Origin of the sequence: Chryseobacterium cheonjiense, from assembly GCF_012927265.1 — a bacterium.
Classification (GTDB): Bacteria; Bacteroidota; Bacteroidia; order Flavobacteriales; family Weeksellaceae; genus Chryseobacterium; species Chryseobacterium cheonjiense.
The window spans coordinates 1,349,604-1,580,289 of sequence record NZ_JABBGF010000001.1; the positions used below are offsets into that span (position 1 = coordinate 1,349,604).

Consider the following 230,686-nt stretch of genomic DNA (forward strand, 5'->3'; position numbering starts at 1 on the left):
GGTAGAATATCACAAAAAATGTACGGATTTTCTGGCAGATATAGGCCAAACCGAACAGGCTCGTATCTTTGATGCGGAATTTGAAGTGCAAGAGAAGGCGGAGGTAATTTTAAACTGGCTTTCAGACAGGAGTCTTTATTCTAAACCTTCTTTTTTAAGAGAAAAAATTGATAAAGCAAAATTAAATTTTACAGCAATTAGCATATAATTATGTTTTCAGTAATCATTCCATTATACAATAAAGAAAATAGCATTGGGAATACAGTTCAGTCTGTGCTTAATCAATCATTTGCCGACTTTGAAATCGTTATCGTAAACGATGGTTCTACCGATAACAGCCTGGAAGTGGTACAGCAAATAAATGATTCCAGAATTCGCATTATTGATAAAAGCAATGGAGGTGTTTCCAGTGCCAGAAATTATGGGATAAAAAATGCTGAAAAAGAATGGATTGCTTTTTTGGATGGTGATGATTTATGGGAAATTGATCATTTGAAAACTATTTCTGAACTTATTGAGAAATATCCAGAAGATAAAGTTTTTTGTACATCATTTATTAGAAGTAATCAAAAATTTCCTGCAAATCAAAATTACTCAATTAAGGTTATTGCTAATTATTTCGATGAAGCCATAAATTATCATTTTTTTTGGACATCAATTGCTGTTGTTAAAAAAGAAGTGTTTAATCAAGTAGGAAATTTTAAAGAGTTTCTTCATCGGGGAGAGGATTTGGATTTATGGGCACGTATTGGTCAAGTTTATAGATTTATTAAATCAAACAGGGTTACAGCAATATATGTTCAAGACTCCGAAAATAAGTTAAGTTTCACAAATTATAATATAAATAATTCATTTATAAGTAATATAGAATTTAAAAATAAAACTCAAAAAGAGAAAAAATATTTAAGATCCTTATTAAGAAATAGACTTAAGTCTGCTATTGTATCAAAGAATTTAGATATAATAAAATTTATTCTAACAAAATATAAATTTAAAATTTTTTTCTAAATGAAATATAAACGTTTATTAATATATTTAATATTTAGTTCTTTGTTGCTTGGTTTGTTTATTCCTAAGTTAAAATCTCCTATAAATACTACTGAAAACTTCTTTTTTTCAATTGTCTCATTTATTTCAATTGTAGTATATCTTTTCACTTTTAGGAAATTATATACAACCTGGGTGAGATTTGAAACATTATTTTTAATAGGTTTTATTATTGTTCATTTTCAAATTCCTTTTTTTTATAGTTTGAACATACAGCCAAGCAATCCGTATTATGTATGGTTAAATAAGCATGTAGTTAACTTTGCCACTTGGTTAAGCGCGTTTTCTATTCATTTATGGATGATAGGTTCTGTGATTGCAACCATTAAAAGTGCAAAAAGCAAAAAAGAGCTTAACAGCTCAAAGAATAAGTATAATATAATGAAGCTAGATTATATTTTATTATTTTCTTTTTTAGGCTTTTTCGGTTTAGCGGGAGGATCATTATTACAAGGTTCTCATGACGGTATGGGATCCTGGGGAGAAGGAGCATCTTATTTTATGATATTACTCCGCGTCAGTCTGTATTTTAGGATATTTATTTTTTTTAAAACTCTTCGTAAGATTACATTACCCAATATCATAAGTGGTAATATTATTTTTCTGTGTACACTGTTGCTTTATATTATTACATTTTTATTCGTAGGAGATAGAGGCCCGTTTATGCAGATTCTTATAGTAATTGCACTTTGTTTTGGCGTATTTGTAAAAAGGATCAGTTTGGGGAGCCTTTTGTTACTTATTATTACGGGAGCTTTATTATTGTCAATAATAGGTTTAGGAAGAAGCAGTGAAGATGCAAATATTTTTGAGGTTGGTTTTTCAAAATACCAGAACTCAAAATCCAATCCTACGGAAGAGCTGGCAACCAGTGTTAGGATTATGTACCGGGCATTGTCTAATTTTCCTAATAATTACAGCTACTTATTCGGGTTACAATTTATAATTGGTATTTTGGGAATTATTCCTTTCGCATCAGGTTTTTTTATTTCTACTTTTAATATTCCCGTGGAACTTACAGCTTCAAGCCGTTTGTTTACATTTATAGGGCAGGGAAGAAATTCAACCTATGGTGAAGGAACAGAAATCATTTCAGATATATATATCAATTTTGGAATTTTCGGTGTTTTCTTTTTCATGTTCCTATACGGATATCTTACAAGTAAAATTAGTTTTAATGCTTTGAAAAAACATTCGGATAAATTCTTTTTAATATTAATTGTATTAAGCTCTACAGCGATATATATCAATAGGGCACAATTTTTAAGTCCTGTAAAAGACATTGTATATATATTGCTTATTTTTCAGATTGTAAAAATAAAAAGCAAAAAACAAGCGAAACTTACTTCTTGATAAGCTTGTATTGTACCTTATTTGTTTTATCTGTTATTATTGCTTCTTTAAAATCTGTTTTTAAGATCTGATTATTAATGGTTTTGATTGCAGGATTTTCCCTTACAGGAACTAATTTTATACCGCCAATATAGGAGCTGTTTGTAATTTCAGCCGTTAATGGATTTTGAATATAAAAAAAGTAACGGTTTGAAAAATATAAGTTGTTTTTAGTTTGTTTAAGTGTATTGTGATCATAAATAAAACGGTCAATATTTCTTACGTTAAACAAAAAATTAAACTTAACATCATTAGATTGCCCTGCTCTTTTTGACATGAATTTAAACTCATCTGCGTCATAGGTGAAAATATTATTTCTTATTTCAATATTGTTTTTTGCTGTATTATTTTTTCCATATCCGTCAAAATATAAAATTTCCGAATCAAAATTGATTATATTATCAGTGAGTGAAAAAGATCTTTCCAAATCTGCTTTAGTTTTGTTCTCAAAAAGGGTAGCAAATCCTTTTGCGTTAATTTTATTATTATTTAAAATTACACCTTTCGTCCCGATATAAAAATCGAAAAGTTGTTTACCATTGGAACTTTTAGCATTAATCTCATTGTTTTCAAATTTTATATTGTCTGGCGCAGCACCGGTAATTTTTAACACATTATTTTTATCTTTTGAGGAGTTGGCAGAAATTTTAAATAACCTGTTAACATTATTAGCATTTATTTTATTATTTATAAACGCAATATTCGTATTGCTGTAAAAAGTAAAAGCATCATTTTGCAAGCTCACATCTTGTCTTAATGTGCTGTAATCAATGGAAAACTGATTGTCTTTAAACAAAAGATTTCCACTTTCACCAGAAGTGCTGTTTTTAAATGTTACGCCACCTTTAATTTTATTATTAATAATGTTAATATTTTTTACACTTTTTATGGCATGTAAGGCATACTGTTTTTCCTTAGAAAAATTATTTTGAACAGAACTGTTTGTAAGCGTGAAAGAGTTTGCATTGATCACAATAAGGGCAAAATAGGAGTTCGTGCTCAAATTGCAGTTATTGATTGAAATATTATCTTGATCAATTCGCAAGTATTGAAACGCAGCTCCGGATATTGTGATATTTTCAATTTTCAAATTGGGAAAAATAATAGATATTGCTTGTGAAGATAACGGTATAATTGTTGATGTGTTGCCGTTGATATTAGAATAAACTTTTATAGGTTTTGAAATTATATATTGTTTGCCTTTTTCAAATGTTATAACGCTATTTTTCGTATTTTTGGCAGCGTCAAAAGTTTTTTGAATAGCTGAATAATCATCGTGGTGGCCATCACCAATAGCCCCATAATCTTTTACAAGAAAAGTGTTTGTTTGAGCCGAAAGAGTTTGTACAAAAATTAATATTAGGGTAGCTAAAAAAAAATTAAATTTCATAGATAATTGAATGGGTAATGTTATTTTTTTTGTGACAAGTTTGCAGAGCGGTGGAATTGAAAATTACTTGCTAAGATTCTTGGAAGAAAAGCATCAACAATTTTGCCAAATTACAATTTATTGTAAAGGTGGTTTGGGAGGACAGCTGGAAAATAGGTACAAATCAATACCAAATGTCAAAATTATCAAGAATAAAATAAGTTTTTATAATCCCTTAGATTATACTGCACTCAAAAAATTTTTTAAAAAAAATAAATTTGATGCGGTATGTGATTTTACAGGTAATTTTGCAGGGTTTATACTTTTTGTTTCGAAACTTGTGGGAATAAAAAAAAGAATCGTCTTTTACAGAGGCTCTTCGGACCATTTTAAAGCAATTTTTGTAAAAAAAATGTATAATAACCTGGCCAAAATATTTGTTTCAAAATATGCCACTGATATTTTATCAAATTCAAAAGCCGCGTTTAGATTTTTTTATCCAAGTGTTTGGGAACGCGATCCACGCTTTGAAGTAATTTATAACGGTATCGATGCATCAAAATTTAATGTAGAAAAAGAGAACCTTAGAAAAGAATTCAAAATTCCTGATGATGCTTTTGTAGTAGGGCATACAGGCAGATTCAATTCGGCAAAGAACCATTCCACAATTGTAAAAGTAGCTGCAGAGCTCATAAAAGAATATAAAGATTTTTATTTTATTTTATGTGGTAATGAGGTAAAGAACAAATTGGAATCCGTAATAAAAGAAAAAGCGCTTTCAGACAAAATACTGCTTTTCGAAAACAGAAGCGATATTCCCCGGTTTTTAAATACAATGGATTGCTATTATTTTCCATCAATTACCGAAGGCCAGCCCAATGCTTTAATAGAAGCTATGGTTATGGATATTCCCATTGTTGCCTCTGATATAGAACCAATTAAAGAAACTGTTCCTGAAGAAGCACATTCATTTTTAATAAATCCGTTGGATGTTGAAGGAGCAAAAAGTAAAATCATTGAAATTTACCATTCTAAAAATAAGCAGAATTTACAGGAATGGACTATTAAAAAATACGACTCAAAAAAATTATTTCAACAATTTTATAATCATTTCTAATCTATTTCCAATCAAATGTCTATAGTATTTATAAACGATCACCCGTTCTATGTTGATAAAGCTCAAAAAGTTTTTACTTCAGGAACACTTACTTCAGATGTGTGGAGTAGATTTACAGATAATTTTGGAAAACTTACTGTTATAGGCCGTGGAGTAAAACTGGATAACGAATCTCATGGCCACAAAAAAGCGGATGCAGAAAATGTTGTATTCGATTTATTCTTCGAAATAAAAGGTGGAAAAGATTATTTCAAATACAGGAAAAAAATCATAGAAAAGCTTACTCCCTATATTCAGCAATCCGAATATATTGTTCTACGACTTCCCTCCAATATTGGTGTAATTGCCGCTGAAATTTGTAAGAAATACGATAAAAAATATTTTGTGGAAGTGGTAGGATGTGCCTACGATAGTATGTGGTTCTTTGGCAATTTGCAAGGGAAATTATTGGCTTCAATAACAGCTGCTAAAAATAGAAAGGCAATTCGTAATGCTGATGCAGCAGTTTATGTAACCGAAAAATATTTACAGAATAGATACCCCAATTCCAATAATCAGATTAATGCTTCCAATGTGGTAATTGATGTGTTTGATGATTATGTGTTAAGCAAGCACATAGACTATTTACAAATGAATTCAGAAGTCAAAAAAATTGGTATGATTGGAAACATTTCATTACCATACAAAGGCTATGAAGTTTTATTCAGAGCTTTAAGAGATGTAAAGATCAATTTTCAACTAGAGATAGTAGGAGGAGGTGATTCCAAGTGGATAAAACAGCTTATTGAAAAATTTAATTTAGAAAATAAAGTCATTCTCAAGGGCAGGATAAATAATCGTGAAGAAATTTATGATTTTTTGGATAACCTTGACTTATACGTACAACCTTCATTGACGGAAGGTTTGCCAAGAAGTGTTATTGAAGCTATGGCAAGAGCATGTCCAATTATAGCATCGAAGGCAGGTGGAATACCAGAGCTTATATCTGAAGAATTTACCTATAATGTAAAAGAAAGTAAACGTTTAAGTAATTTAATTAATCTAGCTTTGAATGATATAAATATTCTGAAGAAAATGAGTCGTGAAAACTTTATACGCGCAAAAGAATATTCTTTCCAGACAATTAACAATAGAAGATATCAATTCTTACAAAAAATAAAAAACGACATACAAAATTAATGAACGCGATAATAGTACCCGGAGTAACAGATTTAAATAAAGGCGACCAGGCTTTGGTCTGGGAAAGCTGGAGGCTGGCCAAAGATACCGGTTTATATGATGAAGTATATATACTGGATGCCGGTGATAATGAAGAAGAAAGAGAATTGCTATGCAAACAATCTGAAGAACATGGATTCAAGTTACTCGAAAATATTTTGAAGCACCCCAGAAGAGGACAGCATAAATCAGGAGAGCATATTAAAGAATCTAAGGTCGAACTTTTAAAGCAGATAAAAAATGCTGCTATGGATTTTAAAGATACCAGGTATCTCATAAAAATCTGTAACGATCTTGAAAAAGTAAGAAAAAATTTCGACGACAAAACTTACCGTACCGTAAAACAGTTTCATCAGGCAAAAACAATTTTTGTAAAAGGTGGAGGATTTATCCATGCATACGGCGAAAAAACAGCACCCTATCTTATGTGGTATTTTCTATTCTACGTAAGACTTGCAAAAGCGTTAGGAAAAAAAGTTGTTTTCCTGCCCAACTCTTATGGCCCTTTTATAGGACTTACTGTTGAAAAACAGGTGCGTTCCGTATTCGGAAAGCTGGATCTTGTGTATGCCAGAGAAAACGTTTCTGCGCAAAGCCTGGGACAGCTTATGGGTAAAAAAATACCCGTTGAAATGGACCTCGGTTTTTTCCTTGAAAAAGGCAGCCAGGAAGAAGCGATAAAAATCCTTGATAAATACAACCTGTCGAAAGACGATAAAATTGTAGGCGTAACAATCCGTCCATGGCGTTTCCCTGGATTATCAAATCCTGAAGCACTATACCAGAAATATATAAACTCAGTGGCAGATCTTACAAAGCATTTATTGGCAAAAGGATATAAGGTAGCTTTATGTAATCAATCACTGGGGCCAAATTCCCATGAAGATGACCGTAATGCTATCAACGACTTATTGGCGAAGGTAAAAGATCCTAATATGATCTGGATAAACGAAAATTTATCATGCGATATATTAAAAGCAGTTTATTCTAATTTTTACTTCTTTGTCGGTACACGCTTTCATTCAATCATTTTTTCACTCACCTCTCTTGTGCCATCCATAGCAATAGGCTATGGCGGTAATAAGGCTAAAGGAATTATGGGAGATTTCAGCCTGAATAATTATGTAGTACAAATCCAGGATGTACAATCAGATTTGCTTATCGATATGTTTGATAAAGCCATATCGGAATACGATACTATTAAAAATCAGCTAAATAGATCCATGGGGTTGGTTGCTGAGAGCAGAAACAGATTAATACAGGATATTAAATCATTATATAAATAAAATGAAAGTAATCCGTACATCAACAATACCTTTGTCATTAAATGTCCTGCTTAAAGGACAGCTGAAGTTTCTGAACGGTTTTTTCGAAATCGTAGGAATATCTTCCGAAGGTGAGTTGCTTGACGAGGTAAGACAGCGTGAAGGGATAAAAACAATCAGCATCAATATGGAAAGAGGAATCAGTCCTGTAAAAGATCTCATTTCTCTTTTCAGATTATATCATATTTTAAAATCGGAAAAACCGACAATTGTACATTCTATTACTCCTAAGGCAGGTCTTTTGACGATGCTTGCCGGCAAAATGGCGGGAGTGCCTATTCGTATCCATACATTTACAGGTCTTATTTTTCCCACCAGAAAAGGTTTTGTGCAAAAAATTCTTATTAATATGGATCGCCTGTTGTGCACTGCAGCGACAAATATTTATCCGGAAGGACAAGGGGTTAAAAAAGATCTGATGAATTATAAAATCACGTCAAAACCTTTAAAAGTTATAGCCAACGGAAATGTTAATGGGATTGACTTGGATTATTTCTCACCCGATAAAATTTCCAAAACGCAAAAAGATGCTTTAAAAAAAGAGCTTAATATTACTGAATCAGATTTTGTTTTTGTATTCGTAGGACGTTTGGTTGGAGATAAAGGAATCAATGAGATGGTTAAAGCTTTTTCACAGATCAGCAAAAATCCGGCACTTTTAAAACCCGTAAAGTTATTGCTGATTGGGCCTTTGGAAGAAGAACTCGATCCTTTAACTCCGGAAACACTTCAAGAAATAAAAAACAATCCGGATATTTTAGATGTAGGATTTCAAAAAGACGTACGTCCTTATTTTGCGGTTTCGGATGCTCTGGTTTTCCCAAGCTATCGAGAAGGCTTTCCCAATGTGGTTATGCAGGCAGGAGCAATGGAACTTCCAAGTATTGTTTCTGATATTAACGGTTGTAACGAAATCATTATTGAAGATCAAAACGGAATAATTATCCCTGTTAAAAACAGTGAAAAGCTAAAGACTGCCATGGAAAAAATACTTTCCGATACAGATTTGTACCATCAGCTGAAAACGAATTCCAGACCGATGATCCAGTCTCGCTACGAGCAGTCGGTCATCTGGAACGAGCTATTAAAAGAATACAAAACGCTGCTTAAAGAAAATAATATAGATGTATAAAAACTTATTTAAAAGAATGATCGATTTTCTGATCGCTTTTTCAGGTTTGATTTTATTATCACCTGTATTTCTTATTGTCCTTGTGGTATTGTATTTTCAGAATGACGGCAAACCGTTCTTTTTTCAGAGGAGGCCGGGGTTTAATGAGAAAATGTTTAATATCATTAAATTTAAAACCATGACTGATAAAAAAGACAGCCATGGAAATTACCTGCCGGATGCCGAAAGACTTACACCAATGGGAAGTTTTATACGTCAAACCTCTCTTGACGAAATTCCACAGCTTATCAATGTATTGAAAGGAGACATGGCGATCATTGGGCCGCGGCCTTTATTGCCTCAGTATCTGCCTTTATATAATGAATCTCAGAAACGCAGGCATGAAGTTCGTCCCGGCATTACAGGATGGGCACAGGTAAACGGAAGAAATGCCATTTCCTGGGCAAAGAAATTTGAACTGGATGTATGGTACATCGATCATCTTTCATTCGCACTGGATTGTAAGATAATCCTTCTCACTTTTAAAAAAGTTTTTAAAAAAGAAGGAGTCAACAAAGAAGGACAGGCAACAACAGAAGCCTTTAACGGAAATAATTAAAAAAGTGTAAAAATGTATTTATATGGAGCAAGCGGTCATGGCAAGGTAGTTGCTGAAATTGCAGAAGAAAGCGGATATCATATTGACGCTTACATAGATGAAAACGTTTCAAAGAAGAAAATGCTTGGCTATTCTGTATTTCATGAACCACCACAAGAAAATATAGATATCGTAATTGCGATAGGAAACAACAGGATCAGGAAAAATATAGTTGAACAAAGTGCGTTGTTTAATTACGTAACTTTACTTCATCCAAAATCATCAGTATCTAAAAGGGTGCAAATAGATGAAGGAACCGTAGTTATGGCGGGAGTTACCATCAATGCTGCGGTTACAGTAGGAAAACACTGTATTATCAATACAAATTCTTCAATAGATCACGACTGCGTGCTGGAAGATTTTGTACATATTTCTCCCAATGCAGCATTAGGTGGAAGTGTTTACGTAGGTGAAGGGACGCACGTGGGAATAGGGGCAAACATTATTCAGGGTATAAAAATAGGAAAATGGTGCACCATCGGAGCAGGTACGGTTATTATCAGTGATATTCCGGATGGCTCGACAGTAGTGGGGAATCCGGGTAGAATTATAAAAATCACCGAGTTATAAAATAATAATAGTAAATCTAAAAAAGTAATTATGAACATTGAAATATGGCTCTCTTCCCCTCATATGGGTGGAACCGAAATAAAATATATCAACGATGCGTTTGACACCAATTGGATAGCGCCTCTAGGACCTAATGTAAACGGCTTTGAAGCGGATCTTGAAAGATTTCTCAATCAGGATGTAAAAGTAGCCGCACTCTCATCAGGAACGGCAGCGCTTCACCTTGCATTGATTGAGTGCAACGTGGGCTACGGTGATGAAGTAATCTGCCAGTCTCTTACCTTTTCAGCTTCTGCCAACCCTATCGTTTATCAGGGAGCAACACCGGTTTTTATAGACTCTGAGAAAGATACATGGAATATGTGCCCCGTAGCGTTAAGAGAAGCGGTTGTAGATCGGATTTCTAAAAATAAAAAGCCGAAAGCCATTGTTGCGGTTAATCTTTACGGAATGCCCGCAAAAATGGATGAAATTTTAGCCATCGCTTCAGAATTTGATATTCCTGTGATTGAAGATGCTGCCGAATCATTGGGGTCTACTTACAAAGGAAGATCTTGCGGCACTTTCGGACGTTTTGGGATTTTATCTTTTAACGGAAACAAAATCATCACCACTTCAGGTGGAGGGGCGTTAGTGTGCCATTTTAAAGAAGATAAAGACAGAGCGGTATTCCTTTCTACCCAGGCAAGAGATAATGCACCTCATTACCAGCATTCCGAAATTGGATATAACTACAGGATGAGTAACATCTCTGCCGGAATCGGAAGAGGTCAGATGGAAGTTCTGAACAGCAGGGTGGAAGGCCGTAGAAAAATGCATGAGTTCTATGCTGAAATTACTAAAGATATGGATGGAGTAGAACTATTCCGCGAACCTAACAGTGATTTCTTCAGCAACCATTGGCTGTCGGTGATTACAATAGATGAAAATGCCGCATCTAAAAACCGAGAAGACCTGCGAATGGCATTCCTTGAAGATAAAATTGAGTCCCGCCCGATTTGGAAACCGATGCATATGCAGCCTGTATTTAAGGATGCTCCATATTACGGAGGAGACTTTGCCGAGAAACTTTTCGAAAACAGTTTATGCCTCCCTTCCGGATCCAATCTTACGGATGCCGACAGAAGCAGAATAGAAAAAGTGATGGTAAGCGTTTTTTCAAATAAAAAGCTGTCAGACGTTACATTACTTTAAAATACCGGAATAGTTATCAGATTATTCAAAATTATACACACTTAAACACTGTTTATCATTTAGATAAATGATTTAAAACAGAAATACTGACCATACCATATAAAAAGCAGAGATAGTAACTTATCTCTGCTTTATTTATAACGTAACATCTCGAATGCTTACCTGAACTTTCTGCTGGAGCTTCCATACGTATTGGCGCTTATTCCATGGAAGTTATTGTAGGTATAGTAAAGATCTTTAAAGTAAATGTCTGTATCGGCATCATTTTTTTCAATAATGGGTATGTTTTTCTGTTTTTTCGATGCCCCGTAGCTGTATTTCTTTTTGGAAGCCGTTTTCTTTTTCAGGCAGTGGCAGTGTATATGATCCTGCTTTTGGTGCTCATCAAGCTCCATAATCTTAATTTCAGTACGGTCATACTTTCTGAATTTTTCAAAATCATTCAGATCAAGAGTAAACCAAGGTTCGCCATGATAAAAATAATGATCTGTAATTTCAGGGTTGAAAATATCTTTTTTTTCTAGAGGAGCGGAAGAGTAGTAACCATTGCAGTCAGTACACGTGGCAACTTGTATTTTTATCGACATATTATTAAGATTTAAGTGATTGATGTCTTTGCTATATCAGAAGTTGTGCCATCTCTGTAAATCACAAACAAAAATTAATATACGGTACATCTGACGCTTGATGTATAAGGATTTTGAATCTATTAATAATTCCATCTGCCAGAGATAGTTCCGGATTTCTCACGCCTATAAATATCAATAACAATTGCTGTTTTATTTAAATTTTGGTTATTATAAAATTAATCTTAAAAATTTCCCCAATATTTCTTTATTGGCATAAATTATTAGTCTTGCATATAAAAATGGTAAAGAAAAAATTAAAATTTTAAGGAATTTTTAAGTTGAAAAGTGTTTTTTTTACACTTTTTAATAAAAAAAATAATCTTTTTTTTAGCGTTTCTTATCATAGTATTTTAAGCAAAAAATTTCACTTATATTTTGAGGTTATTTTTTTACAAGGTATTGTAAACTCATGTTTTAAGATTATAATAAGTATACTTTTAATGATAACCTTATCATGAAATATATACAATTGTTATCATAAAAAATCGATATGTAAATTGCTGATATGTAGGCAATAGCATTAAATTTATTTTTTTTATTCAATTGAATTTTTATATTTGTGATGTTACATAAATGTTAACGATTAAATGAGCCCTGACTTTATTCATACGTACGTATCTGTAGATTGTGTAGTATTCGGATTTGATCACGAAAACCGCCTGAACATTTTATTGGTTCAGCGGCATGTAGATGAGATCCCTCAGGAAAGGAGAAGAAAATTACCCGGAAGCCTGATTTTTAGCGATGAAGATGTAGACGATGCTGCAGAAAGAGTGCTCCACGAACTTACGGGAATAAGGAAGATGGTTCTAAAGCAGTTCAAATGCTTTGCAGATCCGGGAAGGGCCAACAATGAGCATGACATCAAATGGATGGGAAAAGAATACAAGCATCATATCGACCGGATTATTACCGTCGCCTATCTTTCCCTCTGTAAGATCGATCATAAGATTAACAGTACAAAATATGACAATGTAGACTGGTTCCCGATCGATGAAGTGCCCGAGCTGCCCTTTGATCACAATAAGATCATCAGCGAATCGCTCGTCGAAATTAGAAAATGGATAGAATCTGACTTTTCTATCATTTTCGAGCTGCTGCCGAAGAGATTTACGATCAGACAGCTATATCAGCTTTACAGCGCATTAAGTGAAAAATATATAGACATTAAAAACTTTCATAAAAAGATCTCATCATTCAACTATATCGTTCCGTTGGACGAAATTGAAAAAAACGTTTCACACCGTGCCGCAAGATATTATAAATTCGATGCGAAGATCTATAAGAAAAACAATACTAAACTCATTAAATAAAAAGCTTCTCAATAAATTATGTATTTACTAGGCTACGATATCGGCAGTTCTTCTGTAAAAGTTTGTCTCATAGAGGCATCCAGCGGAAAAGTGATTGCTTCAGAATTTTCCCCGAAAAAGGAGATGAAAATCACTGCTGTGAATCCCGGATGGGCAGAACAGAACCCTGTTGACTGGTGGACAAATTTGAAACTTGCACATGAAGCAGTGATGCATGAATCCGGAGTCCATGCTGAAGATATCAAAGGAATAGGGATCACCTGGCAGATGCACGGTCTTATTCTCGTAGACAAAGATCAGAATATATTGAGACCGTCGATTATCTGGTGCGACAGCCGCGCAGTACCCTATGGCGAAAAAGCATTTAAAGAAATTGGCGAAGAAAAATGCCTTTCGCATCTGCTGAACTCACCGGGTAATTTTACCGCATCCAAATTGGCTTGGGTAAAAGAAAACGAACCGGAAATTTTTGAAAAAATTGATAAAATAATGCTTCCCGGAGATTATATCGCCATGAGACTTTCCGGACAAATAGGAATGACTATTGAAGGACTTTCGGAAGGGATTTTTTGGGACTTTAAGAACAACTGTATTTCAGAAGACGTCATCGGCCATTACGGAATTCCGAAGAGTTTCTTCCCGGAAATTGTCCCTACTTTTGGAATCCAGGCTACGGTTTCCGCATCTGCCGCGCAGGAACTTGGCCTCAAAGAAGGAACACCGATTTCCTACAGAGCCGGAGATCAGCCGAACAACGCACTTTCACTGAACGTGTTTAATCCGGGAGAAATCGCTTCCACTGCCGGAACTTCAGGAGTTGTGTATGGAGTACTCGATCAATTGGAATATGATAAATTATCAAGAGTTAATACCTTTGCCCACGTTAATTACACGCCGGAGCAGATAAGATTAGGTGTATTGCTATGCATCAACGGAACCGGGATCCTCAATTCATGGCTGAAGCATAATTTTGCAACTTCATTATCCTCATACGGAGATATGAATGAGCTGGCCTCACTTTCACCGATAGGTTCCAAAGGTCTTAGTATTGTGCCTTTCGGAAATGGTGCCGAAAGAGTATTGGAAAATAAAGAAACCAACTGTTCCATTCACGGAATTAATTTTAACATCCATACAAAAGGAGACATCCTGCGTGCGGCGCAGGAAGGAATTGTATTTTCCTACGAATACGGAATGAATATCATGAGAAATATAGGGATGGATATTCAGGTGATCCGTGCAGGAAATGCCAATATGTTTTTAAGTTCAATATTTCGTCAGTCACTTTCCAGTGTCAGCAATGCGGTGATTGAACTTTATGATACCGACGGAGCTGTAGGAGCTGCAAGAGCGGCAGGAATGGGAATAGGATTTTATGCAGATTCCAAAGAAGCATTTTCATCACTCGAAAAAATAGCAGTGATAGAGCCTGAACACGAGAAACAGGAACAATATCAAGAAGCCTATACACGATGGAAGCATCATCTTAAAGAAATAATCTAAAACAAATCAACGGAAGATTTTCCATTGCTCTTACTGACCTTTTAAAGCCGGTGAGCAGGGAATCTCTACGCAAAAAAAATTAAAATAAATAAAAAAATATGAACACTTTAACTGGTACGAAAGAGTTTTTTACGGGGATCGACAAGATTAAATTTGAAGGGAAAGAAAGCAGAAATCCAATGGCATTCCGCTACTATGATGCAGAAAAAGTAGTGATGGGAAAACCGATGAAAGACTGGACCCGTTTTGCAATGGCGTGGTGGCATACCTTATGTGCAAACGGAAGCGATCCGTTCGGAGGAGCTACCATTCACCATCCATGGGATATTGGGAATGACGCCGTTACGAGAGCAATGCATAAGATGGATGCCGGCTTTGAATTCATGTCTAAAATGGGTTTCAGCTATTACTGTTTCCATGATATTGATCTGGTAGATCCGGCAGATAACTGGAAAGATTATGAGAAAAACCTTCAGGCTGTGGTTGAATATGCCAAGCAAAAGCAGGCAGAAACGGGAATTAAGCTTTTATGGGGAACAGCCAACGTTTTCACCCACGAAAGATACATGAACGGAGCTTCTACCAACCCGAATTTCGATGTGGTAGCATGTGCAGGAACACAGGTGAAAAATTCTATCGATGCAACGATTGCTTTAGGTGGAGAAAATTATGTGTTCTGGGGAGGAAGAGAAGGTTATATGAGTCTTTTAAATACAGACATGAAGCGTGAAAAAGATCATTTGGCACGTTTTCTTTCAATGTCCAGAGACTATGCACGCCAACAGGGCTTTAAGGGAACTTTCCTTATCGAGCCAAAACCTATGGAACCTACAAAACATCAGTACGATTATGATTCTGAAACCGTAATCGGATTCCTGAGACATTACGGACTTGATAAAGATTTTAAATTAAATATTGAAGTAAACCACGCAACCCTCGCAGGACACACCTTTGAGCACGAACTTCAGGTGGCTGTAGATGCAGGACTTTTAGGAAGTATAGATGCCAACAGAGGAGATTACCAGAATGGCTGGGATACAGACCAGTTTCCGGTAGATTATCTGGAAATGGTGCAGGCATGGCTTGTACTTCTTCCTGCAGGAGGATTAGGAACAGGAGGAGTAAACTTTGATGCAAAGATCAGGAGAAACTCTATTGATCCGGAAGACTTATTCATCTCTCACATTTCAGGAATGGATGTATTTGCAAAAGGCCTTCTGGCAGCAGCAGATATTCTTGAAAATTCAGACTATAAAAAATTAAGAACAGACCGCTACGCTTCTTTTGACAACGGAAACGGAAAGGCTTTTGAAGAAGGAAACCTTAAACTGGAAGACCTTCAGAGAATAGCACATGAAATCGGGGAACCTCAGCCAAAAAGCGGAAAACAGGAATTGTTTGAAGCTATTGTAAACATGTATATCTAATTAAAAAATAAAAAGGCTGCTAACACTAAGGATTTCTCATACTATAATTATTAACAGCCTTTTATTCAACCCTAATATTTAAAAATAATAATTATGAACCGATTTTATTTAGCTAAAACCAATAAGGCGGCCCTGTTTTTTGCCATGGCCTTATTACCTTCCGGCTTGGCGTATGCCCAGGTTAAAAAAGATACGGTAACAAAAGAGAAGAAGATCGATGAAGTTGTTGTTATTGGATACGGTACACAGAGGAAGGAAGCAGTTACAGGATCTGTAGCTACCGTAAAGGGAGATGTCCTCCGTGAGGTACCTTCAGCAAACATTACACAGGCTTTACAGGGAAGAACTGCCGGAGTAGATATTTCCCAGACTTCATCAAAACCTGGAGCCACTATGCAGATCAGAATCCGGGGAGCAAGATCTTTAACAGGAACTAATGATCCTTTGATCGTTTTGGACGGTATTCCATTTGTGGGATCATTGGGTGATATTAGTTCTAATGACATTAAAAGTATAGATATCCTGAAAGACGCTTCTGCCACAGCCATTTATGGTTCCAGAGGGGCGAATGGGGTTATCCTGGTAACTACCAATAGAGGATCTAAAGGTCAAAAACCAAGATTCAGCTATAATTCATTTACAGGAGTTCAGACACTATTCTCAAGATATCCCATGATGGATGGTCCTCAATTGGCGAAACTTAGAGTTGATGCCGGAAATATCTATGGATTAGGAACAGATGAAACGTTGGATACCAATACAGACTGGCAAAAATTGTATTATAAACCGGCTATGATTACGAGCCATGATGTGGGTGTTTCCGGTGGAACAGATGGAGGTAATTATAACGTAGGCTTATCTTATTTTAAGCAGGATGCGCTCATTCCAATTCAGAATTATGAAAGATTTTCATTAAGAATCGGTTTGGATCAGCAGGTTGGTAAAAGTTTTAAATTCGGATTTACAACAAATACCAATTATACGGTATCAGAAGGAAATGGGGTGTCAGGAGCGCCAACGTTAGGTTATTCCCCTTTAGCCAATCCTTATAATCCGGATGGAAGTTTTAAGAGAACAATGAGTACTGCCTCAAATATTGATCAATCTTGGATCTATGTAAGAAAAACACTTGAAAATCTGGGTGATAAATATGTTGACGAAAGTAAAGGATTTTCTTCCTATAATAATTTATACGGAGAAGTAAACCTTCCTGTTACCGGGTTAAAATATAGATTAAATGTAGGACTGGATTATCTTACTTCCAATAGCGGAAACTATACAGGCGTAGGTGTATTTAATGTAAATGCAGCAGCACCTTCCAGCGCTGGAAAAGGAAATAACCAGACTTATCACTGGACTTTAGAGAATTTATTGACTTATGACAGAACTTTCGGTAAGCATAAAATTAATGCAGTTGCTCTATATTCGGCAGAAGGGAATAGGTATATCAGCTCTTATATGAGTGCCAAGAATGTACCTGCAGACTTTTTCCAATATTATAATTTGGGGCAGTCGCCACAGGCTGATATCTCTGTAAAACCTGAAGATCAGGTTTATCAGAAAAGAGGACTTTTGTCTTACATGGGTCGTGCCATGTATACGTATGACAATAAGTATATGATTACGGCTACGCTCCGTGCAGATGGTGCATCTGTTTTGGCACCGGGTAACAAGTGGCATACCTATCCCGCAATATCTTTAGGCTGGAATCTTGCCAATGAATCTTTCATGCAGAATATTAAATTTCTTAACCAGTTTAAATTAAGATACGGATGGGGACAAACCTCCAACCAGGCGGTTGCTCCTTATACAACATTGGGGTCTTTGCAGGTAACTCCTTATAATTTTGGATCTTCAAATACAACAGGTGTTTATATTTTAACTGCGCCAAATACTGGTTTAGGATGGGAATATTCTAAAACCAATAACTTTGGAGTTGATTTTGGCCTATTTAATAATAGAATTACAGGAACGGTAGAATATTACAGAACCAAAACTGAAAAAGTTTTAGCTGATACAAGACTTCCGATTTCAGGTGGTATTGATAGAGTAACTAATAACATAGGACAAATAGAAAATAAAGGCTGGGAAGTTTCACTTAACGGAAGTATCTTCAATAATCCTGATGGTTTTAGCTGGGATGCAGGGATAAACTGGTATGCCAACAGAAATCAGATCTTAGCTTTATCTTCAGGAACTACACGTGACGAAATCAACAACTGGTTTGTAGGACACAATATTAACGCGATATACGATTATCAGAATATTGGTTTATGGCAGCAGGGCGATCCCTATCTCAATATATTGGAACCTGGTGGTAACGTAGGTATGATTAAAGTGCTTTACACCGGAGGTTATAATCCGGATGGTACTCCTGTAAGAGCAATCAATGCATCAGACAGACAGATTATTGATACGGCTCCGGATTGGCAGGGTGGCTTTAATATGAGATTTTCATATAAAAACTTTGAACTGAGCACCGTAGGTGCATTCCAACATGGTGGGGTTTTAATTAGCTCTATTTATGGTTCTTCAGGTTATCTTAATAGATTAACAGGAAGAGGTAATAACGTAGATGTGGATTATTGGACAGCAGATAATCCGAATGTAAGATATCCTAAGCCGGGAGGTATGATGAGTGGGGACAATCCAAAATATGGATCTACACTTGCTTATTTCGATGGGTCATATCTTAAACTGAGAACAATAACTTTGGGCTATAATGTAAGCAAAGAATTTTTGGATGATCTGAAGTTGAGTAGTTTTAGAATTTATGTCACTGTGACAAATCCTCTTGTTCTATTCTCGCCTTATCATAAAGAATCTGGTATGGATCCGGAACCGAATTCTTATGGTAACCAGAACCAGGCGGTAAATGGCAGCCTTCCTTATAACGGCCGTCAGCTGATTATAGGTGCGAATAATCCGTCAACGCGTAATTATCTAATGGGAATCAATTTATCTTTTTAAATTACAAAATCATGATCAAGTTTAATAAAAAAATAGTTATAGGAGCATTCTTCTTATCGCTTTGCTTATCCAGCTGTAATGAAATTCTGGACGAGCAGCCAAGATCGAATTATACAGTTGATTATTTCAACACTCCGGATGGGGTAACAGCCGGTGTTACATCTTTATATAGAAGTTTACGTTTATTATATGGTAATGGCTACTTTATGAGCAACTGCCAGAATGGTACCGACGAATCTACCTGGGCACAAAGTGCGGATGGAAACTTCAAGGAACTTGACTTTTCGGGAAATGGTAACGTTACACCAGCCTCTTTTCCGCCTAGTATGATTTGGGGATCGGTTTTCCCTTATATTAATACAGCCAATGGAATTGTTGAGAGAGGCCCCAAATTTGGAGTAGCAGAATCATTAATTTCAGAAGCAAGATTCTTCAGAGCTTTTGATTACTTCATGCTCGTTCAGACGTATGGAGGAGTACCTTTGGATTTAGGAGCCGGAGAACTTGCACTTAATGTTAATGCAGTAACAACTTCTAAAAGAAATACGGTTCCGGAAGTTTATACAAGAGCCATATTTCCTGATTTGAAAAGAGCTATAGACAATTTACCTGCTTCTCCTAGGGTAACCGGTGGAGTTACTAAAAATGTAGCAAGATTGTTTTTGGCTAAAGCCTATCTTACGTATGGATGGTGGCTGCAGAATCCAAATGGCATCCCGACTTATCCGGAAACTCCGAGAACTGATCCGGATGGCCATAATGCACAATGGTATTTTCAGCAAGCTTATGATACTGCTATGACGGGCATCAGTACTCCTGGTCCATACTCTTTACAGCCTACATTTTATGATGTAAATGTGGGGTCAAATGATAGAAATAGCGAATGTATGCTATATGCAGATCATACCCAGTCAAGTGTATTTTATAATGAATCAGATCCAGTTGGTTTCGGTTCAGGATGGGCTCCTGATAATTTTGCTGCATGGATGCAGACATGGAACTATACCAACCTGAAAAGCAGTAGTTCTGCAACAAGCTGGGCTGCCGTAAGTTCTGTGCAACGTGCAGCAACACAGTCGCTGGGACGTCCGTGGGTGCGTATGTGTCCTACAATAGGTGTTATTCAGAATACGTTTGCTAATAAAACAACTGACTCAAGATTTGACGGAACTTTTGTAACTACTTACAGAGGTAACTGGGATAAAGCAGGCGTTACTAATCCTGTTCTGTACAATGCCAATAGTTTACCGGTACAGCCAGGAGGCGCTATTCTGAGTTTCCTTAATGATGACTCTCAAACACCGACTTACCCTTCAGATGCAGGACAAAACGGTGTCGGAGCAGGAACATTACCGGGAAGAGCAGACTGGGTGATTGCACCGAACGGAATTAGCAGAATTGTTTATCCCGGACTGTGGAAAATAGGAACGTACCGTACGGATGATCCGAATGGTTTAGGATATCCGAATGCAGGTTTAACCCGTCCTTTCAACGTAGCGAAATTCTCTGAATTTTATTTCATTGCAGCGGAAGCAGCCGTAAAAGGAGCTTCGGGAGCCATGAGCGCAAGAGATCTTATTAACGTTATCCGTGCCAGAGCAGGAAAATGGAAGTTTAGTAATGCCCAAAATACTACCTATATTGCTGATAACAGTGCAGCAATGATTGCGGCAACTCCTTCAACAATTACCATAGATTACATCCTTGGAGAAAGATCCAGAGAATACTACGGAGAATTCTACAGATGGTATGATTTGGTTCGCACACAGAAATGGGGAGAATATGCGGCTACGTATAAAATCGGTGGAACTGCTTATGGCAACCACACCCCTCAAACGGTAACACGTAATATCCAGCCATTCCATTATCTAAGACCAATCCCTCAGGGACAGATTGATGCAATGAGCGGAGCGACTGCCGAAGAGAAAGCAAAATACCAGAATCCTGGGTATTAATTGATTTATTCTTACATTCATATTAACAGCAAAGTAGGTGTTTACCAAAAAACACCTGCTTTGTTTTAATAAAAAAACAGATATTACTATGGAAAAAACATGGCGTTGGTTTGGGAAGAACGATAAAATAAAGCTTAATACACTCCGTCAAATAGGAGTAGAAGGAATTGTTTCTGCACTGCACGATATTCCTAAGGGGGAAATCTGGAGTCTGGAGGCTGTTAATGATTACAAAAACTATATAGAAAGTCACGGTCTTCGCTGGTCTGTTGTAGAAAGTCTTCCCGTAAGCGAAGCAATAAAATACGGAGGTGAAGACCGAGATTTTTTAATAGAAAATTATATTAAAAGTCTCGAGAATCTGGGTAAAGCAGGAGTAACAACAGTCTGTTACAATTTTATGCCTGTGCTCGACTGGGCAAGGACAGATCTCTTTCACGAATGGGAAGATGGTTCTTCGTCATTATATTTTGATAAAGCTAAATTTGCTTATTTTGAAATCCATATTCTGAAAAGACAGGGAGCAGAAAATGATTATACACCCGAAATTCTTCAAAAGGTAGAAAAACTTAAAAACTCGCTTACGCCAGAAGATGATAATACTCTCATTGATTCGGTAATTGTAAAGACTCAGGGATTTGTTAATGGGAATATAAAGGAAGGAGACTTAAATCCTGTCGAAAAATTCAATAATTTGCTGTCTTTATACGACGGAATTGATAAAAACCAGCTTCGTCTGAATCTTAAATATTTCCTCGAAAAAATAATGCCGGTTTGTGAAAAATGGGATATCCAGATGTGTGTACATCCCGATGATCCGCCATTTGCACTGCTCGGTTTGCCAAGAATCGTAACCAATGAAGAAGATATCGATTGGTTGCTTAATACTGTAGACAATTCACACAACGGGCTGACTTTTTGTGCAGGCTCTTTAAGTGCCAATCCTCAAAATGATGTTCCGGAGCTGGCCCGGAAATTTGCCCATCGTACAAAATTTGTTCATTTAAGAAGCACCAACGTTTTCGAGAACGGTGATTTTATTGAAGCGCATCATTTAGGCGGAAGAGGTAAATTAATTGACGTGATCAGTGTATTTGAAAAGGAAAATCCAGAATTGCCGATGCGAATCGATCACGGAAGACTATTGACCGAAGATATAGAGAAAGGATATAATCCTGGGTATTCTTTCCTGGGAAGAATGCTGGCTCTCGGGCAAATTGAGGGTGTAATGGCAGCCGTTCAAAATGAAATGTCGAAGACAAAATAGGATCCGAAGGATCCAATAATAATAGCCGCAGGTGAAACCTGTGGAAATATATCAATCATCATGAAAGATTTATTCAGCATAAAAGATAAGGTTGCCGTTGTTACAGGTGCTTCTGGTGTTTTGGGAGGAAGCCTTGCTAAAAGTTTCATAGATGCAGGTGCAAAAATAGTTGCATTGGGCAGAAACCAGGAAAAACTGGATGACCTCGTAAAAGAACTTACATTATCAGGAGGTGAAGCATTAGCCGTAGAAGCAAATGTATTGAACATCGAAAGCCTTGAAGCCGCTTCAGAAAAAATTAAAGAAAAATATGGCAGAATTGATATTCTGCTGAATATCGCAGGGGGAAATATTCCTTCCGCCACATTATCTCCTGAACAGTCATTCTTTGATATGAACATACAGGGATGGGATGAGGTTACCGATCTTAATATCAACGGAACCGTTTATCCAAGCTATGTTTTCGGAAAGGCAATGGCAGAGCAGGGAAGCGGCAGTATCGTAAACATCTCATCAATGGCAGCTTATTCTGCGATTACAAGAGTGGCGGGATATTCCGCAGCCAAATCCGCAATTACCAACTTTACCCAATGGCTGGCTTCGGATGTAGCATTGAAATTCGGAGATAAAATTCGTGTCAATGCAGTAGCTCCCGGTTTTTTCATTGGTGATCAAAACCGCGCAATTCTTCTAAATCCTGATGGCTCTTTAACAGACAGAAGCAAAAAAGTAATAGCCAAAACACCAATGCAAAGATTTGGTGAAGTGCAAGAGCTGAACGGAGCAGTACAGTTTCTCTGTTCCAATGCCGCGAGCTTTATTACAGGTGCATTATTGCCTGTTGACGGTGGTTTCAGCGCCTTTAGCGGCGTTTAATTGAAGTAAAATTTCTCTTCATATTTAGATAACAGGATCTTGATGGCAATTAAGATCTTGTTTTTAAAGAATTATTTTGAATAATGGACGAAAGTCCGATTCATTGAAAATCCAGAACATAATAACAATTTAATAAAAACTAATGCAGGCTCCTAAAAACGGCAACGTAAGATGGTTTATGCTGTCTTTGGTATTTCTCGCAACTACCATTAATTACCTGGACCGTCAGGTAATGGGCTTGCTGAAGCCTATTCTTGAAAAAGAATTTGTCTGGGACGAAAAAGATTACAGCTACATCGTAATGGCTTTCACTGCTACCTATGCCATTGGTTATCTGGCAATGGGAAGATTTATTGACAGGGTCGGAACCAAAGTAGGATATGCCGTTTCACTTATTGTGTGGAGCCTGGCTTCTATCGGCCATGGTTTTGTGAAAAGTACGTTGGGCTTTATTATAGCAAGAAGTACGCTTGGAATCAGCGAAGCAGGAAATTTTCCGGCAGCGATAAAATCCGTTGCAGAGTGGTTTCCGAAGAAAGAAAGAGCCTTGGCGACAGGTATTTTCAATTCCGGAGCTACGGTTGGAGCCATATTAGCACCACTTTTAGTGCCTTATATTTTAGGACATTACGGATGGCGCGAAACTTTTGTCTGGATCGGGGCGTTGGGACTAATATGGATTATTCTCTGGTGGAAATTTTATACCATCCCGGAAAAAACAAAAAGACTCAGCAAAATAGAATTTCAATATATTAAAAGTGATCAAAACGGGCAAACGGAAGAGCATTCCAAAGTTCCGCTTTCAGAATTGCTGAAATACAAAGTGACGTGGTCATTTGCCATTGGCAAGATCCTTACCGATCCTATCTGGTATTTCTTTATGTTCTGGCTTCCCGCTTATTTTTCAGATGTATTTAAAATGGATATGACAAAACCTTCTCTTCCGTTGATTATCATTTACAGCGGAACCACGGTTGGAAGCATAGGCGGCGGTTATCTGTCCTCATTTCTGATAAAAAAAGGATGGGCAATAGGAAGGGCAAGAAGTCTTACCATGCTATTGTTTGCATTAATGGTTGTTCCGGTTATGTTTTCAAAATATGTAGATAATATGTGGCTGATTACTGTAGTCATAGCCTTTGCTACAGCGGCACATCAGGGATGGGGAGCTAATTTGATGACTACGGTGGGAGATAAGTTGCCCAATAACTATGTAAGTTCCGTTATTGGTTTTGGCGGGATGCTCGGTTCGGCAGCAGGAATTATTTTTCCTCTATTCATCGGGATTATTTTAGACGCCTTCAAGAAAGCCGGAAACATCAACGGAGGATACAATATTATCTTCTTTATTGCCGGAATATCTTATGTTGCAGCATGGGCAATTATCTGGCTCATCAATAGAAAGAAAACAGCTTGATATCAAAATATACAGTTTGAAAGTTTTAAAGAGTAAAAATGAAATCTAAACTTTGCATCATCGCCATCTGTCTTTTGATAAGTATATTTTCCTCTGCACAAAAAGGAGGAAAATATAAGCTGTGGTATACCCAGCCTGCCAAACAGTGGATAGAAGCCTTGCCCATTGGTAATGGAAAGATTGCTGCAATGGTTTTCGGAGATCCCTACAAAGAAAAACTTCAGCTGAACGAAGCAACATTCTGGTCGGGTGGCCCTTCCCGGAACGATAATCCCGACGGTCCCAAAGTGCTGGATTCCATCAGATATTATTTATTTACAGGAAATTATAAAAAAGCTCAGATTCTTGCTGATAAAGGTTTAACTGCAAAAACCCTCCACGGCTCGGCATTTCAGAATATCGGAGATCTTACTCTTGATTTTAAGAATCTTGGTGATGTTAAAAGCTATTACAGAGAACTGGATATTGAAAAAGCGTTGACGACAACAACATTTAATTCCAATGGAATTAATTTTAAAAGAGAAGTATTCGCTTCAATTCCGGATAATTTCATTGTTATCAAACTCAGCGCCGACAAAAAAAATGCTTTGAATTTTACGGTAAACTTCGACAGTGAGCTCAAAAAAGATAGTCAGGCTGATGGTGTTATATTGCAGATGAACGGTGTATCCTCAACTTTAGACGGTGCACAGGGGCAAGTGAAATTTAATGCCGTGGCAAAATTCATTACAAAAGGTGGAAATACTTCTATTTCAGGAAAATCTATCTCGGTAAACAATGCAGATGAAGTTACCATTTTGATATCAATCGCTACAAACTTTACAGATTATAAAACTTTAGATGCCGATGAAGTTTTAAAAAGCAGAAAATACATTGCTGAGGCGGAGCACAAGAATTTTAAAACCTTATTTAAAAATCATCTGAAAGAATATCAGGAATATTTCAAAAGAGTTGATTTTGACTTAGGAACTTCTGAAGCTGCAAAAAATCCCACCGATATTCGTATTAAAAATTTTGCAACAGGTTACGATCCGGAACTTATCTCATTATACTATCAGTTCGGGCGTTACCTTTTGATTTCTTCATCACAGCCCGGCGGCCAGCCTGCCAATCTTCAGGGAATCTGGAACAATTCGAATAAACCGGCGTGGGACAGCAAATACACCATCAATATCAACACGGAGATGAATTACTGGCCTGCCGAGAAAACCAATCTCTCTGAAATGCACGAACCTCTGATTCAGATGGTCAAAGATTTAAGCACCACAGGAAAAGAAACGGCGAAAGTAATGTACAACAGCCGCGGCTGGGTAGCCCATCACAATACCGATATCTGGAGAATAACAGGGGTTGTGGATTTTGCCAATGCCGGAATGTGGCCGATGGGCGGAGCGTGGCTTTCGCAGCATCTTTGGGAAAAATACGTTTACAATGGTGATAAGAATTATTTAAAATCTGTTTATCCCATTCTTAAATCAGCCACAGAGTTTTATGAAGATTTTTTAATTGAAGAGCCAACGCACCGGTGGCTCGTGGTAAGTCCGTCCATGTCTCCAGAGAACATTCCTCAAAGGCATCAGGGAAGTGCTTTGGCAGCAGGAAATACGATGGACAATCAGCTGATGTTAGATTTATTCCGCAAAACAAAAAAAGCAGCAGAAATTCTCAATGTAGATCAGGAAAAAATTCAAGTGTGGAATTCTGTTATTTCAAAATTGCCACCAATGGAGATAGGAAAGTACGGACAGCTACAGGAATGGATAGATGATGTGGACAATCCTAAAGATAATCACAGGCACGTTTCCCATTTATACGGATTGTTTCCCTCCAACCAAATTAATCCGTTTACTGCTCCCGAACTGGCGGATGCTTCGAGAACGGTTTTAATTCATCGTGGCGATGTTTCCACAGGCTGGTCAATGGGCTGGAAAGTAAATCTTTGGGCAAAACTTTTGGATGGGAACCATGCAAATAAACTGATCAAAGACCAGCTTACCTTAGTAGAACAAGATGGTTGGAGCAAAAAAGGAGGAACCTATCCGAATCTTTTTGATGCGCATCCGCCGTTTCAGATCGACGGAAATTTCGGCTGCACTTCAGGAATTACGGAAATGTTGTTGCAGACACAGAATGGCTTTATCGACGTGCTGCCTGCACTTCCCGATGAGTGGAAAAACGGAAAAATTTCCGGTTTAAAAACATACGGAGGTTTTGAAATAGATATTATATGGGAAAATAATAAAGCAAGAGAAGTACTTATAAAATCAGGACTTGGCGGTAACTGCAGAATAAGAGTCCCGAATGAAATGCAGCTTGCAGGAAGCTCAAAACTTAAAAAAGCAGAAGGTAAGAATCCGAACCCGTTTTTTGAAATTCCTCAAATCAAAGAACCTTTAATTTCGGCAGATGCAAAACTAAATCCTTTTGAAATTAAAACATCGTTGATATATGATTTCCAAACAGAGCCGGGAAAAACATACATCTTAAAAATAAAGTCCTGAAAGGACGACCTAAATAAGAATAGGATGAAATCCTATTGAACAATGAAAACAAACCCGAAGGGTTCAACAACAATAGCCGCAGGTAAAACCTGTGAATGTGAAAAGAAATTTAAAATCAGAATAGGATGAAATCCTATTGAACAATGAAAAACAACCCAAAGGGTTCAACAACAATAACCACAGGTGAAACCTGTGGAATAATGACAAAATAATAAAGAACCCGAAAGGTTCAACAATTAAAACAGAAATTAAGAAATTTATATATGAAAAAGAGACCCATGAATCCAAATTTTTTAAAGAACAGGACTAATATTCTGGCAGCAGCGGCCCTGCTTTCCATCAGTACTATGTCCGCACAGACCTTCACCAATTTTAATTACCGTGGAAACGATAAAATATACAATGATCATCCTTTGCAGTCGGATGAATTTTATTCACCAATTCTTCAGGGCTGTTATCCGGATCCGAGCATCACTAAAAAAGGTGAAGATTATTATCTGGTCAATTCTTCCTTTTCAATGTTCCCGGGAGTTCCGATTTTTACGTCCAAAGATTTGGTAAACTGGAAACAGGTAGGGCACGTTCTGGACAGACCTTCTCAGCTTAAAGTAGAAAAAGGCGGAGTTTCGCAGGGAATTTACGCGCCGGATATCAAATACAACAAATACAACGATACGTTCTATATGATCACCACGCAGATTGCTGGTGGAGTAGGAAATATGGTTGTAAAAACAAAAGATCCTGCAAAAGGTTGGAGCGAAGTTCAGAAGCTTAATTTCGACGGAATCGATCCTGCGATTTTCTTTGATGAAGACGGAAAAGCCTATATCGTTCATAATGATGCTCCGCCAAAAGGAACAGAGCAATATCAAGGTCACCGCGTGATCAAAATTTGGGATTATGATCTGGAAAAAGACCAGGTGGTACCAGGTACAGATAAAATAATTGTAAACGGTGGTGTTGACCTTACCCAAAAGCCAATCTGGATTGAAGGTCCGCATCTTTACAAATATAAAGGAAAATACTACCTGATGTGTGCAGAAGGAGGAACCGGTGGCAATCACAGCGAAGTTATCTTTATGGCCGATTCTCCGAAAGGGCCTTTTATTCCCGCAAAAAATAACCCGATTCTTACGCAGCGCTATTTCCCGAGAGACCGAAAAGAACAGGTGGACTGGGCAGGTCATGCCGACTTGGTGGAAGGTCCGAACGGACAATGGTACGGGGTATTTCTGGCAATTCGTCCAAATGTAAACAACCGTGTGAACAAAGGCCGCGAAACATTCATCCTTCCGGTTGACTGGAGCGGGACGTATCCTGTTTTCCAGAACGGCCTGGTTCCCATGAAACCAACGTTGAAACTGCCTCAGGGTGCGCAAAATCAAACCGGGAAAAATGGCTTTTTCCCGAATGGAAATTTCACATATTCTGATAAGCTGACCGATAAAAACCTTGATTTCCGTTGGATTGCCATGAGAGGACCTCGCGAAAATTTTATTACCATAACAAAAAACGGAGTAAAAGTAAATCCTTTTGATACCAATATTAAAGCATTGGCTCCTGTTTCAGCAATATTCCACAGACTGCAGCATGAGGATTTTGAAACATCTGTTACCTTAGATTTTAAACCTAAATCAGAAAAAGAGCTCGCCGGAATCACCTGCTACCAAAGTGAGCGCTTCAATTACGTATTCGGGATTACCAAAAAAGATAAAGATTTTTACATGGTCTTGGAAAGAACTGAAAAAGGGGAATCGAAATTAATAGCAAGCGAAAAAATTTCATCCTCAAAAGCGATTACATTACAGGTAACGGGAGAAAAAGATAATCTCAATTTCAGTTATTCAGCGGACGGTAAAACTTTCAAAAATCTTGGCGGACCGGTTTCCGGAGACATCTTATCTACCGATGTAGCCGGCGGTTTCACAGGAAGCTTGATCGGTCTGTACAGTACATCGTCTAACGATATTGTGCCGAATTAATCTAATAATGATTTTAAACCTTGAAGGTTTCTGAAATCTTCAAAGTTTGTAAAATAACCATATCACCATGAATATCAAAAAATCATTTTATATAGTTTCTTTTTGGGGATTTATCGGGCTGAGTCATCTTTCAGCCCAGATAAACCCTTTTCAGAAATCGGTTACAAAATTTACCAATCCAATTATTTGGGCAGATGCTCCGGATTTGTCCATCACCAGAAACGGTGATGATTTTTATCTCATTAGCACTACCATGCATCTCATGCCGGGAGCACCGGTGATGCATTCTAAAGATCTCGTACACTGGGAAATGTCTGGCTATGTTTTCAATACATTAAATGACAATTCGAAATATGATTTATTAAACGGAACAGTCTATGGACGCGGACAATGGGCCTCTTCCATCCGTTATCACAAAGGAAAGTATTACGTACTGTTTTCTCCCAATGACGAGCCGTTCAAATCTTATTTTTACGTAACGGAAAATCCGGAAAAAGATAAGTGGAAATTAATCACCAGAGCCAGGCATTTTCATGATGCATCCTTGTTTTTTGACGATGATGACCGCATTTATGTTTTTACTTCCAACAAAGTATTTGAGCTCAGTCCTGATTTTAAAAATATCATCGGTGATCAGAACGGAACCGAGATTTTTCAGAAAGATGCCGAAGAAACCGGACTTCTGGAAGGCAATCAGATCATTAAAAAAGATGGGAAATATTATATGATGATGATTTCCTGGCCACGAAACGGCAAACGCAGACAGGTTGTCTACAGAGCGGATAAAGTAACAGGACCTTACGAAAAAAAAGTAATTCTTGAAGATAATTTTCTGGGGTTTTCTTACGCAGGACAAGGTGCTTTGATTGACGATAAAAACGGAAACTGGTATTCCTTAATTTTCCAGGATCGAAACGGAGTGGGGCGTGTGCCCATTTTGATTCCTGTAAAGTGGCAAAACGACTGGCCGGTGTTGGGAGATAACGGAAAAGTTCCTTTGCATGGAGAAATTCCGCTTCCGCCTTTTAAGCCTAAAAATCACCTGATCGAAAGCGACGATTTTTCCGCAAAGAAAATGAAAATACAGTGGCAATGGAACCATAATCCGGTAAATGAAGCATGGTCTCTATCCGAAAGAAAAGGATTTTTAAGACTGAAAACGAGCAGAATTGTAAGCAATCTTTATGCAGCACCGAATACCTTAACCCAGAGAATGGAAGGCCCGAAATCGAGCGGAATTATTTCCCTGGATGTTAAAGGGATGAAAGACGGTGATGTAGCCGGTTTCAGTGCTTTCAACGGAGATTCCGGAATTTTATCTATTGTGAAAGAAGGCAGTAAAAAATTCATCGTTTTTACTTCTGCTTCGGTAAGCTTGGACAATAAAACGAAAGCTATTACCGATGTGAAAACGCAGGAAACAAAACGCATTCCGCTGAATTCAGATACGGTTTTTCTTCGCATTGATGCCGATTTTAACTTAGGTAAAGACACAGCCGATTTCTATTACAGCACAGACCAGAAAAACTGGACGGAAATGGCAAAAGACTACAAAATGATTTTCGATTACAGAAGATTGTTTATGGGATCAAAGTTTGCCGTGTTCAACTATGCAACAAAAACTTCAGGAGGATTTGTAGATGTAGACTTTTTTGAATTTAAACGAAAAGATTAAATCAATCTTAAATAAAAATTTTTATCCAAACTAATAAGTGTATAAAATACAAATAAAAAATATGAAAAATTCAATTGTATTTGCAATCGTATTTTCCCTCACAGGAATTTTTGCATCAGCCCAGAATTTTGAAAAGCAGGCTCCTGTCGGTTTTGACCAAATAAAACAAAATATTCCCCATGGAAAAATTGACAGCATTCAGTATCCTTCCAAAACGGTAGGAACGGTAAGAAAAGCGTTGATTTATACACCGCCGGGTTTTAATAAAAATAAAAAATATCCTGTTCTGTATTTGCTGCACGGAATCGGAGGCGACGAAAAAGAATGGTACAAAAACGGAACGCCCCAAATCATTCTTGACAATCTTTATTCCGAAGGGAAATTAACACCCATGATCGTTGTTTTACCTAATGGCAGGGCGATAAAAGACGATCGTGCAACGGGAAAAATCATGGCAAAAGATAAGGTGGAAGCATTCGCAACTTTTGAAAAAGATTTGTTGACTGATCTTATTCCTTTTGTGGAAAAGAAATTTCCGGTAAAAAAAGACCGGGAAAACAGGGCCATTGCCGGACTTTCAATGGGAGGCGGACAAACCCTGAATTTCGGACTGGGAAATATTGATAAATTTGCCTGGGTAGGTGGTTTTTCATCTGCTCCTAATACAAAAGAACCTCAGGTTTTACTTCCGAATCCTCAAAAAGCAAAAGAATTAAAACTGATCTGGATCTCCTGCGGCGATGCCGACGGATTGATGCCGTTTAGCAAAAGAACCAGCGATTATCTCAGACAAAACAAAATTCCCCATATTTTTTACATTGAACCGGGCGGACATGATTTTAAAGTCTGGAAAAATGATTTGTACATATTTTCACAGCTCATTTTTAAACCCGTAGATCAGACTGCATTTCCCAATTTTACCGTGTTGGGGATTCCTGCTGAATCTAACATAAGGAATGCCCAGTTTCCACAGATTTTACCTAACGGAAAGGCTATTTTCAGAGTGAAAGCACCGGAAGCACAGAAAGTACAGATTGATCTTGGTAAAAAATATGATCTTTCAAAAGACCAGGACGGTATCTGGAAAGCCACAACAGATTCTTTAAGTGAAGGTTTTCATTATTACTCCTTATTAATTGATAACGTTGCCGTTGCCGATCCTTCCAGCAAAACCTTTTACGGGATGGGAAGATATGCAAGCGGTATAGAAGTGCCTTTTGCGGGTGATGGATACTACGCAATGAAAGATGTTCCGCATGGCGATATCAGAATTCAGAATTTTTTCTCAAAAGTAACCAACTCATGGCGAAGAGTGTTCATTTACACACCTCCGGGCTACAATAAAAATCAGAATGAAAAATATCCTGTTCTCTATATTTTGCACGGCGGCGGCGAAGATGAAAGCGGCTGGGCAATGCAGGGGAAAACGAATTTTATTCTGGACAATTTAATTGCCGAAGGTAAAGCAAAACCAATGATCATCGTAATGCCGGATGCCAACATCGGACCTGCCGGGTTCGGAAGCTTCGGAGCCAGGAATCTGCAGATGTTTGATAAAGAATTAAAGGAATCTGTAATTCCATTTACTGAATCTAATTTCAGGGTTAAAAAAGATGCAGCGAACAGAGCACTGGCCGGACTTTCAATGGGAGGAATTTATACCCTGCATACAGGCGTTCAGAATTCAGATATGTTTTCTTCCTTAGGCGTTTTCAGCTCAGGATGGATTCTCCCGTCTCTTCAGGAAGTAGCTGATAGTGAATATAAATTTATGAATGACAACAAAGAAAAAATCAATTCCAATATAAAAAACTTCTGGATTTCAATGGGCGGAAAAGAAGATATTGCCTATAAAAATTGTCAGATTATGATGAAAAAACTGGATGAGTTAGGCATTAAGTATTCGTATTCCGAGTATCCCGGAGGTCACACCTGGCCGGTCTGGAGAAACAACCTTTACAATTTTGCTCAGCTGCTGTTTAAAGATTCTGAATAGTTTAGCAGTTACACAGCCGTGTAAATTTAAAAGAGATAATACATTTCTTTTATTATGATGATAAAAAAATGAAAGCTTACAATTTAATTCCAATCCAAATCACAAAAAATGAACTTCAATACCATCAGAAATAAGGCGTTTATCGTAACGATTGTAATAGTTTCGGGAAATTTCAATGCACAGTCTTACAGAAAAACAGACTCAGGCATCAGCGTTACTGTAGAAAATGCAACTGTTGAAGTAAAATGGTATGGTGAAAATACGGTAAGAATCATTAAGTATCCATCTGGAAAAACATTCATAAAAAATAGTCTTTCCGTCATTCAAAAAGAACAGAAAACCAAATTTTCGGTTTCGGAAGGCAGGAACAATATTTTAGTAAAAACAAAAGGTCTTCAGCTTTCTATAAATAATACAACAGGAGAAATAACTTATCAGTTGCCATCAGGAAAAGAGCTTCTTAAAGAATCGGGAAACGCATTCAAACCTTTTGATGATGCCGGAAATCAAACCCTTTCTGTTTCACAGTCTTTTCAGCTTGAAAAAAATGAACCCATTTATGGTTTGGGAATTTTACAGAACGGAAAAATGTCCCAACGGAATACAGACGTGAAAATGATTCAGAATAATACCTGGGATTTTGTGCCGTTTTTTCAGTCTGTAAAAGGGTACGGTATTTTTTGGGACAATGCATCTCCCACGCAGTTTACTGATACACCGGAGAAAACATCGTTCTCTTCGGAAGTAGGAGACGGGATAGACTATTATTTTATCTACGGAAAAAATGCCGACGGAGTGATTGCAGGAATGCGCAGCCTCACAGGAAATGTGCGGATGCTTCCTTTATGGACCTACGGCTACTGGCAAAGCAAAGAGCGTTATAAAAGTCAGGATGAACTGGTAGAGGTGGTTAAAAAATACCGCAATTTAAAAGTTCCTTTAGACGGAATCATCCAGGACTGGCAGTATTGGGGGAATAATTATCAGTGGAACGCGATGGATTTCATCAGCCCCGATTTTCCCGATGCCAAAAAAATGATACAGGATATTCACGATATGAATGCGCATCTTTCCGTTTCCATCTGGTCGTCATTCGGACCGATGACCAATCAGTACCGTGAAATGGATAAAAAAGGGATGCTCTTCAATTTCAAAACCTGGCCTGAGTCAGGAAGAGACACTTGGCCTCCGGATCTGAACTATCCTTCCGGTGTCCGTGTTTACGATGCTTATAACCCTGAAGCCAGAAACATTTACTGGAAATTTTTAAATAAAGGGTTGTTCAGCCTGGGAGTAGACAGCTGGTGGATGGATTCTACGGAGCCGGACCATCTTAGCCAGAACCCCGAAGATTTAAATACCAAAACGTATCTTGGTTCCTTCCGTAAAGTGAGAAATGCCTATCCGTTGATGACCGTGGGTGGAGTTTACGATCATCAGCGCGAAACTACAAGTGATAAAAGGGTTTTTATTCTAACAAGATCGGCTTTTGCAGGTCAGCAAAGATATGCTGCCAATACTTGGTCTGGCGATATCAATTCTTCCTGGGAATCGTTGAGAAATCAGGTTCCTGCAGGACTGAATTTCAGTCTGACAGGCAATCCGAATTTCAATTCAGATATCGGAGGATTTTTCGCCGGAGTTTATAAAAGAAACGGAGGTCCCCAAAACAAAATGTTTCAGGAACTGTACGTTCGGTGGTTGCAGTATGGAACTTTCACACCCATGATGCGTTCACACGGAACCGATGTGCCGAGAGAAATTTATCAGTTTGGACAGAAAGGTGATCCGGTTTATGATGCAATAGAGAAATTCATCAGATTGCGTTACAGTATGTTGCCCTATATCTATTCAGTTTCTTGGGATGTTTCTAAAAATAATTCGAGCTTTCTGCGTGCTCTTTCAATGGATTTTTCGGTAGACAAAAAAAGCTGGGATATCAATAATGAATATCTTTTCGGAAAGTCATTTTTAGTTGCTCCGATTCTGAATGCGCAATATACTCCTGAAAAAATAGTTAAAACCGATGAAAATGAAGGCTGGAATAAAACTGATGCCAACAAAAAAGAGAATTCACTTTCCAATGTAGATTTCTCACAAAATAAAACGGTGAAAGTCTATCTTCCAGCAGGTGCAGATTGGTTTGATTTCTGGACAAATGAAAAACACAACGGAGGTCATGAAATTCAGAAAACGCTTAATCTTCAGGCTATTCCTTTATATGTAAAAGCGGGAAGCATCATTCCGTTTGGTCCCGATGTACAGTATGCGACTGAGAAAAAATGGGACAATCTTACCATTAAAGTTTATCCCGGAACCGATGCGGATTTCATCTTGTACGAAGATGAATTTGATAATTACAATTACGAAAAAGGAAGCTATACTGAAATTCCTTTTCACTGGAACGAAAAATCAAAAACATTAACGATTGATGCACGGAAAGGTAAATATCCGGGAATGATTGAGAAAAGGAACTTTCATATAATGCTACCGGATGGGCGGGAGAAATCAATTAATTATTCTGGGAAGAACGTGACGGTAAATTTTAAATGATAAAGCTTATTCATGAAACAACGTCTAATAAATAACAAACTATTCATCCTAATTCTGTTTTTTGCAGCAAGAACTTTCGCGCAACAAACTTCAGGAATCGCAGAAAATATCATTTCAGATGATAAAGGTTTTCCTATTGTTTCAAAAGAAGGAAAAGTTGCCGATTTATTTTATGATGCATCCGAAGATGTTGCTGTTATTCGTGCTGCAAAAGATTTACAAACAGACATTCAGAAAGTAACGGGTAAATTACCGAACCTTTCTGCAACAGAAACTTCTGCCGAGTTTGAAATCATCATCGGAACAGTTGGAACCAATAAGCAGATTGACCAATTAATTTCCTCAAAAAAAATCAATGCTAAAGATTTGAAAGGAAAGTGGGAAAGTTTTGTCATTACAACCATAGAAAATTCAAATTCTAAAAAACAACTTGTCATCGCAGGAAGTGACAGACGGGGAACAATTTATGGAATTTACGAAATCTCAAAACAGCTCGGTGTTTCACCTTGGCATTGGTGGAATGATGTTCCCGTTAAGAAACGTTCTGCAGCGTATGTCATTCCGGGATATTTTGCTTCGGGCGAGCCAAAAGTAAAATACCGCGGGATTTTTATCAATGATGAAGAGCCTGCTTTCGGAACTTGGGCAAGAACTAAATTCGGAGGTGTCAACAGCAAAATGTACGCGAATATGTTTGAGCTTCTGCTGCGTCTCAGAGCCAATTATCTTTGGCCTGCGATGTGGGGAAAAGCCTTTAACGAAGACGATCCTCTTAATCCAAAAATAGCTGATGAATATGGAATCGTAATGGGAACTTCGCATCACGAACCTATGATGCGCGCTCAAAAAGAATGGGGAAATCATCGCAGAGAATACGGAAACGGAGAATGGAATTACCATACGAACAAAGACGCGCTTCTGAAATTCTGGGAAGACGGATTCCATCGGAACAAAAATTATGACAATCTCTTAACAATGGGAATGCGTGGTGACGGAGACGAACCGATGACCGATTTAGGAAGTGCCGAAGCCAATTTCAGACAGCTGGAGCAGATAATGACCGACCAAAGAAAAGTCATTGAAAAAGTGACAGGGAAACCTGCAAAAAAGACCCCTCAACTTTGGGCTTTGTACAGTGAAGTTTTGGAATATTACGACCAGGGAATGAAAGTTCCTGACGATGTCATTATTTTACTTTGCGATGATAATTGGGGAAATGTACGACGACTTCCTGACTTGAATTCCAAAAAACATCCGGGCGGTTACGGAATGTACTATCACGTTGATCTGCACGGTGCGCCGAGAGCCTATCAATGGCTGAATATGACGCAGATTCCGCATATGTGGGAACAGTTGCAGTTAACGTACAGTTACGGTGTTGATAAAATCTGGATTCTGAATGTCGGAGATTTAAAACCTAACGAATACCCAATGGATTTTTTCCTGAATATGGCGTGGAACCCCAATTCTTTTACACAGGACAATCTCGAAATTTATTCGGTGAAGTTTGCAGAAGAACATTTTGGAAAGACCAATGCCAAAGAAATTGCAGAAATCATTAATCTTTACTGTAAATACAATTCAAGAGTTTCAGCAGAAATGCTGAACGATAAAACATACAATCTTCAAAGCGGTGAATTTTTGCAGGTAAGAGACGGATATTTAGCTTTGGAAACAAGAGCTTTGAGACAATTCATCAATTTAGATGAGGTTTATAAAGACACTTATAAACAGATTGTTTTGCATCCCGTCCGTGCAATGGCGAATCTTTACGACATGTATTATGCCGTTGCAATGAATCATAAACTGGCAGCAGAAAAAGATTTAAAAGCCAATGAGTGGGCAGATTATGCCGATGAATGTTTTGCGAGAGATGCAGAATATACCAAAGATTACAACCTCAATATTTCCAACGGAAAATGGAACCACATGATGGACCAGACGCACATTGGTTACAAATCCTGGGACGAACCAAAGGAAGGAAATATCAAGCCAACTGTTTACAGAATTACGAAAGAAGAAGCCAAAACAGGCGGTTATATTTTTGAAGAAAAGAATGGTGTAGTTGCAATGGAAGCCGAACATTTTTTTGAGGTTAAAGCTTCAACAAATACAAAATGGACGGTCATTCCTGATTTGGGGAGAACACTTTCCGGGATTGCATTGATGCCTTATACGGAAAAAACTACTGGTTCAGCGATAACCTATCAATTTAATCTAAAAAATGAACCTTCCGAGGTAAAAATTCATTTCATTTTTGATTCCACACTTCCGTTCAGAAAAGGCGGACACAGTGTAAAGGCTTATCTTGATAAAAACAACTCAAAAATAATAGGTATCAATCAGGATTTGACATGGGCAAATAATTACACCAAAATGTATCCTGCCGCAGCAGCAAGAATTGTGGAAAAAGTTGAAACATTTGTTGTTCCGTCAAATCAAAACGGCAATTTTACTTTGACTCTAGAACCTCTTGACCCTGGAATTGTACTGCACAAAATCATCATAGACAACGGCGGTTATGAAGAAACGTATTTGAAAATGGATGAAAGTCCTTATAAAAGGTAAATATTCGAGATATGAAAAATTTAAAAGATATTCTATTATTATTTTTATTCATTTTTACTTCAAATCTGAATTTTGCTCAGGGTGAAACATCAAAAATTTCAGCCAAAAGAGAATTCCGATACACCAATCCGATTACCAGAGATTCTGCCATTTCTATGCGCGACCATTTCATCATTAAGGTTGATGATTTGTGGTATTGTGTGGGAACTTCCAATCCTGTCTGGGAAGGCAAAAATCCCGGAGTCAGGATGTTGGTTTCAAAAGATTTGGTCAATTGGAAACAGCATTCCTTTCTCATTGATGCTAAAAAACTTCCCAAAGATTGTCCTTATGACGGTCGCTTCTGGGCTCCCGAAATTCATTATATAAAAGGGAAATATTATTTGATTGTAAACAGCGGAAAGGTAACCAAAGAAGACCCTAAAGGAATGGCAACACACAGCATTTGGTTGTTTTCGGCTGATAAAGTGACAGGGCCATACAAACTGTTGAATGGTCCGCTGACTCCACAATATAACAACGATGCCACTTTGTTCGAGGATGAGGACGGACAGGTTTATCTGTATTGCAGTGGAAATGGATTGTTTCAGGCTAAAATTGATTTAAAAACAGGAAAATTAACCACGTCTATTCAAAAATTCTTAGATAAAAAACAACAGGGCTGGCCGGAATGGATGGTCGGCGGAATCGAAGGACCTTTCGTGACTAAAAAAGAAGGAACGTATTTTATGTTTTTCTCCACGTGGACAAGAGGTTATGAAGTGGGTTTGCTGAAATCAAAATCACCGTTGGGACCTTGGGAACTTGCTTCCCCTGAACCGATTTTCGGAACCCGCAAAAAAGGCTACAGACAACAAATGGCAAAAGATGGAGGATACGAAAACCTTCAGTTTACAGACACTGAAGACCCTTATCAGGAAACGGGGCACAACGCATTATTCATCGGCCCGGACGGAAATCTCTGGAATTCCTGCCACTACTTTATGTACGAAAAACGACCCTATCCGTACAGTCAGACCTTTGAGCCTTGGGAACTGGGTCCGCAAATGGGAATCGAGCCGGTGCATTACAAGGACGGAATGTTTTACATTCATCCGCCAACCTGGACGGAACAAATCATTAAATATTAATAATTAATATGATAAAGAAATATATACTGAATTTTGGGTTGTTGTTTCTGGGAGTATCACTAAACGCCCAGAATCCCATCATTCAGACCAAATTTACGGCAGATCCTGCACTGATGGTCTACAAAGACACGGTTTTTCTGTATACAAGTCATGATGAAGATGATGCATTCGGGTTTAAAATGAAAAACTGGTTGCTGTACACGTCCACGGATATGGTCAACTGGACAGACCACGGCGTTGTGGCTTCCCTTAAAGATTTCAAATGGACCGATCCGGAAAACGGAGCATGGGCGCCGCAGGTAATCGAAAGAAACGGAAAATTTTATATGTATTGCCCGATGCCCGGACAAAGAGGAATCGGTGTTTTGATGGCTGATAGTCCATATGGCCCTTTCAGTGATCCGATAGGAAAACCTTTGGTTAAAAATTCAAGCGACGATATAGACCCTACGGTCCTGATTGATGATGACGGACAAGCTTACCTGTATTGGGGAAATCCAAACCTTTGGTATGTGAAGCTGAACGAAGATATGATTTCGGTAAATGGCGATATTGTAAAAGATCCATCTGTGGCCAAGATCAAAGGCTCTCCTGACCCTTTTCATTATCAGGAAGGACCCTGGGCGTGGAAAAGAAACGGAAAATATTATATGGCCTATGCATCTACCTGCTGTCCCGAAGGAATCGGTTATGCAATGGGAAAATCGGCAACCGGACCGTGGGAATTTAAAGGAATGATTATGGACAGCGACAAACGTTCCAACGGAAATCATCCGGGAATCATTGATTATAAAGGTAAATCTTATGTTTTCGGATTCAATTACAATATAGGAAAACAGACGATGAGTAAACATTACGAGAGACGTTCTGTCTGCGTAAGTGAAATGAAATACAATGCTGACGGTACCATTCAGAAGCTTCCGTTCTGGGATTCGGAAGGTGTACAAAGAATTGCAACGCTTAATCCATATCAAAGAATAGAAGCCGAAACCATCGCTTTTAGCGAAGGTCTGAAAACCGAAAAAATGACCGAATGGGAAAGAAACAATCCTTATGATACCGGTAAAAAAATCACCGATCGTATCGTTGTATCGTCGGTCAACAATGGAGACTATATCAAAGTCCAGGGCGTAAACTTTTCCAAAGGAACCCATTCTATAGAAGTTTCTGTAGCAGCATTGTACGGCGGAAAAATAGAAGTTCGTACCGATGCGATCGACGGACCTCTTTTGGGAACGGTGACAGTAACCGGAAAAGCTGAAGGTGATATTTTCAAAACCATAAAGACGCCGGTTAAGAATATGAAAGGCATTCATGATGTATATTTTGTTTTCAGAGGAGACAGAGACCTTTTCTATTTCGACTGGTGGAAGTTTAGTGCAGATTAAGCCGTATTGAATCGGAATTTAGGATCAATAGGAATGGGCAATGTTATCCTGAGCTTGTCGAAGGAAGCCCATTTTATAAAGCAAGAATAAGGTTGGCTTTAGCCAAAACTTAATTTTTTTTATGAGTTACATTAATTCAGTTAAAATTCTAAAAATGTTAAGATTTAAACTATTTACTTTCATTTTTTTTATTATCGGATGCTGGCTAAGTGCGCAATCTACAGTTTGGCTGGATAAATTAGATCTCAGCGTTGCCACCCAGGGAAACGGAAAACCGGGTATCAATACTTCGGTGGACGGAAAAAAACTGACGGTTGCCGGAGATACATTCGACAGGGGTTTCGGCACTCACGCCGAAAGTTCTTTATTGATAAAATTAAATGGTAAAGCCCACAAGTTTTCAGCATTAGTGGGATTAGATGATGAAATGAAAGGTCATGATCCTGCCGTGGAATTTGAAATTTACGGCGACAACAAAAAACTTTGGTCCAGCGGAATCATGCATTTGGGCGATAAAGCAAAACCCTTTTCGATATCATTAAAAGGAATAAAGCAGCTCGAACTTGTAGTAACGGATGGCGGAAATGGTCCTTATTACGATCACGCAGATTGGGTCAACGCAAAATTCGAAACCAACGGAATTGCTACTTTGGAAACATTCAATCCGATTGCTTCAGAACCATATATTTTAACTCCAAAACCTCCAGCAACGCCCCGTATCAACTCAGCAGGTGTTTATGGTGTTCGTCCCGGTTCGCCTTTCCTTTTCAGAATTGCAGCAACAGGGGACCGGCCGATGATTTTCTCTGCTAAAAAGCTTCACGAAGGATTAAAGCTGGATCCCGAAACAGGAATTATTACCGGAAAAATAGATTCGAAAGGAACGTATGAAGTAGAATTATCTGCAAAAAATGCAAAAGGTTCAGCCTCAAAAAAATTAAGAATAGAAGCAGGAGACAGAATTGCACTTACCCCAACGATGGGCTGGAACAGCTGGAACTGTTTCGGGCACGAAGTTTCTGCCGACAAAGTGAAACGTGCTGCCGATGCTTTGGTAAAATCTGGCTTGGTAAACCACGGCTGGAATTACATCAACATCGATGATTCGTGGCAATTTAACAGAGACGGAAAGGACCCTTCGTTTCAAGGAAAGATGCGCGATGAAAACGGTTATATTTTAACCAATTCCAAATTTCCGGATATGAAAAATCTGGGCGATTATATTCACGGAAACGGACTGAAAATGGGAATTTATTTCTCTCCCGGACCATGGACCTGCGGAGGATGCGCGGGAAGCTATGGCTACGAAAAGCAGGATGCCGAAAGCTATACAAAATGGGGCGTTGATTACCTGAAATACGACTGGTGCAGCTACGGTGGTGTCATTGACGGATTACCGGGTAATGATGGTAATAAAGTTCCTTCTCTTGCTTTTCAGGGCGGCGGTGATCCCGATAAAGGCGTAAAACCTTTTCGGTTAATGGGAAATTTGCTGAAACAACAGCCTAGAGATATCGTATACAATCTTTGCCAATACGGAATGGGTGATGTCTGGAAATGGGGTGATGAAGTTCATGCTCAGTCATGGCGCACTACCAATGATATAACGGACACCTGGGCTAGCGTAAAAAATATTGCATTGGCTCAGGAGAAAGCTGCTTCTTACGCAAAACCGGGCAACTGGAATGATCCGGATATGCTGGTGGTAGGAATAGTAGGCTGGGGAAATCCGCACCAGAGCCGTTTAAAACCGGACGAACAATACCTCCACATCAGCCTTTGGAGTATTTTTTCGGCACCATTGCTGATTGGCTGCGATCTCGAAAAACTGGATGATTTTACCTTAAACCTTCTGACAAACGATGAGGTGATTGCCGTTAATCAGGATGCTTTGGGAAAACAAGGTGTTTGCTTACATACTATCGGCGAACTCAGAATTTATGTAAAAGAGCTGGAAGACGGAGGAAAAGCCGTTGCTTTCGCTAATTTCGGAAGGGAAAAAGTTAAGTTGCCGTATAAAGATTTCAAAAAATTAGGAATTTCAGGGACTCAGAGTGTAAGAGATCTCTGGAGACAGAAAAACATTGCAGAAATCAATACCGATAAAGAAATCCTTTTATTGGATATTCCCGCGCACGGCGTTGTCTACTATAAATTTATTCCAACAAAATAATAATAACTATGATTCATCGAAATTTAAAATATATTGCATTGCCTTTTCTGTTGGCAACCACTGCTGTTTTTGCTCAGAACCCGGTTGTTCAGACGCATTTTACACCCGATCCGGCACCAATGGTGTATAAAAACAAACTGTATGTATACACGGGAGACGATCAGCCGGGATTTGATTTTTATACGATGACCAAATGGCGGGTTCATTCAACTGAAGATATGGTAAACTGGACGGATCATGGTGTTCCCATTTCTTTAGAATCCTTCAACTGGGCGAGGGATAGAGCTTGGGCGGCACAATGCATCGAACGAAATGGTAAATTTTACTGGTATATCTGTGCTCAGACTGTTGATAATAATATGGCGATTGGTGTTGCCGTTTCAGATAGCCCTGTCGGACCTTTTAAGGATGCACTCGGAAAACCATTAATTTCAACAGGGACATGGGATAATATCGATCCTACCGTTTTTATTGATGATGACGGACAGGCTTACCTCTATTGGGGAAACAGCAAATTATTTTATGCTAAACTAAATAAGGATATGATTTCTTATGCCGGAAAAATTACGGAAATTACACAATCGGCAGAATCTTTCGGGGGATTGAGACGTCCCGGAAGAAGTGATGAGGTTTTACAAAAGCAGGAAAAGTTTGATGATGTTTACGTAGAAGGTCCGTGGCTGTACAAAAGAAACAATCAATATTACATGATGTATGCAGGTATGACCGGAAAAACGGAATGTTTATCATATGCAACCAGCGAATCACCAACTGGGCCATGGAAATATCAGGGAAAAATTATGACCGATCAGCCCACAAACAGCTTTACCAATCACGGAGGAATTATCGATTTTAAAGGGAAATCCTACTTGTTTTACCATACCGGACTTTTACCAAACGGCGGAAGTTACGGACGGTCTACTGCTGTTGAAGAATTTAAATACAATGCCGATGGAAGTATTCCAAAAATAAAAATGACTAGGGAAGGAGTAAGCTCTGTCGGAACATTAGATCCTTACAAAAGAAATGAGGCGGAAACCATGGCCTGGTCGGAAAAATGCAGCACTTTAGAAAATAAAAAAAACGGAGTTTTTGTTTCCGATACCAGAGTGGGTGGATTTATAAAAGTCCGTGCAGTGGATTTCGGAACTGGCGCTGCAGAATTTTCAGCTTCAGTTGCCGCGGGAATTGACGGCGGAATTTTAGAAGTTCATCTGGATGAGGTAAAAGGACCTAAGATTGCCGCGGTTGATATTCCAAGAACCGGTGGCTGGGAAGATTTTAAAACAATATCATCAAAAATTTCAGAAAAGGTTTCCGGTGTTCACGATGTCTATTTTGTATTCCAGGGGAAAAATATTACTGCAGGAAGAAAGCTGTTTAATTTCGATTATTGGAGCTTTAAGAAAAAATAGAGCGCTACCACAAAGTATCAATGACGATTATGAAGTTTTCAAACATAAAAATCTTTGATTTTTAATCTCATGTGATCTGAAATATGTGCAAAGTTGGAACTAAAACCTATGTGTCTCATGTGCGAAAAACTTGTGTATAGACTCTGTAAAATTTTAGATAGATATAAAAGATAAGTTCATTCTTAAATGATGACTGAACAACAACTACAAATAAAATATGAAAAATACGATACAATCTATATTGGGTTTGTTTTTAATGATTTCAGGAGCAGTTTCTGCCCAGAATCCTATCATTCAGACTAATTACACCGCAGATCCGGCTCCGATGGTTTACAATGGAAGGCTCTACGTTTACACTACGCATGATGAAGATGATTCCACTTGGTTTACGATGAACGATTGGAAAGTTTATTCCACCAATGACATGGTAAACTGGACCGACCATGGAACCATTCTTTCTTATAACGATTTTGAATGGGCAAAACGAGATGCATGGGCTGCTCAGTGCGTGGAAAGAAACGGCAAATTCTTTATGTATGTTCCGATGTGGTCTAAAACCAATAATAAAGGCGCGATTGGTGTTGCTGTTGGGGACAGTCCGTTCGGGCCGTTTCATGATCCGTTGGGAAAACCGCTGGTACAGAGCGAATGGGGCGATATCGATCCCACCGTTTTTGTTGATGATGACGGACAGGCACATATGTACTGGGGAAACCCGAAGCTGAAATATGTTAAATTAAATGAAGATATGATTTCCTGCTCAGGAAATATCATTGAAGTACCCATGACCGAAGAATCATTCGGAAAAAGAGACGGAAAACCCAATCCTGAAAGACCCTCAAAATATGAGGAAGGGCCTTGGCTGTATAAACGAAAAAATTTATATTACCTTTTCTGGCCGGGTGGTCCGCTTCCCGAATTTATAGGATATTCTACCAGCAAAAATCCACAGGGACCATGGAAATACGGCGGAATTATTATGCCTGCCGAAGGAAAATCTTTTACCAACCATCCCGGAGTCATTGATTTTAAAGGAAAAACATATTTCTTCTATCATAATGGTGCTTTGCCGGGCGGGAGCGGATTTACACGTTCTGTCAGCGTTCAGGAACTGGAATTCAACAAAGATGGTTCTATTTCACCATTTGCGATGACGAACGGAATTACCAAAGCCATCGCAACAGTAAATCCTTACAGTTTCAATCAGGCGGAAACCATCGCATGGTCGGAAAATGTAAAATCGTATCAGAACAAAGAAGCCGGTGTTTTTATTAAAGCCAAAAAAAGCGGTGCTTACACCAGTGTGAAAAATGTGGATTTTGGAAAAAATGGTGCCAAAGTATTTTCCGCAAGAGTAGGAACCACACACAACAGCGAGGTAACGATGGATGTTCATCTGGACAGTATTACCGGACCGGCAGTAGCCACAATAAAAGTTCCCTTGACCGGTGGAGACGACCGATGGGAAACTGTAAAGACCGAGTTAAAGGAAAAAATTACCGGTGTTCACGATGTATATTTTGTATTTAACGGAAAAGCAGCAAAGGATGTTATGTTTTTCGACTATTGGACTTTTCTTGAAAATAAATGATTATGATTAAAATAATATCTTACGTATCACTACTATTATGCCTGTTGAGCGGAATTTCAATTTTTGCCCAGGTTGCAGAGGTTATCAGTCCCGATGCAAAACTGAAGCTGAATGTCTTTTCGGAAAATGGTAAAGCGTTATACAACGTAACCTATCAGGGAAAAGTTATGCTGGAGAAATCTTCGTTAGGTTTAATCACCAATGAATCTGATTTTTCTCAAAATTTAAAATTTACCGACAGCAAAAAAGATCAGTTTGCAAAAACCTATACCAACGAAAAAATTAAAAAATCGCAGGTCAATTATAAAGCCAATACATTAACGGTTAATTTTACTAATGCAGATCAGTTCAGCATCAGTATTGAATTTCAGGTAAGTAATAACAATATTGCATTCCGATATCATCTTTTACCCATGAAAGACCGTTTGAGTGCAGTTGTAACATCAGAAATTACCGGTTACCGGTTTCCCTTTCAGACCACTACCTTTCTTTCTCCCATGATGAAGCCGATGACCGGGTTTGCCCGTACGGCGCCAAGCTATGAAAGCGGGTATAAAGCAGATGCGGAACTCGGAGCCAAAGCTGATTACGGATATGTTTTTCCAGGATTATTTCACCTCGGAAATAACGGCTGGATATTGCTTTCGGAAACAGGAGTGAACAGTTTATACTGTGCCTCCCATCTGGAAACGACTTCTGAAAAGAGTCTGTACAAAGTTGCTTATCCCAATATGGCTGAAAACAATGGATTCGGAAGTACGGGGGCAGCAATTTCCCTGCCCGGATCAACACCATGGAGAACCATTACCGTGGGAGAATCTTTACAGCCGATTGTAGAAACTACGGTTCCTTTTGATGTGGTGGAACCGATGTATGAACCCTCCCGGAAATATCAGTTCGGAAAATCTACCTGGAGCTGGATTCTCTGGCAGGATAACAGTATGAATTATGATGATCAGGTGAAATTCATTGATCTCGCTGCTGCATTAAACTTTCAATATATCCTGATGGATGCGCTTTGGGACAAAAACATCGGCAAAGACCGAATGAAGGAGCTCATTCAGTATGCAAAATCCAAAAATGTTGGCGTTATGCTTTGGTACAATTCCAATGGCGCTGCCAATGATGCACCAATGGGACCAAGAAATAAAATGAGTTCTTCCGTTGAACGCAAAAAAGAAATGAAATGGCTGAAGGAAGTTGGCGTAAAAGGATTAAAGGTCGATTTCTTCGGCGGCGATAAGCAGGAAACCATGCGTCTTTATGAAGATATTCTTTCGGATGCGAATGATTTTGGGTTAACGATTATTTTCCACGGAACCACATTACCGAGAGGCTGGGAAGTCATGTATCCGAATTATGCCGGAAGCGAAGCCGTTTTAGCATCAGAAATGCTGTATTTTTCTGAAGATGTGCGTAAACAGGAAGCTTTTTTCGCTTCGTTGCATCCTTTTATCAGAAATACGGTGGGAAGCATGGAATTTGGGGGAACTTTCCTCAACAGGTTTTTAACAAAATCCAATAAGGATAAAAATAAAAGATACACCACAGACGGTTTTCAGCTGGCAACAGCAGTATTATTCCAGAATCCTGTTCAGATGTTCGCCGTAATGCCGAATAATCTGACGGATGCCCCGAAATTCCAGCTGGATTTTATGAAAGATATTCCTACTCTTTGGGACGAAACGGTTTTCATAGATGGGTATCCCGGAAAATATTCTGTGATAGGGAGACGACATCAGGATCAATGGTATATTGCCGGAGTAAATGCAGAAAAAACGGGTAAGAAATTAAAGATCAGGCTTCCGATGTTCGCAGGAAAAACAGTGAAATTAATCAATGATGATGCTCAGGGAAATTCTTCCGAAAAAGAAGTGAAAGTAAACAAAAACGGTGATTTCACGATAGAAATCCAGCCTAATGGAGGTTTTGTGCTGAGAAATTAGATTAAAAATTTGGGCAGCTTTATCCGCCTTCCGCTCCCGCTTTTTTGCCTACGCTTCGCTGCGGCAAAAAGAGCTCCGCTCAAGTCGGGCTGCAAAAAATTCGCTGCAATCAAAGAATCCGCAGGGTTCAATATCAATAGCCGTAGGTAAACCTATGGATAAAAGAATAAGATACATTCAACCTCATAGGTTTCAAAAACCTATGAGGTTTAGGAAAAAGAAAATAAAAAATATGAAGCATATAAAACGCTATATTCTGGTCATGCTATTCGGATTCTGCCTGCACATCAAAGCAGCACAGCCGTTCATCACCACGGAAAAAAACTCGGAAACCATTGTTTTAAAAGAGAAAAATTCAGGACTCTCGATTTTTACCAATCCGGGAATCGACAAAGGAATTCTCAGGGCCGTTAAAAGTTTGCAATCCGATTTCCAGAAAGTTACCGGAGCCGAGCCGAGTTTGCTGAATCAGCTTTCCGCACAGCAATCTCCACTAATCATCATTGGAACCGTCGGAACTAAATCGGTAATTGATGATTTAATCAGGCAAAAAAAAATTGACGGAAAATTATTAACCGGAAAAAGAGAAAAATACATGATCCAAAATGTAAGCAATCCATATCCGGGAATTTCCGAAGCCATCGTAATTGCCGGAAGCGACAAGCGCGGAACGATTTACGGAATTTACGAAATGTCCCGGCAGATTGGGGTTTCGCCCTGGTATTACTGGGCAGATGTTCCGGTTGAGGTAAAAGAAAATATCTATTTTAAAAAAGGAATCTACACCGATGGAGAGCCGGCTGTGGAATACCGCGGAATTTTCCTGAATGATGAAGAACCTTCACTCGGAGGCTGGGCGAGAGCTACTTTTGGTGGGTTCAATTCCAAATTTTATGAGAAAGTTTTTGAACTGATCCTGCGTTTAAAAGGAAATTACATCTGGCCTGCCATGTGGGGAAAAGCATTTTATGACGATGATGTGTTGAACGGACCGCTGGCAAATGAAATGGGAATTGTCATGGGAACTTCACACCACGAACCGATGGCTTTGGCACAAACCGACTGGCATCGGTATATCAAAAAAAATAATCTTCCGAACGTCTGGGATTATGCCAAAAACAGTGAAGTTTTGCAGAAATTCTGGAAATCGGGGATTGAAAGAAGCAACAACTGGGAAAGACTTGTAACGGTGGGAATGCGTGGCGACGGCGATGAAGCAATGGGAGAGGGAACGAATATTGCTCTGCTGGAAAAAATCGTAAAAGACCAACGTAAAATTATAACTGAAACTACCGGAAAAAAAGCGGAAAAAACACCGCAGGTTTGGGCATTGTACAAAGAAGTTCAGGATTATTATGACAAAGGAATGAAGGTTCCGGATGATGTGATTCTGTTGTTCTGCGATGATAACTGGGGCAATGTGCGGAAGCTTCCGGACCTTTCTAAACCTCTGCATAAAGGCGGTTACGGAATGTATTATCATTTTGATTATGTCGGAGGCCCTAGAAATTCAAAATGGATCAATATCAGTCCCATCCAGCGGGTTTGGGAGCAGATGAATCTTTCTTATGAGCATAAAGTAGACAAACTTTGGGTCGTAAATGTAGGAGATTTGAAACCCATGGAATTCCCGATCAGTTTTTTCATGGAAATGGCCTGGAATCCGAAACAGTTTAATTCAAAAAACCTTTTGGAATATACCGAAAATTGGGCAACGCAGCAGTTCGGCGAAAAATATGCTAAAGAAATTGCAAGGCTGATCAACCTATACGCAAAATACAACCGTAGAGTAACGCCGGAAACTCTTGACAGCAAAACCTACAGCCTGGAAAATTATAATGAATTTGAAACCGTTCTGAATGAGTACAGAGCTTTGGCAATCGATGCTTTACGATTAAAAGAACAGATTCCGGCCGAATATCAGGATGCTTATTACCAGATGGTTTTGTACCCGATTGATGCCTGCAGCAATTTGTATGAAATGTACTATGCTGTTGCCAAAAACAGGGAACTGGCTGCTAAAAAAGATCTTCAGGCAAATTTCTATGCAGATAAGGTGAAAGAATGTTTTGCAAGAAACGCCTATCTCGACAATCAGTACAACAATGTTATTGCAAACGGAAAATGGGCACACATGATGGACCAGATGCGCATTGGGTATAAAACCTGGGCCGACGGAAAAGAAAATATTATGCCTGAAGTTACTTATGTTTCCGAAACGGATGTTCCCAAAGAAAAAGTCTTTCAGGAGAAGAATGGCTACGTTTCGATGGAAGCTGAAAATTTTTCAGGATTGAATAATTCAGACCGGATCCATTGGGAAGTGATTCCTGATTTCGGAAAAACCAAATCCGGAGTAACAACTTTTCCTCAAAATGCTTACCCAAAAGCTGATGAAAATATATATCTTGAATATGATATTAACTTTGAATCCAAAGGGGAATTTGAGGTTCAGTTATTACTGGCTCCGACATTGAATTTTAACCATAATAAAGGGTTGCGTTACGAAATTTCTTTCGACGGACAGGCTCCGCAGGTGGTTAATTTCAACGGTCATTATAAAGGAGAACTGGGAAGATGGCAGTCAGAACATATTATTAAATCAGCTACAAAACATCTTATTTCACAGCCCGGAAAGCATAGATTACGATTCCGTGTTCTGGAACCGGGAATTGTTCTGGAAAAGATCATGATCAATACCGGAGGTTTAGAACCTTCCTATCTGGGTGCACCCGAAAGCGAAATCCTTCAATGAAATTTCAAAAAATAGTAACCACTATCAAATATGCCTATGAAATAATTATCTCTAATCTCAATTTCATGTAAATATTGGTTTTATCAAGATGAAAAGATAATAAGCAAAAGACCTGATATCACTTTATTTATAATGGTTGCCTGAATTATTTCAGGAGATTTTTCTTGGCGGTTTTTTAATCAGACTGTCTTGAAGGGGGATTCTTTGCCCAAAACTTTATACCTGAACATCACAAAATTAAAACTAAAACATTATGAAAAAACTAGTCAGCCTTTTTACTATTCATGCGCTGTGCCTGCTTTTTAGCAGCTTGTGTTACGGACAGCTTACCACTGTTAAGATCGATAAAAATATTACCTATCAGAATATAAAAGGTTTTGGTGGGTTTGTCTGCAGCCCTCAGTTTGCGTATAATCATATGTCAACATCTGAAATTCAGACACTTTGGGGATCGGGAAGTACAGCGGGATATAACATTATGCGATTATATATTCCTGAAGACAGCAATAACTGGAATGTGGTATTACCTACTGCACAGCTTGCAAAATCAATGGGTTTAACCATTTTCGCAAGTCCGTGGACGATGCCCCCAGCATGGAAAACCAACAATCACGTAAATGCAGTGTATACCGATGCAAATGGGGTACAGCAAATCGGTTATTTAAAACCGGAAAACTATCAGGATTATGCTTTATATCTCAATAGTTTTGTAACCTATCTTCAGTCTAACGGTGTGGATCTGGACTATATTTCCATTCAGAATGAACCTGATGAAATGGCACAATACCAGGGATGCATCTGGACTCCGACGCAAATTGCGACTTTCGTAAAAGATTACGGTCATCTCATCAACTGTAAGGTGATTGCTCCGGAAAGTGTAGGTTTTACTGATAATTTTGCCAACGCTATGCTGAATACCGCTACAATGGCTAATTTTGAAGTGTACGGTGGACATCAGTACGGATTGATGCAGTCTGCTTACAAGCAATTTCAGAATTATAATAAAGAAATATGGCAGACGGAATATCTCATCAACTGGAATTCAGGAAGTCAGACGCCGCGCGATTTTAACTGGAATCTGGATGCTTTCAACTTCGCTTCAAGTATCAATAATTCGATGCTTGGGAATATCAATGCCTGGATTCATTACGCTTCCAAAAGATATTACGGACTGATGGGAGACGGTACCAACGGAACTGCGGCAGGAGTAATAACTAAAAGAGGATATATTCTTTCTCACTTTGCCAAATATACAACCGGAAAAACGCGTATTGCAGCAACCTGGGGAGACAGTACGGGTGCGCTTCAGGGGTCTTCCTACATTTCTTCAGACGGGAATCAGGTGGTTTTAATGGTCATTAATCCTTCCTCAAATACCTATAATCTTAAAGTGGATCTGCCTTTTTATACCACTTCAGGAACAAAAGTATTAACGAATTCTTCGTCTGATATGCTCACAACTTCTGTTTCATTCAGTACGCAGACTTTCCGTCCGGGAGTGGAAATCGGTCCGTCCAGCGTAATGACTTTCGTTTTTAACAAAAGTGCCGACAGACCCGTTTCTCTCATGACAGGAGGAAACATTCATTATAATAAAATCGAAACGCAGACAACAACGAATTCTGCCTTCGGAACAGCATTTAACATCAGCAATACAACTGTTACTTTCTCCAATCCAAGCCCTTTGTTCAGTAACAATATGACCGCTTCCAATGGTTATCTTCAGCTGAACGACCGGTACAATAAACTGATATTGCATGTCAACAGTTATACAACGGCAGGGCAGAGCTATTCGGATAATACGACTTTGTATTACATTAACAGTCAGGGAATAGCCAAATCCTATAATTATGGAAAAATTAATTTTCCTTCGGGCGGAAACTTTGATATTACTTTAGATATTTCAAGACAGGTTCTTACCGACGGATGCAAAGGGATTTTAGGACTCAGAAATTCAAACTACGGTTCAGTTTTAACGATGAATTTAGGAGATGTATACTTTAATGTAGGAAATGAAATTGCTTCAAAATTTAATGGTACTTACTCCGACAGCGACAGCAATATGATGGATGCGCTGGAAAACGGATATTACACATCTTTGGATTTCAGAACGGTTTCAGGTATCACAACATCGAACAACTGGCAGCCTGTAAGCGTTAATTCAAACAATATATTTTATGTGAATTCAAATGTAAGTTCTACCGCTAACAATATCATTTCGGGAACAAATTGTTCAAACCTTGTTCTTTCAGATTCAGGAAAAGATTTTCAGGTACCATTTAATTTCACAGCAGGAGCTGCTTCTTACAGCAGGGTATTTAATGGTTATGATGTACTGTTGCTGCCTTTCGAAGCCAATATTCCTTCTGGGGTGAATGTATATCTCATGTCACCCGGCACAACGGCCATTTCCTGCACACCGGTTTCCAACGGAACTATTCCGGCCAATACTCCGGTGCTTGTAAACGCTACAGGAAACGTTACATTTACCGGTACGGGAAATGTCTCTACCCCGAAGGCAATCACCGTCAATCAGCTGAACGGCGTTTATCAAAGCATTAAAGTCCCTGCAAATGCTTACGTGTTAAAGACGGAAAACGGAGTAACCGGGTTTTATAAAGTGGCTGCAGGAAGTGAGCCGGCGATTAACTCTTTCAGAGCTTATCTGAGTGAAGAAAATACCTATTCAGCCAATATTCTTCCGTTAAATTTCTCGGTTCTTTCGGCTAAAGAAATGGTTGTAAATCAGCCGAAAATATATCCGAACCCTGCAAAAACGGAAATGTTTGTCGAACTGAAATCGCACAGTGCAACGGCCTCGATTTTTGACGCAAAAGGAAGTTTAATAAAAACAGATTTGAAATTGAAGCCAGGCAAAAACAGGATTGATATTTCAGAACTTACTTCGGGAATTTACTTTATCGAAATTTCCGATGAAAACAGTCAGGTCTTTAAGAATAAGTTCATTAAGCAATAAGCCGAATCAATTATTACCTTCATTACCGTCATATCATTCTGTATGGCGGTTTTGAATTTAAAAGAAATAATAAATCAAATTAAGTGTTAATTACACATTTATTAAAAATAGAATCATATATTTGTTTCTCTTACCAAATCATTAATAATAATATAAATCGACTGTGATTAACAGTAAGAATTAAAAAATCCTTCCATGAAAAAACTTTTGTTTGGCATATCAATTTTCATCTGTACGGTTTCATCCGCACAAAACTTTAAATATCCATTTCAAAATCCTAATCTCCCGGTAGAAAATAGAATTGAAAACCTGTTAGGATTATTAACCGTTGATGAAAAAATCGGAATGATGATGGACAATTCCAAAGCTGTCCCGAGATTAGATATTCCCGGTTACGGCTGGTGGAATGAAGCGCTTCACGGTGTTGCAAGAGCGGGAACAGCAACAGTTTTTCCTCAAGCAATTGGAATGGCAGCAACCTGGGATGTTCCGGAACATCTCAAAACTTTTGAAATGATTTCCGATGAAGCCCGTGCCAAATACAATAAATCTTTTGACGAATCCCAGAAAACCGGACGCTATGAAGGTCTTACGTTCTGGACGCCAAACATCAACATCTTCCGTGACCCAAGATGGGGAAGAGGTCAGGAAACCTATGGCGAAGATCCATATCTGACTTCAGTTTTAGGTGTTGCCGCAGTAAAAGGCCTTCAGGGAAACGATCCTAAATATTTCAAAACCCACGCCTGTGCCAAACATTTTGCCGTTCACAGCGGCCCGGAATGGAATCGTCATTCCTACAACGCCGAAGTTTCCAAACGAGATTTATACGAAACCTATCTTCCGGCTTTCAAAGCTTTAGTTTTAGAAGGAAATGTTAGAGAAGTGATGTGCGCTTACAATGCGTTTGACGGACAGCCATGTTGCGCCAACAATACTTTATTAACCGAAATTCTCCGCGGAAAGTGGAACTATGACGGAATGGTCGTTTCCGATTGCTGGGCGTTGGCAGATTTCTATCAGAAACAATACCACGGGACACATCCTGACGAAAAGACTACGGCAGCAGATGCCTTGAAACATTCGACAGATCTGGAGTGTGGCGACACGTATAATAATTTAAATAAATCTTTAGCGAGCGGATTAATTACAGAGAAAGACCTCGATATTTCAATGAGAAGAATTCTGAAAGGCTGGTTTGAATTGGGAATGCTTGATCCTAAATCTTCCGTTCATTGGAACTCAATTCCATATTCGGTGGTAGATTCTGAAGAGCATAAAAAACAGGCACTGAAAATGGCACAGAAATCAATTGTGCTGATGAAAAATGAGAAAAAAGTTTTGCCTTTAAATAAAAACATTAAAAAAATCGCCGTTGTCGGTCCAAATGCCGATGACGGACTAATGCAGCTGGGAAATTACAACGGAACACCTTCTTCCATTGTAACCATTTTAGATGGAATTAAAACCAAATTTCCGAATGCAGAAATCATTTATGAAAAGGGAACCGAAGTCGCCGATCCATCCTCCAGAGCTTCGCTTTACCAAAACTTTTTAAGTCAGAAAAAAGGCGAAAAAGGAATGAAAGTAGCGTTTTTCAACAACAATGAATTTAAGGGAGAACCTGCAAATATTTCAGTTAATAAAGCAGGAATCAACTACAACAGTTTCGGCGGAACCCAGCTTGCCCCGAATGTAGGAAGGGAAAATACTTCGGCGATTATTTCCGGCGTTTTCAAAAGCCCTTACACTGGCGATGTTATTCTTTCGCCTTCAACATCTGATGTTTACACACTTTTCGTTGACGGAAAAGAAATTGCCACGAGAAAAGGTCCCGATGCCAGACATCCTTCAGAATTTCCTTTGAAAATGGAGAAAGGCAAAGAATATCAGATCGAGTTACGCCACACCCAAAAAGGAAAATACGTAAGCATCACATTTGACATATACAGAAAAGACCCTGTGAATTTTACTGCAGTTAGGGAAAAAGTGAAAGATGCAGATGTTATCGTTTTTGCAGGCGGACTGTCGCCAAGTCTGGAAGGTGAAGAAATGATGGTCAATGCAGAAGGTTTCAAAGGCGGTGATAAAACGTCCATTGAGCTTCCGAAAGTTCAGCGTGAATTGCTGGCTGAATTACATAAAACAGGAAAGCCTGTCGTTTTCGTGCTTTGTACGGGAAGCTCACTCGGTTTGGAACAGGATGAAAAAAATTATGACGCTTTGCTGAATGCCTGGTACGGCGGACAAGCCGGTGGAACTGCCGTCGCAGATGTCTTGGCGGGAGACTATAATCCATCAGGAAGATTGCCTGTTACTTTTTACAAAAATCTTGAACAGCTCGACAGCAATCTGTCAAAAACCAGCAAACATGAAGGCTTTGAAAACTACGATATGCAGGGAAGAACCTATCGTTACATGACGGAAAAACCGCTATATGCTTTCGGACACGGATTGAGTTACTCTAAATTTATATACGGCAACGCTCAGCTGAGTAAAAATACAATCAATACCAATGAAAATCTGAGCATTACTGTTCCGGTTACCAATACATCAGGAAGAGACGGAGAAGAAGTCATCCAGGTCTATGTTAAAAGAAATAACGATCCGGCAGCTCCGGTAAAAAATTTACGGGCTTTCGAAAGATTGCTGATTAAAGCAGGAGAAACAAAAAATATTCAGCTTACTATTTCTGAAGATTCATTTAAATTTTACGATGAAAAAGCTGATGATTTGGTATCAAAATCAGGAAACTACACCATTTTCTATGGAGGAACCTCAGATGATTCCGGATTGAAAAGTATTCCGATAAAAGTTAATTAATTAATAGTCCGATTAAGAAACCTTATAGGTTTTTAAAACCTATAAGGTTTACCAATAAAGAAATTCATTTTTTTTAATTTAAATGAAAACAAAAACCAAAATATTAACAGCAGTTATTTCGCTAAGTGTTGCATTTTTTTCAGCACAAAATGGAAATGTCAAAAAACATTTTTTAGATTTAGACGGAACGTCGACTAACATTAAAATCCAGCCTACGATGTACGGAATCTTCTTTGAAGATATCAACTTTGCGGCAGATGGCGGTTTGTATGCAGAACTAATCAAAAACCGCAGCTTTGAATTTGATGAACCGTTGACAGGCTGGAAACAGCCTAACACAAAAACACTTTCTCCTAATCTGGATTCCGGTTTTCTGACGATTATAACGGACAAATCTAAAACCAACAAAAACTACGCAAGAATAACGGTTGAGAATGATAAAAACTACCTGCTGGAAAACGAAGGTTTCAGAGGAATCGGGCTTCATCAGGATGAAAATTATGATTTTACTTTCAATCTCGAAAATGCTTCAGGAAATATTTCAGCGGTTAATGCAAGTCTCATAGACGAAAAAGGATCTGTGATTTCCTCAGTCTCCTTAATGATAAAAGGACAAGGCTGGCAAAAATATAATATGGTTTTTAGGCCTTCCAAAACTATTGAGAAAGCAAAGCTTCAGATCAGATTTACAGGAAAAGGTGTGGTGAATATGGATATGATTTCTCTCTTTCCGCAAGACACATGGAAAGGTAGAAAAGGCGGTTTAAGAAAAGATCTTGTTGAAAAATTATACGACTTGCAGCCGGGATTTTTACGTTTTCCGGGTGGATGTATTGTGGAAGGCAGAACGTTGGCAGAACGCTACCAGTGGAAAAAAACGATTGGTAAGGTAGAGGATCGGGAAAACCTTATCAACAAATGGAACAATGGATTTGCGCATCGTCTAACACCGGATTACTGGCAGTCTTTCGGCTTTGGCTTTTTTGAATATTTCCAATTGGCGGAGGACTTAGGTGCAGAACCGCTTCCTATTTTAAGCTGCGGAATGGCGTGCCAATTCAATACTGCCGAACTCGTAAAAATGGAAGATTTAGATCCGTATGTTCAGGACGCTTTGGATTTGATAGAGTTTGCAAACGGTAATTCCAATACAAAATGGGGAAAAATTCGTTCTGAAATGGGACATCCAAAACCTTTCAATATGAAATTCATCGGTGTAGGAAACGAGCAGTGGGGCGAAGACTATATCGAACGCTACAAAGTTTTTGAAAAAGCGATTCACGCAAAATATCCAGATATCAAAATCATTTCCGGAAGCGGACCGTCACCTGACGGAGAATTCTTCGATTATGGCTGGAAAGAGCTTAAAAAACTTAATGCCCAGATCGTTGACGAGCATTATTATAATTCACCGGAATGGTTTTTCAAAAATGCAGGAAGATATGATGATTACGATAGATCCGGACCTAAAGTTTTTGCCGGGGAATACGCCGCTCAATCGGTAGGTGTCGTAAAACCGGATAACAAGAACAACTGGCTTACCGCACTTTCGGAAGCCGCTTTTATGACCGGTCTGGAACGAAATGCTGATGTAGTGACCATGACTTCCTACGCACCGCTTTTTGCCCATGCAGAAGGGTGGCAGTGGACACCGGATCTGATCTGGTTCAACAATCTTAAATCTTACGCAACCCCGAATTACTATGTTCAGCAATTATTTTCCAACAACAAAGGAACCGACTTACTTACTATTTCCAAAAACGGAAAGCCTCTCAAAGGTGAAAATAATCTCTTTGCATCGGCAGTTCTTGATCTTAAAAAAGGAGAAATAATCATTAAAATAGTTAATTCAGATCCAAAGGAAACTTCGGTGGAAATTAACCCAAAAAACATTAAAATAGGCAGTCAACTCACAAAAATTGTATTGACTTCTTCAGAACTTACCGATGAAAATAATTTCCAGTCCGAAACCATCAAACCAAAAGAAGAAATCCAGACTATAAAAATTGGAAAAATTTTGGTTGACATTCCTGCAAATTCATTGGTAATTTTAAAAATAAAATAGCCGTAAACTCCCATCAATAAAAGAAAAATAAAAATTAAGTGTAAATATTACATTTATTTAAAATAGAATCTTATATTTGTTTTAACTGTAAAACAGGAATGTGAGGTTTTCTTTGAGATAAATTAAAAATTAATATAATTTCCTTACGGAATGTAATCCATTGCACATTTTATTTTTAAAGAGTTAAAAAACAATAATCAAATTAATCATTTTTATTAATGAAAAAATATGTTATCGGCTTAGACTACGGAACAGATTCCGTTCGTGCCGTATTGATTGACACGGAAAACGGTGCAGAACTCGCTGCTTCCGTCAGCTACTATCAACGATGGAAAGAAGGAAAATACTGCAGTCCTCAGGAAAACCAGTTTCGTCAGCATCCTCTTGATCATATCGAAGGATTGCAGAAAACTATTTCCGCCGTTGTGAAAGAAAGTGGAGCCGCACCGGAACAGATTGTCGGAATTTGTATAGACACTACCGGCTCATCACCATTGCCTGTAAACAAAGAAGGTACAGCATTGGCCTTATTACCTGAATTTGCAGAAAATCCCAATGCAATGATGGTCCTTTGGAAAGATCACACATCCATCACTGAAGCCGAAGAAATCAACTATTTAGCAAGAAACTGGGGCGAAGAAGATTACACTAGGTTTGAAGGCGGAATTTATTCTTCCGAATGGTTTTGGGCGAAGATCCTTCATATCCACCGACAGGATGAAAATGTGAAGAATGCAGCGTACAGCTGGATGGAACATTGTGATTATCTCACCTTTATGCTTTCAGATCATCAGGATATTACCACTTTTAAAAGAAGCCGTTGCGCAGCCGGTCACAAAGCAATGTGGCATGAGTCGTGGGATGGACTTCCTTCCGGAGATTTTCTTAATCAGCTGGACTCTTCATTGGCAGAACTTCGTGACAGATTGTATAATAAAACCTACACTTCCGACGAAGTTGCAGGAAATCTTAATAAAGAGTGGGCAACAAAATTGGGCTTAACAACCAACACGGTGATTGCTGTCGGAACTTTCGATGCCCATTCCGGAGCTGTTGGCGCAAAAGTCGAAGAAAATACGCTGATCCGAATTATGGGAACATCAACCTGTGATATCATGGTGGCTCCCAATGAATTAATAGGAGACAAAACCGTGAAAGGAATTTGCGGGCAGGTAGATGGCTCTGTTATTCCGGGATTAATGGGGCTGGAAGCAGGTCAGTCCGCATTTGGAGATGTGTTGGCCTGGTTCAAAGACATCTTGCTGTGGCCTACTCAAAGTATTCTGATGAATTCCAACGCAATTGATGACCATCAAAAACAGCTGTTGAAAGAAGAAATGGAACACAGCCTTATCAGGAACCTTACCCTTGAAGCCGAAAAAATCCTACTTTCCGAAGCTGTTCCTATTGCCTTGGATTGGATCAACGGCCGCAGAACTCCTGATGCTAATCAGGAACTAAAAATGGCGATTAGCAATCTTTCGTTGGGAACAAAAGCACCTCATATTTTCAGGGCTTTAGTGAATGCTATTTGTTTCGGGTCCAAAAAAATTGTTGACCGTTTTGAAGAGGAAGGTGTAAAAATCGAAAAGGTAATCGGAATCGGGGGTGTTGCCAGAAAGTCGCCGTTTATTATGCAGACGTTGGCCAATGTTCTCAACAAACCAATTGTTGTTGCGGCATCAGATCAGGCACCTGCATTAGGGGCAGCAATTTACGCAGCAGTAGCCGCAGGAGTTTATTCATCGGTTCACGAAGCAAGCCAGAAAATGGGTTCTGATTTCGAAGCAGAATATTTCCCGCAGCCAGAGCAGATTGAAAAATATGCGGAATTAATGGAGCAATACCAGATTCTCGCCGATTTCACTGAAAATAATATCAAAGCAAAGAAAAAGTTGACTGCTAGGAGTTTATAGAGGTGGTAATTAAATAAAAGCTCCGTAAGAGCGCCCTGTTAATAGCTGATCAAATCAGACATCATTTAACAACAATCAACCAAAAACCAACAACTAAAAATTATTTATGGCAGCTTTATCTGCCTGTAGTTTATCCTGAGCTTGTCGAAGGGTTCCCGCTTTTTTGTTACGCTTCGCTACACAAAAAGAGCTCCACTAAGGTCGGACTGCGGGTAATTCAATAGTTAAAATTTGAATATAAATTTTGGCTAAAGCCGAACAAAGATAAAATCAGACATCGGGCTAAAGCCCGACGCAATTGAAAAACGTAATACCAGAAAAAGACCATAAGGAAAAGTTAGTCTTTGCCTAGTGAAATCGAAGATTCGACGAAGTCAAACGCCTTTGCGACCTTAAATACAGGTAGTAGTCAAAAAAAACTTTGCGCACTCTGTTAATAAAAATTAAAAAATGAGCATCTATAAAGAATTAAAAAGAGAATGTTACGAAGCCAATATGCAGCTCGATGCATTGAAGCTGGTAGTGTATACATTCGGAAATGTAAGTGCTGTTGACCGGGATAAAGGAATCTTTGCCATCAAACCGAGTGGTGTTCCTTACGAGTTGTTAAAGCCTGAAGATATTGTAATTTTGGATTATGACGCCAATATCATCGAAGGAAATCTAAGACCTTCTTCTGATACCAAAACCCACGCTTATCTGTACAAAAATTGGGAAAACATCGGCGGGATTTCACATACGCACGCCATTTATTCCGTGGCTTGGGCACAGGCACAGATGGACATTCCGATTTTCGGAACCACCCATGCAGATCATTTAACAGCAGATATTCCCTGCGCACCACCGATGCGGGATGACTTAATAGAAGGCAATTACGAATACAACACCGGAATTCAAATCCTCGATTGTTTTAAAGAAAGAAAGCTGTCTTACGAAGAAGTGGAAATGGTGCTCATCGGTAATCACGGTCCATTCACCTGGGGGAAAAATGCTGAAAAAGCAGTTTACAACAGCAAAGTCTTGGAAACAATTGCTGAAATGGCCTATCTCACAAGACAGATTAATCCAGCTGCACTGCGACTTAAAGATTCTTTGATCAAAAAACATTATGAACGCAAACACGGTAAAAATGCCTATTACGGACAATAAGTTGGCTTCCGGCAAATGGCTTTTAGCTTATGGCTATCGTCTGTGTCTAAAAAGACGAACCCGAAGGGTTCAACATCAGTAGCCGTAGGTAAAACCTATGGATAAACGAAAAAATAAAAATTAATTATCAATTATCAATTATCAATTATAACTATGTTAACACCTCTCAATACCAAAGAAATATGGTTCATCACCGGAAGCCAGCACTTATACGGCCCGGAAACATTACAGCAGGTTGCCGAGCATTCGGCTAAAATTGTAGAAGCATTCAACGCTTCGTCACAGATTCCTGTACAAGTAGTTTTAAAACCTACGGTAAAGACGACTGAAGAAATTTTCGAAACCTTAACCGCTGCTAATTTCGCAAAAGATTGTATCGGAATTGTAACCTGGATGCACACATTTTCACCCGCAAAAATGTGGATTCGCGGACTAACCGCTTTGCAAAAACCAATGCTGCATCTTCATACCCAGTTCAACCAGGATATTCCGTGGTCTACGATGGATATGGACTTTATGAACCTGAATCAGGCTGCTCACGGCGACAGGGAATTTGGATTTATGGTAAGCCGTCTTCGCAAAAACAGAAAAGTCGTCGTAGGACATTGGGCTGAAGAAAGGGTTCAGAAACTAATCGGAGAATGGAGTAGAGTTGCAGCTGGCTGGGACGACTGGCAGGGTGCAAAATTCGCCCGTTTTGGTGACAATATGAGATTTGTTGCGGTTACGGATGGCGATAAAGTGGAAGCAGAAACTAAATTCGGATTTTCGGTTAATACTTGGGGAATAGGAGATTTGGTAAGTGTTATTAATTCCATTGGTGACGGAGAAGTGAAAACTTTGATGGAAGAATATGAAGCTTCATACAAAATGGCAGCATCACTTCTTTCAGGAGGGGCCAACAGAAAATCTCTTGAAGTTGCAGCAAGAATCGAGCTGGGACTGGAAAAATTCCTAAAGGACGGAAATTTTAAAGGTTTTTCAGATACTTTCGAAGACCTTCACGGTTTGGAACAGCTTCCTGGAATTGCCGTACAGCGACTCATGCAGAAAGGATATGGATTTGCCGGAGAAGGCGACTGGAAAACAGCAGCCCTCGTCCGTGCTATGAAAACAATGGGACAGGGATTGGAAGGCGGAAATGCTTTTATGGAGGATTATACGTATCATTTAAATCCATCAAATCCTTCCGTTTTAGGTTCTCACATGCTGGAAGTAGATCCGGTTTTGGCGGTTGACAAACCTTCTTGTGAAATTCATCCGTTAGGAATTGGTGGAAAAGCAGATCCTGTTCGTTTGGTATTTAATTCAAGAGGAAATATTGATTCTTTAAATGCTGCTTTGATGGATTTTGGAAATCATTTCAGATTATTAATCAACAAAACAAAAGCATTGGAAATCACCGAAGAGCTTCCGAAACTTCCTGTTGCGAGGGTACTCTGGAAACCACTTCCGGATCTTTATACTGCCGCCGAAGCATGGATTCTTGCAGGAGGTGCGCACCATACCTGTTACAGTGAGAATATCAGTGCGGAACAGTTGGAAGACTTCGCGGAGATGGCGGGTATTGAATCTCTGGTCATTGATGAAAACACAAAAATCCGTGATTTTAAGAATACGCTTCGTTGGAATGAAATATATTATCGTTAAACTTGCAAAATATTCAGAAAAATGAAAAAAACAGGCATGAACCTGATAATTCTTTTGGCCGTTTTATGTATTTTCGGCTGCAATAAAAAGGAAAATCAACCAAAAACTCATCCAGAACATATGGAAAATATAAAGATTTCAGATTACGGAGTAACTGCTAAAGGTGATTCCATTAAAAAATTCACTCTTACCAATAAAAACGGAATGACGGTGGAAGTTATCAATTTCGGTGGAATCATTACTTCGCTCACCGCTCCTGACAAAAACGGGAAATATGGAGATGTTGTGCTGGGCTTTACCAAACCGGAAGAGTATTTCAATGGAAATCCATACTTCTTCGGAGCTTTAATCGGACGTTACGGAAACAGAATAGCCAATGCCAGATTCACTTTGGAAGGCAAAACATATGACGTGGATAAAAATGACGGCCCAAACAGCCTTCACGGAGGAAAAGAAGGTTTCAATACTAAATTTTGGAATATTGAACCTGTGAAAGATGCACAGTTCTCGACTTTAAAGCTTACTTATACGAGCGCTGATGGAGAAGAAGGCTTTCCCGGGAAATTGACGACCACTGTTTTTTACACTTTGACAGACGATAACGCTCTCGAAATCTCCTATGAAGCAGAAACAGATAAACCTACAATCGTAAATCTTACACAGCATTCGTATTTCAATCTTTCCGGAAATTTTACAAAAGAAATTACGGACCATGAACTGCAGATTAACGGTGATAAATTTTTACCGGTTAATGAAAATATTATTCCTGTTGGTGAACAAAAAAGCGTAAAAGGCAGTCCGTTTGATTTCACGGTTTCTAAACCGATCGGGAAAGACATTAACGCTGATGATGAGCAATTGAAAAGAGGAAAAGGCTACGATCATAACTGGATTCTGAACGGGAGCGGCTTGAGAAGCATTGCTAAAGTCTATCATCCGGAATCAGGAAGAATGATGGAAGTGCTTACCGATGAACCGGGAGTTCAGTTCTATTCAGGAAATTTCCTTGACGGAAAGTTTGATACGAAGACCGGCGGTAAATATCAGAAACGAACAGGTTTCTGCCTGGAAACCCAGCATTTTCCGGATTCTCCCAACCAGCCTTCATTCCCTTCTACAGAGCTGAAGCCGGGAGAAAAATACCAGTCGAAAACCATTTATAAGTTCTCAGTTAAAAAATAAAGTATGGGGAATTTAGCAACTCTTGATATCATCATATTTTTAATCTATTTTGTGGTGGTAGCCGGATACGGGATCTGGATCTATAACAGGAAAAAATCTTCGGCAACGGGCAGTAAAGATTACTTTCTGGCTGAAGGTTCGCTTACCTGGTGGGCGATTGGCGCAAGTTTAATAGCCTCCAATATTTCCGCGGAACAATTTATCGGAATGTCCGGCGAAGGTTTTTTCGTAGGAATTGCCGTTGCCGCTTATGAATGGATTGCCGCAATAGCTTTAATTATTATTGCCGTTTGGTTTATCCCGATCTATCTGAAAAATAAGATTTACACCATGCCTCAGTTCCTCGAAACCCGCTACAATAAGTCGGTTTCGCTGATTATGGCTGTGTTCTGGCTGTTTTTATATGTAATCGTTAACCTCACTTCAATCCTTTACCTTGGTGCTTTAGCGATTGATACGCTGCTTGGCGGAGACAATCTTCATATCATTATGATCGGATTGCTTTTAATGGCTTTGCTGATTGGACTTGGCGGTATGAAAGTAATCGGTTATACAGATGTAATTCAGGTGGCGGTTTTAATTATCGGCGGTTTTGCAACCGTTTATATGGCATTGCAAATCGTTGATCAGAGAATCAATGGCGCTGCTGTAGGAAACGCATTGGCTGGTTTCAACACACTGATTAATGAAGCGCCGCAGCATTTTAAGCTAATCCTTGAAAAACCAAAAACAACAACTACCACTTTGGCAATGCCTGAAAACCTGAATGTTCAGAAATATGTAGTCCTTCCGGGATTGGCGATGTATTTTGCGGGACAGTGGATTGTAAACCTGAATTATTGGGGTTGCAACCAATATATTACGCAGCGTGCTTTAGGAGCAGATCTGAAAACGGCTAGAACCGGAATTCTTTTTGCCGGGTTTTTAAAATTATTCATGCCGATCATCGTAATGCTTCCGGGGATTGCAGCGTATGTGCTGTATTCAAAAGGACATTTACCCGGTTTCAATGGGGTAAAAGACGGGGCTTATTCTGCAATTTTAGGATTCTTACCGGTAGGACTGAAAGGACTTGCCGTTGCAGCTTTAACGGCGGCAATTGTAGCTTCGCTGGCCGGAAAAGTGAACAGTATTTCTACGATTTTTACTTTAGATATTTATAAAAAATACCTGAAGGCAGATGCTACTGAAATCCAGATGGTAAGAACCGGAAGATGGGCTATTATCATTGCAATGTTCCTGGCATTGGCATTTACCTGGACCGATGTTTTGGGAATCGGTGGAGAAGGTGGTTTTACTTTCATTCAAAAGTATACAGGATTTATCAGTCCCGGAGTTTTTGCCATGTTCCTGTTGGGAATGTTCTGGAAAAGAACAACCGGAACGGCGGCTTTGGTCGGGGTAATCTTAGGTTTTGTTCTGGCAATATTTTTCAACAGTTTTGCTGTAGATCTTTTCGGAAAAGAGACTTGGCTATATACGGCTTTCACCTATGAGAAATTAGAAGGTGGGGTCGTTCATACGATTACGGAGATTCCGTTTTTGATCAATATGGGATGGTCGTTCGTCATTACCATTATTGTAATGATATTGATAAGCCTTTCCGGACCGAAAATAAATCCGAAAGCGTTTGCTATTGATGCCTCGATGTTTAAGGTTGATAACAGGACGCTGGTTCTTATTGTGGTTACTTTACTTTTACTTACTGCACTGTATGTGAGGTTCTGGTAAAATTAAAAATAGGTAAAGAAAAGGCAGTATTCATCTTGAATACTGCCTTTTTTAATCTGGTTACATTCTACGTCGTATAATACTTGTATATTTGGCGCAAAACTTTTAACAAAAATTAAACAGCATGAGTTTCTTCAGAAAAATTTTCTCAAAAAATAAGGTAACGAACAACGAAAATCATAAAGCTCCGGGATTAAAAGAAGTCTATACTGAAGAATATTTCAAAGGAAGATACACCGAACAGGAGCTTTCTGAAAATGATTTGTTGGTAGACGGCTCTTTTAAGATGCTTGAAAGCTTTTTCATTGACAATAAAATCAAGCCCATTATAGATCAGCCGATTTACCATCCGCTGAATATCGATCAGGCTGTGCAGGAAGGAGTGGGATTCTATGAATATTGCAGGCAGTTTGACCAGGACGACAAACAGATTGGCTTAATAATCACCATCGCGTTTTCTTATTTCCTGGTTAATGAGTGGGATTTTAAACTTTTTAATGATAAAACACCTGAATTTCCGCTGAGATTCATGACATTAAAATATGACAGGAACGGTGGCGTACTCTCGTTGTATCCTTTTGAATATTCTTTAAAGGTTTTAAATGGGGAAGCCAGATTCTCTGATTTATTCGAAAAGATAAAAACGAACCTGGGAAATATTCCTTCAGCAAAAGATGTTCTCAATAGTTTAAAACGGGATCTCAATCAGGAATGATATTATTTGAATTATAATAGCAGCAGAAGAATTTTCAGATGAAAGATTTCAACCGGTTAGTACAGGAACATTTCGGGGCGCTTGGTCAGGATGATTTAGCAGTTATTCATTCGTACTTTAAAGAAGAAAAGCTGAACCATAATGAAAAATTTACAGAATCCGGACAGATTTGCAATAAACTGAGTATCGTAAAATCAGGAATTCTTCGGGTATATGCTTTGTCGGAAGATGGCAGAGAAATTACACAATGGCTTTCGACCAAAGATTTTTTCGTAACCGAATTGATGGGATTTTTCTTTAATCAACCCAATCGATGGACAATACAGGCGTTCACCGAAGCAGAATTGTTATCTATTTCAAAAACAGATTATATAACACTTTGCCGGAAATTTCCAAAATGGATTGAAATTGAGAAACAATTTATTATTAAATGTTTTGCAATGATGGAAGACCGTATTTTTTCGCATCTTTCGATGACGGCGGAAGAACGGTATAATCGGTATTTTGAGCAGCATAAAGAATTATTTCATCTGGTTCCGCTACAATATATTGCTTCAGTTCTGGGAATGACACCGGAAACATTCAGTAGAATAAGAAAACGAAAGGCACAAAATTCTTGATTTTTGTCAAGAGAACATATGTTGAATTGTCAGAAATTTGTCTGATAAATATTAGACATGAAACATCTTTTACAGCTCGAAGAATTGGGACAATTTGGTCTTGCTATTTTTCTTTTTATTCAGATAGGATTTCAGTGGTGGCTTTTTCCACTTTGCCTCTTGCTTCCCGACGTGTCGATGGCCGGCTATTTAATCAATTCTAAAATAGGAGCCTGGCTTTACAATTTTTTCCATCATAAATTGCTCGCAGTGTTTATTTTGGTTTTAGGATTCTACCTCAAAATTCAGATTGTGGAATTTATAGGGGTTATTCTATTTGCACATTCTGCAATGGACAGGGTTTTCGGATACGGATTGAAATTTAAGGATGATTTTAAGCACACCCATTTAGGCTGGATCGGAAAGAAATCATAATGTTTAAATCTTAAACATAAATCCTTCCGCAAGCTTTTTTTGATATTGATCCTCATCAAAACGATATAAAAAGGATCCCTTTTTAGAGGAGGTCATATCTTTTTCTTCAGTTTTTATCAGGATATCCAGCGCATTGATTTTACTGATAAAATTCCGCTTGTCATATTGTTCGTTGAAGATGGCCTCATACAGATTTTGCAGGTCTTTCATCGTAAATTTTTCAGGAAGAAGTTCAAAGCCGATTGGTCGCGTGGAAGCTCTTCTTCTAAGACGCAGAACGGCATCTTTTACCATTTCGTTGTGATCAAAAATAAGACTGGGGAAATCCTGGAGATCGAACCATTTAGCGTTGTACTTTTCGTTAATATGAATATTATTCTCAATATTAATCAACGCATAGTAAGAAATCGACATGATTCTTGCTGTGGGTTCGCGATCAATTTGGGTATAACAGCTGAGCTGCTCAAGATAAATATTTTCAAGGCCCGTGAGTGTCTGAAGAACACGCTGTGCTGCTTCGTCAGAAGTTTCGTCGCTTCCGATGAAACCTCCCATTAAAGACCATTCTCCCATCTTGGGTTCGAAATTCCTTTGAACAAGAAGAATTTTAAGATTTTCACCGTCGAATCCGAAAATAATACAGTCAACGGCTACCAAATGTCTTGGATATTGAGAATAATCCTGGGTCATCTTTATAGTTTATACAAAGGTAAAGTATTTAACCATACAATAAAGCATAAATGTATTTTTTACACTTTCTTAATACATTTATTTATAATGTACTAAAACAACAGCCTCGAAGAAGATTTTGGGAGAAGAATATAGGGTAAGTCAGGTAATTTTTTCTTAAAAACAGATGAATTACAGGTAAAGTTAATGTTAAAATTATGTTAATTTTTAAAATTTAATTTTATAAATGTTAAAAAACTGATTTTTTAACCTTACTATTAAAAATACGATAAGTTGCTGATGTAATTATTATTGATTCTGCTTAAATGTTCTGTATTCATTTTGTACACAAACATTTAATTTTATAACACTGATTTTCTTATGAATGTATAATCTTATTTTTTATGATAAGCTTACAAGGATTTATCAGTTCAGAAGCTTCCCCAAATCCTTTTCCGAAAATGATTTTATCGTGTTCGCTCTTAAAATGTTTTGTATATAAATTCTTTCTTTTATTTTAGAAATGTTGAAATAACATTTATTAATGAACCGAAAATTCTCCATAATCGTATTCGCATTTTCGTCACTTACTTTTGCACAGGTAAATCAGAAAGTACAATATTTCCCGCTGAAGGATGTCAGGCTCTCGGAAAGTATTTTCGATAAAGCCATGCAGGCTGACAGGAAATATATGATGTCGATGGAGCCCGACAGGCTGTTGGCTCCTTATCTCAAAGAAGCAGGTTTACAGCAAAAAGCAGAGAATTATCCCAACTGGGAAAATACCGGTTTGGACGGACATATCGGAGGACATTATATTTCTGCCCTGTCATTAATGTATGCTTCAACAGGAGATCAAAAAATCAAACAAAGGCTTGATTATATGATCGATGAGCTTGATCGTTGCCAGAATGCATCCGGAAACGGCTATGTTTCAGGAATACCTTCAGGAAAAAAAATATGGAAAGAAATTTCGGAGGGAAATATTCGCGCTTCAGGTTTTGGATTGAACGACCGTTGGGTCCCTCTTTATAATATTCATAAAATATATGCAGGACTTCGTGATGCCTATTGGTATGCAGGAAGCGAGAAAGCAAAAAATATGTTGGTAAAACTTACCGACTGGATGGCCAATGAAGTTTCCACACTGTCTGATGAGCAGATTCAGGAGATGCTTCGCAGTGAACACGGCGGATTGAATGAAGTTTTTGCCGATGTCTATGAAATTACCGGTGATAAAAAATACCTTCAGCTTGCCCATAGGTTTTCTCATCAGGCAATTCTTAATCCGCTGCTTTTAGGGGAGGATAAACTTACAGGAATTCATGCCAATACCCAGATTCCTAAAGTGATCGGTTACAAGCGTATTGCAGATATGGAGAATAACCAGCAGTGGAACAATGCTGCAGATTTTTTCTGGCACAATGTCACTGAAAAAAGATCTTCCGTTATCGGTGGAAACAGCGTCAGTGAGCATTTTAATCCTGTTAATGATTTCAGCAGCATGATTAAAAGTATTGAAGGTCCCGAAACCTGCAACACCTACAACATGCTGAAACTTACCAAAGAGCTTTTCGCCACTTTGCCCAAGTCATATTATATGGATTATTATGAGCGTGCGCTCTATAATCACATTCTTTCAACAGAAAATCATGATAAAGGAGGTTTTGTGTATTTTACCCCAATGCGTCCGGGACATTACCGGGTATATTCACAGCCGCAGACAAGTTTCTGGTGCTGTGTAGGTTCCGGACTGGAAAATCACGCCAAGTATGGTGAAATGATTTATGCACATTCTGATAATGATCTTTATGTTAATCTTTTCATTCCATCAACACTCAAATGGGCAGAAAAGAAAATTCTGATCAGACAGGAAAATAACTTTCCTGAAACCCCGTCCACCAAATTGATTGTTGATCTGGCCGGAAAAGGAAATTTTAACCTGAAACTAAGATCTCCGCAATGGACAAGTCCTTCTGAAGTAAACATTTCAATTAACGGAAAAAAGCAAAATGTACAGCCGGATGTAAACGGTTATTTTACTTTAAATAAGAAATGGAAAAAAGGAGATGTGATCGAAATGAATCTTCCGATGCATCTTTCTGCAGAGCAATTGCCTGATAAATCAGATTATTATGCTTTTAAATATGGACCTGTTGTTCTTGCCGCTACGTACGGAACCGAAAATCAGCAGGGATTACTGGCCGATGACAGCCGCGGCGGTCATATTGCCCACGGTCCGCAGATTCCGTTGAATGAAATTCCGGTGATTTTAGGAAATGGTAAAGAGGTTATTAATCATGTAAAACAGGTTAATAATCAGGATCTTACATTCACTCTTACAGGTTTGTATCCTAAAGAAAAGTTTGATAAAGGTCTTCAATTGGTTCCTTTTTACAAAATTCAGGAAGAAAGATACATTCTCTATTGGCCTCAGGCTGACCAGGATAAAATTGAATCTATTCAGAAAAAGAAGGCTGAAGAAGATGCCGAAGCAAGCCGACTTGATCTTATAACAACAGATAAAATCCAGCTCGGTGAGCAGCAGCCGGAATCTGATCATTATTTTGAAAGCAAAGATTCCAATACCGGATATATGGAAGACCGCCATTTCCGGGATGCCAAAGGATGGTTCAGCTACCGGATGAAAAATCAGGGTAAGAATGCTGCTTATTTGTACATTTTATATTTTGATGCGAATGCCAACCGGTCTTTAAATGTAGAGATCAACGGCAAAAAAATATCAGCAAAAAAACTGGAAGGAAAAGCCGGAAGCTCGCCTCAATTCATGCTTTTACCAATTCCCGAAACGGAAAAAAATAAAGAAATTCTTAGTGTAAAATTTTATGCAGAAGAGCAGATGCTTACTTCAAAAATAATCGAAGTTCGTTTGCTTACGCAGAACTACCAAAAGTCTGTCAATAAAAATTAAAACATCAACCCATGAAAATATATTGCTCAAAATTATTTCTAATAATAGCCATTTTCAGCGCCTGTTTATTTGATGCTAAAGTAAGGCTTCCTGCACTGGTTTCAGACGGAATGATACTCCAGAGGAACCAGAAGCTTAAAATCTGGGGCTATGCGGATGCCGGAGAAAAGGTAAATATTAGTTTTTTAAATAAAACTTATTCCGCAACTGCAGATAATAGCGGCAACTGGAACATTATGCTTCCTGAACTTAAAGCCGGTGGACCGTTTGTGATGACCATTAACGACATTACGCTTAAAGATATTTTAATCGGAGATGTTTGGGTGGCATCCGGACAATCGAATATGGAACTTCCGATGAGGCGTCTAAAACCGCTGTATGGAGAGGAAATGAAAACAGTAAATAATCAGAATATCAGGTTTTTTACGGTTCCGCAGAAATACAATTTTAAAGCAGCGCAGAATGATCTTGACGGCGGAAAATGGGAAAGCACCAATCTACAGACCATTCAGAATTTTTCGGGTGTAGCTTATTTTTTTGCTAAAAATCTATATGAAAGAAATAAAGTTCCTATAGGGATCATTCACACAAGTTTGGGAGGTTCTCCGGTTCAGGCGTGGATGGATGCGAATTCCCTTAAAAAATATCCTGAATATCTGGAAGAAGCTGAAAAATGGAAAAATGATGATCTGATAAAATCTACAGAATCCAACGAACAGGCTTTAAGCAGAGCCTGGTATACAGAGCTTGATCAGAGCGACATTGGTTTAAACCAGCACTGGGAAAAATTTGATCTTGATGATTCTTCATGGAAAACAATGAGTGTTCCGGGATCGTGGGAAGATCAGGAAGGACCATTTGAAGGTTCGGTATGGTTCAGAAAAGAGATCACACTGTCAAAAAGAGAAGCAGGAAAAGCAGCTTTCCTGAATCTTGGTAGAATAAAAGATGCCGATGTAACTTATATCAACGGGGTGAAAGTAGGAAACGTTACTTATGAATATCCACCGAGATGGTATGATATTCCTGCCGGCGTTTTAAAAGAAGGTAAAAATAGTATTGCTGTAAGAATCACCAACGGAAGCGGAAAAGGACAGTTTATCGCTGACAAACCGTATTATCTTGAAATCGGCGGAAAGAAAATCGATCTTACAGGTTCATGGAAATATAAAATCGGTGCAAAAATGGAGAAAATGGCTCCGGGCCAGACATTCATCCGCTGGAAACCAACCGGGCTTTACAATTCTATGATCAATCCGTTAATTAACTATAAAGTAAAAGGATTTATCTGGTATCAGGGAGAAAGCAATACCGGAAAACCGAAAGAATACGGTGATCTTTTAACCACGATGATCAACGATTGGCGGTTAAAATGGAACGAAAAAGACGCTCCATTCCTGATCGTTCAGCTTGCAAATTTTATGGAAGCAAAAAGTCAGCCGGTGGAAAGCAACTGGGCAGAACTCAGAGATCAGCAGCGTAAAGTTTCGCTCAATGTTCCGCAAACCGGACTTGCCGTAATCATCGATGTTGGAGAATGGAACGATATTCATCCGCTTGACAAAAAAACCGTAGGTGACAGGTTAGCATTGCAGGCATTGAAAATTGCTGATAAAAAAGATATTGTTGCAGACGGACCTGTTTATCAGGCCATGAAAATTGAAGGAAATAAGATCATGATTTCATTTAAAAAAGGAACCGATGATTTTGCTCCCGTTTCGGAATTAAAAGGTTTTGCAATAGCAGGTAAAGACAGAAAATACCAGTGGGCAAAAGCGAAAACAGAAGGTGAAAATATTATTGTCTGGAATGATGAAATTAAAGATCCCGTTTCAGTACGCTATGACTGGGCCGACAATCCTGACGGAAATTTAAAAAACAAATCAGGTCTTCCGGCTTCATCCTTCACCACAGAATAAAATTAAAAAAATCATATAGAATTTATAGTTTGAGAAGCAGGTTTAGAAAATCTATGATCTATCAGTCTATCATCTATAATCATTAATCAATCATCTACAACCATATGAACAATCCATCACAGAAAATATCTGTCATTGAAAAAATAGGCTACAGCCTGGGAGACCTTGCCGCCAATCTTGTTTTTCAGACTTTGGTAACCTATCTCGCCTACTTTTATACGGATATTTACGGACTCAAAGCAGAAGATGCTTCGGTGATCACATTAATTGTAGGATTGATTGCCGGTTTTGGTTTCAACCCGATGGTTGGCGCCTTGGCAGACCGTACCGCGACAAGATGGGGGAAATTCCGTCCGTGGATTCTTTTCACGTCTGTTCCGCTTGGGATTACTGCTTTGTTAGCTTTCAGTACACCGGATTTTTCTTATAAAGGTAAAATGATCTACGCTGCAGCAACGTACTCGTTGTTACTGTTGTTATATGCAGCGAATAACCTGCCGTACGCAGCACTAAGCGGCGTTATCACGGGAGATATGTCAGAACGTAACAGTATTTCTTCTTACCGTTTTGTTGCGGTGATGTTTGCGCAGTTTTTCGTTCAGGTATTTATGTTGCCAATCATTTTATCTGTAGGAAATGGAGATAAAGCAGCCGGTATCGAAACGGTGATGACCTGGCTTGCAATAATTGGCTCTGTAATGTTGTTGATTACCTTTTTCACTACCAAAGAAAGAATCATCCCAAAACCTGAACAGAAATCAACCTTAAAAGAAGATTTAAAAGATGTTTTCCAAAACAGGCCCTGGATTATTATGCTTACTGTTACAGCTTTCATTTTCATAACCCTGGCGATGAAAGGCGGTGCTTATGTGTATTACTTTAACAATTATGTGGATGAAGCTTCACTTAAAAGTTTTATTTCACCGATTACCACATTTTTTAACTCGGTAGGAATGAATTTCTTTGGTGAAGATCCAAAATCTGCCGGTTTCGGATTGTTTAATGCAGGTGGAATTATCATGATGATTGTCGGGATTACTTTTTCCAAAAGGTTTGCCGATAAGTACGGAAAGCGGGATACATTTATCGCATCACTTTTTATTTCCACGCTATTTGTGCTGTTCTTTATTTTTTATCCTCCGAAAGCAGTAGGAGTTATGTTCCTTTCCCAGATTTTGCACGGATTCTTTTATGGCATCAGTACCCCTTTACTTTGGGCTATGATTGCCGATGTAGCCGACTATTCCGAGTGGAAAAACAACAGGAGAGCCACTGCTATTATCTTTTCTGCAATGATGGTGGGCTTAAAAGTAGGATTAAGTATTGGAAGTTCTTTGGTGGCATTAATCATCGGTAAATACGGATATATTTCTGCTGAAGGAGGCGTAAACGCCGTTCAGCCTGAAACCGTCGCAACAGGCGCGAAGATGCTTGTGAGTGTGTTCCCTTCGATACCGTTTTTCATCGCCTGCGGATTACTTTTATTCTATAAAATCAACAAAAAAATGGAAGTTCAGATCGAGAAAGATCTGGCCGAAAGAAGAAAATAATTACGACTATGAAACGATTAATTGTATTGGGCTTAATGACCCTGGCGGTCTCAAATGCAGTTGCCCAGAAAACAGAAAATTCCCTGAAGAAAGCTTTTAAAGATAAATTTTATATCGGTACAGCCATGAGCCTTCCGCAAATCAACGGAACAGATGTGAAATCTGATCAGATTATCACTTCACAGTTCAGTTCTATCGTCGCTGAAAACTGTATGAAGTCGATGTTCCTGCAGCCTCAGGAAGGAAAATTCTTTTTTGATGACGCCGACCGTTTCGTGGCTTTCGGTGAAAAAAACAAAATGTTTATCATCGGTCATACCCTGATCTGGCATTCACAGCTGCCAAAATGGTTTTTTGTGGACAAAGACGGGAAAGATGTTTCTGCTGAAGTGCTTAAACAACGAATGAAAAATCACATTACAACCGTTGTTTCAAGATACAAAGGCCGCGTGAAAGGTTGGGATGTAGTCAATGAAGCCATCATGGAAGACGGAACGTACAGAAAAAGTAAGTTTTATGAAATCCTTGGCGAAGAATTTATCCCTTTGGCATTCCAATACGCTCAGGAAGCTGATCCGAATGCTGAACTGTATTACAATGATTATAACGAATGGTATCCTGAAAAGGTAAAAACGGTCATAAATATCGTTAAAAATCTCAAATCCAGAGGAATCAGGATCGATGGCGTAGGAATGCAGACACACGTCGGCCTGGATACTCCTAAACTGGCGGAATATGAAAAAGCAATAACAGATTATGCAGCAGCAGGTGTAAAAGTAAATGTTACCGAAATGGAAATCAGCGCGCTTCCTTCACCTTGGGGAACATCCGCCAACGTTTCTGATACGGTGGAATACCAGGCAAAAATGAATCCCTACACCAAAGGTCTTCCGGAAAATGTAGTGAAAGAATGGGATAATCGTTATCTTGATTTCTTCCGTCTTTTCATCAAACACGAAGACAAAATCAGAAGAGTAACATTGTGGGGCGTTACCGACAACCAATCATGGAAAAATGATTTCCCGGTAAAAGGCAGAACCGATTACCCTTTACTTTTCGACCGTAATTTTAAAGCAAAACCAGTTGTTGAAAAAATCATTCAATTAACAAAAGAAAAAAAGTAATATTCTATCTGATAGACAATGAATTATTGCTTTCAACAATATAAAAATCAAATCATCAGTCTATCATCTATCAGTTATAATCTATCAATCCATTATCTAAAAGTCTAAACTAAAATGAACAAAGCAAAATACCTTTTCTCGAACGACTACATGGCAGACCCTTCCGTCCATGTTTTTGAGGGTAAAATCTATATCTATCCTTCCCACGACCGCGAAAGCGGAATTGAAGAAAATGACAACGGAGATCATTTCGATATGAATGATTACCATGTGTTTTCTTTAGATGATGTAGAAAACGGAGAAATTACGGATCATGGAGTGGTGCTTTCCGTTAAAGACATTCCGTGGTCGGGGAGACAGCTCTGGGACTGCGATGTTGCTTTTAAAGACGGCAAATATTATATGTACTTTCCATTGAAAGATAAAAATGATATCTTCAGAATCGGTGTTGCGGTGAGTGACAAACCTTACGGACCATTCGTACCTGAAAAACACCCGATGATGGGAAGCTACAGCATCGATCCCTGTATTTTTGAAGAAAACGGAAAACATTATATGTATTTCGGAGGAATCTGGGGTGGGCAACTGCAACGCTACCGAAACAATAAAGCGCTGGAATGCGCTGTAATTCCTGAAAATGATGAGCCTGCAATCCCGTCCAAAGTTGCATTGTTAAGCGACAATATGCTGGAATTTGGTGAAGAACCTAAAGATATTCTTATCCTCGACGAAAAGGGAAATCCGCTTCTTCATGGAGACAAACACCGTTTCTTTGAAGCTTCTTGGATGCACAAATACAATGGTAAATATTATTTTTCGTATTCAACCGGAGATACGCATTTATTGTGTTATGCAACCGGAGATAATCCGTACGGACCGTTCACTTTTCAGGGTGAAATCCTGACACCGGTAGTAGGCTGGACGACCCATCACAGTATTGTTGAATTTAAAGGAAAATGGTACCTGTTTTTTCACGACAGCGTTCCGAGCGGAGGAAGAACATGGCTCAGAAGCATGAAGGTTGTGGAGCTTGAATATGACGAAGACGGTAAAATAAAAACCATCGAAGGATTGGACGAAAATTAAGAGTTTCCAGTTTGTAAGATGACAAACTAAACTTTAAGCTTGTTCGAACTTTATTTAACCACAAAAGCTACAAAAGATTAGAAATTTCTATATTAAACAATTTTTATAAAAGAAGGCTAAACAATAGTTTTTAAAATCTTTGATTTTTGTTCTTTTGAAAGCTTTGATTACCTGATAAAGCTTTTTTAAACTTCTCTTTTGTGACTTTTGTGGTTAATTTAATATTAGTTTGGACAAATTTTTATGAGCGGAACCCGAAGGGTTCAATAAAAATAGCCGTAGGTGAAACCTATGGAATGTAAAAACAGATCATATTCACAAATTAATTTGTGGAATATTAAATTAAATGTTAAAAAAATTGCCATGCAGCATTTCCGAATTTATTTCATCGCATTTCTAATGGTTCCGTTACTGATTTTCGCCGAAGATGGCAGCCAGCTCTGGCTTCGATTCCCGGCAAAAAACGGAATTTCTGCAGATCAGATTATTGCGAAAGGAAACAGCACGACACTGAACATTGCCAGAAAAGAACTGAGCAGTCACTGGCAGGGGCAAACCGTGGAATTGCGAACCGATAAATCCTTAAAAAACCTGAAGGATGGCTACACCATAAAATCAAACCAGAATAAAATTGTAATTTCTGCCGGAAAGGAAATCGGTTTATTGTATGGGGTGTATCATATTTTACGGCTTCAGCAAACCAACGTTTCTACGGTCAATTTGAATATAACGGAAAAGCCTTCGTACGATGTAAGGATTCTTAATCATTGGGATAATCTGGACGGAACGATCGAACGTGGTTATGCGGGACATTCTCTCTGGAAGTGGGAAGATCTTCCGAACACAATTTCGCCAAGATACCAGGAATATGCGAGAGCCAATGCTTCCATTGGAATAAATTCGGTGGTGTTGAATAATGTAAATGCTTCGCCCAATATGCTTCGTGAAGATTATCTCAGGAAAGTAAAAGTCTTGGCCGATATTTTCAGACCTTATGGAATTAAAGTTTATTTATCCGTTAATTTTTCGTCCCCTAAAGTATTAAGAGGAACCGAAAACTCTGATCCGTTGAATAAAAACGTTCAGAAATGGTGGAAAGAAAAAGCTTCTGAAATTTATACATTAATCCCAGATTTCGGCGGATTTTTGGTGAAAGCCAATTCAGAAGGCCAGCCCGGACCTCAGGACTACGGAAGAACGCATGCCGACGGAGCCAATATGATGGCCGATGTTTTAAAACCTTACGGAGGAATTGTAATGTGGAGGGCTTTTGTCTACAGTCCGAGCAAAGACGACCGTGCCAAGCAGGCTTATCTGGAATTCGTTCCCCTTGACGGAAAATTTAGAGATAATGTAATTATCCAGATTAAAAACGGTCCGGTGGATTTTCAGCCGAGAGAAGCTTTCAATCCGCTATTCGGAGCGTTAAGAAAAACTCCTGAAATGGTGGAATTTCAGATTACCCAGGAATATCTGGGACAGGCCAATCATCTGGTTTATCTGGCGCCTTTATTTAAAGAAACTCTGGAAAGCAATACCTATTCTAATGGCAAAGGCTCAACCATTGCTAAAATTACGGACGGAACATTACGCCCGGCAAAGATGACTGCCATTTCTGCCGTTGCCAATATCGGGGAAGATACCAACTGGACAGGCCATCATTTTGCACAGGCCAACTGGTATGCATTTGGACGCCTTGCGTGGAATCATGAGCTTACATCAGATCAGATTGCCGACGAATGGATTAAAATGACCTTTACGGATAATGAAAAGTTCGTTAACCCGGTGAAAGAAATGATGCTCACTTCAAGAGAAACTGCTGTTGATTATATGATGCCTCTGGGACTTCATCATATTTTCGCAGGAGGGCATCATTACGGTCCGGAACCTTGGGGAGATTACAAAGGCGGAAGACCCGACTGGTCGCCGGTGTATTATCATCAGGCCGATAAAAACGGAGTAGGATTCGACAGAACCAAGACAGGCAGCAATGCAGTTTCACAATATTTTCCGCCGCTTAATGAAATGTACGGAAATATTGAAACCTGTCCGGAAAATCTTATCCTTTGGTCTCATCATGTACCGTGGCAATATAAAATGAAAGATGGGAAAACTTTGTGGGAAGAACTTTGTTACAAATATGATTCAGGAGTTCATAAGGTAAGAGATTACCAGAAGCTCTGGGATCAGATGGAGCCTTATATTGACCGTCAAAGGTTTGATGAAGTGCAGTCGAAGCTGAAGATTCAGTCTAAAGATGCTGTCTGGTGGAAGGATGCCTGTTTATTGTATTTTCAGACATTTTCAAAGATGCCTATTCCATACGACATTGAAAGACCGGTGCATGAACTTGAAGAAGTAAAAAAAATCAAACTGAATATGGGTCACCATAATTAAAAAAAATGAGGCAACTCTTTCTCCGTGATTGAAAAGAAGAGTTGCCTCAAAAAAAACTGTACGTGAAATTTTATCCGGTATTAATCGGAATAACTATATAATAATTAGTATATGGAATTTATGAGTATATGAACTTAAAAGTTCCTTATTTTAATGAAATGATCTTATTAAAAACATTTCCGTTTTCATCCTCTACTCTGATGACATAATTCTGTGAGGTATTACGGTCAAGATCAAAAGTAACATTTACTTCTCCGTTATCAGACTGCTTGGTGGCAGTATAATAGTTGTTGTCTGCAAAATCCGTTACAGAAATGGCAACAGGTTTTTTCACTTCAGACATGTGAAGTTTTACAAAATTACCTGAAATGGTGTATTCCGGTTTATTGATAACACTTACCGGCGTTTTATCAACCTCCATTACATTATCTTTGTTAATACTGATTCTGTATTTTTCAACCTTTCCTTCTGATTCTGCTACCAGGTAATACGTACCTGTTGAAAGCTCTTTAAGGTCATAAGATTTTGAAATTACATTTACGGCATTCAGTTTTTCTGAAAATATCTCGCCGTCAATATCGTTGTACACAAACAGTGAAACATTTTTAGCATTTGATATTTCAAAGTTTATTGTTTTTGCATTTACCGTTCCTAGAGAAATAGAAAAGTCTCTGTCTTTACTCATCAAGCTTGCTGAGATTAATAAGAATCCTGCAAGAAAAGTAGATTTTAAAAATGTATTCATAATGACAAGTTTTTTGTTATCAATAATTTATACTGCAAAGCTACAGCAGATCTTCTTTCAATTCTACAATACAATTTTCACATATATGTACAATATTAACCTAATTAGTATATTAATTAAATATTAATTGTTAATTTTACATATAATTAATCGGGCATCATATGAAACACGCCAATCCTGCATTTGAAGCTATAAAACCGAATATCGGCAGCAGCTTTACCAGTCTGAAGTTTCAGCGTAATGAAAATATAAAATCCCACGTCTGGCATTATCATCCGGAAGTGGAGCTTATATTTGTCTGTAAAGGTTCCGGGAAGAGGCAGATCGGAAGTAATATTTCTTATTTTTCGGATGGAGATCTCGTATTGATCGGGAGCAATCTTCCGCATTGTGGCCTTACCAACGAAAATACAAACAATGATTACGAAATGGTGATCCAGTTCAAGCCCGATTTTTTAGGAGAAAATATTTGGGATACTCCCGAAATGCATAGAATCTCTGCGTTACTTGAAAAATCGAAAGCCGGAATTGTTTTTAACGAAAACATCAAAAAAACAGTCGGTAAAAAGATTGCTGACATGCACGAAATGTCATCCCTCAATAAGCTGCTCAACTTCCTGGAAATACTGGATGAGCTTGCCACAACACAGGATTACAGGATACTGAATGCCGGAAAATATTATCTGCAGACCCAGGTGGAAGACAATGAGAGGATTAACCATATATTCAATTATGTGAAAGACCATTTTAAAGAACAGATCACGCTGGAAGAAATTGCAGATCTTGCCAATATGAAAGTCCCGTCTTTCTGCCGCTATTTCAAAAAAATTACTAATAAAACATTTACCCAGTTTGTCAATGAATACCGGATTACCCATTCTTTGAAGCTGCTTGCAGAACAGCCTTTAAGCATTACAGAAGTATGCTTTGAATCAGGGTTTAATAACTTCAGCTATTTTAACAAAACTTTTAAAGAATATATTAAGAAAAGTCCGTCACAATACAGAAAAGAATTTAATTATTTTATGGAATAATGAAACATAATAAAATATAATGTTAAATATCATATTTAAATAAGTTTAATTGAAAATATACGTGTAAATTTAACACTTTTAAAGTTTAAACCAGCGGTATTTCGATGACGGAACTATTACTTACTGATACCAGAGAGGCATTTCGTACAGCCTTTCGCTCAGAGCCTCAACATATTTTCCTTGCTCCCGGAAGAATAAATATTATCGGGGAACATGTAGATTACAGCGATGGTTTTGTGCTGCCTGCAGCCATTGATAAATATATCTGTTTTGCAGTGGAAAAATTGGAAGATTCAAATATCTGTACCTTTTTTGCTAAAGATTTTAATGATCGTTTCAGTTTTAACGTTCATGAAAAGCAATTACCTGTTTCACAAACCTGGGCCAATTATCTGCTTGGTGTTTTCAATGCAATACAGGAAGAAGGGAAAACAATAGGAGGATTGAATATTGCTTTCAGCAGTACGATTCCTATGGGTTCCGGATTATCTTCATCAGCCGCGCTGGAATGTGGTTTTGCCTTTATCCTTAATCAAATTTTTGATCTCGGTTTCTCAAAAAAAGAGCTGGCAGTAATCGGTCAGAAGGCTGAACATACTTTTGTAGGCGTAAAATGTGGAATCATGGACCAGTTTGCATCCGTTTTCGGAAAAGACGGAAAGGTGATGATGCTCGACTGCCACTCGCTGGATCATCAGTATTTCAACGCGGATCTTAAAGGCTACAGCCTGGTTTTATTTGACAGCTGTGTCAAGCATACGCATCTCACCTCCGGTTACAACGACAGGCGGAAAGATGTAGACACCGGAAAAAAAGCATTATGGAAAAAATTTCCGCATATTGTAAAATTCCGGGATTTTAATGTGGAAATGCTTGATGAAGTACGTGATGAAATAGGGGAAATCCCATACAAAAGATGTCTTTACCTGCTGGAAGAAATCAGAAGGGTAGAGCAGGCCGCTTTGGCGCTTTCTGAAAATAACGCCGAACGTCTGGGAAAACTGCTTACTGAAACCCATTCTGGACTTTCGGGAAAATTTGAAGTAAGCTGTGATGAACTCGATTTTCTTGTGGCAGAGACCTTACAGGAAAAAGGCGTTCTCGGAGCGAGAATCATGGGCGGAGGATTTGGCGGCTGCAGCATTAATCTTATTGAAGATGATCAGGTAGAAAATGTAATCCATACAATCCGCGAAAAATATGAAGCTGAATTTAATATTCAGATGAAAGTGTACCAGGTTAAAATTTCCGAAGGAATAAAAGAATATACGACCAATGAGTTTAGCATTTGACAGTAAAAAACACCCCCACAGAAGATATAACCCACTTCTGGACGAATGGGTTCTGGTTTCTCCGCAGCGTGCCAACAGGCCGTGGCAGGGACAAACGGAAAAAACAGCACCGGAAGAACTTCCCGCTTATGATTCCGGGTGTTACTTGTGTCCGGGGAATCTCAGAGCAAATGGCGAAATAAATCCGGATTACAAAGGAGTTTACTTATTCGACAATGATTTCGGATCTTTGCTCAGCGATAAAGTGAATTTTCCTGAGAACAATTCAGATTTTTTTTCCATGAAACCCGAAAGAGGAATTAACAGGGTAATTTGTTTTTCTGACAATCACAGCCTTACCCTGCCGGAAATGGAAAAGCACGATATTAAAAAAGTAGTCGATGTTTGGCAGCAACAGTATGAAGCGCTTGGAGCTGAAGATTTTATCAGTCACGTCCAGATATTCGAAAATAAAGGGCAGGTAATGGGATGCAGTAATCCACATCCTCACGGGCAGATCTGGGCACAGTCGTCCATTCCCTCTGCAGTAGCCAGGACTCAGGAAAATATGAAAGCATATTTTGAAAAAAACGGGACATCGCTTTTGGAAGACTACCTCGAAAAAGAACTGAATACCGGAGAAAGAATCGTTCTGGAAAACGAAAGTTTTGCAGCTCTTGTTCCTTTCTGGGCCGTCTGGCCTTATGAAACCATGATTATCAGTAAAAGAAAACTCACTAATATCTTGTCTTTTTCGGAAGATGAAAAGTATTTATTCGCCGAAATCATCAAAGATCTCACTACCAAATACGATAATCTTTTTGAGATATCATTTCCTTACTCAGCGGGGATTCATCAGTCTCCAACCGATGGACTGGAACATCCCGAGTGGCATTTCCATATGCATTTCTATCCGCCGCTTCTTCGAAGTGCCGAGGTTAAAAAGTTTATGGTCGGCTACGAAATGCTTGCGGAAGCACAAAGAGATATAACACCGGAACAAAGTGCTGAAATCCTGAAGAATCTTTCTACGGTTCATTATAAAAGTAAAAATTAAACCTTTTTATTCGTCAACATCAAGAATAATATTTCTAAACAACATTGATACAATTAAATTAGGAATAAGAGAAATTGTAATATTAATAGGAATGGGCTTTAGCCCATTTACCTTTTTTGTGATAAGAAATATGGCTTTAGCCGAAATTTAATTTTACATTCAAAAGTAAGAAGCTTTAATTTTAACATTAAAAATTAAAAGATTTTAAACAAAAAATAAGAGGACCCTAAAAGAGTTCTCTTATTTCTAATACTATTAAAAGTAAGTATTAATTTAATTCTTCAAGATTTTCGAATCTTGCATAAGAAGATTTCAGATGATGAAGGTGATCGGAAACTACCTGCGAACTTTCAGGACAAAGGTCTCCGCTTTCTAAAGCATCCTCATAAGCATTAATGGCTGCTTTCTCTCCGAATACAACATTTTCAAGGGTAGATTCGTCCTTATTTCCTGTAAATGAATTTTTAATATCAATCCAAGCTCTGTGCACAGCCCCTGCCGTACTTGTTGAATTATCTGCCTCACCGCCTTTTTCATTAATCAATCTGATAAGATCTGCTTTCATAGTCTGAGATTGTGATACCATCTGATCATAATCATTTTTCAAAGCAGAGTGCGTCTCCCATACTTTGTCTTCCACTTTAGAAAATCCTTCAATTCTGTCGTTCGTGATGTTCAGTAAATCGTTAAGTACTGATACAGTGTTTTCGTTGTTCATATTAAAATTTTTAATTGGTGTCCTTTGTAGGTTACAATAAACATGCCTTAATCAGGCACTTTTTAAAAATTTAAGTAAAAATTATGTTTGGCATAAAAAATGTTAATAGTATATTATTATACTAAATAAATAAATTTTAGTATATTTATATTTTAAATTCAATATCATGAATTATAGATTGACTAAAGAATTGCTTGACCTCTTAGAACTGTTTGAAAAAGAAAACAGTAACCAAGATTATACAGGCGATATCAAAGGCTTCATGGAATGGATTTGTAACACATCAAATCTTTCCAAAATAAAAATAGAAGAGCCGTACTGGGAGGGGAAAGAGAACGGAAGATCTCCGGAAAGTGCGATCAGTACTTTGCTTGTCCATCTGAATAGATATGCCAGGAACTATTCGAAATCTGCCATTTCAGATTCGGATTTCGTTACACAGGAAGATTTTATTTACCTTATTAATCTTAAAGTTTTCGGGCAGATGACAAAAATGGAGCTTATCAAAAGAAATATTCATGATAAACCTGTCGGAATGCTGATCATCACCAGACTGTTGAAGCAAGGCTGGATTGAACAGGCAGATTCGGATATCGACAAAAGAAATAAATTGATAAGCATCTCTGATAAAGGCAGGGAAGCATTGGAAGGGCAAATGACAAAGATTAGGCAGGCGACAGATATTGTCTCCGGAAATCTTACCTACAACGAAAAGATGGAACTTATCAGAATTCTTAATAAATTAGATCGTTTTCATTATCCTATTTTCTCAAAAAATATTGAAAGTAAGGATCTTATCAAAAGAGTATACGAAGAATATTCATTTAAAAACTAACTATGAAAAAGAAAATTGCGGTAATAGGATCAGGATTTTCAGGGCTTTCGGCTGCTGCGTACGCATCAAAAGAAGGGCATGAAGTTCACCTGTTTGAAAAAAACGGTGAGATCGGCGGCAGGGCAAGACATTTCAAAACCGAAAACGGCTATACCTTCGATATGGGACCAAGCTGGTACTGGATGCCCGACATCATAGAATCTTTCTTTAATAATTTTGGTAAAAAAGCCACAGATTTCTATACCCTGGTTCCTTTAGATCCGCAATTTGAAATGGTTTTTTCAGACGGCACCATGAATATTCCGCATAACTATGAAGAAATGAAAGAGCTTTTTGAAAAAACAGAACCCGGAGCCGGAAAAAAGCTCGACGAATTCATGAAGGATGCGCAATACAAATATGAAGTCGGGATGCAGGATTTTGTGAATAAGCCCTGCCATTCTTGGTTTGAATTCGTTTCTCCAAAAATAGCCAAAAGCGCAATGAAGCTGGATCTTCTTACCAATTTTCAGCGTTTTGTAAGAAAATATTTCAATAATCCTAAACTGATTGTTTTAATGGAGTTCCCTGTTATTTTTCTGGGAGCTGCGCCAAAGGATATTCCTGCGTTGTACAGTTTAATGAACTACGGAGGATATAAGTTAGGGACATGGTATCCGATGGGCGGCTTTTCAAAAATTATCGATGCAATGAAAGATATTGCAGAAGAGCAGGGAACCCGTTTTTATGTGAATGCAGATGTTCAAAAGATCAACGTAGACCAGAAAAAGGCCTCTTCATTGACGGTCAATCAGAAACAGATCGATTTTGATGTTATCATAGCATCATCAGATTATCATCACACCGAAACAAAACTTTTATCCGAAGAGTTTAGAAATTATGATGAAAAATACTGGGAGAAACGCGTTTTTGCGCCTTCGTGCCTGATCTATTATTTGGGATTTAAAGAAAAAATTCCTAACCTTAAACATCATACCTTATTTTTCGAAAATGACCTGGATCTTCATACCCAGGAAATATATACCGACAAAAAATGGCCTACCAAACCTTTATTCTATGCGTGCTGTCCTTCAAAAACAGATCCGTCTGTTGCGCCTGAAAATTGCGAGAATGTTTTTCTCCTGATGCCTGTAGCACCCGGAATTGAGGATTCCGAAGAAATAAGAGAACGGTATTTTATGGAGATGATTCTCAGACTCGAAAAGCACACCGGGGCAAGCGATCTTCTGCTAAAAATTGACTATAAAAAAAGTTATTGTATCAAAGATTTCAAAGAAGATTATAATGCGTATCAGGGAAATGCCTACGGTCTTGCCAATACTTTATCCCAGACCGCAGTGCTGAAACCATCGCTCAGAAACAAAAAAGTAAAAAATTTATTCTATACGGGGCAGCTTACCGTACCGGGACCGGGGGTACCACCATCCATCATCTCAGGAAAAATAGCTGCAACAGAAGCCACAAAAAATTGATTGCTATGAAAAAATTATTTGACGAACTTTCTTACAAAGTCAGTAAAGAGACAACCAAACAATACAGTACCAGTTTTTCAATGGGAATTCTTGCTTTGTCTTCCGCTATCAGAAATCCCATTTATGCCATTTACGGATACGTACGCCTGGCTGATGAAATCGTAGACAGCTTTCATGATTATGATAAGGAGAAACTGCTGCGTAAATTTAAAGAAGAAACATTTCAGGCGTTAGAGGACCGCATTTCGTTAAATCCTATCCAGCAGTCATTTCAGGAAACGGTACATAAGTATCATATTGACGAAAAACTCATTCACCAGTTTCTGAAAAGTATGGAAATGGATCTTCAGAAACTTGATTATAATTCCGACCTTTACAAAGAATATATATTGGGCTCTGCAGAAGTAGTAGGACTGATGTGTCTCCAGATTTTTGTAAATGGTGATAAAGAGCAGTATGAAAAGCTTAAACCGTATGCAATGATACTGGGCTCGGCCTTTCAGAAGGTAAACTTTTTGAGAGATATGAAGGATGATTACTATACGCTGGGAAGAGTTTATTTTCCCGGGCTGGATATGACCCGTTTCGACAATAATGTAAAGGCTTCCATTGAAAAAGAGATTGAGGAAGAATTCAGACAGGCGTTAATAGGTATTAAAATGCTTCCGACATCTTCAAGGTTTGGTGTTTATCTGGCCTACCGGTACTATAGATCATTATTCAGAAAGATCAAAAGAAAATCGGCCCAGAATATCATGAACGGAAGAATAAGGATTTCCAATGGAGCTAAGATTTCTCTCATGATGAGCTGTTATGTTCAATATAAAACTTCTTTATTCTAAGATTATTAAATATTATTAAAAATGAATTTTCTCATTGTAGTAGCAACTTTTTTCGTGATGGAGGGCATTACCTGGCTCACGCACAAATATATTATGCACGGCTTTTTATGGGCGCTGCATAAAGACCATCATGACCATAGCAACGATGGACACATGGAGAAGAACGACTATTTTTTTGTAATCTTCGCGGTTCCGACTATTATTTTGATGTATTACGGAACAGTTCAGAATTTTAACCACTGGTTTTACATCGCAATAGGAATTGCCCTTTACGGGATGGCTTATTTTTTTGTACACGATATTTTTATCCATCAGAGAATAAAATTTTTACGGGATACACAAAACCCATATCTTCTTGCAATCAGAAGAGCGCATAAACAACATCATAAGCATATCGGAAAGGAAAAAGGAGAATGTTTCGGGTTCCTTTGGGTGCCCGTTAAATATTTTAAAATGTATTTCAGCAAAAATAAATAATGGAGCAATACACTTATCTACTTATAAATTTTTTCACGGTAATCATCTGTTTTATTTTTTCTTTTCATCATAAGATTAAATTCAACAGGCACTTCGGTGCATTTATCGCAGCTTCTTTAATTGTGGGAACTGTATTCGTGATCTGGGATGCGTGGTTTACAAAAATAGGGGTGTGGTGGTTTAATGATCGATATCTTTTAGGAATACGTGTTGCCGGACTTCCGCTTGAAGAGCTGCTTTTCTTTATTTGCATTCCTTTTGCCTGTCTTTTTACTTATTTCTGTTTAGATAAATTTTTTAAGCTCGACTGGAAGCCGCTTCCGGAGAAAATTTTTGTTATCGTAAGTATTGTTATTGCTTTGTGTATTGCATTTTGGTTCAGAGACAGAGTTTATACTTTTATGACCTTCCTTTCCACAGCGTGTAGCCTTTTTATTCTGAAATTTTTATTGAAAGTAAGATGGATCGGCAAAGTTTCCTTTGTTTACCTTCTTCTGATGCCCGGTTTTCTGATGGTCAACGGAATTCTTACCGGCACCGGTTTGGAATCTCCCATCGTCAACTATAATCCTGAAGAATTTATGGGTATCCGAATGTTAACCATTCCTGTTGAAGATACCGTCTATGGTTATGAACTTATTTTATGGAATATTTTTCTTTTTCAAATGTTTAAAAAATCTGAAGACACATCTATGGTTGAAGTTGAGGCATAATCTTCGATTTTCAGATTTATAACAGATATATCATATTAGTTTTACTTAAAGCATTTCCGAAGTGGAGATGCTTTTTTTATTGATAATAATAAATGCCTAATTGGTATCATAAAAATCATATAACAATTCAAAATGAATAATAAAATTACGAAATATCATAAATAAATTTTTAAAATAAATAATTTAAAATATTGTTAATCAGAATTTTAATTGTTTAGGTTGTTTTTTGGCAATACTCAGAGAAATAATCTAATACTTTAAAATATTTAACAATGAAAAAAACTAAGCCTATAATTGCCGCGATCATGTTATCCGCAATTTTATTTGTTTCCTGCAGTAAAGAAAACAAATCTGAAAACGAATCTCAAAACACTACAACAACTGTTAAAGCAAGAGCAGAATACATTGAAGTAGAACCTAACGTAAGACTTCACGTAACCGATCTTGGGGAAGGAAAACCTGTTGTTTTAATTCACGGTTATCCGGTGAGTGACGCTTCATGGGAATACCAATATCTTCCACTAATCAAAGCAGGATACCGGGTGATCGGAATTACTTTGAGAGGATTCGGACAATCCGATAAACCGTACGGAAAATACAATTACGACCAGTTTGCTGCTGATATCAAAGCTGTTTTAGACAAATTGGATATTAAAGATGCAACACTAGGTGGGCATTCTATGGGCGGTGCAATTGCTTTGCATTACGTAGCAAAATACAACAGTGCCCATGTCAGTAAATTAGCGTTATTCGCCGCTGCAGCACCTGTTCATACCAAAAAACGGGATTATCCTTATCCGTTATTTACCAAAGAAGAAATCACCAAATGGGTAGATCTTGTCAGCGTAGACAGACCCGGATTGCTGAACACCATTGGTGAAAGATTCGTTTTATCTCCAACTTCTGTTTCACCGGGCTATCGGTGCATGGTTAGGCGGAATCGAGATGCAGTCATCGGCATATGCCATGGAACAGGCATTAATTGCTTTACGGGATGAAGATTTAAGAGGTGACCTGCCGAAAATTAAAATTCCAACCCTTATCATGCAGGCAAAACAGGACCGGATTGTCGCATATGCTTTAGCAGAGCAAATGAACAAAGCCATCAAAGGATCTACCTTAATTCCTTTTGAAAACAGCGGACACGCATTATTCCTGGAAGAAAAGGATAAATTCAACGCAGAACTTCTTAAGTTTTTAAAACAATAATTAGCCCCGATTGCCTGTGGCTGAAGTTGCGGGCAATTTTTTTTAAGATTTAAATAAATATTTAACCAAAATAAACTTTTATGAAACCATCTACAAACTTATTATCACCGGAGAATCACGCATTGGTACTGATTGATTTTGAAGGACAAATGGCATTTGCCACAAAAAGTATCGCCATTAGTGAATTAAGAAATAATGTTGCCATCATTTGCGGAGCATCCAAAATATTCAATGTTCCTACCGTTGTAACAACCGTTGCCGAACAAAGCTTTTCGGGTCCGGCGTTTCCGGAAGTTCAGGAAGCATATCCTATGGAAACCTCAAATTATATCGACCGTACTTCCATGAACACATGGGAAGATGAAGCAGCTTATAAAGCCATCACAGGAACCGGGAAAAAGAAACTGGTGCTTGCAGGATTGTGGACGGGTGTCTGCATTGTAGGACCTGCTTTATCGGCACTGGAAGAAAATTATGACGTATATGTAATCACAGATGCCTGCGGAGATGTAAGTGATGAAGCTCATGAAAGAGCCGTTCAGAGAATGATTCATGCCGGAGTAAAGCCTGTAACTTCAGTTCAGTATCTGCTGGAGCTTCAGAGAGACTGGGCGCGTCAGGAAACATACATTCAGGTGACGGATCTTATGAAAAAATATGGAGGTTCCTATGGGTTGGGCATTCATTATGCCCATAACATGCTGAATCATTAATATTTAAAAATTAAAATGTTGAAATCTTCATATTCCATATCCTACCTCTTAGGAATTTTAATGATCATCTTGTTTTTAGGAAAGCTGCCGGCTCAGGCATTTAAGCTGCTTCGTTACGATGAAAATTATGAATATCTTAAAGATTCCTCTGAAACTTTTTACAACCGCGTAAAATTCCTGCCGCTTAACCAAGAAAAGAATATCTATCTGTCTTTTGGCGGCGAGGCACGCTATGAATATGTAGATTTCAATAATGAAGACTGGGGAAGACAGAATATCGGCCACAACAATTTTTTGCTTCAGCGGTATGATATTCATGCAGATTTTCATCTCGGACAACATGTGAGAGTGTTTTCACAACTAAGAAGTGCCTTGCAGAACGGAAGAAAAAACGGTCCCCGCGGAATCGACGAAGATGAGCTAAGCATCCAGAATCTCTTTGTTGATGTTAAAGCTTTTAAAGATCAGGATAAAAATCTCGTTTTTCGTGTAGGGCGGCAGGAACTGGACTACGGTTCAGGAAGGCTGATCTCTGTGCGGGAAGGCCCGAATGCAAGGCTTTCTTTTACAGGAGCTAAAATCATGTATTACCAAAAGGCTTTTTCGGTAGATGCATTTGCGATGATGGCAGATAGTATCAACACAGGAGTTTTTGATAATACAATATCGAAACAGCTCAACCTTTGGGGAGCTTATTCTAAAATCATCTTTCAGAAAGCTGGAAATCTGGATGTATATTATCTCGGGATTCACAGGGATAATGCTGTTTTTGAAGCAGGAATGGCCAAAGAAAAACGCCATACTGTTGGAGCACGTTTCTGGAAATATGGCGGAGGATTTATCTATAATCTCGAAGCTGCCTATCAGTTCGGAAGTTTTGGAGATCGAACTATCCGGGCCTGGACAGGGTCCGTAGATGTCGGCTATTTGTTTGAAAATGTAAAATTCAAACCAAGCATTAATTTTCGTAACGATTATATCTCAGGAGATCATAACAAGAATGATAATAAACTTCAGACTTTTAATCCTCTATACCCTAAAGGCGGCTATTTTGGCTTCAGTCCGCAGGTAGGGCCGGTGAATCTTATTGATATTCATCCTTACATTACGTTAGATCTGTCATCAAAGCTTAGAACACAGGCAGATGTTGTTTTCAACTGGCGATACGCCCTTCAGGATGGAGTATACAGACCAAGCGGAGCATTAAACCGTCCCGGAAGCAGTTCAGACAAAAGATATATCGGTACGGCCTATCTCATCAATTTTACTTACAGCTTCAGCCCGTACATTACATTGGTAAGCGGTATTCAGTATTTCCAAAAAGGTGAATTCATTGAAGATATTATTCCCGGTGCAAAAAGCGGTGTCTTCTATAATATCCGTTTAGGCTTTAAATTTTAATTATCACTTAAAAAATTAACAACCTTGCTTAAACTTTCTGATTAACCGTAAAAGATGCAAAAGATTTAGATCTTTAAATAAGTCAATCAACTTCGAGAATATAGAACACAATAGTCTAAAAATCTTTGATTTTTATTCTTTTGAGAGCTTTGTTTATCTAAACTTTAAAATAATCTTTTGTCTCTTTTGCGGTTAAAATCAAATTAGTTTAAAAGGTAAAATCACTAAAAACAACTTTATTATGCAAAATGTAATATTAAAATATTCAGGAATTTCAAAATTACTGCTGATTGCAGCTCTTGTAGGAGGTTCAATAACAAATTATATTTCGGCTCAACAAACAGCAGAGGTAAAAACAGCCATTGGCACAAAAAAAGTATGGGGAACAGTAGATGGTGTGACCATTGAAGGTTTGGTGAACGGACCGTCCGCAGCAGTGGCAGACCTTCAGATTGCCTGTGTTTTCGAATATACGGAAGGAGATATTTTTAAATCTCCCGCACTTCCTGCAGAGCTGAACGGAATGGTACATCTTGATGAAGCCCTAAAAGGCATTATTACCGAAGTCAGAAAAACCGGAAAATTCAAAGGATATGCATTGGAAACACTGCTGATTGATCCTCCTAAAGGAAGCATGGGCGCTAAAAAACTATTGCTCATCGGACTTGGTGACAGAAATAATTTCGATGCTGAATTGATGAAAAAAGTTGGAAGTGTAGCCATGAGAGAAGCATTAAGACTAAAAGTTCAGACCGTATCATTTGCCAGCGACATTAAGGATGCCGGAATCGATTCTCCTACAGCCCTTGTAGCAGGAAATGTTGTGTTGGGAGCTTTTGAAGCCTATCGTGCTCAGGCTTATCTGAATACTCAGCACGTATCGGAAAAAATGGCTGTTAAAAAGCTGATCCTGCTTGCAGGACCTTCATTTTTTACGGTTGCCGGTGGCGGAATTAAAGAGGCGATTGATCAATTAAATGCAAAGTAGCCATGACAGCTGATCTTATTTTATACAACGGGAAAATCCACAGTTTTACTAATGATGCTCAGGATATTTCGGCAGTAGCTATTAAAGACGGTAAAATTCTCGCCATAGGAAATGACGGACTGACCGATCAGTTTTCCGGTGAAGCTACAAAAATGATCGACCTTAAGAAAAAAAGAGTAGTACCAGGAATCAATGATTCCCATATTCACCTCATCCGTGGCGGACTGAACTATAATCTTGAGCTGAGATGGGATGGTGTTCCTTCACTAGCCGATGCGTTACGCATGCTGAAAGAGCAGGTAGACTGTACACCATCTCCGCAGTGGGTCCGTGTCGTTGGCGGGTGGTCAGAGTTCCAGTTTGCAGAAAGAAGAATGCCTACATTGGAAGAAATTAATGCGATTGCCCCTGAAACTCCTGTTTTCATCCTTCATCTTTACGACAGGGCCCTCATGAACAGAGCGGCTTTAAAAGCGGTGGGCTACAATAAAAATACACCTGCTCCTCCCGGAGGACAGATTGAAAGAGATTCTAACGGAGAACCCACAGGCCTTATCATTGCAACACCGAATGCCATGATTTTGTATTCAACACTGGCTAAAGGTCCCAAGCTTTCTTATGAACATCAGCTCAATTCAACAAGACATTTCATGAAAGAGCTCAACCGTTTCGGAATTACCAGTGTCATTGATGCCGGCGGAGGTTTTCAGAATTTTCCCGATGATTATCAGGTGGTGAACGAATTAAATGAGAAAAAACAGTTAACGGTAAGAATAGCCTATAATTTATTCACCCAAAAACCCAAGCATGAATTCGAAGATTTCAGTGACTGGATTGATACCGTAAAACTCTATCAGGGTGACGATATGTACCGGCACAATGGAGCCGGTGAAATGTTGGTATTCTCTGCGGCAGATTTTGAAGATTTCCTGCAGCCAAGACCCGATCTTCCCGAAAATATGGAAGCGGAGCTGGAAAAAGTAGTCAGGCTTCTGGTGGAAAACCGCTGGCCGTTCCGTCTTCATGCGACGTATGATGAAAGCATTACCCGGTTTTTAAATGTTTTTGAAAAAATTAATCAGGAAATTCCTTTCAATGGGCTTCCATGGATTTTTGACCATGCGGAAACCATAAGCGAAAGAAATATTGAAAGGGTAAAAAAACTAGGCGGCGGAATTGCCGTACAAAGCAGAATGGCTTATCAGGGAGAATATTTTACGGATCGGTATGGGTCTGCTGCTGCAGAAAACACTCCTCCCGTAAAGAAAATGCTGGAAATGCAGGTTCCTGTAGGTGCAGGTTCCGATGCCACAAGGGTGAGCAGCTACAATCCCTGGGTTTCCATGTATTGGTTAACGGCCGGTAAAACGGTGGGCGGTCTTCAATTATACAACGAAACAAGGTTGGACAGGAAAACCGCATTGGAATTGTACACCAAGGGAAGCGCCTGGTTTTCTCAGGAACATCACAAGAAAGGGGATATTCAGATAGGAATGTTTGCTGATCTGGCCGTTTTAGACAAAGATTACTTCACAATTGATGAAGAAGATATCAAAAATATTGAATCTGAAATGACGATCGTCAATGGAGATATTGTCTATGCTAAAGGGGATTTTTCATCGTTTGCTCCTCCGTCTGTTCCGATTCTTCCCGACTGGTCACCTACGAATTTATATAACGGATATTATCCTGTTGGTGGTCATGTCCAGAAAGAGATTGAAAAGAATTCAAAATCTACACAGAAAGTACCGTTAACTTCCCAGGTTCACAGCTGTGCCGGAAGCTGCGGCGTACACGCCCATAATCATGATCAGGCAAGGATGAGCAATCTGCCAGTCAACAATTATCATTCATTTTGGGGAGCCTTAGGATGCTCATGTTTTGCTTTTTAAATTAAAAATTATGGAAATTTTACATAAAATTCTCTACTCAAATATAGGATCATCATTCAACAATGTGGCATTGCTTATCTTCAGAATACTGCTGGGACTTGAACTCTTCAGAGTACACGGACTGAAAAAATTCAGGCTTAAAAACGGTAAAAAAGAAATCATTCCCAATCCTCTCGGACTTCCGGTAAAGCTGAATGCTTTGGTCGCTTCTTTTGCCGATCTGGTAGTTCCTTTTTTAATCATTCTCGGCTTGGGAACCAGACTTGCGGTGCTTCCGACAATCGGGGTAACAGCAATAGGATATTTTGTGGTTCACAGAAAGGACTCTCTGGAAGTACGGGATGTTCCTTACATGTATACATTGTCATTACTGTTAATTCTTGCTTTAGGTGCAGGAACGTATTCACTTGATTATTACTTATTAAATACACTTTAAGAAAATGGAAACTTCAATCGGAATTAAAAATGAAAATTTAGCAAAAGTTGCTGAAGAAATGGTAAAAGTATTGGCAGACGAATTCGTTCTGTACACCAAAACAAGAAAAGCCCACTGGAATGTGGAAGGACAGGATTTTTATAACAAGCACCTGTTTTTTTGAAGCACAGTACCAGCAACTGGATGAGATTATTGACAGCGTAGCTGAAAGAATCAGGACTTTAGGACATTACGCACCGGCAACGTTGAAAGAATATCTTGAACTCACACATCTTTCGGAACACCACCTGGAGGCTAATGACAGTTTAACGTATATCAAAGCCCTTCTTTCCGACCATGAGAGCATTCTGATTCATCTTAGAGAAAATATCAATAATTTTGCTTCAGAATTTCATGATGCCGGAACCAGCGATTACATTACCGGCTTAATGGAAACTCATGAGAAAATGGCGTGGATGCTTCGTTCACACTTAAAATAACCGTATGGAAACTAAATCAAATATTGGCTTTGTAACCCTGCTGTTGACCATGATTGCAGGATATTGTGATACGGTAACTTTTGTATCGGCCGATGCTGTCTTTTCGGCACACGTCACGGGTAACTTTATTGTATTTGCGTATCAGTTTGTAAAAGGATCTGAGCTTAATGCCTGGGTAAAGCTGCTTACTTTTCCCGTTTTTATCATAGCGGTAATTACAGGAGGAAGAATGGCCTACCGGTTTACCAACCACTATTCCATTATGTTCTGGGAAGGATTTCTGTTACTGCTGAGCGGAATTTTCGTAGCCGTATTCAGTTATCTCGGAATTTTTGAAAAATGGATGATGTATGCGGTGGCAATGACAGCCGTTTTTGCCATGGGTCTACAGAATGCCTTCGGAAAATTATATGCGAAAGAAACCTATGGACCGACAACAATGATGACCGGAAATGTAACCCAGGCTTCTTTGGATTTCGGAAATTTGTTGAGGAAAGGGTTTAAAGATCCGGATGCAATAGCCAGCCTGAAGAAACAGATGATCACCATCTTTGGCTTTCTGGGAGGATGTTTTCTGGGAGCTTTTGCCGGGAAACAGATCGGTTTGGCAACACTTATGCTTCCGGGAATAGGAATGCTGATCTGCTATTTCTACCACCGGAAAATTTAGCTTTAAAATTCAAATTAAATATCATAAAGAATTATCTTTAGACAATGAATTCTACCGCTTTCATATCTTCCGGAAAATACGCCCGTTTTTTATTCCTGGCCATAATATTATTGTCGGGAATCATTCAGGTACATGCACAGGCTGATGCAGATCCGCAGCAACTGAAAAAGAAAATTGCGGCAGCAGCAGATGATCAGCAAAAGGCCGAATTGCTGATTACCCTGAGCAGTTATTATCTTAACAAACCGGGAGAGCTGAAAGCTGATATTGATGAGGCCACGCAGCTTAATAAGCAAGCCGGAAAATTAAGCACGATGTTAAAATATAAAGCTGGAATCGGGAAGGCAATGCTTCTCGATGCTCAGATTCACAGGGAAAAAGGAGAACGGGACAAAGCTTTACAGCTTACCAATGCTGCGCTGGCTTTTGCAAAAAAAAATAATCTGAGGGTCGTTACAGCTGATGTTTACAAGGAGCTTTGCGCCTACAAAGGATATGAAAGACCGGATATTGAAGAGAAAATAAAATATTTGGAACAGGCAGTTTATTTATATAAAAGAGGTAAGGCAGTTAAAAAAGAAGCCGATGCTCTAAAGGATCTCGCAGATTATTATGGTTTGGCAGAGCAGAATCAAAAAGCATTAAGCCTTCTTGAAAATGCAGTCGGGCTTTATAAGTCGATCGGTTATAAAGAACTGCAGGGAATTTATACTTTGATGTCAGGAAATTATGGAGTGCTGCAAAACGCACAATTGTCTCTGAAGTATGCGTTGCTGGCAGAAAAAACGGCAGAAGAAGTTCAGGATAAAAGCTATCAGTGGTGTACCATTTATAATCATCTCGGTCTTGCCTATTATGATCTCCTCAAGTTTGATCTTGCCTTTGCCAATTTTGAAAAAGCACTGAATATAGCGCTGGAAAATAAAAATATTGGCGACGTGAACGCGATTACCTATAACCTTGCGTCGCTGTACTGCCACAAGAAAAACTACAAGGCAGCCTTACGTACATTAAAACGTACGGAAAAGAATTATCCTCCTATAGACGAGATTACCAAAATACGTCAGTTGTTTATATTCACAGTATCATATTCTATGCTTAAAGAAACGGAGAAATCGAGACCGTACTATGAACAGCTGCTGAAGAAATATAATGAATCTGATATAGGTCTTTTTTATAAACTTACGGGAATTATTATCTATCTGCAACGATCGGGTCAGCCTGAAAAAACGTATGCATATCTCGAAAAGTTCAGGAAGTTTTCTAAAGAGTCTAAAAATCTGGTATTTTATTCGCAGATCGAGCTTCTGGCCTTTCAGTCTGACCAGGCAAGTAAAAAATACGAATCTGCCATCAAACATCTGCAGCAGCACCAGGTGTATAAAGATTCAATTTTTAATCTTGAAAAGCTGAAACAGTCTACCGCTCTGCAGCTTCAGTTTGAGACGGAGAAAAAGGATAAGAACATCAGATTACTTAGGGAGCAGGGGAAAGTTCAGGAAGCTAAAATTCAGAATGAAAAAGTGATACGGTATGTTTTCTTAGGAAGTATTATCGTCCTCATTCTTTTTGCAGCGCTTCTTTACAACCGGTCAAGGCTTAAAAACCAGGCTAATAAAAAACTGGAACTGAAACGTCAGCAGATTGATGAGCAGAACGAACAGCTCAAGAAACTTCTCGGTGAAAAAGAATGGCTTCTGAAAGAAATCCATCACCGCGTAAAAAACAATTTACAGATTGTCATAAGCCTGCTCAATACACAATCTGCCTATCTGGAAAATGAGGATGCTTTAATGGCTATCCAAAACAGCCAGCACAGGATGCATGCGATGTCCCTGATTCATCAGAAGCTGTATCAGTCTGATAATCTTTCGACCATCGATATGTCTTGGTATATCTATGAGCTTATTAATTATATTAAAGAATGTTATTCATCAGAAAAAAAGATCAGCTTTGTAATGGATGTGGATAAGATTTTTCTGGATGTTGCTCAGGCGGTTCCGCTGGGACTTATACTGAATGAGGCTATTAATAACACGGTAAAATATGCTTTCCCCGAAAGCAGGAAAGGAGAAGTTGAAGTTTTATTTAAAAAGTCAGAAAATAATGCATACAGGCTGGTGATTTCTGACAATGGAGTAGGGCTTCCGGATGATTTTAATATTGATGAAACAGAATCTCTCGGGATGAACCTTATGCGCGGACTTACCGATCAGCTCGAAGGAGACTTTACCCTTGAAAGCAAAAACGGGTTAAAAATAACAATCAACTTTAGAAAAAATACAGATATCGATGCTGAGCATGCAGATATCGTAAAAGAATAATGAAAGAAAAAATATTAATTGTAGAAGACGAATTCATCGTGGCCAATGACCTTAAACTTATGCTTAAAAAAGCGGGTTATCAGGTTACAGGCATCGCTTCTTCCGTGGTACAGGCCAGAAAATCCATACAGGAAAAAAGACCTGATTGGGTACTGATCGATATTATCCTGAAAGGAGACCTTACTGGAATTGATCTCGCGTGGGAACTTCGGAAGATCAATCTGCCTTTTCTCTATATTTCTGCCAATACCAATCAGTCGGTATTGGAAGCGGTAAAAGAGACGCAGCCTTACGGGTTTATGGTAAAACCTTTCCGGGAACGGGATCTCATCGTAATGCTGGATATCGCAAAGTATCGGTTTGATATTGAAAAGGGAACTGCGGTTTCGGAGGCTTTCCATACTCAGGAAATAGAGGGAATCATAGGCGAAAGTGAGGTACTCAGGGATGTTATTGAAAAAATTAAAGTTGTTGCGCCTACCGATACTTCTGTATTGGTTGTGGGAGAAAGCGGCACCGGAAAAGAGAAAATAGCGCATGCCGTTCACGATCTTTCAGAACGAAATTTAAATCCTATTGTAATTGTAAATTGCGCTGCATTGCCGCATTCACTTATTGAATCCGAACTGTTCGGACACGAAAAAGGAAGTTTTACAGGAGCCAATACCCAGAGGATCGGAAAATTTGAACAGGCCAACGGAGGAACGATATTTCTTGATGAAATCGGCGAGCTGCCTCTCGACTCTCAGGTAAAGCTTCTTCGGGTGCTTCAGGAAAAAGAAATAGAACGTCTTGGAGGAAATAAAACCCTGAAAGTGAATGTCAGGATCGTAGCGGCAACCAACCGTTCCCTCGAAAAAGAAGTGGCGGAAGGAAGATTCAGGCTGGATCTGTATTACCGGCTGAATGTATTCCCGATAGAGCTTCCTCCTTTACGAGAACGAAAAGAAGATATTGAACTGCTCGCAAATTTTTTCCTTAAAAAATATGCTTCCGCTTCAAAAAGGAACATCCATTCGATAAGCAGAAAAGGGATGGAGCAGCTCCTGGGTTACCACTGGCCGGGAAACATCAGGGAACTGGAACATCTTATCGAAAGAAGCGTACTTTTGACTAAAACATCGGAAATTGAAAGCTTTGATCTTCCGAAAACCGTTGAACAGCAATCAGACATTCCCTCCGGAATATTAAAATCTATGGAGGAAATGGAAAGAGAACATATCATGAATGCACTCGAAACCAGCTTTGGTAAGGTCTCCGGACCGGGAGGAGCAGCTGAGCTTTTAAAAATGCAGCCCCAGACGCTCTATTCTAAAATGAAAAAGCTGGGAATTGATAAAGGCTACAGATAAATCCTAAAAATCAATAAATTTCAATAGGGGCGGACTTTAGTCCGCTCAACATTAAATACAAAATCAAGGCTTTAGCCGAAACTTAATTCAAAACAATTCGCTTATTCAATAAGCGAAGCATCAATCTTGTCATTAATTATCACATTAAATCATCATCTAAATGGAAAAAGAAACCGTACGAATAGAAGGCTTCAGCGATGCTGTTTTTGCCATTGCCATCACCCTGCTGGTTTTAGACCTGCATATGCCCAATGAAAATAGTGTAAAAAGCGGAAACGAGCTGCTCCATTTTCTGAAAAATCAGTGGCCTTCTTTTTTAGCATTTTTCCTCTCTTTCTTCAGTATATTTATCATGTGGGTCAATCATCATAAGATTTTCAAACAAATTTACAGCCGGAATTCCGGGATCATGTTTTCCAACGGACTGATCTTATTTCTTGTTTCTGCCGTTTCATATCCCACCTCTCTGCTTGCGAAATTTTTCAATGGGGAAGCATCTGCAGTCGTAGTAGCTATTTATACAGGAATCTTTGTCCTGATCAATTTGGCGTACAACCTGTTATGGTTCGTGGCAAGCCGTAATAAAAAACTTTTGCGTCCGGGCATCAGCGATGTGGCAATCAGGAAAATTCAAAACAATTACCTCTTCGGATTTCCTGTTTATCTTATTGCATTGATCTGTTCTTTCAAAGCTCCTGCCGTCGCGCTCATCCTAATTTTAGGTTTATGGATTTTCTGGGCTCTTTCGTCCGGCAAAATAGAAATGGGTATTAAAAATGAGCTGAAATCGTAAATTTAATCTTTAGTTCTAAAAAAATGTTTTTTATGGATTCCGAGTTTCTGCATTTTTGAGATAAGCGTAGTGGAAGGAAGTCCCAGTAATAAAGCAGCTCCCTGTTTGCCGGAAATCCGGCCGTTGCACTTTTCCACTACTTTCAGGATATGTTCTTTTTCGACCTGCTGAAGGGTTTTAATTTGCCATTCTTCCTGGTTCTGTTGATGAAATCCGATGTTTTTCGGGACTGCTATTTCGTTAATGATATGATCTTTAGCAGAGATAATGCTTCTCTGAACCATATTTTCCAGCTCACGGATATTTCCCGGCCATGAATTCAGGCACATCTGCTGAAGTACTTTCTGTGAGAATCCCGTGATTTTTTTTCCGTTTTTCTGATTATGTTTTTCCAGAAAATACATTGCAAGAAGAGGGATGTCTTCCTTTCTTTCACGAAGCGGAGGAAGTTCTATCGGAAATACATTCAGCCGGTAATACAGATCGCTTCTGAACTTACCTTCAGCAACTTCTGCTTCAAGATTCCTGTTGGTTGCCGCAATAATCCGCACCTCAACTTTAATGCGTTTGTTCCCTCCGATTCTTTCCACTTCCTTTTCCTGAAGCACCCGAAGCAGCCTTCCCTGAAGCTCCAGAGGCAGTTCGCCGATTTCATCCAGGAAAATCGTACTGTTATGAGCCTGCTCAAATTTTCCTTTGCGCTGTTCCGTTGCTCCCGTAAAGCTTCCTTTCTCATGCCCGAACAGTTCGGATTCGATAAGGTTGGAAGGAATAGCGGCACAATTAATCCGGATCATTTTTTTAGGAGATGAGGCTGAAAGATTGTGGATAGCCTGGGCAATGAGCTCTTTTCCCGTTCCCGTTTCACCGTAAATTAAAACTCCCGACTGTGAAGGAGCTACCTGCGAGATTTTTTCATAAATTGCCTGCATTGCGGCACTTTCTCCGATGATGCCGTTAAAACCTTTCTGAGCAGCTGTTTCCTTTTGTTCAATAATTTCAGTTTCTGGGACAGCTGTTTTTAAAGACCCCGCTATTCTGAGTATCTGAACCGTACGTATGCTCACGGCCAGCTGTGTGGAAACGGCAGCCAATATTCTTTCCGGAAGGTCTTCCGGGGTAAAATAGTTCTTATACAGCAGAAAAAGAATGCTTTCGTGATCATGAAGCGACGGAAGAGCCAGTGCTACCGCCATGCGCATTCCCGTATTCCCCGAAGCAAGAAGCGATGAAAATTCCTGATTTTTCTTATCGATGAAATTTTTAAGATCAAAAAGAAGAGGGTCCGCAGATTTCAGACACTGGATTATAATCTCGTCTTTGGGAGAATATACCGTATCGGCTCCGTATTTCCTGTCTGCAAAACTGCTGTGAAAAATTCTGAAGCCTTTATGATGCTGATCGCAATTTAAAATGATGATTTCATCATAATTAAGCACAGGCTTACAATAATTTTGTAACGCGATACCCAGCTGAGACTGATCTAAAGCTTTAGAAACCGCCATATTCACAGCAGATATGCTGAGCTGTTCCTTCTGCATATCCTGAAGCCGCTTTATGAGGATGAGATTCTGATCAGATGTATTCATTTGCCGGAAATTGAAAGGTTAAAGATAGTGAAATTGATGTTTTATTTTTTAAATTTATGTTTAAGAATCATTCTTTAATACAATTACATCAAATCAATGAATATCAATCTTACTTCTAAAAATGCACTGGTAGGTGCGTCCACTCAGGGTATCGGAGCAGGCATTGCGCTGGAACTGGCAAAATGCGGTGCCAATGTCACAGTAATGGCAAGAAATGAACAGAAACTGAAAGCTTTTACAGAAAAGCTTCCGGTATTGCATGATGAACAGAAGCATCAGTATCTTGTAGCAGATTTTTCCGATTTCGAAGCTTTTAAAAACATCATTTCGGAGTATTTCAGCCTTAATACGGTGGATATCCTGGTCAACAATACCAACGGTCCGCAACCCGGTGCGGCTTTCGGTAAAAAGACGGAAGATTATCAGTCAGCTTTTGATCTTCTTTTCAAAACCGTCTGTGAAACCACAAACCTGGCCCTGCCTAAAATGATTGAAAAGGGCGGCGGCCGTATCATTAACGTTTCATCTTTATCCGTAAAGGAGCCGATTCCTAATCTTGCCCTTTCCAATTCAATCCGGTCTGCGGTGATTGCCTGGTCGAAAACGCTTTCTATTGAAGTGGCAAAACATAATGTTACCATCAACAATATCCTCACCGGCTATTTCAATACGGAACGGATTAAAAATCTTATCAGTCATGAAGCCGCAGAAACCGGCCGTTCTCCGGAAGAAATCCGAAAAGCAAGAGAGGATAAGATTCCCATGAAAAGACTTGGACAGCCTGAGGAATATGGGCAGCTCGTGGCATTTCTTGCTTCAGAATATGCATCTTATATTACCGGAACAAGTATCCCGCTGGACGGAGGGTTAAACAATACTTACTGAAATAAATTTAACCGAAAAGATGGCGCTTATTTTATAAGTTTAGCGACAGTCTTTAGCTGGTGGAAACTTAATACATCCAAACCTCACAGGTTTTCAAAACCTGTGAGGTTTTTTTTGAATTGTAAAAGAAAAAGGTTTGTCATCCAACGACTTTTACTAAAGTCTCCCACAGATTACAGTAAACAAAATGCAGTTGACGAAAGTTTCAAACAAATTGCAGGAAACAAAATGCAGTTGACGAAAGTTTCAAACAAATTGCGGGAGACAAACTGCAATTGCAGGAAGTTACAAACAGGTTTGCGAGGAACAAAATGCAGTTGACGGAAGTTTCAAACAAATTGCGGAAGATAAACTGCAATTGCAGGAAGTTACAAACAGGTTTGCAGAGAACAAAATGCAGTTGAAGGAGATCAAAAACAAGTATTTCAGAATGCAATAATCTTCAAACGTCCCGGATATTAATCTGAAAAACCCAATTCTAGCCCGGATAGAAACGGCATCCTTTTTTCGGCGGCGGGAGCGAAGCTCCCGCCGCCGAAAAAAGATAGAGTGGATAGCCGGATTAAGCTCCTTAAAAAAACAAAACCTGCCATCACAGCAGGTTTTAATATTATAAAAATTTTATCTTAATGTCCTGATTTCGCATCAGCATCCTGCTTTACATGACTCAAATATTTCGTGCAGTAAGCGCCGAAAATAAGAATCACAATATAACAGAATACAGGAATGATAAACGAATGCTGCACGCCGAATACATCCGCCAGATAACCCTGGAAAATAGGAACAATCGCTCCACCCAAAATAGCCATCACGACTAACGAAGAACCCTGGCTGGTATATTTCCCTAAACCTGAAATCGCCAGCGTATAAATATTCGAGAACATAATGGAATTGAAGATTCCGATTCCCAGAATGCTGTACATTGCCATTTCACCATGATTCAACATTGCTGAGATTAACAGAACGACATTCACTGCCGCAAAGATGGATAATGTTCTTGCCGGAGCTGCTTTCCCGATAAAGAACGCAATAAAATTAAGAGCAATAAATACCAGGAAGAAGCTGATCTGTGCAAAAGTAAGATCTACAATGCTAAAGATCACCAAAAACACAACTGCCGCCGCTCCCAGCATATACAACGCTTTTTTACCCTGGCTAATTGACTGGTTCAGGGAAATAGCTCCCAAGAAACGTCCGATCATGGCACCACCCCAATATAAAGAAAGATAGTTTTTGCTCACTACTTCAGATAAATTCATCACCTGAGGCTGTTCCAGGAAGCTGATGATAAAGCTTCCCACGGCAACTTCTCCACCTACATAACAGAACATGGCAAGAACTCCGAATTTCAGATGGTTATGCTGCAGAGCACCGAACCCTTTTACGATTTCTTCACCCTTTACCTGAAAATCAGGAAGCTTTACTCTTGAGATTAATAATGCTACTAACAGCAGAATACCTGCAAAGATAAGATAAGGAATTTTGGTTGCCGCAGCAGAAAAAGAACCGTCCGGGGCAGAGAATAATTCGAAAATCAAATGGCCGCCCAAAACCGGTGCAATTGTTGTCCCGAACGCGTTGAAAGCCTGCGTCATATTCAGTCTGCTGGATGCAGATTCTTCCGGACCAAGCAATGATACATACGCATTGGCTGTAATTTGAAGAACGGTAAATCCGAGGCCTAAAATAAATAACGCACCTAAAAATAACCCGTAAGAAGCAAAGCTTGCCGCAGGGTAAAACAGCACGCAGCCTAATGCGGCAAGGAAGATCCCGAAGAGAATTCCTTTCTTGTAGCCTACTTTATCAATCGGGTCGCCCTGTGTGGTTGAAATTAAAAAGTAAATCAGGGAACCGATAAAATAAGCCCCGAAGAAACAGAACTGTACCAGCATCGATTCGAAGAACGATAAATTAAACAGTTGTTTCAGATAAGGGATCAGGATATCGTTCATACAAGTGATGAACCCCCACATGAAAAACAACAGAGTGATGGTAATAAGAGGAACGGTATAATTCCTGCTTTTGGCCTTTACATCATTGATCATAACATTCATTTATTTAAAAAAGTGGTTAAAGATACCTATTTTAGTGCTAAAATCTTAATTTGAGACATTAAACTTATCATGAAAATTTCTTTTATTTAAATTTCGTGGTCAAGGCTGAAGTTAATGTCACAGATTCTCAGTGCTGTCAGAATTTTTATTTAGATTTGTTATATAAAATTTCCCTATTCTCAATGGATTCCAGACAACATATTTTAAATAAGTCGGAAGAGCTGAAAGAAGATTTCTTGCCGCATCTTTCTGCCGATCCCGTAATTTTCGGATTTGACCGGAATGAACTCAAGGTTCTTCTTCTTAAAATGAATTACCGTCAACAGTGGCTCTTGCCCGGCGGCTATGTAGGTAAAGATGAAGACCTGGATGAAGCGGTGATCCGGATTTTAAAGGAAAGGGCAGGGATTACGAATATCTATCTTGAAGAATTCGGTGTCTTTGGCAAAAAGAACAGGAGTGAATTTTATTTTGAAGATTTTGATCATACACTGTTCCATAAGCAGCGGTTTGTTACAATAGGATATTATGCACTTTGCAATCCGTCGCGATTTAAACTGATCGCAGATGCATACAGCGAAACCTGTGAATGGATCTGTCTGAGCAGGCTACCGGAGATTGAACTGGCAATGGACCACAGGGAAATTATAGAAAAAGCCCTTCTCACGCTGAGAGAAAAGATTTCGCATAAACCGATTGGGTACAATCTCCTCCCCGAGAAATTTACGCTTCCTGAATTACAGAAATTATATGAAGTGATTCTCGGAAAAGAACTCAACCGGGGAAATTTTTACCGAAAAATCATGAATCTTGGAATTCTGAAGAAGCTTGACGAACAAAGAAAGGGTGGTGCCCATAAAGCGCCAGATCTCTATTCATTCAATAAACGAAAATATACGAAAGCTTTGGAAGGCGGACTTAATACTTGGTAATTACAATGAAAACAAGTGCAGGAATTTTATTGTTTAAAAAAACGGAAAGCCACATTTATTATTTTCTCGTTCATCCGGGCGGGCCGTTCTGGAGAAATAAAGATTTGGGAGCCTGGTCGATTCCGAAAGGGGAAGTTTTGGAAGGTGAAAGTCTGCTGGAGCGGGCGAAAATCGAATTTTTTGAGGAGACCGGGAAATCAGTAGACGGCGATTTTATTGAACTGGAACCGATTACTCAGAAAGCCGGTAAAAAAGTTTTTGCCTGGGCGTTAGAAAAAGATCTTGAAACAACCGGTTTACAAAGCAATATCATTACCATCAACTGGCCGCCGAAGTCAGGGAAAACCATGGAGATCCCGGAAGTCGACCGATGGGAATGGTTTCCTTCTGAAGAAGCAAAACAAAAAATAAATCCCGCACAGGCAGGATTTATAATTCAGCTTGAAAAACTGATTTCTTCAGAAGATTAATAAAATTAATTGCTTTCTGTATCTTTTTTAAAGCTTACCACTTCATATTCTCCGTCGGAGCAGTATTCTTGACAGCTTTCATCATTGAAAGATTCCGGCGATTTCAGAAAATCTTCGATAAATTTTGCACTTTCATCCGTGTTTGCAGGAGTTATTACCACATGGAAAAGATTCAGTACCGTATCGTCGGCGTTTTCCAGGGACTCTTTTTTATGCTGCTTTGCTTCTTTAAAGTTCATATTGATTTTTTTTGTTTTTGGCTAATGAATAAATTATGCCATCAGTAGATATTTTGTTTAATAAGTAAACATTTTTAGGTTTATGATAGAATAAATTCAATGGCAATGGCTTGATTTTAGATAAGTGTAATTTATTAACCTCAAAATTGAAGGCTGATGGAAAGGTTTAAAAAAATAGTTTTAAATATTCTGAAGTGGATGGGTATTTCGATAGCATCCATTCTTTTTTTAATGTTTATCATACCGATTTTATTTCCGGGAACCATCTCGAAACAGGTGAAAATATTTGCCAACCAGCGTCTTGCCGGAAAACTTGATTACCGGAAAACACACCTTACTTTTTTCAGACATTTCCCGTCGCTTACCGTTTCGGTAGACGATTTTTTATTGAAAGGATCAAAACCTTTTCAGGAAGATACATTGCTGGCCGCAAGGGAAGTATCAGTGGGAATTAATCTTAAAAACCTGATATTCGACCGGGAGGTAAAAATTGACGAAATCTATGTGACGGACGCTTACGGAAATGTTTTTGTCAACAGTAAAGGAGAAGCCAATTATAATGTGTACGTATCAAAACCTTCTCAGAAACCTAAAGATACAGCAGCATCCGGAACATCGATAAAGCTTGATCTTATAAAGCTGAAAAACTGGAATATTACGTACAGAGACCATTCTGCAAGAGTTTTAGTGGATGCCAAAGGACTTAATTATACAGGAAGAGGAGGGCTCAGCGAAGATATTTTTGATCTTGAAACCGATCTTGATATAGATAAGCTGGATTTCAGCCTGAACAGAACTTATTACGCAAAACAAAAAACATTGCACGCAGATCTTATTACAAGGATCAATACCAATGCGTTAACATTTGTACTGAGAAAAAACGAGTTAAGAATTAATGATCTTCCGTTAAAATTTACCGGTTTTTTAAGCATTCTGAAAGACGGGTATAATCTCGACGTAAACGCAGCCTCAGAAAATACTACCATTCGTGATATGATCTCCGTCCTTCCTCCACAATACCTGGACTGGGCAAAAGACACTAAAATTGAAGGTAAAAGCGATCTTTTTTTCAATCTGAAAGGCCGGTTTAGTGAACAGAAAAACCTGAAGCCAAGACTTAAAGCAAGATTAATGGTAAGAGACGGCTTTGTCTCCAACGGAAAGGCACCGGTCCCGATGAATAATCTTAATATGGATCTTAATGTTGATCTTCCTTCGCTCGATACCAATCAGTTGGCGATTGATCTTAAAAACCTGGGATTTGATCTCGGACCAAAAAACAGTTTTAGGGCAGTTGTGAAAACAAAAGGATTGAATGAAATGCAGGTAAATGCCAATGTTAAAGGTGCTGTGGATCTTCAGATCCTTGATCAGGCGCTAGGGTTGAAAGACATCGATGTTCGAGGTTTAATGGATACCAATATTAAAGCCAATGGAATTTTTAGCCTTGATAAGAAATTGTTTCCGAAAACCAACGGTTATCTCAACCTTAAAAATGGCTGGCTTAAAACCAAATATTATCCGAATCCCATTCAGAATATCAATATTGTAGCCAATATTATCAATACAGACGGCACTTTCAAAAGTCTGGGTGTAAAACTGAATCCTTTCAAGTTTGATTTCGAGGACAATCCTGTTTTTGTAAATGCAGATCTTCAGAATTTTGAAGATGTACTGTATAAAGTCCGCGCAAAAGGCACCTTAAATGTCGGACGAATATACCGTGTTTTTGCCAAAAAAGGATTTGATGTGAGTGGATTTATCATGGCCGACCTTTCGCTGAACGGAAGGCAAAGCTATGCCACAACCGGACAATACAGTAAGCTTGACAATAAAGGTAATTTAATTTTAAAAAATATAAAAGCAACTACAGAATTTTTACCGAAATCATTTTTTATCAAAGAAGGAAATTTCCGGTTTGAAAATGAGAAGATGTGGTTCAGCAAATTTCTTGCAACGTATGGAAAGTCAGATTTTGCACTGAATGGTTATCTTCTCAATACAATCAATTATTTTATCGAAAGAAAAGGAACATTGCATGGACAGTTTAATTTAAATTCCAATTATGTGCTTATTGATGAATTTATGGCTTTAAAAAACGGCGATAATTCAAAAAAATCAATTGAAGTGGAATATGCGAAGGTAGAAAATCCTAAAAGCAGCGGGGTGGTCATTATCCCTAAAAACCTTGATGTCTCCCTGCGGACCAATATCCGGAAAGTGGAATTTAAAGGATTAGAATTAAACCACCTGAAAGGACAGGCTTCTGTGGAGAAAGGGCAGGTGTATCTCAAAAATACATCATTCGATATCATAGGAAGTAAAATGAATATTGATGCCCGTTATCAGGACGAATCTCCGCTTACCGCCAACTATGATGTTGCGCTAAAAGTGCTGGATTTTGATGTACAGCGAGCTTACAAAGAAATAGATATGGTGCGTGAGATGGCAACGGCAGCAAAAAATGTAAAAGGAATTGTTTCTATTGATTATAAGCTGAAAGGTGATTTTGACCGGAATATGAAACCGATTTATCCTTCTCTTGAAGGCGGTGGTATCGTCAACCTTCGGGATGTGGAAGTGAAAAACTTAAAAATGCTTTCCGCGGTTGGTGATAATATCGGCGCCAAGGCATTCAATAATCCTGATATGAAAGGGGTAAATATTGAAACCCATATTAAAAATAACCTGATCCATGTTGATAAGTTTACGTTCCGGGTTTCTATTTTAAGACCAAGCATCAGCGGAACGACCAGCTTCAACGGACTGCTTGATCTCAGGGTGAGGATAGGTATTCTTCCCGGCGGGCTGATTGGTTTCCCGATTGTTGTTACCGGAACTCATGAAAAACCGAAAATTAAAATTTTCAGTAAAAAAGGACAGGGAATTCTGGATGCGGCATACAACAGGAAGCTCAATAAGGTGATTCGCCAGGAGAGAAGGGCTGAGAAAAAGTCGAAAAGACAGCAGCGTAAGGAAAAAGAAGCTCAGGAAGAAAAAGCCAAAAATGCTGAAAAGCAAGTCACCAAAGATTTAAAAGAAAAATAAATGAGCCAGCTGAGCCTGTTTGAGTCAGATGAATACTACCATTTTCCCGAAGAACTTCTGGAATACACCAAAGATTTCTTATCTGAAAAGGAAGCTTCAGAACTCTTTGATAAACTGCTGAATGATACGCCATGGAAGCAGAATACACAGAAAATGTATGATAAAGTGGTTGTTACACCAAGACTGACCGCATGGTACGGCGACAGTAATAAAATGTATCATTTGGGAAACAATGACTTCCGGGTAAACGAGTGGTCTGCGGAACTCATTAATCTGAAAGAAAAAATTGAGACATTATCAGGATATACATTTAATTCGGTACTTCTTAATCTGTACCGGGACGGAAATGATTCTGTAGCGTGGCATCGGGATAAGGAAAGCGAATTGGGCAACAGGCCTGTTATAGCCTCATTAAGTTTGGGCCAGGTAAGAAATTTCGATTTCAGAAAGGTTGATGATCATCAGAAAAAGTACAGTCTCGCCTTAGAAAACGGTTCGCTATTGATCATGAAAGGTAATCTGCAGGTAAACTGGGAGCATCGTATTGCTAAATCTACAAGGAAAATGAACCCGAGAATCAATCTTACGTTCAGACTGATCCGTGAAATATAACAAGAAGTATGCTTTTGGTGAAAATATTTTCGTGGTTATTGTAATTAAATAAAAAAATACATCGACTTAACATAATTTGGCAAAGAAATTGTGTATTGATAACCAAAGTATTAAAACATCAGCTATGAATATTTCTTATTATGATTTTAAAAATATGCCTAATCAGGATCAATTCAGCTTAGTGATGAATGAAGGACGTGTTATGAACGAAAGAACTATTAATACGCTGAAATATGTCCTTTATGAAGTTTCACATTTTACTGTTGAAATGATCTACAATACCCAGAAGAATAAAATTGAAGGGATAAATGTATTTCAAAACAAAGGAGCCTATGTAATGTAAGTAACATTATTTGTATGAAAATAAACAGGAACAGCTTAGAAATAAGCTGTTTTTTCTTTTGGGTACGCTAAAAATTATCATATTTTCATCACTAAATGTATTAAAATAAAAAATCCTCAGAAAACTGAGGATAAAAACTAATAACCATGAAAACTCAAATTAAACATGAGTACTTATCTATATTAAAATATTATGCCACTTGCATTCATGGGAGTATTTTTTTAATATTTTTTAAGAAAATTTAAGAAAAAATATAAGTGTGCATTATTGGCACAGTTTATTCTTTACTTATAAAAAATAAAAGTTATGGCACATAGAAATTTCAGAAAAGAAGACTTTTTTAAAGATGAAGGATCAGATCTTTATCAGGTAGAGTTTCGTAAAGGAGATGTAGGAGAAGGTGCGGATCTGGTTGTTGAAAGACAAAAGGAAGATGGTGAGTACGAAACCCTTCAGGCACAAATGAAAAGGCACAACGATCGTATTTTCATCTGCTGGAGCGAACCGTTTTATGGGAGAGTAATTTTCGACGAATAAAAAGAATCCTCAATTAATATTGGGGATTCTTTTTTATCATTTCTAATATCCGCATTAATACCTGTGGCATAATAATAGGTGGATATTACAGCATTAACCAAAACCAATTGCAAAATGAAATCCAATAATGAAATCCAGCAAAGTCTCAGAGGTAAAACAGTGGTCATCACCGGAGGAAGCAGTGGAGTAGGAAGAGCCGCCGCCGAAGCATTCGCTCTTGAGGGCTGCAACGTTGTAGTGGCAGCACGCGGAAAAGAAGCGCTTGAAGAGACAGTCTCTTTATGTCATGATCTTGGTGTGCCGGCGCTGGGCGTTCCTACCGATGTGTCTATTGCTGCCGATGTGCAGAACCTTGCCAATAAAGCATTACAATTCAACGGAAGAATAGATATCTGGATCAATAATGCAGGGGTAATGGCAAGCGGGAAATTTGAAGAAATTCCTATGGATCTGAACGAACAGGTTATCAAAACCAATCTTTTCGGGTACATGCACGGCGCATACAGTGTTTTGCCGATTTTTAAAAAGCAGGAAGAAGGTATTTTAATCAATAACATATCCATCGGCGGGTTTATGCCGGCTCCTTACAGTGCGGTATATTCTGCCACGAAATTCGGCATCCGCGGAATGATGGAATGCCTCCACGGTGAAATTTCAGATTTTCAAAACGTGCATATCTGTAACCTCTATCCCCAAATTCAGCGTTCTACGGGAAATATGCATTCGGCAAAATTTTCCGGTCTGGATTTTAAAATTCCGCCTTTTGCTGCAGATCCCCGAGATACGGCTGCTAAATTTGTACAGCTGGCGAAAAATCCGCAAAAGGAATTATTTCCCGATATTACTTCCAGGCTTCTCACCGGAATTTACCAGCTTTTTCCAAAACCCGTTATCAATACTGCTTCCGCAGGAATGCGGCTGATGATGAAGCTGAAAAATGCACCTTCTGATTCAGGAAATATTCTGGAACCTTCTCCTGAACCACACCGTATTTACGGTGATACGATGCTTCCTGTTCCCTCTAAAAAAACGGGATTGGCTGTAATGGCTGGACTTGGATTAGGATTGGCTTTTATGTTTCTTAAATTAAAATCCTCGGATGAAGCTTAATTAATATAAGTTCATATTTGTTATAAAAGAGTTTCGGGCAAATCGAAGATTTGCCCGAAACTCTTTTTTGGATTCTGAATGATTTTAAACATTATCGAACAAATTAACCTGTTATTGTATGCATAATTAATTTTAAACTGATACTTTTGTACCCGTGAATAGTTGATGGGAATTTAGAGGTAAGCATTTATTTTAATCAATATAAAAAAATGATCAAAAAACCTTTACACAATTTCCATATTCCCGTAATGGGATTGGCGTATACGATAGACAGTCCTATCCGTGTCGCACAGTACGGAATTTCATCCGTAGTTTCTATAATTGATGATGAGATTATAGAAAAAATGAAAAATTTTTACAGCAGCAAGTTCAACCTGAATTACGCAAGTATTTCTACCAGGGTTGAAGATTACCGTGCTAAAAGAATCACCGCTTATCTTAATATGCTGGATGATATCGTGACCGAAAAATTTGAAGCCTTTAAAGAAGAAATTTCAAAAAATAAAACGGCACTGTCCCATTTTGTAGATATGCTTCCCAATACTTCCGAGCTGAGAGCCGGACTGGAGCATTTTCTTACTCAAAAAGAAGGAATTACTTCCTCAATTAAAAGTTTTATTGAAAAACACCTTTCTCCCGGAAATATCGACGTCAATATCATGACAAAAGTTGACAAAGATAATTTTAAAAATAAGGAACAGCTGCCGGTGATCTATAACGATGCACATGCGTCCCTGCGTGGATTTGCAAAAAGCAGGCTGTCTTCATCGATGGTGCTTTCTGCAGGAATGAATCCTAGACTGTACAGTTATATTGAAGAGTTTGAAGATTTCTATCCCGATGAGAAAGGAAACATCAAAAAGAAAATCATTCTGAAGGTAAGCGATTTTCGTTCGGCGATGATTCAGGGGAATTTTTTAGCCAAAAAAGGACTCTGGGTTTCAGAATACAGAATAGAATCCGGACTGAATTGTGGCGGACATGCTTTTGCAACCGAAGGACTTTTATTAGGGCCGATTCTGAAAGAATTTAAAAATAAAAAGCATGAGCTCATTGAATCTGCACATTCCCTGATGAATAAAGCCCTCGAACAGAAAGGTAAATCTCCTGTTGCTCAGCCTCTGGATATGAAAATAACAGTTCAGGGTGGAGTAGGAACAGCTGAAGAACATGAATTTCTTCTGAATACCTACAATGTTGACAGTATCGGTTGGGGTTCGCCTTTCCTGCTGGTACCGGAAGCTACTTCTGTAGATATCGAGACCAGAAAACTTCTTTTAGAATCAAAAGAAAAAGATTTTTACATCAGCAATCTGTCTCCATTGGGTGTGCCTTTTAACACCGTAAAAGGCTCTTCCAACGAAATCATCAGGCATCAGAAACAGTCGAAAAACCGGTACGGAAGTTCGTGTCCTAAAAAACTGCTGGCTCTAAGCAAAGAATACTCACCGGAAGGAATATGTACTGCGTCTAAAAAATACCAGGAAATCAAATTGCATGAACTGGAAGATACAAAACACGAACTATCTTCCGAAATTTATCAGAGAAAAAGGGATAATATAACCGAAAAAGCATGTCTTTGTGTAGGTTTAGTAAATGCGGCATATCTGGAAAACGGCCTTGAAATAAAAGGCGAAAGGCAAGGTGTTGTGATCTGTCCCGGTCCGAATCTGGCATATTTTGATAAGGAAGTATTGCTTTCAGAAATGGTAAAACATATCTACGGGAAGGCTAATATTATCTCACATAAAAACAGACCCAATATCTTTATTAACGAGATGAAAATGTATATTGATTATCTTAAAAAAGATATAGAAGAGTTTTCCGGGAAGATAACGGCAGGTCAGATAAAAAAGTGGAACAATTTTAAAGCAAACCTGTTGGAAGGTATTAATTACTACCAGGATCTCTTGGAAAAGACAGATTTTTTTAAAACAGATTTAAATATAAGGTGTCATCTTCAGCACAATAAATCCAGAATATTGCAAATTGTAATTCCTGAGAATTAATAAAATGAAACAGGCTGCTTCAAAAGGCAGCCTGATTTTTTAATAGGTATGATGCAGTACAACATAATCCCAGCCTACCATATCAATCACCAGAGTTTCATCCACCAGCTGTTCTGTCCCGGAGAAAAGATTAATATAAGAACCTTTGTCAAAAGAAGTATCAAATTGTGCCAGCACGTGGTCTTTGCTAAGGTTGATAAATACCAGTACTTTATGTCCGTTTTTCTCTCTTACGAATGAAATGACCTGATCCATCTTATCATTCATAATCCTTACGATTTCTCCACCAAAGTGCCCGTTCCATAAAGCCTGGTTCCGGTGTTTCAAATCAAAAATCGTGGAATAAAGCTGTGCATTGTCGTGTTTCCTCCAGATAATGGGATCTTTTTCAAAAAAATTAAGTGAACGGTCAAGGCCTGCTTCCTGTCCGTTATAAACCAGAGGGATCCCGTCCATAAGAAAAGTAAAAACGGTCACTGCATTGAGAGCATCTCCAAAATTACTGTACGGCGTTCCTTCCCAGGAATTTTTATCGTGATTATCGATGAAATTCATTCTTATCGCCTCTTTTGGAAAAACGGATACATGTTCCGCAAGATACGCTTCGGTAAGCGTTTTAACACTGTAATGGTTGATGGCAATCTGATGCAGAATATTCCATAAATTCCAGTTATACGTAGCATCGAATGCTCGTCTGTGTAAATCCCTGTCTTCGGCTTCAGCCAGCATAAAAACGGGTTTCAGGCTATCCAGTTCCGATCTTACATTTTCCCAAAAATTAATAGGTACAAAACTCGCAATATCGCACCGGTATCCGTCAATATCAAATTCTCTGACCCAGTATTTTAAAGCATCTGTAATATATTGGCGCAATTCCGGATGTCTGTAATCCAATTCGATGATATCATCATAATCCCGCCATCTTGTCGACTGAAACGTATCTTTTCTTGATCTGGTATACCATTCCGGATGCTCTGCAACAAGATTATTGTCCCAGCTCGTATGGTTGGCCACCCAGTCCAGAATGACAAACATCCCTTCATCATGAATCGCCTGCACCAAATTTTTAAAATCTTCTTTAGTACCAAATTCAGGATTAACGTCAAAATAATCTTTAACAGAATAATAGCTTCCCAAACTTCCTTTACGGTGAAGCTCTCCTATAGGATGAATGGGCATCAGCCAAATAATATCAATACCCAGTTTCTTAAGCCTTGCCAATTGTTGTTTTACTGCCTCAAAAGTCCCTTCCTCAGAAAACTGTCTTATATTCAGCTCGTAAAGCGTTGCGTTTTTTACCCATTCGGGGGTGGAAATTTCAACGTAGGATTTTGGCTGGTATCGTTGATCAGAATTATGCTGCATAAGATATAAATATTATTATTCAAAAGCTGCATCGAATATCATACCTATCGGATATTGAATCAGCAGAATTAGCAAAAAATTAATCCGCAATTGGTAAAAATCAATTTTAAAGCAGATTTTATCCTCGTGATTTCCATAAAGGTTTGATGTTTGTATAACTATAAATCCAAACACCAATTCTAATAAATATTCAGTTATGATACCAAAGAAAATACACTACTGCTGGTTTGGAGGCCAGCCGAAGGATGAATTAGCAGAACACTGCATCGCCACATGGAAAAAAATTCATCCCGATTATGAAATTATTGAATGGAATGAAAGCAATGCTCCACTGGATGACAATAATTATGTTAAAGAAGCATTTGCACAGAAAAAGTGGGCTTTTGTTTCCGATTATATACGATCTAAAGTAATGTATGAACACGGCGGCATCTATATGGATACCGATATGGAGCTGAAGCTGCCTCTGGATGAATTCCTCAACGAAAAAGCAGTTTGTGGTTTCGAAGTTAAAGGGGTGCCATATTCAGCATTCTGGATGGCTGAGCCGAAGCATCAATTGGCTAAAGATTTCGTAGACTATTATAATAAGCAAAGCGGTTTTGAAGAGCGTATCAATACCGATATTTTTTCGGAAATGCTGGAAAAAGATTACGGCGCAGACCGCTACAGCGATACCATTCAAAAGCTAAAGCATGATGTTACACTATATCCGTCTGTTTATTTTTCACAGGATTTGCCAAAAAACTATGTAAGCCATCATTTTAACGGATCCTGGTTTGGTGGTGATTCTGAAAATACACACAAAAAGATGGTTAATGTATACGGTCTTTTAGAACGATTAACAACATATCCGGGAGCGGCAAAAGCCGTAAAAAGTATTCTGGAAGAACACAAAATAATTGATGTTAATGATATTCTGGACCTAATTCCCATCGATCATATAACCGATTACGTTAATAAAAAATCTGATAAATAGTGTAAATGAAACGCTGTAGACATTTAAGTTTATGGCGTTTTTTTTTTATACAGTATCAAACTCGAAAAGGTCAATATTTTGTTGACCTTTCTGCATTAGCAAACGTGTGTCAATATAAACCGCATAGATGGAGCAAAGCAATTCGTATCAAGCCCAATTAATTTTCATTTTTAATAAATCCTCATAAGTTTCAGCGCGGTGCATTTTGGTTAAGTGTTGCCGGGATTTTGTTTATTCTATGAGTAATGGTTAGTGCAACTTTGTACTAACAAATAAAGACAATGAAAATAGTATTAACAGGTTCTCTAGGGAACATCGGAAAACCACTTACCAATTTACTGGTAGCTGCCGGACATCAGGTCACGGTAATCAGCAGCAAAAAAGAAAGAATAACTGAAATAGAAAGTCTGAATGCTGTTGCGGCGATAGGAAGCATTCAGGATGCAGAATTTTTGACAGAAACATTTAAAGGTGCAGATGCCGTCTATTTAATGGAAGCCTGGGAAGGCATAGGAAGTCTTTCTGATAAGGAGATTGATTTCTTGGCTGAGTTTAAAAAAATAGCTCAAAATTATGTTACGGCTGTTCAGCAGTCAGGCGTCAAAAAGATCATCCATCTAAGCAGTATCGGAGCACACTCTGATCAGGGCAACGGAAGTCTTCTGGTTCATTACAATGTTGAGCAGATTTTACAGACACTTCCTGAAGATGTTTCGATTAAATTCATGCGCCCCGTCGGATTTTTCAGCAATATGTACCGCTGGTTATCCACTATACAGTCTCAGGGTGCAATTATTCAAAGCTACGGAGGTGCAAACAAAGAACCCTGGGTATCACCTTATGATATTGCAGCGACCATTGCAGAAGAATTTCAAAAAACCTTCAGCGGAAGGACAGTACATTATATCGCAAGCGATGAGGTTTCTCCAGATGAAATTGCCAATGTTTTGGGTAAAGCTATCGGTAATCCGAATCTGGAGTGGAAAGTCATTTCAAGTGAAGAATTATTAAATCAAATGCTTTCTGCCGGCATCAATGAGTGGATTGCCAAAGGAATGGTAGCCATGCAAAAGGCACAGGGAGACGGTAGTTTGTATGAAGATTTTTATACCAGCAAACCAAAATTGGGAAAAGTGAAATTAGAAGATTTTGCGAAAGAATTCGCAGAAAAATATAAAACAATAAATTAATATGAAAACAGCATTAATAACAGGAGCCAACAAAGGAATAGGATTTGAAACGGCTAAGCAGCTTTTAGAAAACGGATATTTCGTTTTTATCGGAAGCAGAAATCTGGAAAATGGAGAATCTGCCGTAGAACAACTTAAAAAAGCAGGTTTTGAAAATATAGAGGCAATTCAGCTGGATGTAACCGATGCTGCTTCCGTAGAAAAAGCCAGATCCGAGATCGGAAATAAAACCGATGTCCTGGATGTACTCATTAATAACGCAGGAATAAACGGCGGAATGCCACAGGCCGCCCTGGAGGCACCAGTCGAATCTTTTCAGGATGTATTGGATACCAATCTGTATGGTGTTATCAGAATGACCCAGGCATTTATAGATTTACTTAAAAAATCGGAACAGCCAAGAATCGTTAACGTCTCTTCCAGTGGCTGTTCGCTTACCTTGCATTCTGACCCCAGCTGGATGTATTACAGCCATAAAGCTGCCGTCTATACTGCTTCAAAAGCCGCGATGAATATGTATACCATTAATCTTGCATATGAGCTTCGCGATACACCTTTTAAAGTCAATGCAGTATGTCCGGGATTCGTTGCTACGGATTTCAATAATCACAGAGGTACCGGAACTGTGGAAGAAGGCGGAAAAAGAATTGCAAAATATGCAATGATCGCTCAGGACGGACCTACTGGAAAATTCATCAGTGAAGAATATAATCCTGAATCCGGCGAAACACCTTGGTAATTAATTCACTAATTTTACATGACCAGCACCTGAGATCAAGTCTACAGGTGTTGGTTTTAAAGATAAAAAATGAAAAGCAACCCACATCTGCATAAGTTCCAATCGTTATCTGAATTCCATAAGATGTTCGGATTACCAAAACCGGAACATCCGCTGGTCAGTTTTATCCGTCTGGAAGATATGACATTACCTGAAGAATTGTCTGACCACATGGTACTGGACTTTTATAAGATCGCTTATAAAGATACGATCGGAAGTGCCAAATATGGGCAGCACCACTATGACTTTGGTGAAGGCGGCCTGGTTTTTACGGCTCCGGGGCAGCTTTTTGAAAAACCTAAGAATAACAAAAGCAAAGGTTTCCTCATCCTGCTTCATCCCGATTTTCTGCTTTCCTATCCGTTGGCAAAGAAGATCAGGCAATATGGTTTCTTTTCCTATTCAGCAGACGAAGCGCTGAAAGTATCAGAAAGCGAAAAAAATACATTATTTTCAGTCTTCAGCATTATTGATGAGGAGCTGAAGAGCAGGATGGATGATTTTAGCCAGAATGTGGTAATCTCCCAGCTCGAACTTCTTCTCAACTACAGCAGCAGGTATTACAAACGGCAATTTATCACCTATAAGGCCGTTAATGATCATCTTATCGAAAAATTTGAAAAAGTTCTGGATCTTTATTTTAATTCAGACGAAGATCTTCAGAACGGAATTCCGACGGTACAGAACATTGCCGATCAGTTAAATGTATCAGCGAGCTATCTGAGTGACCTTTTACGGTCATTAACAGGACTCAATACCCAGCAGCATATTCACAACAGGTTCGTTGAAAAAGCGAAGGAGATACTCTCGACTACAGATCTTTCTATTTCTGAAATTGCCTATCATATGGGATTTGAATATCCGCAGTCCTTCACAAGATTATTCAAGAGCAAGACCAATCAGACCCCTTTAGAGTTCAGACAGTCATTCAATTAGCCATTAATAATTAACCTTAAAACAGCAATGTATTCCGGGGCTTCCGGGAAGTTAAATCATCACCAAAAGTGCATGGTTTTTCTTTTACCTTGAAAGAAAAACGATTTACTTATATTTGCCCTGCAAAGCAAATTGAAATGTTCAGAAAATTTTTCATTGTATTTATTCTTGGCTTTTACACGGTCTTTTGTTCGGCCCAACAGGTTCGGCCCTCAAAATCATCTGAAATTTACCGTGATATTAAAACCCTGAAACACCTTCCTAAAGTCTTATACCTTGCGGCTCATCCTGATGATGAAAACACGGGATTACTCTCCTGGCTGATCAACGACCAGAATGTAGAAACAGCCTATCTGTCTTTAACCAGAGGCGATGGCGGACAAAATTTACTAGGTACAGAACAGGGTGCTGCATTAGGTTTAATCAGAACGCATGAACTTTTAGAGGCAAGAAAATTAGACGGTGCCCAACAGTTTTTTACCCGCGCCATTGATTTCGGGTTCTCAAAAAATACAACGGATACCTTTAAACAATGGAATGCAGATAATATCACAGCGGATGTAGTCTGGGTAATCCGAAAATTCCGTCCGGATGTGATCATTTGTCGTTTTCCTCCTACTGCTGCGGCAGGCCACGGACAGCATGCAGCTTCGGCCGTGGTGGCAGAAAAAGCTTTTAAGCTGGCGGGCGATAAAACGGCTTTTCCTGATCAGCTGAAATATGTGAATGTATGGCAGCCGAAACGCGTATTGTGGAATACGTTCCGGTTTGGCGCAGTCAATACAACCGCTGAAAATCAACTGAAAGTCACGGTCGGGCAATATGATGCACAATTGGGAATGGGCTATGGCGAATTGGCCGGATTAAGCAGAAGCTTACATAAAAGCCAGGGTGCAGGAACACAGTCTGTAGCCGGGATTAAAACCGAATATTTTGCCCACGTTACGGGCGAGCCTGCAAAGGCAACACTTTTTGATGGAGTAGTTCAGACCTGGACTGCAAAAGGAAACGCTGATATTGACCAATCTTTAGATAAAATTATTTCCGGATTTAATTTCAATGAGCCAGACCGCAGCTTGCCTGCTTTGCTTGCTTTACGGAAAAAAATTATGGAGCTACAGGATTCAGCGCTGAAAAAAGATAAAATTAAATCTCTTGACCAGGTTATTTTAAGCTGCGCCGGGTTTATGGGTGAGGTCGTTACCAATCAGGCTGAAGCGGTTGCCGGGGATCGTTATAATTTCAGGTTAAATTTAATTTCAAGAGCTGTAAATCCTGTTGTTTTAGAAAATGTAAAATGGCTAGGCAAGTCAGAAAGCTTCAACAGAAAACTGTCAAAAGATTCTTTAATTACCATTCAGCATGAAATGCAGATTCCTGCAGATGCAGCACTTACAGAACCTTACTGGCTCGCGAAAGCTCCTACAAACGCAGCAACTTTTTCTGTTCCGGATGATACTTTAATCGGTTTGCCCGAAGCAGAATCACCGCTGAATGTTCTGCTTGATTTAAAAATCGGTTCGGAAAAGTTTCAGGTTAAATTACCTTTATCTTTCAAGAAATTAGATCCCGTGCGTGGCGATGTAGTGGAAGCTTTGCGCATTGTTCCTGCATTGGAACTGAAATTTGCACAGCCGCTTTATTTGGCCAAAGAAAATGAAGATTTACAGGTAAGCCTGAATTTTAAGGTTAATTCAAATAAACAGTTCGGCAAGGGTATTTTCAGCCTGATGTATAACGGAGAACGCTTGGGCGGCGCTGATTTAAATTCCATAAATGGAAAAGATTTTACCATAGATTATGTTATTCCTAAAACGAAGCTTGCGGCAATTAATTCATCTCGCCTGCAGCTGGAAGCCAATTATATTGCAGACGGAGTATTATACAACAAAAAACAGATTTTAATTCAGTATCCGCATTTACCTACTTTACAATATTTTGCACTGGCATCGGTCACCGTCATGAAGGGAAATATTCAGACGAATATTAAAAAAGTAGGGTACATCGAAGGTGCGGGAGATTTCATTCCGGAGTTTCTGCGCATTGCAGGTATTCAGGTGGATGTCCTGAAAGACGAAGATTTTTATGGCAGCATCGATCAATCCGGCGTAAATGGTAATCAGAACAAGCTGTCGCAGTATGATGCCATCGTACTGGGTGTTCGTGCCAATAACACCGAGAAAAAGCTGGGCCGCTGGATGCCTTTTTTATGGTCTTATGTAAAAGCGGGAGGTAATCTGGTGATGCAGTACAATACCAATCAGGATACTACCGTTGATCAGCTGGGCATCTACAGTTTCACCATTGCCAATAAAAGAGTTACTGAAGAAAACGCTGAGGTTACATTTTTAAAACCGGATCATAAGCTGCTGAATTATCCGAACAAAATTACGGCCGATGATTTTAAAGGCTGGGTACAGGAGCGTGGTGCTTATTTCCCCGATCAATGGGACACCGCCTATGAACCGCTTTTTGAAATGCATGATACGGGCGAAGAAGCTTTGAAGGGATCAACGCTGTATGCCAAATACGGGAAAGGTAATTTTATCTATACACCGCTGGCATTTTTCAGACAGCTTCCTGCGGGAAATGTCGGTGCTGCAAGGTTATTTTTAAACTTTTTATCTGCACAGAAAAACTGATGAACAAGAAAATTAATTGGAAGATCTGGTATCTGTTATTAGCATTTGCTTTAGTATTGCAGATCGCATTGTATTATTGGTTTACTAAATTCTGGGCATGAGTACTATAGATTGGACTGTTCTTATTTTTACCCTCGTTGTAGTGGTTGTGTATGGCGTATTCATCGGCCGTGGCCAGAAAAGCAACGAATCCTACCTGAAAGCAGATAATAAAATGCCCTGGTACATTGTGCTTTTGGGGATTATGGCTACGCAGGCAAGTGCCATTACATTTCTTTCGGCACCGGGTCAGGCGTATACCGACGGGATGCGTTTCGTTCAGTATTATTTTGGTCTGCCTTTGGCGATGATTGTGATCTGTATTACCTTCATCCCGATCTTTCAGCGGTTAAATGTATATACCGCCTATGAATATCTGGAAAACCGTTTTGATAAAAAAACAAGAGTGCTCACTTCGCTGCTGTTTCTTTTTTCCAGGGGATTATCAACAGGGATCAGCATTTATGCACCGAGCATTATTCTGTCAAGCGTGTTGAACTGGAATATTTACATCACCAATGTTTTAACAGGCGGCATCCTGTTGATTTATACCTATGTTGGCGGGGCAAAAGCAATTGCTCATACGCAAAAATTACAGTTTCTTATCATTTTGGGAACCATGGCTTTTGCGGGTTTCCTGCTTATACAGAATATGCCGGATGGAATTGGTTTTAACGATGCGTTGTATCTTGCCGGGAAATCCGGGAAGCTTAATGTCATCACTACAGAATTTGACTGGAAAGATAAATACAATATCTGGAGCGGGCTGATTGGTGGTTTTTTTCTCGCACTTTCTTACTTCGGTACCGATCAGAGCCAGGTCGGGAGGTATATTACGGCGAAGGACAATACCAATGCCAAAATGGGCCTGCTGCTGAACGGGTTGGTTAAAATTCCGATGCAGTTTGCCATTCTTCTCATCGGTGCTTTGCTTTTTGCTTTCTTTTCCCTGAAACCGGCTCCGATTTATTTCAACGAGCGTTCTTATCAATATTTAAAGGAAACAAAACCTGAGCAGGCTGCCGTTTTTGAAAAAGAGCATCAGGATTTACAGGTAAAATTTAATGCAGAATCGAAAGAAATTTTAAAGTTAAAAGAAACTGGTTCTCCGCAGCTTACCCAAACCATTCAGGATTTTAAAAATACACAGACCCAGGTAAAAGCGCTTCACGGCAGGGTAGAGGAAGCGATCAACAAGTCCAACTATAATGCGGAGAAAACAGATACCAATTATATTTTCCTGTATTTTGTGAAAAATACCTTACCGGTCGGGATGATCGGTTTGCTGTTTGCCGTTATTTTCCTGGCCAGCTGGGGCTCCATTTCGGCGGCGCTGAACTCACTTGCTGCCTGCTCATTAAAAGATGTTCATCTGATATTCAAAAAAGAAATTCCTGATGAGAAAACCGAACTGAAATATAGCCGACTGCACACGTTAGCCTGGGGAATTTTCTCAATCGGTGTAGCGATGTTTGCCACGCAGATGGGTTCCCTTATTGAGGCAGTGAATGTATTAGGTTCTCTTTTCTACGGCCCGATACTGGGGATTTTTCTGGTCGCTTTTTACTATAAGAAAATCGACGGAAAGAATGTTTTTATTTCTGCAATTCTGGCTGAAATTGCGGTTATTGCCGTGTATCAGTTCGATATTGTTTCTTTCCTCTGGCTTAATGTAATAGGCGCCGCAGCAGTCATTCTTTTTTCTGCCGTCGGGCTATTGTTTTATAAGCCGAAAGCAGTAAATTCGTAAACAAACAATAAGAGCCTGTTTAAATTTATAATTTATTTTTACCATTAAGAAGTTAAGCCTTTTTAGCTTAAAAAAATTATTAAAAATCAATGTATTGATTTCTTAATTAGAATCAGTTTAACCAGCTTAAATTCTTAATGTTAAATTTAAAAATAAGATCACCGAATGATTTGCGGTTAATGCTGAATTAAGTTTAAACAATTTTAATCATAAGATAAACAAACAAATAAAGTGTTATGAAAACAATTTTTAAATCTGCTACTGTACTTGTTGCTGCGATGACGATTTCCGTAAATGCCTTTGCACAGGAGACTAAAAAGCCTGCAAGTCCTCCAATGACTGCTACAGGAAAAATTAAAGATGCCAACATTACCATCAACTACAGCAGTCCTTCTGTGAAAGGGCGTACCATCTGGGGTGGTCTGGAAGCGTATGATAAAGTTTGGCGTGCGGGTGCCAACGAAGCTACCACTTTTGAAACGGATAAAGACATTACCGTTCAGGGTAAAAAACTTCCGGCCGGAAAATACAGCTTTTTCCTGATCCCTAAACAAAGCGGAACGTGGACGGCCATCTTCAACAAAGAGCCAAAACAATGGGGCGCTTATAAATACGATCAGGCGAAAGATGCTTTGCGCGTAGATGTAAAAACAAAAGCGTTACCAACCACACAGGAAGCGTTGGTATACAAAATCAACAAAAACGGATTCACCATGGATTGGGATAAAATCTCGGTTCCTGTGGAGATTAAGTAAGTTGAATATGGAATCAAAATTCCACTAATCGGGCTGTCTCTAAAAGTGTCTAACTTTTAGGGCAGTCTATATTATAAGTTTTTTAATTTGTTAATTTCATTTGACTTAATTACTAATGTTTTAATATTTAATTTTTCAAATGTTTTTTCAGCCTTATATTTACATCTGTCGTCATTTGTTATGAAGATGTCACAATGTGAAGCATAGAATGTATGTAGCCCATCATCGAACATATTATTGAAATTAGCATCACTTTTATAACCTTGCAAGTCAAATGTATAAAATGTCTCTATAACTTTATAGTATGATTCATTATCATTTTCTTTAATTTCAAATCTTGGTTTATAAGCCTCTGCAATTGAGAAAAAATCATTTTTTAAATGTTTAGGAATTTGATCATTATTCCGTATGTAATTCACAACATCCTTATTGCCTTTTAGTGAAGAGATGCTTTTGGATAATTGTGCTTTGAATAATTTGTAAAAGCTGTAATCCGATTTCAGTTTAATTTGAAAACTATATAAGTCAGCAAATAAGCTGTATAATGACTTCTCAAGAATTGTTGTTGGAAACATTAATTTAGCAAATTTATCTTTACTAATCTTAGACACCCACTGCTCAGGAAGCAGTAATTTTTTTGTTAAATGAATTGGACTTTTATCACCTAAGCCAAAATCAAATAATTCATCCAAAGTTTCATCAAAAAGATCTAACTCATCTTTTTTTGAATTGAAAAACTCAAAAATATCTCTTTTATGCCACCAGATATTTCTTTCTCCCCAATATTGACAAATGCACAAATCTTTTGTTAGCTTCTGTATGTTCATTAAATGTCCGTCAATGTATATAGGATTTTTTTTCCAACCTCTTAATAAATCGTTTAAGTGTGCATTTGAATAGGGAACTTCTACATTATCGTTAGAAATAAAAGTTAACAAATTGGTATACTCAGTTTTTTCCTCTTCTTCAAGCAAATCAATTTTTTCCAAACGGTCAAAAATGTTTAAATCAAGGTAAATTATCATAACTTGCTTTGTTTAAGATATACAAAATACTTATTAATTTATTATATTTCTCATTATTCGAAACTTAAGAATTGTTGTCAAGATTTAATATTGCCTTTTTATCTATTATAGAACTTACTAAGCTCAGAAGAATTTACAAACGGAGCTAAACGTTTTTTTATTACTACAAAATTGCATAGTATAAAGGTTACATATGCTAATGAAAAAAAGTTGTTTTCATTAAAAATATTTCTATTCTTGCTCGCATTAGAAGCATGAGAGAAATCATTTCTATATGCATTAAGAATTGTCAATAACCCTTCCTCATCATACTTTTTTCTTTTGAGTTCTAACTGCTCATTTAACCATTTAAGATGATCGGGATATAATTTAATTTGATCTAATGTTTTATTAAGAGTACGATTTAAGCAAAGATCTTGCTTGAACGCATTATTATTTATTCCATAACCTCGTTTTTTATCGTAAAAAAAATATTCTAACATTAGATAAAATGTGCAAAATGCAGTTTGATATTTTGCGGAATAAAACATTTTTTTTGCATCTCTGAAAAAAGAAAATGGAATAAAAAGTTCACCTAATTGTCTTTTATGCAAAACAGTTTGCATTAACCAATCTTGTGATATAAAATCAAGTTCTTGTTCAGTATCTAAAGTCTTCCTAATACTAGAAACAGGAGAAAAATTATCTTGCTCATTTTCAGGAATCCATTTGAACTCTAAATTTACTTTATCAATATATTCGATTTTATTATCTGTAGCAGCAAAAGATTCGATATGATTTATATATTCAAGCATTTCGCTGTAAGCTTCCTCTTTTGGCAAAACAACTTCTTTGATTTCATTATTGAAATTTAATGTAGGAAGACATTCTGAATCTTCATCAATTGTTTTTGAAATAGAAATATAAAACTGACAATTTTCTTTGAAAAGTTTAATTAAAAAATGATTGTGCTTTACTTCAATGCAATCATTAATGATTTTTAAATTACCGTAAACTTTAAATTTTAGTTCAAATTTCATCGCTATGTATAGTTGGTGTATAAAGCTTTATTAGTTAAAATTTATTAGAAGCTCCTGATTTGAGAGCAAAGGGCAATGCTAAAGATAACTAATCTATTAGAAGAAGTAAATTCATACTATTCGAAATGTGATGGAATTTCAGAAAATTAATAAATTTAATGAATAAATTCTTATATCAAATCCCACCGAAAACTGAAATTTGATATAAGAGATGTTTATCTACCTTTGGGTTTCTTTGGTGGTTTTAAAGAAGGTGTATTTCCTGGTGTTTCTTTATTATCACGCTGTCGTTTATCTGGTTCGCCAGTTGATTCTGCTATTCTTTTTGGTCCTGGTTTAAGTGCCATAATATTAATATTTTATTGTTAACTAAGTCAAATTTATAATTAATGATTTATATGACCTTACGGGTTTCCGTAAACACAAAAAAACAGGATTTTCAATATTTATTTTTTTATAGCCCAACCATTTCAAAAAATTTAGACAATTTAATATTCTGGGCTTCACAAATTCTCATGATGGTAATTAAACTTATTTGATATTTGTTGTCTTCCCTAATTCTTCTTACCGTCTTTTCATCAATATTATTTTCATTAGCAAATTGGCTGTTATTGTTCATAGGAATAACCCATTTATCCCTTATAAATTCAACGATCTTTCTATTTGCAATTTCCATAGAAACAAATAAAAGCGTAATTCTGTAAAATGATTCGGACTTAAATCCGAATTGTTGCAATTTTTTATTACATTTGTAAGACAGGTTGTATCAATGTAATCAGATAAAAAACACAAAACTCCCACATGAAAAAAAACAAAAACTTTGAATCCCGTTTCTGGTCCGGCCGGAAGAAGCATTCGGCACTCCGGCTGATGGATGTGTTTTTCCAGTTCCATGATCTGATCACCGCCAAAGAACGGCTCAACTGTATCATGCAATACGCCGCACAGCGCAAAACCCGGATTCCGGAAGATCCTTCTGTTGTTTTCCACTTTCACCAGTCGCTGCGGTCATTTCTCAGGGCAGGGTGGTGCATGAGAAATAAGCAAGGAAAATGGCTGGTTCATACACTTCCCGGACAAAGCAGTCCGTTGTCACAGGGTTCCCTGACGGAGGAAGAATACCGTGACCCGGCAACAGTTTTCCAAAAAGCTTTTAAAGAATACGATCTTGAGAAATTCGAGGAGTTCCTGGCGGAAGCGGTATATTTCTCGCTGGGAACTTTCAATAACGTACCGGAGCACAAAATGGTGGGTCCGTATCTGCACCTGATCAAAATGCTGGATGCCGCCTGGCTGATCCTGAAAAGGCCGATTGAAATTCAGCCGCATCAGAATTCTTATATCACAACTGAAAATACCGGATCATTGATGAAAGCATGACAGCTTCTTACAAATCTTTTATTAAAAGCTTTAATTTCAAATACTGATTGGACTCAACTTCTTCACTGACTTGTTTAAAGCCGTAGGCAGGCTGTATAATAAATACCACAAAAAAGGGTTTTTCTAACGCCGGGAGATTTTTTGGTATGCTATTTTATGGTATTATCCTTACATAATTATGTTAAGTATCAATGACCGAAAAGCAATTGAAAATCCGGCAACAGGCGTTTGCATTGAGTGTTTGCACAATAGTATTCATGGTTGTCTACAACCTCTGCACCTGGCATGCTGTTTCGTCAGAGAATTTTACATCATTTACTTTTGACTTCGAGAGATCAATTCCGTTCGTGCCTCTGTCGATCATTCCTTATATGGCAAGCGGATTTTTTTTCTGCCTCGTATTTTTTTCGTGTAAAAATAAATATCAGCTAAAAATAGTAACATGGAGAATGCTTTTTGTAATAATCATTGCAGGGATATTTTTTATGGCAGTTCCTTTACGGTTTTCATTGACGAAACCTGAAGTGTCCAACAGTATCCTGAATCTTCCTTTTTCGTTTTTAAATACTTTCGATTCGCCGTTTAACCAGTCACCGTCGCTGCATATTACTTTTGCCTTTATATTCTGGTCGGTGTTTAAAGATCTTTCGAGGTGGCGTATTTTCTTATTGATCTGGCTTGTCCTTTTGGGGATTTCAACTTTGACTACGTATCAGCATCATGTTATTGATATCTTAACCGGAGCTATTCTTGCGCACGTTAGCTTTATACTCATTCCTTACCGCAAGAAGGATCCAAAATACCGAAGCTGCTGGCTGGCAAATTATTATTTCCTGTCGGGATGGATCCTTATTTTAGCGGCTTTATTGCTTCATAAATACTTTATATCTGAAGGGTTAATTCTTTTTTTACCTGCGCTGTTAACGTTTGTGATCGGTTACTGTTACCAAAAAGATATGCGTATTGTATCTGAACTGATGGTAACCGTAAAACAAAGCATTCGCCAGTCCTGAAATAGAGGACCCTCATGACAGATCAAATAAATATCAAAAAACTGATTGTGTTTATGAATAGAGTTCTTTTATTTTTTATGTTTATATACTACATTTCCGCCCAGCCAGGTTTCTTCTACTGTAATATTGCGCATATTCATGCTGATTTTATCCTTAGCCATACTTAACGGATCTTCTGCAAGGATGATGAAATCTGCAAAATGGCCTTTAGGTAAAGAGCCCGCCCATTTTTCGGCATAGCATTGCCACGCTGCATCGTAAGTAGCTGCACGCAGAGCCTCTTCGGGCGTCAGACATTCATCTGCATTAAGCACAGGAGGGAAGTCATATCCCGGCGGATGCGCTTCCATGACACGTGTAATAGACTGTTCCATCATTCTTAACGGGCCAATTGGGGTCACGGTATGATCGCTGTGAAGAGAGATTCTTAATTTCTTATCAAGGGCAGATTTGCAGAGATCCAGCATATTTACCTTTTCATTGCCATCCAGTTGCTGGCCTTTGAAGATAATATCCTTAAAAACGAATCCCCAATAGCCGACATGGCCTATTAAAAAACTCGGCGAGATGCCTAATTTTGCCATTTCATCAAGCTGCTTCCGTTCGCTGAATAAAGAGCAATGCTCAATGCGGTTGCGGAGTGGGCTTCCTGTATGTGATTTAAGTGCATTACGGTATGCATTTAGAGTAAGAGTCACGGCTTTGTCGCCGTTGGCATGAACCATAATAGGCCAGCCTTTATCAATCATGATTGATTTGATCAATTCGGAATAAGCCTTGGGTGACTTGAAATCAAAAATACCTGCTTTATGCGTTTCCGGTGGACAGGCATAATCTTCCGACTGATAACCCGTGAGTCCCTGATTCGAACCGTCTGAAACTACTTTTACGTGCCCGAAATAAAGATCGCTGTATTTTTCGGTGGCTTTGTATCGGGGTAAATGAGGAAGTTCTGTTGACGTTTCGCAATATCTGGCGCCGCCCAATCTTATGGGCAATACTCTTGAATTTACATAGGGTTTGAGATAATCAAGATATTCTTTATTCAGGATCGCGTCATACATAGACGTTACTCCTCGTGAGTTGGCTTCGGCAAAAAAAGCATCGAGATTTTTACTCATGTTTTCTTTTGCTAATTTCATTATCTGTGGTTTGAATGTGCTGAAGGCATACAAAAGACCTTTCTCTTCCTGCAGCAAACCACGGCCTTTTTGCTCAAATTCTTTTTCTGTGGTATATCCATCTTTTTTGAGTTGAGCTTTGTTTTTCTGATAGACCTTAGAAATTGCAGGGCTGTTTATATACACCGTATGTCCGGACGCGCTGATGACCATGATGGGTATGGTTGTGCTTACATCGTTTAAAAACGTATAGTCAATGTTTTTGAAATTATCCTTGGAGTAAGGTGTCAGCAAAGCGGGATCTAAACCATTTGCCAATAATACGGCATCATCGGATTCCGGAGGCAGGTTGGCCTTTAGTGCTTCCTTCACCCAGTTTTTGTCATAACCCTGTCTGATGTTTTGACCGTCAAAAGGGCCTACATCTAAAAAAGAAGCCATAAGACCGGAAAAAACCACGTGGATATGGGGTTCGAAAAGGCCGGGCAGGAGGGTCTGTCTGGATTTGAGTTTCCTTACAGTATATTCATCTTTGAAACGGGCATCCATTTCTCCTATCACGAAGGAAAAACTGCCGGTAGCGACCACCCGGCCTTCAGCAAAACCTATGGCTTCCACCATATCGGCATTGCCGTCTATCATTGGCCTGATAATGCCGCCTGTAAATACAACAGGTGCGGGCTGTACAGCTTCAGGTTTCTTGTCAGGCAGGCCTGCTGTCATTAGTGCCAGGTTTTCCGGCCCGAAAAGATCTTCTTTTAATAAGGTAACAACGGGATTGGTGCATGCGCAAAAACACATGTGACCGTGCTCGTGAGAGTGTTCTGTCATGTTAAAAAGTTTTATGGTTATTAAATGTAGTTTTCAGAATAAATTTAAAATAAATATTCTATTTAAACAATGATTTTCGTGATTTTTTAAGAAAAATAGTTAAAATTTTTAATTAGTTTGAAATAATTTTATTAAAAGCTTTCGCGAAAACTTTTTTTTCTTAGTTTTGTGAATTAAACAACTAATAAACTATTACCATGAAAAATCCAGGCTCTAATTTTCCCCATCCTATATTTCTACCGTATCTATTCTAGAAGTTTTTTAAGCTTCCTATAAATTACATATTTACAAAAGATATCTCTGCCTCTTTCAGATAAGAGCAAAATAAAAAAACTACCATAACTATGTTTAAACTTCTACGTACAAGAACTTTCATGTTTCTTATGTTTTCGTTTCCATTGTATGCTCATTCCCAATTGGTTGGTTCTGATGTGCAGATATGGGAAAAGATAAATCCTGCATCGCGTGATGCTGCCCGGTGCAAGGACGAAAACCTTCTGAATTTCCACTGCGGGATCAAAGACAAGCTGTTGAAAAAGTATATTAAATACAGCAGAGACAAAAGCCATACGCTGAGCCTGGTACATGCTTCAAAAGAGGACGAGCTGATTTGGGAAAATAAGGATAAAAATGTTTCTTTAGGCAATACCTTATACAGGAGAGAAAAAAAATCTAAAGAAATTGGTAAAAAGCCCAGCATTTTTTCATTTACCGCTACGGCAAATTCAAACAAAGAAAAATCTGATAGCCTAAAAATAAAGTTTGAAGATCAAAATCTGTATGAAATGATTTTCTTCCTGAAAAAGGCCAAAATAATGGATCTGAACAAAATACATTCTTATCTCTCCATAAAATACGGAATTTCTCTGGAAAAAGGCAAATATTACGGGAGTGACGGAAAAGTAATCTGGGATCCTGAAAAGCATGCAGCGTATAAACATCGGCCGACAGGATTGGGAAGGGATGATGGCAATGAGCTTTACCAAAAACAGTCATCCAACCAGGTTGATTCTTTTCTTGCTATCGGAATCAATGAGATCAAAAGAACCAATTCGGATAATCCAACGGTCATTGAGAATAACAATTTTGTGATGTGGTCTGATGATAATAAGGCTATGTCATTAAAGCCTGAAAGAGATATTGATGTGCTGGAAAGGAACTGGGAGATCAGTTTTATCGGAAACAAAATTCCTAAGACAGGTTATCAGGTAAGAATTATCAAAGAAACGGTAAACCCTCGCTCCTTGCCGCTTTCCTACTGGATGCTGATTAAAAAAGATAATGGCGATATTAAAAAAATACCGGGGACTGAAAACGGTAATTTTATAACCTTTAATAAAGTAGATTTCTTAGATGCTTTTGATACGGGAGACAAAACGTCTTTCACTTTTGCCGTAAGCCCTGTAAAAGACACTAAACCGGATACGCCAAACCATGATCCCAGATCCGGAAATGTATATAATGAAAAAGATCTTTCGCTGGATCTTACAAAGATAGCCCTGTATCCCAACCCGGTAAAGAAAGACCAAAATTTCACCATTGTTTTTCCACCGATGGAAAACCTGATCATTTCTATTTATGACGGGGGTGGACGGCTTATTGCCCTGGATAAGGTCAGCAGCAGTGCAAGGTCATATGTCAATCATCTTCCGCTCCAGAGTTCATACCTGGTCAACCTTACTCAGAACGGGAAAATCATAAAAACTTTCAAACTAATCGTAGAATAACTTATACCATGAAAATATACAGAAAACGGCTTCCTTTTACCAGGAAGTCATGCCTAATGTTGTGTTTCTTTGCCTGCATGTTCATATGTGCCAGCTTTACGAAACAGGACAGGCAAAAGGTTCGGTCTTTTAAACTCCGGATGATGGATAAATATGTCTACCATCCGACAGCAGAAGATATAGATTCAGCAGAAGATTCAGAAAAGGATCTCTCTAAGTATAATGCTTCTGGTGTCATTAAGGGCCTAAATAAAGAGAATTCTAAGACGGAATTTATTTCAAATGCGGCATTTTCGGAAAATAAAAAATCAGATAATATTTTTGATTCCGAAGAAAAGCAGGGAACTATCGGCGAATTTTCGGATGATGAATCAGACGATGTATCCGATAATTTTTTCACGATTAATATTCCGGAAATAAACAAGCAGAATATCAAAGCATATTTAGTGTATGATCTTTTCGGATTGGATTCTTATCATTCAGTTTCAAGATCAATTAATAAAAATATTGCTTTCGGAGGAAACATTATTGTTGCTAGCAGTAAATGGAACACTCAGAAGGAAGAGATTTCCTTAAATTCTTTGGAAAAAGGAAAAAATACAATTCTATTTACCTCTTCTCTGAATGGAGTAAAATATAAGGTACAAAATGTAAAAATTATTTTTGAAAATAATCTTAAACCTTCCGTTCATACTTCATCGTTGTTATCAGGCAATAAGCTTTATATTAAAGGTCTTGAAAGCGGATCTGTACTTGTTAAAGACAAACCTGTATCTTCTGTAAAAGGAGAATATGAAACTTTAATTGAGCTTACGGAAGCGGATAAAGCAAAAGGTTTTGTGTCTATTACCGATGCAAACGGAGCGAGAGACTATAAAATCCCTGCGAATAAATCTTCATTCAAAACTTTGAATGAAGAAAAATTTGCTCCTCTTGTCATTAATATTTCAAAGGATGCAGGGTATACAGAATCGTATGAAAATTCAACCATTACGATTGAAAAAAATTCTGTAGAGAATAATGCTCAGGTTCAGGTTTTAAAGCTTAGAAAAAAAGATTATCCTGCTGTTTCCAGAGAAATTAAAAGCATGACTGTAAACTCCGGCGCATACCGTCTGGAAAGCCGTTCGGGAGAGTTTACAAAAAATATGGTTTTCTCTTTTCCATATGATGAGAAGAAATTAGGCGCAAGATCTGCAAAAGAACTGAAAGCTTTTTATTTTGATTACACATCAAAAAAATGGAAAGTTGATCCTAGCAGTAAAGTAGATACGGAGAAAAAAGTAATTACTGTTGAGACAAAAGGTGATACCGATTATATCAACGGAGTTATTTCGGTTCCTGAATCTTCACAGCTTGAGGCATTTACTCCTACAAGCATCAGCGGATTGAAAGCCGCAGATCCTACGGCAGGCTTACAATTGATGGATGTTCCTACAGCTACACAGAAAGGAGATGCAAGCGTCAATTATCCGATTCGTGTTCCCGCTGGTTTGGGAGGGCTTCAGCCTTCATTATCAATAGGCTACAGCAGTACAGGAGGAAACAGCTGGATGGGAGATGGCTGGAATATCAACGGATTGTCTTCCATTACCTTGGATACAAGATGGGGAACACCTGTTTTTAATGAAGAAAAAGAAACAGAGCTTTATTCTTTGGACGGAGAAATGCTTGTGTATCCCAACGAATATCTTCCTCACAGACATAATGATGTGAATGAAAACAACACCGCTATTACTACCGATAAACAGAACAGGTCTGATTATACCAATCCTAATGATGGTACAAAAAAACAGTTCTATTTAAGAAAAAATCATGATTTTACTCTTATTGAAAGAATAGGAACAGCTCCAAGTAATTATACATGGAAAGTAACTTCTACTGATGGTACCAAAAGATACTATGGAGGTTCATCAGATTCAATGCTTTCGGGTTCGGGAGGAATTGTTCACTGGGGACTTCGAATGGTAGAAGATGCACACGGTAATAAAATGGAATTTACTTATTATAATGAATTTGCATCGGGAGCCTTTTTCCAGATTAAGAAAATTGAATATGGAAAAAATAAAGATTATAGTGTAAACTTCAATAAAGAAACAAGTATTACCAGACAGGATATCAATATCAATGCAAAACAAGGCGTTCCGAGATCTGAAGCTTTTCTGCTAAAGAATATTGAGGTTAAATACAAAACCGAGCTTATCAGAACCTATAAAATGGATTATATAAACGGAGAATTTTATAAAACGCTATTGAAAAGAATTTATATCGTTCCCAATAATCCTTGTTCTACAACGCTTGCAAAAGCTGCTCAGGAAAATAAAGAACCCGAGGATAGTAAAGCATCGACAAGTAAAGCACCTATAAGAGGTATGGACGACGGATCAGGGGGTAATGGCGGCGGTCCCGGAGGTATAGAACCGGCATGTAACGAGATCTCCGACAGCTATACGTTCGACTATTATAATGATGTAAAAGATGGATCGGGTAGTGTAAAGATATTTGGACCGGATACTGCTATTAATTTTCAGAATGCTTATAATGATGAACCTTATTCAAATTTTGTAACAAGTTTAATCAAGCCTTCTAAGATCAATGGAAATATAAGTACCGAAACAGGGCTCAATATAAGAATTGCTGCGGGATTAAATTTTTATACGCCTTCAAGTGCAGCCTACGGACATCTGATGTTCGGCTTCCCTTTTGGCAACTCCACTGCTAAAGCAAGAAATGCCCAGCAGCTAATAGATTTCAATGGAGATGGGATTCAGGATATGATTTACAGAAATCCGAGTAGAGGACTGCTTCTAAGATCCGGAAAACTGGATGATCAGGGAAAATTAAGCTTTTCAGAGTCTAAGCCAATTGAAAACTATACCGGAGGTGACTTTTCCTACACGGAAACGAAGACCAAAAATAGGGGTTGGGATATGGGAGCAATAATTTACAGTAAATCTGAAACAAATTCTACAACCCAAGGTTCTACAAAAACCTATTTGATTGATGCTAATTCAGATGGTCTGATGGATATTGTACATGACGGAGAAGTCTGGTTCAACAGATTTGATTTTGGTGCCAATACATCTTTCATGACAAAACATTCAGAATACACGGAGAATATGGTGGTAAAAGCAAAAGCCATACAGGCTCCTATCAAATGGTGTGGAGATATCGGCTCTGTACCGGACCCTTGTCCGGGAGAACCTGAACCTGATCCGATGGATGTTGGAGATGTTGTAAAAGTATGGGTTGCACCTAGAGACGGATATGTGAAGTTTACAGATACTGTTTCAATTGCACCTACATTTGTTTCAGACCCATCTACTACTTTGTCAGATCAAATGTATTATGGCGTAGAGATTAAAAATCCTACTCCTCAAACCTGGACTGTACCTGTTAGCTATGTTAATACAAGAATATATTTAAAACAGCTTTTAGCCACAGACGCTCCTCAGAATATTGTGATCAACCGATATAATGATTATTATACTCAGATGCAAACTGTTCCTACGGATCCCAACTATGGTATCCCGAACGGTATTGACAATCCTGACAGGTTATTTGTAAAAAGTGGTGAAAAAATTTACGTAAGACTGCACAAAAACAAAGTGAAAAATGTAGCGGTTAATTCAAACCCAACTATTACTTACGTTGATCAGGTTACAGGAAATGAGATTCCTAATACTTTTGAATTGTCACAGGATCAGTTTCAGTTAAATAATGGCAATTATGAAAACAATTTTCTCTTAAACAATGCTATTGCGCCAATTCTTTTGGATGCTCCGGGAACAGTTACAATTAATGTATTATCTTTCAATCTGTCTGATTTATCAGATGATATAAAATTTAGAATTGTAACTGAGGATGTAAACACGGGAGCAATTGTAGAGCTTATTACACCGGAAATTTATACCCCATCAAATTTAACAACTCAGGCACATACGCTAAATCTTACTGTTCATAATGGCGAAAAGTTCTATCTGAGATTCATTGTAGAATCTGATTCTTTTACAAATTTTGTTGCGACGAACTGGAGTGAAAAGCTTTATGTAAATTACCATGCCTCTGTTGCTTACAGTCCGACACCTATTGATATCGGGTTCTTAGGAATTCCAGAATATCCATCTTTTGTGGTAACTCAGTTAAAACCAAAACTTGATATTTATACTGTTCCACATATTGGTTTCTTTAATGAACCACATGATTTTAGCATCCAGATTAATAAGAATGTTACCAATTTTTCCACTTTGTCGACAGGAAGCTTCTATTATGTTATAAAGAAAGGAAATCAGGTTCTTGCAAAAAGAAGAGTTCTTGTTTCTCCGGGTAACAGCACGCTTATAGAACAGAATATGATCGACGGTTTAAATATTTCAGGACTGTCTCCAATTACCTTTTTTACAGGAAATCCTACCTTCGGATCTTTAGGTACCGATCATTTGGTAACAGTTGAGGTGTACTGTAAGACTGGCGGAGATTATGAATTGTTTAATAAATATTCTGATTATTTTGCAGGAAAGCCATTCAATATTTATTATGATAGTGCAACGATGTATGGTACAACAACTGCAACTGCAGTAAATACTGCCATGTATAACACGAAATCGATGTTTTTTAACAACTGGGGGCAATTTTTATATAAACCGGGAGCTTTTGATAACTATTTGTATGGATGGCCTATCAGTTTGTCAGAATTTGCGACACCAACTACTCCTCAGAATACTTATTCTGCCTGTTTAAACATTCCGAATGTACAAAATAACTATGATGCTTTAGCCGATTGTATTTTAGCGACAACACCTGATCCTAATGCAGGAAATAGTACCGTATCGCAGATTATATCTCCTCTGAAGCCTCAATTTACAAGATACGGAAGACAAAGAGTTGAACGTTGGGTTGGTTCAGGACCTGAACAGTACTCATCAGGAGAAGCTTTCAAAACAGATGATGAAGTTACCTATTTTACAGATCCTGTTCCTACGGTTCCTCTTGTAACACCAACCACCTACACTTCTGGACAGCTTTCAGTGGATACAAGTATGAAGGCAATCAGCAGGGATCAAAGAAGTAGTTCACATAATAAAACCCAGGGAGGAAGTTTAGGACCTGTAAGTGGAGGAAACTCGGAAACAACGCTTAACGGACCAAGTATCGAAACACAGACTTTCGCAGATATGAATGGAGACGGTTATCCTGATATGGTATATCCTTCATCAATGCAGTTTACTAATTCTACGGGAAGTTTAGAAGATATTCAGCTTGTTCCATATGGTGATTATCCTACGAATTCTTTAAGCTATATGAAAAGTAACTCGGCAGGTTTCTCCTACAATAGTCCTCCGGTAACAGGCAGAATAGGAGCACATGGAGATAACGGAACATCTACTGAACCAGATACAGGAATGCCATGGTCAGGAAGTGCATCAGTAAGTGCAAGTCTTAATCAATATTATAATTCATATGATGCAGGTTCAGGATTCTGGATGGATATTAATGGCGATGGGCTTCCTGATAGAGTAAGAGGAGGAAATACTCCTAATATGACAGTTGCTTTGAATTTAGGTAAAAGCCTGGGAGCAGATGGTACTTACCAAAATATGATTACTTATAAATCTCATCCGAAAGCAAGTTTCAGTATATCATTAGGTGCAGGATTAGGATCTTCGGCTAATCTTGGGGCGCTATCCAGCTTTGGTTTCGGTATCAGTGCAGGAGTAAGTGCGGGAGCTTCAACAGGAACAGCAGATGTAGTATATGAAGATGTAAACAGTGACGGATTAATAGATATTCTTGAGGTTGCTTCCAATGGAGCTGCTACAGTGAGGTATAACCTTGGAAATCGTTTTGCTACAGGAGTACCGTTGATGAAGAGCGGGGGAGATATTGATTTTGCAGATGAAACAAGATCATTCAACGGATCATTCTCTTTCGGAGGAGATTATATGTTTAGTATGGGACCTATTACCCTCATTCCTCCTGTGGTTGTATTAATTCTTTGGATTAAAGCCGGAGCCGGAGCAACCGTGAACTTAGGAATGAACGTTTCTGAAACAAGAAAGGCATTCAAGGATATGAATGGTGACGGATTTACAGATTTAGTTCAGGATACAAACAGTGGGTTTATTGTAAATTACTCACAGGTTGGAAGAACAAATAAATTAAAAACAATCACCAATACTTTTTCAAAAGGAACCTATTTATTGGATTATAAATTGGCAAGAGCAAATTATGATAATCCGTATGCAAAATTTGTGGTTAAAAGTATAAGTATCCTTGAGCCGGATGCATTTTCAGCAAAATATACGACAGATCAGGGAACTAGGATGGAAACCTTATATGAGTTCCGAAACAGAAAATATGACAGAAGAGAAAGAGAAGATTTTGGTTTTGATACTGTTGTTAAACAGGAAATGAACAATGGTTCAGCAGTAAGAACCACCACGGATAAATATTTCAATAATTCTTATTTGTTAAATGGAATATTGAATCAGACTACAGTGGTAGGAAGTAGCGGTACTTTATCTGATGTGAAGTATAATTATAAATTGAGAAAATTCATGCTTAATGCAACACTTATTAACCTGAATTCCGATTTAGCCTTCAATTATGACAGTGGCGGTAGAGAAGGCCGAAAAATGGCTATTGCTTTACTGGACGAAAAAATTAAAACATCTTACGAATCCGGAGGAAGCATTGTTACAACTGAGAAATTTACATATACCACAAAAGGTCTTGTTGAAAAATATCAGTATGAAAGCCCTTCTACATCTTATAATACCAATATTACTTATCAGGCGCTTAACAATAATATTATTGGAGTTCCTACACTTGTTGAGGTGTATCAGGGAACAACCAACTCACAGCTTTTAAGAAAAAGAAGTGCATATAATATCAATCCGAACAACGGTGATGTGGGAACGTATGCTGTATTCGACGGCACGAATAATATTATTACGGATATTCTGTATAATGCTGCAGGAAATATCACGAAAGTGACTTATCCGCCGAATGATAATGGACAAAGGTATTTTATCCAGTATACTTATGATGACGCAGTAACAGGTAAATATGCATTAGAAGTAAAAGATGTTTTCAACATCAAATCTTCAGCTACCTATAATCCTCTTTTCGATGTTGTAACAAGAAAAGTAGATACAGGTGGAAATGCTATGGTATTCACCTATGATGGTTTCGGAAGAACGAGAACGATCATGGGACCAAATGAAATTGCAAGCGGTTCTACAGTACCGACAGTAAAATACAGATACTGGTTTGATCATGCAGGCATTGCAAACAACGATGCTACCATTAAGCTTTACAGAGCGTCCACCTCAAACTACGATCCTGAATATGCAAGTTCCGGAAATACCATTATGACGGATACCTATTCTGACTTCCTGGGTAGAATTATACAAACGAAAAAAGATTTTGACTGGTATGGATCCGAATCAAGAACAGTATCGGGAAGAACACTATATGATGGACTGGGAAGAGACATTCGGCAGTATCATCCGGTTACGGAAGGCGTGACGAATCAGGCGCTTAATCCTGCTAACGGAGGGCCTTCTACATCTTCAGTATATGATAGTCGAGATAGAATAACCTTAGCAACAGATGAAGATGGTGTTGTATCAACTACTACCTATAATATCGATGGTAATCTGTTTAAAACGACACAGGAAAAATCTAATGAAAAATCTGAATCCTATGCGAACGCAGAAGGGAAAATAGTACAGAAAGATGATTATTTAGATAACCAACCATTGAGCACCAACTTTAAATACAATACTTTAGGAGAACTTACTTTAGTACGAGATCCCGAAGGAATAGAAACAATCTACGATTATGACCTTGTGGGAAGACGCATCCATCAGCAGCATCCCGATAAAGGAAAAACGGAATACGAATATGATCAGACTGGAAATCTTGTAAGATTGACTACAGATAATCTGGTAAATGATTCAAGCATAAGTACTCATTTTATTTTCTATAAATATGATTACAACAGATTAACAGGAATTGTATTACCGGATTTACCTTCCGGAGATCCAAATCCAAATAATGTATATTATGAATACTATCCTTCTACGGTAGCAAATAATAATGCAGGAAAAATTCGGGTAAAAGACGACGGATCCGGAAGTACAAAATATACCTATGGAAGAATGGGCGAAGTACTTACTGAAGTGAGGACTGTACGAGGATACAATATTCCTGAAAAGTATTTTAAAACCTATTTCAATCATGACAGCTGGAATCGTATTACGAAGATCAAATATCCGGATGATGAGATAGTTTCTTATCATTATGATAGAGGAGGAAATCTTAAATCCGTAAATAATGATCAGGGGGAAATTTATATTCAGAATATTGACTATGATTATTATGAGCAGCGTCTGATGATTAAATACGGCAATGGAACATCACAACGTTATTTGTATGACGGACAAAACAGAAGACTGAAAAATTATAGTCTATACAGCCCTGCAAATAACCCAATGTTGCAGAACGAATATGGATATGATGATTTTGCAAATATTACAAAGATTAAAAATATAGCCAGTCCTTTGGCGAACGGCATGGGAGGAGCTTATCAGTTTGATTTATATTATGATACGTTAAATAGATTGGTGGGTACAGGCACAAGTGAAACTATTATAGGTGAAGAAGAGCAGCCGGTACAATCTGTTAATTTTGCACATTCCACGTATAAGCTTAAAATGGAATATAACAAAGTGGGAGGAATTACAAAGAAAGCTCAGCATCATGAAAGAGACCAGATTGTAGTTCCGGAAAACACATACGAAAACAATTATGCCTATATAGATGCTACACATAAGCTAGATAAAGTAAATGATAGCTCAACCGGTAATACAGAATCATTTGAATATGATTTCAATGGTAATGCTTTGATTCATAATGACATGAACGGAACAAGAAAAATGTTCTGGGATGAGCAGGATCGTATGAGGGCATTTTATAATGATAACACCGGAGTTTACCAATATCACACTTATGATGATAAAGGAGAACGAGTAATCAGATACGGACTGGAAGCACCTACACAACTTTATCAGAACGGAGCACCTGTAATTGTTGACGAATTAAGAATGATCGATTATAAATTGTACCCCAATCCATATGTAACCGTAAGTTCAACGGGACAGTATACAAAACATTACTTCGAAGGTTCAAAAAGATTTGCGAGCAGATTGATGGATGGTGCTGATCGATTTGATGATCCTTCAGTATTATATACCAGTAAAACATCTGAAGATAAAGCGGAAAAGAAGGCAGATACGGAAGCCGACTTTAAGCGATATCTCCAACAAACAGATTTGGGGAGCAACGTCTCTGTAGAGCTAAGGGAAGTATATCAACATCCTGATTTATATTATCTGCATGGAGATCATTTGGGAACGGCAACATTTGTTACCAATTCTCATGGGGATGCAACACAATTTTTCCTAAATTTACCATTCGGAGAAACAATGCTGGAGCAGATGGACGGATCATACAATAATCCATATAAGTTCAATGCAAAGGAATTGGATGAAGATACAGGACTTTATTATTATGGAGCTAGATATTATAATCCGAGATTGAGTATTTGGTATGGGGTGGATCCATTGGCGGAGAAAATGCCAAGTTGGTCACCATATAATTACACGTTTGATAATCCTATTAAATATATTGATCCAGATGGAGAAGCTCCGATAGAAATCATTGATGAGGGTACTGATAATAATTGTTGTTGGGGAATGTTTAGACCTCTAATGCCTTTATTTGAAAATTCTTCTGTAAAGCCTACGGTAATAGAAACGGTTACAAAAACTTCAGAAACAACGGAATCTATGGCAAAAACTGCAGAAGGATCTCAAAAATCTAGTGAAAGGGTTAAATATGAAAATCAACTTGAGAGAGCTAAAGATAAAATGGATGGGATAAGTAGAGCTCAGGAAAAACTGAAAAGATATGCACCTCAGGGATCAAAGCAAAATGCAATACAATCAGTAAGTAAATCAAAACAAAATTTTAAGAATGCTTTGAGAAGAATTGATCTTAATGACATGGATGAATTTGACATTAAAACGTTACTCAAACCGGAGATTAAAAAAGATAACATTAATTTACGGAAAAATGTTTCTCCAAATTCGAAGACGGAAGAAGAAGTAAAAGAAAAGCAAGAAAAACAGCGGCAAATACAAAATCTAATTAATCAATATAATTTATCTGCATAATATGATTAGCGAACTACAAAAGGGCAAAGATTTGATGGATAATGAACAGTATGAATTAGCCATTAGTATTTTAGATAATTTGAAGAATTTACCTTCAAAGTATGAAAATTTAAGACTGTTATTTTTATCAAATTGTTTATATAATATAGAAGATTATTATTTAGCAATTGAAATAGCTAATAAGTTATTACAAATAGATAATAAAAATGAACATGCTTCTCAAATAAAGTATTTATCATATTATGAATTAAAAAAATATGATGAGGCTTTAAATGAAGTGATTAGTTTTTTGTCTAATAACGAAGCTGATCTTTATAGAGTAACATTAGAAGAGTTACTTATTGATATAAAAAAAGGATTTATTAATAAGAAGGATACAATTCATAGAATCAGAGAATTAGCATTAAGAAATAATATTAATCTCAATGATTAAGACTTCATTATGTTGTCTTTTAGAATACTTTAGATTAGCTCATGTCAGTTCATGATATTCAATAACAACAAACCACTGCGAGATGCAGTGGTTTTTCATTTAATTATAAAATTACAATCATTTCAATATCGGTGATTTGTAATTTCCAATAAGGAATTCCTGAGTATGTTTTAAAGAAGTTTTGTAAGGTTCTAATGTTCTGGAAGCAAAGTCCTGACCGATCAAGGTCCATTTTGTTAGTGTGAAAGACAGAAATGAGCATTCTTTGCCAATATCTGTCTGGTTTCTTCGATATTCAGGTGGCCTCTTTTAATTTTCAGGATGGGACACGAAATAGAACATATAAATCGTGACCTATTTTGTTTTTTTTGATACTGCACTAAAACAAAAAACGCTGTAAACATTGATGTTTACAGCGTTTTAGCTTATTTTGGTTTCTAAACTGGCGGAGAGTGAGGGATTCGAACCCCCGGACCTGTTACAGTCAACAGTTTTCAAGACTGCCGCAATCGACCACTCTGCCAACTCTCCCTAAACTCCGATTATATCGTCGTTTTCAGTGGTGCAAATATAGAAATATTTTTGAAATCTACAAAATATTTTTTCAGTGACCTCGCGTGCGGCTTTTCAGCAATAAATTACATATTTCAGAAGCAAGTGCTTTGAATTCTAATTGCTCGCCACCAATAGATTGTCAATTTTTAGAAGCACAGCATCAATATCAAAAGGTTTGCTGATAAATTCGTCGGCATTGCATCTGCTTATCACTTCATGATCTTTTGCGTGTGCACTCATAATCATGATTGGAATATTTGCTGTTTCCGGATTCTCTCTTAGTTCATTGCACACATCTATTCCGGATCCGTCCGGCATCATTACGTCCAATATGAAAATATCAGGAACATTGGAAAGATCTCTGCTGTTGAATGCTTCTACGGTAGAGAAAGAACGAACATCATAATCTTCAAATGACAGGAGTAACTGTAATGCATCTCTGATGCCTGTCTCATCTTCAAGGATAAAAATTGTTTTCATAACCCATGCATCGCAAAAACAAAGCCAATCTATAGAAACATTAGATTTTTTATAATCAACATAAAGCTTTTTTTGGAAAAATATTTACGCAATATTTTGATAAAAAAGGACTTTCAGTAATTTATAATATATTAATTTTCAATTTTGATTAATATAATCCTTCTTTTTTGCATGTTGGGCAGATGCCACTGATGACGAAATTATAAGCATGAGCAATGAAATTTTCAGGAAGAATAATCTGAGGAACTACGTTTTCGATACAGGTTACCGCTTTGCAGCTTTCACAATGGAAGTGCAAATGGTTGTGTGAATGATTTTCTTTATCGCAATTATTACATATGGCATAATTTACAACGCCATCCATATTGACAATTTTATGGATTTTCCCTTCCTTTTCCAGTCGCTCCAGAACTCTGTAGATGGTTACACGGTTACAAAGCCCATCCAGTTTTTGTTGTATTTCATAATGTGATAACGCACTGGTAGCACTGCTTAAAAGATGTAATATTTCGGTCTTTGCTTGCGTGTTGCGTACTTGTTTCATATTAAATTATAGTGAAAACATCATCCGATGTGCAACAAAGTTACAATAAGTATTTTTATCAATAATAATCTCTGAATATTAAAAAAAATGACAATATTAAGTTGCTGGCTCTGTAAAAAAATATCAACGATTATTTTAAAATGAGTAATTTTCGATTTAAATTAAATAAAATTTAGAATATTGATCAAATGAAATCAATCAATTGTAATCCATACTGGCGCATGGTCACTGCTTTTTTCCCAGCCACGGACCTCTTTATCTACACCTCCCGATTTCAGGTTTCCTGCAAGATACGGACTTAGCAATATATGGTCGAGCCGCATCCCGGCATTCCGGCTGTACGATTTATACAGATAATCCCAGAAAGTATAGACGGTTTCGTCAGGGTAAAGTGTTCGGATTGCATCTGTCCAGCCCTTTTTAAGAAGCTGCTGATAGGCTGTTTTTACTTCGGGTCTGTATAAAGCGTTATCTTCCCAGCGTTCCGGTTTGTATACATCCGATGGAGTAGGGATAATATTAAAATCGCCGATAACGACTGCCGGAAGATCCATCTTAATAAGTTCATCCATTCTTTTTTTAAGCCGCTTGATCCAGGAAAGTTTGTAATCGAATTTCGGACCAGGAAAGGGATTTCCATTTGGAAGATAAAGACAGCATATAACCGTTTGATTGATGATGGCTTCAATGTACCTGCTTTGATCATCGTCCGCATCTCCCGGTAATGATCTCTGAACTTCTGTGATTTCCATATTTTTAGTAAGGATGGCAACACCGTTCCAGCTTTTCTGTCCTTTCCAGATGGCATTGTAACCTGCATCGTTGATTTCTTTGATGGGAAATCTTTCCTGAGGCGCTTTTAATTCCTGAAGACACACAATATCAGGTTGGGCCTCCTCAAGCCACCGAAGAAGAACCGGAAGCCGGCCGTTCACGCCGTTTACATTATAAGTTGCTATTTTCATAATCTGTATAAGATTAAATTCTTTTAATATTACACAATATCCGTTCCATCAGATAAGCAGATTTTTAACAGTTCTCTATAAAAATGAATCCTGTTGTACCATAAAAAATAAATTCGTTAAACTTTGGCAAATAAATTGTTACTATCAGCGTGAGCAATAATAATTGCTATTTATATTTAACCATTTACAATAATATTATGAAAAATTCAATTTTAACAGTTCTTGCAGTAGCTGCGATGGTAGCTTGTAAGAAAAACGAAACCACGACTTCTGACCAGTCTGCAGATACTACGGCTACCATGTCCGCGCCTGCAGATACTACAATGACAACGGGAGATTCTGCAACAACAGCCACGTCAGACTCCAACACAGCATCGGCTTCATTAAGTGCACAGGATAAAAAATTTGCAGATGCAGCAGCAACAGGTGGAATTATGGAAGTAATGCTAGGACAGCTTGCAGAGAGCAACGCGAGCAGTGCAACCGTAAAATCTTTGGGCGCTATGATGGTAAAAGACCATGGTAAAGCTAATGATGAGCTTAAGAAATGGGCTTCTGCATCAGGGTACACATTACCAACAGCCCTGGATGCTGAAAAACAGAAAAAATACGATGATTTAAAAGCTAAAAAAGGCGCTGAATTTGACCGTATGTATGCGGATCTTATGGTAACAGACCATCAAAAAGATATCGCTGAATTCAAGAAGCAGGCTTCCGACGGATCTGAAGCATCTTTAAAATCTTTCGCCAGCAGCACGCTTCCTACATTGGAACATCACCTGATGGAATCTGAAAAAGCAAAGAAAGCTGTAAAATAATTACAACACATATTCATTATTATAAATCCAATTTAATTCCGGGAGATCGAAGATCTCCCGGAATTTTTATAGTACCGTCAATTTTATTTATTTTTACTTATGTAACGGTTATTTTTAAGATAAAACCGAAGAGGAAGCAGGGCATGTTCCTGAGCGTAAGCTACCCCAACCCGTGGAGTGGAGGTAATGTCTTCAGAGCCATAAAGCAATCCTGAATCTTCAATCCATATTTCATCTCCCGTTAAAGATTTTTTATTGAAACTCATGTCAATTCCTAAAGCTTTCGATGCGGAGCCAGGACCGGATGAAACGGCTTTATCAGTTACAGCCATATTTCTTCTTTTTCTAATAATCTCCAGGCCTTTGTATGGTTCTACAGATCGCACCAGTACACTTTTAGGATCGTCCTCCTTCGAAACGACAATGTTAAAAAGATGATGAATACCATAACATAAATAAACATAGGAAAAGCCGCCGGGTTGATACATGGCTTCCGTTCTTGAACTTCGCCGTCCGCCGTACGCATGGGAAGCTTTATCCTCCGTCCCGAAATAAGCTTCTGTTTCTGTAATGATTCCGGCAGTAACTTCGCCGTTTTTCCTGGTGAAAAGTATTTTGCCTAAAAGATCCTGAGCAAGAAATATGGCGTCGGTATTTTGATAATATTCCGGTTTTAACTTTGACATACAATATATTGCTGTTAATTTTATTTAACTACAAAAGTTACAAAAGAATTAGCCTTTTAAACATATATTTTTCTTTGTATTATTTTAAGATAATTTTCTTTTTCCAGCTTTTTGATGCACCGTACAACGGTTTCAGTACGCAGACCGGTGATCGCTGCAAGTTCACGCCTTGTAAAAGGGACTTCAAAAGAAAATTTACTCCTGTCGTTGCTGAAACTTTTATGATATTCCAGTGCCCCTTTGATTCTTGTATCAGGATGAAGCGAGGTATTGTTCTGCAGCATGATATACTTAAAATAAAGCCTTTGTGATAAAAAGCTGTTGATGTCTCTTGAGATCGGAGGATTTTCGTCCAGCAGTTTCATGAACGTTTCTTTCTTAAGGGTGATAATACTTGTCGGTTCAATGGCAACGGCATTCACAGGATATTTTTTATCAATAAAAAGCAAAAGCTCACATACACTGAAACCATCATGCAGAACGGCAAGAATAAGCTCTTTGCCATCTTCGTTATAATGACTGAGCTTTATCCTGCCTTTCCTGATCTGATAAAACTCTCTGGGTGTATCTCCTTCCTGGAAAATCATATCGGAAGTGTTAAGATCTTCGACGGCGGCTCCATAGGACAATAAAAGTTCTTCTTCGATTAACATAGATGTTGTGTTTTAAGGTTAAAGCCTCATTTTTGGCCTTTTACAGATATTACCAAGTTATTACTATAATCTGCAAAAGATTATGACCCATATCATATCAGAATAATTTAAATAAATCATGTATGAAAAATAAATTTTACTATCATTGATTTGAATCAACCCAATTCTTATATTTCTTGCTTAAATTCGATACTAACAGAATACCAATATTGATCAGAATATGAACATGAAAGAAAGGACTACAACTCCGAAAGGAAAATTGTTAATTATCGGAGGTAAAGAAGACCGCGATGACACGGACGTTGAAATAAAAAATAAAAATGAGGATTTCATACCTCACGAAATTCTTAAACTTCTTATCAGCAATAAAGAAAACAGGATTGAAGTCATCACTACGGCAAGCGCCGAGCCGGAAAGTATGCGCGACACTTATACCAAAACATTTAAAGAAATAGGATATACCAATTTCGGATTTATTCATTTTGTTGATAAAGCCATTGATGAAGATGTCCAAAGAATTAAAAACAGTAAAGCCATTTTTTTTACCGGCGGAGACCAGAACGTAATCTGCGAGAAATTTAAAGACACGCCACTCTGTGACGCATTAAAGGAGAAATATTTCGCCGAGGATGATTTCGTTATTGCCGGAACCAGTGCGGGAGCTATGTGTATGCCGGAAATTATCATTTGTGAAGGGGAGGACGGCGAGGCCATACTGGAAAATGACATCACGCTGGCTTCAGGTCTCGGATTATTGTCCCGGTGTATTGTTGATACGCATTTCGTTCACCGCGGAAGATTCGGAAGGCTTTCCCATGCAGTGATGATTAAAAGAGAATGTTTCGGAATCGGTTTGGGAGAAGATACTGCTCTTTTAATTGAAGAAGGGAAAAGAGCAATTTGTAAAGGTTCCGGAATGGTAATCGGAATCAGTGCAAAGGATCTTGAGAAGACCAATGTAGATACGGTAGAAAAGGGGCATCCTGTTTATGGAGAAAATTTAAAAGTCCATATTATTACGGACGGCTGTTCAATTGACCTCGAATCAGGAGCGTTTACAGCTCCTTAGATTGATAACAAAAATAAAGGAATATGCAGAGTCATATTCCTTTATTGTATTTTTATATTCGATGGTTTAAACCAAAAGGCTGTTTATTTTAGAAACAATATCATCAAGGTCAAAAGGTTTGGCAACGAAATCATTCGCTCCCGCATCTGCTGCAATGTCGTCCCCGTCTACACTGGCAGAAAGTACGATTACCGGAAGATCCTTTACGCCTTGTGTACTTCTGATGGCCTTTAAAACCTGGTCACCCGACAAAAGAGGCATCCAGAGATCAAGAAGAATAAGATCGGGTTCATCTACTTGAATCTGTTTGATCAGATTCGTACTGTTAATTTCTGTAAAAACGGTAAAACCTTCCGATTCCAGAAGCATTTGAAGAACATCGAGTATACCCTGATCATCATCACAGACCATTATCTTTTTGCTATTCATTTCAGTGATTTTTCATTATGGGTAATGTAAAACTAAATGTTGATCCTTCCCCAATTTCGCTTTCTACCCAAAGCGTACCGTTGTGGTTGGCGATTATTTCATGAGAGATGTAAAGACCGATTCCCAGTCCCGGAAATTTCTTCTGTATTTCCCGTGCCCTGAAAAAACGGTCAAAGATTTTGGCTTTGTCCTGAGGATTGATTCCCATTCCGTAATCTTTCACGGAAACTTTTACGAAATTTCCGACCCTGTTGATATAAACATCTACTTTATCAGAACCCGGAGAATACTTTATAGCGTTTGAAATAAGGTTATTGATGACCTGTGAAATCTGCAGTTCATCTCCCAGAATCATGGCACCTGTAGAACCTGTCAGCGAGATTTTATGGTTCGGGGCAGATACCGAGAGGTTTTCAACCGTATCGAGAATGGTTTTGTCGATATCAAAAGGATCAAGATGTAGCTCTATATTTCCCGACTGTATCTTGGAGGTGTCAAGGAGATCAGAAATAAGAATGTTCAGCCGGTCAACATATACCGATACTTTATCAAGAGTAGTATTGAACTTTTCCGGCGAATTTTCAGGAATCATCCTTTGCAGAAGCTGTACCAGACCTTTTATCGTTGTAAGAGGTGTTTTCAGTTCGTGGCTTGCAATAGAAAGAAAATCATCCTTCCTGCGATCGATTTCTTTTTTCTCGGTAATATCCTCAATTGCAATTAATATCCTGTCTTTATATTGACCATCAAATTCGATACGGTAGGCATTTACAAGCATTACTTTCTTACCGATGTACGGGAAATCATGCTCTACTTCATAGTCAATTACCGGGTTGTTGGTAGGTAAGATTTTCATCAGAAGCTCTCTCAGGGTTTCAATGTCCCACTGATGATTTCCAAGCTCAAAAAGTATTTTTCCTACGGTGTCTTCTTCCGTAACTTTAAATGAATTTAAAAAATGAGTGTTAGCGCTCAGTACCTTGTAGTCGGCGTCCAGTACCAGTAAACTCTCTCTTACGGTCTGAATAATACTTGAAAGAAATGCTTCATTATCAACAAGCTCTTTCGTTCTTTCTCGTATTTTTCTTTCAACTGAAGACTTTTCTTCCCTAAGCTCATGCTCTGCCTTTTTGCGCTCTGTAATATCATTTTGAACTCCGATGAAATGTGTTATTTTTCCGTCTCCGTTTTTTACGGGAGAGATAAAAAGTTCATTCCAGAAAAGATTGCCATTCTTTTTATAATTTCTTATTTCCACTTTGCAGTCCTTTCCTTCCCGGATGCATTCTTTGATCAGGTCTCTTTCAGGCTGACTTCTGTCCTGGCCCTGAAGGAACCGGCAGTTGTGTCCGATAATCTCGTTGTGAGAATATCCGCTCATCTTTTCAAAGGCTTTGTTGCAATAGACAATAGGGTTGTCCGGTTGGGTATTATCTGTGATGATAATCCCGCAGTTGGCAGAATTCAGTGCCTGTATATAAAGGTCAATGTTGTTATTCATCGGATTAAAGCGGTTTTGTCAAGTTTCCAAACTTAAACTTTCATTGATATGCAAATATGAGAAAAAGCATTTTCTTTTGCAAATTTGCATCAACACTAAAAATCACACGCAAATTATATGCCTTGAATTTATTTTTTACTAAATTTTTAAAAATAACAGCAATTTTTAAAGTTATTTATATTCAGTCGCTTGGTAAGAAACCGATGGAACTTATGGATTAAATCTTTAAATTGCCGAATGAAAAAAATCGGTTTAATCGGATACGGCTGGCTGGGATCAAGAATTTACAATGACCTTTCGAGTAACTCAGAAATATTTGCGACAACGACATCGTTACAGAAGGTTGAAGACATGCGTTCTCAGGGAATTCATGCGGAGCTGGCCGTTTTTAACGAAAGTGAAAAAGAATTTCCTGATCCATGGAGCATCGTTCCTGATCTGGATGTTATGATCATTACTGTTCCTTTTTCGGAAAAAAGAACTTCGCAGGAAATATTAGATAAAAGGCTTTCGAAGTTATTTTCATTTATAGGAAGGTATGAAAAACAGATTTTTTTTATGAGCACCACAAGTGTTTATCCTGATGAACCCGGAATTTTTCGGGAAGAAATGCTGCCTGTAGAAAGTGTTTTTGTTGAAAATAAGATTAAAAAAGCATTTCCTCAGGTTAACATCCTTAGATTGGGCGGATTAATGGGAGATTCACGGCTGCTGAAGAATTTTAAGATGACAGATGTTTCCGGAATTGTTAATCATATACATTATAAGGATATTGCAGCAGTCATCATAACAATGATTGAAAAAGGAATTAACGGAAAAATATATAACGTTGTAGCGCCTCTTCATCCCTCAAAACAGGAAGTGATTGCTTACCAGAATAATCTTCCTATTGAAGCTTCCCACGAAAACAATAAACAGAGAATCATTTCTTCTGATAAGCTGATTTCAGAACTTGATTTTACCTTTGCTTATCCTGATCCGAAAAAATTTCATCTTATATAAAGCATTTACGTTGCTGTAATTTCATTTATATTAAAAATATTTTAGTGTTTTGATAAAAATTGGTCTGCTTTATGCTTAGACAATAATAAGCTGCTTAAAAGCTTACACTTTACACCAAATCACCTTAAAATATTAAATTATGAAAGAATTTACACAATGGGAAAATTCCCCGTCGCTTAACAGAGAGATTGAACGTCAGAAAGCACTTAAAGTTCTTGAAAAAGCGAAAATGATCAAAAGAAAAGTCATTTTCCTTCCTAAAGGAGCTACAGGAAGTACAAAAATTAATGATTTTTTTTAATGATATATTCAAAACGATTTTCAGACATACTTCAGTAATCAATACAAATAAGCCATAGCAGTTTTCTGTTATGGTTATTTATTTACGAAGGTCCTGTCGGAATAATTTAATGAAATGACAGATTATACAGAATACAAGCATGGTATTTAATTATTTATATTTAAACAATTTTTAGTGATTATGAATTCTCCGGAACAAATCGAGGCAGAGAAATTACTGTCTGTACTTTTTTACTCTCCCAATGCTACTGCTGTATACAAAGGTGATGACATCAGGATTATAAGTGCCAATCAGGCAATGTTGAGTTTTTGGGGAAAGGACAGAAATATTATCGGTAAAGATTTTCGCTCTGTCCTTCCGGAACTGGATGATCAGCCTTTCTTCTCTATTTTAAAAAATGTATGGGATTCCGGGCAGACTTTCACGGCAAAAAATTATCCTGCCGTACTCCTTACCGAAAACGGTCCGCAGAAATTTTATTTTGACTTTGAATATAAAGCAATGCTTGATGGAGAGGGGAAAACGGAATACATTCTTCACACCGCATCTGAGGTTACGGAAAGACAGAATGCCGTGCATCTTGTTGAAGAAAAATCGAAATCCGAGCAAAAGCTTATTGATGATCTTTCAGCACTGAATGAAGAGTACCTTACCACAAATGAAGACCTCGTATCGAAGCATGAAGAGCTTTTTACAGCCAACACCGAATTGCTGAAAATAAGAAAAGAACTCATTACGGCCAATCATACGCTCCGTGAAAATGAAAAGCGCTTTAAAACCCTGGTTGAAAAATCGCCGGTTGCCATGGCTTCATTACGCGGCGAAAAGTTTGAAGTAGATATTGTGAATGATATGGTACTTCAGATCTGGAACAAAGACCGGTCTATCATCGGGAAACCTTTAGCAGAAGTGATGCCGGAGCTGAAAGGGCAGATATTCATCGATATTCTGTCCAAAGTGTACAGAACAGGGCAACCGTATTACGGTAAAGAAATTAAAGCGTTAATCCGCAATGGAGAAAATATGACGGAACATTATCTTAATTTCGCCTATCAGCCGATTGTTGATGAAAATAACAACAGTACGTCTATCCTTATCGTTGCAAGTGATGTTACCGAGCAGGTACATGCAAGGGAATCGGTAATGGAATTCAAAAACAGGCTTGAAATTGCCATGGATGCCAGCAGACTGGGTTCAACAGAAGTCCATCTGGCTACCGGGGCTATGGAAAGTACCCCACAGTTTAAATACAATTACGGATATGCCGCGGATGAAGAATTCAATTATTCTGATCTTTATAATGCTATTCTTCCGGAATACCGCGAACACATAAGAGGTCTTGTAAGCGAGGCCATCCTGACGAACGGAATTTATAAAGCCGAATATCCCGTGAAATGGAAAGACGGATCTATCCATTGGATACAGGCGCATGGCCGCCCGAGATATGATAAAAGCGGTGTTGCCGACAGAATGGTAGGCATGACGACGGAAATTACCGATAAAAAACTGGCAGAACAGCGCAAAGATGATTTTTTAAGTGTTGCCAGCCACGAACTTAAAACCCCTCTTACAGCAGTAAAAGCTTCCATACAGTTGCTCAACCGGATTAAAGATAAGCCGTTTTCGCAAACCCACATCAGGCTGATTGAACAATCGGATAAAGGAATTGAGAAAATGTGTATGCTGATTGACGATTTGCTGAATATGAGCAGGCTGGGACAAGATCAGCTCATGCTGGAATATAACCGTTTCAATCTGCATGAAATGCTGAGCAAAAGCTGCAATCATGTAAGGCTTGAAGACAAATACCAGCTTATCCTGAAAGGCAATGAAACGCTGGAGGTTCATGCTGACGAGCACAGAATAGAGCAGGTCGTAGTAAACCTTGTAAATAATGCGGTAAAATATGCAAAAGACTCCAAAGAAATCCACATCCATACAGAATCATATGACGATCATATAAAAATTTCCGTACAGGATTTCGGAGAGGGAATATCAGAGTCTGTCATTCCGCATCTTTTTGACCGGTATTACCGTGCAGATCACTTTGGAGCCTCATATTCCGGGCTCGGGCTTGGGTTGTATATCTGCTCGGAAATCATCAGAAAGCATTCCGGAAAGATCGGTGTGAACAGCAAAATAGGAGAGGGCAGTACATTCTGGTTTACCATGTCCGAAAAAAAATGAGTATGACACGGTAGCAATGGCCGGAGCAGTCTGAAGATAATAAATCTGCTGATGCTACTGTAAACTTCTTACATTCACATTCGGGCTTTCTCCCTTCGGTACAATAAAGATGGCATTGTCATTTACCGAATCTCCGCTGTCAAGATAATATCCTGCAACAATCGGGATAATAAAGCTTTGGTATTTACCGTCCTTCGTATAAGCCCAATAGGTAACATTTACATTTTGAGGTTTAAGCTTAAGATCCAGCTTTTTTGAAGTCAGTTTGGCTCCCGTAGCATTAATGCAGTTAACTTCTGCCAAGGTCGTATTAGGAACAATCAGCGGAGCGCTGTTTAATCTTACATTGTAATTTCTCTGCGTATTATTTACCAGTTTTGCAGAGACTTTGTAACGGTCGAATTCTTTGCCGCCTACGGTTATCGATTCCTTATTAAGAATATTAAAAGTAACGGAAAGTCCGTCTACATCTATTGTTGAGCCATCTGTTATTTTCTGTGCATTCGCAAAAGAAAAAGAAGCAAGCACAATGAAAACAGAAGAATAAATTAATTTTTTCATAATATAACTGAGGTTTTTACTTAATTTAAAAATAGTCAAAAAAATACAAATACCACATTTTTTTTGCTGATTTTTGTTGAATCCCAACAAATTTCAGTGTTGCATTATCTGATTATTGATTTATGCGCGAAAGCATTGTCCTTCGTTAAAACTTTCTTTACCTTTATAAGCACCAAATTACTGATATGAAAAAATATACCATTGGAGCATTATTGTTCTCGATGCTTGTTAATTTTAATGCCCAATCATTACAATCTCCCGACGGGAAGTTTGAAATGAATTTCCAGCTGAAGCAGGGAATCCCGTATTACAACCTGAAGTATAACGGAAATATAGTGGTGGAAGACTCCAAATTAGGACTGAGATTGTTTAAAGATACTTCTGTAAAATTCGCTTCTGAAATTGCCAAACCTGAAGATGCCAAGTTTGACCTGAACAACGGCTTTACCAAAGCAGATGAAAAAAGAGATTCTAAAAATGAAATTTGGCAGCCTGTGTTGGGAGAGAAAAAAAATTATATCAACCAATACAATGAATTGTCGGTAACCCTGCATCAGGACACTACAGATAGAAATATCGTGGTTAAGTTCAGGTTGTTCAATGACGGATTGGGCTTCAGGTATGAATTTCCACAGCAGAAAAACCTAAACTATTTTGTCATCCGTGAAGAAGATTCTGAAATTGATTTTCCGACGGATATGAAAGCATGGTGGATTGTCGCTGATTATGACTCCCAGGAATACCAGCCGCAGACAACAAAAATCTCTGAAATCCCCGGCCGATGGGATCAGGCATTTGATAAACATTCTTCCCAGACTTTAATTAAAAACGCCGTTCAATCGCCTTTAATGCTGAAGAAAGAAGGTAAAGACCCCTTGTACGTTAATGTCGGAGAAGCAGCAGTCTTAAATTATCCTGCATCGCATTTGGAAGTGGATCCGGTTAATTTTAAATTTAAAACACACTTAACTCCCGACAGACAGGGTGCCAAAGGATATATCCAGACCTCTTCTGTTTCCCCATGGAGAACAATCATCGTTTCTCCTAAAGCAGAAGAAGTTTTAGCATCTAAAATGATGTTTAACCTAAATGAACCTACAAAATATACCGATACTTCGTACATCCACCCTACAAAATACATGGGTGTCTGGTGGGAAATGATCATCGGAAAATCACAGTGGGCATACTCAACGGCTAATAATATTCACATCGGAGAAACTGATTTTTCAAAATTAACACCCAACGGAAAACATGCTGCCAATAACACGAAAGTAAAAGAATACATCGATTTTGCTGCGGCCAACGGTTTTGGCGGACTCCTCATCGAAGGATGGAACATCGGATGGGAAGACTGGATCGGTCACAACAAAGAATTTGTTTTCGATTTCATCACTCCCTATCCTGATTTTGATATCAAGATGCTGAATGAATATGCACATTCAAAAGGAATTAAATTAGTGATGCATCACGAGACCTCAGCATCTGCAACCAATTACGAAAGATGGGCGGATAAAGCTTTTAAATTAATGAATGATTATGGTTACGATGCTGTAAAAACGGGATATGTAGGAGATATGGTTCCGAGAGGTGAGCATCATTATTCCCAATGGACGATCAATCATTATTACCGAATTGCAGAAAAAGCCAATGAATACAAAATTATGGTAAATTCCCACGAATCGGTAAGACCGGGAGGAGAAAGCAGAACCTATCCGAACTGGATCTCCGCAGAAGCAGCAAGGGGAACCGAGCATGAAGCTTTTCAGGGGAATAATCCGGATCACCAGACCATTCTTCCATTCACAAGATGGATGGGAGGATCTATGGACTATACACCTGGAATTTTCCAGACTAAACTGGATTATTATTTTCCCGGTGATAAACGTTTTGTAAAAACAACGCTGGTGAAACAATTGGCTTTGTATGTTGTCATGTACATGCCGCTTCAGATGGCTGCAGATTTACCGGAGAACTACCAGAAACACATGGATGCTTTCCAGTTTATTAAAGATGTGGCTGCAGACTGGGATGATACAAAGATTTTATCGGCAGAACCGGGAGATTATATCATCACGGCCAGAAAAGCAAAAGGTACAGAAAACTGGTTCGTAGGAGGAATCACCGACGAAAATAAACGTGAATACACAGTAGATTTTTCATTCTTAGATAAAGGAAAAAAATATGAAGCCACGATTTATGAAGATGGAAAAGATGCGGATTACATCAACAATCCACAGAGTTACAATATCTACAAAAAGCAGATTACCGGCAAATCCAAAATTAATTTTAAAATGGCACGGAGCGGTGGTTTTGCCATTTCAATAAAACCGCTGTAAGCATATACAAATAAACTTTGTCAAAGTTTTAATTTCTGATCTGAACAAAAAAGCTCCGGTTAATTAAATTAACCGGAGCTTTTAAATTTTAATGATGTCTTACACCTTTCTGATGATAATTAATATCCTTATTTACTGCTTCATAATTTTTTGGCAGATTGTCAGCGTGTTGATCAAATGAATGATTTCCTGAAGCATTTTGTTCCATCGCCGGAGTTTCAAAATGAATCTCTTTGCCGTTTTTATAAAGTTTATTGTCGAAAGTCCTGTAGATTTTGTTCTCTTCATAGGAATTTCCGTCGGGAGCCGTAAAAGTTTTTGCTTTCCCGTTCTTTTTTCTGTTCATTCCCCAGGCAACTATTGTACCTGCTCCGATAAGCGCTAAGGCGATTTTTATTTTGTTGTTCATGATATGATGATTTTAAATTTTAAATATATTGTGCTTATGGCTGTCCGCTTCCTCCCGCAGCACCATAGATCTGGCCTGTAGAAAAACTTGCATCATTAGCAGCGAGCTGTACAAAAATTGAAGCAAGTTCTGCCGGCTGTCCCGGTCTTCCTAACGGTGTATCTGCTCCGAATTTCACGAGATTTTCCTGTGTCTGGCCACCGCTTACCTCAAGCGCTGTCCAAATAGGGCCCGGTGCAACACCGTTTACCCGTATTCCTTTCGGACCGAGTTGCTTAGCAAGCGATTTTACATAACTTGTTGTTGCGGCTTTCGTCTGTGCATAATCATAAAGGTTTTCAGAAGGATCATAAGCCTGAACCGACGATAATCCTATAATAGAGGAACCTGGTTTTAAATGCGGCAGTGCAGCTTTCGTGATCCAGAAAGGTGCATATATATTGGTTTTCATGGTTCTTTCGAATGCTTCAGTGCTGATGTCAAGAATAGATTCATGCGTTTTCTGATGCCCTGCATTATTCACAAGGATATCAAGCCCGCCAAGTTGCTGTACAGCTTGTGAAACAAGATTTTTGCAAAAAGTTTCATCCCGGATATCGCCCGGGATTGCCACAGCTTTACGTCCAGCTTTCTTGATCAGTTCAATAACTTCTGCCGCATCCGATTCTTCTTCCGGTAAATAATTAATGGCAACATCTGCTCCTTCTCGTGCATAAGCAATGGCCGCAGCACGGCCAATTCCGGAGTCCCCGCCCGTAATAAGCGCTTTTCTTCCCATCAGCCTTCCTGATCCTACATAGCTTTTTTCTCCATGATCAGGAACAGGATCCATTTTGCTGGCTAATCCTGGAAAAGGCTGTGACTGGCTTTTAAAAGGAGGCCGCGGGTACTTTGTAGTAGGATCTGTGAGATCCGGGCCGGTAGAATTTCGGGGTTTCTGATTTTGAGATTGTGCCAATACTCCCGGCGAAACGGCAGCAACTGCAACAGTAGCCGCGATCTTACCAAGCGCATTTCTTCTTGTGATTGATTTTTCCATAATATAATATTTGTGGTGTGGTATGGCTCTGGAAGCCAGGTAACCAATGTATAGCAATGAATATTCCAAGCTTTAAAAAACTTTTGTTTTTTAACAGGAATTCAGATTTATATTTTTATGATTATCTTATAATTACATCATTTTTAAAGAAATATTTTATTAAATTTATATCATGGCGGCAAGATAGTTGCTCAATTTTACAACCCAAATGACAACTCATATGAACCTTCAATTAACCAAAGAATCAAAAGAAAGAAGTGAAAAAAATAATTCGGATCATTTTCTGAATGATGTTCTTACAGGTCTTCACAGCAATCCCAAACATTTGTCCTCAAAATATTTTTACGATAAGACAGGAGATGAGCTGTTTCAGAAGATTATGGCGATGCCAGAATATTATCTTACCCGCTGTGAACTTGATATTTTTAAAAATAAAACTGCCGAACTTGCACAGGGAATAAAAGCAGATCAGGAACCATTTGATCTGATAGAGCTTGGAGCAGGAGATGCAATGAAATCGACATACCTGCTGAAATATCTCAGTGAAAAAGGAAATGACTTTACCTATATGCCGATCGACATATCGGGGAATATTCTTTCCGTACTGGAAAATAATCTGAAAAAACAGCTTCCCGACATCAATATTACCACCCTCGAAGGAGAGTATTTCCAGATGCTGGAAAAAGCAATGAAACTCTCATTAAGAAGAAAAGTAATTTTGTTTTTAGGCGGAAACATTGGAAACATGACCAAAAAAGAAGCCGGGAAATTCTGTTCCGCTTTGCATCAGCTTCTCAACAAGGAAGATATCGTGCTTATTGGTTTTGACCTAAAGAAAAATCCTTACACTGTTCTGAACGCATACAGCGACCAATCCGGAATTACCGCTGCGTTTAATCTGAATCTTTTGTCAAGAATCAATCGGGAGCTCGAAGGTAATTTTAATATTGAGCAGTTTCAGCATTACGAATCCTATGACCCGGTTACCGGGGCCTGCAGAAGCTTTTTGATAAGCCTTAAAGATCAGCAGGTGAGAATTGCGGGTGAAGTTATTGATTTCGCTGAAAATGAAGTTATTGATATGGAAGTCTCACAAAAATTTTCAACATCAGATATAGAACATTTAGCAGAAAAATCAGGCTTTTCGATAGCAGGAGCGATCAGTGACTCCAAAGATTGGTTTGTAGACAGCATCTGGAAGGTAAATAAATAAAAAGAAACAATATGGAAATCAATACCCATTCAAAATCCCTCGTAAAAAAGTTTCGGGATGTAAGAGCACGTTCCGAAGAAATTTGCAGGCCTCTCGAAATTGAAGATTATGTAGTACAGCCGATCGTAGATGTGAGTCCACCGAAGTGGCATCTGGGACATACAACCTGGTTTTTTGAAACCTTTATTTTGGTTCCGAATTTTCCATTGTATGAAGTGTTTGATCCTCAGTATAATTTTGTATTTAACAGTTATTACGAAACCATTGGTGCAAGAGTGATCCGTACCCACCGAGGAAACCTGAGCAGGCCTTCCGTTTCGGATGTCTATCGCTATAGGAAATATGTAGATGAAAAAATGAATGAATTTCTGGACAGCCATTACATGAAAGACGCAATTGCACCGCTTCTGGAATTAGGTTTAAATCACGAACAGCAGCATCAGGAGCTTTTAATTACGGATATCAAATACATATTGGGCCACAATCCGTTGTTTCCTGCTTATAAAAAAGACAGTATGCAAGCTGAAAAAGCGGTTAAAGAGAAAAGAATGCTTCGCTTTTCTGAAGGGATCTACGAAATAGGTTTCGACGGACTAGGCTTTTGCTTTGATAATGAGATGACAAAACATAAAGTGTACCTGAATGATTTTGCAATTTCCAGTCAGCTCGTAACCAACGGAGAATATCTGGAATTCATGGAAGCAGGAGGTTATTCGGATTTCAGATACTGGCATGCGGACGGCTGGAACTGGGTAAAGGAAAACAATGCACTTTCTCCTTTATATTGGCACAAAATAGACGGAACGTGGATGTATTATAGTTTAGGCGGACTTCAGGAAGTTGATCTTAATGAAGAGCTTTGTCATGTTAATTTTTATGAAGCTTCCGCATATGCAGCCTGGAAAGCAATGCGCCTTCCCACTGAGCAGGAATGGGAAGCAGCCTCTTCAGCTTTCTCATGGGGAAAGCGTTGGGAATGGACCAACAGTGCCTATCTGCCGTATCCAGATTTTAAAAAAGAACCGGGAGCCGTAGGAGAATATAACGGTAAATTCATGGTCAACCAGATGGTTTTGCGTGGAGCATCTGTAGCTACACCACCGGGACACAGCAGAAATACCTACCGGAATTTTTTCCAGCCGGATCTGAAATGGCAGTTTACGGGAATAAGGCTTGCAAAATAAAAGAATGAAAAACCAAAAACCCTCTTATCTTAATTTTGACTCTGACAGTTACTTCTGGAAACCGGATATTGACTACAGAAAACACCCTGAAAAATACCGTGTAGGAAAAGGAGAACAGGGCGTGCTGATCTGTGAGCCTTATAAATCTGAGATAGGAAAATACTGGCGCTTTAAAAACGCTGAGATTGCGGAAGAAAGTTCGGAAAAAATTTTTGAACTATTTAAAGAATACCTCAGTAAAAACGATTTTGTGGGAGCCGACATGGCCCGGAAATATCTCCAGATGGGATTTACCAGGGCGCGACGGTATTTCAACTATAAAAGCGGCCGGAAATATGATGCAGACAACAATTATAAAAATTTAGAGCGCGGAACCGGAGACCCCGAAAAAGAAAAATCAGCAGCTATTTTTTTCAATAAATGGAAAGAAGCTGAAGCAGATGAGCAATATGCACAAATGAAAAAAGTCTGGAAAGAGAATTTTGGGTAAATAAAATAGAATGTACTAATGTATCAGTATAACAGTGTACCAATGACTGATTGTTATAAGAATATATTATTACATTGGTCAATTGCTATACTGTTACATTATTTTATTTCTTCACCGCATTGATCATTTCCCTTTTTCCCGGAGGACCCTGTTTTTTTTCCACGTCAAAATCCAGCTCCTGAAGAATTCTTCTTACGCTTCCTTTGGATGAATAGGTTGTTAATAAACCGTTAACCGCCATTTTGTCAGAAACCATTTCAAACAGGGGTTTTTCCCAGAGATCAGGCTGTACTCTTGCCCCGAAGCAATCGAAATACACAAGGTTGATTTTCGGTAAGTCTGTGTTTTTCAGGTCGAAAAAATCACATTCTATTTTTTTTAACGTAAAACCTTTAATAATTTCAGTCTGTTTTTCCCACTCGGCTTCATGAATTTTATGATAAATATTTTTGAATTCCGGGTTATCAAAAAGCTCAAAATAGGCCAAATCGTTAATTTCAGATTCATTTATGGGATATTTTTCGAGCGTAAAATAATTGATGATATGATTTTTGTCAGTTTTTAAATATTCATTAATTGTTACCAAAACATTCAAACCTGTTCCAAAACCGAGTTCTAAAATATTAATTTCGTAATCATTTATCAAGTTTAATCCATTTTTGATAAACACATGTTCTGCTTCCTGAAGCGCACCGTGGTGTGAATGGTAGTTTTCATTTAAATCATTGATAAACAAAGTTTTACTACCGTCGTTTGTGGTCTTGATTTCTCTTTTCAAACTATTTTTTTACAAAATTACTCTAAAATTTTTATATTTAGAAAATTATGTTAAATTTGTAGAACATCATAAAAAATTTTAGAAATGATAATTCAAAAAACTGAAAACTCCCGGATTTCTACATTCGACCCAAACAATTTTTCTTTCGGTAATACTTTTATTGATCATATGATCATCTGTGAGTATGAAGATGGGAAGTGGGGTGATGTAAAATTGGTTCCTTATGGTCCTTTGATGTTTACTCCTGCCATGATGGGTGTAAATTACGGACAAGCTTGTTTTGAAGGCATGAAAGCCTATAAAGACAAAGACGGACAGGTTTTCCTTTTCAGGCCTGAAAAGAATTTTGAACGTATCAATAAGTCGGCAAAACGTCTTGCCATGCCGGAAGTTACGGAAGAAATGTTTCTTGACGGACTGAAAGCGTTGGTTGATATTGACAGAGACTGGATTCCTTCCGGTGAAGGAATGTCCTTATACATCAGACCTTTGATTTTCGCTACAGAAGAAGCATTAAAAGCAAGAGTAGCCAATAAATATATGTTTGCTATTGTAGCGACACCGGCAAAAAGCTACTATACAGCACCGGTTTCCGTAAAAATTTCAGACCACTATTCCAGAGCGGCAAGCGGCGGGGTAGGTTCTGCAAAAGCGGCAGGAAACTATGCAGCTTCTTTTTACCCAACCCAACTAGCAATTGAAGAAGGATATGAGCAGATCATCTGGACAGATGACGCTACCCACGAATACTTCGAGGAAAGCGGAACAATGAATGTTTTCGTAAGAATCAACGATACCATCTATACACCGCCGACTTCAGAAAAAATCCTGGACGGAGTTACCAGAGACAGTTTCATTCAGCTGGCCATAAAGAAAGGAATTGAAGTAAAGATAGAACCTATTAAAGTAACAGATGTTATTGAAGCTCAGAAGAACGGAACCCTGAAAGAAGTTTGGGGTGTAGGAACAGCCGTGGTAACTACGGTTTTTGAAGCGTTAGGATATAATGGTGAAAAGCTTGAATTACCGAGACTTTCTGATGAAGAAAGCTATGCCGTGGCTCTTAAAAAAGATCTTGTTGATATTCAGAGCAACCTTGCAGAAGATCCTTTCGGATGGAGAGTGCAGGTAGACCATGTTTTGGAAACTGTTTAAATTTTTAAACTGAACATAAATAAAGCCGGGATTTCCCGGCTTTTTTGCTTTTATATGCTTTAAATATTTCCACAATGTTTCCACCAAGCTTGTCATGCTGTACGCATCTCAACGTGGTTTATAAGTGCCTTTACTTTAGATCCTTTCAGGACGATAGGCAAAGTGTATGAACCTTATATAAAAAATAAACATGAGCTTCAATAATTCCCCTCCTCTGGCGGGGTGTCAAAATTCCTGAGAATTTTGACGGGAGGTTTAGGAGAGTGAATAATACTGAATACTGAATTTCACTTCTTGAGTCAATGGTTAGTTTTTAAAATTCGCGATTGACCATTCACCTTTCCTAGCCACGATTGCAGCAATTGTCTGAGCTCATTTTTATGGGTTTTGGCGCGGCGCGAAGCCGCCGCGCCAAAACCCATAAAAATAGCGAGTGCGGAAAGCGTGAAAAAGCTCCCGATAAAAATCAGACAATACATTTATCAATAAAACTTCAGGAATTCTTCGTCAGTATTTGCGAAATCTTCAAACTTTACTTTACAAGTTTTGTTAATCATTTCCGAAATGTGTATTTTCGCAAAAGTTTATGAAAAAAATACTCTTCATATCGGTTCTCGGTTTATTCAGCTGCAGCAAGAATACGCAGACGCATCCACCTGTTGGCGGCGTGCTCAGCAAGAATGATCTTGATGTGTCCAGGCAAAGGATGAAAAACCTTAACAGCCAGGAAAGATACCATATCCAGGAATGGATCAACGGACAGCCTGTAAAATATTATCCGACCCAGCTGAATTACTGGGTGGATGCTCAGGGTTTTGACCAGAGGCAGAGAAGGCAGGACGACACTTTTATTTCGTATTCCTACGATCTTTACGATTTTGACCAGACGAAAATCTATGACCAGCCGGTACAGAGAAGAGATGCCAGATTCGGACACTTTGATGAGCTGAAAGCAGTGGAAGATGCGCTGCGTTTTATCCATGATGGGGAAGAAGTTACGCTTTTGGTTCCTTCCGCTCTTGCCTACGGTACGTATGGTGATGAGAAGAAAATCGATAATGATATCCCGTTAATCATCAAATTAAAAGCATTATAATCAATGAAATTGTTTAACAAGAATATAATTCTGGCAGCGGCAAGCATTTCGCTCATGAGTTGTACACCAATTTATAAAAAAATGAACGTAGACAAAGAAACTTACGAAGGTCTTAATGACGGACTTTATGCAAATCTTCAGACGACGAAAGGAAATATGATCGTGAAGCTTGAAGACAAGAAAGCACCTGTAACTGTAGCTAATTTTATTGGTCTTGCAGAAGGGAAAATCGACAACAAGGCAAAAGCTAAAGGAGTTCCTTACTATGACGGAACGATTTTCCACAGAGTGATCAAAGATTTTATGATCCAGGGAGGAGATCCTCAGGGAACAGGAATGGGAGATCCGGGATATAAATTTGAAGACGAAAGAAACGATCTTAAACATACCGGAAAAGGAATCCTTTCTATGGCCAACTCAGGACCAAATACCAACGGTTCACAGTTCTTCATCACTGAAGTGGCTACACCATGGTTAGACGGAAAACACACCATCTTCGGAAAAGTGGTAAAAGGAGAAGATGTGATCGACGCGATTGCCAATGTAGAAAAAGGACCTCAGGATAAACCGAAAACGGACATCGTATTAGAGAAAGTTTCTGTTTTCAGCAAAGGAGACGAGTATAAGAACTACGATGCTGCAAAAACTTTCACGGAAGGGAAAGCAAAAATCGCTGAAAATAACAAAGCATTTTTAGCGAAGGAAGAAGCCGATAAGAAGAAAAAAGAAGAAGAATTCAAAGCCAACCAGGAGAAAATGGTGGAAGATATGAAAGCCGGAATGCAGAAAACCGAGTCCGGGCTGTATTATAAAATCACCAAGACTACAGATGGAAAAGCTCCGAAAGCCGGTGACAATGTTTCCGTGCACTATGCCGGAAAACTGCTTGACGGTTCCGAGTTCGATTCTTCATTCAAAAGAAATGAGCCGATTGAGATTCCGATCGGGATGGGAAGAGTAATCAAAGGATGGGATGAGGGAATTCTTTTATTAAAAGAAGGAGAAACCGCTACGTTATTGATTCCGCCGGCAATGGGCTACGGAGAAAGAGGTGCAGGAGGCGTAATCCCGCCAAATGCATGGCTGATCTTCGATGTTGAGCTGGTAAAAGTAAAATAATCAGATCTGATAATATAATGTAAAGCCGTCCGGAAGGATGGCTTTTCTATTTCGCTTCATGTAAATACACCGTCACTTCGAGTAGATTTTGAAAAAATCGTATCGAGAAGTTGTTAATGTAAGTTTCAGATTCATTTCTTTATTGCATATGACAAAGACTTGAACTAGTAAACAGAAAATCAACAAAGACGATGTAAGTTTTGTAACGATCTCCCTGAATCCCGCGACAGATTAAGCAAAAATACACCGTCACTTCGAGTAGATTTTGAAAAAATCGTATCGAGAAGTTTATTAATATAAAGTTCCTGATCATTTTCTTCATTCAATACGAAAACACCCGAACTGACGGACAAAAGCAATAATACATTATGAAAACCAGAGCACTTCTTTTCCTGTTCGTCCTGTTGTCATTTCTTTCATTTGATAAAACAAAAACCAATCCCGACGATGTAGCCATCAAAAAATCACTGACGTATTTTGTCAATACCATTAAAGCAAAGCAGATCGATAAGTCTGTGAACTGCATTTATCCCAAATTTTTCACGGTAGTCCCGAAAGACCAGATGACCCAGATCCTGAACATGACGTACAACAATCCCTTCATGAAGATTGAAGTCAGCAACCTGAAATTCGGGAATATCGAAAAACCGGAACTCATCAACGGCGAATATTTCTCCATTGCCCACTATTATTTTACCATGAAATGCAATATGTCTTCTATGAATGACGACATGAAAAAGCAGCTCAATACCATGCTGGAAAAAAGGTACGGCAAAAACAATGTGCAATACCTGTCGAAGGAAGGAACGTATACCATCAATGCAGCGATGAGAGCCTGCGCCGTTTCCAAAGACCGCCAAAACTGGAAGTTTGTGATTGTTGAAAAAGAATACAAACCGCAATTGGTAAAAGTGCTTCCGAAGAAGGTATTGGATAAAATTTAGAATTTTAAATGTTTTATTGAAAGCTGTCCGTTGGGATGGCTTTTTTTATGTAAAAAATTCAGGGAAAGTACGGAAAGCCGTAAGGAGATAAAACAATAATTTATATCTTAGATCTAAGATTATAATCATAAATTGTAAAAAAGTATGCAAAATCCATTTTATATTGAAGGTATTAAATTTAATGATAAAACTGAAGTTGATTTAAATTATAATGATATTGTCATTTTTGTTGGTGCTAATAATTCTGGCAAAAGTGTATCGTTAAAAGAAATTTTTAATATGTTAATGTATAATACTCAACCATTAAAAATTATTAATAATATAAGTATATTTAAAAATGAGAGTAATGGAAATATTATTGATCAGATTAAAAATATTTCTATTTTAGAAAATAATACTTATATAGGATATAATTTTAATGTTTATGAATACGATACAAATCAAAGACTAGATAATTTTAATTATGGGTTGCAAGATTTTGCGACTGTTTATGCAACTTTTATTGATACCGAATCTAGATTGACACTTTCAAATCCTGCTAAAAGTATTAATTTTAATAAGGAACCATATAGTCATCCCATTCATTTTTTATACAGAGATGATGAACTTGAGAAAGAATTCTCAACTTATTTTAATAAAGCTTTCAATACTGATTTACTTGTTAACAGATTTGCTGGGAGTGTTATTTCTTTGCATATCGGTAATACACCAGTTTTAAAAGATGGCGAAGACCGTATTTCTAAGTCATATGTTGACCAAATCAGCGAGTTAGATCTACTGAATGAGCAGGGTGATGGGATGAGAAGTTTCGTTGGAGTCCTTCTAAATAGTTTTGTATCATCAAAAAATATGATTTTCGTTGACGAACCCGAAGCCTTCTTACATCCTCCTCAAGCAAGATTATTAGGAAAAATGTTATCTTACAACTTGCCTTCATATAAACAACTTTTTATAACTACACATAGCGAAGATTTTCTGCAAGGTCTATTAGAGTCAAATACTAACAGAATAAAGATTATAAGAATAGATAGGATAGACAACTCTAACAGAATAAGTTTATTGAAGAATGACGATGTTCAAGAAATATGGAGAGATCCTTTGTTAAGACATTCTAATATTTTAAGTGGATTATTTCATAAGAAAGTTGTTATTTGTGAAAGTGATTCTGACTGTAGATTTTATTCTGCAATTTTAACTTCTATTACAGATAATGAAAAAATACCAAGCCCGGATATTTTATTTATACACTGCGGTGGTAAACAAAGAATACCAGTTGTGGTAAAAGCTTTAAAAAAATTAAATGTACCTACTAGAGTTATAGCTGATTTTGATGTACTTAATAATATTAGTCCTTTAAAAGAAGTTTTTGAAAATTTAGGAGGAATTTGGAATGATGTTGAGAGCAAGTGGTCTATAGTTAAACAAAAAATTGAAGAGAAAAGACCGGAGTTATTGACTATTGATGTTAAGAATGAAATTGATAAAATTTTAGACGCGACAGATGAAAGAATATTTCCTAAATCACAATCTTTAAAAATACAAAATATATTAAAAAAAGCTTCTCCATGGTCCGAAGCAAAGAATAATGGTGTTTCTTATATTCCTAATGGCGATGCAACCAGGTTTTATAAAGAAATAAATGATAAATTTGAAGAGAAAGGACTATATATTGTTGAAGTTGGTGAACTTGAAAATTTTGACAAATCTACTGGAAATCATGGCCCTAAATGGGTTAATGAAGTTTTGCAAAAAGATTTATATAATGATCTTTCTCTTGAACCAGCAAGATTATTTGTAAAAAAGATTATTCAATAAATAAATCCCCACAAAAAATCTTATTTTCGTGCAAAAATAAGTCCATGACAAAAATCCTTTACACCTTATTTCTATTCTCATCGGTTACGGTTTTCGGGCAGGGGAAAAACTTTTTTGAAAAAGGGGAGGTGCAGCTACAGCAGCCTGTTGAAAAAGTCAGCCTGCGATATGAAAACAACCTGCCGTTTGTAAAGGTAAACATCAACGGGAAACCCTACAACTTCATTTTTGATACAGGGGCGCCGACGGTCATTTCCCAGGTGATCTACAAAGAGCTTAATCTTCGCAAGAAATACAAAAGATCCATTAAGGATTCCGATGAAAAGGTGCAGCAGCAGATCTTTACCGAGCTTCCGGAAATGAAAGTGGACAATCTCATTTTCAAAAATGTAGGCGCTATTGTTCTTGATCTTAACTCAGCGGAGTTAGGCTGCCTGAAAGTGGATGGCATTATCGGAGCCAATCAGATGGCCAAACTCTTCTGGAACGTCAACTATTCCCAAAATATATTGGAAGCTTCCGAAGATCTTTCAAATTTTGACATAAAAGATTTTGATGTTGTGATTCCTTTTGAAAGTCAGCCGCAAAAAACACCTGTTGTCACGGCATCGCTTTTTAATAAAGATATAAAAGTAACTTTCGACACCGGCTTTTCCGGAAGATTGGAGGTCTCTGATGATACCATCGATCCAAAAACGGTTCAGCATATCATAAAAACTTTCGGGACACGCACGACGGGTGCTTTCGGGACCGCTACTCCCGCAGCAGGATATATTTTCCGTGCCGATTCCCTAAAGATGGGAAATACCTTGTTTCAGGATCAAAAGATCGGTACAGGAAAAACCGATCTCATCGGCAACGAATTTTTCAACGACTTTACCTTCGTCCTCGACTGGAAAAACAGTAAAGTTTACATGAAGAGAATCGCCAAAAGTTCGTCTACCCTCGAATCATTCGGTTTCAGTTATCGGTTTGTTAACGGCAGTGCCATGGTTACTTTCATTTTCGAAGAAGAAAATTTTCCGTTGAAAATAGGGGATGCGATCGTCAGCATCAACGGGATATCTTTTCAGAATCTTGACAAAGATACCGCGTGCCATTACTTTGTCAACCGTGTGGAAAAAAATCTCAAGAACCTTAATTTAAAGATTAAACGGGGCGGGAAAATAATTGATGTACAACTGAATAAGAAGGTATATCTGAAGTGATTTTACCAAACGAGGCTTACAATAATCGGAACAGTTTTATCCTGCTATAAATCTGCGAAATCTGAAAAGTCAGCGGGAGAAACAAATTGATCTTTTTTAATTTTTAGCGCAAAGAACGCTTGGCTATTTAATAAAATATTGCGCATATTTCCGTTCGCAAAGGCGTTCCACTCAGCAAATGATAGATGTGCTTTAAGAAAATTATAAATTTAAATTAGACGTTGCTGTCACTTGCTGAACAGAGTGTCCTTGCGCTCAGGAATAAGCGCACAATAATGCATTGCTTCGCGGTCGTAGCGTTAAATAATGCTAACCAATAATTCTCCGTAGCCATTCTCCCGCGGATTACGCAGATAGCACAGATTAGATCAAGCGCTTTATCAAATCAACCTGTTAATTAAACTTTGCTCCTTAATATGGTTATTTATCATCAGCTTTGCGATTAAATATCTATAAACAAACTGCTCCATTCTGGTTTGAAAATCAGGGATTTATTATACACTTCGACAAGCTCAGTGTGACAACTCTAACTAACGGTTTATTTTTAGCAATGTCGGGCTGAGCTTGTCGAAGCCTTAGGTTCATAAACGGACAATCAAAAAAACATTGTTTTTTTAGCACAAGTACTGAAAAGGTTTTATCATCAAATCAGATTTTATTATATCGCGCAGATGCTAAAAATTAAAAAAGCTTTTATTTTTAGCGCAAAGAACGCTTGGCTATTTAATAAAATATTGCACATATTTCCGCTCGCAAAGGCGTTTCACTCAGCAAATGATAAATGTGTTTTAAGAAAATTATAAATTTAAATTAGACGTTGCTATCATTTGCTGAATAGAATGCCCTTGCGCTCGATAATACACACACAATAAAACATTTCCTTGCGTACGTAGCGTTAAATGTAAATAATATTAATCAGTTTTTTTAATTGTCCAGCAGATCACACAGATCACACAGATCACACAGATTAGATCGTACGCTTCATCAATCAACTCAAAACATTAATACAATATTTCATTGTTTAACAATATATTGTTGTTTATAGGAAGTAAAAAGCAAATTGTGCCGGAAAGTTTGCTGCAGGGGTGCGACAGCCTTTCCCGTCTCCCGGAAAACTCATTGCAGTGGTGCGTGGAACTTTCCCGGTTACCGGAAAGCTTCCTGCAGGGGTGCGACAACCTTTCGGGTGTTCCCGAAAGTTCATTACTAGGGTGCGACGGGTTTTCGGGAAAATTATAGTAAGAAATCACCTTACAAAAAAACCGCTCTTAAAAAGAACGGTTAAATTATCTACCAGTTTTTATCAATCATATAAATAAGCTGGGTCATCGCTACAGCGCCTAAAAGAAGTTCTCTTCGGTTTACCTTTTCAAAAGTATCTTCTTCCGTGTGGTGGATGTCAAAATACCGCTGGGAATCAGGAACCAGCTCAGCAGCCGGAATGCCCATATCGTGAAGCGGGTAAAGGTCCGTCCCGGAATAGGTGTTTTTAAAGTCATAAATTCCGTAGGGTAAAAAGAGTTCCGACCAGCTTTGGATCTGTTTTCTTTTTTCCGGATCCATATCCAGGGAAATTCCTCTCGGGGTAAACCCGCCCGCATCCGATTCTATGGCGAAAAGATGCTTCTCATTGTTTTCTTTGGCTGTTTTTCCGTACTGAACACCCCCTTTAACTCCGTTTTCTTCGTTGGCAAAACATACAACACGGATGGTATGATTATTTTTAATTCCTAAGTTTTTAAAAGTTCTCAATACTTCGATGCTTTGAACGATTCCTGATCCATCGTCATGTGCGCCTTCGCCTACATCCCAGGAATCCAGATGTCCGCCAACCACAATAACGCTCTGGTCTTTTTTGCCTGTAATTTCCCCGATAACGGAGTGGGAAAGCTTTTCTTCTTTCATGCCGCAGTTGGAATTAAGCTTAGCGGTAACTTTTTGGGATTGCAGCAGTTCGGCAAGTTCATCTGCAGTAGTGCTTCCGATGGCAACGGCAGGGATTTTTTTATCATCCGCATAACGCATTGCCCCGGTATGCGGAACATCGTCAAATGCCGAAGAAAGGGAACGGATAATGGCAAACTTTCCGCCTTTTTTTGCGGTCAACGAAGCTGCCGTCGTTCTGTATTTTGCGGCATCGCTATAACCTCTGAAAGTTTCAACATAAGACTGACTGAAAGGGTAGTTGAAGAAAACAATTTTATCCTTTACCTGTTCCGGCGAAAGTTTGTCGTATTCCTCCATCGATCTCACCATGATGATCTCTCCCGAAACGTCTTTTCCGCCTGTTCCTTCGGAATTTCCTAAAGAAAGCATTTTAAGGCTGGTCCATTTTCCTGATTGGGTCTTGATCTGTAAAGATTCTTTTCCTCTTACCCAGACCGGGATCATGACTTCCTGTAACCATACTTTGTCGGCTCCCGCATCACGAAGCTTTTGTTCCGCCCATTTTACGGCTTTTTCGTAGGATTCGGAGCCGCTTAAGCGATGACCGATATTTTTGGTTAAATCTCTTAATTCGGTATAGCTTTTCCCGTTATTAAGAATTTCCGTGGAAATTTTTGCAAATTGTACAGAATCTTCTTTGGTCTGAGCGAAAACCGTCAAACCTAGAAGTAATAATGATGTTCCTAATATCTTTTTCATTGTAAATATCTGATGGTTAAATCAAATGTATATGGTATTGAATGATTTAAAATTCAATGTAATTCAACTTTGAATCTTTTATGTAAAACAAAATGTTTTTTGCCAATTTGTATGAAGATTCATGATCGATTGCAATACTTTTTAAAAGATTGTTTTCGTGTCTGTTCCTCAGCTCAATTTTTTCGTCATAGAGCAATATATAATTTTCATCATTAAAAAAGATAAGTTTTGTGTTTTTATCTGTTACAAAGCTTGTAGATCTTTTAAAATTTTCTTCGGATATTTCTCTAATGTACCAATATTCATCATCAGTGAAATATGTTTCGTAGGCAAGTTCATGTAAATTTTCACTCAGAGTATAGTAGCATCCTAACTGATCGATTTTCTCAGCCAATAAAATATCAATGTTTTCAAAAGAGTTTATTTTTAAAACACAATGTAAAACCTTTGGATCTTCACGGTCTTTGCAATAGATAGATATTGTGAGAATATTGTTATCTGATGAAGAATACAGTCCGTATCTTCCTTCAAAATAGAAAAAGGTAAAATCATATTCATCAAAATTCTCGTCAAAAAAATCCGTCAGATTGTATTCTTTAAAATCTTTAAGATCTATTAAAGTTAAATCTTCCCGAAAAATATAGTTCTTTAATAGATGTGTATTGTTTAAATAACCAAGCTCATTAATAAGTTGCTTCTTTAAAACAACTTTTCCATCACAATTTATTATGAAATGCCAGGAATCACAGCCCAGATAAAAATTATTGTTATCAATTGAATGAAATTCAATGCGCTCATAAGGTCGGACATAAATTTTTTCATTCAATGAAATTTCTTTAATGAGATCATTTTTTATATCTAAAATTTCGATAAACAGTTCTGAATTTTGCTTTACTTTAAGTATTACAATCTGTTGTTTTTCTGAGATATAATCTGTTTTTATGATCTTAAAGCCACTGAGGTTACTTTTAGCAATCAGGCTGTCGACAGTATTCATTTTTAAAGATTAATTACCAGTTTTTGTCGATCATAAAAATCATCTGTGTCATAGCAACTGCGCCGAGAAGAAGCTCTCTTTTGTTCACTTTATCAAAAGTATCCTGTTCAGAATGATGATAATCGAAATATCTCTGAGTGTCTACAACCAGTTCAGCCAAAGGAATATCCAGCTTTTTCAAGGGAGAAATATCCTGAATGGCTTCGGTTTGGTCGAAATCATAAATACCGTAAGGAAGGAAATAATTTTTCCATTCGAAGATCTGTCGTCTTCTTTGTGGCGGCATATCTAATGAAAATCCTCTCGGTGAATAACCTCCCGCGTCTGTTCCCAAAGCGAAAACATGTTTTTCATCTTTCTTTTTCACGTAAGCAGCGTACATTTCACGTCCCTGTCCGCCGTTTTCACTGTTGGCGTAAAAAACAACTCTTATGGTATGATTATTTTCCAGACCTAAAGCTTTGAAGGTTCTTAAAACTTCAATACACTGCGCAACTCCGGTTCCGTCATCAATGGCACCTTCACCGAAATCCCAGGAATCCAGCTGAGCTCCCAAAACAATTACTTTAGAATCCTTTTTCCCCGGAATTTCAGCGATGATATTGGGATTGGTAGTTTCGCCTTTCGATTCTGCGGTCATATTGATTTTAGCGGTGACTTTCTGTTTTTTAAGCAGTTTTTCAAGCTCATCTGCCGATCTTGCTCCTATGGTCATGGCCGGAATTTTGACCTTATCATCCGGTTCATAATAGATCATCTTGGCATGTGGCGTGTCATCATTGGCCGTGGTTAATGATCGTATAATTAAAGCTTTTGCTCCTGTTTTGGCAATAACGGAAGGGGAGATGAGCTTAGACTTTGCGGTAATCAGGTACGAATCGCTTGTATTGATGATCCTAGGATCCATAGGAAGATTAACAAAAACAATTTTATCTTTCAGCTGGCCTACCGACATAGCATTAAGCTCTGAAGTACTTCCGATTAATACGATTTCACCGGTAAGATCTTTTCCGCCTGTGCCTTCAGAGTTTCCGAAGGAGAGCATCCTGATGTTTTTCCATTCTCCGTTTCCTGCTTTTATCTGCAGGGATTCTCTTCCTCTTATCCATACCGGCGCTTTGGCTTCCTGCCTCCATATCATTTCCACACCTATTTCCTTCAGCTTTTTTTCTGCCCATTCCACGGCTTTCATATATCCGGGAGAAGCGCTGAAACGAGGGCCAATTCCTTTGGTAAGTTCACCCAGGTTATTATATGCGGTTCCGTTCGTCATGATTTCATCGGAAATCTTTTTAAACTCATCATGATAGTTGAGCTTTTGGGTGACGGCGGTTTTCCTTACCGGCTTTTTTACCGGCTTTTTCTGAGAAAATAAAAATCCACCCAAAAAGAGTGGAATGATAATGAAGATCTTTTTCATTTATTTTTACCTTTCTTTTTCCATGCTAAAAGTAAGGAAAAATTAGTTACTATTTACTGTTTCATATCGTACATCAGAAGTGCCGTAACCAATTTAGGCTCAATGAATGTACATTTCGGAGGCATGCTCAGCTTCAGGTCCGAAATTTTAATCATGTCGTTAAAACTTACAGGATAAATTCCGAATCCGACCTGGCCGTCACCGCTGTCTATTTTTTCTTTAAGATGATTGATTCCCTCGATATTGGAAGTTCCTTTGATGTAGTCTATTTTTTCGGAGCTGTCGGGATCTTCTATTTTTAAAATATTCTTGAAAACATATTTATCCAGAAGGTGATGGTCCAGATTGTCAAGCGACATTTCCTGGGAACGAAGATCGTGCTTTACGTGAAGCGAGTAGAATTTACCGTCCATGTACATCGAAATGTGGAACTTCTGCGACGGGAAATAAGGGGCTTCTCCTTTTTCGTGGATGAGAAAATAGGTTTCCAGCTCTTTTAGGAATTCTTCGGTTGATAATCCGTTGAGATCCGTTAAGATCCTGTTATAGTCGTGGATTTTAATCGACTGGTTAGAAACGATAAAGCTGTATACAAAGTTGTAAAGTTCTGTTCCGTTATGTCTTTTGTTTTTGTCTTTCTGATGTTTGGCATTAAGTGCCGTAGAACCGATTCGGTGATGTCCGTCTGCAATGTAAAAAGCATCAATCTGATCAATCACCTCTTTAAACTGCTGCAATTTGAGACGGTTGTCGATTCTCCAGATTTTGTGCCTGATTCCTTTTGTATCAACATGATTAAAGATCGGAACGTTTTTTTCCTCATGGTTCATGAGAAGCTCTATCTTGGAATTGGCAGGGTACGTTAGTAAAACCGGTTCTGCCTGCAGGTTTACTTTTTCAAGATAATGAGCAAGCTTTTCTTTTTTCTGCGGAATGGTACTTTCGTGCCTTTTGATTTTTCCGTTCCAGAAGTCTTCGATACTTGCAAGGCCTAAAAGTCCCCTGAAAACCTGTTTATTGGGATAGATCTGCTCATAAAGATAGTAGGCCGAGTTGTCCTGAACGAGTTTATTCTCATCCATCAGCTCTTCAAAAGTAGAACGGATTTTTCTTAAATTCCTATCAATATCTTTAGATTTGCTTACAACATAAGGTTTTATCATATTGATGTAAGTATCTTCAACTTGAGCTTTTTCCGCTATCTCTTCCTGGGTGAAGTTATCGAGAGGATGAGTAGGGAAAGTACTCTCATAGTCTTTATGAGGTCTTATTCCGCGAAATGGTTTAAAAACAGGCATATTTTATTGTATAGTTTCTTTTATCTTGATAATTTGTTCTGCAAGCTCTACCCCGATTTTTTCCTGGGCATCTACGGTATTTCCGCCAACATGCGGCGAAAGCGAAAGGGCAGGGTTCATCAGCAGAAGCACTTCCGGAGTGGGTTCTTTTTCAAAAACATCCAATGCCGCGCCGGCTACTTTACCCGATTCAATAAAATCGATCAGGGATACTTCATTGATGACACCGCCTCTTGCAGTATTTACTATATAAACGCCGTCCTTCATTTTTTCAAACTGGGGCGTGTCTATGATATATTCATTGGTTTTCGGAGTATTGATGCTGATAAAGTCTGCCTCTTTAAGGAAAGCATCCATATCGTTGGTTGACGTAATTTCAAAGCTGACCGTCTGTCCATCGAAAAATTCAAGAGCGAGAACTTTCGTTTTAGGCTTTCTTGTGAGAACGACAACTTTCATTCCCAGGGAAATCCCCATTTTAACAACTTCCTGACCGATGCTTCCGAAGCCTATTACTCCTAATGTTTTTCCTGAAAGTTCATAAGCTTTGCTGAAGGATTTTTTCATCGCATTGAAGTGGGTTTCACCTTCTAAAGGCATCAGCCTGTTGGATTCGTGAAGAAATCTTGCCAGCGAGAAAAAATGGGCAAACACCAACTCTGCAACAGATTTTGATGAAGCAGTGGGTGTATTGATGACATGAATTCCTTTGTCGATGGCATATTCTACGTCGATATTATCCATGCCGATACCGCCCCGACCGATAATTTTAAGGCCCGGACAGGCATCTATAAGATCCTGTCTTACTTTGGTGGCGCTTCTTACGAGCAGAACATCAACCTTATTTTCGTTGATGAAATTGATGACATGATCCTGGGCAACCCTGTTGTCCAGAATTTCAATTCCCGCATCTTTCAATGCCTGTTCACCCGCTTTGGAAATACCGTCGTTAGCTAAAACTTTCATGATTTTTATTGATTTAAGATTAAAAAAATTAAAGTATTTAAAAATTCTAAATCGGCTCGCAAATTAAGAAAATTTAAAATAATGATACTCATCTTTTAATCTCTGAATTTTTACTCTTTCAGTTACCTGAACGATTTCATTACATCTACCAATACCTGAACGCTTTCGATAGGCAAAGCATTATAAAGGCTCGCTCTGTAGCCTCCAAGGCTTCTGTGTCCGTTCAGCCCGCTGATTCCTGCAGCTTTCCATGCACTGTCGAATTCTTCTTTTTTGCTTTCATCAGTAATTCTGAAAGAAACATTCATCAGGGAACGGTCTTCTTTTGCGCAGAATGATTCAAACAACGGATTGTTGTCTATTTCATCATATAATAGTTTGGCTTTTGCTTCGTTACGCGCTTCTGCTCCTGCAATTCCGCCGTTTTGTTCAAGGTGCTGCAAAGTCAGTAAAGACGCGTATACCGGGAAAACGGGCGGCGTATTGTACATTGATTCTTTTGCGATATGCTGAGAATAATCCAGAATAGAGAACATATTTTCTCTTCCTGTTTTACCTAAAATTTCTTTTTTAATGACAACCAGCGTTACTCCTGCAGGTCCCATGTTTTTCTGTGCTCCGGCGTAGATTAGATCAAATTTTGAGAAATCCAATTGTCTTGAGAAAATATCTGAGCTCATGTCACAAACCATCAGCGTGTCCACTTCCGGGAAAGATTTCATCTGGGTTCCGTAGATGGTATTATTGGAAGTGCAGTGGAAATAATCGTATTCTGATCCTACTTTATAGTCTTTCGGAATGAAAGCGTAGTTTTCTTCTTTTGAAGATCCTACTACGTCTACAGTTCCTACTTTTTTGGCTTCTTTAATGGCTCCTGCCGCCCAGGTTCCTGTATCAAGATAGGCTGCCTTTCCGCCCACTTTCATCAGGTTGTACGGAACCATAGCAAACTGAAGGCTTGCTCCGCCTCCTAAATACAATACTTCATAATCATCGCCAAGATTCATCAGTCTTTTTACGATGGCGCGGGCTTCATCCATTACCGCTACAAAATCTTTGCTTCTGTGAGATATCTCCAGAAGAGACAAGCCGATTCCGTTGAAGTCTAAAATGGCCTGCGCCGATTTTTCGAAAACTTCCTGTGGTAGAATGCATGGTCCTGCGCTAAAGTTGTGTTTTTTGCTCATATTGTTTATTTTTTGGCTGCCGCAAAAGACTTGTTCTTACGGCTTCATTTATTGTTTATTGATAGGGTTTCTTATATAAAAAACCGTCTCATGATGAATGAGACGGCAGTTTTTATTCTCCGTGTAAAAATGCTTTTTTGTTAAGCAGTTCTTCTTCAGACTCTACGTGATCTTCATCCGGAACACAGCAGTCTACAGGACATACGGCGGCGCATTGCGGCTCTTCGTGGAAGCCTTTGCACTCGGTACATTTGTCTGTTACAATGAAATATACATCGTCACTTACCGGCTCCTGCGGTGCATCTGCATCTACCGTAAGGCCTGAGGTTAATGTTACAGTACCTTTCAGTTCGGTACCTTCTGAAGCTTTCCAATCTACTGCTCCTTCATAAATTGCATTATTTGGACATTCTGGTTCGCATGCCCCGCAATTAATGCATTCATCAGTTATTTTAATAGCCATCGCTAATTTTTTTTAAATTTGCACAAAATTACAAAATATTCCCCAATTTTACAGTACTTATGAATATTGAAAATCAAGTTTTAGGACTTACAAGGCTTAGTGATTATATAAAAGCATTTTTATCAAAAAATTCTGAAAATTATAATGAAAATGATGTTGATTTTGAACTTTTGATGAAGAAGTCTGAAATTGAGAACCCGTGGTTTACAGTTGAAAACCAGAAATTTGCTCTTCAGCAGTGGGCCGATCTGCTGACAGAGGAAAATATAAACAACTGGCTACAAGAATATTCCGTTTCCAAAATATCAAAAAGAGTAGGACTCATCCTTGCCGGTAATATCCCTATGGTAGGGTTTCATGATGTAATTTCCGTTGTGCTGAGCAATCACATCCCTCTAATCAAGTTGTCTTCGAAAGACCGCTACATGATTCCTTTTTTACTTAAAAAATGGAATGAATTTTCAGATGGAAACGTAGCATTTGAATTTGTGGAAAGGCTCGAAAATTTTGATGCGGTAATTGCTACGGGAAGCAACAATACGGCAAGATACCTTGAGTATTACTTTAAGAATCATCTTCACATCATCAGGAAGAACAGAACGTCTGTTGCAGTGATCAAAGGTGATGAGACAGAAGATGAACTGAAGCTTCTGGCTGAAGATATTTTCCGGTATTTCGGGTTAGGCTGCAGAAATGTAACCCGCCTTTTAATTCCGCAGGATTATGTTATTGACAGGATTTTTGAAAGCTTTATTGGTTTCCAAGATATTATCAATCATAATAAATACGCGAATAATTATGATTACAACAGGGCGGTTTATCTTTTAAACCAGGAAAAATTCTGGGATAATAATTTTGTGATGCTGAAAGAAGACGATAAGCTGTTCAGTCCGCTTTCCGTTATTAATTTCAGCAGGTATTCTTCTTTGGATGAAGTAAAGGATTTTATTGCTGCGAATGAAGAAAATATTCAGTGTGTTGTGGCTAAGGAAGAATTAGGTTTAGACTCCGTAGCTTTGGGTGAAGCTCAAAATCCGGGTCTTAGTACGTATGCCGACAATGTTGATACGATGAAATTTTTATCAGTAATATAATTCTTCGTATCTTGCTGTCAACCAATCATAGATTCACATGAAAAAAATACTTTTTATAAGTGCGTTTTTTGCTTTCCATTGGGCGATTTCCCAGGAAAGTAAAATTACAGTTGTTGAAAGCAAGAAGATAGAGCTTACATCGGAATTAAGCAAGGATAAAATTAATTTGTACAATCAGACTTTTATAAACTTTGTTGCTGCTCTGAAAGCTTCGGATAAAGAAAAAATTAAAACCTTGGTTTCTGATAAAATCAAATATTATATGTCTGACGATATTGTTACAAAATTATCGGGAGGTATCAGTTTTGAACGGAAAATGGACGTATATAAGTCAGGGTACCAGAAATTGTATGAGAATGAAACATATCCGATTATTCAATACAAATATGCCGATGATCAACAAAATCCGCCGCGGGATATTATTACTGTAGTCTTTGAGAATGATGGAAAGATTCTTGGGGTAAAACCTGAATACAGCAAATAAATTATAAGAAATAAAATAATATAAAAAATAATAAATTAACTATGATGACAGACGTTTTGGTTGCGCACTCCTCAGATATTGAGAAAGCCGACTTTTACAAAAAAACTTACCTTCACGTTGCATTGGCAATTCTTGCCTTTATTGGTGTGGAAACTGTTTTACTACAGATCGTTCCGGACCAGGTAATCTTTGCCATGTTTGGTCAACGGTATATCTGGCTTTTAATTATCGGCGTATTCTGGCTTGCTTCTGTTTTGGCTACAAAGTGGTCGCTTTCACTCAGCAAATCGACACAGTATCTTGGGTTAGGATTTTACATCCTTCTGGAAGCCGTTATTTTTCTTCCATTAATTAAGATTGCAACATTATATGCAGGCCCGCAGGTCATTTATCAGGCAGCAATGCTTACGATTGCCATGTTTTCAGGGATTTCATTCGTCGCATTTACTTCAAAAAGAGATTTTTCTTTTCTTAGAAACATTATTGTGATCGGAGGATTTATCGCTCTTGGTCTTATTGTAGGAGGGATGCTTTTTAGCTTTAACCTCGGACTTTGGTTCTCTGTAGGAATGGTAATTTTAGCTTCTGCAACCATTCTTTACCAGACAAGCAAATTAAAAGATTCTTACAGCACAAACCAGTATGTAGGAGCTTCTCTTCAGCTTTTTGCTTCGATCATGCTTTTATTCTGGTATATTTTAAGTATTCTGATGAGCAGAAGAAGCTGATAAAATATGAATTAAGAATAGATAATAGAGAAAAGATAACAGACCTACGGACTGAGATCTGATTTCTATTTTGGAATTATTTAGTAAAGAGAAATTCTATAAACCCAAAAAATCCTGATGTTTTTCATCGGGATTTTTGTTTGGAAGTTTTACCTATAAACTTCGCGGAATTTAAGCTTAAAATCTTTCAAATTTTATTTATCAATAGATCCTAAAACTTTTTGAGCAAAAGAGTTTAAAGCATCTTTCTCGCTCATTCCGGATTGTACACTGGCGTGAACTTCCAGCGCTCCACAGATGTTGGTAATTAATTCTCCGGCAACATTCATATCCTCTTCCGTTGTACCTCTGAACTCTGTAAAGCTTTCCAGGACTTCAAGGGTTTTTTCCAGGTTTTCAGGCGTCTGCGTCTGATAAAACTGTCTTATGATCGGTAACTTCATTATAATTCGTTAAATAATTCGGTTAAACTCTCTGCTTTATTGGTCTGAACCTGATTTACCAGCTCACCGTTTCTGAAAATGGCAAAAGTCGGCAGGTTATCTACTTTGGCCAATTTTCGGCTTTCCGGCAATTTTTCGGCGTCTACATATAAGAAAGGAATACTGTCATTTTCAGAAGCTAATTTTTTGAATTTCGGCTTCATAATTCTGCAGTTCCCACACCATGTTGCGCCGTACTGTACGACTACTTTTTCATTTTCGCTTACAATATTCTGCAGCGTATCTTCTGTTAATTCTGTATACATAAATTTATTTTTATAAAAAATAAACAATGTACCAATCCTGCTATGTAACGGTTTATCAATATCATCTTCTCCTGCATCATGTTACATTATTAGATTGATACATTGTTATATTAAAAATCTTAATTTTTAGCTAAATACTCAGCAGTAGAATTTCTGTCAGCCTTCATTGCGTCTTTTCCTTCTTCCCAGTTAGCCGGACAAACTTCACCATGCTTCTGAACGTGAGTATAAGCGTCGATTAATCTTAAATATTCTTTTACGTTTCTTCCCAAAGGCATATCGTTTACAGACTCGTGGAAAATTTTTCCTGTTTCGTCGATAAGATAGGTTGCTCTGTAAGTAACGTTTGAACCTGTGAAAACTTCTTCACCTTCGTCATTGTATTCAAAATCCTGATCAACAATTCCTAAAAGGTTTGCCAGCTGTCTGTGTGTATCGGCAAGAATCGGATAAGTAACTCCTTCAATACCTCCGTTGTCTTTTGAAACATTCAGCCATGCAAAATGCACTTCGTTTGTATCGCAAGAAGCACCGATTACTTTAGTGTTTCTTTTTTCAAATTCTCCTAAAGCTTCCTGGAAAGCGTGAAGTTCAGTCGGGCATACGAAAGTAAAATCTTTCGGGTACCAGAATAAAAGAACTTTTTGCTGATTCGCAGTTGCTTCTTCAAAAACATTGATTCTAAGATCATCACCCATTTCAGACATTGCGTCGATGGTTACATTCGGGAATTTTTTTCCTACTAAAGACATAATTTCTTGTTTTTATATTTAAATTTTTCTAGTGCAAATATAGAACTATTTCGTCTATCGAACAAGTTGATTTCGATAAATAAAATCTATAATTATTTTTGATCTGATAGAAATAAAAAAGCCCTGAATTCAGGGCTTTCAATAATTTATAATTGGTTTTTAATAACCAAATATTTCAGTAAGATTCAGCTTTTTCACTTCACCGAGTTTCTGCATATCTGCTTCATTCACTTTATCCTGAGAAGCAACTACACAGTAGGTGTAATTTTTGTCTTTCATCTCCTGATCGTGGAAACTGTTGATATCTGCAAAAGTAAGTTTCGGAGCCTGCTCATATACATTCTTCCTGATGTCTGAATTGTTTCCGAGCTTTTGTGCTCTCAGATAAGTAAAGATGATCCCGTCCTGCGTAATTCTTTCTGATGCAATGGTCTTTTTCAGTCCGCTTTTCGCCGTTTCAAACAGCTGGTCAGATTTTGGAAGGGTAGTCAGAAGCTCATTCATCGCGGTTGTAGATTCATTGAATTTATCTGCCTGAGTTCCTACATAAGCCATGATCATGTCTTTGTCTTCTTTTTTGCCCGGAAGAGAAAAATAAGAATACGTAGAATATGCCAAAGCTTTTGACTCCCTGATCGTCTGGAACACTACGGAACCCATTCCGCCACCGAAATAATTGTTAAATAAGCTTACGGTAGGGGTAATGCTCACGTTGTAAGGATTGCTGTTTCGTATCCAGAAAATCTCTGCCTGCACCATATCATAATGAGCGAACAACACTTTGTTTTTATCTGTAGAAACCTGTGTGAACGTTTTAGATTTCGGCATATCTTTAAGCGAAGCCGGAACATTATGGATCGAAGCCAGTGAAGATGAAACCTGATCCGCAGATTTTGGTCCGTAGTGAAGGATTTTATGCTTATAATTAAATAAATCATGAAGCATATTCACAAGATCTTCTGCTTTTAATGCGTCAAGCTCAGCATCCGTTAAAACATTATTGAAAGGATTTTGCGGTCCATACTGAGCGTAACTTCTTAGCCCGCTCATGATTGCTCCTTTATTCTGTTTTGCATTAGCTCTTGACTTTTTAAGTCTTGCTTTATAGGAATCCAGGGCTTTCTGATCCGGTTGGCAGTTTTTAATAAGATCTTCGAATAACGCAGCCGTTTTTTCGAAATTTTCATTTAACCCTTCCAGAGAGACATAAGTTTCTTCATTTCCTGCACTTACATTAAAGCTTGATGCCAGTTTGTAAAACTCTTTACTGATCTGTTCCGATGATTTGTTTTTGGTTCCTAAATATTGCAGGTATTCCGCAGCGAAAGGAAGTAATTTATTATTCCATCTTCCTGAATCAAAGTAATAGTACAATCTGAAAAGCTGGTTATCCGTATTTTTTACAGAAAGGATATCTACTGACTTCAGCTTACTTTTAGCAATATCTTTATTAAAATCAAGCCACATCGGAGCGATCGGCGATTCCGGCATTTCATCAATTTTTTTCAGGAACGGCGATTGATCTTCTCTGTTTACGGACACTGCTGTGATGGCAGGTTTATCCACTTTCAGAATATTTTTGTCTTCTCCTTTTCTTTTGTAGACCGCTACATAGTTGTTGTCTTTAAGATATCTGGAGGCAAAATCCATGATGTCTTTCTTTGTTATTTTAGAAATTTCTTCAATGTATTCCAGCTGCGTTTTATGGTCCACTTCAGAAGTAAATTCATCCATCAGAGACTCGGCTCTTGAAGAATATTTTTCATACTTCTGGATAATGTTCTTCTTTTCATTATTAACAATTGACTGTAAAAGATCATCCGAAAATTCACCTTTTCTCAATTTGTCAATCTCCTGAAGCAATAAGCTTTTCACATCATCCAAAGACTGACCTTCCGTAGGATTTCCCTGTAACAATAATGCCGAATAATCTTTCAGCACATATGGGAAAGCGTATGCGCTCAGTAACTTCTGTTTTTTAACAAGATCAAGATCTATTAATCCGGCCTGTCCGTTGGTAAGCATGCTTCCGATGAAATTCAGCATTCTTGCGTCTTTCGTGGTAGCTCCAGGAAAACGGAATCCGATCATGATATTTTCAGGATTCGGCCCGTAAACTTCTCTGGTTATCGGTGAATTGATCGGACTTTCCTGTCCGGGATTATATACAGGAACAGGTTTGTTTTTCATGTATGAAAACGCCTTGTCGATCTTGGCAATCATTTCATCAGGATTAAAATCTCCTGACATGATAATTCCCATATTGTTCGGAACATAATAGTTGTTATAATATTCTCGGATCGCCTTTAATGAAGGGTTTTTCAGGTGCTCAATCGTTCCGATGGTCGTCTGTTTTCCGTAATTGTTATTGGGGAACATTGCCGCAAACATCGATTCCAGAACTTTTCTTCCGTCGTTATCCAGACCGCGGTTTTTTTCTTCATAAACTGCTTCTAGTTCTGTATGGAAAAGCCTTAAAATCGGCTGTCTGAAACGTTCAGCCTGAACGGCAAGAAATTTATCCGTAACATTCGCAGGGATGTCCTCAGTATACACTGTCTGCTCGTAAGAGGTGAAGGCATTGGTTCCGTCTGCACCCATTCCCGCCATCATTTTGTCGTACTCATTGGCGATGGCATATTTTGCAGCCTCTCCGGAAACTTTATCAATCTCTTTGTAGATTTCCTTTCTTTTTGCTTCGTCTTTAGTAGAGTTATACTTTTCATAAAGTGCATCGATCTGATCCAGCAACGGCTTTTCTTTTGCCCAGTCTTTGGAACCGAACTGATCTGTTCCTTTAAAAAGCATGTGTTCAAGATAATGAGCAAGACCGGTATGATCCGAAGGATCAGTTTTACTTCCTGCTTTGGTAGCTATATAAGTCTGTATTCTAGGATCTTTTTTTGTAGGACTTAAAATAACGGTAAGACCATTTTTCAAGGTGTAATATCTTGCAGCGGTAGGATCGTTGGTTACATATTTATAAGTGTAGCCGTTTGATTTGGCTTCTTTCCACTGGAAATCCTGCCCAAAAGCATATCCGCAGTAGCTGGCTGCTGCAATGCTTGTAACAATAGTAATTTTCTTTAAAAAATTCATTGTGATGATAGTTTTAGTTTTTATTATAATTATTTTAACTGAATTGTTCTAATGTATGTTTAATTCTTCTCATCGCTTCTTTAAGATCGTCCTCGGAAGCTGCGTAAGAAAATCTGATGCATTCCGGGCTCCCAAATGAAACACCGCCCACACAGCCGACATGTGCATTTTCGAGTAGGAACATGGCAAAGTCATCAGAATTTTTAATTTCTGTTCCATTTAACGTTTTTCCGATGTAAAATGATATATCAGGAAAGAAATAAAAAGCAGCTTTCGGAAGGACTACTTTGAATCCTGGAATTTCCTTGATTAAATCATACACCAAATCTCTTCTTTTTCTGAAAGCATCAATCATGTATTTATATTCTGAAGGATCTGTTTTTAATGCTGTGATCGAGGCTTTCTGAGCCATAGTGTTGGCTCCGCTGGTCATCTGGCCCTGAATTTTTTCACAGGCTTTTGCCAGCCATTCCGGACATGCGGAATACCCGATTCGCCATCCTGTCATTGCGAAAGCTTTAGACATCCCGTTGATAACGGCAGTCTGCTCGTAAACTTCCGGAAATTGTGCGATAGAGGTTGTTTTTGTTTCGTAGTTAATATATTCGTAGATCTCATCTGAGATTACAGTAACATGAGGATACTTTGCAATAACCGCCGCCAATGATTTCAGTTCATCGTAGGTATAATATCCACCTGACGGATTACAGGGTGAACTGAAAAGCACCGCTTTGGTTTTTTCTGTGATTGCTTCTTCAAGCTGTTCAGCGGTAATCTTAAAATCCGTTACATAAGAAGTGGGAAGCATTACGGAAGTTCCGCCCATCATTTTTACCATTTCATCATAGCTTACCCAGTAAGGATTCGGAAGGATAACTTCATCACCGTCATTCAGCAAAGCGGCTAAAACATTCAAAATGGCCTGTTTAGCACCGTTTGATACACAAATTTGTGATGGCTTGTATTCTAATTCATTATCTCTTTTCAGTTTGTAGGCAATTGCTTCCCGTAGCTCTAAAAAACCGGGAACAGGAGAGTAGTGACTGTAGTTTTCGTTGATAGCATCGAAAGCGGCCTGTTTGATATTATCCGGAACGTCGAAATCTGGTTCGCCCAAGGTAAGGCTGATAACATCTATTCCGCTGGCTTTCATTTCTCTGGCCTTGTTGGACATAACAAATGTCTGTGAGTAACCAAGTCGTTGTACTCTGTCTGAAAGTTTCTCCATTTAAGTTATTTCTATTTTAACAAATATATATAAAAAGTATTTTACTGAAAATTAAAATGTATCAGGTTTGTTCAGGTTAAAGTTTATCACTATGTTTGTAGTTATTCAACCAGATTTTTAAAATATTAATATATTCATAATGTATAAATTATTCTTTCTTCTTATCGTTTCTCTTTTTTCTGCGCAAAATTATCGATTTACCTATTCATACAGCATGAAACCCGACGCCGGTAAGAAAGATTCTGCAATTACCGATTATATGAATCTTGATACGAATGGCCGGAAATCTTATTTTTATAATGCTGCAAAGTTTGATAGAGATTCGGCGTACGCTGTTACAAAAAGTTATAAAGATCTTCTTCAGGCCAAGTCTTACGATCAGAATTTAAGCTATATTATTGAAAAAGATTATTCAAAAAAAAAATGAACTTTTATGATACCTTTAAGACCGTACATCTTGTAATTTCCGAAATTGAAATTCCGAAATGGAATATCGAACAGGAATTTACAAAGATTAACGGAATCAGCTGTCAGAAAGCAACTGCAAAGTATAAGGGAAGAATCTGGGAAGCATGGTTCAGTAAAGAATATCCCATTAACGACGGTCCGTACAAGTTTTCAGGCCTTCCCGGAATTGTTGTCAGCATTAAAGATTCTGAAAACGATCATATTTTTAATTTAATTCAGATTAAGAAAATCAACGAAATTTTTTCACTCCTGCCAAGGTCTGCCAGGCAAATGAGCTTTTCCGAGTATAAAAAAACCATGAGCAGCTTTATCTTTACCAACGAAGATATTGAAAGCATAAGTATTAATAAGCAGGAAGGAAGGGTAGATCTTCAGCTTAAAGACGGATATATTGCAAAGATTGGAACAGAAGACATGAAAAAAATGCGCAAGATGGATGAAGAAATGACCAAACGTTTAAAAAGAACCAATAATTATATTGAAAAAGAATAACGGTAAAAGATGAAGAATAGAGCAATCTTTACTTGCGGATATTTGAATAAAGCTTATAAAAAACTTATTTTTGCTTTTTATAATATTTTACATGTCTATAACGTTACTACTAAAATACTTTCCTGATCTTACAGAAAAACAAATTGAACAGTTTGCCAAACTGGAAGATCTTTATCATGAATGGAACGAAAAAATTAATGTAATCTCCAGGAAAGATATGGAATCTCTCTACGAGAAACACATTCTGCATTCTCTGGGAATTGCGAAAGTAATGGAGTTTGCTCCCGGAACTAAGGTTCTTGATATCGGAACAGGCGGCGGCTTTCCGGGAATTCCTCTGGCTATTTTGTTTCCCGAAACAGAGTTTACGTTAATTGATTCTATAGGAAAGAAAATAACTGTTGTAAATGCCGTTGCAGAAGGAGTGGGGTTACAGAATGTAAATGCCATCCACGGAAGGGCAGAAAAGCTGAAGGAAAAATTTCATTTTGTAGTAAGCCGGGCGGTGACCCAGATGCCGGAGTTTCTGAAATGGCTGAAAGGTAAATTTGAAAAAGAGCAGTTTAATACCAGACATAACGGGATTTTATATTTAAAAGGCGGTGATCTCGCGGAAGAGCTTGCCGGACTCAAATGTGAAATTTTCAATCTTAAAAACTATTTTGATGAAGAATTTTTTGACACGAAAAAAGTGGTTTACGTGTCAAAAGGCAATTTTAACTCTTAAATTTTAACATAATTTTAGGAATAATTTTTGCTAAAAATATACTGATAATCAAAATTTTGTTGTTATGAAAAAGCTTCTGTTTTCTGTACTGATTGTAGGATTGTCCATCACTTCATGTGATGATAATGAAGACTATCAGACGATTGAATCTATCGATAAAATTAAAATAGACAGCGTAAAAATTGTAAATGATACAATGGACGTTTTCAGCATTCAGAGCATCAAAACGTATTCTACCTATCCGTCTCATTGTGAAGGATTTTACGGCTACGATTATGTTCATAACGATAATCTCACCAGAACGGTTACCGCTTATAAATATATAACCAGCGGACCTTGTACCCAAGCCACGTACACTTCTGCCAACCAGATCAACTTCAGTCCCCGCAAAACGGGTACTTATACTTTTAAATTCTGGAGCGGCGGCAATACCTGGATCACCAAAACAATTGTAGTTGAGTAAATAAATGAAATGGATATTTTTAGCATGTTTTCTTTTCGCTAATGTCGTATTCGGACAGAAAATATATTGGAGCGAAAATGTAAAATTAAACTGGAGCAACTTCAAAAGTAAAGTAAATAACCAGAGAGGAGAGAATGTAGTAGCATACACCAATTGCGGATGGATTTATTCTTATGTAAAATCTTCCAATCCCAAAGCTCCCGTAAAAATAGAGGTAAGTACCGTTTTCAATGAAGATAAATCCTGGAAAGATGTCAAAAGGATCAACGATTATGTGCTCCTTCATGAGCAAAAGCACTTTGATGTGGCTGAATTGTATTCCCGAAAGCTACGCAAAGAAATTGCGGAAAATATAAAGACGTCTTCAGATTTCGACAGGAAGTTTAAAGCCATTTACAACAGGATTCTCAAAGAATATCAGGATTTCCAGAGGCAATATGACGGGGAAACAAAAAACGGAATTCTGGAAGATAAACAATCGGAATATAATCGTATTATTGCTGAAGGATTAGAAAATTACAAAAGCTATAAATCGTCTTGAAATTCCTGAATAAAATTATTGATGAACTTCTTGGGCAAAACACGGATCTCTCCGGGTTTAATGTAATCCTGCCCGGAAAACGGCCGATTGTTTTTATAAGGCAGATTTTAAAAGAAAGAAATTATTCAGGTTTTCTTCCCAACTTTTTCACCATTGAGGAACTGATTCACCGAATTGCAGATACACAGGAAATCCAGGGAATTTCACTCTGGCTTTTTGCTTTTGATGTCTATAAAAGCCTTAATCTTATTCCCAATGACGATTTTTCAGAATTTCTGAAATGGTTTCCTACTTTGCAGAAAGACTGGGACGACATGATGAAATTTTCGGATAGCGACCAGGCGGTGCTGCACTACATGTTTGATGAAGAAAGAATCAAAGACTGGGCGCAAAATCTTGGTGATGATGAAGATGTTCCAAGAAAAAAATTCCTGAATTTCTGGAGAAATATGAATGTTTTTCTTCCGGTGCTAAAGAAAAAATTACAGGAAAAAAACTGGGCAACCTCAGGAATGATTCATGAGATGGCAAAAAAGCACATCGACGAATACTCAAAAAATACAAAAGAAGAATTTGTATTTTGCGGCTTTAATGCATTTACTCCGGTAGAGGAAAAACTGGTCAGAAGCCTTTTGCAATGGAACAAAGGACAATGTTTCTTTCAGGCAGACCGGTACTATTTCGATGATGAAAGGCAGGAAGCCGGCAAGTTTCTCAGGGATCATAAAACGTGGAAAGAATTCAATGACAGCCGTGTTTTTAAATGGATTGAAGACGATTTTAACCAGCCAAAAAATATAAAGGTTTACGAAGTTTCCGGAAATATTACCCAAACCAAAATTTTACCGGAAATCTTCAAAGAAATTGAAAATAAAACGTATTCGAATACAGCTGTAGTCTTGCTGGATGAAAATCTTCTGCCTGCGAGCCTTGATGTGATGTACGGGATTCAGAACCTGAATATTACGATGGGTTTTCCGTTGAAAAACCTTTCTTTTTCAAATGCGGTCAAACAGCTCTTTTATCTTCAGAAGCAACTTGAAAAAAATAAATCTTCTTACTATTACCGGGATATTTTTCCTATTCTTGAGGAATTGCCGAAATCTGCTGAAGATGAATTGGTTATTAATAATTTTAAAGCTAAAATCGAAGAAAGAAATATCGTCTATATTTCTAAAAAGCTTTTGAATGAGCTTTTAAATGATCTTTCTTACTTTAATCTGCTTCAGAAAGCAGATTCCGCAAGCAATTACCTGGATTCGTTAATCGCATTCTGCAGGGAAATCAAATGGCTTGATATTGATGATATTCAATACGAAAACGTGTCTCATTTCGAAAATGCCTTCAGAATTATTAAAAACCAGCTTTTACCATATCAGTTTGAAATAAAAATGGAAACGCTGGAAATTTTGATCAACCAGCATATTAATTCAGAAAGTATTGATTTTCAGGGTGAGCCTTTACGAGGGCTTCAGATCATGGGACTTTTGGAAACGCGTCTTCTCAACTTTGAAAATGTTATTTTACTTTCCGTGAACGAGGGTAAGCTTCCTTTGGGGAATTCGCAGAATACCTACATTCCGTTTGATGTAAGAAAATTTTTTGATCTTCATACTTTCCTGGAAAACGACAGTATCTATGCCTATCATTTTTACCGCCTCATTCAGGATTCAAAGAATGTTCATCTGTTATTTAATGCGTTAAGTTCAGGAGTGAATACCGGGGAAAAGAGCAGGTTCATTACACAGATTGAAATGGAAAGCTCTCATGACATCGAACATCTGATTATTGAGAATTCTTCCGAACCGATTATTACCCAGCCTATCGAGATCAGAAAGACCGATATCGTATTGGAAAGACTGGAAAAATGGAAATCTAAAGTCTCGGCATCCCACCTTACCAGTTACCTTTACAATCCTATTGATTTTTATCTTTCAAAAATTCTGAACACTTCGGAAACAGATGAAATTGAAGAAGAGCTTTCTGTAAAAAATTATGGAAACCTTGTTCATTATTCACTTCAAGAAGTATATGAAGCTTTAAAAGGTAAAATATTAAAAGAAAACGACTTAAAGAATTCAATTAAAGCTATAGATCATTATATAGAAATCGCCATTGATAAGCTGAAACACCAGCCGGAATTTTATGAAAAAGGAATGAATTTCATTCATCGCGCTATCGCTAAAAAAGTTATCGAAACGATTCTGACGTACGATCTTGAACTGGTAAAAAACGGAAATACCTTAGAAATTATTGACATTGAAAAACGTTTTGAAGGGGTTGATTTTTATTTAAATGAAGCCGATAAAATCTCATTTTTTGGTTTTATAGACCGAATCGACAGGCTCAATGGAACGCTTAGAATTATAGATTATAAAACAGCTAAAATCAAAAATCTCGTCGTAAAAATTGATGAAGATAAAATTGATGAATATTTCCATAACAGTGACCGGAAGCAGGCTTTGCAGCTTTGTATTTACCAGTATGTGGTTGAAAATCTTCCTGAGTTTTGGGGAATGCCTGTAGAAACAGGAATCTGGAGTTTTGCGGAAGCTAAAAAAGGAGTGGTGTCTCTTCAGTTTGAGAAAGGGAATATTGAAGATGCCATGAAATCCGTCAAAAGCCTGATTGAGGAAATCCTTAATCCTGATATTAATTTTATTGAAGAAATTAAGACGTATTCAAATTAATAAAAAAGGTGGCTTCGAGATCCTCAGCCACCTTTTCTTGTTTACACTTATAATATTATGATTGGTGGCTGAGGCTCCCAAAGCCACCACCAGTATTAATTAAAATGCGTTTATCCCAGTGATATCAAGTCCTGTAATGAGAAGGTGAACGTCGTGTGTTCCCTCATAAGTTATTACAGACTCCAGGTTTGCAGCGTGTCTCATCATCGGGAATTCTCCCATAATTCCCATTCCGCCCAGAATCTGACGAGACTCTCTGGCAATATCAATTGCCATTTTCACGTTGTTTCTTTTAGCCATTGAAATTTGTGCCGGTGTAGCCTTATGTTCATTTTTAAGATTACCCAACTGTATGCAAAGTAATTGCGCTTTAGTGATTTCCGTTAAAAATTCGGCTAATTTTTTTTGCTGTAATTGATAAGAACCAATTGGTTTTCCAAACTGCTTTCTTTCTTTAGAGTATTGAACTGCAGTACAGTAGCAGTCGATTGCGGCTCCGATGACACCCCATGAAATACCATATCTGGCAGAATTTAAACATGATAAAGGTCCTTTTAAACCGGTAACTCCCGGAAGCAGATTTTCTTTAGGAACTTTTACATTATTGAAAACCAGCTCTCCGGTTTTTGAAGCTCTTAAGCTCCACTTATTATGGGTCTCCGGTGTTGTAAAGCCTTCCATTCCTCTTTCAACAATCAATCCCTGTACTTTGCCTTCTTCATTTTTAGCCCAAACTACGGCAATATCGCAAAGCGGCGAATTGGTGATCCACATTTTGGCACCGTTCAAAAGATAGTGGTCACCCATATCTTTGAAGTTGGTTTCCATAGAACTTGGATCAGAGCCGTGGTTAGGTTCGGTAAGACCGAAGGAACCGATCATTTCTCCAGCTGCGAGTTTGGGTAAATATTTTCTCTTCTGTTCTTCAGAACCGAATTCATTGATAGGAAACATCACCAGAGAACTTTGTACGGAAGCTGCAGAACGCACGGCAGAATCACCTCTTTCAAGCTCCTGCATAATCAGGCCGTAAGAAATCTGATCCAGCCCGGAACCGCCATATTCAACAGGAATATAAGGTCCTAAAGCTCCGATCTGTCCCAATTCTTTCATTAAATTCGGGATATCGGTGTGGTTTTGAGCAGCATGATCAATCTGTGGCATGACAAAACTTTCTACCCAATCTCTTACAGACTGGCGGATAAGTTTGTGTTCTTCGGTAAGTAAGGAATCAATCCCGTAATAATCGGGAATGCTTGTAAGGGAATAATATGACATTATATTTTAATTTTCCTAAAAATAAGACTTTTAACTATTTCAGAGAAATTTTTTTGAATGTCTTTTTATCAACTGATTTTTAATTGTTTATGCTAAAATTATTAATCAAAAACAATAAATCAGTTTTCCTCTTCTTCGTTGGAAATAGGGTATTGATTGGTGGGATTGTAAATTCTGTTTTTAAACTTGTACAAATACGGCGCTTTATTGGCAGATCCATCATACAGTTTTTCAAGTCTGTCTAAAATATTTAAGCTTAATATTTTGCGCTGAAAATTATTTCTTCTGAATTTCTGACCTAAAATTGTCTCATAAAGACATTGAAGATCTTTCATGGTAAATTTTTCAGGAAGAAGATTACTTGCTGCCACTTCCGTATTGATATTCATTCTAAGATATTCCAGTCCGGTTTCAATAATTCTGTCATGATCAAAAGCCATTTTGGGTAACTTGCTGACTTCAAACCATTCACAGGTTTCATTGAAAGCATCAGGGAAAGTATTGGCAATGGAAAAATCAATGAGACTGCAATAGCCTACGGTGATAAATCTCTGGAAGATCCAGTGGTCCTTCGGCACTTCGATACCCTTGTTTTGCAGGAGGATCTGGTGGACATTATTCTCCGTTCTGTCGATTCTTCCAAATGTATGAAATTGTTTCAGGAAAATGTCCTTGAGATGGGTTCGTTCGAATAAAACCCTTTCTGCAGCTTCGCGAAGATCTTCATCATTGAATACGAAACCTCCCGGAAGTGACCACAAATCCAGATCGTGATATTTTAAAAGTAACACTTTCAGGATGTTATTATGAAAACCGAATATGGTGCAGTCAACAGATACGTGTGCTACAAAATCTTTTGTATCAATAAGTTCCTGGAGTGTCTCCTTATTTTTTTCGGTATTAATTTTCATGGCAGTAAAAATAAAATTATTTTCTAAATTTTTTCATCTGCAAATCTAAAATAAATAAAACTAATTGTAAATATCACAATTACAGCAGATAATATATACAACGGATAGTAAGTAAGCATCTCATTTCCAAATAAAACAGCCATGATGATGGAACTTACGGAACTTCCTAATGACGAAAAAATAACAATAAGCGAGGTGAAAAGGTTTGCTTTTGCCGTATCTATCCGGGCGATCATTTTTGAATTGATGACAGGGTAGAGCGGCGAAAGGAATAATCCGATTACAGGAAATAAAAACAGCAGAGCCCTGGAATCTTCCGTGTCAAAAAACTGTATTCCGATGATGATGATCAGCACCATTACAATCAGCGAGACACACAGAATATAATATTTTGATAATGAAAATCGGTGGATGATATTCGCTGTAATTGTTCTGCCAACGTACGAAAACAATGCCAGAAACGAAGATGCCTGAAGAGCAAAAAATGAGTTAACTTTCAAATGTTTTTTGTAAAAAGAAGGAAGCCAGGAATTAAAGCTCTGTTCAAGAAATACAATAGAAAAAATAACTGCTAAAAAAAGGATTAATAAGGGATTAAATAGCGTTGAAAGATCTTTTATGATATTCTCCTTCTCAGTTTTTTTCGGTTCTGAGACAGGAAGTTTTAGAAATAAAAATATGGTAACGGCACACAATACGGAGACTGATATAAACCCGAATTTCCAGAACTGTGAATATTGGCTGGAGATCAGCCATCCGAATCCGGTATTTACTACAAAAATTCCTATCATAAAAGATGCTTCTACACTGTTCATAGTCTTTGCGAGACCCTTTTCGTCAGATATATTGTTCCGGATAATCCCAAAGACACATATTTTGCCTATCGCAAAGCAGGTCCCGATAATGGCAAACCATAACCTGTAGAACCAGAATACTTCTACAAAAGGTAAAATAAGTGAACAAATCCCAACAATTGTTAAAGCCAGAACCAATGATTTTTTTGTTCCGAATCTGCTGATAAAATTCACTGCAAAAAGTGAAATAAAAGCAATCGGAAGATCCTTGAATGATTCCAGAAAACCCAGTTTTTCATATGTGACTTTTGCCTCTGAAAGCTGAAGGATAACGATCCCCATACAATTCAGCACCATTGAAAAAATAAGAAAAGTAAGTCTCAGCGGAATGGATATTTTTGAAAGTTTGGTTGTCATTTTGGGGAAGCTTATCATTAGATTTTAAGAGAAATTAGCGGTTTTAAAGATAAAAATTATGCCTTTAAACCCCCAAAAATAAACGAAAAATTAAAATAATTATTAATAAAATGTTAAATAAAAGAAAAAAAATATATTTTTATTGTCTCAATTTGAGAATTAAAAAACTAACTGTATATGAATGTAAGAATATCTAGAAGTTTGGGAATGGTTGCAGTGCTCTATTTCACTGCCAACTTCAATGCCCAGAACACACAGAATGACACCCTCCCAAAAGAACAAAAAATCGAGGAGGTGGTAATGATTGGTTACGGTACTCAAAAGAAGAGTAATGTTACCGGTGCTATTTCAAGTATTAAAGCAAGTGACATTGATAATGCTCCTGCCGCGGGTAGACCGGAACAGGTCCTGCAAGGTAGGGCAGCAGGTGTCTCTGTAATTTCAAATTCCGGACAACCTGGAAGTGCCCCTACTATACGTGTTCGTGGAATTACCAGTTTTGGAGCGGGAAGTAATGATCCTTTGTGGGTTGTTGATGGTATTGTAGTAGATAATATAGGTTGGTTAAACCAATCTGACATTGAGGGAATGGAAATTCTGAAAGATGGTGCTTCAGCTGCAATATATGGTGTTTCTGCAGCAAAGGGGGTGGTATTAATTACTACAAAGAAAGGGGCTAAAGGAAGAATGAATATTTCCTACAATGGTTTTTTTGGAGTTGGAAGTGCTGCCAGAAAGCTGGATCTATTAAATGCAACTCAATACGCTACCATTATGAATGAGGCGAATGCCAATGATGGACGCGCGCCAATGTTTTCTAATCCTGGATCTTTAGGTGTAGGAAGTGACTGGCAAAAACAAATTTTTAATACTGCACAGCGTCAATCGCATGAGTTCAGTCTTAACGGTGGGAATGATAAGTCAACCTTTTATACCTCATTCGGATACTATGATCAGGAAGGTATCGTACTAAGAGACATTTCAAATTACAAAAGAATCAACGGAAGATTCAATTCAACACATAAAGTATTTAACTTCTTAACAATAGGTCAAACTTTTGCATATACTCATGTCAAAGCGCAGGGAATTAATGATAATAATGAATTTGGAGGGCCTTTAAGTTCAGCCATTAATCTTGATCCTACAACCCCTGTTGTTGTTACGAACGTTGCAAGCCAGCCATTCCCTAGTGATTATACAAATAATGCCAATATTATAAGAGATGCAAATGGGAATCCATATGGAATTTCCCATTACGTAAGTAAAGAGATGACAAATCCTTTAGCATTTCAGGAAACTCAAAGAGGAAGATACAGATGGTCTGATGATATTGTTGCTAATGTATTCGGAGATCTTAAAATAAATAAGAATTTCAATTTTAAATCAAGTATAAATGGTAAATTGGCTTACTGGGGAAATCAGGCATTTACTCCTAAATCTTATTTAAGTTCCGCCAATTCAAATTCCACAAACAGTTTGTTCCGGGAAATCCAAAAAAAGTTTGAATGGAATACCGAAAATACCCTTACATACCAAAACAGATTTGGTTTACACAACTTAAATGTATTATTGGGACAAGGATATTATGAGTATAACATTTCTTACGGTCAAAATACAACATACAAAAATCTTCCAACCAACGATTGGCAGGAAGCATCTTTCAATTTTGATATTGCACCAACAGATAAAACATCTAATGCCTGGGACGGAAAGCAAACACATAAGGCTTCTTATTTTGCAAGGGTAGTTTATGATTATGATAACAGATATCTTTTCACAGGAACCGTTCGTAGAGACGGATCATCAAAATTCGGAAGAAATAATCATTGGGGTACATTTCCTGCAATGTCTTTAGGATGGAATGTGTCCAATGAAAGCTTCTGGCCGCAAAATAACGTGGTAAACAGCCTGAAACTAAGAGGTGGATATGGTGTTTTAGGAAATGATGCTATTTCTGATTTCCAATTTGCAAACTTCCTGGTTGCGGGAAGTAATTACACCTTTGGTGATAATATTATCCATGTTGGTTATGCGCCAAGTACTTTAGAAAATCCGGATTTAAAATGGGAAAGAACTTCTCAATTTAATATTGCTGCAGATCTTAAGCTTTTTAGAAACTTCGATTTAAGTGTTGATGTTTACCGAAAAAAGAGTACAGATATCTTAAGACAGGTTGAAGTGCCTGGTTATCTTGGATTAATAAATAATCCGTGGAGAAATATTGGAGATATGAACAACGATGGTATCGAAGTTACTTTGGGATATAAGAAAAACTGGGGAGATTTCGGAATTTCTGCAAATGGTAATTTCTCCTATCTAAAGAATGAAATTACAAGGCTCGAAGGAGGAAAAGAATATGTTAATTTTGCTTCATTCCAAACTCTGGGAACTGTTTCAAGATTACAGGTGGGGCAGTCTTACGGTTCTTTCTATGGATATCAGAATTTAGGAATATTCCAGAATCAGGCTGAAATTGATGCTTATAGAAACTCTAATGGAGGATTAATTCAGGCTAATGCAAGACCTGGAGATTTTAAGAGATTAGATGCCAATGGAGATGGTAAAATAGATGAGAATGATTACGTAAATCTCGGTAATTCTGTACCAAAATATACTTTTGGATTCACTTTAAATATGAATTACAAAAACTTTGATCTTATGGTATTTGCACAGGGGCAGGCAGGAAACAAAATTTTCCAGGGTTTAAGAAGACTTGACATTCCTGAAGCGAATTATCAGACAGCGATTCTTGATCGTTGGACGGGGGAAGGTACATCCAATACAATTGCAAGGCTGACTAAGGATGATCCTAACCAAAATTATACAAGAATGTCCGACTATTATCTTCAAAAAGGAGATTATCTCCGTCTAAAATTAGTTCAGATAGGGTATACACTTTCTAAAGATGCTGCAAAAACTATTGGAGCTTCTAAAATAAGATTTTATATAACAGCAGAAAACTTAGTGACATTTACAAAGTATACAGGTTACGATCCTGAAATTGCAGGAGGAGATACATTTGGTATTGACAGAGCTTATTATCCACAGGCCAGAACATTTCTTTTTGGCGCTAATGTTCAATTTTAATTAAAGAAAAATGAAAAATAAAAGATTTATATATAAAAGTGTTTCTGTATTAATGCTTGCGGGGATTGGCTTAGGAGCAATTTCTTGTAATAACAGTAATCTAGAAGATGTTCAGAATACTGGAACTTTTGACTCAAGCAACTACTTTCAGAACGAAGAACAATCGTATTCCGGGCTTGTAGCTACCTATGATATGCTAAGAAAATATTCCGGAGGATTCGAAAACATGGTAACATTTTTTAATGGGGCTTCAGACGATTTCTATTCAGGAGGAGGAAACTCTTCAGACGGTGCAGGTATTCAGGGATTTTCTAATTATTCTATAAATCCGGTTATTATGCCGGCAAGCTACTGGAAAGATTATTATCAGGGAATTGCAAAAGCAAACTTATTGTTAGACAGAATTCCAAATGCTAATATGAATGATCAGACAAGAAAAAGATTTATTGCCGAAGCAAAAGTTTTAAGATCGTTATATTATTTTGAATTGCTAAGGATGTTTAAAAATATCCCATTGGTATTAAAACCTATTTTGGTTACAGACGATTATTACAATATCCCCCAGGCAAAACCGGAAGATGTATATAACCAGATAGAAGGAGATATTATTTCGGCTATCAACGATCTTCCGATGACGATACCATCATCCAATAAAGCTGAGTTAGGAAGAATTACACAAGGCTCTGCCCGTGCAATTTTAGGAAAAATTTACCTTTATGATAAAAAATATACGCAGGCTGCTGCGGAATTTTCGCAGGTAAACGGAACTCCGGGAGGTACAAGCCAATATGGTTACAAATTGGTGGCAAATTTTGCAGACCTTTGGGCTGTTGATAATAAATTTACTTCAGAATCCATTCTGGAAGTGATGCATACAAATGGAAGTAATGCAGATTGGGGATTCTGGGGTTCCGGAAAAGATGAAGGGAACTCTGTAAATCAAATGGTAGGAATTATCTCTTACGGAAAAGTTGATACTTCCCCAGTTGTAAATACTGCACCAAGCATCCATAAAGGATGGGGCTTTAATCCTGCAACTGACAATTTATTTGCATTTATGCAGGGAGATCCACGTTTGGATGCCACAATTTTTAATGCTAAAGCTTTAGTTCAGCAAAATAAAATAACCTATTCTCCAGGATTTAAGGATACAGGATATTTTCTAAATAAATATTTACCAAGAACACAGGATGAGACAACATTACCAGGAGTTGTAGAGTTAAATTTCCGTCAAAATTATATAGCTATAAGACTTGCGGATACTTACTTAATGGAGGCTGAGGCACTAGGAGGATCAGGCGCAAGGGCACAGGCCTTATTAGATGCTGTAAGAGCAAGAGTAGGGCTCTCTTCAGTTCCTGTTTCAATGCAGGCGATTAAAAACGAAAGAAGAAGAGAACTTGCAGGCGAAGGCCACAGATGGTTTGATTTGGTGAGATGGGGAGATTCTCCGGCAGTACTAGGTTCAAGAGGATTCACGGCAGGCAAAAATGAAATTCTTCCTATTCCTTTCAATGAGCTCACCAATACTGCTCTAAAACAAAACCCTGGTTATTAATAAAAAAAATCAAAATATGATAACTAAATATATCAATAAAAGCCTTTTACTGGCTTCTTCAGTTTTGTTCTTAACAAGCTGTATCCCGGATGCAGTTGATAGTGATGGAAATGGTATTACTCAAGGAGCTCTAGACGCTTCCTTTAAAGTATCCAAAACCTCAGAAAATCATTATTCATTAAAAAGAAATTACAACAATTATATAAATTCCAGATGGAATATAGATGATGATGGTTATAATAACGGAAAAAGTGAAGAAAATATTTTCCTTCCTGATGCCGGAACGTATATTATTCAACATCAGGCTGTAGGAATAGGCGGAGTAGTTGGAGGAACTGCCAGTGAAACGGTTGTGGTACCAACATCAGATCCCATTTCAGGAAATATGATTCAGGGAGGAAGGTTTGATACTCCGGAGGAAATTGCAAAATGGAATATCCATAAAATCAGTGCATCTGGAGCTCAATGGGTTTTTGCAAACGGTAAAGCTACTATTGTTGCATCCGGAGGAAGTCAACAAGCAATTTATCAGGCAGTAAATGTTGTTGCGGGACAAAAATATTCCATTGATATGGTAGCTTCATCAGACACGGCATTGGTCGATACTTGGTTTGAAGTATATGTTTTAAATAGCATTCCGGCAACTGGGCAGGATGTCGGAGGAACTGTATACAGGAACATTAATACTTGGGATGGCTGTGGGACAGGTCAGTTCAAAGGAAAAGTTTCATCAGTAGGTTGCAACAATTCTAAAAATGGAGGTATCTATACTGCTACCACAACGGGAACTGTGTATCTTGTGATTAAATGCGGAGGTGCAACTGTTAATAGTTTAAGCGTTGACAAAGTAGAATTCAGGAGAACACAATAAACTTACTAAAATTTGATATGAACTCACAATATTCATATAGTTTCTTTAGAAGTGCTGCACTTAGCGGTGTAGCGCTTCTTTCTTTTTTTAACTGCAGCAGTACCTCGTCTGATCTGGCAAACAACAATGACAATTCCGGAAACAATGGAGGCGGAACCTCGGGTGACCCTGTACAGGTTTGGCTTACAAAAGGAGACCAGTCAGTAAAATTACAACAGCAGAGTACCACCTACTTTTCAGGAAATCAAAACTCGGGAACTACCATAGCAGTTGATGCTTCACAGGTATTTCAGGCGGTTGACGGTTTTGGGTATACTTTAACAGGGGGAAGCGTGCAGGTGATCAATCAGTTGAATGCTGCTAAAAAGCAGGAGCTTCTAAACGATTTATTCAGCAGTTCCGGGATCGGGGTAAGCTATTTAAGAATCAGCATCGGAGCTTCCGACCTTAACAGTGAAGTTTTCTCCTACGATGATATGCCTGCAGGACAGACAGATCCTACATTGGCACAATTTAGCCTTACTAAAGATCAGGCATTAATTCAAATGTTAAAAGATATTCTGATAATTAATCCGAATATTAAAATATTGGCTACCCCGTGGTCGCCGCCGGTTTGGATGAAAGACAACGGAAGCAGCATAGGAGGAAGCCTAAAACCTGAATTTTACGGCGTTTATGCACAATATTTCGTAAAATACATTCAGGCAATGCAGGCTCAGGGAATCAGGATTGATGCTATAACTCCTCAGAACGAACCGTTGCATCCCGGGAATAACCCGAGCATGTATATGACAGCCGGAAATCAGGCAACATTCATTAAAAATAATTTGGGACCGGCTTTTCAGGCGGCAAATATTACAACAAAGATCATCGCGTACGATCACAACTGTGATAATCCGGCGTATCCTTTGGCAATATTGAATGATACTGCCGCAAATCCTTATGTTGACGGATCCGCATTCCACCTCTATGCAGGAGATATTTCTGCTCTTGGGACCGTTCATAATTTATTCCCTAATAAAAATGTTTATTTTACCGAGCAGTGGACAAGTTCTACAGGGAATTTTGGCGGAGATCTGGATTGGCACACGAAAAATATTATTATCGGTTCTATGAGAAACTGGAGTAAAACAGCCTTAGAATGGAATGTAGCCAATGATGCGTCATTTGGTCCTCATACACCGGGTGGTTGTACCCAATGTAAAGGTGCGGTTACGATTACCGGATCTGCAGCGTATGATAAAAATGTTGCGTATTATATTATTGCGCATGCCTCAAAATTCGTTCCGGTAAACTCTCAGAGAATTGAATCAACACAAGCGGATAACCTTTCAACAGTAGCTTTCAAAACTCCGGCAGGAAAAACTGTTCTCATCGTTCAGAATGGCAATTCAACGGACAAGGCATTTAATATTAAATATAATCAGAAAACGGCTCCCGTTACCATTTCGGGAGGCTCAACGGCAACGTATATTTTTTAAGTTTAATATGATTATCTGAAATTGGTGAAGGATAAAAAAACGTATTCTTTGTTAAGTTGAATGCTTTTACGAACTTTAAAAAATTAATTAAAAAAATTCTTAGTTTAAACAAGAAGAGCAACAATAGATAATCAAAAATAAATTATTAATGAAAAGAGTTTATTTCTTATTGGCAATTACAGCATTTGGAATGAATGCATTCGGACAAAAGACCATTGATCAGAAAGTTTCTGAACTGTTGTCAAAAATGACGCTGGAAGAAAAAGTAGGACAGTTGGTTCAATACAGTGGTTTTGAATACGCAACAGGTCCTCAGAATTCCAATTCTGCAAATGTTTTAAACGAAATAAAACAAGGGAAAGTAGGTTCCATGCTTAATGTGGCGGGAGCCGGAGAAACCAGGAAATTTCAGGAATTGGCTTTACAGTCAAGATTAAGAATTCCTTTATTATTCGGACAGGATGTGATCCACGGATATAGAACAACGTTTCCGGTAAATCTTGGTCAGGCAGCAAGCTGGGATTTGGGATTAATTGAAAAATCGGAAAGAATTGCAGCTACAGAAGCTTCCGCTTACGGAATCCACTGGACGTTCGCACCGATGGTAGACGTTGCCAGAGATCCCAGATGGGGAAGGGTAATGGAAGGCTCCGGTGAAGATACTTACCTGGGAACACAGATCGGACTTGCAAGAATCCGTGGTTTTCAGGGAAAAGGACTTGGAAATCTGGATGCGATCATGGCCTGTGCAAAACATTTTGCGGCGTACGGAGCGGCAGTGGGCGGAAGAGATTACAATTCGGTAGATATGAGTTTAAGACAGCTCAATGAAACGTATTTACCACCTTTCAAGGCTGCAGCAGAAGCCGGCGTTGCAACATTTATGAACTCTTTTAATGATATTAACGGAATTCCGGCTACGGCTAACAAATATATTCTGAGAGATTTGCTGAAAGGAAAATGGAACTTCAAAGGCTTTGTCGTTTCAGATTGGGGAAGCATCGGCGAGATGGTTCCTCATGGTTATGCCAAAGACAATAAAGAAGCTGCGGAAAAAGCCATTCTTGCAGGAAGCGATATGGATATGGAAAGCCGTGCTTACATGGCGGAACTTCCAAAATTAGTTCAGGAAGGTAAGGTAGATCCGAAGTTTATTGATGATGCTGCGAGAAGGATTTTGGTTAAAAAATTCGAGATGGGATTATTTGATGATCCTTATCGTTTCAGCAACGAAAAAAGACAAAAGGAGCAGACGAATAATCAGGAAAACAGAAAATTCGGAAGAGAATTTGGTTCGAAAAGTATTGTTTTACTGAAGAATGAGAAAAATATTCTTCCATTGTCAAGATCAACAAAAACCATAGCGTTAATCGGGCCTTTCGGAAAAGAAACTTCCGCCAATCACGGATTCTGGTCGGTTGCGTTTAAGGACGACAGCCAAAGAATTGTAACACAGTTTGATGGGATTAAAAATCAGCTGGATAAAAATTCAACCTTATTATATGCAAAAGGAGCCAATGTAGATGATCAGGACGGATCGATGTTTGCAGAAGCAGTGGAAACGGCAAAGAAAGCAGATGTTGTGATTATGACATTAGGTGAAGGCCATGCGATGAGTGGTGAAGCAAAAAGCCGAAGCAATATTCATTTTTCAGGCGTGCAGGAGGAACTTTTAAAAGAAGTTGCAAAAACGGGAAAACCGATTGTTTTGATGATCAATGCAGGAAGACCTTTGGTATTCGACTGGGCAGCAGACAATATTCCGGCAATCATGTACACCTGGTGGCTGGGAACGGAAGCGGGCAATTCTATTGCAGACGTGCTTTTCGGAACGGTAAATCCCGGAGGAAAACTTCCGATGACTTTCCCAAGAACAGAAGGACAGATTCCTGTCTATTATAATCATTACAATACCGGAAGGCCGGCCAAGAACAATACCGACAGAAATTATGTTTCGGCATACATTGATCTGGATAATGATCCGAAATTTCCATTTGGTTATGGTTTGAGTTATACTCAGTTTAAATATGCTGATATGAATCTGAGTTCTTTAAACCTTAAAGGAAATCAGACTTTAAAAATTGGTATCAACATTACCAACAGCGGAAATTATGATGGGGAAGAGGTTGTACAGCTTTACATCAGAGATTTATTTGGAAAAGTGGTACGGCCGGTGAAAGAACTGAAAGGGTTCCAGAAAGTTTTTATTAAAAAAGGAGAGACCAAAACCGTCAGTTTTACTTTGACTCCGGAAGATCTTAAATTCTATGATGATGAATTAAATTTTGACTGGGAAGGCGGCGAATTTGACATCATGGTAGGAACAAATTCACAGGATGTTCAGACGAAAAGAATTAATTGGTTAAAATAATACTATAGTTTACTTACTAAGAGCGGGATAAAACCCGCTTTTGGCGGTATAAAACTGAATGTTTTAACAAAATCATACTATGAAAATTACGTTTCAATATATATTTAATTTCATTATCGGGGGAACGCTCGCTTTTACTATGGTAAATTGCACGGCTAACAAATATCCCGGTAAAAAGCTGGTCTGGTCGGATGAGTTTAATTATAAAGGTCTGCCGGATTCCACCAAGTGGAATTATGATGTTGGCGGACATGGTTTCGGAAACGAGGAATCTCAGTTTTATACCAAAAACCGACTGGAAAATGCAAGGGTAGAAAAAGGAAATCTCATCATTGAAGCTAAAAAAGAAAATTGGGAAGAAAGCAAATATACTTCTGCAAGACTTCTTACAAAAGGAAAGTTCTCATTTGAATACGGAACCGTTGAAGTAAGAGCCAAACTTCCGAAAGGCCGCGGCACATGGCCAGCGATCTGGATGATGAGCGAAAAAATGAAAACCTGGCCGGACGACGGTGAGCTGGATATTATGGAGCATGTAGGCTATAATCAGGGATTTATCCATGCATCGGCACACACCAAAAATTACAATCATAAGATCAATACTCAGAAAACCGATACGATCTTTGTAAAAGATGTCAGCGAAAAATTTCATGTCTATAAAGCAAACTGGACTCCGGAAAAAATTGAAGTGTACGTAGATGATAAAAAGTTTTTCACCTACGAAAACAAAGAAAAAACCTACGGCGCATGGCCTTTTGACCAGCCTTACTTCCTGATTCTGAATGTTGCGGTAGGAGGATTTTGGGGTGGATTAAAAGGTATTGACGATACCGTTTTCCCTCAAAAATTTGAAATCGATTACGTAAGGGTATATCAGGATAAATAAATTTTTCAGTGAAAAGGATTTTTCAGAACTGTAAAGTTTAAAAATAGAAAAAAGAAGAAGAAATAAATGAAAAAGCTAATTGTAAGTTGTTTTGTGATAGGAGTTGCTTTTAATGCAAAAGCACAAAATTACTGGAAAAAGAATGCGGGGAAATCAGCAAAAGTTGTTTTTACCAACTCTAAAACCAATGAAAAAATGGTGGATAAGGGAACCGTAAAGTTTGAAAAAATGCCTCAGCCTAAAGAAACAGATGCATGTATTTTCGTGGATCCGGATTTCAGATATCAGAAGCTAATAGGAATCGGAGGAGCCATTACGGATGCTTCTGCCGAAACACTCTACAAACTTCCAAAGAACAAACAGAAAGAAATTCTGGAAGCATATTATGGGAAGAACGGACTGGGTTACACCGTTGTCCGCACCAATATGAATTCATGTGATTTTTCAAGCGATTCTTACACGTATGTGCAGGATAACGACAATACGTTGAAAACGTTTACCGTGGCACATGATGAGAAATTTAAAATTCCGATGATTAAGGAAGCTCAGAAAATGATCGGTAAGGATTTTACTTTTTACTTTTCACCATGGAGTCCGCCGGCATGGATGAAATCCAACAAGAGCATGCTGAAAGGAGGAAGGCTGGAAAATGCTTTTTACCAGACTTGGGCAGATTATTATATCAGATTTATTAAAGAATACGAAAAGAGAGGAATTAATGTGTGGGGTTTAACGGTTCAAAATGAGCCGATGGCTACACAGACCTGGGAATCCTGCATTTATACTGCTGAAGAAGAAGGCGAATTCCTTAAAAATAATCTGGGACCGACACTCTGGAAAAACGGCTATAAAGATAAAAAAGTAATGATCTGGGATCATAACCGTGACCTGATCTACCAAAGAGCAACTACAACCCTAAGCGATCCCGAAACTTCAAAATACGCTTCAGGAATCGGATACCACTGGTATGAAACCTGGAACAACAAAACGCAGCTTTTTGATAATCTTACAGAAACACAAAGGGCCTTCCCGGATAAGTTTCTTGCCTTTACGGAAGGCTGTAAGGAACAGTTTGACATGTCTAAAATCAATGATGTAAAGCTGGGTGAACTCTATGGAAGAAATATGCTGAACGACTTCAACAAAGGAACCGCTTTATGGACAGACTGGAATGTTCTTTTGGATGAAACAGGTGGGCCGAACCATGTCGGTAATTTTTGTTTTGCACCCATCATTGCCGATACCAAAACCGGTGAAGTTCATTATACCTACGAATATTATTATATCGGTCATGTTTCAAAGTTTATAAAACCAAATGCGCAGCGAATAGGTACCTCATCAAACAGGGTAGCCCTTACTTCCACAACATTTATGAATGAAAACGGACAGTTGGTAACGGTAATCATGAACGACTCCGATACGGATATTGATACCAATCTCTGGATCGAAGGAATGGCCGCAAAACTATCTGCTCCGGCACATTCTATACAAACCGTAATTTTGTAAAACTCTTCATATTAACATTATTTTTAAAGTTTCGGCGGCACCTTTGGTGCCGCCGAAACTGTTTTTCAGAATAAAATATTAGTCTTTATTTAATTCCAGCCATTCCTGTACAGTGGCTTCGCTTCCAATTCCTTTTATGAAATATTTATCGCCTTCTTTTTTGATAAAAAATACTCCCGAATCAGACTTACAGCTGTTTTCTGTATCGTTGTAATATAATTCAAATATATTGTCGTTTTCTCTTACAAGATATTTTCCGTTACATCTTACAGGCTCATGATAGGTATTTGTTTCCAATATTGCCTCATTTCCCTTAATTTTAAATGAATAACTGATGGAAGCCATTCCTGTAGAGGTAGCTTCTGTTTCAACATGGATACTATAATTACCATCAATACCTGAAAGGTTGGAACTCTTATTAGTGTTACTCAATAACAGATTTGCTTTATAATATTTGAACGTTTTTGAATCATCATCGGTAACTTTTATTCCGATATAATCATCACCGAACCAGACTACCTCTTTAATATTAAAATTATCGGAAGAAAAGCTCCGATATTCTGTGAATGTTTGATTATTATTGATTTTTAGAATACCTAAAAAACTTTTATTTTTATCATACATATAATTATATGCGTATGCTAAATATTTTGTATCAGGAGAAATAACGGGATTTTCTACTTTATCATCGCCTGGAGACACAATGCTGTAAACAGAAGAATTCGTTGCATTAATCAAATTAAATTCACTAAAACCTAAATTATCGCCTATACTGTTTGCAGAAAATGCGTACATGTCTAAAGACGGATAAAATCCTAAATAATCATACTGGGTTTCTCCTTCTTTTATTGTACTGGTTAATTTTTTTAGTTGAAGAATTTTGTCGTTTAATTCTACTATATAGTTACCGTTTTTGGATTGTAATGGTGAATTGGTAATGGGATGTGCAGTACTTCTCAGATTTTCATATTCATTTTTGGCGATTTCTGTAAAATCCAGTAAAGGCAGCGCTTCAAACTTTTCTTCAAGCCCTACCTGAAAATGTTTTAAAGCTTTAACATCAACAATTTTTTTTTGAATGACAGGTTCTGACATTACCTTCTGCTCTTTGGTACAGCATACGAAAAGTATTGATCCTATAAGAATCTGTGCTATATTTTTCATTTTAATTGGCAATAAAAAAAACCAAAGCAATTACACTTTGGTCGATATATTTAAAATAATTTTATTATTATTCAGTATCATATTTATTGATAACTTTCTGGGTTACTCCCGAACTGCTGAATCCACCGTCATGGAAAAGATTCTGCATGGTTACCTTTTTCGTAAGATCAGAGAATAGCGTAACACAATAGTTCGCACAGTCAAGAGCCGTAGCATTACCCAGCGGAGACATATCTTCAGCATATCCCAGGAACCCTCCGAAGCCTTTCACACCGCTTCCTGCCGTAGTTGGAGTAGGTGACTGAGAAACGGTGTTTACACGCACTTTTCTTTCACCCCAATAGTTTCCGAATGTTCTGGCGATACTTTCCAGATATGCTTTATTGTCGGACATATCGTTATAATCCGGGAAGGTACGCTGAGCCGCAATATAAGAAAGCGCAAGAATGCTTCCCCATTCGTTCATACAGTCTTTTTCCCATGCTACACGCATCACTTTATGGAAGGAAACTGCGGATACATCCCAGCCTTTTTCCAACCAGTCATAATTCATTTCCGTATAATGTTTTCCTTTTCTCACATTTACGGACATGCCGATGGAGTGAAGGATAAAATCAATTTTACCAAATTTTGCAACAGCGGCATCAAAAAGTTTCTCCAAATCTTCAATGGAAGTCGCATCTGCACCTATTACCTCAGATCCTGTTTTTTCAGCCAGAGCATTAAGTTCTCCCATTCTCATGGCGATAGGAGCATTAGACAGGATAAATTCAGCACCTTCTTCATGACACCTTTCTGCAACTTTCCAAGCGATCGATTGTTCATTAAGGGCTCCGAAAATAATCCCCTTTTTGCCTTTAAGTAAACCGTATGACATATTTTTAATGTTTATTAGTTTACAAATGTAGCAATATTTGTGTTTATTACATAATAAAAAACGGAGCCTCCTGTAAAAAGACTCCGTTTTTCTTGAAAATATTTATATGACTGAAATTAATTTGTTTTTTTGTTCCATTCTGCTTTCACATCTTCTGCAGCATCTTTGGTTTTCTCCCAGGCTTCATTGGCCTTATCCTTTACATTATCCCAGGTATCGGAAACACTGTTTTTTGCTCTGTCCAGCCAGTCTTCGTGTCTTGCCTCCTCATCATTTGCTCTTTTTTCGTTGATATAATCTTTTGCTCTGTCTGCCAGTTCCTCTACTTTCCATTTTGTATTGTCGGCTGCATTTTTTAAAGAATTTTCAGTATTGTCTACTGCGTTTTCGGCTTTGTTGTATTCTGAATTGTTCATAATAAAAATATTTTAGTGATGCTAAAGAATAAACAATAACTATTCCTAAAATCGTGGTACACTGTTAAAATTTTCATAATTATATCACATCATTAAATGCCTGAACTCCTTTACGTATAACTCAGATAAATTCCATCTTAATTAAAGTAGGCTTATAAATAGTAGACTGTCGTTGTCTCATTTACTGCCGAAAGAAAATTTATTTAAATCATTTGATATTATTGTTTATTTTATTGAACTTAATATTAAATATTATCAATTTGATAAATTTTGTTTATGTTTGTTGCTTAAACTAATTATTGAAACTTGATAACTCATTATATTTATGAAATCTAAATTTCTCCTTATTTTATTTTGCATGACCTGTGTAAAATTATTTTCTCAATCCTATTATGGAAAACACAATGTTAAAGATTTACCGAAAGCTGAATTCCTGTTGGCAGATGGCTCTAAAGTAAGTGGCTTTTTTGTCGGATTTACTTATCCTAACGGAACCTACCCTGACTTCTTCAATAAAAATGATATTTATAATTTTATTTATAAAAAAGCGAAGACTTCCGAAGATGAAAAGCTGGGTGCAAATGATGTAAAATCGGTAAAAATATACGATGAACATGATGATGTTATAAATGCAATAGAAAGACTCGACATGAAATATGTTGACAAAGACGGTCATGTAAGTGACAAGAAAAAGAGATCCTTTCAGCCGTTATTGTACGATGGAAAAATACAGATATACGGTTCAAATCTAAAAATGTGCAGTACTGCGATTTGTAATTATGCCTATTCTCAGCTGTATATCAGAAATGCAAAAGACGACTTCGCGGTTATGCCGGTGGATTATGATAAACTCGGGCTTTTTGCCGGTTCGTTATATGAAAAGATGGTAGAAGCCTTTAGATATGCAGGAAGAGACTGTCCGGAATTTCAAAAATATATGGATACATTTGAAGCCAAACTCGAAGATAAAGATTTCAAAAAAACAATTAACACAAAATTTAAGGACATCAGGAAAAAAGCTTTTGATGAAGGTAAAAAAAATAAGCTTGACCACAATGCTACTCAGGATTTACTGGGAGATTATATGCTTGAAGCTTACCTGGAATTCTATGGCGGTATTATAAGAGAATACGAAAAAAACTGTCCGTATTAAAAAGCTAAAGGATTGCATTTGCAATCCTTTTTATTTATTTGATAATTCTTTCCAAAACCCATTCAATAAGGTTTTTTTCAGAAGCATGATGATCCGCTGAAAACTCACCACGTCTCCTGTTGGCAATAACATTATTTACGGTAATGGCTTTATGGCCCAATAATTTTGAGAACGCGTAGATGGCAGAAGTTTCCATTTCAAAATTGGTGATGCCCAGATCATTCAAAGTTTCCAGGAATTGATCATCCAGAGCCTTTAAACGAAGCTGTCTTCCCTGTGGTGCATAAAAGCCGGGAAAAGTAGCCGTATTTCCGTGATACTTGGCATCTTTATACAATTCGCCCAGTTCTTCCGACCATTCGGAAAAGTAAAGCATTGGCTTTATCTTCTCGTAAGGGAATTTTTCATAAAAACTTTTCGAAAATTCATTTTCAAAATGGTAATCCTGGTAGAAATGCATTAATCCGTCCAGTCCGACTACATTTTGGGTCACCAGCATATTATCCACCTGAACATCGGGATTTACACTTCCGCAGGTTCCCATTCTGAAAAGCTTCAGAGAAGTATGTTCGGTTTTGAATTCCTTCTGTTTAAGATCAATATTAACCAAAGCATCAAGTTCGTTCATCACGATATCAATGTTCTCCGTTCCGATACCTGTAGATAGTACCGTTATTCTTTCACCGCGCAGCGTTCCGGTATGGGTATAAAATTCTCTTTTATTTTTACGGATTTCAACCGTATCAAAATATTTTGAAACCTTTGCAACGCGGTCGGGATCACCCACGAGAATAATTTTTTCAGCAATATCTTCCGGTAAAAGATTAAGGTGGTAAACGCTTCCGTCTTCGTTCAGGACAAGTTCTGAAGCAGCAAGTTTATTGAGCATACTATGTTTTTTATTTGAATTAAAAGTTATGTGTCAATCTTCCCAAATATCCTCTTCATCGTTAAATATCAGTATAGAAACCGACTGTTTTAGTTCTGAATGTGATTTCGGGGTTTAAAATTAATAAAAATTCCATTATATATCATGTAAACATTATTTAATTCAAATTTAAAGTTGCGGTAACCTGCAAAGCTTTACCTATCGGTAGTTTTGCGGAAAAAAGAATTAATGAAGTTTTATCCTTTGGCTGTTATTTTTGTGTTCTTAGGCTTTGCTGTAATGTCCTTCAATCCTTCCCATAAAGGTTTTAAAAATGAAAATTCTGCAGTTTTTGAAGGACTAACGGATTTTAAAACCAGACTCAGCCAATTGAAATCAGATGCGTATCATTATTCTGAAAATAAAATATCACTGGAAGATCTTCAGAAAACACTTAGGGAGACAAGAAATTCTTTTAAAGAGATAGAATTTTACGTAGCGTATCATTATCCGGAATTTACCAAAACCCATCTTAATGCCGCTCCGTTATTTCATATTGAAGCGGCAGGTACAACTTCGTACACACTTCCTCCCGAAGGGCTCCAGGTTCTGGATGAGATGGTATTTTCTGATGAAGCCGAAGAAAAAAAAGAAGAAATAAAAACAATCACCGATTTTCTTTTTAACAGTTATGCAAGTTTCTATTTAAGTTCTGTAAAAAACGGCTTAAGCACAGGAAACAATAAAACATTGCCTTTAAGAATTGAACTGATCAGAATATACAGTCTGGGCGTGACCGGTTTTGACACACCAGGCTCTTTAAATATTTCCGAAGAAACCCTGCATGCTTTTTCAGGAATGAAGAAATACATTCAGGACGATCCTTATTTTGAAAATTACAATACGGAAAAAGCCGACTGGCTATTTTCTGCCGGCATTTCTTACCTTTCAGAAAATAAAGACTTTGAAACGTTTGACAGGATTGAATTTTATAAAAAGTATATTCAACCTTTATACGAAGAATTGGGAAGCTGGGACGGAACAACAGATGACCTGAAAGAGTTCTCAAGCTGGAACCCGGCAAGCAGGAATTTTTTCAGCAGCGATTTTCTTGATCCGTATTTCTATACTTTATTAAAAAAAGAGGAAGATAACGAAGCACTAAGAAAGTTGGGGAAACAGATTTTTTATGATCAGAAGGTAAGCGGTAACGGAAAAATGAGCTGCGCTACATGCCATCTTCCCGAAAATGCATTTACGGATCTGAAAGCAAAATCGCAAAGCAACGTTGACGGGAAAACAGTGTTGAGAAATTCTCCAACGCTTTATAATTCTGTTTTTGCTAAAAGATTTTTCTATGATCTAAGGGCTTTCTATCTTGAACAACAGGCAGAGCACGTGATTTACAACAAAGATGAATTCAATACGAGCTATGACAATATCATCAAAAAATTAAATGCAAATCCGGAATACAGAAAAGCCTTTAAAACAGCTTTCAAAAAAGGTAATATCAACCGTGAAAATTTTTCCAAGGCATTGAGTTCTTATGTTGCTTCCCTGTATTCTTACGAAAGTGATTTCGATAAATTCATGAGAAATGAAAAGGAAATTTCTTCCGATGCAAAGAAAGGATTCAACCTGTTTATGGGAAAAGCCAACTGCGCCACCTGTCATTTCGCCCCGAACTTTTCAGGGCTGGTTCCGCCGTTTTTTAATGAAAATGAATCGGAAGTATTGGGTATAACAGCAAAGCCTGTGAGCTATAAACCTTTGGAACTTGATGCTGATAGGGGAAGGATCAACAGTCCGGTGAAAAAGGAAAATTCATGGATTTACGAAAATTCTTTCAAAACTGTAACCGTAAGAAATATTGCCCTAACCAAACCCTACTTTCACAACGGCGCTTTCAACACCCTAGAAGAAGTCCTGGAATTCTATAATCAAGGCGGCGGCGAAGGATTGGGTTTAAAAATGAGAAACCAGACGCTCGATCCGGATAAATTAAATCTCACGCAAACCGAAATCAAACAGATTATTGCATTTCTTAATTCTTTAACGGACATCAGCAAGATTAAGACTAAATAAAATACACTTGTTTAAACAGTAACATCTTTCCGACTATTTTAACAGCAAGTTTGTCATTCTGTAAGAATCTCTACATAATTTATTCAAATAAAATCTATTATTAACTTTTGCCAACTTTTGTCTCTACATTTAGCTTTAAAATAATTCTTTTGCTTCTTTTGCGGTTAAAATAATTCTCCCGCAGATTTCACGGATTTCGCAGATATTTATTTGGAATATTAAAATTCTTCTGATTATTTCAAAACCTCTAAATCTATTATTAGAAACTTTTGTCAGCTTTTGCCTTCAACGTTTAGCTTTAAAATAAATCCTTTGTTTCTTTTGCGGTTAAAATAATTCTCCCGCAGATTTCACGGATTTCGCAGATATTTATTTGGAATATTATAATTCTTCCGATTATTTCAAAGCATCTAAAATCTATTATTAGAAATTTTTGCCAGCTTTTGCCTTCAAATCCTTTGTTTCTTTTACGGTTAAAACATGATAATAATATGATTAATGTAACATATTCTTAATCTCATTAACATTAAATTTTCCATAACTTAATATTGATAAAGAATTATTTAAACTCCTATTAATAGGCCCTTCATCGCAATAAAATAGATTTGCATTGTCAATAAATCGAAATTTAAAATGAAAAGAAAACTACTGACAGTTGCAGCTCTTGCAATGGTCTCGGGTAATTTGTTGAATGCCCAGACTTTTATCTTCAACAAAAATTCTTCATGGAAGTATAATGACACCAATACAGCGTTGGCAGACCAGTGGAAAAGTGCAAACTATGATGTTACGGCATGGCCGCAGGGGAACGGACCATTAGGATACGGAGATCCTGTAACAACAACTACTGCAAACAATCTTATAACCGCTTATTTCACTAAAGATTTCACGGTTAATTTAAATGACCTTTCCACGACGATGGAGCTGGGCGTCATGAGAGACGACGGAATTGTAGTATATCTTAACGGAGAAGAAGTGGTAAGAGACAATATGCCTTCCGGAACAATCGATTTCACTACTTTGTCCTCAACAACAATAGATGGAGCTGCAGAAAGCGTATATAATGTATTTTCTATTCCGAAAGCTAAATTTGTAAACGGAAGCAACAGAATTTCCATCGAATTGCATAACAGGGGAGCTTCAAGTTCAGATTTAAGAATTGATGCTTACCTGAAAACAACAACGACAGTAACTCCTGTTCCTTGCAACGCCAACCATATCAGCTGCTTTACATCAATCATTCCCACAGCTCAGACTAATAAATTAATCATCCCTGCTGAACACAAATATCAACTGATCCTAAAAGAAGGAGACAGCTATACAGAAGGAGGTGGATTAGTAGGAGGCCAAAATGACTTCACTGGTTATGTGGCTAAAAACTCAAGCAGCACGAATGGTTATCTTTCCGTAAACCACGAAACCAATCCTGGAGGTGTTACGATGGCTGAAATCAACTATAACCCGACAACCAAGCTGTGGCAGCTTACAAGATCCAGAGCCGTAAGTTTCTCGGCGCCAAGCCTTGTTCAGACGATCAGAAACTGTTCAGGAGGAGTAACGCCTTGGGGTACCATCGTTACAGCGGAAGAACAGACGACTTCCAATGACGTTAATGCAGACGGAATGAAAGATTACGGATGGCTGGTAGAAATTGATCCGGTAACCGCTCAGGTAATTTCCCAAAATGCAGACGGTTCCAAAGGAAAGCTTTGGCAGATGGGAATTATGAATCACGAAAACGTAGTGATCAACAATGCGGGAACTATTGCTTATTATGGTGAAGATGGCGGAACGCATATGGTATACAAATATGTAATGGATACTCCGAATAACCTCTCTTCAGGAAATCTTTACGTATTAAAATTAGACCAGGGATTGAACGGCGGAGATCCTGTAGCAACAACAGCAACTTGGGTTCAGGTGCCTAACAAGACAAAAGCAGATCAGAATAACACGGCTTCTTTGGCTCAGTCTTTGGGAGGAACTTCTTTCAACGGAATTGAAGATGTGGATATCAGTCCGGTGGATGGTAAAATTTATTTTACAGCAAAAGGATTGAACAAAGTTTACCGATTAAAAGATGACGGAACAACGGCTTCCCAGGTAGAAACTTTTGTAGGAGGTCTTACAACCAATTATTCTTTCGACACGGCACAGGGAACAAAAACTGAAGCCTGGGGAGACGGAAACGACAACCTTACTTTCGATGAGCTTGGAAACCTTTGGGTGCTGCAGGATGGCGGTAAAAATTACATCTGGGTAGTAGCTCCGGACCACACACAGGCAAATCCTAAAGTGAAATTGTTTGCTTCTATGCCTGCTGGTTCAGAACCTACGGGACTTACCTTTACACCGGATCATAAATTCGGATTCTTCTCTGTCCAGCATCCGGATTCTACGATTTCTACCGATATTGATGCTACTGGAAACACCATCGATTACAGAGGAAAATCGGCAACAGTAGTGGTTGCTCTTAAAAACAACCTGGGAACAGCAGGTTCTTTAGGAACTATAGAAACGCAGCCGGAAAATACAGTAACTGTCGCTCCGAATCCTACGTCAGGAATCGTAAAAATCAATTCTGCAAAAGGATTGAAGAATATCGCAGTAACCGCTTACAGTATTGATGGTAAAATTGTTTTCACCCAGAAATATTCCGGATTGAATAAGGTTTTAGATTTGGACTTCACCAACCAGCTTAATGTTTCAAGAGTTTTAATTCTGAACATCGAAGCAGAAGGAGGATTCCAGCAGACCGTAAAATTGCTGAAAAAATAAATTATTAATATTTTACACAACTGCCGGTAATCCATGGGTTGCCGGTAGTTTTTTTAGTTTATGAAAAAGGTATTTTTTTCTGTTTCTTTATTTATTTTTTTACAGGCACAAGCACAGATCGACCCTGTAAAATATCCTACTTATACCAATGTCGATGATGCATTGAATAGTGGAAAAACAGTTTACAGCATGAGTTTCCGTGGAAAAACAATGTTTAATCTTCCGGCTGAAATTCAAAAGCTGAATTCCATATTCTTTCTGAATCTGATGGAAAATAAGTTTGAGAAAATGGATGAATCTATTTTTAAGCTGAAGGAACTTACGATTTTAAATCTGAATGAAAACAGCATCAAATATATTCCCGATGAAATTGCAGAGCTTCAGAAACTGGAAAGTTTTTCGATCAATTTAAATAATCTGACCAATATTAATCCAAATTTAGGAAAGCTTAAAAAATTAAAAAGTATTCATCTTGATGCCAATAATCTGAACATTTTTCCGGAAGCATTACTGGAAATTCCAGGTCTTGAAGAAATTAACCTGCAGGGAAACCAAATCAGCTTTATTGCAAAAGATTTAGATAAAATTAAAAATTTAAGATCGTTGAATCTTTCCTCTAATCAGATTAATGATTTAGGGAAACTGGAACTTCCGAAAGCATTAAAATATCTGGAATTACAGCAGAATTCTATTGCTCAGCTGCCCGAGGGTCTATTTAAATTAAAGCAACTGGAATTTTTAAACCTAAGCCAGAACAACATCAAAGAAATTTCGCCTAAGGTAAAAGGCTTAAACAATGTAGTTAGCATGAATTTGGCCAATAACCAGCTTACTGATCTGCCTGTAGAATTTTCTCAACTAAAAAATCTTAAAACCTTAATATTAACAGGGAACCCGATAGAAAAATCGACCCTCGAAAAACTAAAAGCAATTATGCCGCAAACGCAGATTTACTTTTAAAAAAAATTTAAAATACATTTGCGATATTCACAGAGCTCTTCGCTGAGTGAAACGCCATTGCGAACAAAAATGTTTTCAATTTTAATAAAAAACTTTTGCGGCCATAGCGTTAAAGAATCTAAAAATTATATAAACTATCCGCCGACCCTTTTGGTCTTATATCCCATTTCTTTAAGTATATTCATTATTTTGTCACGGTTATCCCCCTGTATAATGATCGTGCCGTCCTTTTCAGAACCACCGATTCCTAAGGTGGTTTTTATCTTTTTTGATATTTTTTTCAGTTCCTCTTCCGTGCCTTCCCAGCCTTCAACGATCGTTACAGGTTTACCATTTCTTCCTTTCTTTTCGAATTTGCAAATCAAAGGCTCTTTCTGTCTGAATTGTTCTTCAGGCATCTCAAACTCCTGCTCTTCATGCTCAGGAAAGAGGTTTTTCAGTTGGTCTCTTAAATCCATACTGCAAAATTAATAAAATATTTAAGTCAAAAAAATAGACAACATGTCCAAGCCTTCAAGGTTTTGAAAACCCTGAAGTTTTAAATTTAAATAAATTTTAAGTACACCGATTCTTTCATTCATTTCAAAATAAATAAATTTGTAATACAAAAGTTTATACAAAATGTCAAAAAAAGCAATATTAGCAATCCTTGACGGATGGGGATTGGGGATGAATCCTGACGTTTCAGCAATTGATAAAGCCAACACACCATTTATAGATAACTGCCTTAAAAACTTTCCGCATACGACCCTTGAAGCAAGCGGTCTGGCGGTAGGATTACCTGCAGGACAAATGGGAAATTCCGAAGTGGGACACATGAATCTCGGAGCCGGAAGAGTAGTGTATCAGAATCTGGTGAAGCTGAACATGGCGGTAGAAAACGGCTCTTTGGGTCAGCAGAAAGTCATTCAGGATGCATTTGAATATGCTAAAAGAGAAAATAAAAAAGTACACTTTATCGGTTTAGTTTCCGATGGAGGTGTGCATTCCCATATCAACCACCTTAAAGGTCTTCTTACAGCAGCACACGAATTCGGATTGCGTGAAAATGTATTTGTTCATGCTTTTACAGACGGCCGAGACTGCGATCCGCATTCCGGAAAAGGTTTTATTGAAGATCTTCAGAACCATATGATAAAAACTGTAGGTAAGCTTGCTTCTGTTGTAGGAAGATATTACGCGATGGACAGAGATAAACGATGGGAGCGTGTGAAAATCGCTTATGATGCCATGGTGGAAGGTGTTGGAGCACAGACAACCAATGCATTGCTGGAAATTCAGAAGTCGTATGACGAAAACATTACCGACGAATTCATGAAGCCGATTATCATGATTGATTCTACGGCCATCGGAAATGTGGTTCCTATCGCTAAGATTACAGATCATGACGTTGTTATCTGTTTTAATTTCCGTACCGACAGAGGGCGTGAAATTACGGAAGTGCTTACCCAGCATGATAATCCTGAATATTTCATGAGAAAATTGCCGTTATATTATGTGACGCTGACGAATTATGACAAGACTTTCCAGAATGTTCATGTTGTTTTTGATGAAGAAGTCCTTCACGAAACCATGGGTGAAATTCTTGAAAGAAATCACAAAAAACAGATCAGAATAGCAGAAACTGAAAAATATCCTCACGTAACGTTTTTCTTTTCAGGAGGAAGAGAAGAACCTTTCGACGGAGAAAAAAGATTGCTTTGTCCGAGTCCGAAAGATGTTCCTACCTACGATCTTAAACCTGAAATGTCCGCTCATGATATTACCAATGCCATTCTTCCCGAACTGGAAAATGAAACTGCGGATTTTATATGCTTAAATTTCGCCAATACCGACATGGTAGGTCATACCGGTGTATTTTCAGCGGCTGTAAAAGCAGCAGAAACCGTGGATCAGTGTATTGAAAAAGTAGCAACAACAGCTTATGAACACGGTTATGCAGTTTTCATTCTGGCTGATCACGGGAATTCCGATGTAATGATCAATCCCGACGGGTCACCGAATACACAGCATTCAACCAACCTTGTTCCTTTCATCGTGATGGATAAAGATCATACCTGGAACCTTAAACAAGGTAAACTGGGAGATGTTGCACCAACCATTCTGAAAGTAATGGGTGTTGAGATACCGGAGATCATGACTGGAGATATTTTAGTGAGTTAAAATAATACTATTAGATAAAAAATGCCGTTATAAGTGATATAGCGGCATTTTTTATGATTAATGTCAGAAGATTTAACAGTTTATTATGTTCTAAATAATAAATAAAAACTTAAATTTGCAAATTAAACCTAAATTTATAAAATGTATCAAAAGCTTGTTAGGAAAGAAGTAATGGGAATTTTGGAAAAGGAAGTGGGCTCTTTTCTGGATAAATTTTTAACGCCAATCGAAAAAATATGGCAGCCTTCTGATTATCTTCCGGATCCTTCAAGCGCAGACTTTAAATACGATCTCGAAGAAATTCAGACCTTTGCCCGGGAAATGCCCTACGATCTTTTTGTAACACTGATCGGTGACTGTATCACAGAGGAAGCTTTGCCTTCCTACGAATCCTGGTTAATGGGTGTAGACGGTGTAGATCAGGAACAGAGAGAAGTTGGCTGGGCACACTGGGTAAGAGCCTGGACTGCCGAAGAAAACAGACACGGGGACCTTTTGAGCAAATATCTTTATTTGTGCGGAAGAGTAAACATGAGAGAAGTTGAAGTAACTACACAATACCTTATTAATGACGGTTTCGATTTGGGGACAAGTATGGATCCGTACAGAAACTTCATCTACACAAGTTTTCAGGAAACAGCTACCAATATTTCCCACAGAAGAGTAGGGACGCTGGCAAAACAGTCCGGAAACGGAAAGCTCGCTAAAATGTGCGGGGTTATTGCAGCCGATGAAGCAAGACACGCTAAAGCATACAAGCATTTTGTGGCAAAGATCCTGGAAATCGATCCTTCGGAAATGATCATTGCCTTTGAAGATATGATGCGCAAGAAAATCGTAATGCCAGCTCATATGATGAGACAATCCGGACAGAAAGCCGGTGAGCTTTGGGGGCATTTTTCAGATGCAGCACAAAGATGTATGGTGTACACAGGTCAGGATTACATCAACATTATGAAAGAACTTCTTGACGAATGGAAAATAGAACACGTTAAAGGTCTTAATGAAAAAGCCGAAAAAGCTCAGGAATACCTGATGAAACTTCCGGCGAGACTTCAGAAAATCACAGACCGAATCTCGACTCCCGATCTGCAGTTCCAGTTCAGCTGGGTTAAAAGCTAGTCTATATCTTTAAATTATAAAAGTAAGAGTGCCGGATTATATTTGGCACTTTTTATTTGTATCTTTGCATTTTTAAAAATAAATTCACAGAATGAATAATAAAAAAATTGCTGTTGATTTCGACGGAACCATTGTTGACGATGCATATCCGGCGATTGGCAAGCCGAAAATTTTCGCTTTTGAAACATTAAAAAAACTTCAGTCAGAAGGATACAGACTTATATTGTGGACCTATCGCCACGGAAGAGCATTAGATGAAGCCGTAGAATTCTGTATGAAAAACGGTGTTGAATTTTATGCGGTAAATTCCAGCTTTGAGGGAGAAGTTTTTGATTCTGAAAATCAATCGAGAAAAATAGATGCAGACTGGTTTATCGACGACAGGAACTTAGGCGGTTTTCCGGGATGGGGCGAAATCTATAATATTATTCAGGAAAGAATAGAGTTCCGCGTAGAAGGAAAAGAAGTTTTGGCTTATTCAAAACTTAAAAAAGAAAAAAAGAAAGGATTATTCTGGTAAAGAATAAATCTAACAATATAACAATGTAAGAGTTTACCATTTTGATTGTTACATTGTTAAATTTTTAAATTGTTACATTAGTTACATGATTCAGTTAAAAACAATAGACGAGCTTCGTCTTATGAAAGAAAGTGCCCGTTTGGTTTCCAGAACACTTGGGATGCTGGCAAAAGAAATTAAACCCGGAATTACCACTTTATATTTAGATAAACTGGCGCATGATTTTATCAAAGATCATGGTGCAGAGCCTGCATTTTTAGGATATGGAGGATTTCCCTATTCACTTTGCATTTCACCAAATGAGCAGGTTGTTCACGGCTTTCCAAGCAAAGAAGAAATAAAAGAAGGTGATGTGCTTTCCGTAGACTGTGGTGCTGTTTTGAATGGTTTTGTGGGCGATCATGCCTACACTTTTGAAATCGGTGAAGTGAAGCCGGAAACCAAAAAGCTTCTGAAAGTTGCCAAAGAATCTCTTTACAAAGGAATCGAGCAGTGTATCAGAGGAAAAAGAATAGGGGATATTTCTCATGCAATCCAGGCTCATTGTGAAAAAGAAGGCTACGGCGTGGTAAGAGAGCTTGTAGGTCATGGTGTGGGAAGACAGATGCATGAAGACCCTCAGGTTCCCAATTATGGAAGACAGGGTAGCGGAAAGGTTATTAAAGACGGTCTTACGATTGCGATCGAACCGATGATCAATCTGGGTACTGAAAAAGTAAAATTCCATAATGACGGCTGGACGGTAACCACGCTCGACAATCAGCCATCTGCACATTTCGAACATGATGTGGCGGTAATCAACGGAAAACCGGTATTGCTTTCCACTTTTCAGTATATTTACGATGCCCTGGGTATCGAAAGCGATGAAGAAAAAGCTTTCCAACTGGATTTTTAAATGAAAAAGGTCGCCAAACTTTTATTAAATAAAATTCCCCGTCCTATGCTGATTAACCTAAGCATCTGGGCGAGGCCGCTCATTTACCGGCTTTTCAAAGGAGACCGCTTTGTAGATCCTATCGACGGACGGTCGTACAGGAAATTTCTTCCCTACGGATACGGTAAGCAGCGGGAAAATGCTTTGTCACCGGGAACCTTAAGCCTGGAGAGACACCGCCAGATGTGGCTGTATCTTCAGAATGAAACGGATTTTTTTATTAAAAATCATAAAGTTTTGCATATTGCCCCCGAACAGGAATTCCTCAGAAAGTTTAAACGGATGAGGAACCTGGATTATATTTCGGCAGATCTCTTTTCGCCCATTGTAGATGTAAAGGCAGATATTCTCGATCTTCCTTTTGCAGATGAAAGCTTTGATATCATTTTCTGTAATCATGTTTTGGAACATATTGTGGATGATTCCAGAGCGATGAGCGAATTGTACAGGGTGCTGAAACCGGGAGGTTGGGGTATTTTACAGGTTCCTATGAAGAATGCTCTTGAAAAAACCTATGAAGATTTCACGATCACAGATCCAAAGGAACGGCAAAAGCATTTCGGGCAATACGACCATGTTCGCTGGTACGGAATGGATTACTTCGAAAGACTTCAGAAAGCAGGTTTTGAAACGGAAGCTAATTTCTATTCTCAGCAGTTTTCAGATGAAGAAATTGAACGATACGGTCTCAGGAAAAATGAAATTCTTCCTATCGTGTATAAAAGATAAAAAAACGTCTCCAAACCGGAGACGTTTTTTTATTATAACTATTTATTCTTTAATAAATTTCAGCGGTTTTGATCCTTTTATGATTAAAATATACTGTCCTTTAGCAAAATGCTGAGTATCAATTTTGAACTTTTCGCCGGATGTTTCTCCTGTGGAAATAAGTTTTCCTGTTACATCAAAAATTTGAAAAGGCATTCCTTTTTCCACATGTTCAATCATCAGGTTTTCCTTTACAGGATTTTGTGCGATCAGAAATGCTTCTTTCAGGAGATTTTCTTTTGTTGCCAGAAATGAATTGGTATTGTTGTAATAGATTTTGTCGCCGTTTGAATTTTTCGTTATGATCAGCATTTTATCGGAACCGTTATTTACAATTTCATAGGTAAACGTTTCTGTCACCGGAATAATGTAGAAATTCTGATGTTTCTGGTCATAGTTATTCACAGCGGTCTGATTATTTCCTCCGTACATGGAAAGGGTACAGGCTGCATTAGTTTTAGCAAAACTGTTCGTTCCGGAAGCAAATGATATTTCCAGCTGGCAACTATTAAAATGTTTTGAGTTAAAAGCATAGCCGCTGCCCATACTTCCCGAAACCGCTATAAAATCTGATTTCGACAAAGGTATATCCATTGCGGGAGTTGTAGTAGTCTGTCCGTTATCAATTATTTTGGAAATATACCAGTTATTATTAAATAATTCCGCATTTTGGGCAGAAAGCACATTGCCGACAAGCAATAAAAGTAAGATTTTTTTCATGGTTAATAATTTATTCCCAAATTTAGGAATAAAAAGAATAAAATTAATGAGAAGAAACCGCTTTCAGGCCGACAACAGAACCAATCAGGGTTACAATAAAGAATATTCTCCAGAAACTTACCGGATCTTTAAAAAAGAAAATTCCCATTAATACGGTTCCTACCGCACCAATTCCGGTCCATACCGCATAGGCTGTTCCGATAGGAAGAGTTTGGGTAGCTTTGATGAGCAAAAGCATGCTTATCGTAAGAGAGATCAGGAAACCTCCGAACCAAAGGTACATGGTTGTCCCATTTGTTTCTTTTACTTTTCCCAGGCATGATGCAAAGGCAACTTCAAATAATCCTGCAATAATTAAGATAATCCAATTCATTTTTTAAGTTTCTTCCGGCAAAGTTCAGCATTTAAAAGCAATTTTACCTTTTAAATGAATATTTTCCTGTTAATGATTTTCAGAAACCCTTCCTTTTCAAGCTTTTTAATAGTCCGGATTACAGTTTCCACCCTCAACGCAGTTATGGAAGCTATATCCTTCCGTGTGAGCGGAACTTCAAATGAAAACTGCTCCTGGTTGGCGCTAAAACTTTTCTGATAGTTCAGCGCTCCTTTTATACGGACATCAGGTCTCAGGGAAGTGTTATTTTCCAGCATGATGTACTTGAAATAGAGACGTTCGGATAGAAATTTATTGATGTCTCTCGAAATTTGGGTATTTTCATCCAGCAGCCGGATAAAATCACTTTTCGGAAGTTTCAGAACAGTGGTTTCTTCAAACGTAATAGCATTTACCGGGTATTTTTCGTCGATAAATAATAAAAGTTCACATACACTCAATCCTTTATTCAAAATCGCAAGAATAAGTTCTTTTCCGTCTTCATCGTAATGATTGAGTTTTATTCTGCCTTTTACGATTTGGTAATAATATTTCGGCGTGCTGCCCTCCTCGAAAATTACATATGAAGGATTCAGGTCTTCCACCTCCGCGCCGTAAGACATTAAGAGTTGTTCTTCAATTAACATAGAATATAAGGTTTTAATTGAACCGGGATATACCACAGTTTTACTTGTATGAAAATGAGATAGTCTTTATTATGATTAAAAACATAAATATACATCTATATTTTTTAAAAAACTGTAGTTAATTATACATCATCTCAATGTGACTAACATCATAAAATGATTACTTATTATTTGATAAGTTTGAGATAACCAAATTTAAAATATATGAAAAAACTAATTCTCACAGCATGTGGTATTGCATTACTTACAGCATGCACAAAATCCGAAACCCAGTACATTGACCAGGCCAACAAAGAACAAAGCGTAAACAACCGTGCTTCAGATACCATCAATACACTGGAACAGCGGTCGGATACAGTTCGGATGCAGGATAGTCTCAAGGATGTACATACAGATAATGAGTAATCAACTTTAAAAGTTTTGATATGATTCCAAAAGGAAAGCTTATTATGATCAGAAATACGGATGCTGTAAACGCTGAAAATAAAAAACAAACAGACGGGCATTTTTTTCTGCATCAGATATTTCAACTGTTATGCAGCCAAAAAGATGTGCCTATAGAGCTTATCAGTACAGCATCGGATCATAAAGAACAGATCGAAAAAAAATATTCTGAAGAACTCCTGGCCGCAGGCTACCATAATTTTAACTTCCTGTATCTTGATCAGGAGAAGAATCAGGATGAAAAATTGTCGTCCAGGCTTATCGGGGCTAAAGTTGTAATATTTACCGACGAACAGCCCGAGCTTTGTGAAGTGCTGAGAGACTCTTCCATCCTTAAGCTCTTATACCGCAAATATCTTTTGGAAGAAGATTTTACCGTTGCCGGTATTAATGTTGGTGCCATGTGCATTTCAGGCATTTTTATGAAAGATTCGGGAGTGAACGATGGACTGGGCTTTATCAATACCTGTATTATCGATACCCGTTTTGACCATAAAACCCGGTTTAAAAACCTCATTAAAAATGTTATTCTAAATAATGAATATTTCGGTCTCGGCCTGAGTGAAAATACGGCTCTTATCATCGAAGAAGGTACCAAAGTGCTTTGTAAAGGAAGCGGTTCTGTAATGCTTGTCAATGCAAGAAATGTAAAAAAAATCAATGCCCGAGAATTTGATAAAGGAAATACAATGTTTGTAAAAAACCTGAAGGGACACATTCTTGTAGACGGATGCATGCTGAATCTCACAAACGGCGAAGTTATCAATACCGGATACAAAGCTTCAGTCAGTAACTAACATAGTTTATGAGATGGTAAAAGGACGATTATTAATCATAGGAGGTAAGGAAGATAAAGACGGTAACCATTCACAGATGGAAGACAGGAACAGGGATTTTTTACCCCGTGAAATTCTGAAGCTTCTTACTGCATCAAAAGACGACCGTATCGAGGTTATTACAGCAGCCAGTTCTGAGCCTGAAAGCATGCGTGAAACCTATACCAAAACATTTAATGAAATAGGATATTCCAACTTCGACTTTTTGGATATCTGCGATGATCAGTTGCATACAGATTATCAGTTTAAAAGAGTCTCGGCTGCAAAAACCGTATTTTTTACAGGTGGTGATCAGGCGAGGATTTACGAGAAATTAAAACAATCTGCATTACGCAACCTTCTCAAAGAAAAATATACCAATGAGAAAGATTTCACAATTGCAGGAACAAGTGCGGGAGCGATGTGCATACCAGAAATTATCATTATGGAAGCCGAAAACGGTGAAGCAATGCTCGAGCATGATATCGAACTGAATTCTGGGCTGGGATTTATTGATAACTGCATTATCGATACCCATTTTATACATCGGGCAAGATTTGGGAGACTGGCACATGCTGTTATTCTCAATCGTCATTGCTGGGGAATAGGTCTGGGTGAAGATACCGCGCTGCTTATTGAAGAAGGGGCTAAGGCAACCTGTCGCGGATCAGGAATGGTATGGCTGCTGAATGCAGAAAATATCGGACAGACGAATATTAATACTGCAGAAGAAGGATCTCCCGTTTATGCCGAAAACCTAACGATACATATATTAACCGATAACTGTATGTTTGATTTTAATAAAAAAATCTTTAAAGGTGCAGAATAGAAATTTAGATCAGAGATGCTTAGCAGTAACGGTTAAGGCTTGCTAATTCAATTCAAAAATAATAAACCCCTGTAAAATACAGGGGTTTAAAATTTGAAAGTATATATTTAAGTGAAAAAGTGTTGCCAGTCAATATTCAAACACTGTGCCGTGAATTATAATTTTTGAAGAAAATTTTCTGAGTTAATTTAATTTTCAATTAAAATAATTTCTAAAATATTGATTTAGTGGAATAAATATTGCTTCGTCTTTTAAAATTTTTTTCAATGTTAAATAATATTCATAATAATGAGACCTGCACACGGATAATCACGAAAATATAAGTGGTTTTCGGAATATTGTGAGTATTTTTGATGCTGAACTAAATATAATTAATTATTGATTTTTATATTTCTATGATCTTAATTGTTGATGATAACCAGAGTAACCTCTATTCACTGAAAAAATTGCTGGAATCAAAAGATTTCCAAGTGGATACGGCTGACTCAGGGGAGGAAGCGTTGGGAAAAGCATTGAAGAATGATTATGCCTTAATTATTTTAGATGTACAGATGCCCGATATGGATGGCTTCGAAGTAGCTGAGACTCTCGCAGGGTATAGCAAAACGAAAGAAGTACCTATTATATTTCTGTCTGCGGTAAATACAGAGAAAAGATTTATTACTAGGGGCTACGCTTCAGGAGGTAAAGATTATGTGACAAAACCCGTAGATCCGGAAATTCTTATGCTGAAAGTGAAAACTTTCTACAGCCTTCAGGAGCAGAATCTCGCGATGAAAAAAACGCAGCAGAGTCTGGAGCTTGAAGTAAAAGGAAGAAGAGAATCTCAGGTCACCATGAAGTCACAGATCGACCATTTTCACCTTATGCTGGAATCATTGCCCCAGATCGCCTTCACTCTGAATGAAGAAGGAACTGTGGATTTTGTAAACTGCAAATGGTATCAATATTCAGGATCTGCAGAACAGTTCCCGGAAACCCATCCTGATGATTTCAACATTAAAGAAGAACTGGACCGCTGCAGAAAAAAAGAAACCGCTCTGGAACTTGAAGTGAGAATCAAAAACGTAGAGTCCGGAAACTACCGTTACCATCTTCTTCGGGTGACTCCGGTGTATGATGGGGATCTGATTAAAAACTGGGTGGGAACCTTTACAGATATCGACGATCAGAAAAAAGTAGAAAAGGAAAAGGATGAATTCCTGAGTATTGCGAGCCATGAGCTCAAAACTCCTTTAACCAGTATCAAAGCATATGTTCAGCTCCTGGAAAGAAAACTTAAGCTCGATAAAGAAAGTGCTGAAGCAGGTTTTGTAACCAAAGTTCAGGACCAGATCGAAAAGCTTAATACCCTTATTACCGATTTGCTCGATGTTTCCAAAATAGAAAACGGCAAGCTGAAAATTACCAAAAAACCAACCAATCTGGAAAGCGTCATCAGCAATGCTATCGACACGATTCTCCAGACTCATGATGAAAACCGTGTGAAAATAAAGCGCGACGGTATAAAACCAGACATTCTTATTCCGCTGGACGAAATCCGTATTGAGCAGGTTTTAATCAACTTTTTAACAAACGCCATTAAATATTCTCCTAAAAACAATCAGGTAATCGTTACTACTTTTGTAGATGAAGAAGAGCAGGAAGTAAAGGTAAACGTCACCGATTTCGGAATCGGTATACCCGATTTTAAGCAGGAAGCTGTTTTCCGTAAATTCTATCGTGTTGAAGAATCTTCCCTGCAGTTTCAGGGGATGGGAATAGGATTATTCATCTGTTCGGAAATCATTAAGCAGCATCATGGAAGTATTGGCGTTTCCAGTATAGTAGACGAAGGATCTACATTTTATTTCACATTACCATTAAACTAATTTTCAATGCCGAAAAAAATTATAAGAAATCTTCAGTTTGGAGTAGGGCTTTCATTAGTAATCCTGATTGCGAGTTCCGTTGCATCTTATGTGAGCATCCAAAAACAGATGGACAACCGCGAGAGCCTTTCCAAAAGCAGGAGGTCCATTACTGCCGTAAAAGATGTTTTAATTTCGTTATTGGATGCAGAAACGGGAAACAGGGGATATCAGCTTACCGGAAGGGAAAATTTCCTCGATCCGTTTAACCGAAGTCTTATTGAGTTTCCAAAGGCAATAGAACGGGCCAAAAACCTTGATATTACAGATGACAACCAGATCAGGAGACTGCACGAGCTGGAAAGAAATGTCAATACAAATATTTCAAACCTCAAACATTTTGTAGACAACAGAAAAAAGGGAGTTGTCATGAGCCAGCAGCAGGTTCTTATGAGCAAAGCATATATGGACAGATGCCGCAAAATTGTTCAGGAATTTGTACAATACGAAGAGGTTCAGCTTGCTATTAAAAATAAAGATCTCAACAGATCATCCAATACGACGGTTTTATTCATTATATTTTCTGCTATTGCCGCCATTGTGGTTACCACATTCTTTTATTTAAAATTAAGAGCAGATCTTATCAGAAGAGATAAACTGGAAAAAGCGCTTCAGGCTAAAGATATTGAGATCAGCAAAAGAGTAAGCGCGATTCAGCAGATTGCGAACAGAGTAGCTAACGGAGATTACAGCCAGCGGGCAACAGATACCTCTCAGGACGATCTTGGAGATCTTGCAGAATCGCTTAACCATATGACTGAATCACTGAAAATTTCTTTCGATAAGATTAATGCCAGCGATTGGCGCCAGAAAGGGCTTGCGTTACTTAACGAATCCCTTATGGGAAACAAATCCGTACAGGAAGTTTCGGATAATGCCCTTCACCAGATCATTGAATACGGAAAATGCATCAATGGATCTCTTTATCTTTATGATGAAGGAATACTGAAGCTGAAAGCAGCTTTCGGCCTGGAAAACAATATGAAAAAGTTCTTTGAACCTGGAGAAGGCATGGTAGGACAGACTTTCATCAGTGAAAAAACACAGGTCTATAACAATCTGCATGAAGATGATTTTGTAGTAACATTTTCAAGCAGCACGATAAAAATTTACGGAATATTATTGCTGCCTGTTTTTGCAGACGGAAACGTTATCGGTGTCCTTGAATTGGGATCTACCAATAATTTTGACGAAAGCAGAATTGATTATTTCGTTGAATGTACAAGAAATATCGGGGTAGCTTTAAATGCGGCAAAAAGCCGTGAAAAAGAACAGCAGCTTCTTGAGGAAACCCAGGCTCAGTCTGAAGAACTGCAGGTACAGCATTCTGAACTGGAAAACCTCAACACAGAACTTGAAGCCCAGACACAAAAGCTTCAGGCTTCAGAAGAAGAATTGAAAGTACAGCAGGAAGAACTCATGCAGGCCAATGCCGAGCTGGAAGAAAGATCAAGGCTGCTGGAAGAGAAAAACCATCTGATTGCAGAACGCAACAGTGAGATTCAGAAGAAAGTGGAAGAGCTTGC

Annotated in this window: 184 protein-coding genes and 1 tRNA gene (2 of these 185 only partly in view); 136 read left to right on the forward strand and 49 right to left on the reverse strand. The window is 38.0% G+C overall.

What is annotated here, in order from left to right; all coding sequences use genetic code 11:
• The 3 genes in view from HHL20_RS06160 to HHL20_RS06170 are tightly spaced (at most 2 nt apart) and all read left to right on the forward strand, a layout consistent with a single transcriptional unit that may run on beyond the window.
• A protein-coding gene (locus HHL20_RS06160; protein WP_169230283.1) for a polysaccharide pyruvyl transferase family protein crosses the window boundary here: on the forward strand, positions 1-208 show its 3' end. The gene continues 911 nt to the left of window position 1, outside the view; 208 of the gene's 1,119 nt are visible here — the last part of the coding sequence; its start codon lies off the left edge, out of view; it ends in the stop codon at positions 206-208.
• Between the two features lie 2 nt (positions 209-210).
• Positions 211-1,008, forward strand: coding sequence for a glycosyltransferase family 2 protein (locus HHL20_RS06165; protein WP_169230284.1), 798 nt, complete (start codon positions 211-213; stop codon positions 1,006-1,008).
• Positions 1,009-2,400 (forward strand): O-antigen polymerase, encoded by a 1,392-nt coding sequence (locus HHL20_RS06170; RefSeq protein WP_169230285.1) that lies wholly within the window; start codon positions 1,009-1,011, stop codon positions 2,398-2,400.
• Here the strand turns inward: HHL20_RS06170 and HHL20_RS06175 are convergent.
• Entirely contained in the window at positions 2,390-3,829 is a 1,440-nt protein-coding gene (locus HHL20_RS06175; protein ID WP_169230286.1) for a pectate lyase family protein, read from the reverse strand. The genes HHL20_RS06170 and HHL20_RS06175 overlap by 11 nt on opposite strands.
• Positions 3,830-3,839: 10 nt before the next feature.
• Here HHL20_RS06175 and HHL20_RS06180 point away from each other — a divergent pair, with 10 nt between their 5' ends.
• The 7 genes from HHL20_RS06180 to HHL20_RS06210 are packed head-to-tail and all read left to right on the forward strand — an operon-like array spanning position 3,840 to position 11,001.
• On the forward strand, positions 3,840-4,925 hold the full coding sequence (locus HHL20_RS06180) for a glycosyltransferase (RefSeq protein ID WP_169230287.1): 1,086 nt from the start codon (positions 3,840-3,842) through the stop codon (positions 4,923-4,925).
• Between the two features lie 15 nt (positions 4,926-4,940).
• The gene (locus HHL20_RS06185) at positions 4,941-6,104 is read left to right on the forward strand and encodes a glycosyltransferase (RefSeq protein ID WP_169230288.1); all 1,164 of its coding nucleotides are present in this window, start codon (positions 4,941-4,943) and stop codon (positions 6,102-6,104) included.
• Complete coding sequence (locus tag HHL20_RS06190; protein ID WP_169230289.1) at positions 6,104-7,429, forward strand: polysaccharide pyruvyl transferase family protein; 1,326 nt, start codon at positions 6,104-6,106, stop codon at positions 7,427-7,429. Before HHL20_RS06185 ends, HHL20_RS06190 begins: the two co-directional genes overlap by 1 nt.
• A 1-nt stretch (position 7,430) precedes the next feature.
• Positions 7,431-8,600: a glycosyltransferase family 4 protein gene (locus HHL20_RS06195; protein ID WP_169230290.1), complete on the forward strand. Its 1,170-nt coding sequence runs from the start codon at positions 7,431-7,433 to the stop codon at positions 8,598-8,600.
• Positions 8,593-9,198, forward strand: coding sequence for a sugar transferase (locus HHL20_RS06200; RefSeq protein WP_169230291.1), 606 nt, complete (start codon positions 8,593-8,595; stop codon positions 9,196-9,198). The genes HHL20_RS06195 and HHL20_RS06200 overlap by 8 nt, the downstream gene beginning before the upstream one ends.
• A gap of 12 nt (positions 9,199-9,210) precedes the next feature.
• On the forward strand, positions 9,211-9,807 hold the full coding sequence (locus HHL20_RS06205) for an acetyltransferase (protein WP_169230292.1): 597 nt from the start codon (positions 9,211-9,213) through the stop codon (positions 9,805-9,807).
• A gap of 30 nt (positions 9,808-9,837) precedes the next feature.
• On the forward strand, positions 9,838-11,001 hold the full coding sequence (locus HHL20_RS06210; protein ID WP_169230293.1) for a DegT/DnrJ/EryC1/StrS family aminotransferase: 1,164 nt from the start codon (positions 9,838-9,840) through the stop codon (positions 10,999-11,001).
• 158 nt (positions 11,002-11,159) lie between these two features.
• On the opposite strand, the gene HHL20_RS06215 is transcribed toward HHL20_RS06210, so the two are convergent.
• A complete protein-coding gene (locus HHL20_RS06215; RefSeq protein WP_169230294.1) occupies positions 11,160-11,588 on the reverse strand; it encodes a hypothetical protein in 429 nt (142 codons plus the stop codon).
• A gap of 629 nt (positions 11,589-12,217) precedes the next feature.
• Between HHL20_RS06215 and HHL20_RS06220 the strand changes: the two genes are divergently transcribed.
• The 32 genes from HHL20_RS06220 (at position 12,218) to HHL20_RS06375 (ending at position 67,273) form a co-directional block, all read left to right on the forward strand.
• Entirely contained in the window at positions 12,218-12,943 is a 726-nt protein-coding gene (locus tag HHL20_RS06220) for an NUDIX hydrolase (protein ID WP_169230295.1), read from the forward strand.
• Between the two features lie 18 nt (positions 12,944-12,961).
• On the forward strand, positions 12,962-14,446 hold the full coding sequence (locus tag HHL20_RS06225; protein WP_169230296.1) for a xylulokinase: 1,485 nt from the start codon (positions 12,962-12,964) through the stop codon (positions 14,444-14,446).
• Between the two features lie 98 nt (positions 14,447-14,544).
• A complete protein-coding gene (gene xylA / locus HHL20_RS06230; RefSeq protein WP_169230297.1) occupies positions 14,545-15,873 on the forward strand; it encodes a xylose isomerase in 1,329 nt (442 codons plus the stop codon).
• 93 nt (positions 15,874-15,966) lie between these two features.
• Positions 15,967-18,843, forward strand: coding sequence for a SusC/RagA family TonB-linked outer membrane protein (locus HHL20_RS06235; protein WP_169230298.1), 2,877 nt, complete (start codon positions 15,967-15,969; stop codon positions 18,841-18,843).
• A gap of 11 nt (positions 18,844-18,854) precedes the next feature.
• On the forward strand, positions 18,855-20,798 hold the full coding sequence (locus HHL20_RS06240; protein WP_169230299.1) for a RagB/SusD family nutrient uptake outer membrane protein: 1,944 nt from the start codon (positions 18,855-18,857) through the stop codon (positions 20,796-20,798).
• A gap of 88 nt (positions 20,799-20,886) precedes the next feature.
• A complete protein-coding gene (gene uxuA, locus HHL20_RS06245) occupies positions 20,887-22,065 on the forward strand; it encodes a mannonate dehydratase (protein WP_169230300.1) in 1,179 nt (392 codons plus the stop codon).
• A gap of 60 nt (positions 22,066-22,125) precedes the next feature.
• A complete protein-coding gene (locus tag HHL20_RS06250; RefSeq protein ID WP_169230301.1) occupies positions 22,126-22,941 on the forward strand; it encodes an SDR family oxidoreductase in 816 nt (271 codons plus the stop codon).
• 142 nt (positions 22,942-23,083) lie between these two features.
• Positions 23,084-24,358 (forward strand): MFS transporter, encoded by a 1,275-nt coding sequence (locus HHL20_RS06255; RefSeq protein ID WP_169230302.1) that lies wholly within the window; start codon positions 23,084-23,086, stop codon positions 24,356-24,358.
• Positions 24,359-24,396: 38 nt separating this feature from the next.
• Entirely contained in the window at positions 24,397-26,859 is a 2,463-nt protein-coding gene (locus tag HHL20_RS06260; RefSeq protein WP_169230303.1) for a glycoside hydrolase family 95 protein, read from the forward strand.
• A 263-nt stretch (positions 26,860-27,122) separates the two neighbouring features.
• Positions 27,123-28,841, forward strand: a complete 1,719-nt coding sequence (locus HHL20_RS06265) for a glycoside hydrolase family 43 protein (protein WP_169230304.1) — start codon at positions 27,123-27,125, stop codon at positions 28,839-28,841.
• Between the two features lie 67 nt (positions 28,842-28,908).
• The gene (locus HHL20_RS06270) at positions 28,909-30,516 is read left to right on the forward strand and encodes a glycoside hydrolase family 43 protein (protein WP_185194797.1); all 1,608 of its coding nucleotides are present in this window, start codon (positions 28,909-28,911) and stop codon (positions 30,514-30,516) included.
• Positions 30,517-30,577: 61 nt separating this feature from the next.
• Positions 30,578-32,512 (forward strand): alpha/beta hydrolase-fold protein, encoded by a 1,935-nt coding sequence (locus tag HHL20_RS06275; RefSeq protein WP_169230305.1) that lies wholly within the window; start codon positions 30,578-30,580, stop codon positions 32,510-32,512.
• A 108-nt stretch (positions 32,513-32,620) separates the two neighbouring features.
• Complete coding sequence (locus HHL20_RS06280) at positions 32,621-35,065, forward strand: glycoside hydrolase family 31 protein (RefSeq protein ID WP_169230306.1); 2,445 nt, start codon at positions 32,621-32,623, stop codon at positions 35,063-35,065.
• Between the two features lie 12 nt (positions 35,066-35,077).
• Positions 35,078-37,633 carry a glycosyl hydrolase 115 family protein gene (locus HHL20_RS06285; RefSeq protein ID WP_169230307.1) on the forward strand — a complete coding sequence of 852 codons (2,556 nt, stop codon included), beginning with the start codon at positions 35,078-35,080 and terminating at the stop codon, positions 37,631-37,633.
• Between the two features lie 11 nt (positions 37,634-37,644).
• A complete protein-coding gene (locus HHL20_RS06290; protein WP_169230308.1) occupies positions 37,645-38,763 on the forward strand; it encodes a glycoside hydrolase family 43 protein in 1,119 nt (372 codons plus the stop codon).
• Positions 38,764-38,771: 8 nt separating this feature from the next.
• Positions 38,772-40,151 (forward strand): glycoside hydrolase family 43 protein, encoded by a 1,380-nt coding sequence (locus tag HHL20_RS06295; RefSeq protein ID WP_169230309.1) that lies wholly within the window; start codon positions 38,772-38,774, stop codon positions 40,149-40,151.
• A gap of 154 nt (positions 40,152-40,305) precedes the next feature.
• Positions 40,306-42,324: an NPCBM/NEW2 domain-containing protein gene (locus tag HHL20_RS06300; protein WP_169230310.1), complete on the forward strand. Its 2,019-nt coding sequence runs from the start codon at positions 40,306-40,308 to the stop codon at positions 42,322-42,324.
• Between the two features lie 8 nt (positions 42,325-42,332).
• A complete protein-coding gene (locus HHL20_RS06305; RefSeq protein WP_169230311.1) occupies positions 42,333-43,739 on the forward strand; it encodes a glycoside hydrolase family 43 protein in 1,407 nt (468 codons plus the stop codon).
• Positions 43,740-43,956: 217 nt separating this feature from the next.
• Positions 43,957-45,330, forward strand: a complete 1,374-nt coding sequence (locus HHL20_RS06310) for a glycoside hydrolase family 43 protein (RefSeq protein ID WP_169230312.1) — start codon at positions 43,957-43,959, stop codon at positions 45,328-45,330.
• A 2-nt stretch (positions 45,331-45,332) separates the two neighbouring features.
• Positions 45,333-47,276, forward strand: coding sequence for a glycoside hydrolase family 97 protein (locus HHL20_RS06315; protein WP_169230313.1), 1,944 nt, complete (start codon positions 45,333-45,335; stop codon positions 47,274-47,276).
• A gap of 232 nt (positions 47,277-47,508) precedes the next feature.
• Complete coding sequence (locus HHL20_RS06320; RefSeq protein ID WP_169230314.1) at positions 47,509-50,031, forward strand: glycosyl hydrolase 115 family protein; 2,523 nt, start codon at positions 47,509-47,511, stop codon at positions 50,029-50,031.
• 253 nt (positions 50,032-50,284) lie between these two features.
• Positions 50,285-53,008, forward strand: a complete 2,724-nt coding sequence (locus HHL20_RS06325) for a T9SS type A sorting domain-containing protein (RefSeq protein WP_169230315.1) — start codon at positions 50,285-50,287, stop codon at positions 53,006-53,008.
• 195 nt (positions 53,009-53,203) lie between these two features.
• Positions 53,204-55,831, forward strand: coding sequence for a glycoside hydrolase family 3 C-terminal domain-containing protein (locus tag HHL20_RS06330; RefSeq protein WP_169230316.1), 2,628 nt, complete (start codon positions 53,204-53,206; stop codon positions 55,829-55,831).
• 82 nt (positions 55,832-55,913) lie between these two features.
• Positions 55,914-57,896, forward strand: coding sequence for an alpha-L-arabinofuranosidase C-terminal domain-containing protein (locus HHL20_RS06335; RefSeq protein WP_169230317.1), 1,983 nt, complete (start codon positions 55,914-55,916; stop codon positions 57,894-57,896).
• Between the two features lie 218 nt (positions 57,897-58,114).
• Complete coding sequence (locus HHL20_RS06340; RefSeq protein ID WP_169230318.1) at positions 58,115-59,812, forward strand: ribulokinase; 1,698 nt, start codon at positions 58,115-58,117, stop codon at positions 59,810-59,812.
• A 450-nt stretch (positions 59,813-60,262) separates the two neighbouring features.
• Positions 60,263-60,961: an L-ribulose-5-phosphate 4-epimerase gene (locus HHL20_RS06345; protein WP_169230319.1), complete on the forward strand. Its 699-nt coding sequence runs from the start codon at positions 60,263-60,265 to the stop codon at positions 60,959-60,961.
• Between the two features lie 153 nt (positions 60,962-61,114).
• Positions 61,115-62,611: an L-arabinose isomerase gene (gene araA / locus HHL20_RS06350; protein ID WP_169230320.1), complete on the forward strand. Its 1,497-nt coding sequence runs from the start codon at positions 61,115-61,117 to the stop codon at positions 62,609-62,611.
• A gap of 21 nt (positions 62,612-62,632) precedes the next feature.
• On the forward strand, positions 62,633-63,793 hold the full coding sequence (locus tag HHL20_RS06355; protein ID WP_169230321.1) for an aldose epimerase family protein: 1,161 nt from the start codon (positions 62,633-62,635) through the stop codon (positions 63,791-63,793).
• Positions 63,794-63,796: 3 nt separating this feature from the next.
• Positions 63,797-65,524, forward strand: coding sequence for a sodium:solute symporter family transporter (locus HHL20_RS06360; RefSeq protein ID WP_169230322.1), 1,728 nt, complete (start codon positions 63,797-63,799; stop codon positions 65,522-65,524).
• A gap of 124 nt (positions 65,525-65,648) precedes the next feature.
• The gene (locus tag HHL20_RS06365) at positions 65,649-66,239 is read left to right on the forward strand and encodes a hypothetical protein (protein WP_169230323.1); all 591 of its coding nucleotides are present in this window, start codon (positions 65,649-65,651) and stop codon (positions 66,237-66,239) included.
• A gap of 38 nt (positions 66,240-66,277) precedes the next feature.
• Positions 66,278-66,859 (forward strand): Crp/Fnr family transcriptional regulator, encoded by a 582-nt coding sequence (locus HHL20_RS06370; protein WP_169230324.1) that lies wholly within the window; start codon positions 66,278-66,280, stop codon positions 66,857-66,859.
• Between the two features lie 57 nt (positions 66,860-66,916).
• Positions 66,917-67,273: a DUF4260 domain-containing protein gene (locus HHL20_RS06375; protein WP_169230325.1), complete on the forward strand. Its 357-nt coding sequence runs from the start codon at positions 66,917-66,919 to the stop codon at positions 67,271-67,273.
• Positions 67,274-67,276: 3 nt separating this feature from the next.
• Here HHL20_RS06375 and HHL20_RS06380 read toward each other — a convergent pair whose 3' ends face one another.
• Entirely contained in the window at positions 67,277-67,963 is a 687-nt protein-coding gene (locus tag HHL20_RS06380; RefSeq protein ID WP_169230326.1) for an NUDIX hydrolase, read from the reverse strand.
• A 523-nt stretch (positions 67,964-68,486) separates the two neighbouring features.
• On the opposite strand from HHL20_RS06380, the gene HHL20_RS06385 reads away from it, so the two are divergent.
• From HHL20_RS06385 to HHL20_RS06410, 6 genes are all read left to right on the forward strand, one after another.
• Positions 68,487-70,874 carry a glycoside hydrolase family 127 protein gene (locus HHL20_RS06385; protein WP_169230327.1) on the forward strand — a complete coding sequence of 796 codons (2,388 nt, stop codon included), beginning with the start codon at positions 68,487-68,489 and terminating at the stop codon, positions 70,872-70,874.
• An 11-nt stretch (positions 70,875-70,885) separates the two neighbouring features.
• On the forward strand, positions 70,886-72,793 hold the full coding sequence (locus HHL20_RS06390; RefSeq protein WP_169230328.1) for a sialate O-acetylesterase: 1,908 nt from the start codon (positions 70,886-70,888) through the stop codon (positions 72,791-72,793).
• Positions 72,794-72,897: 104 nt separating this feature from the next.
• A complete protein-coding gene (locus HHL20_RS06395; RefSeq protein ID WP_169230329.1) occupies positions 72,898-74,343 on the forward strand; it encodes an MFS transporter in 1,446 nt (481 codons plus the stop codon).
• Positions 74,344-74,351: 8 nt separating this feature from the next.
• On the forward strand, positions 74,352-75,467 hold the full coding sequence (locus HHL20_RS06400) for an endo-1,4-beta-xylanase (protein WP_169230330.1): 1,116 nt from the start codon (positions 74,352-74,354) through the stop codon (positions 75,465-75,467).
• 114 nt (positions 75,468-75,581) lie between these two features.
• Positions 75,582-76,553, forward strand: a complete 972-nt coding sequence (locus HHL20_RS06405) for a glycoside hydrolase family 43 protein (protein WP_169230331.1) — start codon at positions 75,582-75,584, stop codon at positions 76,551-76,553.
• Between the two features lie 363 nt (positions 76,554-76,916).
• Positions 76,917-78,950: an alpha-glucuronidase gene (locus tag HHL20_RS06410; RefSeq protein WP_169230332.1), complete on the forward strand. Its 2,034-nt coding sequence runs from the start codon at positions 76,917-76,919 to the stop codon at positions 78,948-78,950.
• Positions 78,951-79,095: 145 nt separating this feature from the next.
• On the opposite strand, the gene HHL20_RS06415 is transcribed toward HHL20_RS06410, so the two are convergent.
• Positions 79,096-79,695 carry a hypothetical protein gene (locus HHL20_RS06415; protein ID WP_169230333.1) on the reverse strand — a complete coding sequence of 200 codons (600 nt, stop codon included), beginning with the start codon at positions 79,693-79,695 and terminating at the stop codon, positions 79,096-79,098.
• A gap of 161 nt (positions 79,696-79,856) precedes the next feature.
• On the opposite strand from HHL20_RS06415, the gene HHL20_RS06420 reads away from it, so the two are divergent.
• The 3 genes from HHL20_RS06420 to HHL20_RS06430 all read left to right on the forward strand — a co-directional run bounded on the left by HHL20_RS06420 (position 79,857) and on the right by HHL20_RS06430 (position 83,057).
• Entirely contained in the window at positions 79,857-80,729 is an 873-nt protein-coding gene (locus HHL20_RS06420; RefSeq protein WP_169230334.1) for an AraC family transcriptional regulator, read from the forward strand.
• Positions 80,730-80,833: 104 nt separating this feature from the next.
• Positions 80,834-82,021 carry a galactokinase gene (gene galK, locus HHL20_RS06425; RefSeq protein WP_169230335.1) on the forward strand — a complete coding sequence of 396 codons (1,188 nt, stop codon included), beginning with the start codon at positions 80,834-80,836 and terminating at the stop codon, positions 82,019-82,021.
• Entirely contained in the window at positions 82,005-83,057 is a 1,053-nt protein-coding gene (locus HHL20_RS06430) for a UDP-glucose--hexose-1-phosphate uridylyltransferase (protein ID WP_169230336.1), read from the forward strand. The genes galK and HHL20_RS06430 overlap by 17 nt, the downstream gene beginning before the upstream one ends.
• A gap of 268 nt (positions 83,058-83,325) precedes the next feature.
• Here the strand turns inward: HHL20_RS06430 and HHL20_RS06435 are convergent, their stop codons facing one another.
• On the reverse strand, positions 83,326-83,775 hold the full coding sequence (locus HHL20_RS06435) for a PA2169 family four-helix-bundle protein (protein ID WP_169230337.1): 450 nt from the start codon (positions 83,773-83,775) through the stop codon (positions 83,326-83,328).
• A gap of 166 nt (positions 83,776-83,941) precedes the next feature.
• Between HHL20_RS06435 and HHL20_RS06440 the strand changes: the two genes are divergently transcribed.
• The 18 genes from HHL20_RS06440 to HHL20_RS06515 all read left to right on the forward strand — a co-directional run bounded on the left by HHL20_RS06440 (position 83,942) and on the right by HHL20_RS06515 (position 100,371).
• The gene (locus HHL20_RS06440) at positions 83,942-84,610 is read left to right on the forward strand and encodes a MarR family winged helix-turn-helix transcriptional regulator (protein ID WP_169230338.1); all 669 of its coding nucleotides are present in this window, start codon (positions 83,942-83,944) and stop codon (positions 84,608-84,610) included.
• 2 nt (positions 84,611-84,612) lie between these two features.
• The gene (locus HHL20_RS06445) at positions 84,613-86,082 is read left to right on the forward strand and encodes a phytoene desaturase family protein (protein ID WP_169230339.1); all 1,470 of its coding nucleotides are present in this window, start codon (positions 84,613-84,615) and stop codon (positions 86,080-86,082) included.
• A 5-nt stretch (positions 86,083-86,087) separates the two neighbouring features.
• Positions 86,088-86,924, forward strand: a complete 837-nt coding sequence (locus HHL20_RS06450; protein WP_169230340.1) for a phytoene/squalene synthase family protein — start codon at positions 86,088-86,090, stop codon at positions 86,922-86,924.
• A 21-nt stretch (positions 86,925-86,945) separates the two neighbouring features.
• Entirely contained in the window at positions 86,946-87,401 is a 456-nt protein-coding gene (locus HHL20_RS06455; protein ID WP_169230341.1) for a sterol desaturase family protein, read from the forward strand.
• The gene (locus tag HHL20_RS06460) at positions 87,401-88,114 is read left to right on the forward strand and encodes a lycopene cyclase domain-containing protein (protein ID WP_169230342.1); all 714 of its coding nucleotides are present in this window, start codon (positions 87,401-87,403) and stop codon (positions 88,112-88,114) included. The genes HHL20_RS06455 and HHL20_RS06460 overlap by 1 nt, the downstream gene beginning before the upstream one ends.
• Before the next feature lie 272 nt (positions 88,115-88,386).
• Positions 88,387-89,112: an alpha/beta fold hydrolase gene (locus HHL20_RS06465; protein WP_228463113.1), complete on the forward strand. Its 726-nt coding sequence runs from the start codon at positions 88,387-88,389 to the stop codon at positions 89,110-89,112.
• Complete coding sequence (locus tag HHL20_RS19520) at positions 89,081-89,323, forward strand: alpha/beta fold hydrolase (RefSeq protein WP_228463114.1); 243 nt, start codon at positions 89,081-89,083, stop codon at positions 89,321-89,323. The genes HHL20_RS06465 and HHL20_RS19520 overlap by 32 nt, the downstream gene beginning before the upstream one ends.
• Positions 89,324-89,403: 80 nt before the next feature.
• Entirely contained in the window at positions 89,404-90,036 is a 633-nt protein-coding gene (locus HHL20_RS06470; protein WP_169230343.1) for a hydrolase, read from the forward strand.
• Positions 90,037-90,051: 15 nt separating this feature from the next.
• A complete protein-coding gene (locus tag HHL20_RS06475) occupies positions 90,052-91,437 on the forward strand; it encodes an alginate export family protein (RefSeq protein ID WP_169230344.1) in 1,386 nt (461 codons plus the stop codon).
• A 241-nt stretch (positions 91,438-91,678) separates the two neighbouring features.
• Positions 91,679-92,425, forward strand: a complete 747-nt coding sequence (locus HHL20_RS06480; protein ID WP_169230345.1) for a M17 family peptidase N-terminal domain-containing protein — start codon at positions 91,679-91,681, stop codon at positions 92,423-92,425.
• A 2-nt stretch (positions 92,426-92,427) separates the two neighbouring features.
• The gene (locus HHL20_RS06485; RefSeq protein ID WP_169230346.1) at positions 92,428-94,317 is read left to right on the forward strand and encodes an amidohydrolase; all 1,890 of its coding nucleotides are present in this window, start codon (positions 92,428-92,430) and stop codon (positions 94,315-94,317) included.
• Between the two features lie 10 nt (positions 94,318-94,327).
• On the forward strand, positions 94,328-94,753 hold the full coding sequence (locus tag HHL20_RS06490) for a DoxX family protein (RefSeq protein WP_169230347.1): 426 nt from the start codon (positions 94,328-94,330) through the stop codon (positions 94,751-94,753).
• 4 nt (positions 94,754-94,757) lie between these two features.
• Positions 94,758-94,916: a hypothetical protein gene (locus tag HHL20_RS19695; protein WP_317165962.1), complete on the forward strand. Its 159-nt coding sequence runs from the start codon at positions 94,758-94,760 to the stop codon at positions 94,914-94,916.
• The gene (locus tag HHL20_RS06495; protein ID WP_317165963.1) at positions 94,873-95,232 is read left to right on the forward strand and encodes a Dps family protein; all 360 of its coding nucleotides are present in this window, start codon (positions 94,873-94,875) and stop codon (positions 95,230-95,232) included. The genes HHL20_RS19695 and HHL20_RS06495 overlap by 44 nt, the downstream gene beginning before the upstream one ends.
• Positions 95,233-95,236: 4 nt before the next feature.
• Entirely contained in the window at positions 95,237-95,902 is a 666-nt protein-coding gene (locus tag HHL20_RS06500) for a YoaK family protein (RefSeq protein WP_169230348.1), read from the forward strand.
• A gap of 44 nt (positions 95,903-95,946) precedes the next feature.
• The gene (locus tag HHL20_RS06505; RefSeq protein WP_169230349.1) at positions 95,947-98,226 is read left to right on the forward strand and encodes a histidine kinase dimerization/phosphoacceptor domain -containing protein; all 2,280 of its coding nucleotides are present in this window, start codon (positions 95,947-95,949) and stop codon (positions 98,224-98,226) included.
• Positions 98,226-99,578, forward strand: a complete 1,353-nt coding sequence (locus tag HHL20_RS06510) for a sigma-54-dependent transcriptional regulator (protein WP_169230350.1) — start codon at positions 98,226-98,228, stop codon at positions 99,576-99,578. Before HHL20_RS06505 ends, HHL20_RS06510 begins: the two co-directional genes overlap by 1 nt.
• 160 nt (positions 99,579-99,738) lie before the next feature.
• Positions 99,739-100,371 carry a TMEM175 family protein gene (locus tag HHL20_RS06515; RefSeq protein WP_169230351.1) on the forward strand — a complete coding sequence of 211 codons (633 nt, stop codon included), beginning with the start codon at positions 99,739-99,741 and terminating at the stop codon, positions 100,369-100,371.
• Positions 100,372-100,373: 2 nt separating this feature from the next.
• Here the strand turns inward: HHL20_RS06515 and HHL20_RS06520 are convergent, their stop codons facing one another.
• Positions 100,374-101,960, reverse strand: a complete 1,587-nt coding sequence (locus HHL20_RS06520; RefSeq protein ID WP_169230352.1) for a sigma-54 interaction domain-containing protein — start codon at positions 101,958-101,960, stop codon at positions 100,374-100,376.
• 96 nt (positions 101,961-102,056) lie between these two features.
• On the opposite strand from HHL20_RS06520, the gene HHL20_RS06525 reads away from it, so the two are divergent.
• Positions 102,057-102,845, forward strand: a complete 789-nt coding sequence (locus tag HHL20_RS06525; RefSeq protein WP_169230353.1) for an SDR family oxidoreductase — start codon at positions 102,057-102,059, stop codon at positions 102,843-102,845.
• 626 nt (positions 102,846-103,471) lie between these two features.
• On the opposite strand, the gene HHL20_RS06530 is transcribed toward HHL20_RS06525, so the two are convergent.
• Positions 103,472-104,902: a sugar MFS transporter gene (locus HHL20_RS06530; RefSeq protein WP_169230354.1), complete on the reverse strand. Its 1,431-nt coding sequence runs from the start codon at positions 104,900-104,902 to the stop codon at positions 103,472-103,474.
• Positions 104,903-105,084: 182 nt separating this feature from the next.
• Between HHL20_RS06530 and HHL20_RS06535 the strand changes: the two genes are divergently transcribed.
• Together HHL20_RS06535 and HHL20_RS06540 are read left to right on the forward strand one after the other, a co-directional pair.
• Positions 105,085-105,834, forward strand: a complete 750-nt coding sequence (locus HHL20_RS06535; protein ID WP_169230355.1) for an NUDIX hydrolase — start codon at positions 105,085-105,087, stop codon at positions 105,832-105,834.
• A gap of 5 nt (positions 105,835-105,839) precedes the next feature.
• A complete protein-coding gene (locus tag HHL20_RS06540; protein WP_169230356.1) occupies positions 105,840-106,304 on the forward strand; it encodes an NUDIX hydrolase in 465 nt (154 codons plus the stop codon).
• A 5-nt stretch (positions 106,305-106,309) separates the two neighbouring features.
• Here the strand turns inward: HHL20_RS06540 and HHL20_RS06545 are convergent, their stop codons facing one another.
• Positions 106,310-106,543 carry a hypothetical protein gene (locus tag HHL20_RS06545; RefSeq protein ID WP_169230357.1) on the reverse strand — a complete coding sequence of 78 codons (234 nt, stop codon included), beginning with the start codon at positions 106,541-106,543 and terminating at the stop codon, positions 106,310-106,312.
• Positions 106,544-106,699: 156 nt separating this feature from the next.
• On the opposite strand from HHL20_RS06545, the gene HHL20_RS06550 reads away from it, so the two are divergent.
• The 6 genes from HHL20_RS06550 (at position 106,700) to HHL20_RS06575 (ending at position 114,202) form a co-directional block, all read left to right on the forward strand.
• Positions 106,700-109,591: an AsmA-like C-terminal region-containing protein gene (locus HHL20_RS06550; RefSeq protein ID WP_169230358.1), complete on the forward strand. Its 2,892-nt coding sequence runs from the start codon at positions 106,700-106,702 to the stop codon at positions 109,589-109,591.
• The gene (locus HHL20_RS06555; protein WP_169230359.1) at positions 109,592-110,203 is read left to right on the forward strand and encodes an alpha-ketoglutarate-dependent dioxygenase AlkB family protein; all 612 of its coding nucleotides are present in this window, start codon (positions 109,592-109,594) and stop codon (positions 110,201-110,203) included.
• Positions 110,204-110,327: 124 nt separating this feature from the next.
• The gene (locus HHL20_RS06560) at positions 110,328-110,546 is read left to right on the forward strand and encodes a hypothetical protein (RefSeq protein ID WP_169230360.1); all 219 of its coding nucleotides are present in this window, start codon (positions 110,328-110,330) and stop codon (positions 110,544-110,546) included.
• Between the two features lie 306 nt (positions 110,547-110,852).
• On the forward strand, positions 110,853-111,083 hold the full coding sequence (locus HHL20_RS06565) for a glutathione synthase (RefSeq protein WP_169230361.1): 231 nt from the start codon (positions 110,853-110,855) through the stop codon (positions 111,081-111,083).
• Positions 111,084-111,197: 114 nt separating this feature from the next.
• Entirely contained in the window at positions 111,198-112,193 is a 996-nt protein-coding gene (locus HHL20_RS06570) for an SDR family oxidoreductase (protein ID WP_169230362.1), read from the forward strand.
• A gap of 209 nt (positions 112,194-112,402) precedes the next feature.
• Positions 112,403-114,202 (forward strand): hypothetical protein, encoded by a 1,800-nt coding sequence (locus HHL20_RS06575; RefSeq protein ID WP_169230363.1) that lies wholly within the window; start codon positions 112,403-112,405, stop codon positions 114,200-114,202.
• Between the two features lie 39 nt (positions 114,203-114,241).
• Here HHL20_RS06575 and HHL20_RS06580 read toward each other — a convergent pair whose 3' ends face one another.
• Positions 114,242-115,567: an alpha-amylase family glycosyl hydrolase gene (locus HHL20_RS06580; protein ID WP_169230364.1), complete on the reverse strand. Its 1,326-nt coding sequence runs from the start codon at positions 115,565-115,567 to the stop codon at positions 114,242-114,244.
• A 160-nt stretch (positions 115,568-115,727) separates the two neighbouring features.
• Between HHL20_RS06580 and HHL20_RS06585 the strand changes: the two genes are divergently transcribed.
• The 7 genes from HHL20_RS06585 to HHL20_RS06615 all read left to right on the forward strand — a co-directional run bounded on the left by HHL20_RS06585 (position 115,728) and on the right by HHL20_RS06615 (position 124,636).
• Positions 115,728-116,546, forward strand: coding sequence for a glycosyltransferase family 32 protein (locus HHL20_RS06585; protein ID WP_317165985.1), 819 nt, complete (start codon positions 115,728-115,730; stop codon positions 116,544-116,546).
• Positions 116,547-116,827: 281 nt separating this feature from the next.
• Positions 116,828-117,736, forward strand: a complete 909-nt coding sequence (locus HHL20_RS06590; RefSeq protein ID WP_169230366.1) for an NAD(P)H-binding protein — start codon at positions 116,828-116,830, stop codon at positions 117,734-117,736.
• Position 117,737: 1 nt separating this feature from the next.
• A complete protein-coding gene (locus HHL20_RS06595; protein WP_169230367.1) occupies positions 117,738-118,475 on the forward strand; it encodes an SDR family oxidoreductase in 738 nt (245 codons plus the stop codon).
• A gap of 69 nt (positions 118,476-118,544) precedes the next feature.
• Positions 118,545-119,450 carry a helix-turn-helix domain-containing protein gene (locus tag HHL20_RS06600; protein WP_169230368.1) on the forward strand — a complete coding sequence of 302 codons (906 nt, stop codon included), beginning with the start codon at positions 118,545-118,547 and terminating at the stop codon, positions 119,448-119,450.
• 137 nt (positions 119,451-119,587) lie between these two features.
• Positions 119,588-122,092, forward strand: coding sequence for a PIG-L family deacetylase (locus HHL20_RS06605; RefSeq protein ID WP_169230369.1), 2,505 nt, complete (start codon positions 119,588-119,590; stop codon positions 122,090-122,092).
• Positions 122,093-122,189: 97 nt separating this feature from the next.
• Positions 122,190-123,881, forward strand: coding sequence for a sodium:solute symporter (locus HHL20_RS06610; RefSeq protein WP_169230370.1), 1,692 nt, complete (start codon positions 122,190-122,192; stop codon positions 123,879-123,881).
• A gap of 236 nt (positions 123,882-124,117) precedes the next feature.
• Positions 124,118-124,636 carry a DUF2911 domain-containing protein gene (locus HHL20_RS06615; protein ID WP_169230371.1) on the forward strand — a complete coding sequence of 173 codons (519 nt, stop codon included), beginning with the start codon at positions 124,118-124,120 and terminating at the stop codon, positions 124,634-124,636.
• A gap of 71 nt (positions 124,637-124,707) precedes the next feature.
• Here the strand turns inward: HHL20_RS06615 and HHL20_RS06620 are convergent, their stop codons facing one another.
• The 4 genes from HHL20_RS06620 to HHL20_RS06630 form a co-directional block, all read right to left on the reverse strand.
• Positions 124,708-125,661, reverse strand: coding sequence for a hypothetical protein (locus tag HHL20_RS06620; protein WP_169230372.1), 954 nt, complete (start codon positions 125,659-125,661; stop codon positions 124,708-124,710).
• A 98-nt stretch (positions 125,662-125,759) separates the two neighbouring features.
• The gene (locus tag HHL20_RS06625) at positions 125,760-126,680 is read right to left on the reverse strand and encodes a hypothetical protein (protein ID WP_169230373.1); all 921 of its coding nucleotides are present in this window, start codon (positions 126,678-126,680) and stop codon (positions 125,760-125,762) included.
• 215 nt (positions 126,681-126,895) lie between these two features.
• A complete protein-coding gene (locus tag HHL20_RS19625) occupies positions 126,896-127,027 on the reverse strand; it encodes a hypothetical protein (protein WP_262888420.1) in 132 nt (43 codons plus the stop codon).
• Positions 127,028-127,134: 107 nt separating this feature from the next.
• Positions 127,135-127,356, reverse strand: coding sequence for a helix-turn-helix domain-containing protein (locus HHL20_RS06630; protein ID WP_169230374.1), 222 nt, complete (start codon positions 127,354-127,356; stop codon positions 127,135-127,137).
• A 125-nt stretch (positions 127,357-127,481) separates the two neighbouring features.
• On the opposite strand from HHL20_RS06630, the gene HHL20_RS06635 reads away from it, so the two are divergent.
• Positions 127,482-128,060, forward strand: a complete 579-nt coding sequence (locus tag HHL20_RS06635) for a hypothetical protein (RefSeq protein ID WP_169230375.1) — start codon at positions 127,482-127,484, stop codon at positions 128,058-128,060.
• 371 nt (positions 128,061-128,431) lie between these two features.
• A complete protein-coding gene (locus tag HHL20_RS06640; protein WP_228463171.1) occupies positions 128,432-129,073 on the forward strand; it encodes a phosphatase PAP2 family protein in 642 nt (213 codons plus the stop codon).
• A 68-nt stretch (positions 129,074-129,141) separates the two neighbouring features.
• On the opposite strand, the gene HHL20_RS06645 is transcribed toward HHL20_RS06640, so the two are convergent.
• Entirely contained in the window at positions 129,142-131,025 is a 1,884-nt protein-coding gene (locus tag HHL20_RS06645) for an amidohydrolase (protein ID WP_169230377.1), read from the reverse strand.
• Between the two features lie 344 nt (positions 131,026-131,369).
• On the opposite strand from HHL20_RS06645, the gene HHL20_RS06650 reads away from it, so the two are divergent.
• The 3 genes from HHL20_RS06650 to HHL20_RS06660 all read left to right on the forward strand — a co-directional run bounded on the left by HHL20_RS06650 (position 131,370) and on the right by HHL20_RS06660 (position 143,426).
• Positions 131,370-132,752 (forward strand): T9SS type A sorting domain-containing protein, encoded by a 1,383-nt coding sequence (locus HHL20_RS06650; RefSeq protein ID WP_169230378.1) that lies wholly within the window; start codon positions 131,370-131,372, stop codon positions 132,750-132,752.
• A 140-nt stretch (positions 132,753-132,892) separates the two neighbouring features.
• Positions 132,893-142,993 carry a SpvB/TcaC N-terminal domain-containing protein gene (locus HHL20_RS06655; protein WP_169230379.1) on the forward strand — a complete coding sequence of 3,367 codons (10,101 nt, stop codon included), beginning with the start codon at positions 132,893-132,895 and terminating at the stop codon, positions 142,991-142,993.
• A 1-nt stretch (position 142,994) separates the two neighbouring features.
• Positions 142,995-143,426: a CDC27 family protein gene (locus tag HHL20_RS06660; protein ID WP_169230380.1), complete on the forward strand. Its 432-nt coding sequence runs from the start codon at positions 142,995-142,997 to the stop codon at positions 143,424-143,426.
• 443 nt (positions 143,427-143,869) lie between these two features.
• Here HHL20_RS06660 and HHL20_RS06665 read toward each other — a convergent pair.
• The 4 genes from HHL20_RS06665 to xth form a co-directional block, all read right to left on the reverse strand.
• A tRNA-Ser gene (locus HHL20_RS06665) sits at positions 143,870-143,957 on the reverse strand.
• A 138-nt stretch (positions 143,958-144,095) separates the two neighbouring features.
• Positions 144,096-144,461: a response regulator transcription factor gene (locus HHL20_RS06670; protein ID WP_169230381.1), complete on the reverse strand. Its 366-nt coding sequence runs from the start codon at positions 144,459-144,461 to the stop codon at positions 144,096-144,098.
• 148 nt (positions 144,462-144,609) lie between these two features.
• Positions 144,610-145,005, reverse strand: a complete 396-nt coding sequence (locus tag HHL20_RS06675) for a Fur family transcriptional regulator (RefSeq protein WP_169230382.1) — start codon at positions 145,003-145,005, stop codon at positions 144,610-144,612.
• Positions 145,006-145,199: 194 nt separating this feature from the next.
• The gene (xth, locus tag HHL20_RS06680) at positions 145,200-145,970 is read right to left on the reverse strand and encodes an exodeoxyribonuclease III (RefSeq protein ID WP_169230383.1); all 771 of its coding nucleotides are present in this window, start codon (positions 145,968-145,970) and stop codon (positions 145,200-145,202) included.
• Positions 145,971-146,167: 197 nt separating this feature from the next.
• On the opposite strand from xth, the gene HHL20_RS06685 reads away from it, so the two are divergent.
• A complete protein-coding gene (locus HHL20_RS06685) occupies positions 146,168-146,788 on the forward strand; it encodes a DUF4142 domain-containing protein (RefSeq protein WP_169230384.1) in 621 nt (206 codons plus the stop codon).
• 83 nt (positions 146,789-146,871) lie between these two features.
• Here HHL20_RS06685 and HHL20_RS06690 read toward each other — a convergent pair whose 3' ends face one another.
• Positions 146,872-147,474, reverse strand: coding sequence for a DNA-3-methyladenine glycosylase (locus tag HHL20_RS06690; protein WP_169230385.1), 603 nt, complete (start codon positions 147,472-147,474; stop codon positions 146,872-146,874).
• Positions 147,475-147,530: 56 nt separating this feature from the next.
• Positions 147,531-148,127 carry a Crp/Fnr family transcriptional regulator gene (locus tag HHL20_RS06695; RefSeq protein ID WP_169230386.1) on the reverse strand — a complete coding sequence of 199 codons (597 nt, stop codon included), beginning with the start codon at positions 148,125-148,127 and terminating at the stop codon, positions 147,531-147,533.
• A 226-nt stretch (positions 148,128-148,353) separates the two neighbouring features.
• On the opposite strand from HHL20_RS06695, the gene HHL20_RS06700 reads away from it, so the two are divergent.
• On the forward strand, positions 148,354-149,196 hold the full coding sequence (locus HHL20_RS06700; protein ID WP_169230387.1) for a cyanophycinase: 843 nt from the start codon (positions 148,354-148,356) through the stop codon (positions 149,194-149,196).
• Positions 149,197-149,262: 66 nt separating this feature from the next.
• Here the strand turns inward: HHL20_RS06700 and HHL20_RS06705 are convergent, their stop codons facing one another.
• A complete protein-coding gene (locus tag HHL20_RS06705) occupies positions 149,263-149,625 on the reverse strand; it encodes a response regulator transcription factor (protein ID WP_169230388.1) in 363 nt (120 codons plus the stop codon).
• A gap of 1 nt (position 149,626) precedes the next feature.
• Positions 149,627-151,126, reverse strand: coding sequence for a PAS domain-containing sensor histidine kinase (locus tag HHL20_RS06710; protein WP_169230389.1), 1,500 nt, complete (start codon positions 151,124-151,126; stop codon positions 149,627-149,629).
• A 237-nt stretch (positions 151,127-151,363) separates the two neighbouring features.
• Here HHL20_RS06710 and HHL20_RS06715 point away from each other — a divergent pair, with 237 nt between their 5' ends.
• The 3 genes from HHL20_RS06715 (at position 151,364) to HHL20_RS06725 (ending at position 154,616) form a co-directional block, all read left to right on the forward strand.
• Positions 151,364-152,128 carry a Rossmann-fold NAD(P)-binding domain-containing protein gene (locus HHL20_RS06715; RefSeq protein ID WP_169230390.1) on the forward strand — a complete coding sequence of 255 codons (765 nt, stop codon included), beginning with the start codon at positions 151,364-151,366 and terminating at the stop codon, positions 152,126-152,128.
• A 139-nt stretch (positions 152,129-152,267) separates the two neighbouring features.
• A complete protein-coding gene (locus HHL20_RS06720; protein ID WP_169230391.1) occupies positions 152,268-152,429 on the forward strand; it encodes a hypothetical protein in 162 nt (53 codons plus the stop codon).
• Positions 152,430-152,609: 180 nt separating this feature from the next.
• Positions 152,610-154,616, forward strand: coding sequence for a PAS domain-containing sensor histidine kinase (locus tag HHL20_RS06725; RefSeq protein WP_169230392.1), 2,007 nt, complete (start codon positions 152,610-152,612; stop codon positions 154,614-154,616).
• A gap of 54 nt (positions 154,617-154,670) precedes the next feature.
• Here HHL20_RS06725 and HHL20_RS06730 read toward each other — a convergent pair whose 3' ends face one another.
• On the reverse strand, positions 154,671-155,177 hold the full coding sequence (locus HHL20_RS06730; RefSeq protein ID WP_169230393.1) for a hypothetical protein: 507 nt from the start codon (positions 155,175-155,177) through the stop codon (positions 154,671-154,673).
• A 185-nt stretch (positions 155,178-155,362) separates the two neighbouring features.
• Between HHL20_RS06730 and HHL20_RS06735 the strand changes: the two genes are divergently transcribed.
• The gene (locus tag HHL20_RS06735) at positions 155,363-157,513 is read left to right on the forward strand and encodes a glycoside hydrolase family 97 protein (RefSeq protein WP_169230394.1); all 2,151 of its coding nucleotides are present in this window, start codon (positions 155,363-155,365) and stop codon (positions 157,511-157,513) included.
• An 88-nt stretch (positions 157,514-157,601) separates the two neighbouring features.
• Here the strand turns inward: HHL20_RS06735 and HHL20_RS06740 are convergent, their stop codons facing one another.
• Both HHL20_RS06740 and HHL20_RS06745 read right to left on the reverse strand, forming a co-directional pair.
• Entirely contained in the window at positions 157,602-157,922 is a 321-nt protein-coding gene (locus HHL20_RS06740) for a hypothetical protein (protein WP_169230395.1), read from the reverse strand.
• Positions 157,923-157,956: 34 nt separating this feature from the next.
• Positions 157,957-158,961, reverse strand: a complete 1,005-nt coding sequence (locus HHL20_RS06745; protein ID WP_169230396.1) for an SDR family oxidoreductase — start codon at positions 158,959-158,961, stop codon at positions 157,957-157,959.
• A 220-nt stretch (positions 158,962-159,181) separates the two neighbouring features.
• Between HHL20_RS06745 and egtD the strand changes: the two genes are divergently transcribed.
• Genes egtD through HHL20_RS06760 form a run of 3 tightly spaced genes read left to right on the forward strand, consistent with a single transcriptional unit; the run spans position 159,182 to position 161,848 of the window.
• Entirely contained in the window at positions 159,182-160,174 is a 993-nt protein-coding gene (gene egtD / locus HHL20_RS06750; RefSeq protein WP_169230397.1) for an L-histidine N(alpha)-methyltransferase, read from the forward strand.
• An 11-nt stretch (positions 160,175-160,185) separates the two neighbouring features.
• Positions 160,186-161,358 (forward strand): ergothioneine biosynthesis protein EgtB, encoded by a 1,173-nt coding sequence (egtB, locus tag HHL20_RS06755; protein ID WP_169230398.1) that lies wholly within the window; start codon positions 160,186-160,188, stop codon positions 161,356-161,358.
• Between the two features lie 4 nt (positions 161,359-161,362).
• Positions 161,363-161,848 (forward strand): DUF4385 domain-containing protein, encoded by a 486-nt coding sequence (locus HHL20_RS06760; RefSeq protein WP_169230399.1) that lies wholly within the window; start codon positions 161,363-161,365, stop codon positions 161,846-161,848.
• 103 nt (positions 161,849-161,951) lie between these two features.
• Here the strand turns inward: HHL20_RS06760 and mnmD are convergent, their stop codons facing one another.
• Positions 161,952-162,626, reverse strand: a complete 675-nt coding sequence (gene mnmD, locus HHL20_RS06765; RefSeq protein ID WP_169230400.1) for a tRNA (5-methylaminomethyl-2-thiouridine)(34)-methyltransferase MnmD — start codon at positions 162,624-162,626, stop codon at positions 161,952-161,954.
• A gap of 84 nt (positions 162,627-162,710) precedes the next feature.
• Here mnmD and HHL20_RS06770 point away from each other — a divergent pair, with 84 nt between their 5' ends.
• The 7 genes from HHL20_RS06770 to HHL20_RS06800 all read left to right on the forward strand — a co-directional run bounded on the left by HHL20_RS06770 (position 162,711) and on the right by HHL20_RS06800 (position 171,202).
• Positions 162,711-163,781 (forward strand): branched-chain amino acid aminotransferase, encoded by a 1,071-nt coding sequence (locus HHL20_RS06770; protein ID WP_169230401.1) that lies wholly within the window; start codon positions 162,711-162,713, stop codon positions 163,779-163,781.
• 586 nt (positions 163,782-164,367) lie between these two features.
• Positions 164,368-164,877 carry an FKBP-type peptidyl-prolyl cis-trans isomerase gene (locus HHL20_RS06775; protein ID WP_169230402.1) on the forward strand — a complete coding sequence of 170 codons (510 nt, stop codon included), beginning with the start codon at positions 164,368-164,370 and terminating at the stop codon, positions 164,875-164,877.
• A gap of 81 nt (positions 164,878-164,958) precedes the next feature.
• Positions 164,959-165,996: a peptidylprolyl isomerase gene (locus HHL20_RS06780; RefSeq protein WP_228463116.1), complete on the forward strand. Its 1,038-nt coding sequence runs from the start codon at positions 164,959-164,961 to the stop codon at positions 165,994-165,996.
• 368 nt (positions 165,997-166,364) lie between these two features.
• Positions 166,365-166,940 (forward strand): hypothetical protein, encoded by a 576-nt coding sequence (locus HHL20_RS06785; RefSeq protein ID WP_169230403.1) that lies wholly within the window; start codon positions 166,365-166,367, stop codon positions 166,938-166,940.
• A 144-nt stretch (positions 166,941-167,084) separates the two neighbouring features.
• Positions 167,085-168,755, forward strand: a complete 1,671-nt coding sequence (locus HHL20_RS06790; RefSeq protein ID WP_169230404.1) for an ATP-dependent nuclease — start codon at positions 167,085-167,087, stop codon at positions 168,753-168,755.
• Positions 168,756-168,799: 44 nt separating this feature from the next.
• The gene (locus tag HHL20_RS06795; RefSeq protein WP_169230405.1) at positions 168,800-169,963 is read left to right on the forward strand and encodes an aspartyl protease family protein; all 1,164 of its coding nucleotides are present in this window, start codon (positions 168,800-168,802) and stop codon (positions 169,961-169,963) included.
• Positions 169,964-171,025: 1,062 nt separating this feature from the next.
• Positions 171,026-171,202, forward strand: coding sequence for a hypothetical protein (locus tag HHL20_RS06800; protein WP_228463118.1), 177 nt, complete (start codon positions 171,026-171,028; stop codon positions 171,200-171,202).
• A 51-nt stretch (positions 171,203-171,253) separates the two neighbouring features.
• Here the strand turns inward: HHL20_RS06800 and HHL20_RS06805 are convergent, their stop codons facing one another.
• The 7 genes from HHL20_RS06805 to HHL20_RS06835 all read right to left on the reverse strand — a co-directional run bounded on the left by HHL20_RS06805 (position 171,254) and on the right by HHL20_RS06835 (position 178,940).
• Complete coding sequence (locus tag HHL20_RS06805) at positions 171,254-172,609, reverse strand: M28 family peptidase (RefSeq protein WP_169230406.1); 1,356 nt, start codon at positions 172,607-172,609, stop codon at positions 171,254-171,256.
• Between the two features lie 46 nt (positions 172,610-172,655).
• Positions 172,656-173,435 (reverse strand): hypothetical protein, encoded by a 780-nt coding sequence (locus HHL20_RS06810; RefSeq protein ID WP_169230407.1) that lies wholly within the window; start codon positions 173,433-173,435, stop codon positions 172,656-172,658.
• Between the two features lie 184 nt (positions 173,436-173,619).
• Positions 173,620-175,026 (reverse strand): M20/M25/M40 family metallo-hydrolase, encoded by a 1,407-nt coding sequence (locus HHL20_RS06815; RefSeq protein WP_169230408.1) that lies wholly within the window; start codon positions 175,024-175,026, stop codon positions 173,620-173,622.
• Between the two features lie 53 nt (positions 175,027-175,079).
• Complete coding sequence (locus HHL20_RS06820; protein WP_169230409.1) at positions 175,080-176,324, reverse strand: DUF1015 domain-containing protein; 1,245 nt, start codon at positions 176,322-176,324, stop codon at positions 175,080-175,082.
• Positions 176,325-176,327: 3 nt separating this feature from the next.
• A complete protein-coding gene (locus HHL20_RS06825) occupies positions 176,328-177,290 on the reverse strand; it encodes a D-2-hydroxyacid dehydrogenase (RefSeq protein ID WP_169230410.1) in 963 nt (320 codons plus the stop codon).
• A 122-nt stretch (positions 177,291-177,412) separates the two neighbouring features.
• Positions 177,413-178,477, reverse strand: coding sequence for a 3-phosphoserine/phosphohydroxythreonine transaminase (gene serC / locus HHL20_RS06830; RefSeq protein ID WP_169230411.1), 1,065 nt, complete (start codon positions 178,475-178,477; stop codon positions 177,413-177,415).
• Between the two features lie 112 nt (positions 178,478-178,589).
• Complete coding sequence (locus HHL20_RS06835; RefSeq protein WP_169230412.1) at positions 178,590-178,940, reverse strand: 4Fe-4S binding protein; 351 nt, start codon at positions 178,938-178,940, stop codon at positions 178,590-178,592.
• A 59-nt stretch (positions 178,941-178,999) separates the two neighbouring features.
• On the opposite strand from HHL20_RS06835, the gene HHL20_RS06840 reads away from it, so the two are divergent.
• From HHL20_RS06840 to HHL20_RS06850, 3 genes are read left to right on the forward strand one after another with little or no spacing between them, the layout of a single operon-like run.
• Positions 179,000-180,034 (forward strand): acyl-CoA reductase, encoded by a 1,035-nt coding sequence (locus tag HHL20_RS06840; protein ID WP_169230413.1) that lies wholly within the window; start codon positions 179,000-179,002, stop codon positions 180,032-180,034.
• A gap of 37 nt (positions 180,035-180,071) precedes the next feature.
• Entirely contained in the window at positions 180,072-180,518 is a 447-nt protein-coding gene (locus tag HHL20_RS06845) for a peptidylprolyl isomerase (protein ID WP_169230414.1), read from the forward strand.
• Positions 180,519-180,559: 41 nt separating this feature from the next.
• On the forward strand, positions 180,560-181,246 hold the full coding sequence (locus HHL20_RS06850) for a Bax inhibitor-1/YccA family protein (RefSeq protein ID WP_169230415.1): 687 nt from the start codon (positions 180,560-180,562) through the stop codon (positions 181,244-181,246).
• Positions 181,247-181,440: 194 nt separating this feature from the next.
• Here the strand turns inward: HHL20_RS06850 and HHL20_RS06855 are convergent, their stop codons facing one another.
• The 5 genes from HHL20_RS06855 to HHL20_RS06875 form a co-directional block, all read right to left on the reverse strand.
• On the reverse strand, positions 181,441-181,689 hold the full coding sequence (locus HHL20_RS06855) for a DUF6952 family protein (RefSeq protein WP_169230416.1): 249 nt from the start codon (positions 181,687-181,689) through the stop codon (positions 181,441-181,443).
• On the reverse strand, positions 181,689-181,994 hold the full coding sequence (locus HHL20_RS06860) for a thioredoxin family protein (RefSeq protein WP_072883076.1): 306 nt from the start codon (positions 181,992-181,994) through the stop codon (positions 181,689-181,691). Before HHL20_RS06860 ends, HHL20_RS06855 begins: the two co-directional genes overlap by 1 nt.
• Positions 181,995-182,113: 119 nt before the next feature.
• The gene (locus HHL20_RS06865) at positions 182,114-182,746 is read right to left on the reverse strand and encodes a peroxiredoxin (RefSeq protein WP_169230417.1); all 633 of its coding nucleotides are present in this window, start codon (positions 182,744-182,746) and stop codon (positions 182,114-182,116) included.
• 159 nt (positions 182,747-182,905) lie between these two features.
• On the reverse strand, positions 182,906-185,845 hold the full coding sequence (locus HHL20_RS06870; protein ID WP_169230418.1) for a M16 family metallopeptidase: 2,940 nt from the start codon (positions 185,843-185,845) through the stop codon (positions 182,906-182,908).
• A gap of 34 nt (positions 185,846-185,879) precedes the next feature.
• Positions 185,880-187,073 (reverse strand): pyridoxal phosphate-dependent aminotransferase, encoded by a 1,194-nt coding sequence (locus HHL20_RS06875; protein ID WP_169230419.1) that lies wholly within the window; start codon positions 187,071-187,073, stop codon positions 185,880-185,882.
• A gap of 139 nt (positions 187,074-187,212) precedes the next feature.
• Here HHL20_RS06875 and HHL20_RS06880 point away from each other — a divergent pair, with 139 nt between their 5' ends.
• The 6 genes from HHL20_RS06880 (at position 187,213) to HHL20_RS06905 (ending at position 192,454) form a co-directional block, all read left to right on the forward strand.
• A complete protein-coding gene (locus HHL20_RS06880; RefSeq protein ID WP_169230420.1) occupies positions 187,213-187,500 on the forward strand; it encodes a hypothetical protein in 288 nt (95 codons plus the stop codon).
• On the forward strand, positions 187,497-188,033 hold the full coding sequence (locus tag HHL20_RS06885; protein WP_169230421.1) for a GLPGLI family protein: 537 nt from the start codon (positions 187,497-187,499) through the stop codon (positions 188,031-188,033). Before HHL20_RS06880 ends, HHL20_RS06885 begins: the two co-directional genes overlap by 4 nt.
• Before the next feature lie 91 nt (positions 188,034-188,124).
• Positions 188,125-188,760, forward strand: coding sequence for a 16S rRNA (guanine(527)-N(7))-methyltransferase RsmG (gene rsmG / locus HHL20_RS06890; RefSeq protein ID WP_169230422.1), 636 nt, complete (start codon positions 188,125-188,127; stop codon positions 188,758-188,760).
• Positions 188,761-188,824: 64 nt separating this feature from the next.
• Entirely contained in the window at positions 188,825-189,223 is a 399-nt protein-coding gene (locus HHL20_RS06895) for a hypothetical protein (protein WP_169230423.1), read from the forward strand.
• A gap of 4 nt (positions 189,224-189,227) precedes the next feature.
• Positions 189,228-189,764 (forward strand): DUF922 domain-containing protein, encoded by a 537-nt coding sequence (locus tag HHL20_RS06900; protein WP_169230424.1) that lies wholly within the window; start codon positions 189,228-189,230, stop codon positions 189,762-189,764.
• Entirely contained in the window at positions 189,761-192,454 is a 2,694-nt protein-coding gene (locus HHL20_RS06905) for a PD-(D/E)XK nuclease family protein (RefSeq protein WP_169230425.1), read from the forward strand. The genes HHL20_RS06900 and HHL20_RS06905 overlap by 4 nt, the downstream gene beginning before the upstream one ends.
• Before the next feature lie 99 nt (positions 192,455-192,553).
• Here HHL20_RS06905 and HHL20_RS06910 read toward each other — a convergent pair whose 3' ends face one another.
• The 3 genes from HHL20_RS06910 to HHL20_RS06920 all read right to left on the reverse strand — a co-directional run bounded on the left by HHL20_RS06910 (position 192,554) and on the right by HHL20_RS06920 (position 195,854).
• Positions 192,554-193,732: an acyl-CoA dehydrogenase family protein gene (locus tag HHL20_RS06910; RefSeq protein ID WP_169230426.1), complete on the reverse strand. Its 1,179-nt coding sequence runs from the start codon at positions 193,730-193,732 to the stop codon at positions 192,554-192,556.
• Positions 193,733-193,851: 119 nt separating this feature from the next.
• Positions 193,852-194,643, reverse strand: coding sequence for an NUDIX hydrolase (locus tag HHL20_RS06915; protein ID WP_169230427.1), 792 nt, complete (start codon positions 194,641-194,643; stop codon positions 193,852-193,854).
• Between the two features lie 23 nt (positions 194,644-194,666).
• Entirely contained in the window at positions 194,667-195,854 is a 1,188-nt protein-coding gene (locus HHL20_RS06920; RefSeq protein ID WP_228463120.1) for an MFS transporter, read from the reverse strand.
• A gap of 177 nt (positions 195,855-196,031) precedes the next feature.
• Here HHL20_RS06920 and HHL20_RS06925 point away from each other — a divergent pair, with 177 nt between their 5' ends.
• The 7 genes from HHL20_RS06925 to HHL20_RS06955 all read left to right on the forward strand — a co-directional run bounded on the left by HHL20_RS06925 (position 196,032) and on the right by HHL20_RS06955 (position 207,614).
• Positions 196,032-198,941: a SusC/RagA family TonB-linked outer membrane protein gene (locus HHL20_RS06925; RefSeq protein WP_169230428.1), complete on the forward strand. Its 2,910-nt coding sequence runs from the start codon at positions 196,032-196,034 to the stop codon at positions 198,939-198,941.
• A gap of 10 nt (positions 198,942-198,951) precedes the next feature.
• Positions 198,952-200,499 (forward strand): RagB/SusD family nutrient uptake outer membrane protein, encoded by a 1,548-nt coding sequence (locus HHL20_RS06930; protein WP_169230429.1) that lies wholly within the window; start codon positions 198,952-198,954, stop codon positions 200,497-200,499.
• Between the two features lie 16 nt (positions 200,500-200,515).
• Positions 200,516-201,370, forward strand: coding sequence for a hypothetical protein (locus tag HHL20_RS06935; protein WP_169230430.1), 855 nt, complete (start codon positions 200,516-200,518; stop codon positions 201,368-201,370).
• A gap of 17 nt (positions 201,371-201,387) precedes the next feature.
• The gene (locus HHL20_RS06940; RefSeq protein ID WP_169230431.1) at positions 201,388-202,851 is read left to right on the forward strand and encodes a glycoside hydrolase family 30 protein; all 1,464 of its coding nucleotides are present in this window, start codon (positions 201,388-201,390) and stop codon (positions 202,849-202,851) included.
• A gap of 148 nt (positions 202,852-202,999) precedes the next feature.
• Positions 203,000-205,222, forward strand: coding sequence for a beta-glucosidase BglX (gene bglX, locus HHL20_RS06945; RefSeq protein ID WP_169230432.1), 2,223 nt, complete (start codon positions 203,000-203,002; stop codon positions 205,220-205,222).
• 79 nt (positions 205,223-205,301) lie between these two features.
• Positions 205,302-206,108 (forward strand): glycoside hydrolase family 16 protein, encoded by an 807-nt coding sequence (locus HHL20_RS06950; RefSeq protein WP_169230433.1) that lies wholly within the window; start codon positions 205,302-205,304, stop codon positions 206,106-206,108.
• 66 nt (positions 206,109-206,174) lie between these two features.
• Complete coding sequence (locus HHL20_RS06955; RefSeq protein WP_169230434.1) at positions 206,175-207,614, forward strand: glycoside hydrolase family 30 protein; 1,440 nt, start codon at positions 206,175-206,177, stop codon at positions 207,612-207,614.
• Between the two features lie 78 nt (positions 207,615-207,692).
• Here the strand turns inward: HHL20_RS06955 and HHL20_RS06960 are convergent, their stop codons facing one another.
• The 3 genes from HHL20_RS06960 to HHL20_RS06970 all read right to left on the reverse strand — a co-directional run bounded on the left by HHL20_RS06960 (position 207,693) and on the right by HHL20_RS06970 (position 210,071).
• Positions 207,693-208,778 (reverse strand): hypothetical protein, encoded by a 1,086-nt coding sequence (locus HHL20_RS06960; RefSeq protein ID WP_169230435.1) that lies wholly within the window; start codon positions 208,776-208,778, stop codon positions 207,693-207,695.
• 67 nt (positions 208,779-208,845) lie between these two features.
• Positions 208,846-209,655, reverse strand: a complete 810-nt coding sequence (locus HHL20_RS06965; RefSeq protein WP_169230436.1) for an enoyl-ACP reductase FabI — start codon at positions 209,653-209,655, stop codon at positions 208,846-208,848.
• 116 nt (positions 209,656-209,771) lie between these two features.
• Positions 209,772-210,071 (reverse strand): hypothetical protein, encoded by a 300-nt coding sequence (locus HHL20_RS06970; protein WP_169230437.1) that lies wholly within the window; start codon positions 210,069-210,071, stop codon positions 209,772-209,774.
• Positions 210,072-210,396: 325 nt separating this feature from the next.
• Between HHL20_RS06970 and HHL20_RS06975 the strand changes: the two genes are divergently transcribed.
• Positions 210,397-211,224, forward strand: a complete 828-nt coding sequence (locus HHL20_RS06975) for a hypothetical protein (protein ID WP_169230438.1) — start codon at positions 210,397-210,399, stop codon at positions 211,222-211,224.
• A gap of 34 nt (positions 211,225-211,258) precedes the next feature.
• Here the strand turns inward: HHL20_RS06975 and HHL20_RS06980 are convergent, their stop codons facing one another.
• Complete coding sequence (locus HHL20_RS06980; protein WP_169230439.1) at positions 211,259-212,113, reverse strand: nucleoside phosphorylase; 855 nt, start codon at positions 212,111-212,113, stop codon at positions 211,259-211,261.
• Between the two features lie 228 nt (positions 212,114-212,341).
• Here HHL20_RS06980 and HHL20_RS06985 point away from each other — a divergent pair, with 228 nt between their 5' ends.
• The 3 genes from HHL20_RS06985 (at position 212,342) to HHL20_RS06995 (ending at position 217,915) form a co-directional block, all read left to right on the forward strand.
• Positions 212,342-214,177: a cytochrome-c peroxidase gene (locus HHL20_RS06985; RefSeq protein ID WP_169230440.1), complete on the forward strand. Its 1,836-nt coding sequence runs from the start codon at positions 212,342-212,344 to the stop codon at positions 214,175-214,177.
• A gap of 633 nt (positions 214,178-214,810) precedes the next feature.
• Complete coding sequence (locus HHL20_RS06990; RefSeq protein ID WP_169230441.1) at positions 214,811-216,955, forward strand: alkaline phosphatase PhoX; 2,145 nt, start codon at positions 214,811-214,813, stop codon at positions 216,953-216,955.
• A 60-nt stretch (positions 216,956-217,015) separates the two neighbouring features.
• Positions 217,016-217,915: a leucine-rich repeat domain-containing protein gene (locus HHL20_RS06995; RefSeq protein WP_169230442.1), complete on the forward strand. Its 900-nt coding sequence runs from the start codon at positions 217,016-217,018 to the stop codon at positions 217,913-217,915.
• 134 nt (positions 217,916-218,049) lie between these two features.
• Here the strand turns inward: HHL20_RS06995 and HHL20_RS07000 are convergent, their stop codons facing one another.
• Positions 218,050-218,373, reverse strand: coding sequence for a translation initiation factor (locus HHL20_RS07000; protein WP_169230443.1), 324 nt, complete (start codon positions 218,371-218,373; stop codon positions 218,050-218,052).
• Positions 218,374-218,536: 163 nt separating this feature from the next.
• Here HHL20_RS07000 and gpmI point away from each other — a divergent pair, with 163 nt between their 5' ends.
• From gpmI to HHL20_RS07025, 5 genes are all read left to right on the forward strand, one after another.
• Entirely contained in the window at positions 218,537-220,078 is a 1,542-nt protein-coding gene (gene gpmI / locus HHL20_RS07005; protein ID WP_169230444.1) for a 2,3-bisphosphoglycerate-independent phosphoglycerate mutase, read from the forward strand.
• A 141-nt stretch (positions 220,079-220,219) separates the two neighbouring features.
• Positions 220,220-221,200, forward strand: coding sequence for an acyl-ACP desaturase (locus HHL20_RS07010; RefSeq protein ID WP_169230445.1), 981 nt, complete (start codon positions 220,220-220,222; stop codon positions 221,198-221,200).
• A 91-nt stretch (positions 221,201-221,291) separates the two neighbouring features.
• Positions 221,292-221,720 (forward strand): BT0820 family HAD-type phosphatase, encoded by a 429-nt coding sequence (locus HHL20_RS07015; RefSeq protein WP_072882997.1) that lies wholly within the window; start codon positions 221,292-221,294, stop codon positions 221,718-221,720.
• A gap of 85 nt (positions 221,721-221,805) precedes the next feature.
• On the forward strand, positions 221,806-222,615 hold the full coding sequence (gene map, locus HHL20_RS07020; protein ID WP_029293020.1) for a type I methionyl aminopeptidase: 810 nt from the start codon (positions 221,806-221,808) through the stop codon (positions 222,613-222,615).
• Complete coding sequence (locus tag HHL20_RS07025; protein ID WP_169230446.1) at positions 222,616-223,383, forward strand: class I SAM-dependent methyltransferase; 768 nt, start codon at positions 222,616-222,618, stop codon at positions 223,381-223,383. It abuts the gene before it with no gap.
• Positions 223,384-223,425: 42 nt separating this feature from the next.
• Here HHL20_RS07025 and HHL20_RS07030 read toward each other — a convergent pair whose 3' ends face one another.
• The 3 genes from HHL20_RS07030 to HHL20_RS07040 are packed head-to-tail and all read right to left on the reverse strand — an operon-like array spanning position 223,426 to position 225,162.
• Positions 223,426-224,142, reverse strand: a complete 717-nt coding sequence (locus HHL20_RS07030; protein WP_169230447.1) for a T9SS type A sorting domain-containing protein — start codon at positions 224,140-224,142, stop codon at positions 223,426-223,428.
• 43 nt (positions 224,143-224,185) lie between these two features.
• Entirely contained in the window at positions 224,186-224,515 is a 330-nt protein-coding gene (locus HHL20_RS07035; protein WP_169230448.1) for a DMT family transporter, read from the reverse strand.
• A 50-nt stretch (positions 224,516-224,565) separates the two neighbouring features.
• A complete protein-coding gene (locus HHL20_RS07040) occupies positions 224,566-225,162 on the reverse strand; it encodes a Crp/Fnr family transcriptional regulator (protein ID WP_169230449.1) in 597 nt (198 codons plus the stop codon).
• A 204-nt stretch (positions 225,163-225,366) separates the two neighbouring features.
• Between HHL20_RS07040 and HHL20_RS07045 the strand changes: the two genes are divergently transcribed.
• The 5 genes from HHL20_RS07045 to HHL20_RS07065 all read left to right on the forward strand — a co-directional run.
• Positions 225,367-225,567, forward strand: coding sequence for a membrane lipoprotein lipid attachment site-containing protein (locus HHL20_RS07045; protein ID WP_169230450.1), 201 nt, complete (start codon positions 225,367-225,369; stop codon positions 225,565-225,567).
• A 20-nt stretch (positions 225,568-225,587) separates the two neighbouring features.
• Positions 225,588-226,403, forward strand: coding sequence for a Type 1 glutamine amidotransferase-like domain-containing protein (locus tag HHL20_RS07050; protein WP_169230451.1), 816 nt, complete (start codon positions 225,588-225,590; stop codon positions 226,401-226,403).
• 13 nt (positions 226,404-226,416) lie between these two features.
• The gene (locus HHL20_RS07055; protein WP_169230452.1) at positions 226,417-227,250 is read left to right on the forward strand and encodes a cyanophycinase; all 834 of its coding nucleotides are present in this window, start codon (positions 226,417-226,419) and stop codon (positions 227,248-227,250) included.
• A gap of 395 nt (positions 227,251-227,645) precedes the next feature.
• On the forward strand, positions 227,646-229,121 hold the full coding sequence (locus HHL20_RS07060; RefSeq protein ID WP_169230453.1) for a hybrid sensor histidine kinase/response regulator: 1,476 nt from the start codon (positions 227,646-227,648) through the stop codon (positions 229,119-229,121).
• Positions 229,122-229,127: 6 nt separating this feature from the next.
• On the forward strand, positions 229,128-230,686 hold the 5' portion of the coding sequence (locus HHL20_RS07065) for a response regulator (protein WP_169230454.1). The gene runs 2,059 nt beyond the window's last position; 1,559 of the gene's 3,618 nt are visible here — the first part of the coding sequence; the start codon lies at positions 229,128-229,130; its stop codon lies off the right edge, out of view.

Bases quoted from the DNA above. Each gene is read 5' to 3' on its own strand.
- HHL20_RS06165 (WP_169230284.1), top strand. From the start codon at position 211: ATGTTTTCAGTAATCATTCCATTATACAATAAAGAAAATAGCATTGGG.
- HHL20_RS06170 (WP_169230285.1), top strand. From the start codon at position 1,009: ATGAAATATAAACGTTTATTAATATATTTAATATTTAGTTCTTTGTTG.
- HHL20_RS06175 (WP_169230286.1), bottom strand. From the start codon at position 3,829: ATGAAATTTAATTTTTTTTTAGCTACCCTAATATTAATTTTTGTACAA.
- HHL20_RS06180 (WP_169230287.1), top strand. From the start codon at position 3,840: ATGGGTAATGTTATTTTTTTTGTGACAAGTTTGCAGAGCGGTGGAATT.
- HHL20_RS06185 (WP_169230288.1), top strand. From the start codon at position 4,941: ATGTCTATAGTATTTATAAACGATCACCCGTTCTATGTTGATAAAGCT.
- HHL20_RS06190 (WP_169230289.1), top strand. From the start codon at position 6,104: ATGAACGCGATAATAGTACCCGGAGTAACAGATTTAAATAAAGGCGAC.
- HHL20_RS06195 (WP_169230290.1), top strand. From the start codon at position 7,431: ATGAAAGTAATCCGTACATCAACAATACCTTTGTCATTAAATGTCCTG.
- HHL20_RS06200 (WP_169230291.1), top strand. From the start codon at position 8,593: ATGTATAAAAACTTATTTAAAAGAATGATCGATTTTCTGATCGCTTTT.
- HHL20_RS06205 (WP_169230292.1), top strand. From the start codon at position 9,211: ATGTATTTATATGGAGCAAGCGGTCATGGCAAGGTAGTTGCTGAAATT.
- HHL20_RS06210 (WP_169230293.1), top strand. From the start codon at position 9,838: ATGAACATTGAAATATGGCTCTCTTCCCCTCATATGGGTGGAACCGAA.
- HHL20_RS06215 (WP_169230294.1), bottom strand. From the start codon at position 11,588: ATGTCGATAAAAATACAAGTTGCCACGTGTACTGACTGCAATGGTTAC.
- HHL20_RS06220 (WP_169230295.1), top strand. From the start codon at position 12,218: ATGAGCCCTGACTTTATTCATACGTACGTATCTGTAGATTGTGTAGTA.
- HHL20_RS06225 (WP_169230296.1), top strand. From the start codon at position 12,962: ATGTATTTACTAGGCTACGATATCGGCAGTTCTTCTGTAAAAGTTTGT.
- xylA (WP_169230297.1), top strand. From the start codon at position 14,545: ATGAACACTTTAACTGGTACGAAAGAGTTTTTTACGGGGATCGACAAG.
- HHL20_RS06235 (WP_169230298.1), top strand. From the start codon at position 15,967: ATGAACCGATTTTATTTAGCTAAAACCAATAAGGCGGCCCTGTTTTTT.
- HHL20_RS06240 (WP_169230299.1), top strand. From the start codon at position 18,855: ATGATCAAGTTTAATAAAAAAATAGTTATAGGAGCATTCTTCTTATCG.
- uxuA (WP_169230300.1), top strand. From the start codon at position 20,887: ATGGAAAAAACATGGCGTTGGTTTGGGAAGAACGATAAAATAAAGCTT.
- HHL20_RS06250 (WP_169230301.1), top strand. From the start codon at position 22,126: ATGAAAGATTTATTCAGCATAAAAGATAAGGTTGCCGTTGTTACAGGT.
- HHL20_RS06255 (WP_169230302.1), top strand. From the start codon at position 23,084: ATGCAGGCTCCTAAAAACGGCAACGTAAGATGGTTTATGCTGTCTTTG.
- HHL20_RS06260 (WP_169230303.1), top strand. From the start codon at position 24,397: ATGAAATCTAAACTTTGCATCATCGCCATCTGTCTTTTGATAAGTATA.
- HHL20_RS06265 (WP_169230304.1), top strand. From the start codon at position 27,123: ATGAAAAAGAGACCCATGAATCCAAATTTTTTAAAGAACAGGACTAAT.
- HHL20_RS06270 (WP_185194797.1), top strand. From the start codon at position 28,909: ATGAATATCAAAAAATCATTTTATATAGTTTCTTTTTGGGGATTTATC.
- HHL20_RS06275 (WP_169230305.1), top strand. From the start codon at position 30,578: ATGAAAAATTCAATTGTATTTGCAATCGTATTTTCCCTCACAGGAATT.
- HHL20_RS06280 (WP_169230306.1), top strand. From the start codon at position 32,621: ATGAACTTCAATACCATCAGAAATAAGGCGTTTATCGTAACGATTGTA.
- HHL20_RS06285 (WP_169230307.1), top strand. From the start codon at position 35,078: ATGAAACAACGTCTAATAAATAACAAACTATTCATCCTAATTCTGTTT.
- HHL20_RS06290 (WP_169230308.1), top strand. From the start codon at position 37,645: ATGAAAAATTTAAAAGATATTCTATTATTATTTTTATTCATTTTTACT.
- HHL20_RS06295 (WP_169230309.1), top strand. From the start codon at position 38,772: ATGATAAAGAAATATATACTGAATTTTGGGTTGTTGTTTCTGGGAGTA.
- HHL20_RS06300 (WP_169230310.1), top strand. From the start codon at position 40,306: ATGTTAAGATTTAAACTATTTACTTTCATTTTTTTTATTATCGGATGC.
- HHL20_RS06305 (WP_169230311.1), top strand. From the start codon at position 42,333: ATGATTCATCGAAATTTAAAATATATTGCATTGCCTTTTCTGTTGGCA.
- HHL20_RS06310 (WP_169230312.1), top strand. From the start codon at position 43,957: ATGAAAAATACGATACAATCTATATTGGGTTTGTTTTTAATGATTTCA.
- HHL20_RS06315 (WP_169230313.1), top strand. From the start codon at position 45,333: ATGATTAAAATAATATCTTACGTATCACTACTATTATGCCTGTTGAGC.
- HHL20_RS06320 (WP_169230314.1), top strand. From the start codon at position 47,509: ATGAAGCATATAAAACGCTATATTCTGGTCATGCTATTCGGATTCTGC.
- HHL20_RS06325 (WP_169230315.1), top strand. From the start codon at position 50,285: ATGAAAAAACTAGTCAGCCTTTTTACTATTCATGCGCTGTGCCTGCTT.
- HHL20_RS06330 (WP_169230316.1), top strand. From the start codon at position 53,204: ATGAAAAAACTTTTGTTTGGCATATCAATTTTCATCTGTACGGTTTCA.
- HHL20_RS06335 (WP_169230317.1), top strand. From the start codon at position 55,914: ATGAAAACAAAAACCAAAATATTAACAGCAGTTATTTCGCTAAGTGTT.
- HHL20_RS06340 (WP_169230318.1), top strand. From the start codon at position 58,115: ATGAAAAAATATGTTATCGGCTTAGACTACGGAACAGATTCCGTTCGT.
- HHL20_RS06345 (WP_169230319.1), top strand. From the start codon at position 60,263: ATGAGCATCTATAAAGAATTAAAAAGAGAATGTTACGAAGCCAATATG.
- araA (WP_169230320.1), top strand. From the start codon at position 61,115: ATGTTAACACCTCTCAATACCAAAGAAATATGGTTCATCACCGGAAGC.
- HHL20_RS06355 (WP_169230321.1), top strand. From the start codon at position 62,633: ATGAAAAAAACAGGCATGAACCTGATAATTCTTTTGGCCGTTTTATGT.
- HHL20_RS06360 (WP_169230322.1), top strand. From the start codon at position 63,797: ATGGGGAATTTAGCAACTCTTGATATCATCATATTTTTAATCTATTTT.
- HHL20_RS06365 (WP_169230323.1), top strand. From the start codon at position 65,649: ATGAGTTTCTTCAGAAAAATTTTCTCAAAAAATAAGGTAACGAACAAC.
- HHL20_RS06370 (WP_169230324.1), top strand. From the start codon at position 66,278: ATGAAAGATTTCAACCGGTTAGTACAGGAACATTTCGGGGCGCTTGGT.
- HHL20_RS06375 (WP_169230325.1), top strand. From the start codon at position 66,917: ATGAAACATCTTTTACAGCTCGAAGAATTGGGACAATTTGGTCTTGCT.
- HHL20_RS06380 (WP_169230326.1), bottom strand. From the start codon at position 67,963: ATGACCCAGGATTATTCTCAATATCCAAGACATTTGGTAGCCGTTGAC.
- HHL20_RS06385 (WP_169230327.1), top strand. From the start codon at position 68,487: ATGAACCGAAAATTCTCCATAATCGTATTCGCATTTTCGTCACTTACT.
- HHL20_RS06390 (WP_169230328.1), top strand. From the start codon at position 70,886: ATGAAAATATATTGCTCAAAATTATTTCTAATAATAGCCATTTTCAGC.
- HHL20_RS06395 (WP_169230329.1), top strand. From the start codon at position 72,898: ATGAACAATCCATCACAGAAAATATCTGTCATTGAAAAAATAGGCTAC.
- HHL20_RS06400 (WP_169230330.1), top strand. From the start codon at position 74,352: ATGAAACGATTAATTGTATTGGGCTTAATGACCCTGGCGGTCTCAAAT.
- HHL20_RS06405 (WP_169230331.1), top strand. From the start codon at position 75,582: ATGAACAAAGCAAAATACCTTTTCTCGAACGACTACATGGCAGACCCT.
- HHL20_RS06410 (WP_169230332.1), top strand. From the start codon at position 76,917: ATGCAGCATTTCCGAATTTATTTCATCGCATTTCTAATGGTTCCGTTA.
- HHL20_RS06415 (WP_169230333.1), bottom strand. From the start codon at position 79,695: ATGAATACATTTTTAAAATCTACTTTTCTTGCAGGATTCTTATTAATC.
- HHL20_RS06420 (WP_169230334.1), top strand. From the start codon at position 79,857: ATGAAACACGCCAATCCTGCATTTGAAGCTATAAAACCGAATATCGGC.
- galK (WP_169230335.1), top strand. From the start codon at position 80,834: ATGACGGAACTATTACTTACTGATACCAGAGAGGCATTTCGTACAGCC.
- HHL20_RS06430 (WP_169230336.1), top strand. From the start codon at position 82,005: ATGAGTTTAGCATTTGACAGTAAAAAACACCCCCACAGAAGATATAAC.
- HHL20_RS06435 (WP_169230337.1), bottom strand. From the start codon at position 83,775: ATGAACAACGAAAACACTGTATCAGTACTTAACGATTTACTGAACATC.
- HHL20_RS06440 (WP_169230338.1), top strand. From the start codon at position 83,942: ATGAATTATAGATTGACTAAAGAATTGCTTGACCTCTTAGAACTGTTT.
- HHL20_RS06445 (WP_169230339.1), top strand. From the start codon at position 84,613: ATGAAAAAGAAAATTGCGGTAATAGGATCAGGATTTTCAGGGCTTTCG.
- HHL20_RS06450 (WP_169230340.1), top strand. From the start codon at position 86,088: ATGAAAAAATTATTTGACGAACTTTCTTACAAAGTCAGTAAAGAGACA.
- HHL20_RS06455 (WP_169230341.1), top strand. From the start codon at position 86,946: ATGAATTTTCTCATTGTAGTAGCAACTTTTTTCGTGATGGAGGGCATT.
- HHL20_RS06460 (WP_169230342.1), top strand. From the start codon at position 87,401: ATGGAGCAATACACTTATCTACTTATAAATTTTTTCACGGTAATCATC.
- HHL20_RS06465 (WP_228463113.1), top strand. From the start codon at position 88,387: ATGAAAAAAACTAAGCCTATAATTGCCGCGATCATGTTATCCGCAATT.
- HHL20_RS19520 (WP_228463114.1), top strand. From the start codon at position 89,081: ATGGAACAGGCATTAATTGCTTTACGGGATGAAGATTTAAGAGGTGAC.
- HHL20_RS06470 (WP_169230343.1), top strand. From the start codon at position 89,404: ATGAAACCATCTACAAACTTATTATCACCGGAGAATCACGCATTGGTA.
- HHL20_RS06475 (WP_169230344.1), top strand. From the start codon at position 90,052: ATGTTGAAATCTTCATATTCCATATCCTACCTCTTAGGAATTTTAATG.
- HHL20_RS06480 (WP_169230345.1), top strand. From the start codon at position 91,679: ATGCAAAATGTAATATTAAAATATTCAGGAATTTCAAAATTACTGCTG.
- HHL20_RS06485 (WP_169230346.1), top strand. From the start codon at position 92,428: ATGACAGCTGATCTTATTTTATACAACGGGAAAATCCACAGTTTTACT.
- HHL20_RS06490 (WP_169230347.1), top strand. From the start codon at position 94,328: ATGGAAATTTTACATAAAATTCTCTACTCAAATATAGGATCATCATTC.
- HHL20_RS19695 (WP_317165962.1), top strand. From the start codon at position 94,758: ATGGAAACTTCAATCGGAATTAAAAATGAAAATTTAGCAAAAGTTGCT.
- HHL20_RS06495 (WP_317165963.1), top strand. From the start codon at position 94,873: ATGTGGAAGGACAGGATTTTTATAACAAGCACCTGTTTTTTTGAAGCA.
- HHL20_RS06500 (WP_169230348.1), top strand. From the start codon at position 95,237: ATGGAAACTAAATCAAATATTGGCTTTGTAACCCTGCTGTTGACCATG.
- HHL20_RS06505 (WP_169230349.1), top strand. From the start codon at position 95,947: ATGAATTCTACCGCTTTCATATCTTCCGGAAAATACGCCCGTTTTTTA.
- HHL20_RS06510 (WP_169230350.1), top strand. From the start codon at position 98,226: ATGAAAGAAAAAATATTAATTGTAGAAGACGAATTCATCGTGGCCAAT.
- HHL20_RS06515 (WP_169230351.1), top strand. From the start codon at position 99,739: ATGGAAAAAGAAACCGTACGAATAGAAGGCTTCAGCGATGCTGTTTTT.
- HHL20_RS06520 (WP_169230352.1), bottom strand. From the start codon at position 101,960: ATGAATACATCTGATCAGAATCTCATCCTCATAAAGCGGCTTCAGGAT.
- HHL20_RS06525 (WP_169230353.1), top strand. From the start codon at position 102,057: ATGAATATCAATCTTACTTCTAAAAATGCACTGGTAGGTGCGTCCACT.
- HHL20_RS06530 (WP_169230354.1), bottom strand. From the start codon at position 104,902: ATGAATGTTATGATCAATGATGTAAAGGCCAAAAGCAGGAATTATACC.
- HHL20_RS06535 (WP_169230355.1), top strand. From the start codon at position 105,085: ATGGATTCCAGACAACATATTTTAAATAAGTCGGAAGAGCTGAAAGAA.
- HHL20_RS06540 (WP_169230356.1), top strand. From the start codon at position 105,840: ATGAAAACAAGTGCAGGAATTTTATTGTTTAAAAAAACGGAAAGCCAC.
- HHL20_RS06545 (WP_169230357.1), bottom strand. From the start codon at position 106,543: ATGAACTTTAAAGAAGCAAAGCAGCATAAAAAAGAGTCCCTGGAAAAC.
- HHL20_RS06550 (WP_169230358.1), top strand. From the start codon at position 106,700: ATGGAAAGGTTTAAAAAAATAGTTTTAAATATTCTGAAGTGGATGGGT.
- HHL20_RS06555 (WP_169230359.1), top strand. From the start codon at position 109,592: ATGAGCCAGCTGAGCCTGTTTGAGTCAGATGAATACTACCATTTTCCC.
- HHL20_RS06560 (WP_169230360.1), top strand. From the start codon at position 110,328: ATGAATATTTCTTATTATGATTTTAAAAATATGCCTAATCAGGATCAA.
- HHL20_RS06565 (WP_169230361.1), top strand. From the start codon at position 110,853: ATGGCACATAGAAATTTCAGAAAAGAAGACTTTTTTAAAGATGAAGGA.
- HHL20_RS06570 (WP_169230362.1), top strand. From the start codon at position 111,198: ATGAAATCCAATAATGAAATCCAGCAAAGTCTCAGAGGTAAAACAGTG.
- HHL20_RS06575 (WP_169230363.1), top strand. From the start codon at position 112,403: ATGATCAAAAAACCTTTACACAATTTCCATATTCCCGTAATGGGATTG.
- HHL20_RS06580 (WP_169230364.1), bottom strand. From the start codon at position 115,567: ATGCAGCATAATTCTGATCAACGATACCAGCCAAAATCCTACGTTGAA.
- HHL20_RS06590 (WP_169230366.1), top strand. From the start codon at position 116,828: ATGAAAATAGTATTAACAGGTTCTCTAGGGAACATCGGAAAACCACTT.
- HHL20_RS06595 (WP_169230367.1), top strand. From the start codon at position 117,738: ATGAAAACAGCATTAATAACAGGAGCCAACAAAGGAATAGGATTTGAA.
- HHL20_RS06600 (WP_169230368.1), top strand. From the start codon at position 118,545: ATGAAAAGCAACCCACATCTGCATAAGTTCCAATCGTTATCTGAATTC.
- HHL20_RS06605 (WP_169230369.1), top strand. From the start codon at position 119,588: ATGTTCAGAAAATTTTTCATTGTATTTATTCTTGGCTTTTACACGGTC.
- HHL20_RS06610 (WP_169230370.1), top strand. From the start codon at position 122,190: ATGAGTACTATAGATTGGACTGTTCTTATTTTTACCCTCGTTGTAGTG.
- HHL20_RS06615 (WP_169230371.1), top strand. From the start codon at position 124,118: ATGAAAACAATTTTTAAATCTGCTACTGTACTTGTTGCTGCGATGACG.
- HHL20_RS06620 (WP_169230372.1), bottom strand. From the start codon at position 125,661: ATGATAATTTACCTTGATTTAAACATTTTTGACCGTTTGGAAAAAATT.
- HHL20_RS06625 (WP_169230373.1), bottom strand. From the start codon at position 126,680: ATGAAATTTGAACTAAAATTTAAAGTTTACGGTAATTTAAAAATCATT.
- HHL20_RS19625 (WP_262888420.1), bottom strand. From the start codon at position 127,027: ATGGCACTTAAACCAGGACCAAAAAGAATAGCAGAATCAACTGGCGAA.
- HHL20_RS06630 (WP_169230374.1), bottom strand. From the start codon at position 127,356: ATGGAAATTGCAAATAGAAAGATCGTTGAATTTATAAGGGATAAATGG.
- HHL20_RS06635 (WP_169230375.1), top strand. From the start codon at position 127,482: ATGAAAAAAAACAAAAACTTTGAATCCCGTTTCTGGTCCGGCCGGAAG.
- HHL20_RS06640 (WP_228463171.1), top strand. From the start codon at position 128,432: ATGGCAAGCGGATTTTTTTTCTGCCTCGTATTTTTTTCGTGTAAAAAT.
- HHL20_RS06645 (WP_169230377.1), bottom strand. From the start codon at position 131,025: ATGACAGAACACTCTCACGAGCACGGTCACATGTGTTTTTGCGCATGC.
- HHL20_RS06650 (WP_169230378.1), top strand. From the start codon at position 131,370: ATGTTTAAACTTCTACGTACAAGAACTTTCATGTTTCTTATGTTTTCG.
- HHL20_RS06655 (WP_169230379.1), top strand. From the start codon at position 132,893: ATGATGGATAAATATGTCTACCATCCGACAGCAGAAGATATAGATTCA.
- HHL20_RS06660 (WP_169230380.1), top strand. From the start codon at position 142,995: ATGATTAGCGAACTACAAAAGGGCAAAGATTTGATGGATAATGAACAG.
- HHL20_RS06670 (WP_169230381.1), bottom strand. From the start codon at position 144,461: ATGAAAACAATTTTTATCCTTGAAGATGAGACAGGCATCAGAGATGCA.
- HHL20_RS06675 (WP_169230382.1), bottom strand. From the start codon at position 145,005: ATGAAACAAGTACGCAACACGCAAGCAAAGACCGAAATATTACATCTT.
- xth (WP_169230383.1), bottom strand. From the start codon at position 145,970: ATGAAAATAGCAACTTATAATGTAAACGGCGTGAACGGCCGGCTTCCG.
- HHL20_RS06685 (WP_169230384.1), top strand. From the start codon at position 146,168: ATGAAAAATTCAATTTTAACAGTTCTTGCAGTAGCTGCGATGGTAGCT.
- HHL20_RS06690 (WP_169230385.1), bottom strand. From the start codon at position 147,474: ATGTCAAAGTTAAAACCGGAATATTATCAAAATACCGACGCCATATTT.
- HHL20_RS06695 (WP_169230386.1), bottom strand. From the start codon at position 148,127: ATGTTAATCGAAGAAGAACTTTTATTGTCCTATGGAGCCGCCGTCGAA.
- HHL20_RS06700 (WP_169230387.1), top strand. From the start codon at position 148,354: ATGAAAGAAAGGACTACAACTCCGAAAGGAAAATTGTTAATTATCGGA.
- HHL20_RS06705 (WP_169230388.1), bottom strand. From the start codon at position 149,625: ATGAATAGCAAAAAGATAATGGTCTGTGATGATGATCAGGGTATACTC.
- HHL20_RS06710 (WP_169230389.1), bottom strand. From the start codon at position 151,126: ATGAATAACAACATTGACCTTTATATACAGGCACTGAATTCTGCCAAC.
- HHL20_RS06715 (WP_169230390.1), top strand. From the start codon at position 151,364: ATGAAAAAAATCGGTTTAATCGGATACGGCTGGCTGGGATCAAGAATT.
- HHL20_RS06720 (WP_169230391.1), top strand. From the start codon at position 152,268: ATGAAAGAATTTACACAATGGGAAAATTCCCCGTCGCTTAACAGAGAG.
- HHL20_RS06725 (WP_169230392.1), top strand. From the start codon at position 152,610: ATGAATTCTCCGGAACAAATCGAGGCAGAGAAATTACTGTCTGTACTT.
- HHL20_RS06730 (WP_169230393.1), bottom strand. From the start codon at position 155,177: ATGAAAAAATTAATTTATTCTTCTGTTTTCATTGTGCTTGCTTCTTTT.
- HHL20_RS06735 (WP_169230394.1), top strand. From the start codon at position 155,363: ATGAAAAAATATACCATTGGAGCATTATTGTTCTCGATGCTTGTTAAT.
- HHL20_RS06740 (WP_169230395.1), bottom strand. From the start codon at position 157,922: ATGAACAACAAAATAAAAATCGCCTTAGCGCTTATCGGAGCAGGTACA.
- HHL20_RS06745 (WP_169230396.1), bottom strand. From the start codon at position 158,961: ATGGAAAAATCAATCACAAGAAGAAATGCGCTTGGTAAGATCGCGGCT.
- egtD (WP_169230397.1), top strand. From the start codon at position 159,182: ATGAACCTTCAATTAACCAAAGAATCAAAAGAAAGAAGTGAAAAAAAT.
- egtB (WP_169230398.1), top strand. From the start codon at position 160,186: ATGGAAATCAATACCCATTCAAAATCCCTCGTAAAAAAGTTTCGGGAT.
- HHL20_RS06760 (WP_169230399.1), top strand. From the start codon at position 161,363: ATGAAAAACCAAAAACCCTCTTATCTTAATTTTGACTCTGACAGTTAC.
- HHL20_RS06770 (WP_169230401.1), top strand. From the start codon at position 162,711: ATGATAATTCAAAAAACTGAAAACTCCCGGATTTCTACATTCGACCCA.
- HHL20_RS06775 (WP_169230402.1), top strand. From the start codon at position 164,368: ATGAAAAAAATACTCTTCATATCGGTTCTCGGTTTATTCAGCTGCAGC.
- HHL20_RS06780 (WP_228463116.1), top strand. From the start codon at position 164,959: ATGAACGTAGACAAAGAAACTTACGAAGGTCTTAATGACGGACTTTAT.
- HHL20_RS06785 (WP_169230403.1), top strand. From the start codon at position 166,365: ATGAAAACCAGAGCACTTCTTTTCCTGTTCGTCCTGTTGTCATTTCTT.
- HHL20_RS06790 (WP_169230404.1), top strand. From the start codon at position 167,085: ATGCAAAATCCATTTTATATTGAAGGTATTAAATTTAATGATAAAACT.
- HHL20_RS06795 (WP_169230405.1), top strand. From the start codon at position 168,800: ATGACAAAAATCCTTTACACCTTATTTCTATTCTCATCGGTTACGGTT.
- HHL20_RS06805 (WP_169230406.1), bottom strand. From the start codon at position 172,609: ATGAAAAAGATATTAGGAACATCATTATTACTTCTAGGTTTGACGGTT.
- HHL20_RS06815 (WP_169230408.1), bottom strand. From the start codon at position 175,026: ATGAAAAAGATCTTCATTATCATTCCACTCTTTTTGGGTGGATTTTTA.
- HHL20_RS06820 (WP_169230409.1), bottom strand. From the start codon at position 176,324: ATGCCTGTTTTTAAACCATTTCGCGGAATAAGACCTCATAAAGACTAT.
- HHL20_RS06825 (WP_169230410.1), bottom strand. From the start codon at position 177,290: ATGAAAGTTTTAGCTAACGACGGTATTTCCAAAGCGGGTGAACAGGCA.
- serC (WP_169230411.1), bottom strand. From the start codon at position 178,477: ATGAGCAAAAAACACAACTTTAGCGCAGGACCATGCATTCTACCACAG.
- HHL20_RS06835 (WP_169230412.1), bottom strand. From the start codon at position 178,940: ATGGCTATTAAAATAACTGATGAATGCATTAATTGCGGGGCATGCGAA.
- HHL20_RS06840 (WP_169230413.1), top strand. From the start codon at position 179,000: ATGAATATTGAAAATCAAGTTTTAGGACTTACAAGGCTTAGTGATTAT.
- HHL20_RS06845 (WP_169230414.1), top strand. From the start codon at position 180,072: ATGAAAAAAATACTTTTTATAAGTGCGTTTTTTGCTTTCCATTGGGCG.
- HHL20_RS06850 (WP_169230415.1), top strand. From the start codon at position 180,560: ATGATGACAGACGTTTTGGTTGCGCACTCCTCAGATATTGAGAAAGCC.
- HHL20_RS06855 (WP_169230416.1), bottom strand. From the start codon at position 181,689: ATGAAGTTACCGATCATAAGACAGTTTTATCAGACGCAGACGCCTGAA.
- HHL20_RS06860 (WP_072883076.1), bottom strand. From the start codon at position 181,994: ATGTATACAGAATTAACAGAAGATACGCTGCAGAATATTGTAAGCGAA.
- HHL20_RS06865 (WP_169230417.1), bottom strand. From the start codon at position 182,746: ATGTCTTTAGTAGGAAAAAAATTCCCGAATGTAACCATCGACGCAATG.
- HHL20_RS06870 (WP_169230418.1), bottom strand. From the start codon at position 185,845: ATGAATTTTTTAAAGAAAATTACTATTGTTACAAGCATTGCAGCAGCC.
- HHL20_RS06875 (WP_169230419.1), bottom strand. From the start codon at position 187,073: ATGGAGAAACTTTCAGACAGAGTACAACGACTTGGTTACTCACAGACA.
- HHL20_RS06880 (WP_169230420.1), top strand. From the start codon at position 187,213: ATGTATAAATTATTCTTTCTTCTTATCGTTTCTCTTTTTTCTGCGCAA.
- HHL20_RS06885 (WP_169230421.1), top strand. From the start codon at position 187,497: ATGAACTTTTATGATACCTTTAAGACCGTACATCTTGTAATTTCCGAA.
- rsmG (WP_169230422.1), top strand. From the start codon at position 188,125: ATGTCTATAACGTTACTACTAAAATACTTTCCTGATCTTACAGAAAAA.
- HHL20_RS06895 (WP_169230423.1), top strand. From the start codon at position 188,825: ATGAAAAAGCTTCTGTTTTCTGTACTGATTGTAGGATTGTCCATCACT.
- HHL20_RS06900 (WP_169230424.1), top strand. From the start codon at position 189,228: ATGAAATGGATATTTTTAGCATGTTTTCTTTTCGCTAATGTCGTATTC.
- HHL20_RS06910 (WP_169230426.1), bottom strand. From the start codon at position 193,732: ATGTCATATTATTCCCTTACAAGCATTCCCGATTATTACGGGATTGAT.
- HHL20_RS06915 (WP_169230427.1), bottom strand. From the start codon at position 194,643: ATGAAAATTAATACCGAAAAAAATAAGGAGACACTCCAGGAACTTATT.
- HHL20_RS06920 (WP_228463120.1), bottom strand. From the start codon at position 195,854: ATGACAACCAAACTTTCAAAAATATCCATTCCGCTGAGACTTACTTTT.
- HHL20_RS06925 (WP_169230428.1), top strand. From the start codon at position 196,032: ATGAATGTAAGAATATCTAGAAGTTTGGGAATGGTTGCAGTGCTCTAT.
- HHL20_RS06930 (WP_169230429.1), top strand. From the start codon at position 198,952: ATGAAAAATAAAAGATTTATATATAAAAGTGTTTCTGTATTAATGCTT.
- HHL20_RS06935 (WP_169230430.1), top strand. From the start codon at position 200,516: ATGATAACTAAATATATCAATAAAAGCCTTTTACTGGCTTCTTCAGTT.
- HHL20_RS06940 (WP_169230431.1), top strand. From the start codon at position 201,388: ATGAACTCACAATATTCATATAGTTTCTTTAGAAGTGCTGCACTTAGC.
- bglX (WP_169230432.1), top strand. From the start codon at position 203,000: ATGAAAAGAGTTTATTTCTTATTGGCAATTACAGCATTTGGAATGAAT.
- HHL20_RS06950 (WP_169230433.1), top strand. From the start codon at position 205,302: ATGAAAATTACGTTTCAATATATATTTAATTTCATTATCGGGGGAACG.
- HHL20_RS06955 (WP_169230434.1), top strand. From the start codon at position 206,175: ATGAAAAAGCTAATTGTAAGTTGTTTTGTGATAGGAGTTGCTTTTAAT.
- HHL20_RS06960 (WP_169230435.1), bottom strand. From the start codon at position 208,778: ATGAAAAATATAGCACAGATTCTTATAGGATCAATACTTTTCGTATGC.
- HHL20_RS06965 (WP_169230436.1), bottom strand. From the start codon at position 209,655: ATGTCATACGGTTTACTTAAAGGCAAAAAGGGGATTATTTTCGGAGCC.
- HHL20_RS06970 (WP_169230437.1), bottom strand. From the start codon at position 210,071: ATGAACAATTCAGAATACAACAAAGCCGAAAACGCAGTAGACAATACT.
- HHL20_RS06975 (WP_169230438.1), top strand. From the start codon at position 210,397: ATGAAATCTAAATTTCTCCTTATTTTATTTTGCATGACCTGTGTAAAA.
- HHL20_RS06980 (WP_169230439.1), bottom strand. From the start codon at position 212,113: ATGCTCAATAAACTTGCTGCTTCAGAACTTGTCCTGAACGAAGACGGA.
- HHL20_RS06985 (WP_169230440.1), top strand. From the start codon at position 212,342: ATGAAGTTTTATCCTTTGGCTGTTATTTTTGTGTTCTTAGGCTTTGCT.
- HHL20_RS06990 (WP_169230441.1), top strand. From the start codon at position 214,811: ATGAAAAGAAAACTACTGACAGTTGCAGCTCTTGCAATGGTCTCGGGT.
- HHL20_RS06995 (WP_169230442.1), top strand. From the start codon at position 217,016: ATGAAAAAGGTATTTTTTTCTGTTTCTTTATTTATTTTTTTACAGGCA.
- HHL20_RS07000 (WP_169230443.1), bottom strand. From the start codon at position 218,373: ATGGATTTAAGAGACCAACTGAAAAACCTCTTTCCTGAGCATGAAGAG.
- gpmI (WP_169230444.1), top strand. From the start codon at position 218,537: ATGTCAAAAAAAGCAATATTAGCAATCCTTGACGGATGGGGATTGGGG.
- HHL20_RS07010 (WP_169230445.1), top strand. From the start codon at position 220,220: ATGTATCAAAAGCTTGTTAGGAAAGAAGTAATGGGAATTTTGGAAAAG.
- HHL20_RS07015 (WP_072882997.1), top strand. From the start codon at position 221,292: ATGAATAATAAAAAAATTGCTGTTGATTTCGACGGAACCATTGTTGAC.
- map (WP_029293020.1), top strand. From the start codon at position 221,806: ATGATTCAGTTAAAAACAATAGACGAGCTTCGTCTTATGAAAGAAAGT.
- HHL20_RS07025 (WP_169230446.1), top strand. From the start codon at position 222,616: ATGAAAAAGGTCGCCAAACTTTTATTAAATAAAATTCCCCGTCCTATG.
- HHL20_RS07030 (WP_169230447.1), bottom strand. From the start codon at position 224,142: ATGAAAAAAATCTTACTTTTATTGCTTGTCGGCAATGTGCTTTCTGCC.
- HHL20_RS07035 (WP_169230448.1), bottom strand. From the start codon at position 224,515: ATGAATTGGATTATCTTAATTATTGCAGGATTATTTGAAGTTGCCTTT.
- HHL20_RS07040 (WP_169230449.1), bottom strand. From the start codon at position 225,162: ATGTTAATTGAAGAACAACTCTTAATGTCTTACGGCGCGGAGGTGGAA.
- HHL20_RS07045 (WP_169230450.1), top strand. From the start codon at position 225,367: ATGAAAAAACTAATTCTCACAGCATGTGGTATTGCATTACTTACAGCA.
- HHL20_RS07050 (WP_169230451.1), top strand. From the start codon at position 225,588: ATGATTCCAAAAGGAAAGCTTATTATGATCAGAAATACGGATGCTGTA.
- HHL20_RS07055 (WP_169230452.1), top strand. From the start codon at position 226,417: ATGGTAAAAGGACGATTATTAATCATAGGAGGTAAGGAAGATAAAGAC.
- HHL20_RS07060 (WP_169230453.1), top strand. From the start codon at position 227,646: ATGATCTTAATTGTTGATGATAACCAGAGTAACCTCTATTCACTGAAA.